The sequence below is a fragment of the Mucilaginibacter sp. 21P genome (assembly GCF_019331605.1).
In the GTDB taxonomy this organism is placed as follows: Bacteria; Bacteroidota; Bacteroidia; order Sphingobacteriales; family Sphingobacteriaceae; genus Mucilaginibacter; species Mucilaginibacter achroorhodeus.
Map to the genome: position 1 here is coordinate 57,672 of NZ_CP063061.1, position 230,686 is coordinate 288,357.

General features: G+C 42.9%; 180 protein-coding genes, 1 tRNA gene and 1 riboswitch (2 of these 182 only partly in view). Of the genes, 61 read left to right on the top strand and 120 right to left on the bottom strand.

The window, feature by feature from the left end:
- A protein-coding gene (locus INP83_RS00215) for a DUF6600 domain-containing protein (RefSeq protein ID WP_219125838.1) crosses the window boundary here: on the top strand, positions 1–1,403 show its 3' portion. Its footprint begins 382 nt before the window's first position; the window shows 1,403 of its 1,785 coding nt (coding positions 383–1,785); its start codon lies beyond the left edge, outside the window; its stop codon occupies positions 1,401–1,403.
- Between the two features lie 73 nt (positions 1,404–1,476).
- Here the strand turns inward: INP83_RS00215 and INP83_RS00220 are convergent, their stop codons facing one another.
- Together INP83_RS00220 and INP83_RS00225 are read right to left on the bottom strand one after the other, a co-directional pair.
- The gene (locus tag INP83_RS00220; protein WP_146272436.1) at positions 1,477–2,325 is read right to left on the bottom strand and encodes a ferritin-like domain-containing protein; all 849 of its coding nucleotides are present in this window, start codon (positions 2,323–2,325) and stop codon (positions 1,477–1,479) included.
- 11 nt (positions 2,326–2,336) lie between these two features.
- Positions 2,337–3,029, bottom strand: a complete 693-nt coding sequence (locus INP83_RS00225; protein ID WP_146272434.1) for a ferritin-like domain-containing protein — start codon at positions 3,027–3,029, stop codon at positions 2,337–2,339.
- A 656-nt stretch (positions 3,030–3,685) separates the two neighbouring features.
- Between INP83_RS00225 and INP83_RS00230 the strand changes: the two genes are divergently transcribed.
- The 3 genes from INP83_RS00230 (at position 3,686) to INP83_RS00240 (ending at position 5,745) form a co-directional block, all read left to right on the top strand.
- The gene (locus INP83_RS00230; RefSeq protein WP_146272432.1) at positions 3,686–3,997 is read left to right on the top strand and encodes a hypothetical protein; all 312 of its coding nucleotides are present in this window, start codon (positions 3,686–3,688) and stop codon (positions 3,995–3,997) included.
- Between the two features lie 149 nt (positions 3,998–4,146).
- A tRNA-Val gene (locus INP83_RS00235) sits at positions 4,147–4,221 on the top strand.
- Positions 4,222–4,509: 288 nt separating this feature from the next.
- The gene (locus INP83_RS00240) at positions 4,510–5,745 is read left to right on the top strand and encodes a site-specific integrase (RefSeq protein WP_219125839.1); all 1,236 of its coding nucleotides are present in this window, start codon (positions 4,510–4,512) and stop codon (positions 5,743–5,745) included.
- Between the two features lie 41 nt (positions 5,746–5,786).
- Here the strand turns inward: INP83_RS00240 and INP83_RS00245 are convergent, their stop codons facing one another.
- The 27 genes from INP83_RS00245 to INP83_RS00375 all read right to left on the bottom strand — a co-directional run bounded on the left by INP83_RS00245 (position 5,787) and on the right by INP83_RS00375 (position 36,907).
- The gene (locus INP83_RS00245) at positions 5,787–6,443 is read right to left on the bottom strand and encodes a hypothetical protein (protein WP_219125840.1); all 657 of its coding nucleotides are present in this window, start codon (positions 6,441–6,443) and stop codon (positions 5,787–5,789) included.
- Between the two features lie 2 nt (positions 6,444–6,445).
- The gene (locus tag INP83_RS00250) at positions 6,446–6,685 is read right to left on the bottom strand and encodes a hypothetical protein (protein ID WP_219125841.1); all 240 of its coding nucleotides are present in this window, start codon (positions 6,683–6,685) and stop codon (positions 6,446–6,448) included.
- Between the two features lie 208 nt (positions 6,686–6,893).
- Positions 6,894–8,102, bottom strand: coding sequence for a relaxase/mobilization nuclease domain-containing protein (locus tag INP83_RS00255; protein ID WP_219125842.1), 1,209 nt, complete (start codon positions 8,100–8,102; stop codon positions 6,894–6,896).
- Positions 8,099–8,530, bottom strand: coding sequence for a plasmid mobilization relaxosome protein MobC (gene mobC, locus INP83_RS00260; protein ID WP_219125843.1), 432 nt, complete (start codon positions 8,528–8,530; stop codon positions 8,099–8,101). The genes INP83_RS00255 and mobC overlap by 4 nt, the downstream gene beginning before the upstream one ends.
- Positions 8,531–8,602: 72 nt before the next feature.
- Complete coding sequence (locus INP83_RS00265; RefSeq protein WP_255563211.1) at positions 8,603–8,887, bottom strand: helix-turn-helix domain-containing protein; 285 nt, start codon at positions 8,885–8,887, stop codon at positions 8,603–8,605.
- Between the two features lie 880 nt (positions 8,888–9,767).
- Positions 9,768–11,312 (bottom strand): DUF5689 domain-containing protein, encoded by a 1,545-nt coding sequence (locus tag INP83_RS00270; RefSeq protein WP_219125845.1) that lies wholly within the window; start codon positions 11,310–11,312, stop codon positions 9,768–9,770.
- 29 nt (positions 11,313–11,341) lie between these two features.
- Positions 11,342–12,784 carry a SusD/RagB family nutrient-binding outer membrane lipoprotein gene (locus INP83_RS00275; protein ID WP_219125846.1) on the bottom strand — a complete coding sequence of 481 codons (1,443 nt, stop codon included), beginning with the start codon at positions 12,782–12,784 and terminating at the stop codon, positions 11,342–11,344.
- A gap of 11 nt (positions 12,785–12,795) precedes the next feature.
- Entirely contained in the window at positions 12,796–16,200 is a 3,405-nt protein-coding gene (locus INP83_RS00280) for a SusC/RagA family TonB-linked outer membrane protein (RefSeq protein WP_255563212.1), read from the bottom strand.
- A gap of 10 nt (positions 16,201–16,210) precedes the next feature.
- Positions 16,211–17,170: a FecR family protein gene (locus INP83_RS00285; protein ID WP_219125847.1), complete on the bottom strand. Its 960-nt coding sequence runs from the start codon at positions 17,168–17,170 to the stop codon at positions 16,211–16,213.
- 143 nt (positions 17,171–17,313) lie between these two features.
- On the bottom strand, positions 17,314–18,810 hold the full coding sequence (locus INP83_RS00290; protein ID WP_219125848.1) for a calcineurin-like phosphoesterase family protein: 1,497 nt from the start codon (positions 18,808–18,810) through the stop codon (positions 17,314–17,316).
- Between the two features lie 72 nt (positions 18,811–18,882).
- Positions 18,883–19,461 carry an RNA polymerase sigma factor gene (locus tag INP83_RS00295; RefSeq protein WP_219125849.1) on the bottom strand — a complete coding sequence of 193 codons (579 nt, stop codon included), beginning with the start codon at positions 19,459–19,461 and terminating at the stop codon, positions 18,883–18,885.
- A 903-nt stretch (positions 19,462–20,364) separates the two neighbouring features.
- Positions 20,365–20,946: a hypothetical protein gene (locus tag INP83_RS00300; RefSeq protein ID WP_219125850.1), complete on the bottom strand. Its 582-nt coding sequence runs from the start codon at positions 20,944–20,946 to the stop codon at positions 20,365–20,367.
- A gap of 3 nt (positions 20,947–20,949) precedes the next feature.
- Positions 20,950–22,047 carry a hypothetical protein gene (locus INP83_RS00305; protein ID WP_219125851.1) on the bottom strand — a complete coding sequence of 366 codons (1,098 nt, stop codon included), beginning with the start codon at positions 22,045–22,047 and terminating at the stop codon, positions 20,950–20,952.
- On the bottom strand, positions 22,044–22,982 hold the full coding sequence (locus INP83_RS00310; protein ID WP_219125852.1) for a hypothetical protein: 939 nt from the start codon (positions 22,980–22,982) through the stop codon (positions 22,044–22,046). Before INP83_RS00310 ends, INP83_RS00305 begins: the two co-directional genes overlap by 4 nt.
- Positions 22,983–22,985: 3 nt before the next feature.
- Positions 22,986–24,779, bottom strand: a complete 1,794-nt coding sequence (locus INP83_RS00315; protein WP_219125853.1) for a type VI secretion system Vgr family protein — start codon at positions 24,777–24,779, stop codon at positions 22,986–22,988.
- A gap of 16 nt (positions 24,780–24,795) precedes the next feature.
- Positions 24,796–25,407: a hypothetical protein gene (locus INP83_RS00320; protein WP_219125854.1), complete on the bottom strand. Its 612-nt coding sequence runs from the start codon at positions 25,405–25,407 to the stop codon at positions 24,796–24,798.
- Positions 25,408–25,409: 2 nt separating this feature from the next.
- Positions 25,410–26,312 (bottom strand): hypothetical protein, encoded by a 903-nt coding sequence (locus INP83_RS00325; protein WP_219125855.1) that lies wholly within the window; start codon positions 26,310–26,312, stop codon positions 25,410–25,412.
- 91 nt (positions 26,313–26,403) lie between these two features.
- Complete coding sequence (gene tssD, locus INP83_RS00330) at positions 26,404–26,796, bottom strand: type VI secretion system tube protein TssD (RefSeq protein ID WP_219125856.1); 393 nt, start codon at positions 26,794–26,796, stop codon at positions 26,404–26,406.
- 72 nt (positions 26,797–26,868) lie between these two features.
- On the bottom strand, positions 26,869–27,270 hold the full coding sequence (tssD, locus tag INP83_RS00335) for a type VI secretion system tube protein TssD (RefSeq protein ID WP_219125857.1): 402 nt from the start codon (positions 27,268–27,270) through the stop codon (positions 26,869–26,871).
- A 116-nt stretch (positions 27,271–27,386) separates the two neighbouring features.
- On the bottom strand, positions 27,387–27,956 hold the full coding sequence (locus tag INP83_RS00340; protein WP_219125858.1) for an NAD(P)H-dependent oxidoreductase: 570 nt from the start codon (positions 27,954–27,956) through the stop codon (positions 27,387–27,389).
- 102 nt (positions 27,957–28,058) lie between these two features.
- Positions 28,059–29,450 (bottom strand): DUF5458 family protein, encoded by a 1,392-nt coding sequence (locus INP83_RS00345; protein WP_219125859.1) that lies wholly within the window; start codon positions 29,448–29,450, stop codon positions 28,059–28,061.
- 34 nt (positions 29,451–29,484) lie between these two features.
- Positions 29,485–29,925 carry a type VI secretion system contractile sheath small subunit gene (locus tag INP83_RS00350; RefSeq protein ID WP_219125860.1) on the bottom strand — a complete coding sequence of 147 codons (441 nt, stop codon included), beginning with the start codon at positions 29,923–29,925 and terminating at the stop codon, positions 29,485–29,487.
- A 94-nt stretch (positions 29,926–30,019) separates the two neighbouring features.
- On the bottom strand, positions 30,020–32,491 hold the full coding sequence (locus INP83_RS00355; protein WP_219125861.1) for an ATP-dependent Clp protease ATP-binding subunit: 2,472 nt from the start codon (positions 32,489–32,491) through the stop codon (positions 30,020–30,022).
- Between the two features lie 8 nt (positions 32,492–32,499).
- Complete coding sequence (gene tssR, locus INP83_RS00360; RefSeq protein ID WP_219125862.1) at positions 32,500–34,869, bottom strand: type VI secretion system protein TssR domain-containing protein; 2,370 nt, start codon at positions 34,867–34,869, stop codon at positions 32,500–32,502.
- 22 nt (positions 34,870–34,891) lie between these two features.
- A complete protein-coding gene (locus tag INP83_RS00365) occupies positions 34,892–35,857 on the bottom strand; it encodes a PKD domain-containing protein (protein ID WP_219125863.1) in 966 nt (321 codons plus the stop codon).
- Between the two features lie 40 nt (positions 35,858–35,897).
- Positions 35,898–36,383: a type VI secretion system TssO gene (gene tssO, locus INP83_RS00370; RefSeq protein WP_219125864.1), complete on the bottom strand. Its 486-nt coding sequence runs from the start codon at positions 36,381–36,383 to the stop codon at positions 35,898–35,900.
- A gap of 5 nt (positions 36,384–36,388) precedes the next feature.
- Positions 36,389–36,907: a hypothetical protein gene (locus INP83_RS00375; RefSeq protein ID WP_219125865.1), complete on the bottom strand. Its 519-nt coding sequence runs from the start codon at positions 36,905–36,907 to the stop codon at positions 36,389–36,391.
- A gap of 209 nt (positions 36,908–37,116) precedes the next feature.
- On the opposite strand from INP83_RS00375, the gene INP83_RS00380 reads away from it, so the two are divergent.
- Together INP83_RS00380 and INP83_RS00385 are read left to right on the top strand one after the other, a co-directional pair.
- The gene (locus tag INP83_RS00380) at positions 37,117–37,545 is read left to right on the top strand and encodes a GPW/gp25 family protein (protein ID WP_219125866.1); all 429 of its coding nucleotides are present in this window, start codon (positions 37,117–37,119) and stop codon (positions 37,543–37,545) included.
- 4 nt (positions 37,546–37,549) lie between these two features.
- Positions 37,550–39,403 carry a type VI secretion system baseplate subunit TssF gene (locus tag INP83_RS00385; protein ID WP_219125867.1) on the top strand — a complete coding sequence of 618 codons (1,854 nt, stop codon included), beginning with the start codon at positions 37,550–37,552 and terminating at the stop codon, positions 39,401–39,403.
- Here INP83_RS00385 and INP83_RS00390 read toward each other — a convergent pair.
- Positions 39,396–40,334 carry a type VI secretion system baseplate subunit TssG gene (locus INP83_RS00390; RefSeq protein ID WP_219125868.1) on the bottom strand — a complete coding sequence of 313 codons (939 nt, stop codon included), beginning with the start codon at positions 40,332–40,334 and terminating at the stop codon, positions 39,396–39,398. The two genes, INP83_RS00385 and INP83_RS00390, sit on opposite strands and share 8 nt — an antisense overlap.
- 110 nt (positions 40,335–40,444) lie before the next feature.
- Here INP83_RS00390 and INP83_RS00395 point away from each other — a divergent pair, with 110 nt between their 5' ends.
- Positions 40,445–41,335 (top strand): TssN family type VI secretion system protein, encoded by an 891-nt coding sequence (locus INP83_RS00395; RefSeq protein ID WP_219125869.1) that lies wholly within the window; start codon positions 40,445–40,447, stop codon positions 41,333–41,335.
- A gap of 19 nt (positions 41,336–41,354) precedes the next feature.
- Positions 41,355–42,500 carry a hypothetical protein gene (locus tag INP83_RS00400; protein WP_219125870.1) on the top strand — a complete coding sequence of 382 codons (1,146 nt, stop codon included), beginning with the start codon at positions 41,355–41,357 and terminating at the stop codon, positions 42,498–42,500.
- A gap of 383 nt (positions 42,501–42,883) precedes the next feature.
- On the opposite strand, the gene INP83_RS00405 is transcribed toward INP83_RS00400, so the two are convergent.
- From INP83_RS00405 to INP83_RS00440, 8 genes are read right to left on the bottom strand one after another with little or no spacing between them, the layout of a single operon-like run.
- Positions 42,884–44,059 (bottom strand): glycoside hydrolase family 76 protein, encoded by a 1,176-nt coding sequence (locus INP83_RS00405; RefSeq protein ID WP_219125871.1) that lies wholly within the window; start codon positions 44,057–44,059, stop codon positions 42,884–42,886.
- Positions 44,060–44,066: 7 nt separating this feature from the next.
- On the bottom strand, positions 44,067–46,433 hold the full coding sequence (locus INP83_RS00410; protein ID WP_219125872.1) for a GH92 family glycosyl hydrolase: 2,367 nt from the start codon (positions 46,431–46,433) through the stop codon (positions 44,067–44,069).
- 32 nt (positions 46,434–46,465) lie between these two features.
- Positions 46,466–47,689 (bottom strand): glycoside hydrolase family 76 protein, encoded by a 1,224-nt coding sequence (locus INP83_RS00415; protein WP_219125873.1) that lies wholly within the window; start codon positions 47,687–47,689, stop codon positions 46,466–46,468.
- A 46-nt stretch (positions 47,690–47,735) separates the two neighbouring features.
- Entirely contained in the window at positions 47,736–48,854 is a 1,119-nt protein-coding gene (locus INP83_RS00420) for a SusE domain-containing protein (protein WP_219125874.1), read from the bottom strand.
- 23 nt (positions 48,855–48,877) lie between these two features.
- Positions 48,878–50,509 carry a RagB/SusD family nutrient uptake outer membrane protein gene (locus tag INP83_RS00425; protein WP_219125875.1) on the bottom strand — a complete coding sequence of 544 codons (1,632 nt, stop codon included), beginning with the start codon at positions 50,507–50,509 and terminating at the stop codon, positions 48,878–48,880.
- 28 nt (positions 50,510–50,537) lie between these two features.
- Entirely contained in the window at positions 50,538–53,687 is a 3,150-nt protein-coding gene (locus tag INP83_RS00430; RefSeq protein WP_219125876.1) for a TonB-dependent receptor, read from the bottom strand.
- Positions 53,688–53,711: 24 nt separating this feature from the next.
- Positions 53,712–55,151: a sugar porter family MFS transporter gene (locus INP83_RS00435; RefSeq protein ID WP_255563213.1), complete on the bottom strand. Its 1,440-nt coding sequence runs from the start codon at positions 55,149–55,151 to the stop codon at positions 53,712–53,714.
- A gap of 17 nt (positions 55,152–55,168) precedes the next feature.
- A complete protein-coding gene (locus tag INP83_RS00440; protein ID WP_219125878.1) occupies positions 55,169–56,977 on the bottom strand; it encodes a class I mannose-6-phosphate isomerase in 1,809 nt (602 codons plus the stop codon).
- A gap of 259 nt (positions 56,978–57,236) precedes the next feature.
- On the opposite strand from INP83_RS00440, the gene INP83_RS00445 reads away from it, so the two are divergent.
- The gene (locus INP83_RS00445) at positions 57,237–57,965 is read left to right on the top strand and encodes a GntR family transcriptional regulator (protein WP_219125879.1); all 729 of its coding nucleotides are present in this window, start codon (positions 57,237–57,239) and stop codon (positions 57,963–57,965) included.
- Positions 57,966–57,989: 24 nt separating this feature from the next.
- Here the strand turns inward: INP83_RS00445 and INP83_RS00450 are convergent, their stop codons facing one another.
- Positions 57,990–58,793, bottom strand: a complete 804-nt coding sequence (locus INP83_RS00450; protein WP_219125880.1) for a Fic family protein — start codon at positions 58,791–58,793, stop codon at positions 57,990–57,992.
- A gap of 340 nt (positions 58,794–59,133) precedes the next feature.
- On the opposite strand from INP83_RS00450, the gene INP83_RS00455 reads away from it, so the two are divergent.
- A protein-coding gene (locus tag INP83_RS00455; RefSeq protein ID WP_219127505.1) for an IS3 family transposase occupies positions 59,134–60,383 on the top strand; the annotation gives its coding sequence in 2 pieces (ribosomal slippage) (positions 59,134–59,476 and positions 59,476–60,383; 1,251 coding nt in all).
- Positions 60,384–60,507: 124 nt separating this feature from the next.
- On the opposite strand, the gene INP83_RS00460 is transcribed toward INP83_RS00455, so the two are convergent.
- The 11 genes from INP83_RS00460 to INP83_RS00510 all read right to left on the bottom strand — a co-directional run bounded on the left by INP83_RS00460 (position 60,508) and on the right by INP83_RS00510 (position 80,056).
- Entirely contained in the window at positions 60,508–61,635 is a 1,128-nt protein-coding gene (locus INP83_RS00460; protein WP_219125881.1) for a glycoside hydrolase family 76 protein, read from the bottom strand.
- Positions 61,636–61,858: 223 nt separating this feature from the next.
- The gene (locus tag INP83_RS00465; protein WP_219125882.1) at positions 61,859–64,039 is read right to left on the bottom strand and encodes a hypothetical protein; all 2,181 of its coding nucleotides are present in this window, start codon (positions 64,037–64,039) and stop codon (positions 61,859–61,861) included.
- 63 nt (positions 64,040–64,102) lie between these two features.
- Entirely contained in the window at positions 64,103–64,858 is a 756-nt protein-coding gene (locus INP83_RS00470; protein WP_219125883.1) for a DUF3823 domain-containing protein, read from the bottom strand.
- A 10-nt stretch (positions 64,859–64,868) separates the two neighbouring features.
- Positions 64,869–66,776 (bottom strand): RagB/SusD family nutrient uptake outer membrane protein, encoded by a 1,908-nt coding sequence (locus INP83_RS00475; RefSeq protein ID WP_219125884.1) that lies wholly within the window; start codon positions 66,774–66,776, stop codon positions 64,869–64,871.
- Positions 66,777–66,787: 11 nt separating this feature from the next.
- On the bottom strand, positions 66,788–69,931 hold the full coding sequence (locus INP83_RS00480; RefSeq protein ID WP_219125885.1) for a TonB-dependent receptor: 3,144 nt from the start codon (positions 69,929–69,931) through the stop codon (positions 66,788–66,790).
- A 192-nt stretch (positions 69,932–70,123) separates the two neighbouring features.
- Positions 70,124–72,556 carry a kelch repeat-containing protein gene (locus tag INP83_RS00485; RefSeq protein WP_219125886.1) on the bottom strand — a complete coding sequence of 811 codons (2,433 nt, stop codon included), beginning with the start codon at positions 72,554–72,556 and terminating at the stop codon, positions 70,124–70,126.
- Positions 72,557–73,138: 582 nt separating this feature from the next.
- Positions 73,139–74,434 carry an HlyD family secretion protein gene (locus tag INP83_RS00490; protein ID WP_219125887.1) on the bottom strand — a complete coding sequence of 432 codons (1,296 nt, stop codon included), beginning with the start codon at positions 74,432–74,434 and terminating at the stop codon, positions 73,139–73,141.
- A 10-nt stretch (positions 74,435–74,444) separates the two neighbouring features.
- The gene (locus tag INP83_RS00495; protein WP_219125888.1) at positions 74,445–76,622 is read right to left on the bottom strand and encodes a peptidase domain-containing ABC transporter; all 2,178 of its coding nucleotides are present in this window, start codon (positions 76,620–76,622) and stop codon (positions 74,445–74,447) included.
- 16 nt (positions 76,623–76,638) lie between these two features.
- Positions 76,639–78,072, bottom strand: coding sequence for a TlpA disulfide reductase family protein (locus INP83_RS00500; protein ID WP_219125889.1), 1,434 nt, complete (start codon positions 78,070–78,072; stop codon positions 76,639–76,641).
- A gap of 56 nt (positions 78,073–78,128) precedes the next feature.
- Positions 78,129–78,356 (bottom strand): hypothetical protein, encoded by a 228-nt coding sequence (locus INP83_RS00505; RefSeq protein WP_219125890.1) that lies wholly within the window; start codon positions 78,354–78,356, stop codon positions 78,129–78,131.
- A 107-nt stretch (positions 78,357–78,463) separates the two neighbouring features.
- Positions 78,464–80,056 carry a vitamin K epoxide reductase family protein gene (locus tag INP83_RS00510; protein WP_219125891.1) on the bottom strand — a complete coding sequence of 531 codons (1,593 nt, stop codon included), beginning with the start codon at positions 80,054–80,056 and terminating at the stop codon, positions 78,464–78,466.
- A gap of 509 nt (positions 80,057–80,565) precedes the next feature.
- Between INP83_RS00510 and INP83_RS00515 the strand changes: the two genes are divergently transcribed.
- The gene (locus INP83_RS00515) at positions 80,566–82,398 is read left to right on the top strand and encodes a glycoside hydrolase family 2 protein (RefSeq protein ID WP_255563215.1); all 1,833 of its coding nucleotides are present in this window, start codon (positions 80,566–80,568) and stop codon (positions 82,396–82,398) included.
- Positions 82,399–82,418: 20 nt separating this feature from the next.
- Here the strand turns inward: INP83_RS00515 and INP83_RS00520 are convergent, their stop codons facing one another.
- The gene (locus tag INP83_RS00520; protein ID WP_219125892.1) at positions 82,419–86,423 is read right to left on the bottom strand and encodes a hybrid sensor histidine kinase/response regulator transcription factor; all 4,005 of its coding nucleotides are present in this window, start codon (positions 86,421–86,423) and stop codon (positions 82,419–82,421) included.
- Positions 86,424–86,613: 190 nt separating this feature from the next.
- Between INP83_RS00520 and INP83_RS00525 the strand changes: the two genes are divergently transcribed.
- The 10 genes from INP83_RS00525 to INP83_RS00570 all read left to right on the top strand — a co-directional run bounded on the left by INP83_RS00525 (position 86,614) and on the right by INP83_RS00570 (position 100,888).
- The gene (locus tag INP83_RS00525; protein WP_255563216.1) at positions 86,614–89,883 is read left to right on the top strand and encodes a TonB-dependent receptor; all 3,270 of its coding nucleotides are present in this window, start codon (positions 86,614–86,616) and stop codon (positions 89,881–89,883) included.
- 23 nt (positions 89,884–89,906) lie between these two features.
- Positions 89,907–91,796 carry a RagB/SusD family nutrient uptake outer membrane protein gene (locus INP83_RS00530; RefSeq protein WP_219125893.1) on the top strand — a complete coding sequence of 630 codons (1,890 nt, stop codon included), beginning with the start codon at positions 89,907–89,909 and terminating at the stop codon, positions 91,794–91,796.
- Positions 91,797–91,808: 12 nt separating this feature from the next.
- A complete protein-coding gene (locus INP83_RS00535; RefSeq protein WP_219125894.1) occupies positions 91,809–92,513 on the top strand; it encodes a DUF3823 domain-containing protein in 705 nt (234 codons plus the stop codon).
- A gap of 58 nt (positions 92,514–92,571) precedes the next feature.
- A complete protein-coding gene (locus INP83_RS00540; RefSeq protein WP_219125895.1) occupies positions 92,572–94,410 on the top strand; it encodes a glycoside hydrolase family 2 protein in 1,839 nt (612 codons plus the stop codon).
- Positions 94,411–94,553: 143 nt separating this feature from the next.
- On the top strand, positions 94,554–97,130 hold the full coding sequence (locus tag INP83_RS00545) for a M1 family aminopeptidase (RefSeq protein ID WP_219125896.1): 2,577 nt from the start codon (positions 94,554–94,556) through the stop codon (positions 97,128–97,130).
- 211 nt (positions 97,131–97,341) lie between these two features.
- Entirely contained in the window at positions 97,342–97,779 is a 438-nt protein-coding gene (locus INP83_RS00550) for a thioredoxin family protein (RefSeq protein WP_219125897.1), read from the top strand.
- Positions 97,769–98,716, top strand: a complete 948-nt coding sequence (locus INP83_RS00555) for an FAD:protein FMN transferase (protein WP_255563217.1) — start codon at positions 97,769–97,771, stop codon at positions 98,714–98,716. Before INP83_RS00550 ends, INP83_RS00555 begins: the two co-directional genes overlap by 11 nt.
- 2 nt (positions 98,717–98,718) lie before the next feature.
- Positions 98,719–98,946 carry a DUF4266 domain-containing protein gene (locus tag INP83_RS00560; protein ID WP_146272361.1) on the top strand — a complete coding sequence of 76 codons (228 nt, stop codon included), beginning with the start codon at positions 98,719–98,721 and terminating at the stop codon, positions 98,944–98,946.
- Positions 98,947–98,960: 14 nt separating this feature from the next.
- Positions 98,961–100,193, top strand: a complete 1,233-nt coding sequence (locus tag INP83_RS00565; RefSeq protein WP_219125898.1) for a DUF3570 domain-containing protein — start codon at positions 98,961–98,963, stop codon at positions 100,191–100,193.
- 5 nt (positions 100,194–100,198) lie between these two features.
- Complete coding sequence (locus INP83_RS00570) at positions 100,199–100,888, top strand: VIT1/CCC1 transporter family protein (protein ID WP_219125899.1); 690 nt, start codon at positions 100,199–100,201, stop codon at positions 100,886–100,888.
- Here the strand turns inward: INP83_RS00570 and INP83_RS00575 are convergent.
- Positions 100,885–101,562, bottom strand: a complete 678-nt coding sequence (locus INP83_RS00575; protein ID WP_219125900.1) for a cytochrome b/b6 domain-containing protein — start codon at positions 101,560–101,562, stop codon at positions 100,885–100,887. The two genes, INP83_RS00570 and INP83_RS00575, sit on opposite strands and share 4 nt — an antisense overlap.
- Positions 101,563–101,666: 104 nt before the next feature.
- Here INP83_RS00575 and INP83_RS00580 point away from each other — a divergent pair, with 104 nt between their 5' ends.
- From INP83_RS00580 to INP83_RS00595, 4 genes are all read left to right on the top strand, one after another.
- Complete coding sequence (locus INP83_RS00580) at positions 101,667–102,347, top strand: response regulator transcription factor (protein WP_219125901.1); 681 nt, start codon at positions 101,667–101,669, stop codon at positions 102,345–102,347.
- A complete protein-coding gene (locus INP83_RS00585) occupies positions 102,344–103,591 on the top strand; it encodes a HAMP domain-containing sensor histidine kinase (RefSeq protein WP_219125902.1) in 1,248 nt (415 codons plus the stop codon). Before INP83_RS00580 ends, INP83_RS00585 begins: the two co-directional genes overlap by 4 nt.
- 71 nt (positions 103,592–103,662) lie before the next feature.
- Positions 103,663–104,424, top strand: a complete 762-nt coding sequence (locus tag INP83_RS00590) for a hypothetical protein (protein WP_219125903.1) — start codon at positions 103,663–103,665, stop codon at positions 104,422–104,424.
- Positions 104,425–104,624: 200 nt separating this feature from the next.
- Positions 104,625–105,134: a VIT family protein gene (locus INP83_RS00595; protein ID WP_146272354.1), complete on the top strand. Its 510-nt coding sequence runs from the start codon at positions 104,625–104,627 to the stop codon at positions 105,132–105,134.
- A 74-nt stretch (positions 105,135–105,208) separates the two neighbouring features.
- On the opposite strand, the gene INP83_RS00600 is transcribed toward INP83_RS00595, so the two are convergent.
- Positions 105,209–106,438, bottom strand: coding sequence for an exo-alpha-sialidase (locus INP83_RS00600; RefSeq protein ID WP_219125904.1), 1,230 nt, complete (start codon positions 106,436–106,438; stop codon positions 105,209–105,211).
- Positions 106,439–106,657: 219 nt separating this feature from the next.
- On the opposite strand from INP83_RS00600, the gene INP83_RS00605 reads away from it, so the two are divergent.
- From INP83_RS00605 to INP83_RS00620, 4 genes are read left to right on the top strand one after another with little or no spacing between them, the layout of a single operon-like run.
- Entirely contained in the window at positions 106,658–109,675 is a 3,018-nt protein-coding gene (locus INP83_RS00605) for a SusC/RagA family TonB-linked outer membrane protein (RefSeq protein WP_219125905.1), read from the top strand.
- A gap of 22 nt (positions 109,676–109,697) precedes the next feature.
- Entirely contained in the window at positions 109,698–111,290 is a 1,593-nt protein-coding gene (locus INP83_RS00610; RefSeq protein ID WP_219125906.1) for a RagB/SusD family nutrient uptake outer membrane protein, read from the top strand.
- A 50-nt stretch (positions 111,291–111,340) separates the two neighbouring features.
- A complete protein-coding gene (locus tag INP83_RS00615) occupies positions 111,341–112,417 on the top strand; it encodes a phosphatidylinositol-specific phospholipase C1-like protein (RefSeq protein ID WP_219125907.1) in 1,077 nt (358 codons plus the stop codon).
- A gap of 35 nt (positions 112,418–112,452) precedes the next feature.
- On the top strand, positions 112,453–113,421 hold the full coding sequence (locus INP83_RS00620) for a metallophosphoesterase (protein ID WP_219125908.1): 969 nt from the start codon (positions 112,453–112,455) through the stop codon (positions 113,419–113,421).
- A gap of 172 nt (positions 113,422–113,593) precedes the next feature.
- Here INP83_RS00620 and INP83_RS00625 read toward each other — a convergent pair whose 3' ends face one another.
- Positions 113,594–114,946 carry an exopolysaccharide biosynthesis polyprenyl glycosylphosphotransferase gene (locus tag INP83_RS00625; protein WP_146272349.1) on the bottom strand — a complete coding sequence of 451 codons (1,353 nt, stop codon included), beginning with the start codon at positions 114,944–114,946 and terminating at the stop codon, positions 113,594–113,596.
- 217 nt (positions 114,947–115,163) lie between these two features.
- Positions 115,164–116,024, bottom strand: a complete 861-nt coding sequence (locus INP83_RS00630) for an AraC family transcriptional regulator (RefSeq protein WP_219125909.1) — start codon at positions 116,022–116,024, stop codon at positions 115,164–115,166.
- 300 nt (positions 116,025–116,324) lie between these two features.
- On the opposite strand from INP83_RS00630, the gene INP83_RS00635 reads away from it, so the two are divergent.
- The gene (locus INP83_RS00635; protein WP_255563218.1) at positions 116,325–118,451 is read left to right on the top strand and encodes a glycoside hydrolase family 3 N-terminal domain-containing protein; all 2,127 of its coding nucleotides are present in this window, start codon (positions 116,325–116,327) and stop codon (positions 118,449–118,451) included.
- An 83-nt stretch (positions 118,452–118,534) separates the two neighbouring features.
- Here INP83_RS00635 and INP83_RS00640 read toward each other — a convergent pair whose 3' ends face one another.
- The 9 genes from INP83_RS00640 to INP83_RS00680 all read right to left on the bottom strand — a co-directional run bounded on the left by INP83_RS00640 (position 118,535) and on the right by INP83_RS00680 (position 137,113).
- Positions 118,535–120,796 (bottom strand): GH92 family glycosyl hydrolase, encoded by a 2,262-nt coding sequence (locus tag INP83_RS00640; protein WP_219125911.1) that lies wholly within the window; start codon positions 120,794–120,796, stop codon positions 118,535–118,537.
- Between the two features lie 30 nt (positions 120,797–120,826).
- On the bottom strand, positions 120,827–123,115 hold the full coding sequence (locus INP83_RS00645) for a family 20 glycosylhydrolase (RefSeq protein WP_219125912.1): 2,289 nt from the start codon (positions 123,113–123,115) through the stop codon (positions 120,827–120,829).
- 19 nt (positions 123,116–123,134) lie between these two features.
- Positions 123,135–124,574 carry an alpha-L-fucosidase gene (locus INP83_RS00650; RefSeq protein ID WP_219125913.1) on the bottom strand — a complete coding sequence of 480 codons (1,440 nt, stop codon included), beginning with the start codon at positions 124,572–124,574 and terminating at the stop codon, positions 123,135–123,137.
- 62 nt (positions 124,575–124,636) lie between these two features.
- Positions 124,637–125,977: a vanadium-dependent haloperoxidase gene (locus tag INP83_RS00655; RefSeq protein WP_219125914.1), complete on the bottom strand. Its 1,341-nt coding sequence runs from the start codon at positions 125,975–125,977 to the stop codon at positions 124,637–124,639.
- Positions 125,974–129,204 (bottom strand): VCBS repeat-containing protein, encoded by a 3,231-nt coding sequence (locus INP83_RS00660; protein ID WP_219125915.1) that lies wholly within the window; start codon positions 129,202–129,204, stop codon positions 125,974–125,976. Before INP83_RS00660 ends, INP83_RS00655 begins: the two co-directional genes overlap by 4 nt.
- Positions 129,205–129,328: 124 nt before the next feature.
- Positions 129,329–130,906 (bottom strand): SusD/RagB family nutrient-binding outer membrane lipoprotein, encoded by a 1,578-nt coding sequence (locus tag INP83_RS00665; RefSeq protein ID WP_219125916.1) that lies wholly within the window; start codon positions 130,904–130,906, stop codon positions 129,329–129,331.
- A 7-nt stretch (positions 130,907–130,913) separates the two neighbouring features.
- Positions 130,914–134,129, bottom strand: coding sequence for a SusC/RagA family TonB-linked outer membrane protein (locus tag INP83_RS00670; protein ID WP_219125917.1), 3,216 nt, complete (start codon positions 134,127–134,129; stop codon positions 130,914–130,916).
- Positions 134,130–134,591: 462 nt separating this feature from the next.
- Positions 134,592–135,035 (bottom strand): hypothetical protein, encoded by a 444-nt coding sequence (locus INP83_RS00675; protein ID WP_219125918.1) that lies wholly within the window; start codon positions 135,033–135,035, stop codon positions 134,592–134,594.
- A 131-nt stretch (positions 135,036–135,166) separates the two neighbouring features.
- Positions 135,167–137,113: a LuxR C-terminal-related transcriptional regulator gene (locus INP83_RS00680; protein ID WP_219125919.1), complete on the bottom strand. Its 1,947-nt coding sequence runs from the start codon at positions 137,111–137,113 to the stop codon at positions 135,167–135,169.
- 225 nt (positions 137,114–137,338) lie between these two features.
- Between INP83_RS00680 and INP83_RS00685 the strand changes: the two genes are divergently transcribed.
- From INP83_RS00685 to INP83_RS00705, 5 genes are all read left to right on the top strand, one after another.
- Positions 137,339–137,704, top strand: a complete 366-nt coding sequence (locus INP83_RS00685; protein WP_146272339.1) for a DUF4870 domain-containing protein — start codon at positions 137,339–137,341, stop codon at positions 137,702–137,704.
- A 94-nt stretch (positions 137,705–137,798) separates the two neighbouring features.
- Positions 137,799–138,305 carry a hypothetical protein gene (locus INP83_RS00690; protein ID WP_146272338.1) on the top strand — a complete coding sequence of 169 codons (507 nt, stop codon included), beginning with the start codon at positions 137,799–137,801 and terminating at the stop codon, positions 138,303–138,305.
- Entirely contained in the window at positions 138,302–139,738 is a 1,437-nt protein-coding gene (locus INP83_RS00695; protein ID WP_146272337.1) for an ankyrin repeat domain-containing protein, read from the top strand. The genes INP83_RS00690 and INP83_RS00695 overlap by 4 nt, the downstream gene beginning before the upstream one ends.
- Before the next feature lie 13 nt (positions 139,739–139,751).
- Positions 139,752–140,735 (top strand): ankyrin repeat domain-containing protein, encoded by a 984-nt coding sequence (locus INP83_RS00700; RefSeq protein WP_219125920.1) that lies wholly within the window; start codon positions 139,752–139,754, stop codon positions 140,733–140,735.
- A 36-nt stretch (positions 140,736–140,771) separates the two neighbouring features.
- Positions 140,772–141,317, top strand: a complete 546-nt coding sequence (locus tag INP83_RS00705; protein ID WP_219125921.1) for a hypothetical protein — start codon at positions 140,772–140,774, stop codon at positions 141,315–141,317.
- 112 nt (positions 141,318–141,429) lie between these two features.
- Here INP83_RS00705 and INP83_RS00710 read toward each other — a convergent pair whose 3' ends face one another.
- Genes INP83_RS00710 through dcd form a run of 3 tightly spaced genes read right to left on the bottom strand, consistent with a single transcriptional unit; the run spans position 141,430 to position 144,997 of the window.
- Positions 141,430–141,711 (bottom strand): ATP-dependent Clp protease adaptor ClpS, encoded by a 282-nt coding sequence (locus INP83_RS00710; RefSeq protein ID WP_219125922.1) that lies wholly within the window; start codon positions 141,709–141,711, stop codon positions 141,430–141,432.
- Between the two features lie 59 nt (positions 141,712–141,770).
- Positions 141,771–144,404: a TonB-dependent receptor plug domain-containing protein gene (locus INP83_RS00715; protein ID WP_219125923.1), complete on the bottom strand. Its 2,634-nt coding sequence runs from the start codon at positions 144,402–144,404 to the stop codon at positions 141,771–141,773.
- A gap of 56 nt (positions 144,405–144,460) precedes the next feature.
- Positions 144,461–144,997 (bottom strand): dCTP deaminase, encoded by a 537-nt coding sequence (gene dcd / locus INP83_RS00720; RefSeq protein ID WP_146272332.1) that lies wholly within the window; start codon positions 144,995–144,997, stop codon positions 144,461–144,463.
- Positions 144,998–145,373: 376 nt separating this feature from the next.
- Here dcd and INP83_RS00725 point away from each other — a divergent pair, with 376 nt between their 5' ends.
- Genes INP83_RS00725 through INP83_RS00740 form a run of 4 tightly spaced genes read left to right on the top strand, consistent with a single transcriptional unit; the run spans position 145,374 to position 148,130 of the window.
- Entirely contained in the window at positions 145,374–146,012 is a 639-nt protein-coding gene (locus INP83_RS00725; protein WP_219125924.1) for a 4'-phosphopantetheinyl transferase superfamily protein, read from the top strand.
- Positions 146,013–146,014: 2 nt separating this feature from the next.
- Complete coding sequence (gene lipB, locus INP83_RS00730) at positions 146,015–146,746, top strand: lipoyl(octanoyl) transferase LipB (RefSeq protein ID WP_219125925.1); 732 nt, start codon at positions 146,015–146,017, stop codon at positions 146,744–146,746.
- A complete protein-coding gene (locus tag INP83_RS00735) occupies positions 146,743–147,459 on the top strand; it encodes an SGNH/GDSL hydrolase family protein (protein ID WP_219125926.1) in 717 nt (238 codons plus the stop codon). The genes lipB and INP83_RS00735 overlap by 4 nt, the downstream gene beginning before the upstream one ends.
- Positions 147,456–148,130: an SGNH/GDSL hydrolase family protein gene (locus INP83_RS00740; RefSeq protein ID WP_255563219.1), complete on the top strand. Its 675-nt coding sequence runs from the start codon at positions 147,456–147,458 to the stop codon at positions 148,128–148,130. Before INP83_RS00735 ends, INP83_RS00740 begins: the two co-directional genes overlap by 4 nt.
- Before the next feature lie 70 nt (positions 148,131–148,200).
- Here the strand turns inward: INP83_RS00740 and INP83_RS00745 are convergent, their stop codons facing one another.
- Positions 148,201–149,484 (bottom strand): NHL repeat-containing protein, encoded by a 1,284-nt coding sequence (locus INP83_RS00745; protein WP_219125927.1) that lies wholly within the window; start codon positions 149,482–149,484, stop codon positions 148,201–148,203.
- Positions 149,485–149,837: 353 nt separating this feature from the next.
- Here INP83_RS00745 and INP83_RS00750 point away from each other — a divergent pair, with 353 nt between their 5' ends.
- On the top strand, positions 149,838–151,199 hold the full coding sequence (locus INP83_RS00750; RefSeq protein WP_219125928.1) for an APC family permease: 1,362 nt from the start codon (positions 149,838–149,840) through the stop codon (positions 151,197–151,199).
- Here INP83_RS00750 and INP83_RS00755 read toward each other — a convergent pair.
- From INP83_RS00755 to INP83_RS00865, 23 genes are all read right to left on the bottom strand, one after another.
- On the bottom strand, positions 151,171–152,007 hold the full coding sequence (locus tag INP83_RS00755; protein ID WP_219125929.1) for an amidohydrolase: 837 nt from the start codon (positions 152,005–152,007) through the stop codon (positions 151,171–151,173). The genes INP83_RS00750 and INP83_RS00755 overlap by 29 nt on opposite strands.
- Positions 151,994–152,851 carry a fumarylacetoacetate hydrolase family protein gene (locus tag INP83_RS00760; RefSeq protein WP_219125930.1) on the bottom strand — a complete coding sequence of 286 codons (858 nt, stop codon included), beginning with the start codon at positions 152,849–152,851 and terminating at the stop codon, positions 151,994–151,996. Before INP83_RS00760 ends, INP83_RS00755 begins: the two co-directional genes overlap by 14 nt.
- Positions 152,852–152,918: 67 nt before the next feature.
- Positions 152,919–153,683: an SDR family NAD(P)-dependent oxidoreductase gene (locus INP83_RS00765; RefSeq protein WP_219125931.1), complete on the bottom strand. Its 765-nt coding sequence runs from the start codon at positions 153,681–153,683 to the stop codon at positions 152,919–152,921.
- An 8-nt stretch (positions 153,684–153,691) separates the two neighbouring features.
- A complete protein-coding gene (locus INP83_RS00770; protein WP_219125932.1) occupies positions 153,692–155,356 on the bottom strand; it encodes a UxaA family hydrolase in 1,665 nt (554 codons plus the stop codon).
- A gap of 86 nt (positions 155,357–155,442) precedes the next feature.
- A complete protein-coding gene (locus INP83_RS00775) occupies positions 155,443–156,252 on the bottom strand; it encodes an OmpA family protein (protein ID WP_219125933.1) in 810 nt (269 codons plus the stop codon).
- A 19-nt stretch (positions 156,253–156,271) separates the two neighbouring features.
- Positions 156,272–156,937, bottom strand: a complete 666-nt coding sequence (locus tag INP83_RS00780) for a DUF2461 domain-containing protein (protein ID WP_219125934.1) — start codon at positions 156,935–156,937, stop codon at positions 156,272–156,274.
- A gap of 24 nt (positions 156,938–156,961) precedes the next feature.
- Positions 156,962–157,243 carry a hypothetical protein gene (locus INP83_RS00785; RefSeq protein WP_219125935.1) on the bottom strand — a complete coding sequence of 94 codons (282 nt, stop codon included), beginning with the start codon at positions 157,241–157,243 and terminating at the stop codon, positions 156,962–156,964.
- A gap of 10 nt (positions 157,244–157,253) precedes the next feature.
- On the bottom strand, positions 157,254–157,829 hold the full coding sequence (locus INP83_RS00790; protein ID WP_219125936.1) for a DUF420 domain-containing protein: 576 nt from the start codon (positions 157,827–157,829) through the stop codon (positions 157,254–157,256).
- A gap of 120 nt (positions 157,830–157,949) precedes the next feature.
- Positions 157,950–158,651: an SCO family protein gene (locus INP83_RS00795; protein ID WP_146272319.1), complete on the bottom strand. Its 702-nt coding sequence runs from the start codon at positions 158,649–158,651 to the stop codon at positions 157,950–157,952.
- Entirely contained in the window at positions 158,651–158,998 is a 348-nt protein-coding gene (locus INP83_RS00800; protein WP_219125937.1) for a cytochrome C oxidase subunit IV family protein, read from the bottom strand. Before INP83_RS00800 ends, INP83_RS00795 begins: the two co-directional genes overlap by 1 nt.
- Positions 158,999–159,018: 20 nt before the next feature.
- Entirely contained in the window at positions 159,019–159,729 is a 711-nt protein-coding gene (locus INP83_RS00805) for a cytochrome c oxidase subunit 3 (protein ID WP_219125938.1), read from the bottom strand.
- Positions 159,730–159,736: 7 nt separating this feature from the next.
- Positions 159,737–160,318: a heme-copper oxidase subunit III gene (locus tag INP83_RS00810; RefSeq protein ID WP_370630580.1), complete on the bottom strand. Its 582-nt coding sequence runs from the start codon at positions 160,316–160,318 to the stop codon at positions 159,737–159,739.
- Positions 160,315–161,208 (bottom strand): protoheme IX farnesyltransferase, encoded by an 894-nt coding sequence (locus tag INP83_RS00815; RefSeq protein ID WP_219125939.1) that lies wholly within the window; start codon positions 161,206–161,208, stop codon positions 160,315–160,317. Before INP83_RS00815 ends, INP83_RS00810 begins: the two co-directional genes overlap by 4 nt.
- Positions 161,205–162,266, bottom strand: a complete 1,062-nt coding sequence (locus tag INP83_RS00820) for a heme A synthase (protein WP_219125940.1) — start codon at positions 162,264–162,266, stop codon at positions 161,205–161,207. Before INP83_RS00820 ends, INP83_RS00815 begins: the two co-directional genes overlap by 4 nt.
- Positions 162,267–162,409: 143 nt before the next feature.
- The gene (locus INP83_RS00825; RefSeq protein WP_219125941.1) at positions 162,410–164,302 is read right to left on the bottom strand and encodes a cbb3-type cytochrome c oxidase subunit I; all 1,893 of its coding nucleotides are present in this window, start codon (positions 164,300–164,302) and stop codon (positions 162,410–162,412) included.
- 18 nt (positions 164,303–164,320) lie between these two features.
- On the bottom strand, positions 164,321–165,523 hold the full coding sequence (locus INP83_RS00830) for a cytochrome c oxidase subunit II (RefSeq protein ID WP_146272314.1): 1,203 nt from the start codon (positions 165,521–165,523) through the stop codon (positions 164,321–164,323).
- A 49-nt stretch (positions 165,524–165,572) separates the two neighbouring features.
- Positions 165,573–166,832 (bottom strand): quinol:cytochrome C oxidoreductase, encoded by a 1,260-nt coding sequence (locus INP83_RS00835; protein ID WP_219125942.1) that lies wholly within the window; start codon positions 166,830–166,832, stop codon positions 165,573–165,575.
- Positions 166,833–166,844: 12 nt separating this feature from the next.
- A complete protein-coding gene (locus INP83_RS00840) occupies positions 166,845–167,420 on the bottom strand; it encodes a cytochrome c (protein WP_315898397.1) in 576 nt (191 codons plus the stop codon).
- Positions 167,413–167,949 (bottom strand): DUF3341 domain-containing protein, encoded by a 537-nt coding sequence (locus tag INP83_RS00845; RefSeq protein ID WP_146272311.1) that lies wholly within the window; start codon positions 167,947–167,949, stop codon positions 167,413–167,415. The genes INP83_RS00840 and INP83_RS00845 overlap by 8 nt, the downstream gene beginning before the upstream one ends.
- Positions 167,950–167,951: 2 nt before the next feature.
- Positions 167,952–169,424 (bottom strand): NrfD/PsrC family molybdoenzyme membrane anchor subunit, encoded by a 1,473-nt coding sequence (gene nrfD / locus INP83_RS00850; protein ID WP_146272310.1) that lies wholly within the window; start codon positions 169,422–169,424, stop codon positions 167,952–167,954.
- Between the two features lie 27 nt (positions 169,425–169,451).
- Positions 169,452–172,550, bottom strand: coding sequence for a TAT-variant-translocated molybdopterin oxidoreductase (locus INP83_RS00855; RefSeq protein WP_219125943.1), 3,099 nt, complete (start codon positions 172,548–172,550; stop codon positions 169,452–169,454).
- A gap of 39 nt (positions 172,551–172,589) precedes the next feature.
- Positions 172,590–173,861: a cytochrome c3 family protein gene (locus INP83_RS00860; protein WP_219125944.1), complete on the bottom strand. Its 1,272-nt coding sequence runs from the start codon at positions 173,859–173,861 to the stop codon at positions 172,590–172,592.
- A 417-nt stretch (positions 173,862–174,278) separates the two neighbouring features.
- Positions 174,279–175,259, bottom strand: coding sequence for a deoxyhypusine synthase family protein (locus tag INP83_RS00865; protein ID WP_219125945.1), 981 nt, complete (start codon positions 175,257–175,259; stop codon positions 174,279–174,281).
- A gap of 112 nt (positions 175,260–175,371) precedes the next feature.
- Here INP83_RS00865 and INP83_RS00870 point away from each other — a divergent pair, with 112 nt between their 5' ends.
- Positions 175,372–176,508, top strand: coding sequence for an outer membrane protein assembly factor (locus INP83_RS00870; protein WP_219125946.1), 1,137 nt, complete (start codon positions 175,372–175,374; stop codon positions 176,506–176,508).
- A 224-nt stretch (positions 176,509–176,732) separates the two neighbouring features.
- On the opposite strand, the gene pgi is transcribed toward INP83_RS00870, so the two are convergent.
- Positions 176,733–178,379 (bottom strand): glucose-6-phosphate isomerase, encoded by a 1,647-nt coding sequence (gene pgi, locus INP83_RS00875; protein ID WP_219125947.1) that lies wholly within the window; start codon positions 178,377–178,379, stop codon positions 176,733–176,735.
- Positions 178,380–178,630: 251 nt separating this feature from the next.
- On the opposite strand from pgi, the gene INP83_RS00880 reads away from it, so the two are divergent.
- The 4 genes from INP83_RS00880 to INP83_RS00895 all read left to right on the top strand — a co-directional run bounded on the left by INP83_RS00880 (position 178,631) and on the right by INP83_RS00895 (position 181,804).
- Positions 178,631–179,068 carry a hypothetical protein gene (locus INP83_RS00880; RefSeq protein WP_219125948.1) on the top strand — a complete coding sequence of 146 codons (438 nt, stop codon included), beginning with the start codon at positions 178,631–178,633 and terminating at the stop codon, positions 179,066–179,068.
- A gap of 97 nt (positions 179,069–179,165) precedes the next feature.
- Positions 179,166–180,255 (top strand): peptide chain release factor 2 gene (gene prfB, locus INP83_RS00885; protein WP_219125949.1). Its coding sequence is split into 2 segments (ribosomal slippage): positions 179,166–179,225 and positions 179,227–180,255, totalling 1,089 coding nucleotides; the frame shifts between segments, so codons are not numbered across the junction.
- 158 nt (positions 180,256–180,413) lie between these two features.
- On the top strand, positions 180,414–181,328 hold the full coding sequence (locus INP83_RS00890) for an alpha/beta hydrolase (protein ID WP_219125950.1): 915 nt from the start codon (positions 180,414–180,416) through the stop codon (positions 181,326–181,328).
- Between the two features lie 167 nt (positions 181,329–181,495).
- Complete coding sequence (locus INP83_RS00895; protein WP_219125951.1) at positions 181,496–181,804, top strand: endonuclease domain-containing protein; 309 nt, start codon at positions 181,496–181,498, stop codon at positions 181,802–181,804.
- 505 nt (positions 181,805–182,309) lie between these two features.
- On the opposite strand, the gene INP83_RS00900 is transcribed toward INP83_RS00895, so the two are convergent.
- Complete coding sequence (locus INP83_RS00900; RefSeq protein WP_219125952.1) at positions 182,310–183,740, bottom strand: L-serine ammonia-lyase; 1,431 nt, start codon at positions 183,738–183,740, stop codon at positions 182,310–182,312.
- A 102-nt stretch (positions 183,741–183,842) separates the two neighbouring features.
- Between INP83_RS00900 and INP83_RS00905 the strand changes: the two genes are divergently transcribed.
- Both INP83_RS00905 and INP83_RS00910 read left to right on the top strand, forming a co-directional pair.
- Positions 183,843–184,316, top strand: coding sequence for a DUF5684 domain-containing protein (locus INP83_RS00905; RefSeq protein ID WP_219125953.1), 474 nt, complete (start codon positions 183,843–183,845; stop codon positions 184,314–184,316).
- A 1-nt stretch (position 184,317) separates the two neighbouring features.
- The gene (locus INP83_RS00910; protein WP_219125954.1) at positions 184,318–184,644 is read left to right on the top strand and encodes a DUF2752 domain-containing protein; all 327 of its coding nucleotides are present in this window, start codon (positions 184,318–184,320) and stop codon (positions 184,642–184,644) included.
- 6 nt (positions 184,645–184,650) lie between these two features.
- Here INP83_RS00910 and INP83_RS00915 read toward each other — a convergent pair whose 3' ends face one another.
- On the bottom strand, positions 184,651–185,400 hold the full coding sequence (locus tag INP83_RS00915) for an RDD family protein (protein ID WP_146272298.1): 750 nt from the start codon (positions 185,398–185,400) through the stop codon (positions 184,651–184,653).
- 91 nt (positions 185,401–185,491) lie between these two features.
- On the opposite strand from INP83_RS00915, the gene INP83_RS00920 reads away from it, so the two are divergent.
- From INP83_RS00920 to INP83_RS00945, 6 genes are read left to right on the top strand one after another with little or no spacing between them, the layout of a single operon-like run.
- The gene (locus INP83_RS00920) at positions 185,492–186,451 is read left to right on the top strand and encodes a stage II sporulation protein M (protein ID WP_146272297.1); all 960 of its coding nucleotides are present in this window, start codon (positions 185,492–185,494) and stop codon (positions 186,449–186,451) included.
- The gene (locus INP83_RS00925) at positions 186,435–187,334 is read left to right on the top strand and encodes a hypothetical protein (RefSeq protein ID WP_219125955.1); all 900 of its coding nucleotides are present in this window, start codon (positions 186,435–186,437) and stop codon (positions 187,332–187,334) included. Before INP83_RS00920 ends, INP83_RS00925 begins: the two co-directional genes overlap by 17 nt.
- Positions 187,334–188,074 (top strand): DUF4129 domain-containing protein, encoded by a 741-nt coding sequence (locus INP83_RS00930; protein WP_219125956.1) that lies wholly within the window; start codon positions 187,334–187,336, stop codon positions 188,072–188,074. The genes INP83_RS00925 and INP83_RS00930 overlap by 1 nt, the downstream gene beginning before the upstream one ends.
- Positions 188,071–189,258: a DUF4350 domain-containing protein gene (locus INP83_RS00935; protein WP_219125957.1), complete on the top strand. Its 1,188-nt coding sequence runs from the start codon at positions 188,071–188,073 to the stop codon at positions 189,256–189,258. Before INP83_RS00930 ends, INP83_RS00935 begins: the two co-directional genes overlap by 4 nt.
- The gene (locus INP83_RS00940; protein WP_219125958.1) at positions 189,248–190,225 is read left to right on the top strand and encodes a MoxR family ATPase; all 978 of its coding nucleotides are present in this window, start codon (positions 189,248–189,250) and stop codon (positions 190,223–190,225) included. The genes INP83_RS00935 and INP83_RS00940 overlap by 11 nt, the downstream gene beginning before the upstream one ends.
- Positions 190,226–190,229: 4 nt before the next feature.
- The gene (locus INP83_RS00945; protein ID WP_219125959.1) at positions 190,230–191,576 is read left to right on the top strand and encodes a DUF58 domain-containing protein; all 1,347 of its coding nucleotides are present in this window, start codon (positions 190,230–190,232) and stop codon (positions 191,574–191,576) included.
- Between the two features lie 122 nt (positions 191,577–191,698).
- Here INP83_RS00945 and INP83_RS00950 read toward each other — a convergent pair whose 3' ends face one another.
- From INP83_RS00950 to INP83_RS00975, 6 genes are all read right to left on the bottom strand, one after another.
- Positions 191,699–192,433, bottom strand: a complete 735-nt coding sequence (locus INP83_RS00950; protein WP_146272291.1) for an acyl-CoA desaturase — start codon at positions 192,431–192,433, stop codon at positions 191,699–191,701.
- Positions 192,434–192,572: 139 nt separating this feature from the next.
- Positions 192,573–193,034, bottom strand: coding sequence for a PA2169 family four-helix-bundle protein (locus INP83_RS00955; protein ID WP_146272290.1), 462 nt, complete (start codon positions 193,032–193,034; stop codon positions 192,573–192,575).
- A gap of 161 nt (positions 193,035–193,195) precedes the next feature.
- A complete protein-coding gene (locus INP83_RS00960) occupies positions 193,196–193,879 on the bottom strand; it encodes a hypothetical protein (protein ID WP_219125960.1) in 684 nt (227 codons plus the stop codon).
- Between the two features lie 52 nt (positions 193,880–193,931).
- The gene (locus INP83_RS00965) at positions 193,932–194,702 is read right to left on the bottom strand and encodes a Ku protein (RefSeq protein ID WP_219125961.1); all 771 of its coding nucleotides are present in this window, start codon (positions 194,700–194,702) and stop codon (positions 193,932–193,934) included.
- Between the two features lie 96 nt (positions 194,703–194,798).
- On the bottom strand, positions 194,799–195,533 hold the full coding sequence (locus INP83_RS00970; protein WP_219125962.1) for an SDR family oxidoreductase: 735 nt from the start codon (positions 195,531–195,533) through the stop codon (positions 194,799–194,801).
- 80 nt (positions 195,534–195,613) lie between these two features.
- Positions 195,614–196,186 carry a Crp/Fnr family transcriptional regulator gene (locus INP83_RS00975; RefSeq protein ID WP_146272286.1) on the bottom strand — a complete coding sequence of 191 codons (573 nt, stop codon included), beginning with the start codon at positions 196,184–196,186 and terminating at the stop codon, positions 195,614–195,616.
- A gap of 83 nt (positions 196,187–196,269) precedes the next feature.
- On the opposite strand from INP83_RS00975, the gene INP83_RS00980 reads away from it, so the two are divergent.
- The 4 genes from INP83_RS00980 (at position 196,270) to INP83_RS00995 (ending at position 199,795) form a co-directional block, all read left to right on the top strand.
- Positions 196,270–196,848, top strand: a complete 579-nt coding sequence (locus INP83_RS00980; RefSeq protein WP_219125963.1) for a Crp/Fnr family transcriptional regulator — start codon at positions 196,270–196,272, stop codon at positions 196,846–196,848.
- Between the two features lie 89 nt (positions 196,849–196,937).
- Positions 196,938–197,834, top strand: a complete 897-nt coding sequence (locus INP83_RS00985) for an SDR family oxidoreductase (RefSeq protein WP_219125964.1) — start codon at positions 196,938–196,940, stop codon at positions 197,832–197,834.
- Positions 197,835–198,053: 219 nt separating this feature from the next.
- Positions 198,054–199,367 carry an HAD-IB family phosphatase gene (locus INP83_RS00990; RefSeq protein ID WP_219125965.1) on the top strand — a complete coding sequence of 438 codons (1,314 nt, stop codon included), beginning with the start codon at positions 198,054–198,056 and terminating at the stop codon, positions 199,365–199,367.
- A 155-nt stretch (positions 199,368–199,522) separates the two neighbouring features.
- Positions 199,523–199,795, top strand: a complete 273-nt coding sequence (locus tag INP83_RS00995; protein WP_219125966.1) for a hypothetical protein — start codon at positions 199,523–199,525, stop codon at positions 199,793–199,795.
- A gap of 158 nt (positions 199,796–199,953) precedes the next feature.
- On the opposite strand, the gene INP83_RS01000 is transcribed toward INP83_RS00995, so the two are convergent.
- Positions 199,954–200,433: a universal stress protein gene (locus tag INP83_RS01000; protein ID WP_219125967.1), complete on the bottom strand. Its 480-nt coding sequence runs from the start codon at positions 200,431–200,433 to the stop codon at positions 199,954–199,956.
- A gap of 66 nt (positions 200,434–200,499) precedes the next feature.
- On the bottom strand, positions 200,500–201,816 hold the full coding sequence (locus INP83_RS01005; protein WP_219125968.1) for a voltage-gated chloride channel family protein: 1,317 nt from the start codon (positions 201,814–201,816) through the stop codon (positions 200,500–200,502).
- A gap of 28 nt (positions 201,817–201,844) precedes the next feature.
- A riboswitch (Fluoride riboswitch) is annotated at positions 201,845–201,909 on the bottom strand.
- Between the two features lie 78 nt (positions 201,910–201,987).
- Here INP83_RS01005 and INP83_RS01010 point away from each other — a divergent pair.
- A complete protein-coding gene (locus INP83_RS01010) occupies positions 201,988–202,974 on the top strand; it encodes a tryptophan 2,3-dioxygenase family protein (RefSeq protein ID WP_255563221.1) in 987 nt (328 codons plus the stop codon).
- A 159-nt stretch (positions 202,975–203,133) separates the two neighbouring features.
- Positions 203,134–204,201, top strand: coding sequence for a branched-chain amino acid aminotransferase (locus INP83_RS01015; RefSeq protein ID WP_219125969.1), 1,068 nt, complete (start codon positions 203,134–203,136; stop codon positions 204,199–204,201).
- 131 nt (positions 204,202–204,332) lie between these two features.
- Here the strand turns inward: INP83_RS01015 and INP83_RS01020 are convergent, their stop codons facing one another.
- The 4 genes from INP83_RS01020 to INP83_RS01035 form a co-directional block, all read right to left on the bottom strand.
- Positions 204,333–204,695 carry a PleD family two-component system response regulator gene (locus tag INP83_RS01020; RefSeq protein ID WP_146272278.1) on the bottom strand — a complete coding sequence of 121 codons (363 nt, stop codon included), beginning with the start codon at positions 204,693–204,695 and terminating at the stop codon, positions 204,333–204,335.
- Positions 204,696–204,979: 284 nt separating this feature from the next.
- Positions 204,980–205,288 (bottom strand): glycine zipper domain-containing protein, encoded by a 309-nt coding sequence (locus tag INP83_RS01025; protein ID WP_146272277.1) that lies wholly within the window; start codon positions 205,286–205,288, stop codon positions 204,980–204,982.
- 61 nt (positions 205,289–205,349) lie between these two features.
- Positions 205,350–206,150: an alpha/beta fold hydrolase gene (locus tag INP83_RS01030; protein ID WP_219125970.1), complete on the bottom strand. Its 801-nt coding sequence runs from the start codon at positions 206,148–206,150 to the stop codon at positions 205,350–205,352.
- Positions 206,150–207,460, bottom strand: a complete 1,311-nt coding sequence (locus tag INP83_RS01035; RefSeq protein WP_219125971.1) for a gluconate:H+ symporter — start codon at positions 207,458–207,460, stop codon at positions 206,150–206,152. Before INP83_RS01035 ends, INP83_RS01030 begins: the two co-directional genes overlap by 1 nt.
- Positions 207,461–207,602: 142 nt before the next feature.
- On the opposite strand from INP83_RS01035, the gene INP83_RS01040 reads away from it, so the two are divergent.
- Together INP83_RS01040 and INP83_RS01045 are read left to right on the top strand one after the other, a co-directional pair.
- Positions 207,603–208,826 (top strand): multidrug effflux MFS transporter, encoded by a 1,224-nt coding sequence (locus INP83_RS01040; RefSeq protein ID WP_219125972.1) that lies wholly within the window; start codon positions 207,603–207,605, stop codon positions 208,824–208,826.
- Between the two features lie 215 nt (positions 208,827–209,041).
- Entirely contained in the window at positions 209,042–211,225 is a 2,184-nt protein-coding gene (locus INP83_RS01045; RefSeq protein ID WP_219125973.1) for an ATP-binding protein, read from the top strand.
- Positions 211,226–211,277: 52 nt separating this feature from the next.
- Here the strand turns inward: INP83_RS01045 and INP83_RS01050 are convergent, their stop codons facing one another.
- The 14 genes from INP83_RS01050 to INP83_RS01115 all read right to left on the bottom strand — a co-directional run.
- Positions 211,278–211,436, bottom strand: coding sequence for a hypothetical protein (locus INP83_RS01050; protein ID WP_186458775.1), 159 nt, complete (start codon positions 211,434–211,436; stop codon positions 211,278–211,280).
- A gap of 82 nt (positions 211,437–211,518) precedes the next feature.
- Positions 211,519–212,016, bottom strand: coding sequence for a hypothetical protein (locus INP83_RS01055; RefSeq protein ID WP_219125974.1), 498 nt, complete (start codon positions 212,014–212,016; stop codon positions 211,519–211,521).
- A complete protein-coding gene (locus tag INP83_RS01060) occupies positions 212,013–212,492 on the bottom strand; it encodes a hypothetical protein (RefSeq protein WP_219125975.1) in 480 nt (159 codons plus the stop codon). The genes INP83_RS01055 and INP83_RS01060 overlap by 4 nt, the downstream gene beginning before the upstream one ends.
- 413 nt (positions 212,493–212,905) lie before the next feature.
- Entirely contained in the window at positions 212,906–213,373 is a 468-nt protein-coding gene (locus tag INP83_RS01065) for a hypothetical protein (protein ID WP_219125976.1), read from the bottom strand.
- 67 nt (positions 213,374–213,440) lie between these two features.
- Positions 213,441–220,700: a cell surface protein SprA gene (gene sprA / locus INP83_RS01070; RefSeq protein WP_255563222.1), complete on the bottom strand. Its 7,260-nt coding sequence runs from the start codon at positions 220,698–220,700 to the stop codon at positions 213,441–213,443.
- Between the two features lie 21 nt (positions 220,701–220,721).
- Positions 220,722–221,306: a Holliday junction branch migration protein RuvA gene (ruvA, locus tag INP83_RS01075; RefSeq protein WP_146272269.1), complete on the bottom strand. Its 585-nt coding sequence runs from the start codon at positions 221,304–221,306 to the stop codon at positions 220,722–220,724.
- A gap of 11 nt (positions 221,307–221,317) precedes the next feature.
- Positions 221,318–223,615 carry an NADP-dependent malic enzyme gene (locus tag INP83_RS01080; RefSeq protein WP_146272268.1) on the bottom strand — a complete coding sequence of 766 codons (2,298 nt, stop codon included), beginning with the start codon at positions 223,613–223,615 and terminating at the stop codon, positions 221,318–221,320.
- Positions 223,616–223,723: 108 nt separating this feature from the next.
- Positions 223,724–224,947 (bottom strand): lytic transglycosylase domain-containing protein, encoded by a 1,224-nt coding sequence (locus INP83_RS01085; protein ID WP_219125977.1) that lies wholly within the window; start codon positions 224,945–224,947, stop codon positions 223,724–223,726.
- Positions 224,948–225,003: 56 nt separating this feature from the next.
- Positions 225,004–226,431, bottom strand: coding sequence for an Asp-tRNA(Asn)/Glu-tRNA(Gln) amidotransferase subunit GatA (gatA, locus tag INP83_RS01090; RefSeq protein WP_219125978.1), 1,428 nt, complete (start codon positions 226,429–226,431; stop codon positions 225,004–225,006).
- Between the two features lie 101 nt (positions 226,432–226,532).
- Positions 226,533–226,721, bottom strand: coding sequence for a twin-arginine translocase TatA/TatE family subunit (locus INP83_RS01095; RefSeq protein ID WP_146272265.1), 189 nt, complete (start codon positions 226,719–226,721; stop codon positions 226,533–226,535).
- A 36-nt stretch (positions 226,722–226,757) separates the two neighbouring features.
- Positions 226,758–227,252, bottom strand: a complete 495-nt coding sequence (locus INP83_RS01100; RefSeq protein WP_219125979.1) for a twin-arginine translocase TatA/TatE family subunit — start codon at positions 227,250–227,252, stop codon at positions 226,758–226,760.
- Positions 227,253–227,314: 62 nt separating this feature from the next.
- On the bottom strand, positions 227,315–228,610 hold the full coding sequence (locus INP83_RS01105) for a murein hydrolase activator EnvC (RefSeq protein ID WP_219125980.1): 1,296 nt from the start codon (positions 228,608–228,610) through the stop codon (positions 227,315–227,317).
- 16 nt (positions 228,611–228,626) lie between these two features.
- Positions 228,627–229,424 (bottom strand): DUF4292 domain-containing protein, encoded by a 798-nt coding sequence (locus tag INP83_RS01110; RefSeq protein ID WP_219125981.1) that lies wholly within the window; start codon positions 229,422–229,424, stop codon positions 228,627–228,629.
- Positions 229,402–230,686, bottom strand: partial view of a tetratricopeptide repeat protein gene (locus INP83_RS01115; RefSeq protein ID WP_219125982.1) — the 3' portion only. The gene runs 431 nt beyond the window's last position; the window shows 1,285 of its 1,716 coding nt (coding positions 432–1,716); its start codon lies beyond the right edge, outside the window; it ends in the stop codon at positions 229,402–229,404. Before INP83_RS01115 ends, INP83_RS01110 begins: the two co-directional genes overlap by 23 nt.

The window sequence follows — 230,686 nt, forward strand, 5'->3', positions numbered from 1 at the left end:
ATGGCTGGGCACCAATGCAGCCGGGTATTGATATCAACGTATCATTCGGTGGCTATTCAGTACCTGATTTTTATTGGATATTTGCACCACAGCGTTATATTACATCACCAGATATTTACAGTTATTATGTGCCGTCATACCGTGTGTCAACCATTATAAATCGCACCACTTATATTCGCAATACTAATGTTTATAACAACGTAACGTACATAAGCGGCCCACGTCGTGATGATATCCAGCGTATTACACAGCGCCCGGTACGTGTTTACAATATTACCAATATCAATAGGCCGTCGCGTACCACTATCAACAACAACAACATTAATATTTACAGGCCTGTGATAAGGAGAGACGAAAATGCACGCCCTACACGCGTTGTGGATGCGGAAGCTTACAGACGCCAAAATCCCGGACAAAGGATCGCGGTAGCTAACGGACGTGGCTACAACCCTGCAAATGCTTCGAGGCTGGCACAAACCGCCCGCAGTACCAACCCGGATAGCCGCTTGGTGCGGGTAGACAATAACCGCCCTAATGTTGACAATCTCGGCAACCGCAACAGCAGGCCTGATTTGAACCGCAACGACCAACGCAACAACGGCCAGCAAGGCGATCAGCAACGTCAACAACAAATGCAGCAGGCTCGCGGCGCACGTGATCAGCAAACAGCAGATCAGCGCCAACAGGTAGAGCAGCAACGCCAGCAGCAAATGCAGCAAGCGCGTGGTGCACGTGATCAGCAATCATCAGATCAGCGCCAGCAACAAATGCAACAACGCCAGCAAATGCAAGATCAGCAAAGGCAACAACAAGAGCAACAACGCCAGCAGCAAAACCAGGTTAGGCAACAACAAATGCAGATGCAGCGTCAGCAACAAGAACAGCAACGCCAGCAAGTGCAGGATCAGCAAAGGCAACAGCAGCAGGAGCAGCAACGTCAGCAGCAGGATCAGGTTAGGCAACAGCAAATGCAACAGCGCCAACAGCAAGAACAACAGCGCCAGCAGCAAATGCAGCAACAACGCCAGCAAGTGCAAGACCAGCAACGCCAACAGCAAGAACAGGTTAGGCAACAACAAATGCAACAGCGCCAGCAACAAGAACAACAGCGTCAGCAGCAAATGCAGCAACAACGCCAGCAAATGCAAGATCAGCAACGCCAGCAACAGGAACAACAGCGCCAGCAGCAAATGCAGCAGCAACGTCAGCAACAACAAGATCAGCAACGCCAGCAGCAAGAGCAACAGCGCCAGCAACAAATGCAACAACGCCAGCAACAGCAAGAGCAGCAACGTCAACAACAAGAACAACAGCGCCAGCAGCAACAACAACAAAGGCAGCAGCAAGAGCAACAACGCCAGCAACAAGAACAGCGTGGCGGCGGCCGCCCGGCAAGACAATAATTATAGTTGATTACAAACAACAAAGGCCCTGCAATTATGCAGGGCCTTATTTTTTCGCTGTATCAGTATGGTACTAAGATACAATGAATGAACCAGCAACCAATGCCAGAACCTGGTCTTTTGTTAATGGCTCATCAAAAGATGCTGTAGCAACCGCTGCAGATACATTAAGAGCTGTAACCAAATTTACACCACCTTGCGTTACGTTTTCTTCTCCGGCATAATTACCGTTGGCAGCAGCAACACCGGTATCATTACCTAATGAAGCTGTACTTACGATGTAAGGCTTAGTAGTTGATGATTGGTTTAAATTAAAGCGTAGTTGCCTTATTGCAGATGCGTGACGTGCCTCAACCGCATGTATCGATAATGCTGCAGTTAATACCGTTTGGTTACCCAAAAGGTTTCCTGCCTGGCCTTTGTACGCTCTTACACCTGTATCTTCAAATACTTGCGCAACAGCAAGGAACGTAGCATAATTGCTAAATACATCCTTGAAAGGACCATTACCTTTGTTGTTTCCGCCGGTAAAATCATACGTGGCAGCGCTAACAGGTGTTGCATTAAGCGAACTGATCACCGTTTGTAAAAATTTTACGTGGGCAACTTCATCTCTTTTTATCAAACCCAAATAGGTTGAGTTTGCAGCCGGCACCAAGTTAGATGTTGCTAAACCCTGAGTGTAAAATGCTGCTTCAAGATGCTCAAGAGTTAATGCGTAATTAAGAACATCAACTACACTCGAAGATGATTGACCATAGGCTCTTTTGAACATGGTTCCTAAAGCAAACGGTAATGCAGCAACTGCTACTTTTGAACCAAAGCTGGTTATATTTTTAATGGCTGCACGGCGCGGGTTTAAACGATCGTAAACCTCTGGGTCAACCTTTTCTATTTCTTGTACTATATCAAATATATTCATGGCGATATTGATTAACCGTTATAATTAAATGCTTGTGCTGTTACCTTGGTTTTAAGGAAGGCGTTAGCAGTTGGTAATACCTGCGCTATGGTTGCAGATTTGTTTAATCCATTAGAATCTATCTGATCATCCGGTACAAATGAACCGAAAGATATCAGGTTAGATATTAATGCTGCGTGTCTTGCCTCAACAGATACGATCTTACCGGCAATTAACAGGTAATTAGCATCTTTAATAAGGTAACCTGCGCCATCATAAGCTTGTACACCCAAATCTTCGAATGCTTTAGCTGTAGCCAAAACTTGTTGTCTGCTTCCGAAATCAATTTTGCTGAAATCAGGAGTTAAAGACATGATCGCCTTAGCACCTAATGCGGCTTTAAAAAATTCGCGGTGCACTATCTCATGGTCGCGTATATCTGTCATGTAAGTTAATTCCACGCTTGACATACCGCTGTAAGGGCTGCTAACTACTTGTGTGTAAAATGCTGCTTCTAATTGTTCAAGCGCATAAGCATAATTTAAGATGCCGATGTCGCCGCTGCCGATATCAGAGCTGCCGCCCGGGTCAACAACTATACGGTCCTTGTGGCAGGCAGTTACGCCTACCACCGCTGCAGTAGCAACGCCTGCGCCTGCATAACGTAAAAACGACCTGCGGGCCATATTCACATTACCGGTGATTGGGTTGATGTCTGTTTTCATAAATAATTTGTTTTAGTTTATATATCTTTAAGTGGAATTACGCTTGATTGTTCTGTGTAGTTTGGAGGATAGCCTGCTTTATAGCAAAGCGGAGTTGTTATAGCAAAAAAGAGTAGGAATTGCAGGCATGAAATAAAAAAAGGCCGGAAGACTCTCGCAGTCTTACGGCCCTACATCTACCTATGAAAAACTCCCTTTGAGAAGGGTACCATTACAAGTACAAACCTTGTGCCGACAACATAATAAGCGCCGTTTTGCTTAAAAAGCAGGTTTTCTTAAAAGATCAACTTTAAATCGTAGAAATTTAGTCTCAAAGTGTAGAGAATTAACTCAAAAGCTATTCAAATTTCTTTTTGGATTAAAAACTCCGCATCAAAGCATTTCCCGGAAGTTTATTAAATAAAAAAGGCCGGAAGACTCTCGCAGTCCTTCGGCCCTACATCTACCTATGAAAAACTCCCTTTGAGAAGGGTAGATCATTTAAAACAAACTGTATGCCTAACGTTTAAAATGGCTAATAAACCGCTTTAAATGACTTTTTGCCGTTTAACATGCCCATTAGTTGTAGAACAAGCTTCCCACTGTGTAGAAAAAGTGCGGATAACTTTGATTGCTTATTTAAGAAACTTATTAGGAATAACGATGTTAGAGTAAATATGGATTACAATGTGTATTTATTGGCAACAGACCCAAACAACCCATGCAGGGATGTGATACACTCGAGAGACACCAGTTTAAAAATAAGAGTGTATTGTTTAAGTGAAGACCGGTTTACGCCAGACGAAAACGAGATACAGTTATATGGCTATGCACATAACAAGTTATATGCATTTGAAACCATTAATATAAATGCCGAAGACGCCTTAGATGTAGTTGGGGCCATACAGTGGTATGCCGACTATATTGACTACCCTGAGATGGAAATATTGCCTGAAGACCCAAGGGGCGGGCATGGGATAGCCATGTGATAAAAAATAATCCTTTGCATATCTGCAACTTAGGGAATTTTTAAAAATATTTTAAATTTATCTTTTGGAGCATTAAAAGTAAACTCTATATTTGCATTCCCAAACGCAAGGGACCTCAAGTAAACGAAAGCTTACCGGAGAAAACACAAGGGAGCATAGCTCAGCTGGTTCAGAGCATCTGCCTTACAAGCAGAGGGTCACAGGTTCGAATCCTGTTGCTCCCACGAAAAGAGAGTCAAACAGACACAAAACCCCGTAAACAATATGATTTACGGGGTTTTTTATTTCCCATCAGTTCAAATCTTCGCATTTCGTACTAACTTTTAGAGTACCCAGGAGAGTACCAAAATTAATTTGATATTTTTGGTACTCTAAAAGATCACAAATAATTGATTTACAATAATTTAAATCAATAAAATTTGTTGCTTTCAAGGCTTGTTTGATACGGTTTTTATGCATTAAACTGCAGCTAAAACCTAAATAAAATCAGTATGTATCAAAATTTATGTAAGATGGAGTATTCAGGAAAATTTGGAATTCACTTTAAAATGCGCGCTGAACGCGCTAAAGATGGCAGAGCGCCGGTGTTTATGGGCATCGTTATAGATGCGGAGAAGATCTACATTGCACTTAAGGGGTTTGTCGTAGATATAGACCATTGGGATAAACTCAATGGATCAGGCAAAAAAAGCACCAAGCAAGGCAGAGACATCAACAAATATTTAGAGGACGTTAGATGGACAATGAAAGATCACTATCGTAAATTAGAGCTGACAGACGCTGCAATCACAGCAGAAAAACTCAAATGTGCTTTCCTCGGATTAAAAGAGGAGCAAAACACCCCAATGCTTAGCGAACTGGTGAAATATCACAATGATCAAGCATCTACCCTTCTATCAAAAGGAACAATGAGCCATTACTTCGTGACCCAGCGGTATATCAATAAATTTATAAAGCAGACATATCATCAGGACGATTTTAAGTTATCCGAGCTTAATTACAAATTCATCGCAGACTTTGAACTGTTCCTCTATAACCACCGGCCCAAGGATCACCAAAAGAAAATGGATACTAATGGTGTGCTTAAACATTTGATCAGGCTCAAAAAAATGGTCAATCTCGGATCGAGTCTTCGCTGGGTAGACGGAGAGCCCTTTAAAGGCTTCAAAATGCGTAAGAAAGCTGTAGACAAAGAATTTTTAAACGAATGGGAATTGCAGCGCGTAGAAGAAAAAGAATTTGAAATTGAAAGGCTTAACACAGTTCGTGATATGTTTATCTTTTCCTGCTACACCGGATTAGCCTTTATCGATATGGTTGGCCTAACCCCCGAAAATATTGTGACCGGATTAGATGGAGAGCCGTGGCTGCGCACTTTCAGACAAAAAACCCTTGTACCCGTAAATACTCCTCTGCTGCCTAAAGCATTGGCATTGATAAAAAAATACAAAAGCAACTACAGAGCGCAAGTAAGTGGAAAAGTATTCCCTCTGATATCGAATCAAAAGATGAATGCCTACCTCAAGGAAATCGCGAAGATCTGCGGTATCTCAAAAAATATGACCTACCACGTTGCGAGGCATACTTTTGCCACTACCGTTACGCTATCCAATGGCGTACCTATCGAAACGGTAAGTAAAATCTTAGGACATACCAAGATATCGACGACTCAGATCTATGCCAGGGTTTTAGAGAGAAAGATTAGCGAAGACATGTCCATACTTAAACGCAAACTTGAAAAATCATAAACGCTACGTTAATTTAAAAGTCGTAATCAAATATCCGTACACTAAAATTTAATTCTTTTCTTTAGAGGTCGCTTTTCTTTTATACTAGACGCTGCTTCTAAGGCTTTATAAGAACGATTTGACTTGATGAGGCTGTTGGCTTCTTCACTTATTCGTTTGTGTATAAAGCCGTAATCAGCAAATTTCTGCGGGTATTGTAATTGGTTTTCGTTATAAAGAATTAGCTTCATTTTACTGAAACTCATAATCAAAGCATTCTTTCCGGTGATGCCGGTATAAACGAAATCTGATTGATCGAAATAAAAATAATAGGAAGCAATATTCTTGAAACTTTCATTGAAATTGATTTTAATGTTGCTACCGCTTATCGTGAGGCCATTCTGTTCAATACTGCGAAAGGCAACCCTATCTAATGACTGTTGAGGCGTATCAAGAAAAAGCACGAGAAGCGAAGTGTAATACCCGCTGCTTTTGGCTTCATCAACCAGGTCTTTGAAAGATTCATCGTTAAATACAGTTTCAAGAATGATATTTTTTCTTTGTGCAAGAGCCTGCTTAAATACTGATTTTGTCCTGCCCTTGTAAACGTCAGTCATGATGACCTCGAAATCTTTAAGTGAATCGAGTCTCGTTCGAATAAAACTCGACTTACCGGCTGCGTTTGGACCAACAACAAAGATCAATTCAGGTATATCCATTATCAACTCAACTCTTTTATGATCTTGTCTTCGACCTTGATAGGCATATCATTATTATCTGTCACTATTATTACCTCGACAAGATACTTTTCGCCTGTGGGCAATTCTTTCCGGTAATAGTCACCATCTTCCTCCTGCTTCGAATAAAAAGGGTTTCCTAATTCAAAAGCCCTTTGCCTCCCAAGTTCATGGATATTATCCATATTACTCAAAAGCTTGTAGACTAGTTGTGATCTTTCCATGATGCAAATTAACTTATTCCTGTCATTTCATAGACAAAGTCTCGAACTTATTTACAGGATTTTAGACTAGCGTGAAACCACGCTTGTCGCGCTAGCGCGAGGCTGGATGCGGAATGAAGACTTAGCGCGAAGCGCGTGGCGGAATGAAGCAACCTGCCGCAGCCAACAAGGGCGGTTGTTATGTTGCGATCTCCAATTAACACAATCGCTACATTCTTAACCCTTTTCGCTTCTTCTTTCTTTTAAGATATGCGGCATCAGTGACGTCTTCAGCTATCGCAGGAAGATCATCACGATCAGTGCAGAGCAGCACCCGACCAATATTGCGATAAGGTACAGCCTGATAAGCCAGCGGCTCCCAAACTTTTGCTGTTCTTTGACTAGCTCTAAGGGTGCCGTTAGCCGGCTTAGACATGCTTCTATCTCGTACGCCTTCAGCTCTAGCTTGTCCAGCTGCTCCTGCAGCGAACGGATGTGTAAGGTCAGCTCCTCCCCATATCTTCGTCTTGCCGTCAGCTGCATCTCCTGCATTTGTTTGAGCAAAGCCTTGACCTCTTCCTGCGGACCGGTCTGCATGTCCTCTCGTGCGCGCTTCAATGCTTCTTCTTGCCCGATCGTTTGCCTGGCGAATGCTTGTGCCGTCTCTTTCCTGTTCATATGCTATCATTGATCTGATACTACTCCATTTATAGGCATTGCCCAATGCCGCACCTTTGAAGATCTTTCCGTCGTAGGTATAGGAAATACCGCTCACAAAGCCTGTCGATGCCTGGTTGAAAAGCATGCTGACGCCTTTGCGTTCGAGGGCTTCGATAAAGTCTTTTGTACTTGCTTTGCTATCGTTTGAAAAGTATTTCAACGTGTCCTTGATAATGACCTGCAGCTTAACTTTCACAGAGGGCTCCCCGGTCCGCTGCATCATCTCCAGTTCGTTCTTCGTCACTGCCCGTTCCTGCGCCTGCCTGCTGGAGGCAACCTGCCTTAGACCATGCTTCTTTTCCAGCTTTCTCAGCACCGCTTCGCTCCTTGCGTAATCCCTGGAATCGCTCACTACGCTACCGTCGTAAGCGATCCGGTTAACCAGCAGATGTACATGCGGATGTTCTGCGTCAAAGTGCTCGAACACCGCGTACTGATTAGACGCGAAACCCATCTCCGCCAGGTATTCCAGCGCAATATTTTTTTTCTCCTCACCGGTTAATTTTTCCTCCGGCGGAAAGTTGATCGAGGTGTGGTAAAAGTATTTCTGCAGGTTTGGCCGCAAGGCTTTGACCATCGCGATCTCGCGCATCACCTGATGCACTTTCATCTCCGAAAACGAGCTGTCCAAAACAGTAGCGACTCCCTTATTTACTTTCTCTAAGTTGTACAGCAATGCACACCTGAACCCTTTGCCTTTTACCTGGTCGGCGGTCATGATAAAAGCGCCCTGATGATCTCTTTCTGGAGGCTTAAAAGCTCGGTCAGCACAGCAGGCTCTATCGTACCGGATCTCAACTGATGCATTTGTTTCACAGCCTGGTTCAAGTTCACGCCGATGCGCTGCAACTCCCGGTAAAATGCTGCGTTCAACGGTGATGTTTTCATCACCGGAAATCTGCCTGCAAATACTTTTTGTCTTATCCAGTTAGCGGGGGTGATCCCCGTGCCTTCGGCGTAGCTTTTAAGCTTTTCATGCTCCGGATCTGTCAGCCGGATATTGACCTGGACCTTCCTTTTTTCTTCTTCCCTCAACGATGGTCTTCCCATGATCCTGCCCTCCAACAAAGTGTTATTTCTACAAATCTGCTCATGGCATCCTGGGTCCTCCGCAGGAGCAAGCCCGTTTAAGCGTAGCGAAAACATGGCTTGCTCCTAAACGCGGATGACAAATGCCCGAACCGGGCTATCACTTTGTGATAGCCTATTCATAATAGCTTACTTGCTGAGCGGGTGAGGCGCAAAAGGGTTCTTGTTCTTCTGCCCCTCCAGGACCTTGACAATGTCCTCGTACTTGTAATAGATGATGCCGCCGATCTTACTGTAGGCCAGCGTACCGTTCACACGCAGGTTCTGCAGGGTGCCGTTCGATATCTTCAACAGGTTCTTCACCTGGTAGCTTTTCAGCCATTTCTGCTCGCCGAATTGCGGCTTGCCGGTTAACTCTTTGATCATCCCGAACAGATCTTCCTTGAAGCGTTCGAGGTCTTCCCTGGTGATCATTTCCACATTCACTTTTCTCTCTCCTTCTTTTGATTTTTATACCATTGAATTGCCTTGATCATCGATCGAAAAAATACGTAAACCAAAGCCTGTTTCTCCTCTTTCCGACTCCCGGCTAAACATCGAGCTTTAGTCCGGTGAAAGAAAAAAATAAATGACTATCGGCTACGATCTACCTACCGTTATCGCTATCAAAAATAGAAAGGACTTTGCAAACTTTCCTACACAGAATTTGGGGTTGAAATATTTAGATAATGAACTAATTAAATACTTAGTTCAGGTGATTCAACAGATGTTTGTGAAATGTAGAAGCTAGTAAAAAAGTAGTGGTTAAGTTAGGTTATGAATTGAGAGAGCGAGTTGAAATCAAAAATTGCCATTCCATCATTCACGCACAAGGCAATTTGATTATTAAGCTTCTTATGAGTAATAGTCCATGTTAGCAGTATGTTCTCCTTGTAATTGGTTATAAAAATTAAGCTTCGCTCATTAAATCAAACACTTAATAAAAACTGGTTTTGTCCTTTATTAACAGTGCCGTAGCTTGTCCGTAGGTTTGGTTTACCACGATGTCTAAGATTACGATCGATCAATTTCAATTATTAAGGATCTTACGCCACAAATCGAAAACAACTTATATTTAAAGGTCGAACGAAGTGAAATCCTCATGGCTCCGGGTTATCCTGCAAGCCGTTTTGTTATATCAAAACATGGCTTGCTTTACTTAGCTTATGCCCTATTTCAGCTTTAATTGACGTTATTCGGTTTCAGCAAATTTTTACCTATAGCTCCCTATCAAAGAAAAAACGCCGATCTCCTATAAGAAACCGGCGTTTAAAGTAAATTGAGAGCGAATAACAACCTATTAACAGGCAAATATTTAATTACTCATCATGTTCACATCTGCTCCGCTCTCGATCTCTGACAATGCAGATGTTGATTGCAGTTGATAGAATTTATAGCCCCTTGGTGTTATCCAGGTCTTATTCTTGGCATCAAATGCGCCACCGAGTTTTACAAAAAAGCCCTGATCTGCAGGCGTTGAGTGAGGGATGATGTAGGTGTTCGTTCCCTGCAAAAAGAATGGCTGACTTCCACTTATCGGGTTGTAATGGTCGCTCTCCGGCACGCGATAACCTTTGTTGGTAGTTGCATTGTAAATGGTTGTTACACCGCTTCCTCCAAATAAAATGGCATCTACGGGAACCGAGGTTTCCGTAACGTTTATACCATCAAATATGGCTATACCACCTGCATTACCACTATTAGGCAATAAACCGGAGCTTGCGCTGCCGAAACCATCGCCCATGTTGGTAACATATGCTATCGAGCGTATCCATTTAGCCCCGCTGATATCAGTTGTATTAGGGCCATTGATACGTTTGTTGCTGCCTCCAACATAAAAGAACTCGCCTTTTGCAACAGTGCCTTCAGTAAGGTTAAATTTATAGGTACGGCCACCACCGGTAGCCCAGCCAGATCCCGGCGCATCACCTTTGTTAGGCTCTGCCGTACCGGAGTTGGTGCAGGTTACTACTGCCATTGGTGTTTTGCTGAAATCGATATTACGCGTTGCCCTAAACTGGAAGTATTCATAATTACCATCAGCACCTTTGGTGTCATTGATATAACCGGTGATGATGACTGGCAGCGTACCTAAACTGGCGTTCGGATCGGCTGGTTTAATGATATCGCTGATATCAGAAATGCCGCGCGGCCACAGTTGAAAGCCGGTACCGCCACTACTGCTTTTACCCATCAATAGCAAGCCTGCTACTGATGCACTTGCAGGTAGTTTGCTGGCAGCTAATGCTGCTGTAGCTTCAGTATGCATCACGATGCTATCTGCGCCATTCACAAGGTAGCGGTCGCCTGAAAAGGTATCATCCGGAGTAGGTTTTGGGGAAACTGTTGCCGTTTTGATCCTTACCAAGGTGCTTTCAAACTGATCAGGATTGGTTTTAATAGCATAGCTTGATGACGATTGAATCGTAACCGGATTCTTCTCCGATATCTTCGTGATGGCAGTTTCGGCTAATCCGCTTATCTGCAGTAAACCATCAACGCGTTTAAGCGTAGCGCCCTCTACTTTCAGCATTAATGAATCGCCGCTGTGGTAATTGGTTGCTGCGGCACCCAACTCAATGGCTATGCCCCTCAGCATTCCGCGGCGAAGGTTCTGCATCACAACCAACCCTTTAGGCGCATTGCCGGAGTCGGGCATACTGATGACCGTACCGATTATGTTGGTTGCCCCAAGCATGTTCTCCTTTGTAAGCGTAACATCACTACCTTTATAAATGGCCCTTAAGTCGGCAACGGCAATTATCGGGCTTAGCTCACCTGCTGCATAATCGTGCTTTTTGCACGCGCCAAACAATAAGGCGGCAAGGCAAATTGCTATATATATAAATCTTGTTTTCATTAATCTTATCAGTTTAATCGTTCTTAATATTACGGCCTTTGCCACCAAACCAGTGTGTTGGTATTATCAGGCCCTTGCTCTGCAACGGCTGCTTTATAATTGTTGGTGTTGGTATTTTGTATATATACAGGGTAATTTAATCTGGCCGGCATTACGCCATTATTCTCTAAACCCGGGCCTTTCGGCAACACGGGGTGGCCTGTTCTACGGTATTCAAACCATTGTTCCAAATCGGTGAAGAACATTGCATAATACTTTTGCTTGTGAATGAGCTCCATCTTTTGGTCAAGCGTATAGCTATTATCCCACTTCACCTTAGCAAACCCCAGGTAACCCGTTGGCACGGTAAGGTTCCACAATGTAATGGCATTAGTAACACCGGTTTCATAATAGCTTTGTGCCGATTTTGATGACACCCAACCCTTAGCTGCAGCCTCTGCGAGGGCAAACTGCAATTCAGAATAGTTCATGACGTTTCCAAGCAGGGGCTCTATTTGTAATGATGTAAGCAAGGTTGATTTGGCTGCTGGCGGCTGCCCGGGCAGGTAGCCGCTCGGGATGCCGGCGTATTCTCCTTCAACAACTGTAGCCCACCTGCCAATGCGCGGATCGCTCCATTCGTTCAAATTGTCAACAAAGAAGCTTCCTAACTTTGGTGTATACCAATCTGCCGGACGCCATGTGGCAAACGGAGATACGTAAGGCGCGGTGCCGCTCCATCGCAATATCGCCGACTCGGCATTACTGGTCATGATGGGGTAGTTGGCAGGGTTCGTATCTACCATTTCTGTAATTTTGGCCGGGGTATTCATTTCGGCCTTGCCGGATAAACGCAACAACAAACGCAGGTAAAGCGAATTGCCAAACTTGCGCCAGCTTGCCGCCTTGCCGCCATATAGCGGGTCGCTTGACGACGCTACATCCGGTCCGGTCTTAAGTAATGTATTGGCCTGTTCAAGCTGTTTAAATATTTCAGTGTAAATATCCTTTTGCTTATCAAACTTTGGGGTAAAGTTGCCTTCCTTGCCTTGGTTGGCATCGTAAAAAGGCACATCGCCGTAAGTATCTGTAAGCATGGAGAACAACCACGAGCGGCATACCAAGGCAATAGCCTGGTAGGTTGTATTATTAGTTTCTACGCCACCTGTATAAACATCGTTGATGTTTGTTAGGTTGATGTACCATTTACGATATAGATAATCTGCTTCCGAGGTCCGGATGTCATAACGGAATATCTTTCCCTCTCCATCGCCCATGTTCACTGTAACCTGCATCAGCTCGTTCTGTATGCGTTGGCTACGGTTCATGTTTGATGCTACAATATCAGTAATGGCAGGGGCCAAAAGTGCTTGCGGTAGCGCGTGGTCAACCGCATTTGGGTTAACGTTAATATCCTTAAACCCTTTGGTGCAAGCTGTTAGGGCAAGGAGCGCTGCAAGTGCCGTAAATATGATAGGTAATTTCGTTTTCATGATTCTAATGATTAAAAGGCAACAGTCAGGTTAAAGCCATAGGTACGGGTAGAAGGGAACTGGCCAAGCTCGAAACCACGTGCAATGCCGTTGTCGGTCAGGGTGCCAAATTCAGGGTCAAATGCCGGCCATTTGGTTATCACAAAAAGGTCGCGGCCGTAAACGCCCACCGTAGCTCTTTGCAAGCCCAGTTTGCTGGTAAGCTTGGGCGATAACGTGTAATCAAACCTCGCCTCGCGCAGCTTTATGTAATCTGTTGAATATGTTGCGCCTTCCACGTTATCACGGCCATAGTGCGCGTTGTAGTAGGTCACTACGTTTTCTGCAATGGTGGTGTTTTTACTAAGTGTTCCATCAGCATTGCGTACCACACCGTTACCAATGATACCGTTGTAGCGGCCAGGTAAAGTGTTTTTAGTTTTGCCCTGCTCTGCAAGTATGGCTGACGTTAATGAATAGCCAACTGCACCGTATTGCCCGTCGAACAAAAAGCTTGCGCTAAATTGCCTGTATCTGAATTGGTTGCCAATGCTCATTCGCCATTTTGGTGTGGCGCTGCCAATGTATTTAACACTATCGGTAAGCTGCGGATAACCGTTTTGATAAATGATCTGCCCATCCGGTGCGCGTTCGTATCCGCGTCCGTACAAAGCATTCATGTTACCACCTGCCTTGGCGCTTAACGAGCCGCGGTTGGCAGGGCCACTTTGCAATATCAATGGCAGACCGTTGGTTAACGATAGTACTTTGTTCTGGTTAGATGAGAACGTGTAAGTAACATTCCAGTTGAAGCCGCTTTTGCTTTTTATAGGTGCGCCATTGGCTTGTATCTCTATACCTTTATTTTGTACTTCGCCAGCGTTTATGATCGCCTCATCGTAACCGGACTCCCATGATATACTGTTGTGCAATATCTGGTTATTGGTATTGCTTTTATACAAGGCGACATCAAGGCCTAAACGATTATCAAACAATCTCACATCAAGACCTAACTCAATGCTATTGGTACGCAGTGCTACAAGGTTGGGATTAGCTACCATGATTGGGTTAGCCAAACCGCCCGGAAATATTGGGTTTGATGTGTAGCTGAAGGATGTTAGATATGGTTCCTGTAAACCACTGCCTACACTTGCATATGATGCCCTTACTTTAGCAAATGAGATAGCTTTCGGAAGCCTTAGGATCTCAGACAGCACACCACTTACGTTTACCGATGGATAAAAGAAAGATGAGTTATTGGTTGAGGTTGGCGTTGCAAGTACGGATGTCCAGTCATTTCGGGCGGTTACATCCATAAACAGGTAGTCCTTATAACCAAAGGTTGCCAAACCATAAAAGCTGTTTATTTTGTACTTGCCTAAGGTCGGTATAGCAACCAGTACGCCGGCGCGGTTAGCCAGATTGAACACCCCGGGAAAAAGTAACGAGTCCGCACGCAGTTCGGTACGGTCATAACGGTTGTACAACATACTACCACCTGCCGATATTGATGCTGTAAAATCTTTTGTTATCTTTTTATTGTAGCGCAGCAAGAAATCGTTATTTACCTCTTGCGATGTAATGTCTTGCGTGCGATACATCCCTTTGCGGAATTTCTCAGTGTCATAAGGCCTTTGTTGCGAGCGCTTATCAACCGAGGATGTTAACGCCGTACGCACCATCAGGCTAAAGTCCTTTGTAAAGTTATAAGTAGCCTGAATGTTCCCGATCAGATCGTTACGGTTTGATTTGTTGAGCATTTGATTTACGATCAGGTACGGATTATCCGGAAAACTGCTGAAAGGGTAGCTTTGGTTGATATTTTCTTTGCCCGGAAGCCAGTAATCCTTTAGCCAATCCAGATTACCGTTAGGCACCCAGAACATATTCCAGTACATCAACGACTGGTTATTATAGCCGGTTGATGGCAGGTTATCACTGCTTTTGTTGGTATAATTTACCTTAGCCGAGATCTGAAGTTTATTTGACACCTTTTGATCTGCCGATAGCGCAATCGATTTTCTGTCATAACCTGTGTTTGGAATGATCCAGGTATTGTGCAAATTAGTTGCCGAGAAACGCACTGATGTTTTGTCTGTACCGCCATCGAGCGTTACGCTGTTGGTGAACGTTTTACCGGTCTCAAAAAAGTTTTTACGAGCGTTGGGGTAAGCAATCCATGGTGTACGTGTTGTCCCGCCGGTATGGGTTGCCGGGTCGTATTGATAGAATGACTGTCCATCAAACTTTGGCCCCCAGGCAGAGCTTGTACTGCGCGTGCTGGCACCATCTGCTGTTGCACCAAATGAATAGTAACTTTCACCGCCCGATCCCTGTCCGTACTCATACTGATAATCCGGCCAACGCGATATTTGCTCAAACGCTGTGTTAGAATTGATGGTTACCCCAATACCTTTGCGGATACGGCCATGTTTGGTCGTTATAATAATGGCACCGTTTGCACCGCGTTGGCCATAAAGTGCCGCGGCACCGGGGCCTTTTAGTACGGTTACATCTTCAATGTCCTCGGGATTAATATCATTTAAGCCGCTGCCAAAGTCAACCGGCGATTCTGAGTCGAGGTATGCATTGCTGCCACTGGCCGTACGGCGGCCACTACCGTGGTTTATCACAACACCATCAACAACTATCAAAGCATCGTTCTCACCTGTAAGATTGCTCTCACCACGCAATATGATCTTGTTTGATCCGCCCGGCCCTCCGTTTGAACGTATGAGGTCTAAACCGGCTACTTTGCCCGATAAGGCGTCAGTCCAGTTGTTTGATAAAGCTTGTGTTAGCTGCTCGCCTTTTACCTTTGTTACCGCATAGCCCAAAGCCTTTTCCTCGCGCTTAATGCCAAGGGCCGTTACCACAACCTCGTTAAGGGCGTTACTGGCAACCGGCATTGATACTTTGGCGTCTTTAGTAAACTTTGTAAAAGCCATCACCTGCTGCTGAAAGCCAACCGCACTAAATGTAATGTTACTGCCGCTGGTCACTTTGATATTGAAGTTTCCGTTAACATTTGAAATACCCAGTACCTGTTTACCAGCGCCGGTAATGGTTACGCCCGGTAACGGTAAGTTGTCATCTGCCGAGTAAACCGTACCGTTAACATTAACTACATCAAGCGATCTAATGATGAGGTTACTACCCATGTTTTTAACGCTTACACCTGCCTGCTTCTCAACCTCGCTGAGCAAATCTTGCAGGCTTAAGGTAGTTGATGACAGTTTGATCGTTTTTGAAGTGTTAAGCTCGGCATCGTAAGATACTTTGAGCTTGTACACAGTTTGCAACCGGTCGATCATTGAAGAAATGGTCACTTGCTTCCCCGGGAAGGTAAGCTTAGTATTTTGCGCAAGCGCAGAAACCACCGTTATACCCGTGACAAGTAACCCGAGCCACACTTTAAGTAAAAATTTACGATACATATGTGTTTAGTTAGAATAATAGGATTGTTTGCGGATTGATGAATTTGTATTTGGTACCCGTAGCGAAGCTGATACCATCAAGCACTTTAGTGATGCCGTAGTCTTTCATTTCTCCTGTAAATGCAGCTCGTTTAGCTGCTGATGGGGCAACCTGTACGTTGATGTTATAGTAGCGCTCCAGCTTATCCGCTACCTGGTTAATGCTGCTTTTACTGAAGTACAGTGTGCCGTTCAGCAGGCTCTGCGCATCGCGCATATCTGTGCGGCTTTTAACGTTATCGTGTTTAATAACATCTTGTGATAACTGTTCACCGGCTTTTAAGAAAGTTGTCTGGTTATCTGATACCACACCAACTAAACCGGCAGCAACTTTTACTTCTTCTGCCAATCCTGCCCGGCTATACACGTTGAACGATGTGCCCAGTACATTAAGCTTTGTTTGATTTGCCGTAGTGATGATGAATGGTTTTTTTGCGTTATGCTTCACATCAAAAAAAGCTTCGCCGGTAAGTTTTACTTGTCTGCTTTGAACATTGAAATCGCTGCTTATTTCAAGGTTAGAGTTCGGCGCCATAAAAACCTTAGAGCTATCCGGCAGGATAACTTCACGCCGTTCGGATATAGATTTTACCAACACGGGGGCCGCCGCTTTGGCACCTTTGTTATTCATGGCAAACCAGCCCATGAAGCAGGCCAGCAACACGGTGGCTGCTATGCCGGTGAAAGTGTATAATTTGTTAATGCTGCGCGTTTTAGCGACAGGCTGTTCAAATATCCTTTCTACAAGTTTTGTCCACTCCGCCTGCACCACATCCTCTTTCACCGGCTCTGATAATTGCGTTTGCTTGTGTTGCAGCTGCTTAAGTATCAGCTTATTTTCGCTCCGCTCGTTTAACCAGGCTTGCACGGTTGCATTTTCATGCACTGTGGTTTCGTTGTTGAGGTAGCGTATCAATAGTTCCCAATTCATCCGGCGATCTTTTATATTAAGAGTTGCGGATGCGCTGCTTTCACCAAAAGAAATAGTTAAGCGTTTATGAATAAATTGTTAAGAGCCACCTGAAAAAAAAGGGCCGCCCATTACAGGCAACCCTACACATGAAGTAGAAAAAATTATAGTTGGATCTCTTGCGAGTATTGTTTGCCAAACCTGTCGGTAGCTACAACCTTAATAGCTTTTGCCCCAGCCGATGGCTTTGCGAAGAAAAGGTGATCGGTTAAGGTAGGATCAACCCATTTATGCTTTTTAGGCAGTTGCGGACCTGCGTAAAGTTCTACCGTCCATGGGTCAAAATCCGTGCGTTGTTCCATAATGCCTTTTGCTATACCATCCTCAAACCATTCGATTTTCCATTGCTTGTCCCAGTTCCAAACATTGGCTAAAACTTCATCAGGTGCTGTTTTAAGGAAACCTTTCGGATATATCTTTAATTGGTAATCTTTAGGTTTACCAGTCGATTTATAGAACCAGCTTACGTCGCTGCCCTTTATTTCGTAAACAGCATAACCTTCCGGAGTGCCATCGCTGCAGATAGGGCCCGTCCACCAGGCACCGCATACTGTGCCATGTACGTGTTCCATGATGTTCCCCTCTTCCCATTTCTCGTTCATGTGTGTGTGGCCCGACATGATATGCACTTTATACTGTGCAAGTATCTTGTACAATTGCTCACGGTTAGATACTACGCCACCTAACTCATCCTCTTTAAGATTAGCACGACGCTTAACACCAGTATTAGTTGGAATGTGAGATGATACGATAATGGTACTGCCGTGAGATACATGTTTAAGATCCTGCTCCAGCCATTGCAACTGCTGTTCGGTGAAATAACCGATATAGCGCTTTGCCGTACCGATGAAGAACACATCATTCATCATGATGTAATGGACCTTACCGCGGTTAAATGAGTAGTATGTAGGGCCGAAGTTTTTCTTGAAGGTAGATGCCGAGTAATCATCGCTTCGGGCATCCAAATCCATATCATGGTTACCTATGATGTTGAAAAACGGAACACCCGTAATATTTACCGCCTGCCGATAATCGTCATATAACTCAAAATGGTCCCAAACAAGGTCGCCACAGCCAATGGCATGTATCAATGTTCCGGCAGGATAGTTTGCAGCAAGATCGCGCAGGTCAGGTGCCGAACGGTTTATTAAAGCTTCGCCATCTTTTTTAGAGATGATCTGCGGATCGGCCCAAACCACAAACACATGTTCTTTGTCGTCCCGCTCCAGGCGTTCTAACTGGAAGTTTGCTGTAAAAGCAGTCTGTTTGATGTCAACTGCTTTGTAAAACTGCGCAATCCCTTTGTTATGCGGTATGGCATAGCCTGAAGGGATGGTGATATAAACAAACTGCACGGTTTTGTTACTCAGCAAGCTGTAATTGCCATTTTTATCGGTAAGTGTAATATTGATACCATCAGTTACAGGTACCCCGCTGATGCCTTGTCCGTTGCTTTGCACCTTACCTTTAAGCGTAAGGTTGGTGATATCAGTACTTTCATCAGGTAATATCTGCGTATCTGCACCGGCAATCGCTGGCGCGGTTAACGCTACGCCGGATAGGCCGAGCGCTTTTATAAAGTCTCTTCTGTTAGTAGACATATCTTTCAGTTTATGCTATTGATGCTTTCTATTAAAGAGTAAAAATCATCGGTAGCCCACCAAAAGAAATTGTTAAAGAAGTGTGAAGATTATGTTAATAGCTAACAGGCCACCAGCAATCGTAGCTTTGTCAAAATTGCGGTTGTTAAGGTAAAAGCTTAGTTGTTCAATGGCCTCGCGCATATTGTATTCTACCTTTTTCTCACTGATATCAAGCGCCTTTGCAATCTCGTGATTCTTTAGGCCGCACAAGCGAAGGTGAATGATCTCTTTACGTAACGGTGGTAGCTCGTTCATTATTTGCTCAACTGCTTTGATGGCTTCTTTGGCAACAATTCTTTCCAGCGGATTAAAAGATTCTTCAGAAATATCCCAGCATTCTTCTGTTAGTGCATCTGTGTTATTTGTATTCAGCGCTTTGAGTGCAGCGTTACGCGCAGAACGGAAGAGATATGCTTTTATATTTTGGATATGGAGTTTGTCCTTTTGCAACCAAAGGTTGAGAAACATGTCAGACAGAACATCTTTCGCCTGGTCGTCATCTTTCACAATCGATCTCACGTATCTGAAAAGGGCAGCATAATGCGCTTTAAACACCTCTTCAAACTTCTCAATATTAAATGGGGGCGTATCAGATGCAATCAGTTCCATAACCGGCGCAAATTTAATCTACATTAAAATTGTATCAGGAAATGAGAGGTTAACTTTTTGTTAAGTTTTAAAAAGAGTTTTGAAGTTTATTTGGTTAATAAGATTAGTATTTATAAACCATTTCGCCGAATAAATAACTTGCTCTAAAAACAACCAGCATAACAATGATGTTAAAAAGGCTTTAATCAGCGACCAAAATCCCTGAAAATAAGAGACGACATCTTCGTAAAATTTATACTTTACATCTACATTAACTTCAATATTTAATTCGATAATCTTTTTACTTTTTTTTTTTTTAATGTTAATGAAAAAATTTACCCATTTTGATGACAGGTAAATTTGGTTTTAACATTATATTTAAGAGAAGCTTTTGCTGCAAAGTTGTGGAGACGAGTTGTTTGATGAGGGAATTCCGGACTTTTTTAAAGTCTTATTTCAGTATGTTTCCGTGTCATTCAGTTTCACCAAAATTTTACCTTTTACGCGCACCATCAACAAAAAACGCCGATCTCTTGTAAGAAACCGGCGTTATTAGTAGCCCGTAGGGGAATAAGTTTAATTATGTTTTGTACCAGAACACCGTCATTCGACCTTTAAAATAATGGATTACCAGTTATTCGGCTTCATTGGGGCTTTACCTATCGGTTACCCTATACTTATTTAATTGGTTTGTTGGTTTTGTCAATTTGAACAAGTTGGCCCTTTTGATATCAGTATATTTTAAGATATAACTTTAATGCCACTACCTGAAATCTGCCATTTAATGCGATGAATCAGAAGAACGCGACTTGTTATGCTGTTTAACCATTGTGTCAAAAAGAGTTAATTTCGAACCATCTAAATGAATTACGTTTAAGCCGAATGAGGCCAAATAAGTTTAGATGTGATTCCGTGGTATGTTTTCTAATATGCACAAACTGCACAAGCACCTTTATCAAACGTTTTTCTGTTTTTATAGAAACGCAGATACTCACCCACGTTTTGCTTATAAAGCCTGGCATTGGCAGGATCGGTAAGGTCATAACCTTTAGTTATCCATAATATGGGAACAGGTTGCTTCAAAGACCCGTAGGCCGCATCAGTCAATTCTTGCTGATTAACCATACAAGGCAAATCTTTTACCAATTCATAATTTAAAAGATTTTGCAGGGTATTGTCATAGCTTTCTATAACAAAATATTTACTGTATTCATTTGAATAAAACACCGCATAAGATTTATACCTATTATGTTTAAAATTGAGGTAATATCGGACAGTATGATAAAACTTAGCGTCATCACCTTTTACCAAATGTTCTGCCCATGATCCGCCCTTTTGGTAAACGGGCTTACTTACCGGTAATATCATTTCCTTACTATCTTTTTGATAGGCTACGATTGCGTTTTCAGAGGGTACAGATGGTGCAAACAATACAAAAATGCCAAATACCAAAAATGGAGCTATCAGAATGCCCCAACCGAAAGAAAATGGATTTTTCTGCGACATAACTTAAATTTGAGAAGTAACCACATCCGTACCACTGCTACTTTTTGCTGACGAACTGGTAGCCTTGTCCTTGGCATCATCCTCAATCGAATTGTTTATTGGATCAATAATAAATGCATCACTTAAATAAGTGGCTATGCCGATTCCCAAACCTTTAACAAAATTGGGGTTAAATCTATACCAATAAACAGATCGACTCAATACAGTTCCGGGGCGAATTCCTCTGAAAAAAGCGACAATAGGCATTTGAGATATTCCTGGCCTAAACGCCCACCAAGCATTCAGCCTGCTTCCAATTGTTCCCCAAGTTACTCCATCTGCTAATTCATCAACGAATGGCTGAACGGTCACTGCTGCGCCCGTTCCGGCAGCTGCTCCGCCATGTGTATTGGTTACCTCTCCAATGTAGTATCCTGCACCGCTAAAACCTAAAGTACTTGCTAACGCGCCAAAATTTAATGTAGAGGCTCCAGCAGCATTAGTGCCTAATCCCCCTGTTTTTGCTGAGAAAGCACCAGCAACAAAGCCATACACGGTTTGTGACAATGTTTTAAGCCCAATATTTTTCATGCTATCAAAAGCTATTGCTTTTGCTGCTTCGGCTGCCATTGCCGGATCTGGAACTGCGCGTATAACGCCCCCTTGCGGACAGTTCAATATCGAATCCTGGTAAATTGCCGACTTGCCTTTAAAATTTACTTGTTTATGAAACACCGTCCATAGCTGTCCTTTTAACGCTGAATTACACATGTTATGCGCTTTTGCAAATGCGGCGATCAAAGCAATCGCCACAATAGCCAAGGCCAATAGTGCCCAGCCAACTGGCCCCATTAATGTAGCCATAGCAGCCGCGCCGCCTAACGCAGCAAAGCCGGCTCCGAAGCCTATCAAAAATCCCGCAAAGCCGAGAAACGATGAAAACGGTTTTTTGCAAACAAAATCCTTTTTAACCTTCGAATCAACGTGTCTGAGTAGCCGCTTATTTGGTTTCGCATGTATAACATCAAGTTTGTCGTCTATAGCAACTGCTGTATTTGGAGAACCAGAGGTCATGTTACTACAAACCAAGCAGGTACCTTCGTCTATATATCCTTTACTCATAATTCAACCTTTCTTAAATTATAAATAATTGTACTCTCTATGTTATTCTTTACTGATTCTTTGATAGTAACATAAGCCTGAGTAATTAAGTTAGAGTCCTTATCAACTTCAACCCTTGAATTTATGACATAGTCGTAATCTGTGTAGGAATAATGTAGTACTGGCTGGTACTGCTTTTCATAAATATCTATGATCGTGTTATAATCAGCGTATAATAACTTGCTGTTTTTTTCAAAAATATAGGTATCGTTTTTGTCCTCGTAGTTCTCATAAACAAACTGCAAAGTAAGGGGCAGGTTAAACATCCCTGAAAAAAACTTAGTTGTATCTCCGTCTTTCCCATTGAGATCCTTGCTTACTAGGTACCTATCAAAAACAGTAAAATGAAATAAATTTTTGTAAAGCTCATCAAGCATGGGATATTGCTCAGAGAAAATAGTATCGCAATAACTGTTTATTTCTTTTAACACCTGTTTTCGCTCTTCCTCGTCTAATTGAGGTAACAATTTATCTTCTTTTAACTGCATGGTTTTAAGTACCATCCAGTTGCTAATCATTTCATTTTTATTTAGTAACTCTATTGGTTTCCCGTTCCCGTCAAGTTTGAAGAGCTGTTCGTGTCTAACAGAGTCTATCATTAGGCCCAACTGCAACAAGTCGGTCATCATCTCAGGTTCATACGAGCCGTAAGCATCAGTTATAGTGATTTTGGCATCAAAATCCTTGTTTACTTTCTTCAATTCAAGCAAGTATTCATGCTTTAGGGTCCCATGACTTGCTACATTACCACTATGCTTTGTTATAACTTGCTGATCCGCGCGGTATCTGGCCCGTTTATCTCCAAATTGAACGGTTTCTATTGACTCTACATTTGACGATTTTCTGGGTTCTGCTATCGAAGAGCTGCCTCTATCAAAAAACTTAAAATTACTCATCTATTAATTTATGTTTACTGGCTTACCCACAAGTTTTTGTTCTTTATCCGCTTTTGCCGTAATTGTGCCGCCGTTAATCTGTACACTTTCAGTACCAGTAATGATAATATTGAGTCCAGTAAGTTCAATCTTTCCGTCTTTGTAGAGCTTGATTGAACTTTTGCCTGTGGTGATACTAACGGTTTCTTTGGCCACAATATCAACTGACCCTTTTTGGCTACTGATTATCAAACTATTATCTGCGGCTGCTCCATTTGCCGGAGCTGCAGACTGTAATGTAACGGTATTTGCCGCAGAACCTGTCAGTGAACCGGCAGGTTCGTCTACATGAATCATATTTGCCAAAGATGTTGCAAGCGACAACGCATGCGCAGCATCATCAAACTGCAAATGACTGCCCCGGCGCGATGTCATGCCTTTAATGTTACTGTTGCTAAAGCCTCCACTGTCTACGTTGTTGCTGTGATATACACTGCCCATAATAATAGGGCGTGCGATATTCCCTTCTTCAAAAGCAACAACTACCTGGTCGCCAACTTCGGGCACAACCAGGAAGCCGCGGTTTTTTCCTGTATCACCATGCCCCGCGTTAGGGCTCATAACCCTTAGCCATTCAGTAGGATCATTAGAGGTACACTGCCATTTAAACTGAACTTTAATTCGTCCTTGTTTTTTTGGATCATTATTATCAAGCACCATCGCCAATTGCATATCAGCCAGTGGCTTTTCGGCATGGCGCACAGGCAACTTCTCGCTATCTGCAGATACGCCTTCAAAAGTATTTTGATAGTGGCCCACACCATCTAACTGATGGTAAACGGCTGTTACCAAAAATTTGCCGAAGTCCTGCACCTGGAAACCGGTATCAGCGCGCATACTGGTACTGATGTTTACTACACAACCCAATTTAACTTGCGGGTTATCCCCATTCCCCATGATGTTAAGCAACTCGGATACAATAGCTTTGTGTTCATCATTAACGAAGGTATCAATCTCTTTTTGGTTGCTTACCCGTACATCTATCGGCTCATTATACTGCTTGCTGTAAACCTGATTTGACGCAGATATAACATGTGACAGATCGGGATTACTGCCACTTGATTCTGACGGTTTGGAACTTAGCACTTTGTCTTCAAGAGAATGATAAGCAAACTTTTGATATTTAAGAGGCGCTATCTGTAACCCGTATTGCAGGCTATGCAGGTCGCGGCCGTAGATCAAAGGCACCTCATCAAGTTTTGATGGCTTACCAAAATTGAGTTTTACACCGTCGTAGTAAAACCACTCATGATATTCTGCTGACAGCCTGTTTATGAAATCAAAATCGCTCTCCCGGTATTGTATAATATAGTCAATAGGAGATGTATACGCCGGGCTAATATTTAAATTAAGATCATTCTGCGGGGCATCTTCAGTGGCTTTTTGTACTATAGTCTTAAGATCCTTGTTTAAGTATGAGCCAAGATCAGGCCCTCTATCAATCAAAATCGTTGGGCTGTAGCCACTTATTACAATGTCTCCCTGGAATCCATGACTTTGTGCAATTTCAACACGCGTAATTTTACCGGTAAATTGGTGTTCCGTATTTTCGCCGCGGCCAAATTGTACCGTTAAGTTCTTACCTATAAAGTCTTTAGATTTTTCGAGCGTGATCTTGTTGCTGTTTTCAACCTGGTCATGGTTAAATCGCAACTGAAATGATTGGTGCTCATTAAACCGCTGCTCCAGGTTAAATGATGAGAAGTGCGTTATCGGCGTACCCTCAATGCTTATATCTACCTTGATCTTTGTTTCCATATTAATATGCTTAGGTTTAGTCTTTTAACGGCCAGGGCCTGTAATAACTTAAAACTTTGTAAGCCCCCTTTATCTTACCAAATACAAAACCAAAAGAAGTTTCTTGCCCGTTATTCTGGGTGTATTGCTTCTCCAGTTCATATAGTGTGCTCCCTTTGTCAGTAAGCGGCATCAGTTTTTTATAATAATCTTCAGTAGTAGTGTTGTCTATTTCAGAAAGGTCATCTTCTCCACTGGCTCCAACAAGCTTAACGGCATCTTTTGTAAAAATATCCGGGTAGTAAACGGAAAACTCAGTTGCCGAAATTAAGCCTGAATTATAATCAATAGCACTATTCTTTAAATCTTCGTTTGACCACTGCGGGCTGGTTTGTAAAGGAAAATGGAATAATGCCTGCAATTGTGCTTTGTTATGAGTTTTCACAGCATTTTTAAACTTGCTTATAAAAATCCGGAACAATTTTTCATCAGTTAAGGGCGCATGTTTTGGATAACTTGTATCACTGTCAATCTTTACTAAAGGCTTAACAACCTGCGAAGTTGCACCCGCTGGCTGGCTTTGGCATCCGTAAAAAACCAGCAGTATAATTACTGCGGCTATTGATCTGATGTGTAACTTCAACTGCATGATTAGTTTCTTGGAATACTAATAAGTGCACGGTCTTCCATCCGTTTAAGGATAACTGCCGCCCCCATTTGTGATGAAACAGCGTCGGCATCAAATTTCCCATCTGCCACGTACTTACCTTTTATATAATGATTTGAGAAACTCCACAAATAAGGCGACTTAACCCCTTTACGATTATAACCGAAACCATTATATCCTTCGAGTTTTAGTAAAATAAAGGGCAGGCTCCAATTGGTTACCTGATCGTACTTCATCAGTTTTATAGCGTCAACAGCGCTTTCTTCAAACGTAAACGGCGGTGGATGGCCAACTTTAGGGCGGTGGGCCGGCACGTGTACAGTGTAACCGGTTAGTGGGTCGCCATTATGCAAATGCTTCTTAAAGCTAAAGCTGCATTCCATATAGTGTACGCAGGCTAAAAAATACCATGGCACTGAAGAACTGTTAAAAAAGCCGGTTTGAAAAAGATCCCGGTTTAGGCCGAATTTGCTGTTATTGGTCTCAGTAAATTTTCCTTGAAAAAAATCAAATCCATTGCCGTTGTTCAACTTAAAGGAAGGAGCAGTAAGTGTAGCATTGATAGTTATAAGGCTATCAGTCGATATCAAACGGTCTAAATCCCCAAATTGCTTATAAAATGGGTTGGGCTGCTGAAATAATGGTGCGCTACCAAACAATAAAGTGTTTGAACCACCGCCGCGCACTAAATTTGATATCTGCTCGTACCTATTACGGTTAGGTACTATTTTGTCATCAATTACTTTATCAACCTCCGCAATCTTCTCCTTCTTTATCTCACACTTGTTAAAAAGATCAATGTACTCCATAGCCGTCGGCGTTACGGATATTTTTTTCTTCTTAGTGGTTTTTGCTGCCGGCTTGATTATTCTTTTCTTTTTCTGCATAAAAAATAAAGAACTAATTGGAAAAAAAAGAGGAGATAAACTTCATATCTCCTCTGTACAATTTTATACGAAAGGCTGATTTCGTAATAGCCTATTTAGGCCAATCATTTTCATGCTCAGCATTACCTATTTTCAAGGTTCGGGCCGAGATAACAAAGCTTAGCGACATTGGTGCATTACCAACTATTGATAAGCCTTCATTATATTGGATGATATAACCGTCCTGAAAGCTTAACTCTTTCATTTTGGCATCTTCTTCTGATTTTTTGAAGGTAATGGTGCCACTAAGCGGCTTATACTGGTTATTAACCATTGACTCAATTACTGAAGTATCTTCAGTTGATTCAACTTCAACCTGGATAGTACCGCCGTAAACACCTGATGACGGACGTCCTTTTGCGTCAACATCTCTGCTCAGCGCATAACTGCACTGCAAAACGTCAAACTCTTTTGAGCCGATATTAATTCTTGCTTTGAAAGCCATTTTAGTAAATTTTTAAGTAAAATAATTAGAGCTTGGTAGTAACCTTACTCTTACAATTGATTTTAGCGCTACTTAAGCCCTAACGCCCGGCCAGTCGTTCACGTGCTCGGCACTGCCTAATTTTAGTTTACGGGCCGAAATTGTGAATTTGTAGCTCATAGGAGTTTCTCCTGTAATGTCTAACCCTTCAGAATACTTTACAATGTAGCCGTCTTCAAAAGTCAGTTCTTTCATTTTAGCATCCTCTTCGGATTTTTTGATCAACAAAGTACCGGCTAAAGGCTTGTACTGGTTGTTCACCATTGATTCGACAACAGAGGTGTCTTCAGTAGATTCAACTTCAATGTCGATTGTTCCGCCATATACACCTGAGGACGGGCGTCCTTTAGAGTCAACATCACGGTTAAGGGCATACGAGCAATTAAGCACATCGTACTCTTTGCCCGAAAAATTTAATCTTGCTTTGAAAGCCATAACGATAAATTTTAAAGGTTAATGAATAGTACCGACCACCGGCACTCTTATAATTAACTACAAAACAGGCAAAGTATTGTTTTTGCGAAACTATTTATTTTTTGAAGAGGGGTTATTTATATGGTTTTTGCGCCAAAGTTAAATAATTTCTTTAGCCACTTTTGCGTGTACTCGTTCTCAAGAGAGTATAAATGGCCAATAGTGCTGGTGTGTACCGGATGTATGCGGCAACGTTCCAAAACATTTTTTTTAATGGACAGATAGGTTGGCTTTTGATTTACCTGCCAATCGGCCCACGCTTCTTCGTCAAGTATGGATACAATACGTGCACTTCTGCCCCTAAAATCGTTATTAAAGTTCCCCTGGTTAACCACAAACACCTGATCCGGAAGAAAAATACGGTCAAAAAAGCCTTTTATTTTAAAGTTGATAGATGTTTTATAAACCGGGCAAAATATGATAACATGGCTTGCCCATTTCAATTTCATCATGGCATCTGCAAGATCAGGCTCCAGGTCTGTTTTACGCCCTATCAGCGGCTTGTTGGGGTTAAACTTTAAGTCGGCGATAGCTATAACCTTAACATTAGCAGATGCGCTTTCAGCGCCTTCACGATAGGCTTCTATCAGGGCGTTGGTGGTATCTGTCTTGTTAATGTCTGCGTTTACTATTACTACCTGTTTCATGGTTTAACAGTAGCAAAAGTAACTGAAATTAACAATAAAGACAGATAGACTTAAACTTAAAACAACAAAAAGGCCGGCTTTGCAGCCGGCCACATATATATTTTACTGTTGGTTATAATCAGTTTCCCAACTTGTGTTGCCATCATCGCCCTTGTGGCCATCCAGCTTAACTACAAAGCTTTTAGCCGGGAAGTAAGGGGTAATGTTGATATCCAAATGGATGCGGTCTTTTTGTACCTCATCGCGTTCAAACCTAAGGATCTTAAAGCGTTCTATCAACCTGTCGGGACCTTGAATGTTATCCAGGAACTTAACGATCTGGCTGCGCAGGTCCTGTTCAGTTTTTGAGTTCCAGTTCTCAAATGCACGGCGGTTCAAAAAGTCAAACAATACTTTAGTGATATAATCAAATACACGCACTACCGAGTAAGTTTGCAAGCCGATGTTATCGCCGTTGAATAAAGTTTTAGCCGAAAATGCCATTACCTTACCATACTCGTTAACCATGGGCACCAAGCCAATGCGCTCTAGGTGTGATATCTCGCTTTTCTTCAGATCAAAGCGTACACCATCAACTTCGTTTACCGCACCATGTTTTTTACCGGCCGTAACCTGCGACATTAAGGTACGGTACATTTTACCCGCTAATGCAGCGGAGCCCGGTACATACAGGTTATCTTCTTCGCCAACTTCGGCTACTTTATCACGGCCTACCATCCAGTTACACGTCATGATGGTGTTTGATTTAAAGGCATCGCCACCGGTTAGGTTAGCTGCAGTGAACAGGTCAACCACATCATCCGGCTGGTCAAGGTCGGCGAAATCGGTAACCAGCATCACTTTGTTGTCGAAAGCAATCTTAGACCATCTTTCCACCACCTTATTCGATCCCAAATAGCCAGGGACTACCATTATAGAGTAGTTTTTACGAAGGTCTAACCTATCGTAATTCTGCTTAAGCTCGTTACCTACATACTCAATAAAGCGTGGGTTATCCAGCTCTTTCAACTGGTCAAGGCTGGCATTCATTACTACTACGTTCTTCAGCTTATCGGCTTCAGTGTTTTTGTAGAATAAGTGCATAGAGCGATAAGATTGCTCCAGCTCTTTGGTAGTTTCAAGCGCTTCTTTTATGTTGCTGTTAAGGTTCTCTTCGGCAAGTTGCAGTTTCTCGTTACTTTTTTCAACCATTTCACCAACAGAAGTGCCTTCTTCAAGCGCCGTTATCCATTGGCTCAGTTTAAGTTTAAGTTCTTCGCGCTCCTGTTTTTTCTCGTCGTCGGTTAAAAATATTTGTTTACGCGCTTTGCGCTCAGGGTTAAGGTTTTGCAAACCATCAATAGTGGTTTCCAAAAGATCAAAACCACCTACTCTTGAAAGCTTATCAAGGCTCTCTTGTAACGAAAGCTCTTTGGCGGCGGCTGGGCGTTCTGCAGGTTTAAAAGCCTGCTCGGCTGATGTATTATTTACGGCCTGCTCATTAGGTGTTGCCATAGGTGTGTAGCGTTAAGGTTATTGGGGGAAAATATTATTGTTCAAGCTCCTTTACAAAGTTTTTCAGCGCGCTAACAAAAGCGGCCCGTGTTTCTTCGTTATCAAGCGTGGTTTTTAGCGTTTTATTTGTTTTAAGCTGTTTGATGATATTCATGTACATCTCTCGCTCAATATTCAACTTACGCAAGTAACTGCTTTGTTGTACAATGCGTTTTGGGCTAAAGTCGCCAAGGGTGTTAAATTTGATATTTTCTGTAATGGCAGAGCCATCCTGGCGGTTCAAATTCAAATTAACATTTGGCTTATAATGCTCAAAAACAGCTTCTACAGTGGTTAGTCCTTCTACCTTCTCGGGGCGCAGCGGCTCGTTATCAGTAAGTTTTTGAATGAATAAAGTTTTATTGGGAGCTATCTCACCAAACGCTTCTGAGGTATCTACTTTTACTTCGTTCCCTCCAATTTCGTAGTTAAACATATAATAAAGGTGTGAGGTGTAACATTAATATATTGACTATAACTTAATTTTGTTTAAAATGTTTTACTACTCCGGGGCATTAACCTGTTAGCAATTAGCTAATTGACCAGGTCAGTTCATCACTTTCTGCATTTTTTCCGATCTTAATGGTCTGATCTTTCTTTAACTCGCCCGAAATAAGGTAACGTGATATAGGCCTGCGCAGGCGATTGCGGATAACTCCTGATAACTGCCTTGCGCCATACTTAGGAGTAAAACCACCGAGCGCCAGCATACTCTTAGCCTCATCGCTGATTTCAAAGCTAATACCCATTTTATCAAGCGATTCTATGAGGCTCTTTAGTTGAATATCAAAAATACGGACCACGTTATCTTCGGATATCGGTGCAAACGGAACTATCTCTGATAACCTTGCCAAAAACTCCGGTCTAAAGTGCCCACCCATGATCTCCATTAACTGAGCCGATGTTGGCATATTGCCTTTTGTTAACTGATCTGCCACCCATTCGCTGCCGATATTGGATGTAAACAACACAAGCGCGTTTGAAAAATCACCTTCTTTACCCAGGCGATCATGAATATGGCCCTCGTCTAATATCTGTAAAAAGATATCAAATACCGACGGGTGTGCCTTTTCTATCTCGTCAAATAGTAAAACCGCATACGGCTGCTGCCTTATCTTATTTACCAGTAAACCGCCTTCTTCATATCCAACATAGCCCGGCGGCGCACCGTAAAGCAGCGCAGCAGAATGTTCTTCCTTAAATTCCGACATATCAAAGCGGATCATGGCTTTCTCATCATTGAATAAAAAGTCGGCAATGGACTTTGCAAGCTCCGTTTTACCTGTACCCGTTGGCCCAAGTAAAAAGAATGAGCCAATGGGCTGCCCTTTTTTGTTTAAGCCACTTCGCGATTCCAGTATGGCATCTGATACGGCTTTTAAAGCCTGGTCCTGGCCAACCACCCGTTTTTTTAAGAAGCTCTCCATATTTAGCAAGCGTTCCTTTTCCTGCGCCTGTATCTTACCTATGGGGATACCCGTTTTGTGTGATACTACCGCGGCAATGTCGTATTTGTTTACAGTGCTGGTTTTGTCTTTAGCAAACTCACTGAGCGATGGCAGGTTCTTGCCGAAATAAGTGGCATATTCCTCAATGGTTTCAAACGTGCTAACCTGCGCCTCATCTTCAAGCTTTCCTAATAACACTGCACTGGTTTTGTTTTGCATCAAATTATACAACCATTTATAATCGGCCACTCTTGATGCTTCATCCGCCCTTAACCCTTCAAGCTTTTCGTTCAACTCCAATAATGTCATATCTGAGGTATCGTTCATCAACCTGATGGCGGCCATAGTGCGGTCCATGAGGTCAAATGCCGAATCTGGCAAGCGACGATCTTTCATGTAACGCTTTGCCAAACGTACGCAGTCTTTAACAGCATCGTTATCTATTTTAAGGTGGTGGTGTTCCTCGTAATAAGGCACCAATTTTTCCAGCATTTTTATGGCGGTGTCTATATCCGGTTCGGCTACCTGCAATACTTCAAACCGGCGGCTAAAAGCTTGTTCTGGTTCTATTATCTTGCGATACTCGTCCATGGTGGTTGCACCTATCACCGTGATCTCGCCACGCGCCAGTTCGGGTTTCAAAAGATTACCCACGCCGCCCCCAATTGGGCCTTTATTATCCAATAACGTATGTATCTCATCAATAAATAAAATAGCTTTTTCCTGCTGCTTTAACTCACGAAGTATGTTTTTCAGCCTGTCTTCAATCTCGCCTTTGTATGATGCACCTGCAATTAGCGAACCCAAATCAAGCTCCAAAAGGTTAACATTCTGCAGTGACTGTGGTACTTTATTGTTAATTATATCCAAGGCAAAACCATCAACCAGCGCTGTTTTGCCTACGCCTGCATCACCGGTGATAATTACATTAGGTTTTGTGCGGCGGCTAAGGATCTCCATTATCATTCGCGTTTCTTTATCGCGGCCAATAATAGGGTCTACCTTTCCCTGGCGAGCAAGATCGGTGCGGTCAATACAGTATTTTAACAAGGCATTTCCACTTTTAGGGCTTTCGACCGATGTATTATCGGCCAATGATGGCGCCACCGCTTGCTGTACACTCTCATCTTGTATATATACATCAAGTATCTCTTTCTCCTTAATAGGAAAGGATTTAAGCTGCCCTGCATCAAAGCCAACATTGGGTTTGGCCAAAGCAACCAATATGCAAACCGGTGTGATTGCATCGAGGCCCAATTTTACGCGTACGTTGTCCGCTTCTTCAAAAACTGCCTTTACAGCATCGTTACCGAGCATTTCATCGGGAACGTTGATAGCCTGCGGATAATCTTCGATGCGCACATCTGCCCAATCGCCAATGTAAGCAGCGTCTTTACCTATCGAGCTCAGGAAGTTTTTTAAACCCACTTCCTGGTGCAATAAACCTTTTAACAGATGTGCCGGGCCAAATTCCTTATGGTGATATTCTTTGGCAAGAGACTGTGCCACCCTAACAGCGGTTTTGACTGATTCACTTAAATTAAGTATGCTCATGTGCTTTATTATTGCTGCCAGTTATCCTGTGTGATGTAATAATATGTTTTACCGTTAGAAGTAAAGCGCTGCTGTACCAATGCCTGCTGTTTAATGACATTTCGGCATTTTATAAGGTAATTTAAATAAGCTTCAAACTGCGGTTGTGGCATATCGCTGGTGCTACTTAGGTTACCAACTGTATAGTTGCCTAATTGCTTTGCAGGCGGCATTACTAAGCCGGTAGCTTTTCGCAAATAATCCGATAAGCGCATTTTTTTTATATCACCGCTGCTCATTTTTAAGCCCATATTCTTGTTGATGATATCAATATAATTACGGCGTAACTTACTGCGGAAATTGCTTGCATCCTGTTCAAGGTTTTCGCCTATCATCATAGATAGCACATCATTCATCTGCTTATATTCATCTTCGTTTAGGATGATCAGATACTGCAATTTGCCCGGGTGGCTGTTTACCATGGTTGACGGCGCATTGGCAGCGATAAAATATTTGAACCCATTGTGTGGCATATCGTCGCCCAAGGTTGCAGACGGCGTATTCACCTGCGACATCACCACAGGTGTCACATACCTATGTTCCCTTCCTGTTAATCTGAATACGCTATCTAATGATCGTGTCTGTGTTTTAATATCGGCCTGTGTTTCGGTCATGAACCGTTTAAGGGATGCCTCCATTGCCAGGTTGGTTTTAACGGTACCTTTAGGTGGAAATACCACTGCGCCCTGTATCAAACTGTTCTTCGGGAAGTCGAGGTAAAAAGAAATTGAATCTGATAACGATACGTTAAACTGCTGGGTATTGCTTAAACCTTCGCCAACCACCATCCGGCTTTTTTTACGATCTGCAGATGTAGCGGCAGACTCAGAAACCAGCTTACGCGATTGGATAACAAAGTCGTTATATATTGCATTATAATCGGCATAAACCTGTATGGCCAATATGCGCGCATCAGCCGTTGCTATGTCCGAAGACAGATCGGAGATTACATTTGCTTCAGCGTTAGCGTTACCAGTACTGCCGATAAGAACAACCAGATTGGTCTCGTTTTTATGGCTTGCAAACATCCCAAGGGCGCTGCGTAAACCATCAAACACAGGCTGGCTGTTTGCTGCAGGTACGCAACGGTTAGTTATCTGCGATTGCTTTTCGAGGAAATCAACCACTTTACGGTAATCTGTGTTAAAATCCTGGCGTTCTACACCGCCTGTTGAGCAATTGGTTTGATTGCGGTATACGGCAACACCATAGTTTATTTTACGACCCCGGTTATAAGTATCAAAAACATTCTCAAAAGACTTGATAGAACTGGTGATGCCCGGAAAATAATTGCGCATTGAAGAACCACCATCAACAACAAATACCACGTTTATTTTACGGATACCCTTGCGGATAGCCAGATATTGTTTATAGCTAATGTGCCCGCCTTTAATGTTGATGATGCTGTTATTCGATTTATCGTACACATCAGTTGCTACGCCCAGTTTCAGGTTAGCATCATCACCATAATCAATTACCGGTATCGTGCGAAGCACTGGTTGATCCGCATCTATCAAAGGATCAAAGGTAAATTTACTGTTAGTTGCAGGTGGCTGAAATTGTAAAGATTGATTTATAACAGCAGCTACAGAATCATCAGCATCTGTATCAAACATTTTGGCCGAACCGATGTAAAGCCTGTCTCCCCATCCGTGTACAGCATCTGAGGGCACCCAACCAAAAACGCCTTGTGTTGCACTATCAGGCACCAATTGCGGATTGGATCCTATTAAAAGTGTTTTTGCATCCGGCGATCTCTTATAAATATAAAGCAGCTGATTGAGGGCTACTTTTGTTTTCTTGTGCTCTAACTCGGGAGTATTGTATACATAAACAGAGTCGTTGCGGTCATAGTATAGATCAGGATTGCTAAGTGCATTGGAACCTGAAATAATTGCAACCGCCTTTTGAGGATAACCACTTGATGGATTTACATAGGCAGACTGCCAAAGCAATACTTTGTTCCTGCTTATCCAACCGTAACTTTGAGCGGCTTTCTTGTTAGTTAGCTTGCGACCCTGCACCATTCCGGCCTGGTATTTAATGAGTTTAATATACCCGTTACGAGATTCACTTACATAAAACGGCTCCATAAACTTTAGCTTTTTCATTACCAAAGAACCTCCTGGTGCTGTGGTGGTGAAGTTCTCTTCCCGGTCAGAAAATACTATCCATGGAAGCGCTGTTTTCTTTCCATCGTCAAATACATTGGTTTTATCGTTAGGTTTTTCAAAAGCAGCAGGCAGGGTAGCTACTTTTCTGCTTATTGAAACCGGCGATTGCGCATTACCCGCAATAGCGATAACCATAAGGGAGAAAATGCATATTATATTTTTCATGGTAGTAGGTGGTAAAGGCTGATTATTTTGAACGTTTAATACCTGGGGTTGATGTTGCAGAATGCTGCTTAACCGTAAGCAAGCTTGAGCAGTTTGATTTTGGTTTGAGCGTTACCTGCGCCTCATCAATATAAATTCCGCCGCCAAAGGTTAAACGCATACAATATGAATAAAGGTCGGTTTGCTTTCTATCCGCATTTGATTCAACATTAACAGTAACTTTTTCATCACCGCAAAAATATTTATTTACCAGGTAATAATAGTGGTTATTAAAGTCGGCTCCATTAGCTATTGCCTGCAGGTGTGCGCGGATGTCATCTATTACCCGTTGTTCACCTTCACCGGGCGTAACCATCGTGTTCAGGGTTGAATCAGGGTTAGTGATCAAAATCTTATGATAAGCCGGGCGTGCTCCCTTATCAGTATTCAATCTTACAAAATAGGTTCCGGGGTTATGATAAGTATAAAGCGCTGTAGGGCCTTTAACATCTATACGACCGGTTTCTCCAAAAGACCATTCGTAAATGCGGGCATTTCCTTGAGCTTCAAGCCGCACCTCTTCGTTAACTATACCCTGTGTTGGCCCATTTATGGTAATGAGCGTATCTGATGAAGCGGGTGCAAGCATCACCTCTTTAACATCTACCGGAAACTGCTGTTGCAACTTACCGTCAACCGTTAGTCTTACAATGTAGGCGCCTGGCTTATTGTAATGGTAAGTTCCGTTCTGCCTGTTTGATTTATCTCCGTTACCAAACTCCCAGAGCCAATTTTTAGCATTTTGGGTATTGTCAGAGTAAATAAGGTCTTCGTTCAACAGTATTTCGTCTTTCAGTATTTTTGCATTTACAGTGCGTTTATCAAAAAGGGAACTTTTAAATAAAAATATCAAGCCTGCCAATAGCAGAATGCTTACTACAATATATAAGAAAATGTAGCCCTGCCGGTTAGTGCTTACTGATCTGCCGTTATTTTGATCGTCTTGCATTGTTGTAGTGATGGTTATTTAAGGATTTGGTTATATATCATTATCTACGGTTGCTCATGCTTTGTTGAAGTTGTCGGCTTGATAGCTTGCAATCTTCAGTTAACTTGTTTAACCTATTAATATCGTTGTAATTACCCCGTAACTCCCGTTTATCATAAAACAGATTATCCTGAATTTTGGAGGCGTAAACGAAAAATTTATACCTGTTATCGTACGAGCGTGCATTGTAAAAAGAACGGATAGCTGCAATAGAATTCCGGATGTCATTCTCCAGGAACAGTGCCTGCACGTTAGGGTTAAACTTTACTATGCGTGCGTAACTTGTATCAATAGTAGGTTCTGCTTCGGCACAAACAGCTTCAAAGCGTTCCTCTTCCTGCAGCCTTCTTGCAAAATCTGCTTTTGATATCTCGCTGGTATCACCGTAATTGTAAAATATGGCGGTACACAATACCGCAGATGTAAAGACAAACAGGCTCATAAAAAACAAAAACTTTTCTCTCTTCTCTTTTAAACTGAATTTCATAGGTATTATCGTCCAAAACGTCCTCTGATGCGGTTTACTGCAGATTGATTTGCTCTGTTGCATGCTTCAACCTGCGAGCGTAAACTTTCAATTTGGAAACGTGTAGTAAACAGTGAATCTTTAATGTTTGCAGCCGTAGCTACATTATCACTTAATTTTTTATACAGATCGAAACTTTTAAGCGGGATATGGTAGTCCTGTAGTTTTGCCTGTATCTTCATGTTACTTTCCTGAATGTCATTCAGAATAAGATTTTGATTATTAAGCTCGGTTGAATTCATTTTAGTGTACTGCGAAAGCTGTTGCATCCGCAGCATAATGAGGTCAAAATTGGCATTGATGTCTGTACGGATAGCCATCAGTTTGTTTGACTCTTTAACTTTAGCGTTAAGCATCAAAACCTCACGATTTGCTGTAACGAAAAATAAGTAAACGGCCAGCACACTGAAAATTAAAAGAAAAGCGAAATAGGATAGAAATTTAATGTAGGATCTGCGCAACTCGCTATTGTTGATCGGCTTCATCTATGTGATCATATTTATGGTTAAGGATAAATTATGTCAATCAACCAGCACTAAGCATAACTTTCTCACTTATACTTAAAACAGTCTAATTATTTGCTTGTTGATAAATGGACTTTCACCCACACGACGGATGTACAACCATTGGCGAAAAAAATTGTTTACCGTTAACGAAAAATTTAACCTTTAAGCTGCGTATAAATACCTAAGTTATGTCACTTTACAAAAAGCCGTTGCTTTTTAATCAGCTATTGCGTGGGCGCGATCTGGAAACACAAGATTTAGGTGCTTCAATTTCTCAATACCTCGAACTGATAATTTTTACCCGGTTTGGCGAACATCGCTTTAAGCCTGATTTCGGTTGCGAGATATGGGAGCTTGACTTTGAGCTTATCGTTAGCGAAAGCACCTGGGAAGAAAAACTACGCCAGTCTTTACTAAAATCTATTACTACACATGAGCAGCGTATTTACGATGTAAGTTTGGATGTAAGAATAAAAGAGGTGAACAAATTTTACCCGCTACGCAATGTAAGTGAAATAAAAAAAAGTGTAGAAATAGTGGTAAAGGGCAAAATTCAACAAACAGGCGAAACTTATATGTTTTCTACATCGCTTTACCTAAATCCTTTATCAACTTAAAGTTATGAGCTCTATCTTTTATAACAGCAAAGAAGAAATACGTACGCGTATGCTGCGCAACGCAATGGATTTTTGGGGTAATACCAATGTTAACGACATGGACCCCCTTGTTAAATTGCTGATAGAGGCGCTAAGTACGGAGATATTCAATGTATCTAACGATGTAAAGAACCTGGAGAGCCGCGTACTTAATAAGATATCGCGAATACTGGCATCTGATTATCTTACCTCAGCTTTGCCGGCACATGGCGTATTAAAAGGCCAACCTATTGAAAACAAAGAGGTTTTGCGCATAAACAACCATTTTTTTTATCGCAGGCCATCAGGTAATGAGACATCAAAACAACAACAGGAAGATGCTGACGTGTTTTTTTCGCCAGTAGGTAATGTTAAGGTTATTAATGCTGCGATAAAGTATACGGTAATAGGCAAACATTTATATGATCACCAGGATACATCACACAAAAGCGTGCTGATGAATGCAGGACAAAGCCCTGGCGCCGGTGTTAACACGCTATGGATAGCTATAGACTGCGACGGAGGCCTGACAGACTTAAAAGACCTGTCATTATTTTTTGAATGGCCTGATTATACAACAAGTGATGATTTATACACGCTGCTCTCTGTAGTTAAAGGCTATACAGACGACAATAATGAACTGGAACTGTCTTCCGGTTTAAAATATCAGGATGAACAGGCTGCAGAAAACCGTCCGGTGTTTTACGAACAAAATATCATCAACCTGCTAACCCGCGATATAAAGGAATATTATAACAAGCGGTTTCTTACAATCACTGACCGCCAAATGGTTGATGTAACATCAAGGGTGAAAAAATATCCTGGTATATTTTCTGAGTTTTTCAACGCTACCGATCTTAATCGTTTAAAACCCTGTGTTTGGTTAAAGTTTACATTCCCGGCGGCTATGTCTGCGGCAGCAATAGATGAGTTGCAACTGTCATTAAATTGCTTCCCCGTTGTAAACCGACGATTGTACGAACAAAAATATCGCCTTAAAGATACCAATAACATCATACCGGTAAAACCAGCCAATAACGAGCTTTTCTTATCTGTAAAAGACCTTTCTGACGACAAGAACACGCATTATTCCGAAATTCCGTACACACAGGCAGAACACAATTACGAAGGCAGTTACTCCATTCGCAATGGAGGAGCGGAGCGTTTCGACTCACGTAGCGCACATCAACTTATTGAGTATTTATTTGAATTGCTACGCGACGAGAAAGCGGCCTTTGCGAGTTACGGCGGCGACTTTTTAAGCGGCATGTTAAAAACACTTGAACAAAACCTTGCCTTAATTGAGCGTAAATCGCGCACTACGAAAGATAAGGCCGGGGCGTTTAATTATCTGATTGTAAAGCCGGCAAATAAGGCCGCAATGCTTTATTTACAATATTGGACAACATTGGCAGATGCAGCTAATAACATTCGCCGCGGAAGTAAAGTGCAGCAATTTGAGATGCTGAAACTGAAAGATGAAAGCCTTAGACTTATTACCACTACTACCGGCGGCCGCAATAGTCTTGGCGCTACCGAACGTATACAGGCTTACAAATATGGGCTTACCACAAAAGACAGAATTGTTACCCAAGCTGATCTTATCAGTTTTTGTTACTACGAATTGGGGAATAAAATTACAGATGTGAAAATTGGTAAAGGTGTGGTTGTATCGCAAAACCCTAAAGAAGGTTTTCAAAAAACAGTTGATATCTATCTTAGGCCTGTTGATAACCTACGACTTTCTGCAGAGGATTGGGATATGCTGTTCGATCTGCTGAAAACCAAACTGATAAGCCGCAGTGTAATTAATTCACACTACCGCTTTTTTCTTAATTAACACCCAAATAAGTAGTTACACCAAGGCATGAGTTTTCCTGATCGGCTCCAAGAGACAGCTTTTGCGCTTCGGGCCCGGCTAAGTAGTGCGTGACATAACCCGTTTGCAGTGGAATAAAATACGATAGCAAAACTTCAAGAGCCCTTGCAGAACGCGTTCCGGGCAAAAAATCAAGCATTTGTTTAGCTGTAAGCGGACCGACGGTAATAGACAGGTCTTCCTCAGGTTCTTGAACAAAACCTGCTATAAAATTAACGCCAAGCACGCCTTGCCCTAGTTTTGTTTGCAAAGCCATTGCCTCCTGAGATGCTGTGGCTTCTCTAATCCGATATTGCAGATTAAAAGGCCTTTGAAACATAATGCCCAACACATTGCCGATAAAACTTAAATTATTTCGCTGCTCATGTATAACAGGCAACACGTGCATCAGCATTATCATTTGCTTATTATCAAAACAATCAAACTCGCGCCACTCTGTTAGAAATATGTTTACCAGTTCATCGTAATCGCTCTTCTTGTCCAGACGGCTTTCATAAAGTTCAACAATAGTCCGTATCTGATAAAGCTCCGCCTCAAAGGGTGCAAAAAAGGCCCGCGCGTGTTTTTCTTCTTCTCGGCGATTGGATATGTCTTTGATCATACCCTCTTCGTCCATCGATTCACTTGGCTGTGGAGCTGCATGAAACAGGCCTTCAGGAAGCATGTCATAAAGTCCCTCTCGATTTATCCGGATCAAGGTCATTTCCCGGTCACGGAAGGCAGACCTGTAAGTAGTTAATTCGCGTACTTCTTTTGCGTAAGCTCGTTCTTGTGGGCCAACCGGAAGTATTATTAACTTATCGGCATCAACCTCGCCTTGTTCTATTAGCTCCGCGGCGAGTGTTACGGCTTTGAAATCGGTGTTAAAACGGTTGGCTGATCTGCGTGGCATTAGTGTTAATATTTCGCTTTACTAAAACAATAACCACAATTATTGGTAATTGATTATACAAATTTCACTTTTTATTATTTGTGATTTTGTGACCACAACCCTATTGCTATATGGACGTTAAATCGTTTTTTATAAGATACCTGCTTTTCCCTCTAATAGTTGTCATCTCTACCATGGTGATGACAATGCTTAACAAGAAGAACAAGCTGCTTAATAACAAAAAGCTTGTTATAATAATCCTTCTTACCGGTATAATTTTAGGCATACCTGGTCTGCTCGGGTTTCTCGACCTGCAGTTTATGCCTTGGGGCTATTTAGGCTGTGTGTTCTACTACTTAGTTATCGGGACGATATTTGTTTGGCAGGCTGGCGTACATTATGAAGAGATGCTGTTGGAAAAACGCGTTTTCTTCTTCATTTGCAGTTTAATAACTTGCCTTTTAGGCATCTTTTTGTTTAAGCTGGGATTTGACTGGTTGAATAATTTAAAATATGGCATCTGGGCTTCCTCGTCTGTACTTGTATTTTTACTCCCTGTGATCTTCTGGTGGACTTACGTTGCGTTCTTAAACATCCCAATGGAGATCTACAAAGTATGGCAATATCCTATGGTACCTGATGACATCAGCATGGAGCACCTTGATTTTAACAAACTGCTGGTGTTAGAAGTTAATCTTTACAAGCACACAACAGATGATGAACCGCTTAAGGTAAAGGCCAAAGCTCCGCGAAATATGAATTTTGGGTTGTGGTTTCAGAAGTTCATTGATGACTATAATCTTAAATTCCCTGATTCTAAAATAGAATACATTAATAGCGGAGAGCGCTTTAAATGGATTTTTTACATAAAACCTTCTTTTTTTAAAGAGCGGCAATTTATTGATCCCGATCTGGATATTGAACAGAACAGAATTACTGAAAAGTTTCCGATTTTTGCGAAAAGGGTTTCGGAGATCGTGAGTGCGCCTGAGAAAGTAGGCGACCAGGCTGTTTATTTATAATGTTTAAATTATTAATGAGATGATTTTGCCACTTAAATACCGAGCTGTTAATTGGGTTGACGGGATGAAGATCTCAAGCGATCACTTTGTACAAACAGATAATTTTGTGCAGGATGTAATCAGAGATAGCAATTCGCTTTCATTAAACACCGCAAATTACGGTTTACTGCCTCCGTTTAATGGCGAACAGCATTCATTAGACATTCAAATAAATGAACGGCCGGCCAATGGCATTCAGATAAAAATACGGCAATGTAATGCGATAACCGCTCAAGGTTATCGTATTTTGATAACCCCTGGAGCCATAGGAGAAGAAATTACATTTGACCATTACTTTGCTAATGAAGCGGCGGGTGACGCTGCAGATGTTTACTATGTAATATTAACTGTAGACCCTCATCAACGTGTGGCTGCCGGTAAACCTAACGCAGAAGAATCTCCTTTGAGATACCCGGATGTAGATAGCCAATATGGTGTTACTATTTTACCCGCCTCACAGATCAATGCCCGCGGTAATAATTACCTGGAAGTAGGAAAGTTTACAAGAAGCAATGCAGGTATACAAGTTATTAAAGACTACGTACCGCCATCTGCCAGTATTTTAAGCCATCCAGACCTAATTAGGTATTATGAGCACTTTAGCAATCAGTTAAACGAATATCAACTGTTATCCTTCCGCATAATTGACAAGATCACATCCAAAGACAATATATCTACCATAGGCAAAAACGTAAAGACACTTTGCGACAAAATGCTTGATTTTATAGCGCGTATTTACTTCCCATATCGCAATATCGTGCATCACCAACCACCGATAGTGATGGTTAGTTATTTTTCTGAAATGGCACACGTTTTTTTTAGTACTATAAAATGCATAGCCGGTAACGAACGAGAGGAACTGCTAAAATACTTTTACGAGTGGAAAGATGTTACACCTGGAAACTTTGAGGAATTGTTGGCAAGGTTGATAGAGATAGTGTATAACCACCATGATATCAGCGCCGCCATGACCACAATTGACGAGTTTATACGCGTCCTGATAGCGCTTTGGAACAAGTTAAGTACGCTTGAATACATTGGACAGCGGAAAGAAAACATAGTAGTGGCTGAGCAACAAGTGGTACAAGCCGTACAGGCAAAACGTACCTGGACACTATTGGATTAAAAGGTCTAAGGAACCTAAGTATTTTAGATACTTAAATAACCTGCATTAGGTTCGATTCCACGAGGGAATAGAACCCCTGAAAGAACTTTTCAGTATAACCAACTAATGTTTATCTTTAGTATAGGTATTTCAAACTCAATCAAAACGAATCAAATTATTCGGTTACCTAATCAGTTACGTTTTAATTTTCTAAAACATCAATTCATTGATAATAAAGCCATTGCGAAAAAACAACGTACCCGTCCAATTCCGCCAACTCTCGCCTGATTAATTTTTGAAATGTATTAAATATTTCAATAAGTGACATCCGGTTAGCGATAACGTAAAAAATGTGGTCGTTTGACCTCGCGGCTTGTCATCTATATACCTAATAAAATCAACATCTATCTTTTGATAAGGTACAACCTTGCATAAAGCTCCGCGATACAAGCTTCGTCAAGCAACCATTTCGGCTTTTCTAATTGGCTTTTTTCAGGCAACCAGTTCTTAGTTATAAAGCCGTATTTATCCCGGGAGTTTTGCCACGCATAGTTGAGATCATGCTCAATAGCTGAGAGGTATCGGTAATCCTTATCAATTTTGTAAAGTGCCTCATAACCTCTGAATAGCACTGTTAAAAACCAGGGAACATCAATATGCATTTGCAAATTTTTATCGTGCGGCAAGTTGCTGAAATACTTATAACTGCTCGCAGCTAACTGTTTGGCTTGCATAAGATACTTTGCTTCACCGGTAAATTTGTATATTAAAACTGCAGCCTCTATTAGAGATCCTGTATTGTATGTCCAAAAAGTCCGATTTTGTTTGCCGTCAAGCTTCACGTCATTAGCTATAATCCCGGTAGTAGAATCGCGTAGGGTTGAATACATCCAATTGTAGAAGCGCTTACCCTGCTCAAGATAGCACGGCTCCTTGCAGCCTTCATATATCTTTAAAGCTGTTAACGTAGCCATGCCATTACTACAGGCTGGTTTCTGATCATTATGCCCTTCTAACCAGGTGACGCCTCCACCAACATCGCTGTTCCATCCGCTTAAAATAAATTTAAAAACTTCTTTGGCACGTCGTAGGTATAAAGGGTTACGCGTGTTAAAGTAAGATTCCATGTAGTCAATACCCACCAGGCCATTGTCATCATAGTAACGATCAGCTTTTTCAAAGTCAACGGGATAAGCCTGGTAGCCTGGAGGCTTACGCAATGGATCACGATATTGTTCTACCCCGATAACCAAAGTATCCTGATAAGGTTTATACTTAGTTTTGAGCCCCGGGCATCTCATCAGGATGTTGGTGGCTGTAAACACGCCGCTAAAAGGCCACAAAAAGCTGACTTCCTTTGCTTTCACAGCTTCGCCCTGAAAATAATTGAGCGAGTCGCTTTTTCCTGTCGGATAATTTTCGGAAAAAAGACCCGGGTATTTGTTTACCCGGTATCGGTCCCACACCAATTGATATATGGCCTCGGCTCGTTGTTTATATTTCTCAGTCTTTAATTGGGCAAACACGATGGAGGGCAAAAAACACAACACCGCTGATATTCGTACCTTTAGATTTTTCATACCAATATTATTGAGCCGATGGCGGCGGAACCTTAGTCCCCCAGGATAGATTTGGCTTACTGCCCATCACAAATTTCAATTCGCCACCTTTCATCAATTCATCGCGGTATAGCCAACAGTTATCCAATGTTCTGCCATTGAATGTGGCCGACTGAACATACACATTCTCTTTTGAGTTATTTTGCGTTTCGATGATGAGCTTCTTACCATCACCCAGTGTGATACTGGCTTTTGCAAAAAGCGGGCTGCCCAGTTCAATTATCGGCCTCAGATCAGTAAAACCCTTTACGTCAAATAGGCCAAGTGCGTTTATAACGTACCATGATCCCAATTGGCCCTGATCTTCGTCCTGACCGTACCCGTAACCATGCACAGGTTCTGTACCGTAGAACTCCTGTCCTATCGCCCTTGTCCATTTTTGGGTAAGCCATGGTTTGCCTGAAAAATTGAAAAGCCAGCTAATGTGAAGATTAGGTTGGTTGCCATGATTATAGATGGAATTGATGCCTGCAAATGCGTCGATAGTTTTACCACCGCCGAAGCCCTGTTTTTCTGACACGGTAAAAATGCTATCGAGGCGTTTGTTGAAATTAGCTTTACCTATGGCATCAATTAATGCAGCTGGGTTTTGCGGTACATAAAACGTGTATTGTACAGCGTTGCCTTCCTGGAAACCGCGCCATGGCTGGTAAGGATCAAACTTTTCAATGAAGCTACCGTTGGCGCGTTTAGGCTGCATCAGCTTATTTTGTGGATTGAAGATATAACGCCAGCCATTTGACAGTTTGATAAATTTCTGATAATCTCCAGTTTTACCCATGGCTTTGGCCATTTGTGCAGCTGCAAAAGCACTATAGCTATATTCTAAAGTATGTGAACCGGCAAAATTTGACCCGGTTGAATCGGTCACAAAATCACGACCGGTTTGGTCAAAGTAAGGCACATATCCGTACTTTAAAAAAGCTTTGATATCTAATTTGCCAGCGCCTACCGCACGGTTCTTGTAATTCAGCTCATTAGCCTTAACCGCTTCATAAGCCAGGTCTACATTATAGTTGCGGATACCAACGTTATATGCACCAGCTACCGCAAGCCCTACAAAGTTGGTACCCACGCCTGATACATATTCGCTGTTAGCGATACCATCGCCGAACCAGCCTTTATCTTTATACAATTGAAGTTCAGTATTCACAAAACTTCCATACCACTCCGGATATGACAGTGACCACAATTGGGTAATATTCCAGAACCCGCCCCAGATTGCATCAGAGTTGATGAATTCCGCTTTTAAGCTATTATTATCCTGTGATGGTAAACGGCCTGTTTGGCCACCATGTTTAGGATAGTCACCATTGATATCGCTGGCGATACCGCGGCCCAACAACGCATGAAAAAGACCGGTGTAGAATTTTGTTTTGTTTTGAAGGTTGCTGTCTTCAACATGGATTTTACCGAGTTGCTCCTGCCATGTTTGCTGCGCCTGTTCTTTAGCTTGGTCAAAGCTCAGGTTTTTAGCCTCGGCCATGAAATTAGCTTTAGCATTGGCGTTTGATGTATATGAAAGGCCAGTTTTCACCTCGATGGTTTCGTTATCTGTTGTCTGATAATTTAATACCAGCCCAGCGCCCTTGCCTTCGGCATTATTTTTTTTGTCAAATATCTGCTCCGCCGTAAAAGCGGTTACGCTTACAGGCTTTTTGCTCAGCTCACCATAGAAATACATATTCACCTTCCCTTCCGGATCATAGATCTTTACATATTTTGGATAGGTACTAACAAAGCCTTCGAAGTGCGTGTCATCAAGCATTTTAATATTGGCATTGGTCACTATGTCACTTTCACCTTGTTTATTTCCGATATCCAGGATAATGTGTGACTGATCATTTTTAGGAAAAGTATATCGCTGAAAACCCACGCGCTTAGTAGCTGTTAATTCAGCTGTGATGTGGTAATCGTCTAAAAGTACACGATAGTAACCAGGTTCTGCCACCTGATTCTTCCTGTCAAAACCGGAGCGGTAACCAGGTGTTTTTCTTTCAAGATCACCTGGTTTGGTTATGATACTCCCGGTAGTAGGCATGTAGCTTACGCCCCCAACTTGCCATTCATGAAAATGAACAAAACCTTCAATGGAGTTTTGGCGGGTATCGTAACCAACCGCCTCCCAACCTGAAGGGTTGCCATAGCTCCCGTTTGTTGATGGTGCAAGCTTCGCCATACCATAAGGCACTGCGGCAGGTGTATAAAAAAACCAGCGGCTATGAGCTGTACCAATATTTGGGTCAACATATTTTAAAATACTCTCGCGCTTGGTACTGCAACCGGCCAATACAAATGCAGCGAAGGCAGCTATAGCGAAATAGTTAAGTCTCATGTAAATCAGGTTATCAGAGCAAAAGCTCCTTCTTATTTGTTAGGGTATTTTGACATCATGGCTTGTATACGTTGCATCCAGGCCTGATCAACACCTTCAATTTCCGGTGAACGATCATTCCCTGCAAAACCTGCAAAATAATAATAAGCCTTGGTATCGGCATTGCGGTTAGCTTTATTCAAAGCATCAATGTTGTTACGGGCGTAGCTAAGCCATTTTTCATTTTTATCCTCTTCGTACAACCTTATCATTCCCTGGGAACCCCAACCACACCATGCCGGATTGACGCGGGTCTGAGTCGGGTCGGTATTGAAAATATATCCCTTATACTGTGCGTTCCACAGCACAGCATTCATTGCATTGCCTATAGCCTGCGCTTTTGCCAGATAGGACGGATCTTTTATCGCCTGTCCAAAAAGAATGTCAGCCTCCAGCATGATGGCATTATCATAAGTGAATTTTTCATAGTGTTTAGTACCTGTACCACCGCCATCAACTTTCCAGATGTATAGCCCGCTTGCCGAATCAAACATATTCATCATTAACCAATCATTCACTTTCGACGCCCAGTCACGGTAAGTGGTCTCGCCGGTAAGAATATACAGCTTCGCAAAAAGCTGCATGGCAACGCCATTTGATTGTGTTGGTTTATCGGGTTTTGATGTATTCCACCAGAATCCCCCGCCATATGTACTATCCCACAAGCCGCTATTTATCAACCAGTCGGCACATGCTTTGGCTTTTGCAAGATAGGCCGCCTTATCAGCATCGCTGGTAACTTCATAAGCTTCAAGATACACCATGCCGGTAAGACCATTATCATCAACAAACTTATCACCGGCCGCGCCGGTGCCGTTAAGATTTACTGAGGCAAAGTAGCCCCCACGCAGATCAGTCTTATCCCAAAAGTTCTCCATGAACTGGAAAGTCCTGTTCATGTAGGTAGCTTGCGAAGCATCGCCCGCTGCGATGAGTGCGGCATCAGCGTATATCTGGCTTACGTTATACCACTCATAACAGTTGTTAGCGTGGGTGGTCGTGTTGGCCCGGTAGCTGAAATTTGACGTAAGTAGATTATTGGAAATAAAATTTCTGGTCTCTTTCGCCAAAGACAGGTAATTAACAGCAGTTACGGGCGGATCTACGGGCGGTTTTGTGCCACCTCCACCTGTGCCGGGATTGATGTCTTTATCCTTGCCGCATGAGGTGACCAAAACAGCGATTGAAGCGATTAATACTAAGAGTAATTTTTTCATAACGATAGCGTAAACAGCCCCACTCTGTATGTGGGGCTGTGTGATGTTAAAGGACAGTTACTTTATGAGTATAAGCTGTTGATTGTAGCATAACATCAACCTTCACATTTTTTCTATCTGCAGAAGGGTCAAACTTGTAGGTGTTATCCCACTGTGCGTTTGTAACCGGTACCAGGTAAAAGTAGGATGCAGGCTGGCCTGCAGGTGCAACGTTATTAGCATTTGTACTACCTTGATATTCATTACCGGCGCCTGTGTGCAGTATAAACTTATACCGTTCATCGCGTCCCCATGAGAACTGGTAAAACTCCACCGCAATTTTTGGCGCTTCAAATACACCATTACCAATATAATTAAGGGTTCCTATCTCCGTGCCATATGCAGACATATATAAACCTATCGACTGTACCTGCATTGATTTTGTAGTGGCGGAAGTAAAATCATAATTCAGACGGTAAGTTTTGGCTTCTCCGGAAACACTAACGGTTGCTGCGCCCTCCTTTATGATGCCATTTTCTATGTAATACTTTTTCCCACCATCGCTATTCTTATCAGTCAGATAATAATCTCCTGCCTTTAGTGATGTGTACACTTCAAATACACCATCTTCGGTCTTTTTAAGTTTAATAGCTTTGCTTACATCAGTCCCACCTTCTGTGGCAGAACCTGTGATATACAGATCAACAGGATTTTCGGCAAAGCCCGCAGGTCTCTCCAATTGCAACGTACGCGATGCTGATCCCGGCTTGGCGTTTGTTCCTTTCGATGCTATCACTGTCCACTTAAGCTTACCCGCGCTTAAAGAGGCAATGCCGGCAGCATTGGCTATTTTATTAAGATCCTTATGACTGATGGTCAACTGTGTTTGTACTCCGGCACCATCAGATAAAATCCTGGTTACCGGTTTGCTGAAATCACCCCCCTCTTTGTCAAATGCAACCTCGTAAAGGATAAGGCCTCCGTCATTGTTATCCGATGCATCCCATTTAAAAAGCACACTCGCAGCAGTATTTGGTTCAAGCTTTACGTCTGCATTATCATTTGGGGTAGCCAGTGTACCTACCGGATTAAGATTTAAGCTCAGTGGTTTGTTGTCTTTTTTACAAGAAGTGGTGAATGTCACCGCCAGCAGCAATACGGCTGCAAGCATCATTAGCTTTCTCATGATCAATATTGTTTTAATTAGGTCTAATTGGTGTAACCCGGGTTTTGACCGAGGTTTTTGTTCAGGTCAGCATCGTGTGCAGGAATAGCCCATAAGTAATCGCGGTTAGCGTTAAATTTACGAAGCTGCGTTCTTATGTAACCGTTATCTGTACTTTGATCGTTCGAGAATTTGGCGCCATGTATGTAGCCATTCATAACGGTTTCAGCAACTTTCCACCTTCTGATGTCGTCTGCACGGATACCTTCCATGGCCAACTCCACGCGGCGCTCGCGGCGGATTATATTGGTCATGTTAGTGTTGCCCGGGTAAGTGACAGCACCTGCATCGGTAAAACCAGCACGCTGGCGTAAAGCACCTATGGTTTTATTCCATACGGTTGCATCCATCTGGCCAAGGCTTTGTTTAGCTTCGGCATAATCAAGCAGTATCTCGGCATATCTTATCAAATGCAGGTTATTACCTGATACGAAGTTTGCCAATGCGCTTGGGTCATAGTACTTTCTCCAGTAATAAGCCGTTGCCGATGCAGCCTGCGATCCGGCGCTGTATTCGTCCAGGCCTGGCTGTACAGGGTCGGTACCGGGTTTAATGTAAATGGTTTTAGTTGTATTATTTGCGTTGACCCAAGTGTAGCGGTCATAAACGATGGTTGCGGTTAAGCGGGGGTCGCGATTTATGTAAGGGTTATTTTCATTGTAACCCGAGCCTGCTTCTTTGACCCCTTTACCATTCAGCATAATGTAATCGTCCACCAGTTCCTGAGTAGGTGCCATGCTGCTTACGCGGCCGCCGACAGTACGTGGTGCAAAATCCCAAAAGTTCTGCCATGTACGTAGTGTGGGAACATACTGTAATGATAAGATGCTTTCTTTGGTGTTTTTATTCACGTTAGGGTCGCTAAAAAGTGCACTGTAGCTGCTCTCCAAGCTATATGAACCATAAGTACCCTGATCGTTCATCAATTTCTCGCAAATATTCACTACATCAGTCATGCGGTCGCCTTGGTATAATAACACCCTTGCTTCTAAAGCAAGTGCAGCACCTTTAGTGATACGGCCATTTTCATTTGCAGGTAAATTGGTACTTGATGGCAGATCATTCACGATTGCCTCCAGTTCATCAACAACAAATTTCACCACCGCTGTTTTTGGCGAGCGGGATATGGTTTGTGCTTCTTCCGGTGATATATCTTTGTCCACGATTGGAACGTCACCATACCACTTGGTGAGATTAAAATGCTCGAATGCCCGGATAAAACGGGTTTCTGCTATCAATCTTGCCTTGGTGGCAGCAGGTAGCGTAGTATTTTTATCAATGTTTGCCAAGAATATGTTGCAGGATTTGATAGCCGAATAATAGTTATTCCAATCACCCGCAAACTTGCCTGTTTGTGATGTAGCGTTGCCGCTGGCAATAACATTCAAGTCGCCTGATGGTGAATAGGCATTATCAGATAGCGCTTCGGCATCAAAGTACAGCCCGCTGTTGTATATCAGGCTGTAATTATTATTAAGTGCGTTGTAAACATTGGCATCAACCTGCCAGAAAGTAAGATCAGAAAACCGGTCTGTTGGTGCAATATCAAGTTTTTTACAACCTGATGCCGCTACAACCGCAACAGATACGATCAAAAGCTTTTTAAAAAATTTCATTTTCTTATATTTTAATTATTATCTGTTCTTAGAAAGTTATATCAAGGCCTGCCCCATAGAATACCGGTAAAGGATATTGTCTTGCACTGTTTGATGCTGAGGCAGGATTTAGGTTGTTGCCGAACTCCGATGTTTCCGGATCGATGAACTTCAATTTACTAAGCGTTGCCAGGTTTTGGCCTATAAGCGACAGGCGAAGACGCTGGATGCCCAGCTTCTTTGTTATCGCCTGACTAAAACTGTATCCTATATTGACGTTCTTCAAGCGGGCGTAAGCAGCATCGTACTTATAAAGGTCTGAACCGGTGCGCCAGTTGTTGGTATTTGACGGCGAACCAATATTCGCCAATATTGGATAACGTGCGTTTGGATTACTCGGGGACCAGATATCGGTTTGGTGATCATAAACTGTAGCGCCATAGCCATAATGGAATGGCTCAACCAACTCCCCGCGAAGAAATGCATCGCGTTTACCTACACCTTGAATGAATATGGACAAGTCAAAGCCTTTGTAAGCGATGCGGTACGTGAAACCGAAGGTATAGCGTGGGAATGGGTTACCTAAAATCGTTTTATCCTTCTCATCAATGATTCCGTCACCATTACGGTCTTTAAACTTTAAGTCACCGGGTTGCACGCTGTTACCGGCTATTTTAGGAGAGTTGTCAATATCCTGCTGGTTTTGGAAAAAGCCATTTGTTTGATAACCGTAATATTGAGTAATCGGCTCTCCAACCCTGCGTATCAATTGAAATACGTCTTGGTTATAAATTGTCTCAGTTGCGCTGCCGGTTAACTTTAATAGGGTGTTTTTGTTATCTGCAACGTTTATACTAAAACTTTGGCTAACATCTCTGCCGCGCAAATTGTAAGTAACTGAGGCTTCCCAGCCGGTATTACGTACTTTTGCTACGTTGTAATCCGGAGAGCCTGCTCCGAATATAAAAGGCACATCCGCACGGGGTGCCAGAATGTTGCTGCGGATCTCCCGGAAATAATCAAAGGTAGCAGTCAGTTTATCATTGAAAAGGCCTGCATCCAAGCCAATGTTTAATTTTGCAGCTTTCTCCCAGGTGATGTCACGGTTTGCAATATTAGTGCCAGCACCGCCAACTATGTTGTTACCATAACCATATGCATTAGGGTAATTAAAGTAAGTGGTTTGATACTGGTAATTATTAACATTCTGGTTGCCCACGGTGCCATAAGAAGCCCTCAGCTTTAATGTACTCAGTGAATTCCTTAAAGGCTCCATAAAGGATTCTTGTGTAACTATCCAGCCCGCGCTTACTGACGGAAAGAAACTGGCTCTGTTGCCTGCCGCAAATTTAGACGAAGCATCTTCGCGGAACAGCGCTTCAAATAGGTATCGGTCTTTGTAAGTATAATTTAAACGGCCAAATGCAGAAAGCAGGCTGGACGAGTTTACCGCGATACTGTTAGTAGAATTTTGCGTATCTACGATTGTACCAGTGGTTGGCGTACCCAATAGAGGATCGGTCAGTGTTTTCTGAAGTTGAAAACCACGCTGGCTGTATGTTTCACTGGAAACTCCTAATTGTATCTTAAAGTTGTGATCGTTTATCTTTTTGGTGTATTCAGTAGATATTTTAGTATTGGTCAATAATGATTTACTGTTACCATCCAACACGGTCAGATCATTACCATACACACCTGCGGGTAAATAATTAACCTGTGTACGGCGGAAGAATGTACCGTTGTTTTGAATGGTACCCCCAAATTCTCCTATCAGTTTTAAATCCTTGGTAATGCTCAACTGACCATTGAAAGCACCAAAGATCTCGTCATTATCGGCCTGGTTATAGCCGCCTTTTTCTAATACACCATATTCGTTATACTGTGAAGCAACCGGATTGGTAAGGTAATTACCATTCTCATCTTTCCAGTTGTAGTTGTGCGGAACACGATTGGCATCAGCAAAAATATTGTTGTCGCCAACACTATTAGTTTTATTCCTGGTTTTGGTGTAGTTTAAAATAATATTAGACCTGAATTTCCCAACTATAGATGTTTGGTTCAACCTCAGATTGTATTTTTGGTAACCAAAATCGGCACCCGTGCCCCCATTACCGATCAGATTGCTGCCCTGGTCCTGGTAACCCGCCGATACGTAATACGAATTATTCTGACCACCTCCGCTAAAACTTACATTGTGAGATTGCAAAGGTGCCTTCTTCAACAGATGTTCAATATCCCAGGTCCCGTTACCCGCATCCTTAAGCGCTTGTATCTGCTCAGGCGTATAAGCAGGCGGTAAACCCGAATTAACAAGCGATTGGTTTTTGTTATAAGCGTTATCCCATGCGTCAACCTTATGAACAAGCACTTTTGCATCCTGAAAACCAAAACTACCGTTATAATTAACGGTAGGTTTTGAATCTATCTTTCCGGCTTTAGTAGTTACCAATATCACCCCGTTTGCCGCACGAGAACCGTAGATGGCAGCAGAACCGGCATCCTTAAGTACGGATACACTGGCAATATCATTTGGATTAAGCGTGTTTAAATTACCACCAACAATACCGTCGATAACTACAAGCGGAGTGTTGTCTCCAAGTGTACCCACACCGCGGATATTGACCGTTACGTCGCTACCCGGATTGAGGTTTGTTTGCTGGATAATTAAGTTAGGAGACTCGCCTTGCAATGCCTGGTAGGTGTTAAGTACAGGCTTATTCCCAATGTCCTTTGAACTGATGGTGCCCACAGCCCCGGTAACGTTAATACGTTTTTGCGTACCATAACCCACAACCACTACCTCATTAAGGCTGGTATTATTAGGCTTAAGGCTTACATTGATCTCGTTTCGCTCGCCAATGGCATTTGTTTGTGTAGTATAACCTATAAAAGAATAGGTTAAACTACGATCTGCGTAAGCATCCGGAATATTAAGTCGGTAACGTCCGTTTACATCGGTAGTTGTACCTACCGTTGTACCTGCTATACTGACATTTACGCCTGGTAATGGCTGATTATTTTCGTCGGTTACGCGACCTGTTACCGTTTTATCAAAATGGAAGACCGTGCTGTATAAATTTGTAGCAACAGAGGCGGCTTGCACCGGACCACTTGCCCCTGCTGCTGTACATAACAGTATAAGTATCGGTTTGCTGTACAGCCATTTGAGTTTTACATTGTGTAATAGTTTCAATCTCATAGTTATTGGGTTAGTTTGGTTTGGTTATTTATGGTTAGTAGCAAGAGGTAAGGAATCATTGGAGGCATCTTGATAGTGATTGTCCTTCCAGTATTTTTCGATATTTTCAAGCGAGCGGCCTTTCGTCTCGGGGATCAATCGCCAGGTAAGCCACAGTGCTGGAGAACAACAGATGGCGAACAACCAGAACGTCCATGATGATCCGAGACCTTCAAGCATCAGCGGGGTCAGCTGTCCCACCAGGAAATTGCCTACCCACAATGACAGCGTTGCCAATGACATTGCCTTACCACGCACCGCATTCGGAAATATTTCACTTACGATAACCCAGCATACCGGGCCAAACGAAAAGGCAAAACAGGCAATGAACATGAGGATGAATATTAGTATCCATGGCCCTGAAGTAATGTTTAACGCAAATAGCACACCGATGATCAGCAGCGCGGTTACCGCCCCCCCTACACCTGCGTAAAGTAGTGGCCTGCGGCCCCAGATATCAATGGTAAAAATGGCTACAAAAGTAAATACAACATTTACCAGGCCTATTGTTACCTGTCCCCCCAGGGCACTGTTAAGAGTAAAGCCCGCCTGTTCTAAAATGCGAGGGCCGTAATAGATCACCGCATTGATACCACACACCTGTGAAAGAAATGGAAGCAATAAGCCGATCCATAGTGCTTTGCGGTATACAGGTTTAAAAAGCTCTTTAAGAGATGTATCATCGTTACCGTTTTGGCTTTTAAATGACTTTATCTCATCGGTTGCAGCTTCTTCGCCGTCTATCTTGATAAGTATCTGTTTTGCCTTTTGCTCCTGCCCTTTGAGCAATAGCCATCTCGGCGATTCTGGTACTGCGAATAAAGAGAGCAGGAATATTCCCGCCGGCAATGCACCTAAGCCAAGCATGGCGCGCCACACCTCCGCTGAAAAAATGGTTCGCATCCCCACCCCTGCGTAATTATCATGCGTGTGCGCTGCCAGATACGCATTGGTAAAATAAGCCACCACGATACCGATCGTCAATGCCAATTGGTAGAGTGATACCATCATACCACGGTAACGCGATGGCGAAAATTCTGAAATGTATAAGGGCGATACCATAGAGGCTACACCAATACCCAAACCACCGATCAAACGGAAAATAATAAGCGCCGTGAATGAACCAGACCACATGCAACCCAAAGCCGAAGCCAGAAACATGATGGCAGAAATGATCAGAACTGGTTTGCGCCCGTATTTATCACTCAGTTTTCCAGAGAAACTTACGCCTGCAATACAGCCAAGCAGTGCACAACTCACAAACCATCCCTCGCTGACTGCATCCAGTGAAAAATCTTTTTTCACGAGGCTTACCGTACCTGATATTACCGCGGTGTCAAAGCCAAAAAGAAAACCCCCAAGGGCTGCTACCAGGCAAATAAGGTAGAGATATAAACTACCGGTGTTAGCTTTTCTATGTTGCATTGTCTTTTCCATGGCCATTATTTCAAAAATGCTTTTACCACTTTAGCCCGGCCACCGCCTGTGTTGGTCAGCGTGTATGAATCTGCGGCAGCAGGCACAACAAACGTTTCAGCATAAGCAAATTGCCTTTGAGTACCATCAGCGGTTTGCAGTAATACGGTTTGCCCTTCTACCAGCATCATTACGTGGCAGGTACTATCTGTTTTAACATTTACTGAGTGATCAAATTCCAGGCGGTGCACATCATAAAAATGATCTTTATGAGTTGGCAGGTGTATTAGCTGGTAACCAGGTTCGCTTTCAATTATCTGTGGTTTTGAGATCAGTTCCTCTTGTACGTTATTACCTTTACGGGAAAAATCGAGGTTCTTAAATGCGTGGTCAATGTTAATAGGTCGTGGCTTTCCGTCCAGATCAAGGCGAACCCAATCATACATTTTAAATGTAAAAATATAGGGAGTCGCACTTATCTCTAATACCAGATTTCCGGCTCCGGCGCTATGGACTGTGCCATTAGGTATCAGGAACAGGTCATGTTTGTTAGCTTTATGAACTTGTACATACTCTTCTATATCGATAGCCTCGCTCGTAACTTGACTGTGTTCGAGCGCTGATTTGAAGGCTGCAGGGTCAATCGTATCCTGAAATCCAAGATAAACGCTTGCGTCGTTGTTGCAATCAAGGATGTAGTATGTCTCATCCTGCGTAATATTCTCTCCAAAATTTTCTTGTATGTACTCCAGTTTCGGATGGCATTGTATCGAAAGATTGCCGCCATTATAAGTGTCCAGAAAATCGAAACGGATGGGGAATTCATCTCCGAATTTGGCTGCGTGTTTACCTAACACATTTTCGTTGTTAGTAAACATGATCGTATCAAATGATACTTCCAGTAAGTTACCGTTGCTTTCAAAAACCAATCCGTTCTCCGGTACGATCAATTCAAATGACCACGCAAGGTTCACTACATCCTTACTCAGACCACTGACGTGGTTTTTTATCCACTGCCCGCCCCATGCCCCCGGTTCAAACCAGGGACGCACTCTTAACACCGAGCGGCTAATTTTATCAAGACCTATTTTAAGGTCTTTAGTAAACATCCAGTTGATGGTTTCCGGCCACTGTGCATCGGCTACTACCTCAATACGATTTAGAATGGCTTTTTTATGCTGATTGAGTAAAACCCAATCAACAAAGTAAAAGCGTTTGTACATTTTAAAAGGTTCCGCTATCTCCCCGCTTCCCAGGTTGGTTATACTACCTGCACGCATCCTGAACTGAATTTCGTTTTTTGGCAGGTCTACATAAATCAGCGGAGCATCCCAACCTGCTAAAGCAGCGCCGGTCCCAATCATGATATTGATAGGAAAATCGTTTTCCGGCGTTTGCTTTGTGATAGCAGGCTCAAATAAATCAACTAATTCAAGTTTTGCTTTTGTGCCCCATACAGCGTTATCTTCACCAAGAAAAGGTGCAACCAGTTTATAAACCTCTTTTGAGTTCTTCAGGAAATCGGAAGCAGATATCCAGTTGACGCTTAACTGCTTTTCATCAAAACACTGCTGAAGCCCTAATTGGATACGATCCCAAAAAACTCCACCAAATCCATCTATCACCACAATTTTATGGTCAATGATATAATCGGCCAGTGCACTAAATCCGCTGAATATTTTACCATCGCCTAAATGCTCTACAGGATAGATCTCATATTGATTTTTCTCCGAAGGCTTATCGCTTAAATACGCAGGCATAAGGAATTGTTGAGTTTTTCGTACCTCGGGGTATATCGATGTTTGCTGTAAAAGTTCAAGTGAATCAGAATTCATTTTTGTAGTAATGTATGTACATATCACCGAGCTGATATGACTAAACAGTCACATAGAGTGATTATGCAGTATCTATTTGTATAATTGGTGGTTTATAATGTACAAACATATAAACTATAACTTCTAATCCAAATTTATTTTGACAAAAATTTCAGGCGCTTGAACTCATTTATTTGCAATTTTATTGTGTATAATTTACAATATGTACATACATTTGTGTCAATTTATTTAAATGCCTATTATTGTAGTACTAAGCACTATGAAATACGCAATCGATCACAAGAGCCCCATTCCCCTTCATATTCAAGCAGAAGAGTTATTACGAAATTTGATTAGTCAGGAGGAATTTCAGAATGGTAAATTATTACCTAACGAAGTGGAGTTATCTAAGCTTTTAGCTATTTCGAGAACAACATTGCGGCAGGCTATCAACAAGTTGGTATATGAAGGTTTATTAATACGTAAGAAACGTGCCGGCACAAAGGTCAACCAATCAACCGTAAGCTCCAAATCCAACAATTGGCTTAGTTTCTCGCAAGAGATGAAATTGCGTGGAATCAACATCAAAAATTTTGAACTGCATGTTACATGGGTATTTCCCGATGAAACGCTGGCCAATTTCTTTGAGATCAAGGCCGAAAAAAAAGTGCTGAAAATGGAGCGAGTTCGTGGCAAGAGCGATGGCCCTTTTGTCTACTTCATCTCTTATTTCCATCCGCGAATAGGGCTTACTGGTGATGAGGATTTTAAACGCCCATTATATGAGTTGCTGGAATTGGATTACTCTACTATAGCAAGTTTGTCGAAGGAAGAGATCAGCGCACATGCGGCGGAGGAAGTCATAGCAGAGAAACTTCAGATCGAGCCTGGTGAGCCTGTACTCTTTAGAAAACGCTTTGTGTTTGACCAGGGGGAGCGGCCAATAGAATATAACCTTGGATATTATAAAGCTGATAGTTTTGTTTACACGGTTGAGAGCAGGCGGTAAAATGAACGCCGGAATGCCTTAAGATCAAATCAGAAAACTGAAACCCCTACCTTTTGAAGGCTTAGTCATCTCCTGATACTTGTCAATTTCACTTAGTAACAATGAGATATATTCACTACGCATAAATATTCTGAAATGCTCCGGATCCTCCGTCTCCTTAGTCTTGACAATTGCCTCGATATATGCAGCTTTGTTTTCACTGTGCACTATTGCCAAAGGAAGACGATATTTAGCCTGAATAAAGTTCATTAGCAATCTGGATGTCCTGCCATTTCCATCGTAGAAAGGATGTATTGCAACCAGGTGATAATGCGCATCGAATGAAAGATTAAGTTGTTCTTCTATCGAAATATCTTGCCCCATCATGCTGTGAACTAATTTTACAAGTTCCGAGGTCAGGTTTTCAACCTTGTCATAATTTGGAAAGTATGTGTTACCAGCTGACACATTGCCTTTTCGAAACAGGCCTTTGGTGGAATCAAGGGTACCGAACATTGTGTTGTAAATTTTCCCTGTACTTTTCATCACCTCTGCATTTATCTTTTGTATCAAGTCCACACTGATTGCATCCCCTTTTTTAGCAGCCTCAAGTGTAAAGAGCAAAGCAGTATGATGATCTCTGACCATCAGGCTTTCTTCCAAAGGTTTTCCTTTAGGTGTACGCCCTTCGTTAATTAGGACCTGGGCTTCCACTTCCGTAAGTGTTGATCCCTCGATACGCGTAGAATGGTGATCAATCGCGATCAGGTTAAATTTTTCATAGTCTATAATATCCTCTAAGTGAAGAGCTTTATATTGATTGATCAGAGACAGGATATCTATTTTCATTTAACAAAAATATGCATTATACTATACAAAGATTACTCTTTTGCTAACATCGCCATGTTGAGAACCAAGTTCCTCTTGGGCAATAAAAGAAATTGTGCTTTTGATTGGATTCTTTTTATCTAAAAATCTATCTTAGCAATAATTCAGGCTGCCTGATTGGCAGAGTACCCATAAGAGTACCAGCGTCATGCGAAAGATTTAAACAACTGAAAATAAGCATATTGCAAATGGGGTTCGAATCCTGTTGCTCCCACTAAAAGAAAGCCTTCAGATTATATTTGAGGGCTTTTTTGTTTTATATGTCCCGTCCTGAAATAAGTTGACAGCTAAGTTGACTTATATAAAAAAACGAGTAAAAGACGAACAGAGGCGCAACCAGCGCGACTATAGCCTTGCCTTTAAGTTGCAGGTTGTCCAACAAGTAGAAAAAGGCGAGTTTACGTACAAGAAGACTCAAAAGCATTACGGAATTCAAGGCAGAAGTACAGTATTGGTTTGGTTAAGGAAACATGGTACCTTAGACTGGACATTACCCAAACAATACACTTTGAATAACGATAAAGAGCCAACGCCGGAGCAGCGGATCAAACAACTGGAAGCAGCTTTAAAGGATGAGCAGGATAAGAACGTGATCTATAAGACCATGTTCGAGATCCTGAAAAATGAACATGGCATTGCTTTGCCAAAAAAGTCTTTACCCAAGCGATCCAAAGGCTCAAAGCCAAAGGAATAGTAAGCCTGTCAAAGGCTTGCAGATTGTTTGGGATAAGCCGTCAGGGCTACTATCAAAAACAGCAGCGTATACAAAAGCGGATACAGGAGCTTAGCCAGGTAAAGGCTGAGGTCATTAAAGAGCGTATACATCTGCCAAGGCTTAGTACACGTAAACTGTATTATCGCTTAGATGAAAAGATAAGGAGCAGGGGAATAAAAATAGGCAGGGATGCCTTATTCGACTTTTTACGCTCGGAACATATGCTGATCAGACCCAAGCATTCCTATCATAAAACGACTAATTCCAAACACTGGTTACATAAGTATCCTAACTTACTTAAGAACAGGAAAGCAGCAACAAGACCCAATGAGATATGGGTGAGCGATATAACTTACATAGACACTAAAGCGGAAACAGCTTACCTCAGCCTGATCACAGATGCCTATTCGAGAAAGATCGTAGGCTATCATTTACATCCGAGCTTACATACCGATGGTGTGGCTGCTGCTATGCAAATGGCAGTCAAACACGAGCAGATCAACGCCCCATTGATACATCACTACAGGGGCTTACAGTATTGCTCGGCACAGTATCAGAAATTATTTGCTAAATATCATATTACCCCATCGATGACTGATGGATATGATTGTAATCAGAATGCCTTAGCGGAACGGATCAACGGCATTATCAAAAACGAGTTGCTTGTTATCAAACCGGCAGACATAAGGCAAGCTAAAACAATGATCGAAGAAGCTGTCGGACTTTATAACTACCGACAACCACACCTGGCTTTAAACTATCAAACACCGCAAACCGTTCATCAACAAAAAGTCCTTGCTGAAATTGAACAACAAGGACTATCTTTATCTTATTAAAACCTGTCAACCTATTTTAGGACGACTCAATAGCACGATTTTCAAGAGTCGTAAAAGCTCTTCCTGATAGGATGCGGTCAATACAGTAAGTAGTGGCGCTACGCTGTTAAAATCATTGTTGCTATTATTCAGGCGGACACAGTTGCATAAACGTTACTATACTGCTGCTCTCGTAAGATTGCACAACGCCTGTGGGTGCCGGCAAGGCATAATTGCGCCAGCAAAGGTCGCGCTGTTTATCGCGGTTGTTCCAGCCGGCATCAACGTTCTGCCGTATCCAGCTTAAATACTGGGTTTGCCCTGCATCTTTTATGAGTTGCATGATATACTGCGCAAAGATCGCCTTCAATACACCCTGTTCGTTGAAGTCACCTTCGGCAGGCAGTATGTTGTTGGTGCACATTTTATTTTTTGTATAATCCGCTATCAACTTTGCATCGTTAAGGTAGGCAGAATTCTTAGTTTCATTATACAAAGCTATCGCCGCACCAATGGCAGTGCCCTGGTTGTAGGTGTAATCTTCATACCCAGGCGCGTTGTTACCTATTTTATGATCAGCAACCCGTCCGTCTGAATTTACCAAGTTAGTTTTTGCCCACTGGTAAACAGATAAGGCTTTGTCGTAATAGGTTTTGTTACCTGTAATTTTGTACAACCGCATTGCAGCTATCACAGTTGGGAAATTTATGCATGCGTTTTTACCGCTGTGCTTAAAATCCCAAAACATACCGCCATCAACGGGATCGTAAGAGCCATTCCATACCCTGTCAAACCCGGCGATTGCCTTTTGCAGGTAGGTAGCATTGCCCGTTAATTGATTTGCACGGGCAAGGGCCATTACCCACCACATCATGTCGTCATAAATAAACCAGGTAGTAGTATTATCCCAATTATAACCGTCGTATTCGTTAAAACCGCCCTGGTACATATCGTTCACCATCGCCATCTGCGATTGGTCTTTTGTACGCTCATAAACATTCATGGCCATATCCCAATAAATAGCTTGTGTCCAAATGGCCCCCAAATTGGTTTGCAACGTATTGGCGTAATACAGCTTTTTGGTTGGGTTGTAATAATACCGGTTAAAAGCCGTATACGCCGTTGTTGCATCTGTGGTGGTAAATGTAGGGCTATCTGTTGTTGTGCTATTCCCTGGTTTGGTTGTTTCCGTCTTTACACCTTCATTGCCTTTGCTGCAGCTCGCCGCTGCTATCAAAAAGCCGGTAAGTAATACCATGGATGTTTTTTTCATAAGTAGATAAGTGTTTATTCGTGAAAAAATATTGAACCGCTCTGATGTTCACGCAGTGATCAGCTTCTAAGTGGCCATTCAACTGTAGTAAAAAAAGAATCTAAGTTTTCAATTTGATATATATGTTAAATGGTAAAACAGGGCGATAATAAGCTGCGCTACGCATACACGCTATGTACCGTGTATGGTAGTGAGCAGCCTTCCTTAAACCAACCCCCAAAGTTTACCAACTCAAGGTCACTTTTATTCCGTCCGGGCTGTTTGCAAAGCCCAGGTAAACAGTTTTTGATGATTCGTCCCACGATGTTTTTACATCTTTAATTTGCTGCCCTTTAGCATCTGTCACTTTAGTAGACTTTGGCTTGGCAGGCAAAAGCACACGCATGCTGTTAAGCGTTTTAACGGGACTTTTTACAACGAATGAATAGGTATTTCCCTGCACCTTTTCATCATAAGCACGTGCGGCAGCGGCTAAAACCTGCGGTTTGCTTTTAACGGTTACACGGTTTACGTTATAGAGTAATGATTGCTCGCCCGGGTTGATCACCTTTTGCGCCAACACAGGCAGTTGCGGGTCGAACAGATCTATTACGGGCCCTTTAATGGTATAAGGTTTGGCGTCCGCATTTTCATCCAACACCGAAATCACGTCGTAGGCGCCACGCTCCAGGTAAAGGCTATTTTTAAATTCCAACTTACCGGCTTTGGCATCCGCTTCATAAGCTTGTTTGACTGTTTCTATGTAGTGGCTGTCACCGTTGCTTTGCATAGCATACTCCTTAGGATTTTGGCGAAGCACATAAACAGCACCTCTGCCAACCTCATATTTTTCTTTACCATTGGCCGGTGTAATACCCAAAAGTTTAAATAAATGTTCTGAAGGCGATTTAAAGTTATTGCCTTTAGTATCCCACCATTCCATTACCGATTGGTAAGGGTCATCATCCTTTCCGGTATAGATTAATATGCCACCCTGTTTAACCCATTTGGCTAATGCCTGGTGCACCTCCGGCGAGTTAGGTTTCATGTTCGAATAGCTAACTACTAATACTTTGATATTCTTCAATGTAGCAGCATAGTTCAGGTTTTCCATGTGCACGGTTTGTACCGGCACACCGTGCTTAAGCAGCGGGAGTGTTTGCCCATAGAAGTTTGAAAATTGTGGATCCTCGAAACCGTTATGTGTAGGGAAGCGCTGGAACATTAGCGAATTGCTCATGAGCACACCAATGCCATTTACGCCAGTTACCTTGTTGGCTGATAGAGGCATGCTGTTCAAAGCGTTTACCATTATTTGCATTTGCGTGGAGTAGTACTGTGGTATCAGCACTTTCTCATCGCTGTTGGCAACTTTGTACGGATGGGTGTAGATACGTTCCGGCCATGGCATCACCTCGTAATCGGCAACCATAGGGTACAGCAGTTTAGCTGTGAAAGTTGCCTGATAGTTCTTCTTGTAATCGGCCCAATCGCGAGGCCAGTCTTCTATCGGATCTGTTAAAAAATACATTTTGCGACCGGTTGGTGCTGTCATAGATACCATTGAGCCGTACTCCAGAAAAGCATTCTCAAACACCCGTTCTTTTTTCTCGCCGTTAAAGTAAGTAGGTTCGCGGGAGGTACCCGTCCAAACCTGGGCGATGTAACCATCAATACCCGGCAGCGAGGCTAAACTTGCTTCCGGGCTAACAATTTGCCACGACGAGTAATTGACCAACGAGTGTGTAGCAATAAATACTTTGATAGCTTTGCCCTTACTTTTACCATAAGCTTTTGCATAGTTAGATACATCCTTTATAGCCTCATAATACAAATGGTATTTCAACTTACTTGAGAGATAAGTATTCTCCGCCGATTCATGCTGTGGCTTCCATGGAAATCCATAGTACTTTTGCCATTCTTCTTTAAAAGGTGCACTGTAACCTGCACGGGCCCAAAATTCAGGCTCTTCTAAAAATATGGTGGTAATGCCTGCATCTATCACACGTTTAACCACAGCGGTTTTCATATACTCGATGAATGATTTTACAGGCACCACGTAAGGCATATTTTTACCGTGGAAAATGGTATCACCCTTTTGCGTTACCTGGCCAACGCCGAGATGGTTGATGCCATCCCACCTGCCCAAAAAGTAATCTTCGTAACTGCCCCAGGCAATACCGGTCATAAATTGCGTTTGGTAGCCATGGTCCCGCCATGACTGTACGCGTTGCTCAAAGGTCATCCCTTTCCTGTCGTTAACGCCGTAAACAATGGCAATATCAGACCGCACATCAATTTCCGGCATCCAGGGGCTGCTGGTTTGAAAAGCTGTTTTCTGTTTAGCAGCAACCGACTGTTTTGTTTGTGCCGAAACACCAACGACCATCGCCGCCAACGAACAGGTAAATAGTAGTTTTTTCATAGTTAAAGATAGTTGTAAACCAGCCTTGCGCCGCACCGCGCAGGGCTGGTATTAACAGGCAGATTAAGGTACGGTTACTGTTTTTACATCAGAGTAGTTGTAGTATTTAAGGCCATAATCGATACGGGCACCTACGCGAATGAAATATTGGCGTGTTTTAGGCAGCGGGCCACCCTTTGTAGTGATGGTAACCGTTTGACCTAAAGTTACGTTAGCATCTGATCCATTGAAGTTTACCTGCGTAGAATAACGATCATCAAAGTTATTGTTACCAACATATTTATTTGAGTTAACAAATAACCGCAGATCAGTTACATTTTGCTGAAAGTTAGGATCGTTAGTACCACGGGTTATCTTATAGCTTGCCGTAATGGTTCCGTCTGAGTTTACGGTTGGTTCGCCCACCCACTCTATACGCAGAAAAGGCTCAACCTGAAAGTCTACGGTCTTCGTACCATTTATTTCAACCGTTTGGCTTTTATCAACAACCGTAGCGCCGGTATTGTCCGTTTGTACCAAAGGCACAAATGGCCCCTCCGCACTTATTTTATTGGTGCCTTTAAAAAGCTTAGTATAGTTGTATGTACCATCTTGCATCGAGGCAATATAAAATGGCGTAGGGTTATCGCTCCAGCTTATCTCAAGCAGTTTAATACGCGTACCACTGCCTTGTTCGGTCTGTACGGTTTTACCCGTACCGGCATCTATCACGCTGCCCTTTAAGGTCTCCTTAGGATCCTCGTAATTATCTAATTTACTACACGATGCAGCTAATAAAGCTATGGCGCATGCAGCTATGGAATATAATCTCTTTTTCATGGACTTTAAATTAATAACCTGGGTTTTGAACTAACTTCTGGCTTTTTTGTATCTCTCCGTTAGGGATCTGCTCATAGTACCAGCGCACATCGAAAGTGTATCTTACATTGCGCTCATCAGTACGGGCATCAAAGAAGTACTTCTTATCATTGGCAGAGTAAAACGGCATCAGCACACGGTACAATGTTGCATTTTGCTCTTTATCGGCAGTTCTCCATCTGCGCATATCCCACCATATTTTGTTTTCAAAACCAAGTTCTTTCCTTCTTTCTTTCCTTATAGTGTCAACAGTTAGCAGATCGCCCGCACCTGTAAGCGGTGTTGCGCCTGCGCGTTCACGTATCTGGTTAATAGCGTTCATCGCGTCAGATAAATAAGTGCCGCTTTGCCCAAGGCTGTTTAGCTCCCAAGCAGCTTCCGCATAGTTCAAAAGCACTTCGGCATAACGCATTTCTATCCAGGTTTGGTCAGAACGGTTCTCCAAAACTTCTGATGTAGGTTTATCCGGCACCAACCATTTGCGGATAGAAAAGCCCGAGATAGCACATGTACCATCGCCTGTGAATATACCGCTAAGGCCTGCAGGGTTCATGGTTGTGCCATCGGATAGTTTGTACGGCGTTTGGTTTGCGTTTGAAGATTGAACAATGTTAGTAGTTGGATAATTTGCTGTTGAACCGGCCGGTAATAATGGACTGATACCACCCGCAGAACTGCCGGTATAGATACCACGGCGGATCTCGATACTTTGACCCTTAAATTGGTCGCCGGGTAAAATAACGGTTGCCCTTAAACGCGGCTCAGCGTTCGCAAACAGGTCCATGGTGTTGGTGTACAGATCGTACTTACCGGCAGTGGTAGTTTTTAATGTACCGTCGCTGTTTTTAGGCAAGCCATCAAAAAGTTCAACATAATCAAGCGTTGGATTAACCTCTGCGGAGTAACCGTTTGCACCCATCAGCTGGCGCGGAACATTGTAGGCATCATAACCATGCACCGACTCAGGGTAGTGATATTGTTTTACAAAAACATACTCCGGGCTGCTGGCATCAAAAAACAAGTTAACAAAGTTTTGATATTGTGCTTCTTTGTCGCCTGCTGCCCATGTTTTCTTATAAAGGCTGTATTTTCCATCAAGCAGTTTGGCAGCATCGTAAGCGGCTTTGAAGTAAGTAACCGCTTTTGATGATGGGATACCACATATGCGGGCGCCACCATCAATCAAAGTAATATTGTTGTACTTGGCAATAGAACCTGCAAACAACATTACCCTTGATTTAAAGCCTGCAGCAGCATATTTATTTGCCCGGCCGGCCTGATTGGTTTCGCTCATATTCTGATAAGCGTAATCCAAATCGGCAGCAATGAAATCATAAGTTGCTTCTTCGGAAGCGCGGGGCATGTTTAACCCTGCCAGATCGCTGGTTGGGTATTGCAAAACCTTATCAACCAAAGGCACACCACCGTAACGTTTAACCAGGGCGAAGTAAGTTGCGCCACGTATGAAGCGTGCCTCACCTTTCCATGAGTTAACTTGGGCCTCGCTAAAATTACTGCTGTACTGGTCTATATTCTCTAAGAAGTAATTTACATCTCGTACCAGCCTGTAGCAATCCGCCCATGGCGATTCGTTTACATTTTCCTGCATGGCACCACGCTGGTCGCGGCTAAGCGCCTCGCCGGTAACGGCAGGGAAAGGACTGATGATCCAAAAGAAATTTAAACCTCTCTCGGGTGAATATCTGAAGTCCTCAATGGGTAATTGTGCGTAAAGGCGGGCCATGTAAGCTTGCACGCCACCAGCGTTGCTTAATACGTCTTTATCCTGTATAATATTTATTGGCGGTACATCAAGCTTTTTACATGCCGTTGTCCAGCATATTAAAAAGCAAAGTACGGTGTATATCGTTTTTTTCATGTTGGTAAAGTTTAAAGCTTAACATTAACACCTAATGAGAAGGTCTTATTAAGCGGGTACAGGTAACCATAGGTTGATGATGGGTGCTCAGGGTCAAGGTACTTGACACCTGTAAACGTCAGCACGTTATAACCGTTAACAAAGATCCGCGCGCCTTTGATACCGATCTTTTTGATCGCGCCGGGAGATAGGCTGTAACCTATTTCAGCAGATTTTAACCTTACATAAGATGCATCCTGGATGTTGAACATCGAATTAACATCGGCAGTGGTTCCTGTTAAAGCATAGTTGCCCGGCGTCCATACCGTGTTAGGGTTGTACGGATCGGCATTGGGGTCTGTTGGGTGATACCTGTCCATAAACATTGCTAATGCGCTGCCCCCTCCCCATAGTGGAATGTTTAATTGTTCCTGGTATGATACCGTAACACCGGTAGCACCCTGCCAAACCATGTTAAAATCGAACCCTTTATAAGAGCCACCAATGGTTAAACCGAAGTTTGTTAGTGGAGCGCTGTTGTAAGCTATTGGGTGTACGTCGTCGCCGGTGATCTGTCCATCGCCGTTCCAATCCTGGTAAATGTAATCCCCTACCACTGCGTTGCGTGATACGAATTGGTTGTTGTTCAAGATATCCTGGTAGTTTGTATAGCGGCCTCCAGCGCCGTAGCCCCAGTAAATATTGTTCCAGCGGTTATTCTGGTTATTGTGCCAATTAAGCTGTGAGTTGCCGAAACGCGCCTGTACAACGGTGCGGTTTTGCGTGCGTGCATAGGCAACATTACCCCGGATGTTGTAATTGAATGCACCGATATGATTGCGGTGGCTCAACTCGATCTCAAAACCCTGGGTGCGGTCGCTGTTCAGGTTTTCCTGTGGCAGGGTTGCACCTACCACACTTGGCAAATTTAAGATCTGCGTACCTAACAAGCCTGACCTATCGCGCCTGAAAACGTTAAAGGTTGCACCTATTAATCCATTCCAGGCTTCGGCATCCAAACCGATGTTGTAGGTTTCGGCATTGAACCAGGTAAGGTTTTGGTTAGCTATACCCAGGTTTTCAACGGCGTTCACAAACGTGCCATCAAACACTGAGCCTGGCGGCAGTTGGTTGTTAGAGCCATTGGCGGGATAACGGTAACCGGTGAGGAACTGGTAGGCCAGGGCAGAATCATCACCTACTTTACCGTAAGCCGCCCTTAGTTTCAGGTCATTGATGAACGAAAGACCACTATTTTTCCAGAAATCTTCCTGGGTTATACGCCAGCCCAAAGATGCTGCCGGGAAAAAGCCCCAGCGTTTTGTTGGCGAGAATCGCGATGAGCCGTCCTGACGGAAGCTGACCTCTGCAAGGTATTTGGATTTGTAGTTGTAATTGATACGCCCAACTACCGATTTATTCACATAGTCGTAGATGTCGCCGATGTTGGCAGAACCTATCTGATTTTGTGCATTACCGGCAAATATTTGATCTACAGGCAAGGATAGCTCACGCTGTGCATAAAAGTTGTCCTGCTGGCGGTGGTTCTCTTCATATAACAACAAACCAGTAAAGCTGTGATCGCCAAACGTATGATCGTAATTTAATGATAACTGCATCAGTGTGCCCGGGCGCTCAAACGACTCAGTACGGATAGTTGCCGGCGACTGGTAGGCCGTGGGCCTGTATGTATCGCTGTTGGCGTCGTAGCTGTACTGATTATAAGTTTTTTGGTAAAGCTTATTGTTAGAGTGATAGTAATCATAAGCAAACAAACCTTTAGCACTTAAGCCCTGCACATAAGGTATTTCCCATGTTGCAGATACCTGCGATTGCAGCCAGCGGTTAGTGTACTTACGGTAACCATTCACATCTGCATCTGCAAGTGCCACCGGGTTACTGCCATCAACCTCGCCAATGTTCAAATAAGCCGGATTGTTGTTAGCGTAGATTGGCTGCGTTGGTACCTGGCGCCAGAACGAGCGGATGATCCACCATGCATCCTGATAAGGCTGATTTTTCTCATCAAGCGTTCCGTTAATGTTTACATCAACACTTAAGTTTTTGGTGATGTGGGTAGTTAAGTTAGAGCGCAGATTGTAACGTTTGTAGTTGAGATCGTTGCTGCGCAAAAAACCATCTTGCTGTGTAATACCCATACTTACAAAGTAGTTGGTATTGTCGCTGCCACCCATTGCATTTAAGTTGTGCTGCGATTGCGGTACACTGTTTTTGATAACCGGCGAGTACCAATCTGTACTTGTGCGGGTACCGTTACGGAAGGCATCAAAATCTGCCTGGGAATATTTTACCTGGCCGCCGTTAACGTTGTGCAATAGCTGTTCGTTAACCAGCGTCATAAAATCTAATGCGCCAACGGGTTTAGGCAAGCCGGATGGTACCTGTAAGCCGTAAGTACCGGAGTAATTAAGTTCAAGCGTTCCTTTTTTACCTCGTTTGGTAGTTACCAATATCACACCATTTGCCGCACGAACACCATAAATAGCCGCAGAGGCATCTTTCAACACTGATACACTTTCAATGTCATTCGGATCCAGGCGAGTAATGTTATCGCGGGGAACACCATCAATCACCACAAGCGGGTCGCCGAAACCACGTATACTGAAAGAGTTATCGAATGAGCCGGGTTCGGCTGAATTTTGTGTTACCCTTAAGCCTGCAACTTTACCGGTTAAAGAGTTTAATACGTTCTCGTTTTTAGTTGTGGTGATCTCGCTTCCGGTAACACTGGCTACCGACCCGGTAAGCGTGGCTTTGCGTTGCGTACCATAACCTACAACAACAACTTCATTTAGAGTTGAAGCATTTGTTGCAAGCTTTACATTCAATTGCTTTTGGCCACTGTAAACAATCTCTTGTGTAGCATAGCCCAAAAAACTGAATACAAGCTTTTGGCCGCCGGTTACATTGAGGGTATATTTGCCGTTAACATCCGTAACAGCACCTGTTGTAGTTCCTTTAATGGCAACAGACACACCGGGCAGAACACCCGACTGGTCTGACACTACACCTGTAACCGGTATAGTTTGTGCATTTACGTTAATGCACAGCAGCAAAAGCCAAAACGACAGCAGGCCACATGCCATACTCCCCTTCAGTTTTGCAACATAGCGTGCGCAATGGCGTACACCATAATTGGTAGAGTTTTCATCCATAGATTAATTGGTTAAAATTGGTTTATAAGTGCCGGCAGGCAAGCCCTGGTTACGGCCTGTAATTGGTTAACCGGTGAACAAGTATAAACTGTGGTGTATTAAGAGATGGGTTAACAAAAGGGTTAATAACCTATATTTTTTGTTAACCACAGTAATTTTAACCGGAAAATTAATCAGTAAAGCACGAAGACATTATTTACAGATCTTATCAAACGGGATGGCGTATAGGCTGCCTAATGATCGCTCGTAATCCGCCGCAAAATCATCGTAAGTTTTACGTGCCTGCTCCACCCCTTTTATTCTGCGTACCGCCTTTAATTTGTACTTAATGGCAACATCGTTGAATGGATCCATATTGAGCGCAATACGCGCAAGTTCAAGAGCCTGTTTGTAACGGCCGGTTTCATATATACGCTTCACTTCGGGAATGACAACGCTGAGCAACTGTTCCTCAAAATTTTGTTTAAAATCATCCAGCCAGTTCTCAGGAACATCACGCAATAAAGATCCGCGGGCAAATAACCCAAACTGTTCTTCAACTAACTGCTCTGCTGATATTTCGCCGCGTTGCAAACGATCAAACTCACCTACTAACGTAAAATAGTCGCACCGGAAGCCGTTACTCAATACAAAGCAGTAGGTATCATTAACAAATGTTAGCTCCAGGCCATTTATATCTGCAATAATATTGCGCAGGTGATTAATGGTTACACCGCGGATATTTTTGGTTTTGGTTATTTCCTTATCAGGCCAAAGTGTGGCTGATATCTTTTTAGAGACGACCCCTTGTCCATCCTTACTGTTCAATAGCAGCAAGATAAAAAGCTGTTTGATCTTAGGACTGAATAAATACGTAATATCTTTTCCAGCTTTATCGTAAGCCGTAAACTCACCAAAAAGGTATACGCTATCAGGCCTTTTCTCAGTGTCTTTTGCATTAATTTTATAAGAAGGTAAAATATCATCTTCGCCTTTTAGCGGTACTTTACTATGCCTCCTTTTTCTGACTAAATAGATACCTGAAAAGCCTATAAACAATAATAGTGCACCGAAGATGATGTATTTGTATTGGCTTCTCATGCCTCTGTTTTCGGGCTTTAAAGATGCCAGGTACACGCTCTGTTTTATTGGCGGGGCGGTTAGGGTATAGATTCGGATGGAAGATTGATCGGGCGAGGTAAATTCCTGTGCGGTGCAAATAAACTCGTCCTGCTTAGCATCGTAGAACAAATTAAAATCACTCTCAATACGCTCTGACGTTACCGGAATAACACCACTTACTACTTCGTACGACCCATCTTTAATAGCAAATTTATATAAACGCAGTGCTGTTTTAGGTTTCTCGTGCGGATAGCAAAGGGCATAAAAATACTTGCCATCTTTTGAAACGATAAGATTGTTGGCTGACACAAAGGACTCTCCTGAAGGATCGATCTCCCAAAGCTTTTTGATGGTTCGGTTATTGAGATCAACCTTGTAAAGGTCATAAAAGTGCCGCCCCCCAACAATCTGGTTTCCAGATTGGTTTCCATAGCCGCCAAAAATGTAAACCTCGTTTTTATTGTTAGCCTTGCTGCTGCCAGAGAAAAATCTTGGCAAAATGGTGTCGCCTTTAAAACTTAAGGTTTCCCATGTGTCGGCCGCTTTATTATACGCCAGAAAATCATTGTGGTAAGAGAAGGACCCATAACCGCCAAAAATATAAAAATTGCTGCCCGTATTATCAAAGAACATATTATGATGGTGCCGTTGCTCTTTAGTGGTGGCTTTACCAATGCGTTCCCATGTAAGCGTATTTAAATTAAGCGATACAATACTACTGGCGGTATCTCGCGGCTGCACTTCGTATTCGTACAACTTGCCTTGATCTGCATTTAAAAAACTTTTACCCAGGAACAGCTTTATCGGGTTGGGGTTGGCGTATGGTTTAGCATCTATGGCATCCAATTGTAGATTGTAGCGCACTACAGAATCGCTTTTGAACATTAGTAATTGTTGCGTGGCATCGTTAAAATTAAGCCCTGCTACTTCTTTAAAATTCCGCTTAAACTTTAATGCCCAAAAGAAAGATCCATTAATAAGCCAGTTAGGATGATCAACAAAACCCAAAGGGTCGCCTTCATCAGTATGTACAATATTTCCCTTCCACTCATCAAGCGGAAAATGATAAAGATCACCACCGCTGGTTACCGTAAGATCTTTGATTGCCATTTTAGGCACATCTGAGTAGTGTGAATTTAGCCCGAAAGTTATTTTGGGCGTAATACTTTTATCGAACCCGAAACCCTTTGCCTGATAAGATTTGCCGTTGATAATAATGCCGACGCTATTTTTCAGAAGATCAACAATCACCTTAACCTTCATCCATTTGCGCCGCTTAAGCAGATCGATATCAAGCGGTATCTCTATTTTATTGCTTTTGCTATCAATATTAAAATTCAGAGTGGGCGAACCATTATGATTATAGATGTAGGTTAAGCTATAGGAATTATTTTTTGTATCTGTAATGTTAAATACATACCCCAGGTGATCGTTATCCCAAAGGGACAGATCAAACGCCATTTCAAAGCTATCATGAAAGGTGGGAGCTTCCCTAAACACGGTATAGGAAGTACGCCTGCTCATGAGACTATCGTTAGAATTGAATTGCAGGCCCTGTCCACGCCCTTTTAAGGCGCAAAAAATGAACGAGAACAAAATGACTAAAACAAGATTCGAACGAAGTGACATTGATAACGAAATCTAAGTAGTTTCGTAATAAACAATTTCAAATTTAAGCTTTTTACATTAGATGGGACGGCAAGTTCAAAACTTGAGATAATTTTTTAGGTTAAGGATCGCAGCACTTAGATCTAATTTCTTATAAGGCTTAGTCACAAGTTACAATCACTGTTTATTAAGCCAATCACAAACAAGATCGTTAGTAAACATCAAAAGTCGCTGAATGTAAAGATCAAAGTAAACGACATAATATGCTGCTGCAGTTAGTAAATACCGGAAAGTGATGTACCGTATTCATGGGTTCTTCGGTAAGCCAGTTCCCTGATCTAAAAGCCATTAAAATGACAACCTGGCCGGTTAGTGCTTATCGTAAAAAAGCTGCAGATGTACTCGCTGACGTGCTAAAACAACATGCCCAAGACTATTATATATCAAGAGCTAACCTCTACAACTGCGCATCTAATAATAATGTTGAAGCGCTGGCCTTTACTGAGAGTTCATTGCCCTTACAATATTTCTTGTAAGCCTTTGCAGAAGTGTGGCATCTTCTGTGATAATATCAGCATCGGCAACCATACCCTGTTTTAGCTGTATAGGCTTTTTCATATCGGAGCTTTTGGCTTCAAAACTTACCTTCGAAATAAAAACGCTGTCTTTGTAAGGCACATCAGCAATATAACTTATACGCCCCCTAAGCATGCCGTATTCCTCAAAGCGGTAGCTGCGTAGTTTCACCAAAACCTGCTGTCCTTGCCTAACCTTCCCCAGGTTATCTTGCGGGATATTCATCTCACCGAAATATTTCTCGTTACCGGTATTAATGTAAAATACATCTGCAGATGGCGACACCATTTGATTTCGTTGGATATTGCCGGCGAAAGAGATCTTTCCTTGTTCAGAAGCGGTTAACACGTATTTATTTTTCCAGTCTTCGGCCTGGCTAATGAGGCTGTTCAGTGCCTGCGAAAATTTGGCCTTCTCCTCGGAAACCTGGTTATCCAGTTCTAATATCTCTTTTTGCTTGGCCAATAAATTGGTCTTGGCAGCTATGATAGCTGCATCAGTTTGTATCAAAGGCGATTTGCGGGCGAGATATTTACTTTCCTGCTGCCTTAACTCTGAAGGTGTTTCAACTTTTTGATCTGCCAGTTTGCGGTGCACTTTAAAGTCTTCTTCTGCCAGCGCAAGATCGCGTTGTTGCAATGTACGTTCGCTATTTAATTGCTCGGCCTGTTTATTAAGGCTGGTAATGTCGTTGAGCAGGTAATTCCGCTTTTTAAGCAGGAAACCGCTTTGTACCGCAGTATTGTAAGACAACAAGGACTGACTGAAGGTTTGAAACGCGCCCTGTAATTCGCCAAGCTGATCGAAATGTTTAGCCGCATAAAGATCAGCAGCAATAATGTTTCCTGATGTAAACTGTTGCCGCAGCTGCGTTAATGAAGTTATGAGTTGCAATACCTGAGCATGATCTGCCGTGCTTTCAAGATAGGCAAGTGGTTGGCCGGCTTTTACAGTCTGGTTATTTTGTACAAGTAATTTACTTAACCTGCCGGTAATTTTGGGTATCACGGGTTTTGCCACATTCGGCGACGTGATGCTGAGCTTCGCTTTAACGATTTCCGGGTATCGGATAAGTGCAGATAGGCTTAAGATCAAAACTAAGGTGCAGAAAAACACGGTTGTGCCCCATCGCAGTACCCATGATGGCACCGTTGTGATGATATCCTGCATATCGTCGCTATGACGCGCGGATGTTGCTATGTCGTTATTTAATGGCATATTAAACTTATCAGGCACCTAACTCCAATTGATTTTTTACCAGTTCATAATACTTGCCTTTAAGCGCAGTTAATTGCTTATGGCTACCTTGTTCTATAATGGCGCCTTGTTCCAGCACAATAATGTTGTCAGCATTATTAACTGTACTTAACCTGTGCGCCACAATCACCACCGTACGGCCAGTGAAAAAAGATTGCATATTATTCATGATCACCTTCTCGTTGTTAGCATCCAGCGCGTTGGTGGCTTCATCGAAGAAAAGATATTCCGGGTCTTTGTAAACTGCCCGGGCAATCAGCAACCGCTGCCGCTGTCCTTGGCTTATGCCATTCCCCTCAGCACCTATTTTTGTTTTGAGTCCCAGCGGCAAGCCGTCTATCAGATCCTGGATGTTGGCGACATTGATAGCGTGAGCAAGTTTAGCCTTATCAGGATGATCATTGCCTACAGCAATATTCCGCTCAATGGTGTCTGAGAAGATGAAGCCGTCCTGCATTACTACACCACATGCGTTACGCCAACGCTTAAAGCCAATATTACTCAATAGCTGTCCGCCAACTTTTATTTCTCCGGCGTTGGGTTCGTAAAAACGCAATAAGAGCTTCAGGATGGTGGTTTTGCCACTACCGCTCATGCCAACAATTGCCGTGGTTTTGCCTTGCGGTATCTCCAGGCTTATATTTTGCAAAACGGGTTCATTACCCGCCCCCGGGTATCTGAAAGTAAGGTTATTAAGGCTGATACTTAAATTTTGCGGTAGGCTATGATTAAACTCCCGTTCGATTGGCTCTTCGTCGGCCATTTCATGTATCTCGTTAAGGCGTTCCAGGCTGATACGTGCATCCTGAAAGTTCTGGATAAATGTTAAAAATTGTTGTACCGGCGCATTAAGCTGACCGATGATATATTGTACAGCCATCATAGCACCTAAAGTAAGCTGGCCATCTATTACAGCTTTAGCACTTAGAAAGGTGATGGCCAGATTGGTAGCCTCATTGATAAATGTAGACCCGCCTTGCTGGTATTGGCTTAAAGCTAAACTTTTAACATTAAACTTAAAAAGGCGCGCTTGCAGATGTTCCCACTCCCAGCGCTTTTGCTGTTCGCAGTTATTTAATTTAATCTCCTGCATGCCGCTTACAAGCTGCACAACGCTGCTTTGATTTTTGGCGGATATCTCGAAACTTTTGTAATTAAGCTCCCTGCGGCGTTTTAAAAAAGCCATTATCCAACCGGTGTAAAGCGCACTGCTTACCAGGTATACAAAAAATATTACAACGTTGTAATAGGCCAGCACCACGGAGAAAATGACCAGGTTGAACATGGAAAACAGCGTGGTAAGCGTTGAGCCGGTAATAAAGCTCTCTATGCGCCGCTGATCGTTCATGCGCTGCATGATATCGCCCGTCATTTTGGTATCAAAAAAGCTGATGGGCAGTTTCATGAGTTTGATAAGGAAATCCGTAAGGATAGAGATATTAACCCGTGTGCTGATGTGCAGTAGTATCCACGAGCGGATAAACTCTACACTTACCCTGCCTATAATGAGCATCGCCTGGGCAATGATAACAATATATACAAAATTGAGGTTACGTGTATTGATACCAATATCTACCACCGACTGTGTTAAGAATGGCGTTATCAGCTGCAGCAAACTGCCGATACCCAAGCCGAACAAAAGTTGTATGATCAATTGCCTGTAAGCAACCAGGTACCGTAGCAAGAAACTCCAGGTAACGGAAGTATTCTTTTCATCTTCCTGCTCGTAAAAATAAGGGGTTGGTGCCAGCAGCAGGGCAATACCTTCGTTAGCTTCAACATCTGAGATCCAGTTTTTGCTGAAATCTGCCTCGCTTAAGGTTACCAGGCCGCTTCCCGGGTCGGCTATGTAGTATTTGTTTTTCTTTATTTTATAAAGTACCACAAAATGGTTCTGCCGCCAGTGCAGTATGCAGGGTAATTCCGCTTCTTTTAAATCGCGCAGGTTTAGCTTTGCCCCCAAAGAGCGAAAACCTATCTTTTCTGCCGCATCACTGATGCCCAGAAGCGATACCCCCTCGCGGTTGATCTCGCAAAGCTGCCTTAGCGTTTGGATCTTAAAATTACGGCCGAAATGCTTTGCCACCATGCGCAGGCAGGTAGGGCCGCAATCCATTTGATCAGGTTGTTTGTAAAAGGGGAATGGCATAGCTGGTGATAAAGTATTAATGGTTGAAGTTTAAAAGCATAATTAATTCTTTTTCAAACGCCGGCTCAACCGGTTGGTAAAAATCAGCAGCTAATATTTGGGAGCCTTTCAACACGATATATCTTGGTATCAAGTTCATTTTTAATTTACTTACTAATTCTTTTTTTAGATGAGGTAGCAAATAAAAATTGTTTTCTGTGAGATAAAGGGCATCTTTTTTAGACGCTTCTTTCCAGGCCTCCGGTTTTTCGTCCAGGTTTACGGAAATGAATTTTATTGGATATTTGCCTAATTTCTGCTTTATTTTGTGTAAAAGGGGTAATTGCTGCCGGCAAGGTAAACACCAACTCGCCCAAAAATCAATAAAGGTATATCGTGCAGGTTCATCAATCACTTTTTTAAAGTCGATGATTACTCCATTCGATGAAAGTAGCTTGTTATTTAAAGGAAAATATTTAAGGGCGTTGTGTGCGAGGCTGTCTAACGCGCCAATGTAGGCTGTGTTTACATAGCGCTGCCGATAATCCTGCAAAATAGCGCTATATGCAGCTCCAGTTTTTACAGGACTTTTTTTAAGACACACATTTAAATAACCGGATTTATATTTACCGAGATCTTCGTTAGCTGCGGCGTTATAAATATTTATTCCGTTTGAAAAATCCTTGTTTTGCTTAATAAGCTTCAGCCTGACATAACCATCAATGACATCCAATAATTCGTTTGTAATAAATAGATTTTTATCGTTAATAATATCTTTTATTTCAGTTAATCGGCTTCCTAATAAAGTTGCTGCAGGTGGGAAAAACGTTCCGTCCCCTTGCCATAACCAGTCAAAAAGCTTTTTATAATAATGAATCCGACAGATCAATCGGCGATTTTCATCATTAGTTTCATTAAGCCCGCGTGAAATAACATCAGCACTAATTTCCTTGAGTTCTTCTTCATATTTTTCATTAAAATATTGAAGAAAAGAAAGCCAGGCATCATTTTTTGATTGATTGCCTGGTTTAGCAGCATGCGGCTTTACATTACTGTAATAAGATACCGGTTTTTCAGCAATTATGTTGTTAGGTTTACAACGACTGGTGTTTAAAAAGGGTTTGTTTTTATAAGACAGGTATAGGCTGTCGCCGGGCTGTGCAAGAAACACATAGTACATGATTTTCCAGTCGCCTTTTAAATCGTCGTTTAAAATACCATATGACCAAGAAATCGGATGAGCGGAATATATTTTTTTGGTTATTACACTATCTTTAGATGATTCATTATCAAATACAAGCGTATGAAAGTTGAACAAACTATCATAGTATTGAAATGAAATGGTTTCTTGTTTAGATAAACTAAATAGAATGGTAACATAATTGGAGTTTGCAGCAGTTTTAACGGGCTTACTCCACACGGATACTACTGTTAGCTGTAGTAAAAGGAATAATAAAAAGTATCTTTTCATTTAGAGTTGTTAAAAAGATTAAGGAGAGGGAAACTACACTCCCTCTCCTTTTAAAATTATGACGGATTGCCACCACCACAGCTGTAGCCACAGTGATAAACCCCATTACCAGGATCCATAATTAAAGCCACACAGCGATCATTTGCCTCACTTGAATTACTTGCGCTCGTAGCGATAGTTTGCGGATTACTGTAGTTTGGGCCAGAAACAGTTAAAGTACATTGTGCCACTCCACCCATAACATTTTTCATCTCTACTCTCGAGAGTTTCATAAATTTAGACATAAAACAAAAAATTATAATTTAGTTATCTTTGCCGAAACCACGCCCCGGCAACTTAGGCTGCATTCATTTTTAAAGTGTATGCTCCTTTACTTTCGCGAGAAGTATCTTTATTGCTGTGCCAGCAGGTATTTTATATCCTGTATACGGTAAGCATCAGGTAAGCGGTGTCCGTTTACCAAAATGGTGGGCGTGGCTTTTATATCTGCCATATCGCACCAGGCACGCTGTTTTTCTAATTTGTAAAACTGGTTTTCGTTAAGTGTTACCGGGTGCTTATTTGCCCAGGCCTCATAGCTTTTTTGTTTTTGCTCATACCAATCATGCAGTGCAAGTTTAACTGCTGCTTCGTCTTTCTGGTCGGCAAGCGCCATAAAGTGTCGTGTAACCGGCGTTTTTATATCGCCATCGTAATTACTGGCAGTAAAAACCAACCTCACTTGAATACCCAAATTAGTATCAAGCCATTTATCAAGCACGCTGTGTGTGTTAGCACAGGGTGGGCAATATGGATTGCTTACCATTGTGATGATGTTATCCGCCTCCACATTACCTAAGACGATGCTCCAGTCGGTATGCGGCAGCGCATATTTTGGTTGCTCTTTTAACAGGTTGCTAAAAACTTCCTGGTTGTATTTAAACTTTCGAAGCTGCTCTTTGATGATAGTTCCCTGCTGGTTTTGTAGCAGTAGCGGCTTAAGCAGTAGCCAGCCAGTAACCGGGAGCGCTAAACACAAAGCTATAATGACAAATCCGCTTGCAGCAGGAATATTAAACGGCTGATTGAACAATGTTATAAATGAGCCGAACTCCAGCCACAACAAAGCTTGTGTAACGCAGCAAAACAGGCACCATTGTTTGGCAACCCTGGCTTGGTAGTATATGGAGTAAAAAGTATAAGGTAAGCTCAAAATATTCAATACGGCAAGCACTTGCAGATTGGCTAAATTGTTACCTGAGAATAGCACTGCTAACCAGGTACCGGCAAAGTAAAAGAAGCCAACATCACTCCAGCTTAAACCCTTAACTACATTAGCCGCCTTCGACGATAAAATGGCGTTACAATTTGTTTTACCACCGCCCCCGCACAAGGTTTGTACGAGAGGGTTATTTTTATCGATGCTTTGTACCAATAGCAAAATTGAAACAGCCAAACCAGCCGTTTTTACAATAAGCAAAGCGCCTGACTGCCAGATGTTGATATTATTTACAAGTAGAAAAATGCCTCCTGCTATTAGAACACAAATTAGAGCCGCGATGATATTTCCGCTTACCTGGTTAAAATGGAATGCGCTTTTAGATTGCGGTTTGTGTGTTTCACCGTTATGTTCGGGCACCAGTACAACACCATCAAAAATGTCATTAAATTCCTTTAAATTCATTTTATGGCTGCCGCTATTGTCGCTTATTACGGTAAGCATACCACCGGTTACCCTCTTTACCAGCATAAACTCATGCCCTGGCTTTGTGGTGTGTGCTATAAACGGGCAAGGAACATCCGGCAGATCATCAGGTTGTATTCTGTACGCCCCGGCTTCAGCACCAAAATTATTAAGAACATCGTTTATAGCTAATAAATTAGGATAATCAGGGTGTATTTCCAGTTCTTCATTTACTTCCTCTGCTGATACCTTGGCGCCAAGTGCGGTTAGTAATTCATAAGAAACAAACTCTGGGTTATTGTATCGGGAGTTAAATTTCATGTAAGCGTATTAGGTTTTACTAAAACTAAGAAGTCAAATTTTAACACGCAAGAAATATTTTAAAAATGCGTGATTTTACGCGATCATAATTTAAAGCAGCGGCTCTTGTAAAGGATTGCTTCGATTGAATCCCCAAGACATCGAATTTTTGGATGAGTAATTCTTATACTGATAATTACTGCGGTCAGCAAATTTTAACAGTTAAAATAGTTGATAGCATGTATTGGTTTATTATTAGCTGGCCATTTTTTTCGGCCTAATTAAGCAAAATAGCCGTCGGCGATTATTAGTGATCGCTTGCTGGTCATTAAGTTTCAGCATTTAATTGCACGCATGGGATAGTGGGAGTTACCCGTAATTGCTGATAAACGTAAACGATTTTATTCTTTCTATCAGATAACAGTGGCAGCGTATCTTCACGAACAAGCTTCCAACTGAAGATGAGCCATGCCTTAACATCTGTTTAGCTCATAATACAAAAGCTGTATATTGCCCATCTAACTGCCTATATGATGATCTCGAAAACCAAAAAAATCATATTATTTGCCATAGCTGCCTATTTTACTTTATACTCCTTTAACGTTTTTGCACAGGAAGCACAATTGCCAACACCCTGGACAAACGATGCAAAGACAGCAGCTGTACCTTTAAATGAATATCCGCGCCCGCAAATGCAACGGATTGAATGGATGAATCTCAATGGAAAATGGGATTATCAGGGCGGCAGATCGGTACCAAGTGCACTCGACCCGCAAAAGCCCGCGGAATTTAAAGATATTAAGCAAAACATCTTGGTGCCTTATTGCCCGGAGTCCTACTTATCCGGCATACAAAAGAAGCAGGAGATAAATATGTGGTACCGTCGTGCTTTTGAGGTGCCAGCTGCATGGAAAGGAAAAGATGTAATATTAAATTTCGGCGCGGTAGACCACGACGCTACCGTATTTATAAATGGTAAAAAAGCAGGAAGCCATTCAGGGGAGTACGACGGTTTTAGTTTTAATATCACGCCATATCTTCAGAAGGGAAAAAATATCATCGTTGTAGCTGCTCATGACGCTAATGATGGTAAAGCGCCTTCCGGCAAAAACGGTCCGAGAGGGGACTACACTTTCAGTTCCGGCATATGGCAAACCGTTTGGCTGGAGCCGGTTGCGCATAATCACATCAAAAGCATTAAGCTCTTACCCGATGTTGATGGCAAACGTTTAAAGGTGCTTGTAACTTCAGGTGCTGCGGGCAGTGTGACAGCGATTGCGTTAAATGGAACAAAAGAAATAGCTCAAGTTAAAGCTGCTGCAGGAAGCTACTTTAATCTACCGATCGAAAAACCGGAACTATGGTCGCCTGATCACCCCTTTTTGTATGATCTTAAAATAACACTGCGCAACAGTGATGGCAGTATTGCTGATGAAGTAAGCAGTTATTTTGGTATGCGTGATATTAAACTGGCTAAGTTAAACGGCATTGTACGCCCATTTATAAATGGTAAATTCATGATGCAGCTTGGCTTGCTTGATCAGGGTTACTGGCCAGATGGCGTGCTTACGGCACCAACCGAGGATGCTTTAAAGTTTGATATTGAATTTACCAAAAAAGCAGGTTACAATCTCATACGTAAACATATGAAGACAGAGCCGCAGCGTTTTTATTACTGGGCCGATAAATTGGGGCTCCTGGTTTGGCAGGATATGCCTGCAATATGGTATCAAAACGAGGATACCACGATTAACCGCAAGGTTTTCCGTAAAGAATGGAAAGCCATAATTGATGAACATTACAATTCGCCCTCTATCATTACCTGGGTGCCCTTTAATGAGAACTGGGGTGCTTTTGATGTGAAAAATATAACTGCATGGACGAAGCTGTACGACCCATCCAGGTTAGTGAACGGCAACTCAGGCTTTAACAATAATCCAGACTATCAGAAACCCTACGGCGACCCGGGCAACGGCGATTACGTAGATACGCATATCTACGTTGGGCCATATGGCGCATCCGTACCTGATGCGAAACGCGCAGCATCGCTGGGAGAATTTGGTGGTGTGGGCTTATTTGTTCGTGAGCATATGTGGCCGGTGGAAAACAATGCGTATGACTATGAGCCAACTCAATCAGCGTTGACCGACCGCTATGTTTTCCTGCTAAATCGTGTAGAACAACTGCTGAAATATAAAGGGTTAAGCGTAGCTATTTACACACAAACCACAGATGTTGAGCATGAAGTAAACGGTGTTTTGACCTATGACCGTAAGGTTGAAAAAATGGACACCAAACGCATAAGGGAAATAAATCAATCAGTCATTAAATCAGGCGCCGAATTAAACAATGTGCCTAACTGATCGCCGGTGTGATATGTAATCTAACTGCTAATGACATTATTTTTAGCTACCACTCTTTTAGCTTGCTGATATTCGCTGGGGGTGGCGCCAAACTGTTTTAGAAAGTTACGCCCTAAGTGTGACTGCGAACTGTAACCAACCATTGTGGCAACTTCATATATTTTATAATCTGTTTCTTCCAGCAGGCGGGCAGCGGCCTTTAAACGGGTTATGTTTATTAGCTCATTAATAGTAAGGTTTGAAATAGCTTTTATTTTACGGTAAAGCGTTGGTTTGCTCATATTCATAATATTGGCAACTTGCTCCACATCCAGTTCTGGGTCTTGCAGATGGTTAACAATTACCGAGTTCAGCCTATCCAAAAAACTTTCATCAGGTGCAGAGTAAGCCATGGACTTAAGAAGGGCCTGGGGTGTGCTGGCAAAATAATCCTTTATCTTATTCCGGTTGATGAGCAAATTAGCTACCTGCACTTGCAAATGCGCCGGGGAAAAAGGCTTTTCAATGTAGGCATCAGCCCCAACCTCTAAACCTTCTATTTTACTTTGAAGGGTATTTTTAGCTGTAAGCAATATGATAGGTATATGACTATGATCGAAATTGGTTTTAACCAGCTTACATAATTCAAAACCATCCATCACAGGCATCATCACATCACTAATGATCAGTTGGATGTTTTCTACACTGATCATCTCAAGCGCATCTTTACCATTAAGCGCCGTAACAATAGCGTACTGTTCACTCAGCTCATCTGAAATGAAATCAAGTATTTCGGGATTGTCGTCTACAATTAGAATCGTTGGTTTCATAAAATCTAAATTTCCTTTCCGTCCTGGCATCAATGTATGCTCGTACTCATCCTGATTGTTATGCAGATCAAATTCTTTTTCTTGGTGAATAGGCAATGTAAGTGTGAATATATTGAACCCATTTAAAGGTTTGTTCAAAAACAGCTTTCCATTATGCAAATCCGCCAATGATCGGGATAACGAAAGCCCTATGCCGGTACCCACCTCATTTACAGATTCTTTCATCCTAAAAAATGGCTCAAATATCTTATCACAAAATTCATAAGGTATTAAACTGCCATTGTTACGTACAGTAATGTGAAACGAACAATCGTTATCCTTATATGGCAATAATTCGATCTCTACTTCCGATGTGCAGTATTTAAGTGCATTACTGATAAGATTACTTACAATTTTGGTAAAGGCTTCCGCATCAATATAAGCATACAAAGTTTTGGAAGGCTGCTTAAGTTTATAATTAACATTACGTTGCTCGGCCATGTGATTAAATCGCTGAAATATCCCCGTGAGCAAGCTGTTAACATCACACTTCACAAAACTCAGGCTAAAACCGCTGGTCTCCGTTTTCCTGAAATCAAGCAATTGGTTGGTAAGGTCAAGCAAGCGGTCAGTATTCCGCTCCATGGTCTTCAGGTTTTTGTGAAGCTCGGGCAGTAATTCAGCCTTCTTCATTACCTTTTCCATTGGTCCTTTTATTAAGGTAAGCGGGGTACGTATCTCATGCGCTACATTAGTAAAAAACTCAATTTTGGCGTTATAAAGTTCTTTTTCTTTATCGTTTTCCAGTTGCTTAATGAAGCGTTCGTTTCGCTCGCGTGTGCGACGATGATAAGCGCGTAACAGGTAAAATGTTCCTGCTAAACATACTAAAGCGTAGATTATATAAGCCCATATACTTGCCCAAAAGGGCGGGTCAATATCGATGCTGATCACCGTTTCCCTATCACTCCACACTCCGTTGTTATTTGCCGCCTTAACAACAAATTTATAGTGCCCCGGTGGTAGTTGAGTAAAGTAAACCTTGCGGTTAGTTTTAAGATAAGTCCAGCTTCGGTCAAGTCCCTGCATTATGTATTTGTACTGGCTCATTTCCGGCGCAGCAAAACTCAAAGCAGCAAAATCTATACTGAATGACGATTGACGATGGTTTAACCTGATGTGGTTTGTGCTAATGATCGATTGCTTTAGCAATGAATCGGGGCCGTTAACGGATATCTCGCTGTTATGCACCTGGAAACCCGTGATGTAAACCGGTGCTACGAAATTATTAAGCTTGAATTCTGCCGGATTAAAGCTGATCAATCCTTTTACGCATCCAAAGTACATGGTACCGTCATCATCCTTAAAAGCTGAATTATAATTGAATTGATCACTTAACAACCCATTAGCACGAGTGTAAATTTTAATGTTATCATTTCTCAGATCAAGAGACAACAAGCCGCGCGTAGTACTCACCCAAATATGCTTTTGTTCGTCTTCCAGAATTTTGAAAACATAATTACTTGGCAAGCCCGTATTTACACTGTAATATTTAAAACGCTTGCTTAGGGGGTTATACTTCCATAGCCCCAGTCCCTCTGTAGCAAACCAGATATTGCTGTCGCTGTCTTCAAAAATGCCATTCACTGTTGTAGATTGTAGCGCATCCTTAACCGGGTAATCATAAGCAAGCTTTGTAGCAGTATCGTTCTGAGGGTCATAAACGTAGATCCCATCCCTTACAGTCCCTATCCAAATCAATCCATTATGATCTTCCGCGACCGAATAAATAAAATTATCCCGGGGGATTTTATCTACTTGTTTAAAAATATTGCTTACAGTATTATACTGATACAAGCCTTTGGTGGTGGCAACAAGTATAATGCCTGTGCTTGTTCTGCAGAAGCCAATAACGAAATTGCTTTTAAGCATGTTAGCGCCATTACCCGCCACAAATATTTGTTTAACCTTGCCCGTTGGGATATCAAAAATGTTTAAGCCTCGTTCAAAGGTGCCTACCAGCAAGTTATTACCACTTGCTAATAACCCATGTATGTTGCTGTTAGATAACCCGTTTGCAGCACCCGGAAAATAATGTGTCCATGTGTTTTTGTCGGCGCTTAGTTTGTTTAGGCCATTATCTTCGGTACCCAGCCAGAAGTTGCCAAACTTATCTTTGCAAATCTCACGCACTACGTTGCCTTTCAAACTATTGTTATCGGCCCCAGGATAATACTTATTAAAAGTGGAGTATTGCTTAGGATAATAATTTACGCCACCGAAATAAGTACCGGCCCACATCCCTCCTTCCCTGTCGCGACACAAACTGTAAACCGCGTTATCTGATAGCGAGTAGTGATCGTTGTAGTTCTTTTTAAGATTAGTGAATTTATGGCTTAAGGCATCATAAATAAAAACACCCGACTCGGTAGCTATCCAGTATTCGTTCTCGCTGCTTTTAAAAAAATCGCGCACATATATCTCAGTATGATCTGCATTGTACGTAAGGATATCGGTATAACTGCCGTTTAGGCAATCAAATTCTTTAACACCCTGGTTGGCAGTTCCTACCAATAATTTATCATAACCTGCTGCATATATCTTTTCAATAAAATTTGATGCTACTGCCGAAGAATGATCAAAAAGATCATAACTTTTGAATGTTCCATTACTTACGTTAAATTTTTCAAGGGTTCCGCGGGATGTGGCAACCCATATATCATCATGATTTACAGCAATTGATGTGGCCTCAAATTGCTTCTGTGTCAGGAAATTGGTTGATACACCTGTACTTTTATTAAACCTGATTAGTGCTTCACCTGTAACAAACCAGCAGTTGTTGTGAGTATCCTGAACGATTTTTCTTACACTTTTTCGGGAGTCACGATAGATGTGCTCAAAGCCTTCTGTTTTAAAATCAAATTTATCAAGGCCATTATCAGTACCTACCCATAGGTTGCCTTCAGCATCCGTACTTAAAGCATGTACGATGTTGTTAGAAAGGCTTTTTTTATCTCGAGGATCATGTCTGAAGGTTTTATAGGCATAACCATCAAAACGGTTAAGGCCGTCTTTAGTACCAAACCATATAAACCCGCGGTTATCCTGCGCAATACAATAAACGGTATTGTGCGATAGGCCTTGCTCAACCTGGTAATGCTTAAAGTAGTGTTTTTGAGCACTACTACTGCCAACAAAGCTGAGGCACAAAAGAATGCTGAGTAAAAGTTGTTTCAAATTGGTGTATATAAACAAATGTAATTATTTCAATCCATTATTTCTTAAGAACTAAAAATGATACGTTTTAACCAACTATTGAGAAGATTTGGTTAATTATTGGTAAATAAAATCATCTCCTTTACATAAAAATGTTTACCCGTCTCCGGGACATTTATTGTTACGATAACCAATTTAATTATTTAACCATATGAGCAAACTTTTACTTCTCAGGCGACTGGGTTACCCCCTGTTGCCATTGTCTCTCGGCAAATGGTATCATAAAACGCTTTTATTAACTACCCTACTGGGCTGTTTAATGGTAGCGCAAAAGGCAAGTGCCCAAACTAAGGTTACGGGCATTGTTACTGATACTACCGGCCTTGCGCTTCCGGGCGTAGCCGTAAGGATACAGGGTTCACAAGCCGGAACCAGTACCGATGTAAACGGCGGCTTTACCTTAAACGTTCCATCTAATAACTCGGTATTGGTGTTCACCTATGTGGGCTTTGTAACCCAGCAAATACCGCTTAACGGCCAAACAAATTTAAAGGTAAGCCTTAAAGTAAGTAACTCTTCCCTGCAGGAAGTGGTGGTAACGGGCTTTGGCACACAGAAAAAGGAAACCGTAACCGGATCCATAGCCTCCGTAACCAACCGCGACATAGAGCGGGTACATGGCGGGGCTACGGTGAGTACAACGCTTGCGGGTAAGCTTCCCGGCGTTACTTTCCGGCAGCCGGATGGGCGGCCGGGGTCAAGCGCCAATATCCAGATCCGTAACATGGGCGCACCCTTGTATGTTATCGACGGTATACAGCAGGATGCCGGTCAGTTTAACAACCTGGCACCAAATGACATCGAAAATATATCGGTATTGAAAGATGCAAGTGCCGCAATTTATGGTGTGCTTGCAGCAAACGGTGTTGTGGTAGTAACAACCAAAAAAGGATCAGGAGAAACCCGCATTGGCTTGGATGCCAACTACGGTTTACAAAACTGGACCCGCTTCCCAATAGTTACTAATAATTCTTATGATTACGCAAGGTACCTGGCAGAAGCGCAAATTAACAGCAATGGCAGCACAACCATTACACCGGCAGAATTAGAGAAATACAAAGCCGGCACCGAACGCGGTTACCAAAGTTTTGACTGGCGCGACTACGTGCTGAAAAGCAACAACAATGCCCCGCTCTCTAATATCAACCTGAACCTTAACGGCGGGAACGAGAGGGTAACCTATTATGTATCGGCAACCAACCTGTACCAAAATTCCCAAATAGGTAAAGAGTATGAGTTTAAACGTACAAACATACAGTCGAACATAAGCGCTAATGTTGCAAGCGGCTTAAAAGTTGGTGTAAACATTAACGGCCGTATAGAGACCCGCGAGAATCCGGGTGTACCGGGTTATGACGATTATTTCTTAGCCCGCTTTGCTGTATTAAGAAACAAACCTACAGAAAGACCTTTTGCTAACGATAATCCGTTATACTTAAATAATATCTCTAATAACGAATCTAACTACGCATTTCTTAACAAAGCAAGGTCTGGTGTTTACCATAGCGACTGGCGTATCTTACAAACAAACTTTAACGCAGAATACCAGATCCCTGGTGTTAAGGGTTTATCGGTAAAAGGTGTTTACTCTTATTATTATGCAGATTACCTGCTGAATAACCACGAGTACACTTACGACACATACTCGTACGACCCTGCTTCCAATACCTACAACAGGGCAGGCGGAAGTACCAACCCTTATCGCGAGCGTGAACAAACCAAAAACATCAATACAACTGCTCAGCTTCAACTACTTTATAACAACACCTTTGGTAAACACACCATCAGCGGGTTACTTGTAGCGGAAAGGTTGGAATTTAGAAACCTGAGAAACTATGTACACTCGGTACCAACATCTAATAATCTGCCGCTGATCTACTTCCCTACCATGGACACCTATGATGATAGCGAAAATACTGACAGAAGGTTGGGCTACATCGCACGTATTAACTATAACTATGCAAACAAGTATTTTGTAGAATTATCGGGTCGTAGAGATGCGTCGTACCTTTTCGCACCTGATAAAAGGGTTGGTTATTTCCCGGGAGGTTCCGTTGGATGGAGAATTACCGAAGAGAAGTTCGCTAAAAATTTATTGGGCGATAACAGTGTGTTGAACGATTTGAAGTTCAGGGCATCATACGGTGTACTTGGCGATTACCGAAATCCTAATGATCCTAACCAATCAATTGTTGCCCCATACGCTTATTTACCGGGCTACAACTATAACTCTGGTGCAGCTGTGATAAGCGGCAATGGCAACATTGGTCAGCCGGGAAATTACATCATTGGTTCCAGTGATAAAGGTATCTTGATAACCCAGGTATCATGGCTAAAAAGCAAAACCTTTGATATTGGTGCCGATTTCTCCCTGTTTAACAACCATTTAACAGGTAGCGTCGATTACTTCTACCGTAAACGTACCGGCCTGCTTGCCGCCAGGGTAGATCAACTTATCCCGTCAGAAGCGGGTTACAGCTTGCCACAAGAAAACCTGAACAGCGATGCACAATATGGGCAGGAAATCGCACTTAATTACAATACCATTATTGGAAAGGTGAGAGTCAACATTGGTGGTAACATCGGTTATACAAGAGCAAAAAACGTAGATATTTACAACCCGTTGTTTGCCAACTCATGGGACCAATACAGAAACTCCCAGGTGAACCGATATAAAAATATCGACTGGGGATATCAGGTAACAGGTCAGTTTACCTCGCAGGAGCAGATAAACAATTACCCGATTAATATTGATGGCAAAGGTAACCGCACCTTGCTGCCCGGCGACCTGATCTACAAAGATCAAAACAACGACGGAAAAATTGACCAGTACGACCAGCGCCCTATTGGTTTTGGCTACGGCACCCAGCCTAACATCAACTTTGGTTTTACCATTGGAGCTACTTATAAAAGCTTTGATATAAGGGCCGACTTCTCCGGTGCATCAGGATACACCTGGTTCCAGAACTATGAAAATAAGTGGGCCTTCCAGAACGATGGTAACTTTAACACCATATTCTCAGACCGTTGGCACCATAGCGATCCATATGATGTGAACAGCCCGTGGATTCCCGGCAAATATCCTGCAACCCGTTTTAACCCCGGTAATGAAGGACACTCCGATTATGGCGTAATTTATAACGATGAGAACGGTAACAGGCAGGTAATAACCAATTCAACTTTCTGGTTGCATAACCTCACTTACCTAAGAGCCCGGACTATTGAGGTGGGTTATACCTTACCAACAGCATGGTTAAAGAAAGTGCGCATGAAAAGGGCTCGCGTTTATGTTAACGGCTACAACATGTTCTCGTTTGATAACATGAAGCAATTTAATCTCGATCCTGAGACCATCGATGATAACGGCTTGCAATTCCCGCAAAGCAGAGTGCTCAACTTTGGTGTTAACCTCACCTTTTAATGGCATCCTAAATATAAATTCAAATGAAAACAAGATATAAAGCAATAATGGTTGCAGCGCTACTTACTACTGGCGCCTGCAAAAAGGATAGTGAATTTTTAGATGTACCGCCAAAACAGGTGATCCCAACGGAAACATTATTCTCAGATCCTGTCCTTGTACTCTCTGCCTTGGCGAACTTATACAGCCGTCAGCTTGATTTTTCAAGCCTTGACGATGGCTGGGCTACTTTTGTAGACTTCAGTGAGGCTTTCCCGTCTGAAAACGGCAGCAGCTTTTTTGTTCAGCGGAGTGGCTGGGGGTATGGTGAATGGGGTAATTGGGACTATACTTACATCCGCGAATTAAACCTATTTATTCAAAGAGCTTCGGCATCCACCAAGTTGAGCGATGCAGATAAATCAAGATTTCTGGCAGAAGCCCGTTTCCTGAGAGCTAATTTCTATTTTGAGCTGGTAAAGAGGATGGGCGGCGTTCCGTTGGTAACAGAAGCCTCTGAACAGATACAAGATCCGCTTACCCTCCAAAAACCGAGGGCTAAGGAGTCTGAAGTATATGATTTCATTATCAGCGAAGCAGAGGCAATTAAAGACGCGCTGCCTACCAATGCTGATGAAAAAGGAAGGGCCACAAAAGGCGCTGCCCTGGCAATGGAAACAAGGGCAGCTTTGTATGCAGGCAGTATTGCAAAATATGGCACCACAACGCCGCAAGTTACGCTACCAGGCAACGAGGTAGGTATACCAAGTACATTGGCAAACGATTATTACACCAAAGCACTTGCAGCAGCCCAACAGATCATCAGCGGAAGCGCCGGTGCTTATGCCCTTTACCAGGGTCAAACCAATCTTTCTGAGAATTTTGCCGCTATTTTCTACGACAAAAGCACCAAGAACAAAGAATCTATTTTCATAGAAGACTTCAAGATAGGCACCCAAAAGAAACATTCATTTACTGTGAATGATCAACCCTATTCTTCGAGAGAAGAAGGAAGCGATGCAGGTCGGCTAAACCCTTCTTTGAACCTGGTAGAAGCTTTTGAAAAACTTGATAACACTTATGCCCCATTGGCTACAACTGACGGTAGCGGCAACCCGATCTACTATACCGATCAAAAGGATATTTTTGCGGGCCGCGATGCCCGTCTTGCAGGCACTGTAATTACACCCGGAAGTACCTTTAAAGCCCAGCCCCTTGATATTTGGGCAGGGTATCAATTAGCAGATGGGAGCGTGTTCAGCAGCAACGATGCATCTATTCTAAGAGCGCTGCCCGGTACCACTGCAAGTGTACAGGTAATTGGTAACGATGGCCCTGCTAACAGCAAGGAATTGCGTACGCAAACAGGGTTCTACATCCGCAAATATCTTGATCCGTCAACCGGTTCTGGCAGACGCGGTACAGGCAGCGATGTTCCCTTTATTCGCTATCGTTATGCTGAGGTGTTGTTAAACGCTTGTGAGGCGGCTTTTGAGTTAGGAAACAACGGCCTGGCGCTTACCTATATTAACCAGGTACGTTCTCGCGCAGGATTGACAACCCCATTGACTGAGCTTTCCTTCGACCGCATTGTGCATGAAAGAAGGGTTGAATTGGTATTTGAAGGCCATACCCTTTACGACATGAAAAGATGGCGCTTGGCACACATAGTTTGGGACGGCACACAAATGACGGTTGCTGATCTAAAGTCTAACATCGGTTCGGCGAAAAAAAGAAACACACAGCCTTATGGTCTATGGCCATATAAGTACTACAATCCGGGCAACCCTAATAATGGCAAATGGCTATTTAAAGAGGTACGCCCGAGCTTGGTTACCGGCGCAAATACCTTTAGGCTGGGTAACTACTACTCTCAGATCAGTAACGATATCTTATCAGCGAACCCAAAACTTGTGAAGCAACCAAATCAATAACTTGAAAAGATCATGAAATATAAATACAGTTTTATAATATTGTTCGCTATGATGTGGGCAATAACAGCATGCAAAAAGGATACCTATGATGCACCGTCTGTTACTTTAAAAGGGCGGTTGGTTTATAACGGTGAACCTATCAATGTTGAATTTAACCAGGTGCCATTTCAATTGTACCAACCGGGTTTTGGTAAAACAGGGGCTATAGTTGGCACATTTGGTCAGGACGGCTCTTACTCCACCTTGTTGTTCAGTGGCAATTACAAAATGATAATTCCCAACGGCCAAGGGCCTTTCCGTTGGAATGAGAACCAAACCACTAATCAACGCGATACACTGGCAGTCAACGTAAGTGGCGACCAAAATTTAGATATCAACGTAACCCCTTATTATCTTATCAATAATAGCCAGATAACTGCAGCTAATAACATTGTTACGGCTAAGTTTGATATCAACAAGGTAATTACTGATGCAAATGCCCGTGATGTTGAACGTGTAACCTTATTCATCAACAAAACGCAGTTTGTATCTGGTGGTGATAATATTGCCCAGACCTCAATTGAAGGATCGGCTATAACCGGTTTTCAAAACCTCAGCATCACTACGGCCATACCAGCACTAACACCAACGCAAAATTATGTTTTTGCAAGGGTGGGATTAAAAATTACAGGGCTTGAAGATCTTATCTTCTCCCCGTTAGTAAAAGTTACTTTCTAAATTTAAGGGGCGTAAATACGCTACGCCCCTTATTTAATTAAATTCAAGACACCTACAAATGAATAAGTTTACGTTAAGCTTTGCCTTACTTTGTTCAGCCTTCGGCGCATTTGCACAGCAAAGCAACTGGCATCCTATTAAAGACCGCATTACCACGCCCTGGGCCGATAAGGTAGACCCTAAAAAACCGCTTCCGGAATATCCCCGTCCGCAACTGGTGAGGGACAATAACTGGCAAAATCTTAACGGCCTTTGGGACTACAGCATTGTGGCAAAAGCCAACACTCCCTCAAAATATGATGGTAAGATTTTAGTGCCATTTGCAGTAGAATCTGCATTATCAGGAGTGGGCAAAACCGTTGGCAAGGATAGCTTGCTTTGGTACAAAACAACATTCAAATTAAGTAACCAGGTAAAAGGCAAGCAGGTATTGCTGCATTTTGGTGCGGTAGATTGGCGTACCGAGGTATTTGTTAACGGCAAAAGCATAGGCAAGCACGAAGGGGGTTTTGACCCGTTCACTTTTGATATCACCACTGCTCTTAAAGGCGGCGGCGATCAGCAAATTGTAGTGAGTGTTTGGGACCCTACCGATGACGGCCCGCAGCCTCGTGGCAAACAGGTAAAAAAACCCGAAGGTATTTGGTACACGCCTGTAACTGGTATATGGCAAACCGTATGGGTAGAAGGCGTTGCGAAAACGCATATCCAGTCAACCAAGCAAACGCCGGATATAGATCAGAAAACTTTATCAGTATCTGCAGCTATTGCCGGCGTACAACCAGGCGACAAACTGCGTATAACCGCTTACGACGGAAAAATCCGCGTTGATGAGCAGACGGTTGACGCAGGCGCTACGGCCATGTTAAATATCGCCAATCCTAAATTATGGTCGCCAGAAAGCCCTTTCCTTTATGATCTGCAGGTTGCTGTTATCCGCAACAACAAAGCGATTGACCAGGTAAAGAGTTATTTCGCTATGCGTAAGATTTCGCTTGGTGCCGATGCAAATGGCGTGCAACGTATGTTACTGAATAACAATTTTGTATTCCAATACGGCCCGTTAGATCAGGGCTGGTGGCCTGATGGTTTATACACCCCGCCTACATACGAAGCTATGGTGTACGATATTGACAAGCTTAAAGAGATGGGCTTTAACATGATACGTAAACACATCAAGGTAGAACCAGCTCGTTACTATACCTATTGCGACCAGCATGGTATGCTGCTTTGGCAGGATATGCCGAGCGGAGACCTGGGCAATGGCTGGGAGAACCGCCCCGGAGTAATTGACCGCGCAACCGACCAAAATCGCACTCCCGAATCTGAAGGTTACTACCGCAAAGAATGGAATGCGATCATGAACGAATTGCACAACTACCCGTCTATTGTTGTATGGACTCCTTTTAATGAAGCCTGGGGACAATTTAAAACAGTTGAGATAAGTGAGTGGACAATGAAAAAAGACCCATCGAGATTGGTGAACAGCGCCAGCGGTGGTAATTTTTATACAACCGGCCATATTGTAGACCTGCACAATTATCCGCAGCCTGCAACGCCGAGGCCTGATATTTTTGGCAAAACAACTGCCGTGGTTTTAGGTGAGTTTGGCGGCTTGGGCTGGCCGGTTGAAGGCCATAACTGGCAGGCAAATAAAAACTGGGGCTACCAGACATTTAAAAACGGTGAAGACCTGTTAAAGCGTTATGTAACATTTACTGATCGCTTGCAGGAACTTATTAAGCTTGGATTATCCGCAGCGGTGTATACGCAAACCACTGATGTTGAGGGTGAAGTTAATGGTTTCCTTACCTATGACCGTAAGGTTATCAAGATGCCGGTTGAAAGCCTTCGCAAAGAGAACGTAAAACTTTACAACCCGGCTTTAGTAAAGTAATTTTTGGTTTATTGGTTTATAAAAGTGCAGCCCTGCTATGATATCATAGCAGGGCTTGCTTATTCAATAGAATTAGGATAATCACAACTATTTATAATTAAAATAAAAAAGGCATCTTCACGTCCGGATATTCATGATTGCACATGAGAAGATTGCTTACTTTTCTTATCCTGATCGCTTTACCTTGCATTATTTATGCTCAACAACTACCTGTTGAGGCAGGGGTCCCTTTGAGATTAGCACAATACCGAAAGGCGGTAATTGACAGCATAACTTACCAAATAACTTTTCGCATCCCCGAAAAAAAGACAGATCCAATTAAGGCGCTGGTACTTATAAATTTTGATCTGAAAACTGCAGATGAGCGATTGCAGCTTGATTTTAAGCAGAGTGCCGACCATGTTAAGGAGATAAGTGTAAATTTTACGCATGATCTTCACAAGCCCGATACCCTGGAGCCCATTAATCTACGGAATGAGCACCTGATCATCAGCACCAAACGCTTAAAGAAAGGCCGAAATCAAATAGAAATTATCTTCACACCCGGCGATGCTTCGCTTAATCGCAACGATGATTATTTATACGCGCTTTTTGTACCCGACCATGCCCGCACCGTTTTCCCATGTTTTGATCAGCCCGATTTGAAAGCAAGGTATACGTTAGGGCTTAATGTTCCACCCGGATGGAAAGTATTAGCAAATAGCAATATAAAAGATTCCAGCGCTTATCAGGACCATGTTGAATATCGTTTCAAACAATCTGATAAACTACCAACCTATCTTTTCTCTTTTACTGCTGGCAAATACACTTCAGTAAAAAAAATGCTGGATGGCCGCGAAGCCGAGTTTCTTTATCGGGAAACTGATGAGCAAAAAATTAAACTAAGCGTCGATTCTGTTTTTGAGCAACACCGCCAGGCTATCAGGTTTCTGGAGGATTGGACCACAATTAAATATCCTTTTCAAAAAGTGGGCTTTGTTGCCATTCCCGATTTCCAGTTTGGAGGCATGGAGCATCCTGGTGAGATACAATATAAAGCATCTGGTCTTTTCCTGGATGATGCCGCCACTAAGGATGCCCATATTGCACGAGCGAACGTGATATCGCATGAAACTGCGCACATGTGGTTTGGCGACCTGGTAACCATGCGCTGGTTTAACGATGTGTGGACGAAAGAGGTATTTGCCAATTTTATGGCCGATAAGGTAACAGAAAAACTGATGGGTACTGCCACCTTTAACCTTAAATTTTTACAGGATCACTATCCCGCAGCCTACGCCGTTGACCGAACGGCAGGCGCAAACCCTATTCGCCAGCAATTAGATAACCTGCAAGATGCCGGATCAATGTACGGCAATATCATCTATCACAAGGCTCCTATCATGATGCGCCAGTTGGAATTGCTGATGGGTAAATCAAATTTCCAGGCGGGCGTTAGGGAATATTTAAAGACGTATGCTTACAGCAATGCAACCTGGCCAAACCTGATAGAGATTTTAGGCAAACATACCAAAGCTGACCTGAGCAACTGGAACAAAGTGTGGGTATATGATACCGGCCGGCCGGTCATCGAGGCCGATGTTAGCTATTCAAACGGAAAAATAAGTAAGCTAACACTTGCCCAGCACCCGGAGAGCGGCCCGAACCGCATTTGGCCCCAGGCTTTTGATATCACTTTAGTTTATCCCAATGGTCAGCAAACCATTCCGGTGAATTTAAATGCGCAAAAAATCCAGGTGTCTCTTGCAAATGGCAAACCCAAACCAATATATATTATCTATAATTCTAATGGCATGGGTTACGGCGTATTTCCTGTGGAAAAGGCATTGGATCCAGCTCAATTTGCTTTACAAAGCCCGGTACAGCGAGCTTCTGTCTACATCAATTTGTATGAGAACATGTTGAACGGCCGGGGCTACTCTCCTGCGCAACTGATGGCTTTATTTGGGCACGGTTTACAAACCGAAAAGGAAGAAACCAACCTCCGTATGCTAACGGGTTATATTAGCAACATTTACTGGGAATTTATAAACACAACAGAGCGAACCAACATCGTTGTTGGTTTAGAAAAAGCTTTGTGGTCAGCAGTGCAAAGTCAATCCCTTTCTAACAACAAAAAGATATTGTTCGGCACCTATCAAAACATTTACACCAGCGAGGCCGCTGCAAAGGAAATCTATAACATCTGGAAAACGCAAACCCCGCCTAAAGGTGTAAAGCTAACCGAAGATGATTATACAGGATTAGCTTTTACTATTGCTTTAAAAAGCGATACCGTTACCAATGTATTAAAACAACAGGAAGAAAGAATAACAAACACCGACCGTAAAAAACGAATCGAGTTCTTGATGCCGGCCCTGTCACTGAATGTAAAGGAACGAGACAGCTTTTTTCACTCTTTAAAGGACAGAAAAAACAGGGCCAAAGAAGCATGGGTGCTCTCGGCGTTAGGCTATTTACATCATCCGTTAAGGCAAAAAACTTCCATCAAATACATCCCTGAAAGCTTGAACATGTTAGCGGAAATACAAGCAACCGGTGATATCTTTTTTCCGCAGGGTTTTATCAACGCCACCTTTGGCAATTATCAAAGTAAGGAAGCGGCAATTATGGTAAGAGATTTTATAAAAACTCATCCCGATCTTAATCCTAAGCTTATGGGAAAACTATCACAAGGAGTAGATAATTTGGTACGGACACAGCGCTTAATGCGTAACTGATAACACTGATTTTTTAATGAGTTTATTCCATCAGGCAGTGTTATGAATGTATTATCGCTAATACAGTAAGTGTCTGACGCTTAAGCTGGATTTTGTCATTTATTTCTCAAATACCAGAATTTCATCTCAACTACAGAATCACCTTGTACCATTGTATCGACAAGTCTTGATTATGCGTACAAGCATAAACCAAGGTTTTTAAATACAATATATGAAGTTCATTTTCATTACGCTGATAGCGCTGGGATTACAGCCCGTAACTTGGTTAGGTAATTTTAAAACAGCTACTGAAGAAGCAGCAAAAACGCATAAATTAATTGTAGTCAATTTTTCGGGATCTGATTGGTGCGGCCCTTGTATACGTTTACGCAAGGAGATATTAGAATCTGAAAACTTCACCAATTACGCAGCAGCTAACCTGATATTGGTGCGTGCCGATTTCCCAAGACAAAAGAAAAATCAGCTGGGTAAAGAACAGGTGAAGCTTAACGAGGCGCTTGCCGACCGTTACAACGCCGATGGGAAATTCCCTTATACCTTATTGGTCGATGAAAACGGTAAGGTTTTAAAAAGCTGGGATGGCTACCCCGATGAAAGCCCTGAGCAATTTGTAAACGAAATTAAAGCTTACGCCAACAATGGTAGGTGATATTATGCAACCACCCGTTGTTCATAAGCGGATTTTAAAGCTGATGGGTAACCGCTTTGAAATAAGCCTTGTAAGCGATAATGAAGAATGGGCACACAGCCGTATTGACATGGCGGTTGCCGAAATAGCAAGAATTGAGCGGTTACTCACTACCTACAACGAAGAAAGTGAAACCAACCAGATCAATGCGATGGCCGGCATTGCACCGGTAATGGTTGATAAAGAAGTATTTGATCTTATTTCCCGCTCTATTCGTATCTCAGCGCTTACACAAGGAGCCTTTGATATCACTTATGGTTCTATTGACAAAAGTCTGTGGAACTTTGATGTGAACATGACTGTGCTACCGGATAAGGAAACGGCCCTCAATTCTGTAAGGTTGACAAACTACCAAAACATAGAACTTGATGCTGAAAACACAACCGTTTTCCTGAAGGAAAAAGGGATGCGCATAGGGTTTGGGGGTATTGGAAAAGGTTACGCTGCCGACCGTGCTAAGTTAATATTACAACAAGCGGGCGTAAGCAACGGGATCGTAAATGCGGCCGGTGATCTTATCACCTGGGGCAATCAGCCCAACGGGCGCCCGTGGACCATCGCCATTGCCGATCCAGATAAAGCCGACAAGCCATTTTCCTCGGTCGATATCAGCAACATGGCAGTTGCCACCTCAGGCAATTATGCTAAATACGCCGTAATAGATGGCAAGCGCTATTCGCATACCATTGACCCTAAAACCGGCTTACCCGTAAGTGGGATAAAAAGCGTAACTATTATTTGCCCCAGTGCAGAGTTTGCCGATGCCATGGCTACCCCGGTAACGGTAATGGGCGCGCAGGTAGGCCTCCACCTTATCAATCAGCTACAGCATGTAGCCTGCATCATCGTTACAGATGACAACAAAGTTTTCACCTCTAAAAACATCAATATTAAATAAAGATGAATAAATATCCCCTACTTAAATTAATGTTGGTTGGCCTGGGCCTCGTGGCCTGCCTGCCGTCTTGCGTTTCCGTTAAAGGTTACCAGAAAAATCGTCTTAACGATTCGGAGATGGAGTTATCTGCCCGTAAATCTCAAAAGTTTGAACAAAGCTTCCAGCTTTACCGCGAGGCTGGCTCGGGTGCAAACGGTGGTAAAAGCGGCGGCGGCTGTGGTTGTAACTAAATAAACAGGCAGCCATGAAAAAAATATATCTATGTATTGCCGCCCTTTACCTGGGCATTGCAACCTCGCACGCGCAAACCAAACCGGAAACTGTTAAAGACACATCCAACTATGAGACGCGTAAACTTCAACTGGATGAGATCAATATCATTTCGGCATACTATCATCAGGATGGTAATAACTCTGCAGTAACCGGTGGTATCGGTACAGAAAAACTTACCGATTTTGCCAATACCATTGACCTGCACATGTTTAAATATGGCAACGGCAATACTAAGCATTCGTTCTTATTTGAGTTAGGAGTAGACCATTACACTTCTGCATCATCGGATAAGATTGATCCCAACACCATATCTTCTGCATCTATGCAGGATACCCGTATTTACCCATCTCTTAATTGGACGGTATCTAACGAAAAAACGGGCCGGGCGTTCGGTCTTACTGCTTCATATTCACACGAGTATGATTACCAGTCATTTGGTGGCGGCGTCAATTATACCTGGCTTTCTAAAAATAAGAATACTCAATTTGATTTTAAGGGTATGGCCTTCCTGGATACATGGAAAGTTATCCTGCCCGTTGAACTGCGGCCCCCCGGTTACGGTTCCGGATCAGAAAGAGACGAGCGCAATGGTGGCGGTTCGGTAGATTATCGCCCGCGAAACTCCTTTAGCACGGCGCTCTCCATATCGCAAGTTATCAACACCAGGTTACAGGCTTTGCTAATTGTAGAACCATCATACCAGCATGGCCTATTGGCTACCAAGTATCAGCGCGACTACTTCACCGATGGCTCCGAACGTGCGGAGAACTTGCCCGATGACCGTTATAAGCTACCGATAGGTATCCGCTTTAATTACTTTCTTGACGACCATTTTATCATCCGTACATTTTATCGGTATTACATGGATAGCTGGGGCATAAGGGCACATACCGCCGAACTGGAGGTACCCATTAAACTAACTTCTTTTGTTTCGGTAAGTCCGTACTACCGTTATAACAATCAGGTAGGTACGCGTTATTTTGCGCCGTACGGGCAGCATGATCCTAATGCAGCATTTTACACCAGTGATTATGACCTTTCTACACTAAACAGTAGCTTTATAGGAGCTAACATTCGCCTTGCCCCGCCTAAGGGTGTGTTCGGCTGGCAACACTTTAGCGCCCTGGAGATAAGAGCAGGCCATTACACACGGTCAACCGGCCTCACTTCAAACATAGTAACCTTAGCCATGAAGTTTAAATAGGCATTATGCACAAAGAAAAACATGTAACCAGTTCTGAAACCATCAGGGATATTGTTATCGGTATGTCTGATGGTTTAACCGTACCCTTTGCTTTGGCCGCGGGCCTAAGCGGTGCTGTAAGTGCTTCGGCGTTGGTAGTAACTGCCGGTATTGCCGAAATTGTGGCAGGCTCAATAGCGATGGGCCTTGGCGGTTATCTGGCTGGTAAAACTGATGTAGACCATTACCGCTCTGAGCTTAAACGCGAATACGAAGAGGTAGACCGTGTGCCAGACCAGGAAAAAAAGGAGGTTAAAGATGTTTTTGCAGAGTTTGGCCTATCGGAAAAATTGCAACAGCAAATTGCCGATGAAATGGCAAAGGATAAAAAGAAATGGGTGGACTTTATGATGCGCTATGAGTTGGGGCTGGAAGAACCAAACGCTAACCGTGCTACCAAAAGCGCGTTAACAATTGGCGCATCGTACATCATCGGCGGCATTATACCGTTGTCCCCATACTTTTTTGTGCATCAGGCTCATATAGCCTTGCAATACTCATGCATGGTTACGCTGGTTTGCCTGTTTGTTTTTGGCTGGTTTAAAAGCAAAATGACAGGGCAACCGCCATTGGCAGGGGCCTTAAAAGTTGTGGTGATAGGCACTTTGGCCGCGGGGGCCGCGTTCGCTATGTCGAAATTGATATCGGGGCATTAAGACAAGCTTTTGCCCCCGTTTATCATGTCTGACACTATGCCGCTGCTATCCTTACGTTCCGCCAGGAAAACGCCTACCAGGTGCACCACAATAAAGGCAAGCACCAGGTACATGCAACAACCATGTACCTCTTTTACGCTATGGCGTGTAGCTTTAAATGGTGACAACAGATCTTCAAACGCCAGGAACAAGCCCGTTATCACCATAATGAACAAAACGAAGTAGAACCCTGCGTAGATGATCTTCACTGTTAGCTCATGCAAGGTCCGCTCTCGTTTAAGCTTGGTATTTGTATAAGCTTTATATGCTTCACGCAGTTTGGGTATAAACTTTTGATCGGCCAGTTGAAAATATTCGAGCACTATCCTAAAAAGGAACAATGCTGCCAAAGCATAGCCAAACCAAATATGTATGTCCCAAACTTTGTCTTCTAAATTATGGCTTATAGCACCGGCCTGGTCATCGGTAATTATAACAACTTTACCTTGCAGGGAATTCTTAACCAAAGTGGTGATGCCTTTCCGGTCAGTCAGTGTGGAATTAATTAATACCGTTATGAGCGATCCGCTGATGATCAACGTATTTGCCCAATGCCAAAACCTAATGGCTGCCGAATGCTTTTTAACTTTATCAGGATGATTCCGCTCCGCTCTAACAGGTTCGATGATGCTCATAACATAAAATTATGGATGAATTCTGTGGTAATCCTGAAGAGGTGCTACCAACTTCAGAATTACTACAAAATAATAACTTATCTTAATCGCACATTGTTAATACGTTGAAAATACTGGTTATAGAAGACGAGCCTGGTCTACGGGATGATATTAGTGCTTATCTTAACGCTGATAGTAACCTTTGCGAAAGCTGTGAAGACCTGACCACAGCTACCCAAAAACTCGCCATTTACACATATGATTTTGTATTGCTGGATATCGGCCTGCCGGATGGTGAAGGCTTTGCTATACTCGATTACTTGCGTACCAATAACAGAAGTGAGGCCGTTTTAGTAATATCAGCCCGTAACTCGTTAGATGATAAGCTTAAAGGCCTTAACATAGGTGCCGACGATTACCTTACCAAACCATTTCACCTGGCAGAACTTAAGGCAAGGTTAATGGCAGTTTACAGGCGCAAATCATTAAATACCAATAATCGTACACTGGTTTTTAATGAGATCAACATCGATCTGCATTCGAGAGAGGTAATTATCAACGACGAGCCGGTCATCCTTACAAAAAAGGAATATGATATGCTGCTTTACTTTCTTGCTAACAAGAACAAGGTTATAGCTAAAACGGCCATAGCAGAACACCTTTGGGGCGATGAAATGGATATGCACGATAATTTCGATTTCATTTATACGCACATTAAAAACCTTCGCAAGAAAATGGTTGATACCGGCTGCAATGATTACATCAAGTCTGTTTACGGTATAGGCTACAAATTCACTGTTTCATGAAATTAGCTGCACATTATACAAAAACCAGTATAATTACCAGTTTACTGGTATTGGTAGCAGGGGCTGTTGTATACTTTATCGCCATTAATTACGTAGCCGAAAAACAGCTTGATAAAAGCCTGACACAGGAACTTTACGAAGCTAAGGAATATGTCAGCAACAGTACCCTGCCGCCACAACGCTATGATGCAGACCAGGACCACGCTGTATTTACGCCAACAGATCAATCAGCTATTAAGCGGCGTTTTTTTGATACTACTTATCATAATTCCTGGGACCGCACAGTAGAACCCGGCCGTGCAGTTGAGGATCTGGTTAAGGTTAACAGTAAAAATTATAAGGTAACGATCACCATGTCGCGCGAGGGTACCGAGTTTTTGGTGGAGATCATCACTATTATCACCTTAGCGCTCATAGCCGGGCTGTTGGCAGTTTTATTCATCACTAATAAGTATTTACTAAAGGGATTATGGCAACCCTTTTTTGATACGCTTGGTCAAATAAAGGGCTTCGACATCGAGAAAAAGAACCTGAAATTGAAAAGTAATGATGTAGATGAATTTTCTGAACTGAACGAAGCGATAAACGGAATGGCGGCCAGAATAAGCACCGACTATCAGAACCTGAAACAATTTTCTGAGAATGCATCGCATGAGTTGATGACGCCCCTTGCCGTGGTGACCACTAAGCTTGATACGCTGATACAAGATGAACAGCTAACGGCAGATCAGTTGCAGCGGATACAGGATGTTTACACGTCTATCAATAAATCCGTAAAGCTTAACCAAACCTTATTATTGTTGGTAAAGCTGGATAATGAGTTGATCGCGAATAAGGAGCCGATTGATCTTAAGGCCTGCATTGCCGAAAAGATCCAACAGTTCAATGAATTAGCCGCAGGAAAAGGCGTAGTGATCCATCAACAACTTGAAAACAAAACGCTTGAAGCAAGCAGGTATTTGTTAGATATACTACTTAACAATTTACTAAGTAACGCCATTAGACATAATTCCACAGGTGGCGAGGTCAAAGTATATCTGACCAGCAACGAATTGATCGTCAGTAACATGGGCCCGGATAATCCTATTCCACCGGATAAGGTATTTGAGCGTTTCCATAAAGGAACAGCATCAAACGGTACAGGTTTAGGCCTTGCGCTTGTAAAAAATATAGCACAACAATTTGGCCTGCCTATAAGCTATTCCTTCTCCCGGGGATGGCACACCTTCACTGTAAAGTTTTAAAGGCATGCTGCCTTCTTCAAGATAAAATCAGATTTACCTGATAGGTTCGCCTCAGTAAAGCGGTCTTAAAAATGAAGAAGATATTTTTCCTGCTTATCCTGGCTTGCCATTGCTTCCCTTTATTGGCACAGGATAATTACGAAATACAGGTTTATGGGTCTGAAACTGTGGAAAAAGGCCGAACCATGGTTGAGCTGCACTCAAATAACACTTTAAAAGGCAGTAAAACCATTAACGAGTATGGGATGCTGCCTACCAACCACGTAGAACACGAAACAATAGAAATTACCCATGGCTGGACGCCGTGGTTTGAAACCGGCTTTTACTTTTTCAATTCCGTTGGCAATGATGGGCGATCGGCCTATGTTGGTTCTCATATACGCCCACGAGTTGCTGCGCCAACTGATTGGAAGTGGCCTGTTGGTGTTAGCTTGTCGCTTGAGTTTGGCTTTCAACGCTCGGCTTTTGACCCTAATACCGAAACATTGGAGATAAGACCTATAGTCGACAAAAAATTAGACAAGGTCTATCTATCCTTTAACCCTACAATGGAAAAAAGCTTTAGAGGACCAGACCGCAGTGCGGGCCTCATTTTCTCGCCCAACTTAAAAGGCAGCTATGACGTAACTAAGGTAATAGCCCTCGGCCTGGAATATTATGGCAGCACGGGCCCATTATTCCACTTTAATCGGCTTGGCCAGCAGGACCATCAAATATTCATTGCAAGCGACCTCGATTTTAGTGCCAATTGGGAGGTGAATTTTGGCTATGGCATCGGTTCGCAACAGGCAGACAGGTCAATTATTAAATTAATATTGGGCAGACGGTTTTAAAACGCTTATCCCAAATGGCACTCGAACTATAGATCAGAAGCTTCAAGATCGGGGCGTGAAAGCCTTTTTGTTTGGAGACGCACTTAGTTAGAAGAAGGCACGATTAAAAAGCGAATTCGCGATGCTGTATCGTTTATAATTTGTCTAATTATCAATATGTTGTATTTAAAACAATAGTATATTTTCTTAGTCTTGGATATATGTCAAATAAAAAAAATGGAAAAAGGGAAAGTGATGCGCAATACGTATTACAAAAAGTTCAGCCAGCACTATTAGGCCTGATGGACGGGTCTGTGTCAACGCTGGCGCCGCTATTTGCCGCTGCAGGATTGACACATCAAGCCCACAAAGCATTTTTTGTTGGGCTTGCTGCATCTCTTGGCGCTGGCATTAGCATGGGGTTAGCTGAAGCGTTATCTGACGATGGGAAAGTTACCGGCCGGGGCAGCCCCATTTCAAGAGGTGTAATTACCGGTGTTGCTACGGCTATTGGAGGGATGTTACATACTTTGCCGTTTCTGATTCAAAATATTAATACTGCATTACACTTTGCTTACGGAGTTGTAGCTTTTGAATTGGTTGCAATTGCAATGATCAGGTACAAGTTCATGAAATCGCCGCTGTGGTCAACCATTTTACAAGTAATTGTCGGCGGTGGTATCGTGTTCTTCTTGGGAATTTGGTTAGGTAAATTAGGTGTCAGCGATTAGCTGAACTAACTTTGTAATATTTTTTAATTGAAATTAATATGGCGACAACTAAACATTGCCGCCATATCACTTTCTTATTTCGAAAGCGACCAGTTGATCGATTTAAAAACAATTTCACTGTAATTATCCTTTTCGTAAATAACACCCAGGTGTTTATCCGATAACTTGACAAGGTCGCTGTAAGCAGCGTAGTCACCTTTGTAGCTTTGGGGTGCCTTTGCGATAGTGCAAGCAATTGGCCACGTCTCACCGCTATCTTTACTGATACGCAAAGTAAGGTTATCCCTATTAACAGTATCTCTTGCATTGCAGAAGGCTAACATAGCTTTGCCTCCTGTGAGACCTATATTGATGATGCTCCCCTGGCAAACGGGATCTGGCAGTTGTTTATCAAAATAAGTTTTGTTCCAGGTCTTACCGCCGTCGTTACTCAATGCTACTATTCGTTGTTTAATATCACCTAACTGGTTCCGGGCATTGATCATTAATCTGCTAACGGTTAGTTCAACAGCCATAGATTCGTTTCCACCCGAAATATTTACATCATTGCTTAGCTTAAAACTTCCACCGTGATCATCTGTGTAAAAGCCATGGATGCGGCCATCTGCATAATTTTTTTGCGGCTTACCGCTCGAATGATTTGCCGCGACATATATGCGTCCCTTAAAACGGCCTTGGGTTAGCTGGATTGCGTGGCCAGGGCCATTTGCATAGCTCCGCCAGTCCTCAGGATAATTGTAGGCGCTGTTTATCTGCGGTTGATTAGGCTTATGCACTTGACTTGCTATGTTTACCGGAGCTGACCATGTCAAACCGTTATCAACCGAGGTAATATACCATACCTCGCGCAAACCCTGCCCTTTCCTTATTTCATTCTCCGGTTTGTCGCCGGTATTATAGAACAAAAATACCCGTCCGCTGGGATAGCGAGGATCGTTTTTATCTACAACCGGGCCGGGATTATTAGCTTGCAGTGCATCATTAGATACTACAACATTAAGCGCTCCCCAATGCAACCCATTATCCTTACTTATCTTACTAACTATCTTTACATTGCCGAAATCGCCTGCGTTGTTAACCCTGCCTTCACAAAAACCAATAAGATCATTATTAGGAAGTTTTATAATTGCAGGTATCCTAAAGCTTTTAAAGCCATCATTCCCTGATACAAATACAGGCACATCTTGCGCTACCGAAGCTCGTCCACCAAAAAACAGCAGCAACACCAAGCTGACATAAAAAACCTCATTAAAATCATTTTCAGAATTATATTTCACGTTGTTCACCGGTCGAAACCTCATCATCCTAAACGGTAAATCCAAGTTAAGGATTGTTCAATCGACTACCGCATTGTAATTAATTGTTACCTAACCATTATTATTCTGTTTACAAAATCGGGCAAAAATGGCTGCATATGCTTCAACCGCATACATAAGCTAATATTCAATTCACATTACGGCAACAGAACCGCCGTTACTTTGCACCAATTAAAAACACAACTCCCAAACTTCAAACAAATTATTATGAAACAAATTTACCAGCATTTTTTTGATGATGGCAAAATATACCAGAAGCATTTTTTGCTTTTGCTATGTGCGTTCATTATCAGCGTATTGCCGGCAATGTCGCAAACCGGCAGAACGATAAGAGGTACCGTAACAGACGAAACCCGCGAGCCGCTTCCCGGCGTATCTGTCGTTGTTGTTGGCACCAACACAGGTGTTATTACCGATGCAAAAGGTAATTACGCACTTAATGTATCGGGCGCTAACGCAACCATCAGGTTCAGCTTTATAGGTTATTTGCCTAAAGATGTGATCGTAGGCCCAAGCACAACTATCAATGCTAACCTTGTTCCGGATGCTAAACAACTTAAAGATGTTGTAGTAATTGGTTACGGTACGGCCAGTAAAAAGGATGTTACCGGTGCTATTACTACTTTAAAATCAGAAGAGTTTAACGTAGGTGCAACCACCACGCCTGCCGAACTTCTACAGGGTAAGGTAGCAGGTTTAAACATCACTAAAAGCGGCGACCCTAATACTGCTCCATCAGTGGTATTAAGGGGCCCTTCAACTATCCGCTCAACAGGTGGTGCACAGGAGCCATTTTACGTTATTGACGGTGTGCCTGGCGCTTCTATTGATGTACTTGCTCCTTCAGATATCGAAACAATCGATGTGTTAAAGGACGCATCCTCGACAGCTATTTATGGTTCACGTGCGGCCAATGGTGTTATCATCATCACCACAAAAAAATCTAAATCGGGCCAAAGCCATTTAAACTACAGTGGATATGCTACTGTGCAGGAAGTTTCTAAGAAGATAAATATGCTTACCGGAGATGAGTTGCGTAAATATCTTGCAGATAACGGCGTTGCGCCTTTAGCAAAGCCACTTGATGATGATGGCTCAAACACCAACTGGCAAAACCTTGTTGAGCGCAAAGGCTACTCGCAAAACCATAATTTAAGCTACAACGGTGCAAGCAACAGTGCCGACTACGGCGCAAGCGTTAACTATTTTAAAAACGAGGGCGTACTTAAACGCACAGCTCTTGAAAGAACGATTTACAGAGGTTACGTAAATCAGCGTTTTTTTGATAACCGCCTGCGTTTAAACTTAAACCTTACAAACAGTAACACCAATAGCGATGATATTTATCAGGGCAACGTATTGCCTGCTATGCTGTTCTACCTACCTACTGTAGGCCCTTTTAATCCTGATGGCAGCTACAAGGAAAACTACACCCGTACCGGTAGCGGAACCTTAAACCCGCTATCTTTATTAGATAACAATACCATAAAGATAAATGATAACAAAACATTAATAAACGGTATCGTTTCGGTTGACATTATCAGGGGTTTAAAATTTACCCTTAGCGGTTCACAGCAGCGCGATCAGTATAACTATAATAGTTACCTGAATAGTAAATCAGGTTTAGCGGTAAACCTTAACGGTGTTGCCCGTCGTTCGGCTATTTTAAACACAAATAATATTATCGAATCGTATTTTAACTACGACAGAGAATTTGGCCGCCACTCATTAAAGTTATTAGCAGGTTACTCTTATCAGCAAAACAAAACCAATAATGGTTTTGGCGTGCAAACCCAAAACTTTAGTAACGACAACCTTACTTACAACAACCTGTTCTTGTCAAACCCGGCATCGGTATCTCAAATTGCATTTGATAATGCGCCCATATCTACGCTTCGCTTGATATCATACTACGGCCGCGCTCAATACCAGTTTGCCGACAAATACCTTGTACAGGCATCTCTACGTGACGACGGTTCCTCAGCATTTGGAGCTAACCACCGCTACGGTCTGTTCCCTGCGGCATCTGTTGGTTGGAGGATCATCAATGAAGACTTTATGCAGAAACTTCCTGTGTTCAGTGATCTGAAACTTCGTGCAGGTTACGGTAAATCCGGTAACAGTGTTGGTTTTGATGCATTCTCGTCAATACTTATCTATGGTACACAAACCGTTAACGGTGCCAGCAGCAAATTCCTTTCAAACGGAAACATAACCAATGCCATTGGCCCGGTACGTAACGAGAACCCCGACCTTAAATGGGAAAGTACCGCTACCACCAACATCGGTTTAGATTTCGGCTTATTTAAAAACCGCATTACCGGTTCGGTAGATTACTACATCAAGAAAACATCTGACCTTATCTACGACCAATACCCTGTATCGTTAACACAATACTTCACCAATACTATTACTGCAAACGCAGGCAAAATAAGCAATAAGGGTATCGAGGTAGTTATAAGCGCAACCGCAGTTAAAACAAACTCTTTCAGCTGGAGAACATCGATAAACGCATCTCACAATAAAAACGTTGTTGAAAGTTTATCAAAAGGCCAGTTCAATCTGCCATCTTTTTATACTGCTCAATTGGGTGGTAAAGGTCAGTCGGGCAACTTCAGCCAAATTGTGCAGCCTGGTCAGCCTATCGGTACGTTCTACCTGTGGCACTACATGGGTAAAAACGAAAATGGCGTAAGTACTTACCAAAACGCTGCCGGCAACACCATTGCTACCCAACCCCTAACAACTGATCAACGCATTGCAGGTAACGCACAGCCAACATTAATTTACGGCTGGACCAACACCTTCACCTACAAGGCCTTTGACCTTAACTTCCTGATAAGAGGTGTTACCGGTAACAAGATCTTAAATGCAACCTTAGCAAACCTTAATAATCCGGCAGACGCCAAACTGCAGAACATACCAAGGTTTACCATGGGCGAATCTTTTAAGGATATCAATGCGTATCTGATATCAGATCGTTTCCTTGAAAGCGGCTCATACTTGCGCTTAGACAACGCCACTTTAGGTTACACTATTAAGCCAAAAATCCCGGCTATTAAATCTGTTCGTTTATACCTGTCAGGTAACAACCTGTTTGTGATCACCAAATTCAGAGGTATTGATCCGGAGATCAATATTGGTGGTTTAACACCGGGTATTGATAACAACAACTATTATCCAAAAACGCGTACGTTCTTATTTGGCTTAAACGCGTCATTTTAACTAATCCCAACGATAAATTATCATGAAAAAGATATATTCATTATTAGCAGGATGCGCGGTTATAGCTGCCGTTAGCTCTTGTACCAAGTTAGATGTACCTGTAGAATCGCAGTATGTGAAATCTAACTTCCCTTCTACTACCGCCGATTATAATGCCTTAACAGGTACTATGTACTCAAACCTGTCATCAAACTTTGCAGTAAACTACTGGAGATTGCAGGAACTTTCTACCGACGAGGCTATCCTTCCTGCACGTGATGGTAACTTTGATGATGGTGGCCAATACCGCCAGCTACACTACCACACCTGGACAGCAGACCACCCTACCGTTACCGCTATATGGCAATGGGGTTTCAGCGGTATTAACACCTGTAACCGTCTGTTAACCGTAATTGATGCAGCTAATTCGCCTGCTTCTACCAAAACAGCTTATACTGCCGAGATAAAGGCAATGCGTGCTTTGTACTACTACTTTATGATGGATACTTACGGTAACGTACCTATCATCACTTCTTTCCCGGTTGCTACTCCGCCTGCAAACCAACCGAGAGCTAAAGTTTTTGACTTTATAGAAAGCGAGTTAAAAGCTGTGTTACCGTTACTACCTGCAAAAAGCAACAGCCTTGCAACCAATACCATGCAATATGGCCGTCCTACCAAAGGGATGGTTTTCGCGCTACTTGCTAAAATGTATTTGAACGCACCGGTTTATAATGGTACCAACCGTAACCAGGATGTTGTAACCATGGCAGACAGCGTACAGCGTAATACCAATTACTCGTTAGATACAAGGTTCCGCGATGTATTTTTACCAAACAACGGCCCGCAGATCAACGAAACAATTTTTGCAATCCCTTATGATCAGCAAATACCGGGTAACCAATTCACCCGTTTCGGATTTTTCTTCTACCTGGCGCAGGCATATGGCTTTAATGTCAACCTGAGTATCGCTATGAGCACTACCCCGGAGTTTTATAATCGCTTTAATATACCAAACGACTTCCGTACCAAGACTTGGTTAGCAGGGCCGCAATACTATCCTGATGGTAACGGCGGTTTTACCAGTCAACCGGTTTATTATCCCAATACCACCACCCAGATCAATATCAATCCGGTGCTAACATTGATTCCGGGCAAACCTATGGACTTAGGTAATACCATCGCAAGCCAATCTGAAGGTGTGCGTTCTATCAAATACTACCCAGATCCGCAGATCATACAATCAACCCGTTTAAATGGTAACGACGTTCCGGTATTTAGGTTAGCTGATGTTTACCTGATGAAAGCTGAAGCCATTTTGCGTGGTGCTACCCCAACCGTTATCAATGGTGATGCACAAACGCCGATTACTTTGGTAAACAAACTGCGTGCCCGCGCCGGTGCCCAAACAGCGCAAAGCATAGACCTGAACAGCTTGCTTGACGAACGCGCACGTGAATTATCATGGGAAGCATGGCGCAGGAACGACCTGATCAGGTACGGTATTTTTGAGAAAGAGTATCCGCTGCCTAACGATAACCTGAAGATGAATACAGACCCTACCCGAAGGTTGTATCCAATACCTTCAACAGAATTGAAAACTAACCCTAACTTAGTTCAAAACCAGGGTTACTAAAATACCATAAGCACAGCCGGTTTAAACCGGCTGTGCTATTTTATAATATTATGAAAAATCTACTAAGCATATTTCTCATCACGCTTTTACCGGTTATTACTAACGATGCTCCTGGCGATAATACACCTATTAACCATTTGCAAATGATAGGGTCGCACAATAGCTATAAAAGAGCAATTGATCCCAAGCTATTTAAACTATTGCAAAAGGCCGACTCTGTATCCATGTCTAAAATTGATTACGAGCATATTAGCCTTTCGGAACAGCTTGGCCTGGGTCTGCGTAACCTGGAGATTGATGTTTACGCAGATACCGCCGGCGGTAAGTATACCCACCCTAAAGGTCTGGATCTGGCTCCGGGGCAACCTGCATATGATACTGAAGGCCTGATGAAGAAGCCTGGCTTTAAGGTTTTTCATATACAGGATATAGACTATCGTACTAATTGTGCAACGTTTGCACTTTGCCTGCAGGAATTAAAAAAATGGTCAGAAGCGCATCCTAACCACTCACCCGTTTTCATAACCATGAATGCTAAAGATGAACCTATAAAAAGGCCGGGCTTTACTATCCCAGATAAGTTTACGCCTGCTATTTACGATAAGCTGGATAAGGAGATATTAGATAATTTAGGAGCAAAGCATCTGATAACCCCTGACGACGTCCGAGGCAAATACCAAACCCTGGAACAAGCCGTGTTGAAACAAAACTGGCCAAGTTTAAAACAAGCCAAGGGCAAATTCATATTCCTTTTGGATGAACCTGCGCCAAAAAACTTGGAGTATGTAAAAGGCCATCCATCATTAAAAGGCCGTGTATTGTTTATCAACGCGGAGCCGGGCATGCCAGAAGCGGCCATCTGCGTATTAAACAACGCCAAAAAGCAGCTAAGTGAAATAACGTCTCTTGTTAAAAAAGGCTACATCGTTCGTAGCCGCGCAGATAGCGATACCGAAGAAGCTCGTACTAATGATAAAAGCAGTTTTGAAGCCGCAATGCGTTCAGGTGCGCAGATAATCTCAACAGATTACTATAAAAAAAGCACTCACTTTAAATCAGATTATGTTGTGAGTTTCCCCGATGGCGGATACTTTCGCATGGATCCTGTTTTCAGCAAAAAGAATTAATATCATCACATTAGCTTAGCAACAACAGATACGTTATGAAACGCAGAAACTTCATTAAAAACACTGCCTTAACAACTTTAAGTGCATCGCTGGTTAGTCCGCTTGTGGCCTTGGCCGAAAACCGGGAAGTTACTCATTTTGAAAGTGAAGACCTTTCGGCAACTTCGCTGAAAGATGAGTATGATGTGCATTTTATCGCCCTTGGCGATTGGGGACGTAACGGCGAGTACGACCAAAATGAGGTAGCCAAACAAATGGGCTTGTGGGCTAAGAATAACCCACATGATTTTGTGGTATCTGTTGGCGATAACTTTTATCCAAAAGGTGTTGTAAGTGAGCATGATCCGCTTTGGAATTACTCTTTTGAAAATATTTACACCGCACATTCTCTCCAGTGCGATTGGTACCCGGTATTAGGCAATCACGATTACCACGCCGAACCCGAAGCGCAGATAACCTATAGTAAGGTTAGCCGTCGCTGGTGTATGCCGGCATTATATTATACCAAACAATACAAACTGGGTAATAATGATAAGCTTTTAATGCTTTTTATAGATACAGACCCCATGCTGCATGCTGATAAAAAAGAATATGTTGATAAGCAAATGGTGTGGATAGATGAACAGTTAAAAAAAGCCGACGATGTTAAGTGGAAAATGATCATTGGTCATCATCCGTATTATACCGTTGGTCCGCGTATCAAGAACTATGATACCTTAACCGTTCGCGAAAAGCTAAGCCCGGTTTTTAAAAAGTACAATGTGGATGTATACCTCTCGGGCCATGATCATTCCTTGCAGCACCTGAAGCCTGAGGGTGTTACTCACCAATTCATCTCAGGCGCCGGATCAGAGCTTACCCCTGTTTCAGAAGGTATCGCTTACAGCCGTTTCCAGGCATCAGACCACGGCTTCATGTATTTCGCCATCAACAACAGCAAGATCAGCGTAATGGCGATCAATGCAACAGGTAAAATACTTTATCAAACGGAGCTAACTAAGTAAGTTCATCAGCAACTAACTTCGCCGAACTAAGCCGTTATAGATTAATGCGATTAGAATATTACCGCTAAGTTTTGAGCAAAAGTTTGATATGGAAGTTATGCCGAGATGTCAGTTAATAATAAAAGGGGATCAATTTATAATCGATCCCCTTTTATTTTGAAGCCTTAAGCTATTACTTTCCTTTTAGCTGGGCCATTACTTTTATTGTCTTCAAAATAACAGACATCTCATTGTTGAAATTCATATTATTTAAGTAAACAAGGTCATGGTCTACACGATCGCACATCTGATCAAGGTTTTCTGCATAGCCATAATTAACTTGCCCCATTGAGGTAAGTCCTGGTTTTAGCTTCATCAACTTCTTGTAGTTTGGAGATCGCTGAATTAGCTGATCGATAAAGTACTGACGTTCGGGACGTGGACCAACCACAGACATGTCACCTTTAAGTACATTCCAAAACTGTGGTAGCTCATCTAAACGAGATTTGCGTATAACTCGTCCCCATTTCGTAATTCGTGGATCGTTATCTTTTGACAACTGAGGGCCTGCAGCTTCCGCGTTTACACGCATGCTCCTGAATTTATAAATTTTAAAAGGCTTACCGTTTTTACCTATCCGTTCCTGTGAGTAAAACACAGGACCTTTTGATGTAAATTTGGTTACAATTGCCAGCATTATAAATACCGGACAGCCGGGTATCATTACAAATAATGAAAACAACACATCAAAAGATCTTTTAAAAGCTTTCACTTTAAAAGACATCTCCGGGTTATGTGATAACTGAATAACAGGCAGATTACCATAATTAACAACCTTCGCTGTATTGTTTTCTAACACAAGGTCTGAAACAAACTTGATGGCAACGTTGTGATGGTCCCCAAAATCAACAATTTGTTCAACAAATGATGGCTCTAAAGCTTTATAACAAACAAACACCTCTCTAATTTTGCCATCTATAATTCGTTCAAATAATCTTGGCAGATCAATGTCATTTGAAATGTCCTCAAATAATGCCTGGTTTATTTCGTAACCGTATTCGGGATGATTATAAAATGTATTCTTCAGCTTTACAGTAGCATCAGGTGTACCAATTATCAGGATTTGCTTGTTATTAAATCCACGCATCCTGATGCTGTCTAACACCGCAAATATCAACGAACGTTCAACAACCATTAACGGGACAAAAACAAGGTAAGTAAATATGATCTGGGTTCTGCTTATATCGAAAAACTTAAAGAAATAAATGATACTTAACACTAACATCAAGTGGTAAGCCACCGAAGTGAAAAAAGAGCTCAGATTTTGCCTTAATACAAGCGGGCGATCAATGTAATAATTCTTCGTTAGAGAAGATATTGTGATCCATGTGAGGTTTGCCAGCAAAAAGAAATTGTCCATCTGTATTTCCGATGAATAATACCGGAATACAAAGTAGCTTGATATTGTTATAGCAAGATTTAGCATAACAAGATCGCTAACAAAGGTGAAAGGCTTAAGTAGTTTAGAGTACCGTATTGGTGCCATAATTTGTCTGTAAAGTTAAACAAAACTTTCTGAAGTTCGAAATAATCAACTGTCAGATGTAATTGTTACTAACTTTACAACGATTGTTGCCTTTTGTTTGATTTTTTTTAAAAAACTCTAAAAAAAAGTATTCCCCAAGGTTTTAAATTGAAAATCTGCCTTTTAGCTATCAAATAAAGGGATGTAATGAGTTATACTACAGATCGGCTATTACGTTTTAACTTGTAATTTTTTGTTGAAATAATAAAGGCGTAGTACCTTTAATTTTTTTGAAAGCTTTGTGAAAACTTGTCAAATTTCTAAAGCCTGCCTCATGAGCAATCTGTTTCATGCTCATATCTTCTTTGTGGATCAGTTTGCAGGCGTAACCTATCCGCATCTTCCATATAAAAGAAGATAGATTATCGTTCATCCTCGCTTTAAAGTAACGGCATAGCGATGTTGGGTTCATTGCCGCTACTTCTGATAGATCGTTAAGCGATATACTTTTTTGAAGATTCTTAGAAATATAATCTACAATGAGATCTATTCTCTTGTCGTCGTATACCGTAGCTTGTCCAAATCCGCTTGTTACCAAACTTTTTGTGGTTTGGTCGTATGCTATGAGTCCTAAAGCTTTAATAAGCAATGCAAGTCGCTCGTAACTCCTGGCATTGGTCATTTGTATAAGACACTCCGCCACCTGCCCAGCCGAAGCGCCGACTTTGACTCCTTGTTTAGAGCTTTCCAGTAATTTGAAAACCTCATGGCACTCGGGTAAATTAAAAAATGTGTTACCGCAAAAGTTACGCTCAAAATGTATCACGTACACTTCAACCGGTTTGCTGTTGTCGGTTAAAAAGTACTTTTCTTTAAATCGCCAGTAATGTTCTAAATGGGGGCCGATTAGCAGGATGTCGCCATCTGAAAACTCAGTAATACTGTCACCTATATATTGGGTACCACTTCCCTTTTTGAAATAGATGAGTTCAAATTCCTGATGGTAATGCCAACGGTTATTAATGCAGGGTAAATGATCAACCCTAAAGCTGAAAGATGCGTCAGTTTCGCTACCAGATTTTATTAAATTTGGTTTCATATTAATCGGGGCATTAAAACACCCTTAAATTATGATAAAATTCGTAAATAAAAAGGCAATTAGATTGAATTTTAACATTTAGAATATTGCTAAACCGATTTATTTTAACGAAATGGCGTATAAACCTTTTTAATTTTTTTATAAAGTACTCTGTTCATCTCATTTTTATCAGTTAGATTATCCAAGAAAATGCATCTTTATCAATACTTTTTAAAATTCAACATTATGTTTCGGATTGTTTTGAAGCTTCGGTCGATATTTTTTTCAAAATCAGGTGCACTATCTTTATCGTTTTACATCTTGTTTCTCCTGCCAGCAATAACATTCAATGCAGCAGCACAAACCGGTTACAAAGACCCATCTTTGCCCATTGACAGCAGGGTTCAGTTACTGATAAAGGAATTAACACTTGAGGAAAAGGTCTCCCTTTTAGGCTATAGAAGCAAAGCTGTTCCAAGGTTAAATATCCCGGCTTATAACTGGTGGAACGAGGGTTTGCACGGTGTTGCCAGGGCTGGTAATGCTACGGTATTCCCTCAATCTATCGGCATGGCAGCTACATTTGATGAGGACCTTATACAATCCGTAGGAAATACTATTTCTACAGAGGCAAGGGCCAAGTACAATCTCTCCACCGCTAAAAACAGGCATTTACAATACATGGGCTTAACCTTTTGGACACCCAACATCAATATTTTCAGAGACCCAAGATGGGGCCGCGGCCAGGAAACCTTCGGCGAGGACCCTTTTCTGACCTCAAAAATAGGTGTTGCCTTTGTTAAGGGTATACAGGGTAATGATCCTTTGCACCTAAAGGCTGCAGCTACAGCCAAACACTTTGTGGCTCATAGCGGCCCCGAGGCTACAAGAGATTATTTCAATGCCATTGTAGATGAGAAAGACCTGCGCGAAACTTACTTATACGCCTTTCATAAATTGGTTGATAATAATGTTGAATCGGTAATGACGGCTTACAACCGTGTAAACGGTGTACCTAATTCTATTAACAAAGTTCTGATTGGTGACATACTTAGAAAGGAATGGGGCTTTCAAGGGCACGTAGTTACCGATTGCGGGGCTTTAGATGATGTGTTCACTACCCACAAAACTCTTCCTAACGGTGTTGAGGCAGCGGCCGCTGCAATTAAAGCAGGCGTTGACCTGGATTGTTCAAGCGTTTTACAAAACGATATAGTGGAAGCTGTAAAACAAAAGCTGCTAACTGAAAAAGAAATTGACACCGCTTTAGGACGGATACTTAGAACGCAATTTAAACTCGGTTTCTACAATGACCCTGAAAAAAGTCCGTTCTACGGCTACCGCGCGGATAGCATCCATAACTACAACCATATAGAGCTTTCCCTTAAGGCAGCCGAAAAAAGTTTTGTACTGCTAAAAAACGATAAGAATATACTACCGCTAAACCGCGATAATTACAGCAGCATTATGGTACTTGGGCCAAATGCCGCCAATCTTGATGCCATGTTGGGAAGCTATCACGGCGTAAGCAGTAAAGTTGTAAACTTTGTTGAAGGTATAACTGCTGCCGTTGACCCGGCAACACGTGTTGAGTACGACCTTGGATGCGACTACCGAGATACCGTGCACTTCGGTGGTATATGGGGTGCGGGTAACGCAGAACTGACTGTTGCTGTGTTAGGCCTCTCACCAGTTTTGGAAGGCGAGGCCGGAGATGCTTTCTTATCAGATAATGGCGGCGACCGCAAGAATTTAGACTTGCCCGCAAGTGAAATTGCTTTTATGAAAGCTTTGCGAAAAGGCGTTAAAACCCCAATAGTTGCTGTGATAGCCGCAGGCAGCGCGGTGGATGTTTCTAAAATTGCTGATTATGCTGATGCCATTATCTATGCATGGTACCCAGGTGAACAAGGCGGCACCGCTTTGGCGAACATCCTGTTCGGAAAGATTAACCCTTCTGGTCACTTACCGGTTACTTTCTACAAATCGATAACAGATCTTCCGGCGTATGATGATTACCACATGAAGGGCCGCACCTACCGCTATTTTGATAAGCCTGTTGAGTATCCATTTGGTTTTGGTTTAAGTTATACCACTTTTGCTTATAGCACAACAAAAGCACCGGCAACATCCTTTAAGGCAAATCAAACCATTAGCATGGCGGCCAACGTTAAAAACACAGGCCCGGTTGACGGCGATGAAGTGTTACAAGCATACATTGTTTACCCTCAAACCAACGGCATGCCGCGCAAAGAGTTAAAGTTCTTTAAACGCGTATCAACCAAAAGCGGTGAAACCCAATCTGTAAACGTTGAGATACCTGTGAGCGAATTACAAAAATGGGATACCAAAGCACACAAATTCAAATTGTTCCCTGGTAATTATCAATTGATTTTGGGCAGTAACTCTGCCGATGAAAAACTTAAATACAATTTCACCATTAAATAAAACTGATGATAGGTAAAAGCAAAAGCCGTACGTTGATAGCGTACGGCTTTCGTTTTTTATGAGTGAATTATTTTGAATCGAATTTAGTTGACGATTGATGTAGGCCTATCCGCTACAGCTGTACCGAACGCGCCTGGCTTATCAGTCATCGTGATCACCATATCCCCGCCGGCAACCATATCAGCATGTTTAAAATAGCTTTTAGTGTAAGCTTTACCGTTCAGCTGCACACTGGTGATGTATTTATTTTTAGCGCTGTTATTTTTAACAGTTATTGTAAACTGCTTGCCCGATGGCAAATTGATCACCGCACTATTAACATTAGGACTGCCAAACACATAAGTTCCGTTTGCCGGATTTACTGGGTAAAAGCCCAGCGTTGACAACACGTACCAAGCCGACATTTGCCCAACATCCTCGTTACCGATGATACCATCTGCTTTGGTTGTATAGAAGTTATTGAGAATGTAGCGCACCTTATCAGCCGTTTTCCATGGCTGGCCAACATAGGCATATAAGTAAGTGATGTGATGGCTCGGCTCGTTACCATGAGCGTACTGCCCAATCAGTCCGGATATATCAGGCGAATGTTCAGCACCCAAATCTCCGCTTACAGTAAACAACGAATCAAGCTTTTTAGTGAAAGGTTTTTCTCCGCCTAATAAGGTAATCAGGCCTTCAACATCATGCGGTACCAGCCAAGTATATTGCCACGCGTTCCCTTCCGTATAGTCATCCTTCTCGTGCCTTGATTCAAATGGACTAAAAGGTGTGCGCCAGGTATCGGCTGTTACCTTGCCACGCATAAATCGGGTTTGCTTGTCAAAATACTTCTGGTAATTTTTAGCCCTGCCGCTAAAGTATTTGTAGTCGTCCATCTTGCCCAGCTTTTTTGCCATTTGGGCAATGCACCAATCGTTGATGGAATATTCGAGTCCCATAGCAACAGATTCGCGTGAGCTATCTGCCGGGATAAAACCTTCGCGTTTGACATATTTAAGTCCGCGCAGATCCAGCATTTGGGTAGTTTTCACAGCCTCGTATGCAAGATTCGCATCAAAGCCCTTAAAGCCTTTAAGGTAAGCATCAACAATTACCGGCACTGCGCTATTGCCCACCATGGTATTGGTTTCATTAGCCATCAAATGCCAAACAGGTAAACGGCCTTGCTGCTTGTAAATATTCAGCATGGTATTTACCATGTCTGGCACCCTATCAGGCTGCATAATAGTGTAAAGCGGGTTTGCAGAACGGTAAGTGTCCCAAAGGGAAAAAGTAGTCAGGTTTTTAAATGACGCATCTTTATGCACCTTTTTATCCGTGCCCCAATATTCGCCGTTAACATCGTTGAATGTTGATGGCGCTATCATGGTATGGTAAAGTGCTGTATAGAATTTTTTAAGTTGTGCCAACGAATCGGCCTTTATGGTAACCCTACCTAATTCCTTATTCCAGGCCATGTCAGCATCCGCCGCAACTTTGTTAAAATCCCAATCTGGTATCTCCGTTTTGATGTTCTGTAGTGCATTTGCACAACTCACCGGCGATATGCCCACTTTTATCTGAAGCTTTTGTGATGCAGTGCCATTGGCAAAAGTTACAGCACACCTGCTGTTCTTACCGGTAATGGTTACACCCTGCTTAAGTGCGGTACTGTCATAAACGGCAAATTTTGCTATCGGCTTTGAAAACACAGCGGTAAAATAAATACGCTGTGCCGGCGCCCATCCTCTTGAGAAACGGTAACCTTCAATAGTGTATTTATCTATTTGCTTTATATAGGCATCGGTGGTGCGGTCGGCTATGCCTTCGTTAAGATCGATAATTACGTTAGCCTGCTTACCCATAGGGAAGGTATATTGATGGAAGCCAACCCTTGTTGATGCCGTAAGCTCTGCTTTGATGTCATAGCGCTTTAATTTAACGCTGTAATAGCCGGGTTTAATTACTTCGTCTTTATGGCTAAATAATGAGAAATAGCCATTAGCAGGATCAACCAGGGTACCTTTATTAACGATGACCGGACCAGTAGTGGGCATAATTGATACGTCGCCCAGATCACCTATTCCCGTGCCGCTAAGGTGTGTGTGTTGAAAGCCGATTATGGTGGAGTCTGAAATATGATAACCGGAGCACCAATCCCAACCTTTTGAAATATTGGTTGGCCCCAATTGTACCGCGCCGAATGGCACATTGGCACCAACAAATACGTGGCCGTGAAAACCGGTACCAATGTATTGGTCTACATACTTTGTTAAGTTTTGCTTTGCTGCCCTATTTTGCGACTGCGCAACATTTGTAAGCGATAAAATGAATATAGCGAATAAGAAGAACTTGTTTTTCATCTTTTTAGATAACATCTCTCCGAGAGTATATTAGTTTTTAAACCATGTTGATGGCACCTCTGCCGGCGTACTGCCATTGAAACTGTATTTCAGTTTAAGCGCAAAGCCGCCGCCGCCTTCTATAAACTTTAATAGGAAAGGCTGTAAACCTTTGCCCAAAGCTACCTGTCCGTTCTTTTCCTGTGCGGAGTGCAGGCCATCATTATCTACCACCATGCGGTCCGCAATTTTTAAGATACCGCCATCGTCGCAAGTTAAATAGAACGTATAGATACCACTTTCGGGTACATTAATATATCCTTTATAAACCAACGCGAAAGAAGGTGCATTCACAGAAGCCGGCACAACGATATTGTTAGCGGTAAAGCTACTGTCAGGTTTCTTAGACTCGATCAATGAGGTTTGCTTGAAAAACGCCTTGTAATAATCGCATTTTAAACCAGCAGTAATATTTGCCTTTACGGCGGGTGCCAATGATTGCTGTTTGTAAGTGATGTTATAAATATCGCCTCTGAGGCCGTTTGGCATAAAGGCGGCTAATTTGATATTGGTGCTTTTAGTGATGTTTAACGGGCCCGCCAAAACCATTGAATTTGTTTGTGGTAGCGTACCATCGGTTGTGTACCTGATAGTCATTTCAGCAAGTGGTTTTTTAAGGCTTAACACGGCATTGTTTGTAAAAACGTTCTCACTAACAATACCGGGAATATCAGGCAGGCGATAATGCACCTTTAAAGCATCCATCCTTTTGTATTGGTCTGTAAGTCTTTTCAGATAGCCATCGTAATTTTTAGCATCGCCGTTCCACAATCTTTCTGCAAGTGCAGTCATGCGTGGCATAAACATGTAATCAGCGCGATTTTCAGACGGAATTTTTTCTGTCCAGATGTTTGCTTGTGCACCTATAATAGCTTTCGCTTCTTCCTTATTCAGCTTCGCCGGGATCGGGTTAAAGTGATAAACTTTATAAATAGAATACTGGTCGGCAGGGTTATCAAAGTACAGCGGTTCGCCCGGCGTCATGATCACCGAGTTACCATTTTTGGCTGCCTTAACAGGTGCATCCGGTACCCAGGTTCGCCAATACATGATAGTAGCCGTCGGACTAATGCCACCTTCTATCACCTCGTCCCAACCTATCAGTCTTCTGCCTTTTGAATTGAAATATTTTTCCATCCGGTTGATGAAGTAACTGTGCAAGCCAGCCAGGTCTTTAATGCCTTCGCGTTGCATCATCGCTTTACATTCTGCAGATTTTGCCCAATCAGTACGGTCAACCTCATCGCCTCCAATATGAATGTATTGCGATGGGAATATCTGCATGATCTCATCAAACACATTCTGGGCAAATTCATAAGTTGTTTCATTACAAGGGCAAATAGGCTTAGAGAACAGCTCACCAAACTTATTCTCACCGTTACAGGTTAAGAACGGGTATGAGGTGATGGCTGCCATCATGTGGCCGGGCATATCAATCTCAGGGATGATCTCGATGTGCTTTGAGGCAGCATAAGCAACCAGTTCTTTCAGCTGCGCCTGTGTGTAATAACCACCATATAGGGTTTTACCATCGCGTTGAATAATATGTGATTTATCAATCTCAAAATCAGGGTTATCTTTTGCCATTTTCATGCAGGCAGAGTCCTGGTTGTTAAAAGTGCGCCATGCGCCTTGCCGGGTTAGCAGTGGATATTTTTTAATTTCTACGCGCCAGCCCTGGTCGTCGGTTAAGTGCAAATGAAACTTGTTCATTTTATACAAAGCCATCAGGTCGATGAATTTGTGCAGGTAGCCGATAGAGAAAAAGTGTCTTGAAACATCCATGTGCATACCACGCCATGCGTACTCGGGCTGGTCGGCTATGCTTACGGCCGGCAAGCTCAAAGTTTTACCGTGATATGAGCCATTTTCTAAACCTATCGGCAACAACTGCCTGATGGTTTCTACCGCCCTGAACATCCCTGCCGGGGTGCGCGATTTAATTGTCACCGCGGCCGGCGTGATATCCATATGATAACCCTCGATAGGCAAAGTTTCATCATAAACCATGTTTATGGCTTTTGATCCTGCACCGGGTTTAAGGGTAACACCCAATCCGCGTTTAATTAACTGGTTAAGCTGCGCAACCTCGTTAGTAAATTTACCGGGGGCGGCATTTATTCGGGTTGTCGGCGTTATCGTAAACGCACCTGTGCCTGCGGTTAATGATGCAGGGTAAGGGATAATATCGTATCTATCGCCTTGTGCAAATACCGGTTTAACGGAAACGCCGGCAAGGCATAATAAAAAGAATATAATTCCTTTTCTTGAATTTTTCATGTATGTAGATGTAACTGTATTAGTAAGCGATCTTAAACGTTGCCGCTTGCTTTAATCCGTTATTAGCTTGCAAGGTTGATGGTATATCAATAACAATAGCATCTTCCTTTTTAGCCCATTTTACTTTTGATCTAAGCCCTAAAATTTTCACGCTTTTAACGCCTTTAGGATTCTCGACATGCATAGTGATACTGGCTGGTAATGTTACATTCTCTGATGCCGATGTTAAGAAACCATATACAGCCTTGCCATTTTCTGCCTTAGTATAGAAAACATTATTTTCTGAATATGGAGCAACCGGTACGGAATTGTAAATACCTTCCTGGTTAATAGCCATCCACTTACCTATATCTGCCAGGCGGTTATAAGCTGTAGGGTCCCAATCACCATCAGGGCCGGGGCCAATGTTCATCAATAGGTTTCCGCCTCTTGATACGATCTTTACTAAAAGATTAACGATCTCGTTTGCCGATTTGTATTTATCGCCGGGCACATAACTCCACGAATTACCCATGGTGATGCAGCTCTCCCAAGGATGATCGAGCGGCTTGTTTGGAACTGTTTGCTCAGGAGTAGTGTAGTTTTCATATTCGCCCGCTACCGTACGGTCTACCACTATGAGGCCGGGTTGTTTAGCCCTCGCCATTTTGGCAATACGTGGCATATCAATATCCTGGTTAAAGGTGATGGCTTTTTGCCAATCAACCGTGGTATCGATAGTGCTTTTTGGCCTTACCCATCCGCCATCTAACCACAGAATATCTACCTTGCCATAATCCGTCATCAACTCGCCTATCTGGTTATAAGTAAAATCCTTGAATTTCTGCCAGCGATCAGGGTGTTTGGCAGGGTCGTAATTCACGTTCCTGTCTTTTGGCGGGAAGTACGGCCACCAATAGTCTTCAGAATGCCAGTCGGGCTTTGAGAAATACGCTCCTATCATGAAGTTTTCCTTAGAAAAGGCGTTAAAGATCTCTTTGGTAACGTTTGCCCTTGGGTTTGACGAGAAAGGCGTTTTGTTCGATGTGATCTTATAATCTGTTTGTTTGGTATCAAACATGCTAAAACCATCGTGGTGTTTGGTTGTAAAAACCACATATTTCATTCCGGCAGCTTTGGCGGCCTTTACCCATTTTTCAGGGGCAAACTTTGTTGGGTTAAATGTGGTTTGCAGGTTTTCATAAGCGGCTTTGTAACCGTTATATGTGGCGCTGTAAGGGCCTTTGCGTTGCGTCCATCCTTCATCTTCAGGACAAATGCTCCAGCTTTCTACTACACCCCATTCGCTGTAAGTACCCCAATGCATAAACAGACCAAACTTTAGTTTCTGCCACTTTTTGAGGTTGGCCTGCACCGCAGGGTCTGATGGCGCTATGTAGTTAGCAGACATGTTGTGTTCCTGCGCACGCAACAGAAACGGACAGATCAAAAGGAAAAGTAAAAAACGAATTGTTCTCATATTTTTAATTATCTATCGACAATAAGGTAGATGCAGCGACTTATATTAAAGCCCGCCTGATATTATTTAGCAAAAGGCTCTAATCCTGCTGCCTTTAATTTGCTGATCACAATGTTACCCACTTCTTTACCCTGCACGTTGCCCTGCGTTACACTTTCCATGTAGTGTATGCCCCCGTAAAAGCGCGACATGGATGCTTCTGCGGCCGCTTGCCGGAATGACTTAAAAGAGCGTTGGCTGCTACCAAAAGGCACCTCAGTATTATCCGTAAAGCTGAAATTATCGCCAAGCAAATAAGTAAGCAGCTCTGCAGATGCATTTGATACTACAGCATGGCCACTGGTAAACTCGGGGAATGGTGGTGTTTGTAGCACAGGCTGCCATTTTACATCTATATACCTGTTAATAAAGGTTTCAGGGCGTATGCGGTCGCTGTTGTATTTTTCATCCCAACAGCTTATAAAGGCATCCATTAAGGTGGCACCTTCTACAGTAAGTGCGGCTACAGTTTGATCGAAACTTAGCTTAGCCTGCTTGGCAACCTGCCCCGTCAAATGCATCCAATGCCCCCCCGGACTGATCTTTTTAAACCCGATAGCCATGTGGCCAGATGTGGTAATAGCAAACGGGTTGCAATCCCAGAACATGGCCTGGTTTATCTGCTCAACGCTCAGGTGTTTGGATTGATTGTAAACCTCCATTACCTGTTTATAGAATGCCGAAGTTGTATCCTTATTGAAAGGCACGAGTTTAGCGGCTTTACATTGCCTCGCCGAATCGAGCAACATCACTCTTATGGTACGCCAGTTTGGTTCTACCGCTTCAAAATATCCCGGCGGTGTTGGATACCATTTTCCGTCAGCTTTTGATGGTGTATAACGTTTTAGGGCACTTAACTTGTTGTAATTATCAGATTTAGAAAAAGCCAATACATCTTTTGAGGCTGCTAAAGCGGCTTTGATAGAATTGTCTATTACATCCTGTTTAACACCAGTTTTCTTTAACAGTGTCACAAATTGTGTCTGATCATCTTCTAAAAGCGCGCCTGATGGTAACAACTGCTTACCTATCTCCAGGATAGCGTAGTAAGAAGCAATTTTGTAATCGTACTTACCCTTAAGCGTATCTAAAACGCCGGTAGGTTGGTATGCTTTAACGATGCTTTTTAAGGTGGGAACACTTTTGGTGTTAGCCTCTACCAGGTTGTAAGCGCCCATCATACTATATGCATAATAACGCGCAGCCACCGGCGGACTAACCACATCATGTATCATTACCATGGTCAAAGCATTAACAGCATGATCGGGCTGCAGATAATCGGGGTATGTTTTGCTGCTTTGCGCAGATACGGCACCCGAAATAAAAGCAGCTGCTATAAACAAGTATTGTTTAATACCTCTCATCGTTTAAAAAATTGAAGCGGGTTACCTGATGTACCGATGATCAAATAATCGGCATTAGCCACCCTGGTTTCCATGGCTGATTTTACATCGCCGGTTATAGACAGACCGGATGATGGCTGCGGAACGTAAATAAATCTACCCGTGCCATCGCCCTTTAACAACACGCCGTAATTGGCATCTATGCTACCTATCTTTAAGCGATTATCAGATTTATTGCCTAATAATAATAAATCCTGTTTGCCGTCCTTATTAAAGTCGTTTACCAATATTTGTGTAACCGGCGCAAATTGTGCTTCGATTGGCAGGGCCATGGCGTTAAACTTACCATCCTTGTTAATGAACAAGGTTGTAGTTATTGTATTGGCAGTTAGCTTTTGTGCTTTGGCCATTTGCTCAGGTGAAAGGATGTCTTTCATCGTTGCGTCCGCATAAGCCTTGTATGAGTTGAACTTACGACGCATCGGATAGATCTGCTCGTTCAACTCGTCGCGGCTCACAAATGGATAGCTGGTGCCACCATTATAAAAATTGAGAAAAGGATCTATAGAGCCGTTTTCATCAAAATCAGCATAATAAAGATCAGCAGGTTCTTTATCCGTAGCATGTATCTGTGAGTTATCACCTAAGTTGCCTGCAATAAGGTCTGGCCTACCATCACCGTTTACATCTGCAATAGCCATTTTAAACCAAAAACCACTCTGTGAGGTATTGAAATAATCCGCAGTGCGATCTTCAAAACCTTTAGCTGTGTTAATGAATACTTTTATCGGCATCATCTCGCCGCAAAGTATAAGGTCTTTACGTTTATCGTTATCAAGGTCGACCCATTGGGCATCGGTTACCATACCTAATTTTGCAAACGGAACATCTGCAACGGTAAAATGGCCTTTGCCATCATTAATCAGCAAGTAGCTTTGAGGAGCAAGCGGATATTTACCAGGCACTACCCTACCGCCCACGAAAATGTCCATGTCACCATCGCCATCAAAATCGCAAGGCGCTATGCAACTTTTGCTGTTAGCATTTATAACAGGTAAAGATGTTTTGGTAAGCACGAAACGGCCGTCCCCCTCGTTCAGGTATAATTCATCCTGCAGATCAGGTGTATTTGGTTCGTAATTACCATAGCCACCTTTTGCCAGGTAAAGATCAGGCTTACCATCGCCATTTGCATCGAAGAAGGAAGCAGCAGCTATGTTGCCGATATTATCGGAATATCCCCGGATCAATTCAACCGGTTGATAAGAACCACCAGGTTGCTGAATAAACAACTTGCCCGGACTGTTCTTTTCTCCACTCACAAAAATATCTTCCAGCTTGTCACCATTAATATCGGCTTTAGCCATTACCGGAGTAGTTCTGGAATACATGAACGTCATCAGCAATTGGCGCTTAAAATCGTTGTCGGTTATCTCATCAGCCTTGTAATCGATGATTGGTTTAACTTCGCTTAATAGTTTTGGTGCGGGTGTTTCCAAAGCAGCCATGGCTGTTGGCTTATGGTCAACTATAAGTTGCTGATCAGCCTTAACATCGCGCAGATATTGCACGGTTTGATCTGGCCAGATGATCTTTACCGAATCTATCCTGGTCTGATTGCCCAGTCCAAAATTTAAGGTGGTTGATACCGAAGACAAATAACCTCTTCCGGGGATCAGTTCCTGGTACTGCTCACCCAGCGGACTACACACATATATCTTTGAGCCGATGGCCGCAGTGTTTTTGCCCGTTCCTTTTAACTTAAAGGCGATGTAATGGCTTTTAGAGTTATCTGCAGCAGTGTTCTGATAAATTGCGGCGGGCTGATTAATAGCGTTTACCACCAAGTCCAAATCCCCATCATTATCCAGATCGGCATACACAGCACCACCAGAAATATTTTGCTGATTTAAACCCCATTCAACCTGCTTGTTAGTAAAAGTGAGATCGTGGTTGTTACGGAAAATATAATCAGACACCGGGGTTGATGGCATTGCTTTCACCAGATCCAACAACAGGAAAGGCTCCCCAGCCATGGCCTTTTTTATCTTATAATCGCCCCAATAGCGCAGAAAGTCTTTGTTAGTGTAATCTCTTAAATAGCCGTTAGATATAAAAAGGTCTTTATAACCATCATTATCAAAATCGGCAAGAAGCGGGCTCCAGCTCCAATCGGTATTTGAAACACCTGCGAGCTGTCCAATTTCACTGAACGTGCCGTCGCCGTTATTTAGCTGCAGCATATTACGCATGTATTGGTTGTATAACCCCTGGCTCTGCATCAAAGCAAAAGCCTCATAATTCTCCTCTAACTGCAATGATTTTTGCCGGTGATTATCTGCAGGCAGCATGTCAAGGGTTAAGATATCCGAGAAACCATCATTGTTGTAATCGGCAATATCAACACCCATAGAGAAGTGCGACATGTGCCTCACCATCTCTTTTGAGCGTTCGGCAAATTTGCCGTCGTGTGTGTTGATATAGATGTAATCGGGTTCGTTGTAGTCGTTAGTTACGTAGATGTCAAGCCAGCCATCTTTGTTAATGTCTGACACAGCTACCCCTAAACCAAACGTTAGCGGGTTTTGGATGATACCTGCATTTTTGGATACTTCTACAAATTTACCGTTATCGTTACGATAGAGTTTGTTACTTGCTAAAAGGTCCGTTTGTTCCTTAAAGCGTGCAAGCTCCATGTTATCTATTTTTTTTATGTTGTGATTTAGCAGGAACATATCCAGATCGCCGTCATTATCGTAATCGAAAAATACAGCCTGGGTGCTGTAGCCTGTGTCAGCAAGATCGTATGCCGCAGCCTGTTCCTCAAATTTGTTATTTCCTTTATTGATGAATAATTGGTTTGCTCGGGTAGCATCGTCTTTTTTGCCCGAATAGCAAACGTAAATGTCCAGTAGCCCATCGCCGTTAACATCGGCCATGGTAACACCTGTTTTCCAACCATTACTACGGCCCGCTAAATCGGCACCGGCCTGGCTGGTAATATCTTTAAATTTTAAGCCACCAAGGTTAAGGTAAAGCTTATTGGGTTTCATGTTGCCTGTGAAGAAAAGGTCAGGCAAACCATCATTATTAATGTCGCCAACTGCAACGCCGGCACCATTATAAAAGTATTCATATGACAGTACGTTCAATGACTCAGTTTCTGAAATATCATTACTGAACTTAACGCCTGTTTGGGTTGGGGGTAATAGTTTAAAAAGTGTTTGCGCAGGCAGAGAACCAGGCAAGCAAGTAGCCGCAAAAAGAATTAAGCAGCTTAAATAATTAGGGATCTTCAACACTACATCAAACTTAAAAAAGTAATTCGTAAAGAGGCATCGCCTCTTTACGAATTAACTAAAATCGGGCTTATTATTTATCCCACCAAACACGGGTAGCAAAATTATCCGCACCCTGTCTTTGCACAGCTGCGTTATAATTAGCTCCGTTTTGTTGTAATTGACTGGTTGGATAAGGCATTCTACGCGGTACCTGACCAGTTATATATTGACCTGGGAAAACAACAGGTGTTAATACAGGGAACCCTGATCTTCTCCAGTTTGCAAACGTTTCGTTATAGTTGAAAGTAGCAGAAGTTGTTACCCAATACTCCAGGTTAATCTGTTGTAAAGCAGTAGCCGGGTTAAGTGGGTTTGCCGCTACGTAGGTTGCAATAGCTGCATCACTAACAGTAGCAATTGGAGTGGCATTGTAACCAGCCAAAGTTTTCATATCAGCGGTTAAAGCATTTGCAAAGTGAGTAGCTGCAACACCAGTATTCCAGCCTCTTGACGCTGCCTCCGCTAATAATAATTCAGACTCACCATAAGTGTAAATATAGTTTGCACTTCCTCTGTCAGCATAAACCTGGAAACGAGGACGAGAATATTTACCAAGAGGTGCAGGAGCGTCAGTTGCACTTGCGGCAGGTGTTGCGCCAGGATAACCGGGAGCATTAACAATGCTGCTTATGGTGTATCCATTCGGCATACCTTGCTGTAGGCTTGCAGTGTTGTCACCAGCGGTTTGATTTTGGTTAGCGGCAAGGCCGTTACCAATAGCTATTTCTGCAATTGCTGGTATACGAGGATCGTTTTTCGATTTCATATAATCGATAAGCGTTTTGCCCCATCTAACCTCTCTGAAGTCGTCTGGTGTACGCATAACATCTGAGTTACTGCTTGTTGCGTTAGCCGGGTCAGCCATAACTTTCGCGTCATCTGCAATGCTGCTCATTGTACCACCCGCGAATGCCTTTTCAGCATAAGTTTTTGCGGTTGCCGGGTCAACTTTCACTAAACGCATACCCAATTTCAACATCATCGAGTAACCAAGGCGTTTCCATTTGCTAACATCACCTTTGTAAAATAAATCAGCAGTAGGGCCCACCTTTGAAGCATCAAGAGCCGCAGTTGCAGCATCCAATTGTGCCAGCATATCTGCGTAAATGGCTTGCTGTGCATCATATTTAGGTGTAAAGTTACCTGATTTAGCCAAACCTGCTTCTGAGTAAGGTACATCGCCATACAAATCGGTAAGACGCTGTACTTCCATTACCCGCAAAATTGTAGCACAAGCATTAAGATTAGTGTACTCAGGCTTGTCCTTGATAAGAGCTTGCATTTCAACAATCAGCGTTAATGCGCTATAAGTCCTGTTCCAGGGGTAGCTAAAGTAACCAGAACCAGCGCCGCCAAAAACGTACTTATCACCGTTGTAGTAGTAGCTAAAGGTTGAGGCCAAAGATTGCATCCACTCACTTTGGAAAAGCAGTTGGTCATAACCAGTTTGCGAAAATGTGATCTGCGACTGCGATAAGAAATAATTTGGGTTAATTAAATTACCGGTCGTTTTATTGGGGTCAGTGTTTATCGCCTCAAAATTCTTTGTACAGCTGGCCATAAATGTAGCACCCGCTACGAGGCAACTGAAAATATATCGTTTTTTCATTTTCTGTTTAGTTTTTGAATTTAAAGTTCACATTTAAACCATAAGTCCTGGCGAAAGGTAAACTGCCACCTTCGATACCTGCATATCTAACATCGTTTGAAAAACCTGACTCTGGATCGATATTCTTGGTATGTTTCATAATAGTCCAAAGGTTACGACCAACTGCTGATACGCCAATGCTGCTGAACGGTGTTCCTCTCAAGAAGGCAGCGTTAAAGGTATAGCCAAACGTAATTTGGCGTAGTTTAATAAAGCTACCGTCTAACACATCAACCGTGTAAACGTTACGCGCTAATGCCTGGTAATATGTTTGTGCTGGAACGCTGACAGTGTTTGGAGTACCGCTTTCTGTAACGCCTACACCAACAACACCGGTTTCACGACCATTTAACGTAAGTTTATTTAAACCTCTAAAAATACTGGCTTGCTCAGTAGCTGACAAAACCTTGTTACCAAAACGGTAATCAACCAGGAAACCTAAATTAAATTGTTTGTAGTTGAATGTGTTATTTAAACCGCCATAAATTTTAGGGATTGTAGAACCCATAGGAATTAAATTTCCGGTTTGTGGCAGACCATTACTGTCAAAAACGATGTTACCAGATGCATCACGTTTGTAATCTGCAGCAAGTATCTGCGGACCAGGTAAACCAGCAACAAGGGCTGTAATAGCTAAACCGTTGGCTGCAGAAGGACGGAACCTACCAAAGTTGATGTTATCGTTTGTTACACCATCTGTTTGCAATATCTTATTTTTAACATAGGTGAAGTTAAATGACGGGGTCCAGCTGAAGCCCGATGTTGATCTTACAGGTGTACCATGGATCTCAAACTCTATACCTTTATTTTGGGTAGAACCGGTGCCGATATACCTGTTTGTATAACCTGTAGACCAGTCTAAGTTTCCGTTAATGATCTCGTTGTTTGTTTTACGAGAGAACAACGTAAGGTCGAAACCTAATCTATCGCCCCAGAACTTCATTTCTAAACCGGCCTCAACCTCTTTTAAGGTAAATGGTTTTAAGAAAAGGTTTGGTAACTGGCTGCTAAAGCCCGCAGTAGGTACGCCATTGATCGCATTATTTAAATTGTAGTAAACGCTGTTTGAATAAGCAGCGGCATCATTACTTGTTTGTGCAAACGATAAACGCACTTTACCCAGGTCAACACCATCCATTTTATGCAACTCAGAGAATATGAAACTACCTGAAACAGAAGGTGAGAATATACCAGGACCTACAGATTTAGCAATGGTACTGTAATAATCATAACGACCGGTTGTGCTCAACACCAAGTAGTCTTTGATGGAAAAATCTGCTGAATAGTAAGCCGAGTTAACTTGCTTATTGGTAATTAGATCAGTGCTTGGGCCAGAGTTACGTGAACCGAAGTTTGTAAGGCTATAGAAGTAAGGTATGATGAAACCGCCCTGTCCTTCAATAAAAGTGCCATCAGCATTTGATTTGCGAATGTTACCACCAGCGGTAAAGTCAACGTTTAATAGGTCTTTAACAAGGCTGTGTTTTGCATTTAACAAAATGTCAGTGTTAAACTCTGTAATTTGTGCATTGGCTTGTCTCATTGTTCCGTTATCCCCGCGGTAACCGGTACCCGTAGGTTCAATATCAATACGCTTGTCATTACTTACATCGTACCCTACACGGCCTTGTAAGTAAAGCCAATTTGTAAAATCGTATTTGGCCGACAACGCAGATATTAACCTGCTTCTTTGAGTATTCTTTTGAAAATAATTTGCAGCAAAGTAAGGGTTGGTTACATAGCTATCATCGGTAAAGGTTAACTCCTTACCATCCGGAGTTACACCCGGAGCTAAAGTAGCCTGATCCTGGTTAGGCGCTAAAAACTGAACGTTATTAGGGTTGCCCGGACCGTCACTTAAGCCAGATCTGTTTTTAGAATTTTCTAAAACATAATTGGCAACAACGTTAACATTCAACTTGGAAGTTACTTGTTGGCTTCCGTTAAAGTTAAACGTTTTCCTGTCCAGATAGCTGTTGGGTACCATAGAATTGGCACGAAGATCTGACAAAGATAACCTGAAGGTACTTTCTTTACCACCGCCCGAAAAAACAGCAGTATTTGTAAACGAAGGAGCAGTGCGATAAAAATCAATGTAATTGCTAACCGGAGAGTATGGGTGGTCTTTGCCATCAATTTGCGGCACCATGCTGCCATCCATTTTTGTACCCCATGCCAAGCTGCCTGAGTTACGTGCTTCGTTAAGTGAAGTTGGCTTCGCAGCTACACCGGCAGCATTTAATATACCCTGGCCATATACTTGTTGAAAATCAGTATTATCTACAGGTTTATCAAATTGAATATTGGTGTTGAATTCAACACCAAAAGCCGAATTCTTTTTACCAGATTTTGTAGTGATCAAAATTACACCGTTAACAGCACGTGAACCATACAACGCTGACGCAGACTGACCTTTCAGTACAGTCATCGATTCAATATCGTCGGGGTTGATATTTGAGATACCATCACCGTAATCAGCTCCACCCCACTCACCAGAAGCGCCTCTTTGCGTATTATCCATAGGTACGCCGTTTATAACATATAAAGGGCTGCCGGCTGTAAAGCTGGTTAAACCACGCAATAACACGCGCGCAGATGAACCCGGACCACCGTTTGATGAACCAACGCTTAAGCCGGCCACGCGGCCTTGAAGTGATAAAGCAACGTTAGTTTCTTTAGCTTTATTAAGCGCATCACCATTTACTGTTGATACTGCATAACCAAGCTTCTTTTGATCTTTAGATATACCGAGTGCCGTTACAACAACCTCATTTAAGCCTTTGGCCGATGGGTTCATTTTCACACTGATAATAGTTCTGCCACCTACAGCTACTTCCTGAGATTGGTAACCTATGAAAGAGAAAACAAGTGTTGCGTTGTCTGGAGCGTTTAATGTGAAGTTACCGCTTGCATCAGTAACAGTACCACCAGAAGTGCCTTTAATGCTAATTGATACACCTGGTAGTGGTGCGCCGTTCTCATCTACAACTTTACCTTTAATTACGGCAAAGTTTACAAGCTTATCAACGTTTACGGTTGCTTTTGTAAGTGGAAATGCACTGGCTACCGAAGGTAACACAGCCGGAACGGTTAAAGCAAGTGTCAAATTCATTATAAATACCGACTTCTTGGAAGACAGCCCGCATTTATTAAGTACACCTTTTGGGTGTTTAATAAATTTCATACTATTTGTTGTTTAAGTTAATTAAGTTTTTCAGTCCAGTTTATGCCATGCAAAACCGATGTTTCCCGATTTATCTAAAAAGAAATATTAGCATGGTATTGATGATCAGATAATTGATCTATCGTGAGGTGGTAAGTATGCGTTTTCACATAGGCGATAGATTAAGTTGGTTACTAAGTTGATTTATAGGATTCATATTGATATTAAGGTATTATTATCGTAAAGATAATTCTCGAAGTTATACATTGGCTCACGCTAATTATTGACGATAATTTGCAATAGATTTAGCTTTTTTTGCAGAGCGCTGCAAACATAGGAAAACACATCTTAAGTAACTAATCTGCTACAATCGAAATTTTAAATTTTCAGCTGTAGCATTTCTAAACCTAAATTGGATACAGGCTGGCAAAACGGACAAAGCCCCGCGTTGCGAGGCTCTATTTATTTTTGAAATATCCTGATTTAATTTATCACCAATTCTTCAGAAACGTTATACCCCATCGTTGTTTTGTGGATAGACCGGCTCTGGAAAAATACAGCCACCAAAGGTAACAGTGATAGTTCGGCTGCAAGTACTATGGCACTTACAGACGCCCATGAAAGCTCAAAAAAAGCAAATCTGAACGCCGAGAATATAATGATGGTATGTACTAACCAAAGTGACGATAATAGTGTTAGACCGTATACCGTTAGCGATGGTTGCTGATTCACCCATTTTAATATGAACAGGTTTACAGCTTTTCCCATTAACCAGCTAACGCCACCAAATGCAAAACCAACAACTATTTGCGGCAACAATTGTAACGTAAAATACCATTTTAAAAAATCAACGCAACCTGCGTTAAAAGTGTAAAATATTCCGAACGTAAGCAGTGTAACTGCTGCTATTTTAAGTAATCTTCCCATCACCTATCTTTTTTGATTGAAACGTAAATATCGTAACAATAGTAACATAGGCGTTACAAAACGTATTAGAATTTGCTTAGAATTCTTTAACAGATGTGAAGTGGATCGAGATTGTTGATAAAAAGCAGAAATCAATCTGCCTTATGGTCTGTGTATTGAAAACCTGAAACTGCCTGGTCAAGATCGTCATCTTTACCAAGCTTAAGTTTTTGCTTTAAACGGTAGCGGGCCATGCGGATACTTTTGGGTTCAACACCTAAGCGGCTTGCTATTTCTTTATTATCCAATCCCATTAAAATATACGCGCAATATTTAAGATCTAACCGGGTAAGGGAATTATCTGCCCGTTGCTGCAGCGCTGCAAAAAACGACGGATGGATATGGCTGATGCCCTGTTGCTCGTCGAGGCTTTTATCAGCACGTAAGTTTTGATTGATGATACGGCCTATTTGCCTGGCTACATGCTGCGCATCTCCCCCGCGCGATTTCTCTTTGAGCAATTCAAATATGGCGTTCTTCTCTTCTATTTTTAAAGTGCCGGCCAGCAGCTCTTTTTCCAACCATTCGGTTCTGTCTTGCAGTAGGGCTTGTTGCGCTTCGGCCCTGGCGCGCTCCTCTTCCCGCAAATGGGCCTGCAGTTCTGCCTCCTGTTTCTCCATTAGTAGTTGTTGAGCTTCGGCCTGTTTAAGTTTGGCAATCAATTGTATCTCTTCGTTCTGCTTATCGGCTATCTGCTTTTGTTGCTGAGATGCTTTCAGTTTATAATGGTAAGAACTCAGCAACAAACCCAAAACCAAAATGCTTACCGAGCCAATGGCCACATACAGCCAGTTAAGCCTTTTATTGTAATTGTCGCGTTCTTTTAACCGTTTTATCTCGTTATCTCTCTGGGCTGCATGGTATTCCTCTTCAAGTTGCTGCACAATGCTTAATTTTTGGGCATCAAACACTTTACCATAATAGGTTATGTACTGCTTGTAGTAGTCAAGGGCCTTTTGTTTATCACCCTTTTGCTCTGCAACGTTTGCAAGCCCCAGCATCAACCGCGATCGGGTTATATCCACCCCAGGCGCTGCACTTGCCAGTTCACCAATGCCTGTGATCAGATATTGCTCCGCTTTAACATAATCTCTTTGCCTTAACGCGTATTCGCTAAGTATTCCATAACAGTTGGCGATAATTTCTTTTCCGTTGGTTTTGCGGCCTATTGCCAAAGCTATATTTACATATCGTTGTGCACTATCTTTAAAGCTTAAGGGATAATATTTAAAGTAAGCGTTGGCAATATTCAAAGCAGTTAACGAGGCATTGCTTTGAATAAATATCCGCTCCTTATTCTTCTCATAAAAATTCATAGCCCTGCGATAGTAGCGCATGCTCGAATCTAAAAGTTCGCGCCGGGCCATATTATGTTCAAAAGACGAAAAGAAACTATGAGCCAGCGTCATATAACCTATTTGGGCATCATCTGCAAAAACGCTCTTTTTTGATGCAGCTAAACAAGCCATGGCATAGCGGTGTTGCTTTACGGTATCGCTTCCGTAGGCGTATATACTTGCGATATAATGGTTGATGAGTGTTTTATAACTCAAAGCCCTTTTATCAGTAGCATTTGCCAACAATTGATCTGCCTTTAACAGACCGGATATCGCTTTCTCATTATTGCCCCTAACCAACTCAAGCCAACCTTTGCGGAGCCATACAAAGGCCAGCATTTCCTTATCCGTAGTTTTAGCGGCACATCGGCTGGCGCTATCCAGGTAAATTACTGCTCTTCTTTCCTGGCCCTTTTGCATCAACAGGTAAGCCATGGTAGCATAGCAGAATGCCTTTGGTCCGGCTTCATCTAATTCTTTGGAAAGCTGCAAGGCCCGCCGGGCAGTTTTTAGAGCTTCGTCAGCATCTTTTTCTAATGTAGCCCTTGCCAATTCGGCTGTGGCAACAGGCCTTTCTTTATAAGACACACTATTGGCTACCCGCGTTAAAGAGTCAATGATCAAAGATTGAGAGAAGCCGGTATTTCCATATCCTAACAGATAGAAAAACACGAGAAAGACGAAGATCTTCTTTAAATACATAAGTGCTCAGGTAGTTAACTATAGCGAAACGGCTCTTTTCACATCTTCCTTATCTCGCCGTAATTAATACTGTAACACAACAACTTATAAAATTGTTGTAGATGATTTGTAGACGGTTTAAAATTAACTGGTAGACGCCTTGTAGCTACCGTTTTTTTGGCTCCGGACAGCTACCTAACTACTTTTGGGTCAACATCTTTATTGTTAACCTTAAAAGTAAAAACTATGTCAAACAAAACATTAGCTATTGTAAGCTACATCACCATTATCGGTTGGATAATTGCTTATTTAGAATTTAAAAAGCGCGAACAAAAAAGCGAATTAGTAAACTATCATTTGGGCCAATCCTTAGGGCTTATCATTCTATCGTTTGCTCTCGGTATTTTGATGTCTATTCTTATTGCTATAATCCCCGGCTTATACATTGTAAGCGGTATAGTTGGTTTAGCAACCTTTATACTCATGCTGTTGGGTATTGTGGCCGCTAACAATGAAGCCGTAAAACCACTACCAATAGTAGGTAAATTATTTGAAGGCCGCTTCAACTTCAGCGACCAGGCTGGCGCAAATTCTCAGCAAAAAAGCTTCTAAATAATTGAGCCTAACCTTTCTAAAAGCCCTGGTACCGTTGCTTTTAACATAGTAGCGGCTACCAGGTATTTTATTTACCTATTTAAAATAAATTATGCTGTTAGGTTCAAATACAACAAGCCCGGGTGTTAATCATGTACTGCGAACTGACTTCATTGTTCAGCTCATTAGTCAATCGAAGTATGCGGAGGCTTACCAGCTGCTAAAAGCCGAGCCGACAGATAAACCTACTACTCACTACAATCTTGCCCTGTGTTTTTATTGGACGGGCAACTACCGCGAAGCGCTTATTTATCTGGACAAGGCACAAATGTTCTTGCCGGCAGGTACAATAAGATCTAAGCAGTTGATTGATGAGTTTTATAAAAACCTGCGGGATAAACAGAATCAACTGAACGACCATCAAACTGCTATCACTGACCAATATTTACACGCCTTTCCGGAGATGGTAGCAGATGGGATAATCCGGCTAAAAACTGATTGCTGGTTGCAGCTTAAAGAATTTGCTATTGTAGTTGAAACAGCCACCCCCATAGCTTACAAACAGTACAGAAATATTACCGAAGCATTGACCACAGCTAAAGAAAAACTTAAAAAATGAGTACAGAATTTAATCTGATAAGAGATACTTATCATCGCAATATGTTTGCGGATGACGCTGCAAAGATTGATGTACTGGCGCTTTATCAATCGTTACCAGATCTGGCTATCACAGGTGATCAGGAAGAAAACCTTTATCATCTTGCAGCCAGATTCACACATCCCGAAGCGATAAAATTTTTACGGGAAAAAGGCGTAAAACCCGATACAGATAAGTACGGCAATACGCCGTTGCACGCACTTGCAACGGCTAAGTTTGATCTCAGCGATCTTAAGCTTGAACAAAAAGCGATAAGGATCAAAGAAACAACGCAAGCATTGCTTGAAGCCGGCGTTAATTCCAAAAAGAAAAATGACTCTGGTAAACTTGCTTATTATGAAGCCGGGCTGGTTTATATGTACCCCATGCTGGATGTTCTTGGAGACACTGGAACGAAATTGGACGCAACAGAAGCAGAAGGTAAAAATCTGCTGCATTCCATTTGCGATAAATTGGTCCACCGTAAAAGTATACCGGGCGCATTAGATGCTGCAACAAAAATTGTTAAAGTACTTATTGAAAAAAGCGGCATAGACCCTGACGATAAAGACATCTTTGGCAGCACTCCACTGGCATACGCCCAGCGCAGCGGTGTAAAAGAAATAGCCGCCATATTAACAGGCAACGATGAAAACACCACAACCGGGGGCATGACGATGCATGAGGCCGTGCTTAACCGTGATATGGCCGCGTTGGAGAGTATTGTAAAAACCGAGGTCGATTTGGATCAACTGTCAGACCAGCATAACCGTGCGGCACTCATGCTTGCTTGCGAGTATCCATCGCTGCCGATGGTAAAGATATTAACTGATGCAGGTGCAGATGTGAATTACCGCACCGGTATAGGCGAAACCGCTGCCTATTATTTGCTTGCAAAGGGTATAACAAACTTTGGCCGCGGATTAAGCCAAGACCTAAAAGACATCGTTAAAATTCTCCGCAATTTGATTGACAAAGGACTGGACGTGGATGCTGCTATCACCAATGATGGTGACACCGCACTAAACGTGATCTGCAAGGCCGGTTATCTTGCTGATCTGAATGCTGCATTAGTTGAAGAGTTGATTGATGCCGGTGCCGACGTCAACAAACCTGATCAATTCGGCCGAACACCGTTAATGTCATTTGCCATGCGAGGTAATGAGCCCAAGTATGCAATTGCCGAGCTACTGCTTGACAATGATGCCGACACGACATATGTAGATAACACAGGCAGTACGGCTTTAATGTACGCAGCCTCAAACCCCGACCAGATGTCGGCGAAGAAACTTGTTTCGCTGATATTGGATAAGGATACCTCTACGATAGAAAATGTAAATAATGCCGGGCAAACCGTTATGGACGTGGCTATACAAAATGGCAACGAAGCCGTTGTAAAACAAATACTGGCTTAAGAATCATACAGATATGGATAATATGTTTTTAAATGCTTGCAAAAATGCTCAGAAAGGCATTGTGCAGGCTTTTCTTAAAAAGGGCGGCATTAATGTAGATAAACGCGACGCGCTTGGTAATACACCGCTTTATTATGTATGTATTAAAGGTGCAAAAGACATCGCTAAGATGTTGATAGATGCCGGGGCTGATGTAAACCTGCAGAACAACATCAGTGAAGCTCCTTTACATTGCGCAGCACGGGCGGGGGCCAAAGAATTGATAAAGCTGCTTACTGACGCCGGAGCAGACTTAAATGCAGGTAACAATTTTGGCCAAACACCAATATTTTACGCTGTACTTGCCGGTAAAACTGAAACGGCTTTGTACCTCATATCATTAGGGGCCGATGTAAATATCAAAGACAATGGAGGATATAATATTCTGGACCATGCAACGGCCAACGGTATGCGCGAATTGGTTGTCCAATTATCAGGTACCGAAGGAAGCGACACTGCCCAAAAAGATAATAATGGCAACACACCCCTTCATCAGGCAGTTTACAATAACCAGAGCGAGGTAGTTGCATCACTGCTTAAAAGTGGCAGCCTCAATGTTAACGAGCTTAACAATAACGGCGTTAGTCCGCTTATCCTGGCAGTGAACAATTCAAACACTCACCTTACCGAACTATTGATAAATGCCGGTGCTGATGTAAATCAGCATGTGCTTAACGGCAATTCAGCCTTGCACTTTGCGGCTGGCATGGGCAATCATCATTTGGGCAAAACGCTCATTAAAGGTGGCGCTGAGGTAAATTCAAGAAATAGCTTTAGCGAAACGCCGCTAATTGTTGCAGCCCAGTGCGGGTTTAATGATTTTACAGCAATGCTGCTTGAAAATGGCGCCGACCCCAACGCGGTAGATAACGAAAGCCGCAGTGCTATAAATTTCGCGAGCGAACGCGGTTATACCGAAATATTAGAACAATTGTTAATGGCAGGTGCAACGGAATAACTGCACTGCTTATTGCTAACTTTTAATACCACAATCATGAAAAAAATGATTTTCCTGACAATAGCTCTTGCTGTATCAACTTTTGCACGGCAAACTTTTGCACAAACCGAAGCATCTGCAGAAGAGAAAAAGAATAAAGTTGTAATGACCATTATGGATGGAGGGAAAGCCATCACTGCAGAGATAAACTCAGTAAATATTTCTATAAACCGCTACGAAGATAACATAGATGAAGAACAGGCTTCGGAAGTTAAATCTGCGGTTGCTGACACAAGTAATGTGAAATTGCCAAAGACCTTTTCAAAACGAGCTCCCGGGATTTCCTATCTAACAATAGAGGCAAAATCTTTAAGTAAAGAGATGATGCAGGTACTTGCAAAGATCAGGAACAGGTTTGATGGCAACATCACCATTACAGATGCTGCCACCAAAAAAGTAGTTAAAAGTTTAAAATTTAAAGGTGGGGCACTTTATACTTATTCCGATCAGTTAACATCACTTACAGAAAGTTACGGCTATAACAGCATAGGTTTATCCTTAAGTTGCAAAGGACTTTCAATTGACGGAGTGGACTTTAATTGATTTAGACAGTTTGCTCAACTTATCACAATGAGCAGTCCTGGAAAAGTTGATTGTTAATAGTCAACGTTTTACAGGACTATGTATTTATTGGGCTCTAAAAACTGTACTCGTATCAATCAACAGAAACGGTCAAGCCTTCCTGCTGTAATATCTTGCGGTAAATTTCCATCTCGGTAAAAGAACCTTCCAAAACCGCACATTTGCCTTCATTATGAACTTTCCAGGCTATTTTTTCCGCCTGGCTTTCATTGTAATCGAGGTATTTCATCATGCAATAAATTACATGATCGAAAGTGTTATGGTCATCATTCCACAAAATAAGGCGGTGCATTTCTTTAAGGCCCGCCAGTATCTCTTCAAGCGTGAGGGTTTCTTCCTGTACTTCGGTTGGCATATCACGCAAATCTACTCAAAATTAAGCCTTAAGCCTAATTAGGTTTACTTTTACAACGGTTACTGCACGGTATATCGCAACACCTGCCTGCCTATCCGCCCTTCAGAATCCACCCCTTCTACTACAACACGGTAATTGCCGGGTGCCCCGTTAAAATAACTTGCGCTGGTTTTGCCATCAACAGTTACCAGGTCTGGTTTCCAGAAAATGGTTGAACGCAGATCTGCTAACTTAACATCTCTTTTAACATTGTATTTTGGAGAGTAGAAAACCCTGGATTTGTATATGCCCTTAGGTGCATAAGGCTTTACACCGCCCCCAAAGTATCTCGGGTAATCAACAGGCTCGTCGCCACGTTTAGTTGTAATAATTAACACGCCACCGCCTGCCCTTGAGCCGTAGATAGCCGCGTTGCCGATATTTCGTAATACCTCGATTGATTGAACATCATTAACATTGATAGTGTTCATATAACCCGAATCAGTGTACACCCCATCAACTACTATCAGCATTGGGCCGCCACCCCGAGTTGAAAAGGCCGTACCATTTCTAAAGATAACCCCAAGCAAACGCCCCTGCAAGCAATCAGCTAATTGAATACAACCCGGATACAAATCTTTCGCTAACAGTATCTGGTCAGCTCTGCCCGGACCATTTAGGTTTGCAGAGTGTTTAAGTGCATTTCGTTTCTCACGCACCTGAACTTCTCTGAGAGAAATCACATGGTTCCCTAATCCCAGTTTCATCTGCTCAAAATAAAATTGCCTGCTGTTTTGAGCGTATGCGGCTATGCTTTGGCCTGCATTAGTAACAAAATCAGGGAGGCTTTTAAATTGATTAGATGGTGCCGGGGGAACACTGTCAATAGTGATTACCACGTTACGCTTGTTTTTAGCAGTACGGGCTTGTAGCAAAAACTTTATGCTATCGGGGTAAATTACATCGTTAAAAGCAAAGCGGCCATTTGCATCGGTCACGGTATCAACTTGTAAGATACCATCCCCGAAATTTATCAGTTCAACTTTACCCCCCTTTACCGGTTGCCCGGATGTTGTTGTTACCCGGCCCGAAATAGTGAATGTTCGTTCATCAGGAAACTTATCTTGGGGATCATTACCTGCCGCTATAGCCCGCCACTCAAAACGTTGGTAACCTTGCGTCATCATTAATACATCAAGATCTGCACGCGTTTTTTCTGTGATCTCGTTAAAGTAATACGCAGGTTGCTCTATATATCCTTTAAGATCAGAGGTAAGCAAAAGCGATGCAAAAATATTATTCTCGTTATTTTCATCGATAGGCGCCTTGCTTTCATTTACAACGGCTACTGATAAACTGCCAAGAGATGGCTTTCCATCAGCTGTTGTAGCTTCAACATTAAGCGTAACCGGTTTTTGAGCCTGTTGATAGTTTTTATCTGCAGCAACTTTTAAGTTTATTTTATCATTGCCATTTATAAATACCAATCGCTGATTAAGCGGCTCACCAGCTGAAGAGAAAAGCGTAAACTGCACAATACCTGATGAAAATTTACTTGCAGGGATTACGGCACTAAAGCTTGATTTCCCTACCTCGCTTTTAGCAGCATAATAAACCCTCCCGTTTGCCTGCGCCAATAAATTTAGCTGACCTGCGAGCGCTTTTGGGGTTGCTACATTTACCATAATATGGTTCGGATCAGTACTTGTTATATTGAGCACAGTACCATTATCAGTGGCTTTAGGCAAAGCCTTAATAGCTTTTGAGCCATCTGCATACGTTAGTTCCGCTTTGTATGTTTGGCCCGCTTGAGGTGTTAACGTAAATGCACCCATGCCCAGATGGGTGGTACTTATAACTGCGATCTGTTTTCCGCTGTTATCCCTTATAATCCCTTTTGCATCAACGCCCAAGCCGTCGTTACCAATAATTTTAAATGCTATATGGGTGGTAATGCCATTGACCAGGTTGCCACCCTCCGGAAAAAACTGGACATCAGCAACACCGGCGGCAAAATGCACCGGGATTCTCTTTATAACTTTGTTTTCGCCAACGCCAGCAATGGTTGTAACTAAACGGGCGTTCTCAAGGCTTGCTGCATCTGTTGCAGGAAAATTTACTTTGATATTTCCGTCTGCATCGGTCACGGCTTTGCCTTTCATATTAGCCACACCTGTGGATAGCATGGTGTAGCTTACCTGCTTATTTGAATAAGCCGCGCCATTTGCGTCAGTGTACCTTATAGTCGCAGTAACTTGCTTCTGCTGATAGCTGAAAGATGCCTTGGTGAAAACCTTATTGGTGATCACGTTGCCTATAACAATTGCCTTATCAAAAAAGTATTGCGTACCGGCGTTACGCATATATTCGGTATATGCACGCAGGCGATAGTTACCTTCCTCCATGGTATCAGGCAGCGGTATATCACCGTAACCTATCCCATTATGTAATTGGATCTTAAGGGCTTGTTTTGTAGAATCCGCCTCGTTTATGAGTTCAACATTCAATATTCCGCTATCCGGTTGCAATTGCCTGTCTGGCCCTGTTAAAACGTAGGCCTTAAACCATATATCTTCTCCGGCGGTATAATAAGGTTTATCAAAATGAAGGTATGCCTTTTCGATAGGGTGCTTTTGGCTCCAGGCGGCAAGTCTGCGGGTAAGGTTAGCTATGATGTCATCATCCACGGTAAAACCTGCTATTCCAAGCAACATTATCGCTGGCACAAAAATCCAGATAAGCTTTCTACAGGTCATAAGCGCATGATTATTTAAAATTTATTCTTCCACATCATACTTTCAACAGGCCGGGTTGTAGGTTTGTTATATTTGGCGTTGCCTTTAGTATTGTACATGGTTTCGATGTCGCCCTCAACAACAAAGTATATTAACTGCCCAATAGGCATGCCAGCATAGATCTTAACGGGTTGGGCGCATGATATTTCAAGCGTCCAGGTATTACAAAAACCAACATCACCTTTACCCGCTGTGGCATGTATGTCAATACCTAACCGGCCCGTGCTCGATTTTCCTTCTAAAAAGGGCACATGTTTATGCGTTTCTGTATATTCCATTGTAACGCCGAGGTACAGTGTATTAGGCTGTAATACGAAGCCCTCTTTAGGTATCTCAAAGTTGATGATCTCATTGTGTAGCTTAGCGTCCAGCACCCTGTCTTTATAGGTAGCTAAGTGTTTACCAAGGTGCACGTCATAAGAGTTTGTACCCAGGTGATCGCGGTTAAAGGGTTCAATAATTATAGTACCTTTTTCTATTTCTTCGAGGATGCGTTTATCAGACAAGATCATACGCTAAATTACCATTAAAAAAGCTATTAGTTGCACCCGCCGTTTAAATAAAAACCGCCGCACATTACTGTAACGGCGGCACACTCAACCGCTGTAAAAGGCGGTCACCTTCACCCAGTTCCTGTTTTAATGTTTATTTGATATTCTTTGTGTTTGAGGCAACTTTTCGCTCATCCGTAATTTTACACAGCCTTCGGTTATGGCAACCGCAATTAAGATGATTGCTGCAATGTAGGTTCTTTTCATTTCATAGTAAATTGTGATAATTACCCGTATGACAATCATTGATTAAGTTATGTTACACCTGGCCGTTAATTGGCGCTAAATTTTAAAATAGTGTGATAGAAATTGCTCAGCTTTTTCGCAATTTTACCTTATGGCTATAGCGTACCGACAACAAATTGATGACGACACAGAGTTTGCGCTATGGAAAATAGAGGAAAGTGCCGAAGAGCTTTATCAGCAGCTAAAGCTGGATGACGAGGAAAAAGCCTACACCCGCAAATTGAGCAAAAGCAAGCGCTACCTGCATTGGTTAGGTACACGCGTTTTACTTCGCAAAATGCTTAAAACAGAAGAATATATAGATTGTAAGGTTGATGCTCACGGCAAGCCATATCTCGTTAGCCTTCCATACCATATTTCTCTAAGTCATTCTTTTGATTACGCCGCCGTAATGATAAGCCGTACCAGCCCTGTGGGGATAGATATTGAGCAGATCAAAGAAAAAGTGGAGCGAATTGCGGGTAAGTTTATGCGGCCCGAGGAACTGGCTTTTGTTAGTGATGAGAACAAAATAGCACAGCTTTATGTATGCTGGTGCGCGAAAGAGGCGGTTTACAAATGCTATGGCCAAAAGGAAGTATCTTTCGCAGATAATATCACGCTATACCCGTTTACTTTTCAACATCACGATCTGCTGCATGCTAAGCTGCATAAGGGTAATGTAAACCTTGATTACGAGGTAGGCTATATGCAATATGAAGATTACATGATCGGTTACGTTAAAGGATAGAAATGAAAAACAAAAAGGTAGTTTTTGAGGATTGGGGATTAACTGATTATAAACAAGCCTGGGACAGACAGGAAGAAATCTTTGGTGCGACCGTTAAGCTTAAATCAGAGCTCCGCAACAAAGCTTTAGCGGTAGCAGCGGGCGAGGCAGAAGAGGAATATATCCCTACGCCTAATTACCTGATATTTACAGAACATCCACACGTTTATACCTTGGGTAAGAGCGGTAAGGCAGATCATTTGCTGCTTGATGAACAGGGTTTGCAAGAAAAAAACGCGGTCTACTATCCCATTAACCGCGGTGGCGACATTACTTATCATGGCCCGGGTCAGATAGTGAGTTATCCTATTCTTGATCTTGATAACTTTTTCACCGACATTCACTTATACCTGCGCACGCTTGAAGAAGCTGTAATTTTAACGATGGCCGACTTTGGGCTTAGGGGCGAACGTTACCCCGGATATACAGGTGTTTGGCTGGATGCAGATAATGAGCATGCCCGAAAAATTTGTGCTATGGGCGTACGCTGCAGTAGATGGGTGACGATGCACGGCCTTGCCTTTAATGTAAATACCGATCTGGATTATTTCAAGAACATCGTGCCCTGCGGCATTGATGATAAGGCGGTAACATCTATGCAGTTAGAACTTGGCGGCCGGGTTGATATAAATGAAGTTAAACAAATCCTTAAACACCATATTTCCGTACTTTTTGGTATGGATATAATTGGATGAGAGGATACCTTACACTTGTGTTATTATTTGCTACCGCTTGTACAAAGCAGGCTGTAACAGCTTATCCAACACCGGGCAATGCTTCCTCAATAGATAATAATATGCCACAGCCAAAAACGTTCACTTATCTTGCATTGGGAGATTCATATACCATTGGCGAAGCTGTGCCGCAAGAACAATCTTTCCCTTACCAGCTAATCAGAAAGTTTGAGAACAATATATCGCCAGAGATCATTGCCGTTACCGGCTGGACAACAGGCGAACTCAAACAAGGTATACAACAACGAAATTTACAAAAGCACGATTATGACCTGGTAACGCTATTGATCGGTGTTAACAATCAATATCGCCATTACAGCAAAGATGATTACCGCAAAGAATTTACGGAATTATTGGCCACCGCAATAAGTTATGCCGGCGGTAATAAACAACACGTTATCGTGCTTTCCATTCCCGATTGGGGCGTAACGCCCTTTGGTAAAAACACTGGTAATTCGGCAGCTATTACTACCGACATAGACCTTTTCAACGGTATAAACCGGGAAGAGACCGATAAAGCGGGCGTTGCCTATGTGAACATTACCCAAATATCAAGGCAAGCCAATTCTCAACCGGATCTTGTAGCTACAGATGGACTGCATCCATCAGGTAGAATGTATGGTTTATGGGTAGATCAGTTGGTGCCTGTGGTAACAAAGCAATTAGCGTTATGAAAGCTTTTTTGTTAGTTGTGGCATTGATGATCTGTTCAAGTTTTGGCTTTGCTCAAAATCAAAAGCCTGATAGCCTACACTATCTTGCGCTTGGCGACTCTTATACTGTTGGGCGTTATGTTGATCGATCGCAATCATTTCCCTATCAATTAGCAGCTAAATTAAACAGCAAACATATTGCTACGGCGCAACCGGTGCTCATAGCTCAAAATGGCTGGCGTACCGACGAGTTGATCAACGGTATAAAGCAACAAACAGATAATGCCAGGTACGATTTAGTGACCTTGCTGATCGGTGTTAACAACCAGTATCAAAAAAAAGATATTGAAACCTATCGCAAAGAATTTGCAGAAATTCTTAATTCTGCCATTTTCCTTGCCAAAGGCAACCAGAAGCATGTATTTGTATTATCAATACCTGATTGGGGCGTAACCCTTTTTGCCAATGGACGTAACCGGGAAAATATTGCCGCAGAAATTGATGCTTACAATGCTATCAATAAAGAAGTTACCAAAGCTGCCGGAGCGAATTATATCAACATTACAGAATTATCGCGAGCCGCAAGCGACGATAAAGAATATGTAACAACTGACAATTTACATCCATCAGCAAAAATGTATAAATGGTGGGTGGATAGATTGTACTCACGTGTAGCCGCCTCATTAAAATAAGATATAGTTCTTTTCAAAAAAAGGGCAGCAAAATCAACTTGCTGCCCTTTGCGAAATTTTATAAACAAGGTTACTTCAGCTTCCTGATCCGGCTATTATTAAAATCGTTTACGTAAACATTACCGCTGTTGTCGGCAACTATACCGATAGGATAATTAAAGGTTGCCGAACTTCCCGGGCCATCGGTGTTGCCGGTTGTTGCAGATTTTCCTGCCATAACCGTCAAGATATGGTCTTTAGTAATTTTAAGCACTCTGCCATTACCGTCAGCCACAAACATGTTGCTATTGGCATCAATAGAGATGGCTTGTGGTTTACCTAAAGGCATCGCCAATGAGTCTAAACCTCCGGCAAAAGTACCTACCACATTGTTCAGATCTATCTTTCTGATCGCATTGTTCGATGGCTCGGCAACGTAGATATTTCCGGTAGCGTCTACCGCCACACCAGCCGGGGTGTTGAAACTGGCATTGAGGCCCGTTGAATTTTTGTAGCCGTTGGTACGATTACCTGCTATGGTTGTCACAACACCGGCAGATGTTATCTTACGCACAAGCCCGGTATTGGCATCTGAGACATATAGCGAACCATCGGTACCGATAGCTAAACCGGTAGGCGCACTAAAACTTGCCGATGTTCCCGTTCCGTCTGCATACCCTGCTATCCCGCTGCCTGCAAAAGTTGTTACAACACCCGCCGGGGTTATCTTACGGATGAGATTATTCCCCATATCTGCAACAAAAATATTTCCTGATGCATCAACTGCTAATCCGGCAGGCGAATAAAATGAAGCAGACTTACCCGTGCCGTCGGCACTTCCTAAACTGCCGCTGCCTGCAATTGTTGTCACGTTTCCATCAGCGGTAATTTTGCGAATGGTGCAATTGTAAGAGTCGCTTATATATAAGTTGCCTGCGGCATCACGCGCATTGCCAAACGGATGGTTAAACAAAGCAGCAGTGCCATTACCATCTATATTACCCTCGTTTGAGCCTGCAAGTGTTGATACCGTTCCGTAAGCGTTTGTCATATCGGTTGAAGTCTTAAACTGTACAACACTGCCATAGGCTGTTCCGGTTAAGTTAGTTGCATACGCTCTAATGTAATAGGTAGTATTTAGAGATAGATTTTTCAGGTTAGCAATAAAAGATGTGCTTTTTAATTTAACGGCGGTTTTATTGTCGGCAACTGTTGGCGTCTGGTTGCTGGTGCTATAACAAACGCCATATTCCGTAACAGAGGCTTCCTCACTTGTTAATACACCGCCTGCCCAGGCTTGCGTGGAAGTAGCATCAATGATTACATCATTCGTGACTATGCCCGCCAAAGGTAACGGCACCGTATTACTCTTCATACATGAAGAAATTGCAAATGCGATTGATAACAGCAATAAACTAAAAAGGGTAATTTTTCGCTTCATTTTAATTTGTAGTGTGAGGTGATCTAATAGGTAGTAAATGTCAATCTAAACGCTAAAACACGATAATTTTGAATGTTAATTATTGTTAAAACAACAAGCTTGTTACATCCGTACGCATAAAAATGCTGCTACGATACAGTCCGTAGAGAAAATTAGGGATGAATGGTCAAAATGTATCGACGAATGAGTTTTACTGCCAGTGATTACAAACGCCTGACGGGATAATTTTTATGAGATAAAGCTTTAAGTTATTTTTGCTGATAAACTATTAGCACAGCTTAATTGCAATGGCCGAAAACACATTGATCCGTCGCCTTGGGCTAACGCAAGCCACTGCAATAAACATGACCGATATGGTTGGCATTGGGCCATTTATTACCCTGCCAATGGTGATACACATGATGAATGGGCCATGGTTTTTATACGCATGGCTGGCTGGTGCAATACTCTCTTTTATTGATGCCATGGTTTGGAGCGAGCTGGGTGCCGCTTTCCCCATGGCCGGTGGATCCTACAACTTTTTGAAAGAGACTTACGGCAAAAACAAGGCGGGCCGGTTAATGAGCTTTTTGTTTGTATGGCAAACCATGATACAGGCGCCACTGGTAATAGCTTCCGCAGCTATTGGTTTTGCTTCGTACTTGTCATATCTGTTGCCTTTGGGCCACTGGGAATTAAAGATGGTAAGCGGTGCAGTTGTAATTGCAATTGTTATTTTACTCTACCGTAAAATAGAATCTATAGGTAAGATAAGCACCGTATTATGGATAGGCGTTTTAATTACCATGCTTATCATTATTGGAGGCGGGCTGCTGCACGGAAATTTTCTTACGCCCATAAAGCATATTAATGATGAGCTTACCTTGAATTATGGATTTGTGGCCGCCATTGGCTTTGCCAGTGTGAAGAGTGTTTACAGCTATCTGGGTTATTATAATGTTTGCCATTTGGGTGGCGAGATCATTGATCCATCACGCAATATACCGCGCAGTATGTTCCTGTCCATCGCTGGTATTGCTGTGCTATATATGCTGATGAATGTGAGTGTTGTTAGCGTAATACCATGGCAGCAGGCTAAAGACAGCCAGTTTGTGATAAGCGATTTTATGGAGCGACTTGCCGGAGATACGGCAGCTAAAATAATTACTTGCCTGGTGTTACTTGTAGCCTTTTCTTCAGTGTTTTCCGCTACGTTAGGTTATAGCCGAATACCTTATGCAGCTGCGGCAGATGGTGCATTTTTTAAAGTATTTGCCAAGCTACACCCTACAAAAAATTTCCCCTACATATCGTTGCTTGTTTTAGGGGCAATTGCCTTTGTTTTTAGCTTGCTGTTTAAGTTAAGTGATGTGATCAGCGCTATCCTCGCCATGCGGATACTGGTCCAATTTATAGCTCAAGCATTTGGATTGTACTTATTACGGCGGCGGAAAAGCGAAACACAATTTCCTTACAAAATGCCTTGGTTCCCGTTACCTGTTTTTGCAGCGATCTTCATCTGGATAGGCATACTTGTGTCAACCGGCTGGCACATGGTTTTGGGAGGAGTAAGCGCTATCGCGATAGGCACAGTCGTATATTTTATTAAAGCCAGGTACAGGCGCGAGTGGCCTTACAATGCTAAACCTTTAAGCGATAAAACTCTATAGCATTTTTAGCCCAGAAAAGTTCTTGTTCATTATGAGAGAGCTGGTTAACGTAACCCTCGGCAAGTTTATAGGTTTTTTGGTAACCACCTGCTACATTACATACCGGCCAGTCTGATCCATACATTACCCTTTCTGCGCCGAAGGCGTCGAAAACAACATCCAGATAAGGGGTAAAATCCTCATCCTTCCAGTTGTTCCAGTCGGCTTCAGTTACCATTCCGGATACCTTGCATGATACATTTTGATGCTGTGCAAGCACTTGTATATCTTTCTTCCACTGGTCGATATCGCCGGCCTTTATAAAAGGCTTGGCCAAGTGATCTACAACAAAGCGCTGGTTAGCGAATGCTGCTACAAATTCGGCCGCTATTTTAAGGTGTTTTGGAAAGATAAGTATATCGTAAGTGAAACCATATTTATCAAGCAGACCTATGCCCCTCATAAAATCCTCGCGCAGCATGTACCTATCATCGGCTTCGCCCTGTAATACATGGCGGAAGCCTTTCATTAGTTCTATATCCCGGTATTGCTCCAATCGCTGTTCAACATCAGCAGCTTTCAGATCAATCCACCCTACAACGCCTTTAATAAAGCTATTTTGCTGAGCAAAATTTAGGATAAATTCGTTTTCAGTGATGGTCTGATCGGCCTGTACAGTAATACAGCCGGCAATATCATTCTGTTCAAGCAATGGTTGAAGATCTGCCGGCACAAAATCGCGCCGGCATTGGTGCATATCCTCATTTATCCATTCGTGCCTGGCCTTATCGTAAAGCCAAAAGTGTTGATGGCTATCAATTTTTAGCATAAGCCTTAACCACTTGCTTAGCGGTGCCTAAACCATCAATACCCAGTTCCACCACATCGCCCGGTTTTAAATAAACAGGCGGGTTAAAACCCAACCCTACACCAGCTGGCGTACCTGTTGAAATGATATCGCCTGGAAGCAAAGTCATGAACTGGCTAACGTATGATACAAGGAAAGGAATATTGAAAATAAGGTTTGCCGTGGTGCCGTTCTGCATCATTTTGTCGTTAACCTTAAGCCATAGTTTTAGATTATGTACGTCTTCAATTTCTTTTGCAGTGGCCATAAAAGGGCCTACCGGCGCGAAGGTATCGCAGCCCTTGCCTTTATCCCATGTACCGTTCCGCTCTAACTGAAACTCACGTTCAGAAACATCGTTATGCAGCACATATCCCGCTACGTATTCAAGTGCTTCATTCTCCTCAACATAAGAGGCTTTCTTACCTACAACCACAGCCAGCTCAACTTCCCAATCCGTTTTTACTGAATTTTTAGGGATGATGATATCATCATCAGGCCCTACCAAAGCTGTTGTAGATTTAAAGAAAATGATAGGTTCCTTAGGCAGCGGCGCATTGGTTTCCTCTGCGTGGTCTTTATAATTGAGGCCGATGCAAATTATTTTAGACGGCCTTGCAATAGGGCTACCCAAACGCTCGTTTTCGGCTATCTCCTGCAAGCCCGATTTATTTTCTTCAACATATTTCTGCAGCCGGGCTAAGCCATCAGTTTCAAAAAACTGCTCGTTATAATCTTCACCAAAGCCTGATGTATCGTATTTTTTATCGTTAAGGATGATACCGGTTTTCTCTTTACCAGCCTCGCCATATCTTATCAGTTTCATTTGTAATTCAGTAGTTATTGGTTCATTAGTTTATTAGCACCTGCTTTATCTGCGTCTCTGTACATTATCAATTGTTCAGTTTTATAAAGCCACCATCGATAGGATAATCGCAGCCGGTAATAAAGCCGGCCTCGTCAGAACATAGATAAAGCGCCAGTGCAGCAACTTCTTCCGGTTTGCCCATACGGCCTATAGGTTGGCTTTTTGATAATTTTTCAAATATCTCTGCTTCCTTACCAGGATAATTCTTGGCAATAAAACCATCTACAAATGGCGTGTGTACCCTGGCCGGTGATATAGAATTACAGCGGATGTTATCGGCCATATAATCACGCGCCACAGACATGCTCATAGCGTAGATTGCGCCTTTGCTCATAGAATATGCAAACCTATCCATTATACCCACTAATGATGCAATCGATGCCATGTTGAGTATAACACCGCCGCCGTGTGCTTTCATTACCGGCACAGCTGCATAAAGTGCATTGTAAGCACCTTTAACATTTACACTGTAAATACGGTCGATGTCGGCTTCGCTGGTACCCTCAAGATTACCCACATGGGCAATACCTGCATTATTCACCAATATATTGATAACACCTATCCGCTCAAAAACCTGCAAAACTTCCTGTTGCTTACTTATATCTGCGGTATGTGCAAAGGCCTGCCCGCCATCAGCGTTGATCTCTTCAACGGTGTGCTGTGCAGCAGCAGCATTCAATTCTATAATATGAATGGTAGCACCCTGCTTCGCGAATAATTTAGAGATCGCTTTACCTATACCGCTGCCACCGCCGGTTATAACGGCAATTTTATTTTGTAAACTAAACATAACTAAGTTTATAATGATACGCCCCTTTTCCAGGGTATAAAATCGTCCTGACCTAATTTAACTGCCTTTGGTTGCTTTAAACCGCTGGCAACCTCTATCACATAATCGAGCATGCGCGTAGCAGCCTGCTCAATTGTTTCTTCACCTTCTATAATGGTTCCGCAGTTGATGTCCAATATATCCGGCATGCGTTTAAATACTGCCGTGTTTGTTGCAATTTTAATAACCGGCGCTACGGGGTTACCGGTTGGCGTACCCAAACCGGTTGTAAACAATACAATATTGGCACCGGCGCCAACCTCTGCGGTGGTACTTTCAACATCACTACCCGGTGTACAAAGCAGATTTAAGCCGGGTTTGGTAACCTTTTCCGGATAATCTAAAACAGCTGTAACGGGCGATGAACCACCTTTTTTTGCAGCACCTGCAGATTTGATAGCATCAGTAATTAAACCATCGCGAATATTACCCGGTGAAGGGTTTGCGTAAAAGCCTGAGCCGTCTGCCTCGGCCCTTGCGTTATAACTGCGCATTAGCTCCATAAAGCGTTGTGCTTCGTTCTCTGTTACACAACGGTCGCTCATTTCCTGTTCAACACCGCAAAGCTCAGGGAATTCAGCTAATATTACGCTGCCACCCAAGCTCACTAAAATGTCAGAAAGATAGCCCAGTGTAGGGTTTGCAGATATACCCGAAAAGCCATCAGAACCGCCACACTCTAAACCTATGCAAAGTTTAGATAAGGGCGCCGGCTGGCGTATTTGTTTATTTGCCTCAATCAAACCGGCAAAGGTTTGTTTCAAAGCCTCATGCAATAAGTTGCTTTCGGTGCCTAACTTTTGCTGTTCAAGTATTATCAGCGGCTTGCCAAAATTGGCGTCGCGTTTTTTTATTTCATCCTGCAGGATAGAAGCCTGGGCATGCTGGCAACCTAAACTTAATACAGTTGCACCAGCAACGTTGGGGTGCGTAATGTAACCTGCAAGCAGACCACATAGTGCAACGCTATCCGTGCGCGTACCACCGCAGCCCATATCATGATTGATGAATTTTATACCGTCGATATTTTCGAAAAGCTTGCCTGTGGTACTTTCCTCCGGAGAGAGGTCAAGATCAGCCTGGATAATTTCCTGTGTAGTTTTTCCTGCCTTGTACATTTGCACCAGGCTATCCACTTCTGTCTCGTACCCACGCGGCTTTGCAAAGCCAAGTTTAGCAGATAGCGCATCTCTAAGAACATTGATATTTCTGTTCTCGCAAAAAACCAATGGGATAACCAGCCAGTAATTAGCAGTACCTACAGAGCCATCTGCACGATGAAAGCCCATAAATGTTTTATCATGATACTTTTCGGCAACTTCTGGTGTATGCCATTGGGTTTTACGGCTTCCTAACTTAAAATCGTCTGCTGCATGCACCAAATTTTCAGTGGTAATAGCTTCCCCTTGTTTAACAGGTTTGCTTATTCGGCCAACCAATACGCCGTACATGTGCACATCCTCACCGGGCTGCATGGCAGTTACAGTGAACTTATGTTTAGCCGCAACGCGTGTTGTTAGCGGGAAACTATCGCCGTTAAAGTTAATGATGGTTCCTGCTTCCAGATCAGTTAGTGCCACAAGCACGTTATCTGCCGGGTGGATTTGCAAATATGTATGCTTACTTGCGGACATAAATTAAGTAACTTTATAAGTGTTAATGTAACGTTTAAATAGAAAAGCTAACATACAAAAAAAGTCCCCTTTAGGGACTTTTAATTTCATTTGCTGATGAGGTTATATAACTCATCCAGTTTTGGTGACAACACGATCTCTATACGCCTGTTTTTTGACAACGCTTCCGGAGTTTGAGCCGGGTCTATCGGTTGAAACTCGCCTTTACCGGTAGCTGTCAACCTGTGCGGATCCACGTTTTCTGTTTCGGTAAGATACCTTGTTACAGATGTTGCCCTCAAAACACTCAGGTCCCAGTTGTCTTTGATCTGACCAAGGTTTTTTATCTTTTTATCATCCGTATGGCCTTCTACTGCTATATTAATATCAGGCTCTTTGTTAAGCACCGCTGCTAATTGTTTTAACGCCAGCTTACCTTTGTCGTCAATTACAATACTTCCTGATGGGAAGAGCAATTTATCCGTTAACGATACATAAACCTTTCCGTTACGAATATCCACCGTTAAGCCACTTTGCTGGAAACCTAACAATGCTTTCTGTAATTTTTCCTTAAGCGCATTGGTCGCCTCATCGCGTTTGCGTAAAATTTCTTCAACCTCTTTTAAGCGGGCTTCGCGTTTCTGCAGGTCTGATGATAACTGGGTTACCTTTGATGAACTTGCGTTATAATTACTATTTAAAGAAGTGTAATTAGCTTTAAGCGCCCCCAGTTCCTGGCGAATCTTTGTAGTGTCGGCCATTAGTTTTGCTACCTGGTCTTCCAGGGTGGTAGTGCGGGCGGCTAAAGAATCGCGCTCGGCAAGCAAAGCCTTGTGCTTTTTGGGAGACATAACCACACATGATTGCATGGCTGCTGATAGTACGAAGAAGATAATGACCAGATATCTGATTTTCATTTTAGAATAGTTTAAAAGATCAGGCTAACGCGTTGCGAAGAAATACGTTCATTGGATAAAGCTTGGTTACTGCTTTTAATATTTGATCAACCGCTTTATTTGATATTATTTCTTTATCGGTAAGCGGATGCCAGGCAATAAAACTTTTAAGTTTAAGGAGATCGATATTTTCATTATCTGCATCGTAACCCTTCGGTGTAGTTTTTAATTGATCCTGCTTGCGGTACTCGCCAAAGAGTTTGATAAACTCTTTGTCATCTATGACCTTTTTAAGATCATCGGCATTGTAATCGATCTCCTGGCGGATAGCTTTCAGATGTTCAGCTTCTGGCATCCAGTAGCCACCGGCTATAAATGACTTGCCACCGGGCTGGATATGCAGGTAATATTCTACCCCACCATTTTTACTTCCCTGCGTTGGAAAACTTACGCCGAAATTATTTTTATAAGGAAGTTTATTTTTACTAAAGCGTATATCGCGGTAAATCCGCATCACGCATTTTTTCGGGTCAAGATCGGCGCTTACGGCAGGATCAATTTTGTGCAGTCCTTCAAGTATTTTTGCAGTAAAAGCGATAACATTTTCACGGGCAGCTTCGTAACGCTCCTTATTCTCCTGAAACCACTCACGATCATTATTTTCTACCAGTTCTTTTAAAAAGGTCAGCGTTTGGGTTTGTATCATTTTCAAAAGCTGTTGGCAGGTTGCTTAATTTAAGTTAAGTTTCTGGTTGGGCATGTTGGTTAGGTCAACATTTTTACGGCGGTATTTTTTGTACCATATAAAGCCCAAAACACCTATAGCTAAATAGGGTGCGGCCAGCAGGTACATGATACCTTTGTTTAAGCCCTTGGCCTGTGCCCCACCGTTCTCAGAGTTTGTTTCAACCGTTGCCGTACACATGGCACATTGTGCTCTTACAGGAACAGTTGAAGTTATCATTAAGCCAAAAACAAACAAAACGAATAAGAACTTCAATTTCTTTTTCATAACACACCAATTAAAAGTGGTAGTACGGTTTTATCATCAAATATACAACAACGCCTGATATTGTAACGAATAGCCATAATGGAAACGTCCAGCGGACCAATTTCTTATGTTTTTCTACCTGCATTTGTAATCCGCGGTAAAAGCTTAGCAATATTAGGGGTAATACACCCGCGGCTAACACAATATGCGGCACTAATATAGCCAGGTAAATGCTTCTTGAGGCACCTGCAGTTGCCTTCTCAGCAGCTGATAACACACCGTCGCCATTAGTGTCGCCATACAGGGTATCGTTACGCATTAAATAGTGAAACAGAATATAAGACACCAGGAATAACGATGAAAGGCAGAACGTGAGGATATTTATACGCTTGTGTAAAGCAATATTACCGTGCTTTATAAAGTAAAGCGAAAGTAACAACAACAAACTGCAAGTACCGTTAAGCACAGCATTTATTAGAGGCAAATAAGGTGTAAAGGCCGGTGGCGTTGCCGGGCCGGGTATTAGATGCCTGTTCAAAACTACAACCACGGCAATTACAAAAATTGTTATACCGGCTACAAATCGAAATATAAATTTATCAGTCATTGTTATTTTAAGTGATTCAGGAATCAAGACAACAAGAATCAGGATTCCATTCTATTACTATTTCTTTATGCCAGTAAGCAATAGTCTTGGTTCTTGAATCCTGACATCATGCTTCCCTTTTTAATAAAGCGCTTTATCTACTTTTCGCAGTTCCTCTGCTATCTGTACTTTTATCTCATCGTTCAGCTTCGTGATATCGGTGTTGGTAGTTCCTGAGTAATATCCGCGAATTCGCTTCTCGGCATCTATCAAAATAAGTTTGTCGCTGTAGATAAACTCATCTTTACCGGGTACCTTCAGCGCGTCAACCAGGAAACCTTTACGGGCTAAGCCGTAAATTGATGTTGTATCGCCAGTTAGGAACAACCACTTATTGGTTACTTCAAACTGCCTGGCATAATCCTTTAACACCGCCGGCTTGTCTTTATCAGGATCAACCGTGATAGTCAGGAAGTACACCATAGGGTTTTTGCGGTAGGCATATACCAGTTCGCTTACATTCTTGTTCACCGTGTTGCAAACTGTTGGGCAGCCGGTATAAAAGAAATTGGCGATAAATATCTTTTTATCAAAGTTCTTAAAAGAAACTTCTTTACCGTTCTGGTCGGTAAGCTCAAAGTCAGCAAGCTTGTGATAAATAGTATCAGGTATGTATTTACCATGAAACTTGTGGCCGGTTTTCGCTACCTCCTTAGGACCGTAAAAAGGCAGCGGTTTATACCGGTTTTTGCCTTTTGCGGTTAGTAGATAATATAAAAATCCCGGTAACGCTAATATGGCTACCAGGATCAGTATCTTTTTCGTAAAAGAAGCTTTGCGCATTATCCCCTCAGGTCAATCCAGTAATGGCTTTCATTGGTAAGTACCAATATCAAACCTATGATGAACAAGATAGGTACAATAATGGCGATCATTAAGCCAATACGCTCAAACTTTAAGTGCATAAAAAATGCAACGATGTAAAATGCTTTAAATAACGTTAACACAATGTATATTGGGTTAGCGATGTGCAAAGGCATATAGTTATGCGGAACCAGGAAAAGAGCGATAAAGAACTCTACCGCAGTAATAGCTGATAATATACCGGCTACTTTCAGGATCCTGCCTTTGGTCATTCCTTCACCGTGGTGCTCGTCTTGGTGAAGTTCTTCTGTATGTTGTGATGACATGATATCTTGTAATTATAAAATTAAACTAAATAGAAGAAAGTAAATACGAATACCCAAACCAAATCTACAAAGTGCCAGTAAAGGCCGACTTTTTCTATCATTAAATAGCTGCCACGTTTCTCATAGGTACCAGCTAAAACGTTGATGGTAATAATGATGTTGATGATAACCCCGCTAAAAACGTGGAAACCATGGAAACCTGTGATAGTGAAGAACAGGTTGGCAAACTGCTGGGTGCTAACTGCCGATATGTCTTTTTTAGTTTTGAAATATTCGCCTAATTCATGCGGAATGCTGCCCCACCAGAAACCTTCGTGATGTAAGTGGCTCCACTCTAAGGCCTGGCAACCCAGGAACATGAAACCACCGATAACGGTAGCGATCATCCACCCAACAACCTCTTTCTTCGCCATTCGGTGACCGGCCTCTACAGCCAATACCATTGTTACAGAGCTAAGGATGAGGATAAAGGTCATGATACCCACAAACACAAGCGGTGCACCATGATCTATCATGCCCGGTACAGACTGGAATATCAGGTCGGCCATTGGCCAGGTGTGTGCGCTGAAACGAAGGGCGCCGTATGCGATAAGCAATGATGAGAATGTGAATGCATCTGATAACAGGAAGAACCACATCATCATTTTGCCATACTCAACGTTGAACGGTGATTTACCACCAGCCCACGGCGTAGTTTTTAATTCATCAATAGAAGATACTTGTGCACTCATTGTGTTTTTAATATTGGTTCAAAAGTAAAAAAACATACAGATAAATCCATATAATATCGACAAAATGCCAAAATATTGAGGACATCTGCATACTAAACAAATTTTTAACCTGCGCTACATTCCTGTAGCTGCGGATAAGTGTATTGATTAAGAGTAATAAGCCTGCTAAAATATGTAAAAGGTGCATCCATATAAATACATATACGAATGATTGTGATGCATTGGGATTGCTGAAATAGACACCCATTGAAGGTAACAGAATTAGCCATGCATAAACCTGTACTACCAAAAACGCTGTACCTAAACCAATAGTAAGCCAAAGGTACAGCCGCTGCTTTGCAAACTGTAGCCTTTTAGCTGCCTGCGATGCCATAAACATGGTAATACTGCTGGCAGCAATAATAATGGTGCTGTATAAAAAAATTGGCGGCATTTTAAAATTTAAGCCGTGTTTACCACCACCTGCGTAAACAATAAAACCACTTGTTAACGCCGCAAAAAACATGAAAGATGTGAATATGAATACCCACATGTTAAACTTTTTAGGCGCCAGGTTTAATTTATCTTCTTGCTGTATCTGAGCCATCATTTTGCTATAAAATCAAATAAAAACATTAACTGCACAATTGGCAGATAATAAAAAGAACCGAACATCAATGTACGCGCCGCTTTCACTTCAAGCGTGCGTAAAAGGTTAAACGCCTGATATAAAAATATCAAACTCATTAGCAGCGATACGCCACCTACATAGTAACCACCATAGCCGTAAATAGTTGGCAATAAACTTACAGGCACCAATACCACTGCAAATACAAATGTGATCAACGCGCTGGTTTTATCACGTTTGGCTGTTGGCAGCAAACGGAAACCGGCTAATTTATAATCGTCATCCAAAACCCATGCTATGGCCCAGAAGTGCACAAACTGCCACACAAACTGTATCACGAACAAGATAATAGCGATCTGATCTATCCTACCGTGAGGCTGGCCTGCAACGTACCCTATCAATGCGGGTAATGCCCCGGGTATTGCACCTACAAAAACTGCGATAAAACCATTCACTCTTTTTAACGGCGTATAAGCAAACGCATATAAAACTATAGAGAATACCGATAGCAACCCCGTTAATAAATTGAGCGAGCCTAACAAATAGGTACCCAGTATGCCCATGCCCATGCCTAAAACCAAACCTTGCCCGGTTGTCATTCGGCCTGCCGGCATTGGCCTATCCATAGTACGCTTCATTAACCTGTCAAACCGCACTTCGATAACTTCATTAAAACAGTTGGCCGCTGATGTTACCAAGAAGCCGCCAACAACAAGTTTAACCCAGTTCATCCACATGGTGGTACTGTAAAGCGCTCCCCATGTGTTACCCCCATTGGCTTTTACGGCTATGATAAAAGATATCGATGCCGAAAACGTAACCATAAAGGTTAAGCGCGTTTTTATCAGTTTTGAAAAATCACTTCCCTTCATTGCCCTGCCCCCTGCACGTTTTCTGATCTGAACAAATTAAGCAACAAATAAAACTGTGAGCCAAACATTAAGCTGGCCAGTACAATATGCGTTGCCTGCGCAAATGGCGGTAAGGCAAAGTATGAAAGAAATATACCTGTGATTATTTGCAGCATTATCATTAAAAAAGTAAAGCTCATTAACTGCTGCTGTATAGCGTGCCTGTTAAAACTTCTGCGTATTAAAGCATATAAAACCACGTTCAATATCAACACAATAACTGCTACGTCTCTGTGTTGGGTAAAGATGTCACCGGCCTTGGCAACCCAACTGTCCCGGTAACTGCCTTCGAGGTGAGTTGCCACAGCATCAACCTTTTCGCGTACTTCAGTACCAAAGGTTATCTGTAAGATGCTTATTGCTAAAACAATCAGCGTAAGCACCGCAACCAGTGGCTTAACGGTAACCTTGTAGCGACCCTGTACTTTTGCCATGTGATAGGTACTGATGCTGATGGCTAATATGGCCAGTGCCAGCAACATGTGTACGGTAACTATCCAGGCTACTAAATTTGTTGATACCACTATAGAGCCTAACCAGCCCTGAAAACCAACCAGAAACACATTAAATATGCTCAGGAATATGATCAACTTTTGGGTTCTGCGATACTTAAAGGAGTAAACAGCACATAATAGTAAAAACACTCCGGAGATAGCTCCTATCAACCGGTTGATATACTCCGTCCAGGTGCGAGCGGTATTAAAGTCTTCGGGTATCAGTATCGATTTGTCGTTGCGGATACGCATAGCTAATTGGCTATACCCAAATACATCAAGCATTTTGGCAAATCGCTGGTTCTTGGCCAAGCGCTTATCAACATAAGCCTGCTTGTAGTTGGCAGGTAATTCTGATATGCTGGTTGGCGGTATGTAACGGCCAAAACATTTAGGCCAATCCGGGCAACCCATACCTGATCCGGTGCTGCGCACCACACCACCTGCCAGTATCAGTACAAATAGCAGGATGATGGTTATCAGGTTTATTTTAATAAAGGTATTTCCGGATGCTTTTATGCCCATTTATATGTTCTAAAAAATTAGGGTATCTATTGAAGTCGCAAAGTTCAAAATTGAAAGTCAAAAGTCTGTTTAACAACTCAGGACTTAACACTTAAGACTTAGGACTTAAACAGATACCCTAAAAAGATCAGGCTGTGATATAATTACTTAACCTGTTCGTTGCTTTGCTGAGTATTTACCCACTTGCTATGCTCTTCTAAACCGGTAGGGTTATCTTCAAAGTCATGCGGCAGGTTAGAACTCATGGTTTGTGAAAGCGGTACAGTTTGCATAATGTAATCCTCTTCGGCACCAGGCTTACTGTAATCATATGGCCAACGGTAAACTGCAGGGATCTCGCCCGGCCAGTTACCATGGAAGTGCTCAACAGGTGCAGTCCACTCAAGCGTATTTGCTTCCCATGGGTTTTGTGTTGCTTTCTTACCAAAGAATATCGAATAAAAGAAGTTGAACAGGAATGCACATTGCGCCACGGCAGCCATAATAGCAGCCCAGGTGATAAATGTATTTACTGACAACCACTGCTTCATTGATTCAAACTCAGTGAACGCGTAGTAACGGCGTGGTACACCATCCAAGCCCATAAAGTGCATTGGGAAGAACACCAGGTAAGCGCCGATAAACGTAAACCAGAAGTGCAGGTAACCTAAACGCTCGTTCATCATACGACCGAACATTTTAGGGAACCAGTGGTAAACACCGGCAAGCATACCGAATATCGCCGCAGAACCCATTACCAGGTGGAAGTGAGCTACCACGAAGTAAGTATCATGCAGGTTGATGTCCAATGCAGCATTACCTAAGAAGATACCGGTGATACCACCAGAGATGAAGAATGATACCATACCGATAGCGAACAGCATAGCTGCTGTAAATCGGATGTTACCTCTCCACAAGGTGGCTAACCAGTTAAAGGTTTTTACTGCTGATGGTACCGCGATGATCAGTGTGGTAATCATGAACACACCGCCCAGGAACGGATTCATACCCGTAACAAACATGTGGTGACCCCATACGATGAATGAAAGTACAGTGATACCTATAAGTGAGTAAACCATCGCATGGTAACCAAATATTGGTTTACGTGAGTTTACAGACATTACTTCTGATGAAATACCCATTGCAGGCATAATTACAATGTATACCTCAGGGTGACCAAGGAACCAGAACAAGTGCTGGAATAAAATAGGGCTACCACCTTCAAAAGGCTGCACCTGTGTACCGTTCAGCACGATCTCTGACAGATAGAAGCTGGTACCAAAGCTGCGGTCAAATATCAACAAAACCACACCCGCAACAAGTACAGGGAATGATAGGATACCCAATACTGCAGTAAGGAAAAACGCCCAGATGGTTAAAGGCATTTTCCAAAGGTCCATACCTTTAGTACGCATGTTTAATACTGTACTAACGTAGTTAATACCACCCATTAATGATGATGCGATAAAGAACACCATACTTGTTAACCACAAGGTCATACCCATACCTGAACCAGGCATTGCTTTAGGCAAAGCAGATAAAGGAGGATATATCGTCCAGCCACCGCTGGCAGGGCCTTTTTGAACAAGGAATGATGAAAGCATGATAGCACTGGCTAAGAAGAAGAACCAGTATGATAACATGTTCATAAATGGTGATGCCATATCACGGGCACCTAATTGCAAAGGAATAAGCAGGTTACTGAAAGTACCGCTCAAACCGGCTGTTAGTACAAAGAATACCATGATGGTACCGTGTATGGTAACCAGCGCCAGGTAAAAGTTTGAATCTAAACGGCCACCCGGAGCAAAACGGCCTAATAATGTTTCCATTAATGGGAATGCTTTATCCGGATAAGCTAACTGGATCCTGAAAAGGATCGAAAGTATCATCGCGATAACCGCCATAGTTATACCTGTGATCAGGAATTGCTTTGCGATCATCTTGTGGTCCATACTAAATATATATTTAGATATGAACGTTTCTTTATGGTGGTGGTGTCCGTGATCGTCGTCGTGATGTGCTACGCTGTGATCGTGAACTGCTAATGTTGACATACTCGCTAATCTAATGTATTAATTGTTTAACGCTAATCTGTTTCCTTTTGCTTTAGTGCTATCTGCAGCAGGCGCATCAGCAAAATGTAATTGCTGCTTAAGCTTATCTGTAAGATATGGTTTTTGTTGTGCCAACCAGGCCTGGTACTCAGCCTCAGAAACAACACGTACAACCTTCTTCATGTTATAGTGGCTACCACCACATATCTTGTTACAAAGCACTTCATATTCAAACGTTGGTCTGTCTAATTTAGCGCGCATTTGAGCAGTAGTAAAGATAGGTTTGAATTTGAAGTAGGTTGGTAAGCCCGGCACCGCGTTCAGCTGCACGCGGAACTGTGGGATGTACACACTATGTATAACATCCTGAGCGTGGATATTTAACCTTACCGACTTGTTTACAGGGATGACCATGGTATCAGCCTGTAAATCATCATAAGCGTATTTGTCTTTAAAATCGATACCTAATTTGTTAGAACCATTAACCAATTTGTAGTCGGTTTTTCCTAAGCGGCCATCTTTACCTGAGTAACGAAGCTCCCATGCAAACTGGTGACCGGTGATATCGATGTTTATTGAAGCGGGTTGGCCTTTAGCATCAACACTGTTCATGATAGATTGCCAGGTGAAGAAACCGAAGATAACCAACACCGTTAACACGATGGCAGGTGCAATGGTCCAAACTTTTTCAATAGTATTATTGTGCGGCAGGAAGTGGCCACGACGTTTCGCGTTGTAACGATACCTGAACAAGAAAGTGAACAACAATATCTGGGTAATGATGAACACCGTCATGGTGATACCGGCAGTAGTCCAGAACATGGTATCTAAAACACCGCCGTGCTCTGATGCAGCGGCAGGTAGTATCATGCTACCTTGTACAGTGAAAGACCAGTAAACGCCGTACAAACCCGCTACAAGGAAAACAAGGCAGAATATCCCCATCACATTGTTCCAGTTGATAGGTTGTTTACCTCTTATCTGCTGAGTAAGGTCATACACACGGAATACTTTGCCAATAATGCCGATGAAGAAACATACCACAAGGAACATCAGGATATAATAACCTGCCGTTGCAAGGCCATTATCCTTAGGGGCATCAGTTGCGGTTGCACCTGCAGCCTCGGTACCCTGGGCAAAAAGCATGTCTGTGCCCGCAAGCATAAACACTGCTAAAAGCGAAAGTATCTTTTTAGAATTGAATAGATTTTTGAATCCCATTTTATTGGTTATTAGAAAATGCTTTATCCGGGTTGCAAATTTAACAATATTATCTGTGATGATGTAAGCTCTCTTGCAAGAACGGGTGCTTTTTAGGAACCAATGAAGGCGCCTTAGCAATTTGGGTTAATACTGTAAATATGAATAAACCTGCAAATCCCGCAAAAATACCTATCTCTTCAACACCGAACCCTCTGTGCGACTCTACAGTACCCGGCATGATCATCAGATAATAATCTAACCAGTGACCGGCAATAAGTATGATACATACCCACGTTAAACGGGTTCTCATACGTTTTGCATCACGAGACATTAATGCTAAAACCGGCGTAACAAAGTTAATTACGATATTTAACCAGAACCACCATTTATACTCGGGCTCCCAACGTTTGTAGAAGTATACAGACTCCTCTGGCATGTTAGCATACCAGGTAAGGAAGAATTGTGCAAACCAAACGTATGTCCAGAAGATTGAGAAACCGAAGATCAGTTTACCCATATCATGCAGGTGGTTCTCGTTTAACCAGCTAAAGTTACCGCGTTTTTGAAGATAGATGATCACCAATGTGATAACTGCCAAACCGCTTACGTGCATAGCTGCTAAGTTGTACCAACCGAACATAGTAGAGAACCAGTGAGCCTCTAATGACATGATAACACCAAACGCAAAGATCGGGAAGGTGAAGCCGAATATGGTAAGGAAGATACATGCGTATTTAAAGATCTTATCATAGTTAGCCATACCGCCTTCAGTATCTTCAGCTTCAGAAAACTTAGCCATTTTAATACCAAGGAAACTGTATATACCCAAAAGAACGATCAATACCGCATAAAAAAACGGGATATTTAAGAATCCTTTTTTACCATAGATGATAGCATCAAAGTTTTCGCTTCCGGGAGTAGTTATACCGTGAGCGGCCCAGTGAGCGTATAGGTAAGGAACTGTTTCTGTTTTACCGTGCTCAGTCACTGTATGGGTATGCAATAAACCTGCAGTGATGATCAGGATAAGGATAACGCTTGCTATTGGTAATACTTTGGCAAAAGCCTGTGGTATGCGTATCAATGATGCAGACCAGCCTGCCTGCGCCACGTAGTTGTAAGCGCTAAAGAAAATGCCTGCGATACAAACACATACAAAGAAGTAGCCCATTAGTAACAGGTTACTATAAACACGCTGTATATGGTCGCCACCTAAGATGAAACCGAACGCAATGCCAATTACACCCAGCACAATGCCAACCAAACTTAAAGTTTTGGCATTGCCTGCAAATTCAAAACGTTCGTCAAAATTATTATGAGTCTTCATTAATTAATAATCTTATAAAGTTTGTAAATGGTGTACATACATCACAATTTTCCAGCGTTCTTCTGGTGCAACCTGAGATGCGTATGAACCCATTGCGTTTACACCATAAGTTATAGTATGATAAATTTTACCATCGGTAAGATCTTTCATAGCACCACCACGTGATGATTGTCCTTTAGAGTACGATGGCGGCGGCGGATAACCATGCTGCACTACCGTACCATCGCCCTGGCCATTAACACCATGGCAAGGTGAGCAAAATGTTGTAAACAGCTTTTTACCGTCCTCGATATTGTTTGAAGTAAGCGGCAGCGGGTTTTTCACCTCAAGGCTGGCTTTCTCGTAACCATCTTTATTATTCGGATAGTCAAAGCGCTTAAAACCTACCGGTATAGTACCAGCTGGCGGGGTTTGTGCGGTTTGGCCGTTCTTAAAATTATCGTTAGGTTGGTCGTACTCGTAAGCTTTGTGCTCGTACATATTGGGAGCATATTCCCAGCCGGTGCTGCGTTTATCTTTGCATGATGTAATTACGATCGATGCAGCAATAACGAAAGCCGTTGTGCCCAATATTTTAATTTTATTCATAGCTAACATATTTCCTTTCGTTATGCTTCACTTCTACAGCGCCTGCGTCTTTTAACAAATTAGTGATATCATCATGCGGGATGTTACCTTTTGCATCAACAGCAATTATAAAGCGGTCATCTGTTGCGCGCAGGTCCATAACACGTGGGGCACGGCCCGGGAACAAGTGTGTTGCCGCAAAAAAGGTGAACGTCATACCGAAAGCTGTGAAAAGGATGGTCCACTCAAACATGAACGGTATAAAATCCGGCATTGCAAAACTTGGTTTACCACCGATGTTCTGAGGCCAGTCGCCTACCAGCGTGTAATAAACAATACTGGTGATAACCGTTAAACCAAGGCAGCCGAAGCAAAACGCTGCATAACCCAGGCGCGAATCTTTTACACCCATTTTGGCCTCAATACCATGTATCGGCATTGGGGTATAAACATCATAAATAGGTATGCTATTCTTTTGTAAGTTGGTGATACCCTGCATCATATCATCAGGATCATCAAAACAGCCCAATATAATTTTAGTCTTGCTCATTTTTATACTTTTTCGTAGTCAGCCATATCTACGCTGTCATACTTGGTTAACGACTCTTTGTAGTACTGAACTTCTGCCGGCTCTAAATGACCTTCTTTAATTTGTTTCAACTTAGCTTGTTCACTTGCAGTTTTCAATAACAGTTTCACCTCTGCAATTGCTACTGAAGGCAATACACGGATGAACAACAGGAACAAAGTGAAGAATACACCGATTGATCCGATGAACACACCTACGTCAACCCAGGTTGGGTAGAACATAGCCCAGCTTGATGGAATGTAATCGCGGTGAAGTGATGTTACGATAATTACGAAACGCTCAAACCACATACCGATGTTCACCACAATTGAAAGTGCCCATGAGAATGGAATGTTTCTGCGCAATTTGCTTGACCAGAAAAGCTGCGGAGAAATTACGTTACAGCTCATCATGCTCCAGTATGCCCACCAGTATGGACCGGTTGCACGGTTGATGAAAGCGTATTGCTCATATTCAACACCAGAGTACCATGCGATAAAGAACTCAGTGATATAAGCCACACCCACAATTGAACCTGTTAATAAGATGATCTTATTCATTGATTCGATGTGGAACATGGTAATGTAGTTCTCTAAGCCTAACACCTTACGGGTAACTAATAACAGAGTTTGCACCATGGCGAAACCTGAGAAGATTGCACCCGCAACGAAGTATGGTGGGAAGATGGTAGTGTGCCATCCCGGTTCCAACGATGTAGCAAAGTCAAATGATACAATGGTGTGTACCGAAAGTACCAGTGGTGTTGAGATACCTGCCAGAATAAGTGACACGGTCTCAAAACGCTGCCATGTTTTTAATGAACCTGTCCAACCGAATGAAAGGATCGAGTAGATACGGCGGCGTAAACCTTTAGCACGGTCGCGGATTGATGCGATATCCGGCAACAAACCTGTGTACCAGAATAATAATGATACAGAGAAGTAAGTTGAGATCGCGAACACGTCCATCATCAGCGCCGAGTTCCAGTTTACCCAAAGTGAACCGTATTGGTTTGGAAGTGGTAATGTGAAGTACGCTAACCAAGGGCGGCCCATGTGTGCTACGATGTATGTAGCGGCACAAATTACCGCGAAGATAGTCATCGCCTCTGCCGAACGGTTGATGGAGTTACGCCAGTTTTGGCTGAATACCAATAGTACCGCAGAGATAAGCGTACCGGCGTGACCGATACCTACCCACCATACGAAACCGGTGATGTCCCATGCCCAGCCTACGGTTTTATTTAAGCCCCACTCGCCCAAACCATACCAAAAGGTTAAGCTGATGGATACTACCCATAACATAGCGCCTAAGGCAGATACGATGAAGCCGATCCACCAGGCCTTGTTTGGTTTATTTTCTACAGGTAATAATATCTCGTTAGTGATGCGGGCATAGGTCATGTCCTTGCCTGTCATTAACGGTTCCCTGATTATCGATTCATGATGATGAGCCATATGTTATGATATATCTCGTTGTAAAAATTAAGCCAATGATTCAGTTCCTGTGTTTCTAACTTTTACCTGGTAACCAATACCCGGCTGTACGTTAAGCTCTTCAAGTACGTAGTAAGTTCTTTCACTTTGTAGTGCTTTGTACACTTCAGAGTTTTTATCGTTACGGTTACCAAAGATGATCGCGTTAGCAGAGCAGGTTTGCTGACAAGCCATTTTAACTTCGCCATCTTGCAGAGGGCGTTTTTCCATTTTAGCTTTCAGTTTACCGGCTTGTATACGTTGCACACACATTGAACATTTTTCCATTACACCACGGAAACGGGTAGTAACATCAGGGTTCAATACTAGTTGAGTGTGTTCGTTGTTCAGGTAGTTATCAAAGCGAGAGTCGTTCCAGTAGTTGAACCAGTTAAAGCGACGTACTTTGTATGGGCAGTTGTTAGCGCAGTAACGTGTACCCACACAACGGTTGTAAGCCATCTGGTTTAAACCTTCTGATGAGTGTACAGTTGCTAATACCGGGCACACCGTTTCGCAAGGTGCATGGTCACAGTGCTGGCAAAGCATTGGCTGGTGAACAACAGTTACGTTACTGAAATCTTCCAGTTTTGCAATTTCTTTTTCTTTGGTAACCATACCGGTACGCTCGTCTGCCTTAGCAGTACCGTTCTCAGCGAAGCTGTAGTAACGGTCAATACGTATCCAGTGCATTTCGCGGCGGCGGCCAACTTCTTCTTTACCCACAACAGGTACGTTGTTCTCAGCGCTACAAGCTACCACACATGCACCACAACCGGTACAAGCGTTAAGGTCAATAGCCATTACCCAGTCATAAACAGGGCGTGCATGGATCCGGTCGTTATTGGTATTTTCCCAAAGGTCGTATTTCTTATGTTCGCCTTCTTCCTCGCCTTTACCAGCCTCAGGGTTTTTCTTGTATTCAGCAAAAGTAGTTTCGCGAATTACAGTACGTCCCTCGTAAGAGTGGTGTGTTTGTGTTTGCGAAAGCGGGAAGGTATCGCCTGTTGGCTCTATAGTAGCTTGTGCGGTAGTTTGGAAGGTACCGTTTAAGAAGCTATAGAAAGGGAAAGCGTTTTTACCTACGTTATCACCTACTTTACCTGCAGCTGTACGGCCATAACCAACAGCGATAGATATCGTATCAGGTGCCTGGCCAGGTTGAGATAATACAGGCAACTCAACGGTATAACCGTTAGCAGTTACTTTAACTACGGCAAACTCATCCAAACCTAATTTTTTAACGTCTGATGGAGCCATGGCCACAAAGTTGTCCCAGGTAACTTTAGATACCGGATCAGGCAACTCTTGCAACCAAGGGTTGTTTGAGCGTTTACCATCGCGCATTGCGTTGTTCTGGTAAACTTGTAGCTCAACTTTTTTACCTGCTAAACTTACGCCTTCACCTAATTTAGCGCTTTGGCTAAGTATAGTTTGCGCAACAGCGTTAAGATCAAGGTTGAAGTTGTAAGTACCTGCCGCTTTTGGTGCCGCTTTAACAAAACCAGTTTGCAACAAGGTTTCCCATCCAGGCTGGCCGGATAGTCCACCGATAGCTAATAAAGTAGTGTTCCAGTTGTTACGTACAAAGGTGTAGTAATCTTTAGCGGCATTGTCGCTCCATACCAAAAGGCTGGTTTCTGCCTGGCGGGTATTATATACCGGATTAATGGCCGGCTGAACTACTGTGTAGTAACCTTCAATAGCACTATCATCACCCCATGATTCCAGGTAATGGTGGTTAGGAGCAACTACGTTACAAAGCGTAGCGGTTTCGTCGGCATGGTCAGAGAAAGATACTTTTAAACGTACTTTCTTCAATGCATCCTTAACGGCAGCTGTAGAATGGTAATCATAAGCAGGATTAGCATCTAAGAAGATGGCTGCACCTACATCACCGCGTTTTGCAGCAGCAATAAATTCAACAATAGCGCTATCGTTACCGGCGTACTGGCGAGATGGGTTATCCAGATCGATAGTAGTACCGTAGCTACCCAGTAATGAGTTGATAGCGTTCACCAATACCTGTGTAGCAACATCGTTTGAACCGCAAACAACCAGGGCACGGCCTTTAGCAGCAGCCAGTTCTTTTGCTACAAGCGCGATAGCTTTATCGGCATTGGCAGTTGTTAACTTTTTAGAGCCCGGTAAAGTAGTACCGCTGATAGCGTTGTACAGGTTTACCAAAGCAGGGCCTTCTTCTGAAGGTTTGATAGCCACACGCACGTCGGCGTTGGTACCGGTCATGCTCATACCGCTCTCGAATTGGATGTGACGCGACATCTTTTTCTCTTCAAGCGATTTTGCATTTCTGTTTGATACGTACTGGCGGGTAAATTCTTCGCCTGAGATCCAAGTACCAAGGAAATCAGCACCGAAGCTTACAATAACGTCAGCCTTATCAAAATTGTAGTGTGGTAATACGGCTTTACCAAAGCTGTTTTGGTTTGCTTTGATGATACCGGTATAAGATACTGCATCGTAAACAACGTGTTTTGCAGTAGGATATTTAGTAATGAATTCAGCGATTACAGCCTGTGTAGACGGGCTTGATTTTGTTGCCGATACAATGCTGATGGTTTTGCCTGCTGCTGCAATGGCTGCAAGTTCGCTTTTTACAAAGGCATCAACTTGTGCCCAACCACTGGTAGAACCATTTAACATAGGGTCCTGAATGCGGTTAGTGTCATACAGGTCAAGTACTGATGCTTGTGCCTGTGCACTTAAACCACCTTTACCAAGCAGGTCGTTAGGGTTACCTTCTACTTTAATAGGGCGGCCTTCGCGGGTTTTAACCAAAATGGCATTACCTTCAAACGTAGAGGTGTAATAGTTAGCCACACCTGGTGTAACCTCTTCAGGTTTGATCAGGTAAGGGATGGATTTGTGTACAGGTACTTTCTGGCACGCTGCTAAAGTAACGGCACCCACACCAAAACCTAAAGCTTTTAAGAAATCGCGGCGAGGTGTTTTTGCTGATAAGCCACCACCGCTAAGCACTTCCTCGATAGGAATCGGCTCAGCAAATTCGTGTTTATTTTTCTCAACAAATTCTGGGGTTCTGTTTAGTTCTTCTAAACCTTTCCAGTATTTTTTATTGCTATCCATTTAAGTTATATAAACTGTAATGTACGTTCTTGATAAATATTAATAGTGACACTTAGCACACTCGATACCGCCCAATACTGCTGCAGTAACTTTCTCGCCTTTCTTGATCTTGTCATGAGCAGCAAGTATGCTATCGTAGTAAGCATTGCCTTTACCGTTAACCTCTGTACGTCTGTGGCACTGGATACACCATTTCATGGTTAGTGGAGAATATTGATAAACCTCTTTCATCTCCTGAACCTGACCGTGACAAGTTTGGCATTTGATACCGCCAACCTTAACGTGCTGTGAGTGGTTAAAGTAAGCCAGATCCGGCAGGTTGTGGATACGAACCCATTGGATAGGTTTAGCTTTAGTGCTATCGTATTTAGCTGTGTTTGGATCGTAACCCAATGCGTCATAGATCTTGTGGATCTCTGGCGATTCGGTTTTAACCGATTTGTGACAGTTCATACAAATGTTCAATGAAGGGATCGAAGCATTTTTACCTTTAAATGCAGCTACGTGACAATACTGACACTCAATTTTCATTACACCTGCGTGCAACTCGTGCGAGTATTTAATCGGCTGTACCGGCTGATAACCTTGGTGAACGTTAGTATTCCAAAGTGTTACCCACTGCCAGCTACCTAAAGCAATAGTACCGCAAACCACTATAAAGAATACCAGTTTTTTGTTTTTAATCAGCTTTTTGAAAATTGCTGCACGGTCTGCTTTTACCTTTTCTTCTTCGGCATCTTCATCAACTAAAGCAACACCACCTTTATTAAGCAACAAGCGCTCAAGTGTGCCGATAACTTTATTTAAAACAAGGATAACGATGAATGCAATGGCAATCACACCAAGTAAACCCCAAACGATAACAGAGCTTGGGCCTTTATCTTCTGTTGTTTCGCCACCGGCTGGCTTCTTAGCAGTATCAGCCTGCATAGTTTTCCACGTAGTACGCACATAAGTCAGTACGTTACCTACATCAGCATCGCTAAGGTCTTCAAACGAGGTCATCGGAACCTGGTTAAATTCGTTGAAGATCTTAACAGCTTTAGGATTTTTAGCTGCAACAAGTGCCTGGCTGTTCTGTATCCATTTGGTTAAGTAAGCGTCGTCAGTTTCTTGCGTAAGCTGCGGACCTAAGGCCGGGCCGGTCATACGCACGTCTATTTTGTGACATGCCGTACACTTGGCTTTAAATATAGCTTCACCTTTTGCAGCATCTGCCTGCGCATGGGCATTAAAACCCGCGGCAACCAAACCGGCAACCAGTAAAACCGACCTTGTAAACTGTTTAAGAATCAATGAGATATTTCTCATAAAGTGTATTTATGCTAAATAATTTTTATTTTAAGTGTTAAACCGTAGTTGTGATGTATGTTTTAGCCACTTTTTCAGGCACAAAAGTATAACTTTATACACTATCGCTGACAATTTAATGACAGCAATATATAATTTATAATCGTTCTAAATTGAACTTAAAACCCCTTAAAATTTGCTAAAAAAGGTTTTTTGCTATGTAGTTGATTTATAATCAAAAAATTTAATGTCAGCACCCATTTTATTTAATGGGGAATTATTTTATTATCTGTAAAGGGATAGTTTGACGAATACAAATAGCAACTCCTGCCAATTTGTTTTAAACAACAGGGGATGAAAATCTGATACTTTAAAACTTATTCAACAACAAAGCCCTCAAAAATTTAAGGGCTTTGTTGCATTTATATCATTTTTAAATTATTGCCCCAGTATCCAGGCAAAGATCAGCGGCGCGACAATAGTAGCATCACTTTCTACAATAAATTTAGGCGTATCTATATCCAGTTTACCCCAGGTTATCTTCTCGTTAGGAACAGCGCCTGAGTATGAGCCGTAAGAGGTGGTTGAATCAGATATCTGGCAGAAATAGCTCCAGAATGGGATGTTTTCCATCTCCATATCCTGGTAAAGCATTGGCACCACGCAAATAGGAAAATCGCCGGCTATCCCACCACCTATCTGGAAGAAACCTATGCCCTTACCTTCTGAGTTTTTTACGTACCAGTCAGCCAGCCATGCCATGTATTCGATACCGCTTTTCATGGTGGTTGCTTTTATCTCGTTCTTAATAACGTACGACGCAAAAATGTTACCCATAGTCGAGTCTTCCCATCCCGGCACAACTATTGGCAGGTTACGCTCTGCAGCAGCCAGCATCCATGAGTTTTTAGGATCTATTTCATAATACTGCTCCAGTTCGCCGCTTAGCAATATCTTATACATGTACTCATGCGGGAAGTAACGCTCGCCGGCGTCATCCGCATCTTTCCATATTTTATGGATATGCTTTTGCAAACGGCGGAAAGCTTCTTCTTCTGGTATACAGGTATCGGTTACGCGGTTGTAGTGGTTCTCTAACAGGTCCCACTCATCCTGCGGACTAAGATCACGGTAGTTTGGCACACGCTTGTAGTGCGAGTGTGCTACAAGGTTCATGATATCTTCTTCAAGGTTGGCACCTGTACAAGAGATAATATCAATCTTTCCCTGGCGTATCATTTCGGCAAGCGAAATGCCTAACTCAGCGGTGCTCATGGCGCCGGCAAGTGTAACCATCATTTTTCCGCCTTCGGTAAGGTGGGTTTCGTAACCTTTGGCTGCATCCACCAAAGCTGCTGCGTTAAAATGCAGGTAGTTTTTCTCGATAAACTGAGAAATCGGGCCTTTTGCTATACTCATTTTATTCCTCTAAATTATTTTGCAAAAGTAGCTATTTTGGCCACACATGAATTTTAAATTTAAAATCAGCCCAAACAATGCCTTAACATTTACCTTTACGGCATTATACTTCATGAAAAAACAGCTCACAACTATAATTTTCGCTCTGCTTTTTGCCCCTGCTTTTGCGCAAACCCACTTGCTGCCAAAGTTTATCCGGCGTATGTATTTTGAAAAGGATACTACCAAACGGCCAAGCTTTGTATTACTGCCGGTGTTAAGCTCGGCCCCGGAGACCGGCTTGGAAGTAGGCGGCTCGGGCCTGTATTCTTTTTATACTGATACAACAAGCACTTACACGCGCATTTCGAACATATTTGCCTACGCAACCATTACCACCAAGGGCCAAAGCCGGTTAAACCTGAGCAGCAGTTATTGGACACCCGGCAATCGCTATCATTTTACAGGCGCTATTAATTATATCAATTTTCCGTTTGATTTTTATGGCATCGGTAACAACACACAAAAGGCCGATGCCGACCGCCTTGGGCAGAAACGTTTGCGAATAACTTTCACAGCCGAGAAAAAGCTGACCAATCACATTTATGCAGGGCTTGTTGGTGGCGGCTATTATTATCGCTTTACTGATAAAGATGCTGGCGGCATCTATAGTACAGATCCAACAATTGAGGGCAAAGGCGGAGGCAACATCCTCTACGTTGGGCCAACGCTGATATTTGATAACAGGAATAACAACACCTACACTACAAAGGGAACTTTGTTCACCAGCTATTTCAATTACATGAACGGCATTGGCGCAAACAGCGGCTACCATGGCGGTTTGCTGAATTTGGAGTTAGCTCAATTTTTCAGTTTGGGTAAAAAGTTGGTATTAGGATTTAATGTGCAAAGCCAAAACTTAACAGGCAGATCTTCTCCGTTTTACCTTTTGCCCTCTATGGGCAGTGATGAAATGATGCGTGGTTATTACAACGGCCGTTTCCGCGACCGCAACTATCTGGCCGGACAAACCGAATTACGTTACCGCTTTACCGAACGTTTCGGTATCGTCGGCTTCGCGGGTACCGGCGAGGTTTTTCATCAGGACTTCGATATCAATCAACTTAAACCCAACTACGGTGGCGGCCTCCGCTATTTCTTTGATGTACAAAAAGGCTTAAGCGTACGCGTTGACTATGGCGTTGGCGAGAAACGCCCCGGCGAAAGCAGACAGAGCGGCTTGTATGTTGGTTTAGGAGAAGCATTTTAGGAATCAATATAAATCATGTCATTGCGATCCGCCGGCTGGCGGAGAAGCAATCTCCTCACTGAAATAAACGCGATGAGATTGCCACGTCTCCCGATATGCATCGGGATCCTCGCAATGACATGATTTGTAAAAAGAGAGCGCCATGATTTACACCACGACGCTCTCTTTTTACTCGCAGAAGAAGCAGTCTTGTCTCTTGACTCTGACCTCTTGATTCTTCTAAGTTATCTCCAGCTCTTATAATGATTGATCAAGCCATTGGTTGATGAATCGTGGCTGCTTACCTCGGCATCGTCTTTTAACTCGGGAAGGATCTTGCCGGCTAACTGTTTACCAAGCTCAACGCCCCATTGGTCAAAGCTGTAAATATCCCAGATAATACCTTGTGTAAATATCTTGTGCTCATACATGGCGATCAATGATCCCAAGGTACGCGGTGTAATTTTCTTAACTAGAATAGAGTTGGTTGGGCGGTTACCTTCAAACACTTTGAATGGCGCTATCTTGGCTATCTCCTCTTCGTTCTTGCCTGCTTTCTTCAATTCATCTATCACCACTTCTTCCGATTTACCGTTCATTAACGCTTCGGTTTGTGCGAAGAAGTTAGATAGCAGCATTTGGTGGTGTTCGCCAAGCGGGTTATGTGATTGTGCCGGCGCGATGAAATCACAAGGGATCAGCTTAGTGCCCTGGTGTATCAACTGGTAAAATGCATGCTGGCCATTTGTACCGGGTTCACCCCAGATGACAGGGCCTGTTTGATAATCTACATGGTTGCCGTTGCGGTTTACATGTTTACCGTTGCTTTCCATATCCCCTTGCTGGAAATACGCTGCAAAGCGGTGCAGGTATTGATCGTAGGGAAGGATAGCTTGTGTTTCGGCCTCGAAGAAGTTATTATGCCAGATGCCTATCAAGCCCAGTATGACCGGCAGGTTTTGTTCTATCGGTGCGGTTTTAAAGTGCTCGTCCATGGCGTGTGCGCCGGCAAGCAGTTCTTCAAAGTTCTCAAAGCCGATACTTAAAACAATTGATAAGCCGATGGCGCTCCATAGTGAATAACGACCACCAACCCAATCCCAAAACTCGAACATATTGGCTGTATCGATACCAAATTCAGATACGCCTTTGCTATTGGTTGATAGCGCTGCAAAGTGCTTCGCTACATCCTCCTGTTTACCACCAGCTTTAATAAACCAGTCGCGGGCACTATGTGCGTTGGCCATGGTCTCTTGCGTAGTAAATGTTTTAGAAGCTATCAGGAACAACGTTGTTTCCGGGTTTAGCGGTTTCAGCGTTTCTACAATATGTGTTGCATCAACGTTTGATACAAAATGCAAATTGAGATGGTTCTTGTAAGGCTTTAAGGCTTCGGTGACCATCACCGGGCCAAGATCTGAGCCACCGATGCCGATGTTTACCACATCAGTAATGGCTTTACCTGTATAACCCTTCCAGGTGCCGGAGATGATCTTTTCGCTAAAGTCTTTCATCTGCTGCAAAACCCGGTTCACATCGGGCATTACGTCTTTGCCGTCAACCAAAATTGGTTTGTTGCTGCGGTTACGCAGGGCTATGTGTAAAACAGGCCTACCTTCAGTAACATTTATTTTTTCGCCACTAAACATGGCTTCAATTGCCTCATTTAGGCCACACTCTTTTGCCAACTGTATCAAAAGAGCTATAGTTTCATCGTCAACCCGGTTCTTGGAGTAATCAAGCAGGATGTCTTCAAATTGAAGTGAGAATTTTTCAAACCTTTCCGGGTCAGTATCAAAAAGTTCTTTCAGGCTTTTGGCCACAATGTCAATATAGTGGTCTGTAAGGTACTTGTAAGCCTTGGTAGATGTAAGATCAATGTTAGGCAGCATAATTGAAATGAGTTTAAACAAATGTAACAAGATAAACCAAGGCCGCTAATCAAAGTTTTAAGTTAGCCCTAAAGCTTACATAATTGTGGCAGTCTTAGTGTGATGTTAACACACTATGTGTTTGTCATTTTTATAAAATATTCCGCACCTGCTTGTCTCAAACCCTTGTGTATGGCAGCATTTTTGACCTATTTTTAATGAGATTAAGAAATTGTAATGATTTTATAAATCTCCGATTAACACACAAAGCCATGTTTGAAAAACTCTTTATGCTTGTAAAAAATAACGCCGGTACGGCTGTTATTAATAATCCTGAAATTCAGGAAAAAGACCGGGATGCTGTGATGAACGATGCCTCAAGCTCAATCATTGAAGTTTTGAAAAACCAATTGGATAGCGGTAAGCTAAAAGACCTGGTGAAATATTTTCAATATCCCGGTATTTATGAGAACCCGCTTATTGATAGCGCAGTTAACCGCTTTACCAATAAGCTTAATCATTTTTATAACCTTACTGCTGACAAGGCTGCAGAAATTGCACATAGCCTTATACCACCGGTAATGCAGGAAATGATAAAACAATCTAAACTGGAAGAGAATAATAACGACTTTAGCTTAAGTGCCATGGTTACCAAACTTAGTGGCAACATGAACATTGCGCCGCTGTTACAACAATTGCGCATGGCATAACCAAATTAAGTTAAAGAGTTTTTAAGAGGGCTTAAGTTGCTAATTGCGATTTAAGCCTTTTTATTTTTACCCCTATCATTTTCTTATATTTGCCTCTATGACTAAAGAAAACATCCAGGATTTAAGGGACAGAGTAACGTCCCTGAGGAGGCATCTTTGACATCGATACCAAACTCGATGCGATGCAGAAAGAACAGGATATAACCATAGGCCCAAACTTTTGGGACCATCCTAAAGAAGCTGAAAAAGTGCTTGCTTCTATCAAAACCAAAAAGGTTTGGACCGATGCTTTTCAGAAGGTATCATCAATTGTTGAAGACACTAACGTACTGTTTGAGTTTTACCAGGCCGGCGATGCCAGCGAGGCGGAAATGAAAGAGCAGTTTGATAACGCCGTTACCGCCGTTGAAGAGCTGGAATTCAAAAACATGCTCAGTGCCGAAGAAGACCAGTTGAATGCAGTACTACAGATAACAGCGGGTGCCGGTGGTACCGAAAGCTGCGACTGGGCCAGCATGCTGATGCGTATGTACATTATGTGGGGCGAAAAGAATGGCTACAAAGTTACCGAACAGGACTACCAGGAAGGTGACGTAGCCGGTGTTAAAACCGTTACCCTGCAGTTTGAGGGTGATTTTGCTTACGGATATTTAAAAGGTGAGAACGGTGTACACCGCCTGGTGCGCGTTTCTCCTTTTGATGCCAACGCCAAGCGCCATACTTCGTTTGCATCAGTATATGTATACCCGTTAGTTGATGATACTATTGAAATAGAGATAAACCCGGCCGATATAGAGTTTGAAACCTTCCGTTCTGGTGGTGCCGGTGGACAAAACGTGAACAAGGTTGAAACTGCTGTTCGTCTTTACCACAAACCATCGGGTATCATTATCAAAAACCAGGAATCGCGCTCGCAATTGCAGAATAAGGATAACGCAATGCGTTTATTAAAATCTCAATTGTATGAGATAGAGATGCGTAAACGTCAGGAAACCACAAACGCAATAGAGGGTAACAAAAAGAAAATCGAGTGGGGCAGCCAGATCCGTAACTATGTGTTACATCCATACAAATTAGTGAAAGACCTGCGCACCGACCACGAAACATCAAACGCACAGGCTGTATTGGATGGCGAACTTGATGAATTTCTGAAAGCTTATTTAATGGAATTCGGCGGAAGTAAATAAGCTTACCCCACCCTTTCCGCGAAGTGAAGAGAGGGTCGACAAACGTAGCGCTGTCGGCGTAAGTAAACTCTAAAGTGATATTTTTAAAACGATACTGCAAACCGTAGTATCGTTTTTTGTTAGCAGATGTGTACCTTGCTTTTGCCAATTATTTAGTAATGAAAAACTTTTTGACTGCTTTGCTTTTTACAGCATCCACGCTAACTGCATTTGCACAGCAACAAACTCCGCTGCCATTATATCCTAACGGCGTTCCTAATTCAAAGCCAACACCGGCAACTTACAAAGAAACCATCGACCAGAGGTCGTGGATAGCAAAAGTGAGCATACCAACCCTTACCCCTTACCTGCCGGCAAAAGGCACGGCCAATGGTACTGCTGTTGTGATATGCCCCGGTGGCGGTTACGCAGGCCTGGCTTCAGCGCACGAGGGATCAGCCGTTGCGCAAGAGTTTAACAAAATAGGTGTAACGGCATTCGTACTCAAATACCGACTGCCCAGCGACAGCATCATGACCGATAAAAGCATCGGACCATTGCAGGATGCCCAGCGCGCTATTCAAATAGTTAGACAAGGTGCTGCCAAATGGGGCTTAAACCCGAACAGGATCGGCATTATGGGTTTTTCGGCCGGCGGGCACCTGGCCTCAACTGAAGGGACCCATTTTGACAAAGTAGTTATTAACAATAAAGATAATATCAGCGTTCGACCGGATTTTATGATGCTGATATACCCGGTTATCACTTTCGGTTCTAAAGCGCACGTAGGCTCGCGCGAAAATCTGATTGGAAAAGATGCAAGCCAGGATCAAATAGACCTGTACTCTAACGAGAAGCAAGTTACACCCAACACGCCACCAACGTTTATCGTTTTCGCGGAGGATGATGATGTGGTGCCTGTGGAAAATGGCTTAATGATGTATCAGTCGCTCCTCCAAAACAAAGTACCGGCAGAAATGCACCTGTTCCCAAAAGGCGGTCATGGTTTTGGCCTAAATAACCCCAGAAGCAAGGCCAAATGGTTTAGTTGGGCGGTAGTTTGGATGGATGATAATGGTTGGTTAAGTAAATAGCTTAGTCCTGACAGGTGTTCACGTTCACGCCATGAACACTTGTGAACACCGTGAACGCTCGTGAACGTAAATCGATGTGACCCGCCGCGAAGAAAAGCGTGCGTTCGTCCGGCAAAAATAAAGTTAACAAACATATTTCTCCTCTTGAGAGGGGGCAGGGTGTGTTTATGAAAAGAAAAATTATCCCGTATCATCCATCTCTCAAAGCAATAGCAAAAAAGTTACGCAACGATGCAACACCTGGCGAAATAAAGCTATGGCAAGAATTACGTAGCAATAAAATCGGGTTCGATTTTCACCGCCAGAAACCGCTGTTAAATTACATCGTTGATTTTTATTGCGCGGAACTGAGCTTAGTAATTGAGTTGGACGGAAGGTATCACTCAATAGAAGAGCAAGTAAAATTAGATACGCTTAGGGATCAAGAGCTCGCTAAATATGGATTGATTATCTTCGATTTACAGAAACGGAGGTGAGGGAAGATGTGTTTAATGTTTTGCGAACTATTGCTAATCATATAGAAGAACACACCCCTAACCCCTCTCAAGAGGGGACTAAAGAATCAATTAAAAATAACCATGCCAATTAAAACATACTTGCCCTCTCGAGAGGGGTCAGGGGTGTGTTTGTATGCCATGCTAATTACAGTTACACACCCCAGGAAAGGTAATGCTTAATTGAGGTGACTGCATCCCCTCTCAAGAGGGGGACTGATGTCTCGGTTTTTAACAGTAAATTTTGACAATCAAAGTTTTGCTTCCCCTCTCGAGAGGGGTCAGCGGTGTGTCTACAAGCCATGCTAATTAAAATTACACACCCCATGAAAGGTATTGCTAAATTTCATTTTCCGCACCCCCTCTCAAGAGGGGAATTTAGTCGGCTTTGAAATGTTATCCTTTATTATTCAATCATACTTCCTCTCTTGAGAGGGGTCAGGGGTGTGTCTATGCACCATAACGGTCGCACAGACGTGGTTACTTATTAACACTCCGGCAAGCTTATCGGGATATTAATCGCCAGACCACCGTCGGCGGTTTCTTTATATTTGGAGTTCATGTCTTGTGCGGTTTGCCACATGGTTTTCACAACAGCATCCAGACTCACTTTGGCTTTATCCGGATTGCTTTGCAGGGCAAGCTGACTGGCGGTAATGGCTTTAATAGCGCCCATTGTATTGCGTTCGATACAAGGCACCTGTACCAATCCACCTATAGGGTCGCAGGTCATGCCGAGGTGATGCTCCATGGCAATTTCGGCTGCCATTAATACCTGGCGCTGGCTGCCGCCAAGACACTCGGTCAGCGCTGCCGCAGCCATAGCCGATGATACGCCGATCTCTGCCTGGCACCCCCCCATTGCTGCCGAAATGGTTGCGCCCTTTTTAAAGATGCTGCCTATTTCTGATGCAACGAACAAAAACTGAATGATCTTTTCCTCGCTAAAGCCATCGCAAAACGAGATAAAGTATTGCAGCACTGCAGGGATAACACCCGCGGCACCGTTGGTGGGTGCCGTTACCACCCTGCCAAATGAGGCATTCTCCTCGTTAACAGCCAAGGCAAAACAGCTTACCCAATCCAGTATGTTTTGGAAACCATGGCCGGTTTGGCGCATGGCATCAACCCAGCTATTATAATCGTTATAAGCTATACCTTTTACAAGGCGCTTGTTTAATTTAGATGCACGGCGGGCAACGTTTAAACCGCCGGGCAGGTAACCCGCAGTATGGCATCCGCGATACATACATTCCTGCATCACGCGGAAAATATCCAGTACACCTTTGCGGGTCTCCTGTTCGCTGCGCCAGGCAAGCTCATTTTCCATAACCACCTCAGAAATTTTGAGGCCGGTTTTGCGGCACCAGTGTAACAGGTCGCCGGCAGTGTCTATAGGGAAAGGCAGGTCAACCTCTGTTCTGTGGGTGCTTTGTTCACCTTCTTTAACTACAAAGCCACCGCCAATGGAGTAGTAAGTACCAGAAATTGCAGTCTCATCTTTTAAGAATGCCTGGAAAGTAACACCATTTGGGTGAAAGGGCAGGCTCTCGGCAAAAAGATACAGCAGATCATTAGCAACGGAAAAATCTATATAGCGTAAACCACCTAAATGCAGCTTATGAGAGTTGGTGATCTCGGCAATTTTAGTATCTATTTTATCAACCTCAAAAGTAACCGGGTCGTCCCCGCTTAGGCCAAGTAAAATAGCTATATCTGTGCCGTGGCCTTTTCCTGTTTTGGCAAGCGATCCGTATAGTAGTATTTGTAGCTGCACTACGTCGTCTAACGCTTCCCGATCTTTAAGCAAATTAACAAACTGCTGTGCCGCCCGCCAGGGGCCAAGCGTATGCGAACTTGATGGCCCGATGCCAATCTTAAACATATCGAATACGGAGATCTGCTCGCGTTGCTGCATGAGCCAAAATTAGTGAATTAAAAACAGATTATTTTTCTGTAAAAGGACCGTGTTTACTAATTATTTGATAATTTGAGGCACACTTAAAACTCAAAATCACAAATGGAAAATTACGACGCGTATCAATCCGGGTACGTCATTGGTGCATTCTTAGGAATGTTGGCTATCCCTGCTTTAATTGTTTGGCTCATTAGTGTTATTGGCATGTGGAAGGTTTATGAAAAAGCCGGCAAACCAGGCTGGGCTTCCATCATTCCCATATACAATATAATTGTTATGCTCGAGATCATTGGCAAGCCAATGTGGTGGCTATTGATGCTGCTGATCCCTTGCGTAAACATTGTGTTTGCCGTATGGATGATAAACCTGCTCAGCAAAAGCTTTGGGCAGTCTGAAGGCTTCACTATAGGACTAATATTTTTACCTATGATTTTCTATCCGATCCTCGGCTTTGGCAATTACCGTTACGTAGGTCCTGCTGGTTTAGGCATGGCTGGTTTCAGGCCATATGATCCTGGGATAGATTACCGCGATCCGTTTAATCCGCCACCACCAACACCACCTTCGCAAGTTTAAGATGGCTTTGCAAAATATACCCTGCAGTTTGTTGTTCATCAACTGGCTGCAGGGTCATTTACTCCCCTGCCCATTCAAATATCTAACCGGCATTGATTGCCCCGGATGCGGTTTTCAGCGTGCTGTTGTAGCACTCATCAAGGGTAATTTACATGAAAGCTTCTCATTATACCCTCCTGCTATACCAATATTGCTTACCGCCTTGTGGTGGCTTGCAGATAGTATATATAAACTGGACAAACCATCGGCAGTTATCAAAAAAACACTATTCATGATCACGGGCAGCATTATACTGGTAAGCTATGTTATCAAGATAGCCGGTTTGTAAGAATTATTAAGACATTACTGATCTGTAATCTGTATCAGACGCTGCTATCAAATGAGTGTAATCGCGCAGCAAAGTTTGCAGAAACTGCATATCATTCATTCCCTGCGGCGGCTGCACGCCAAGATGCTCTTTAAGTTTGCTGGCCATGTTGTAAACAATAACGCTGTTCTTAGTTTTAACGTAGGCTGATATCACCTCATTTATCAGTTCAACATCACGGTCTGTTAGTTGCGATGCTTCTTTAAAAACAGGCTCATAAGATAGATCAGAAGGCTTAAAGGCAATCTTGCTGGCATCCGTACGCGGAACAGTGCGAACCAAAATAGTATTGGCCGTCATATCACCAAGACGTTGCCCTTTCTCGCTTACCGCAGCTGCTATCAGCGCAATAACACCGCCGCCAATACCAAAATCAACTATCCGCATTAACCAGCGCAGCAGGTACTGCCCCAGTCTTGGTCGGGCACCATCGGCACTTATCACACGTATCTTCATCACCTTTTTACCGATGGACTGGCCGTTCATGCTCAACTCACATATAAGATCATAAAACACAAATAAAGCGCCGTAGATGATGAGCAAAACGCCATTTGAAAGATCTGATAAGCCAGATGCAATACCGGTTATCATTACAAAAAAGAAAACGAATCCAAAAATGGCGAGGTCGATAATGCGGGCAACTATCCGCTCGCCGAGGCCGGCAAGCTCGTAGTCAATATCAATATTCTGGGCTGTGGTAACGGTTACGGTATTCATAAAATTATCTTCTCAAATTGCATAAATTAAGTTGAATTATAAAACTTTTGTGATTAATTTACCGTCCTGTAAAAACCCTGACCATCACCCAATGCGCGAACCCTTATTTGTAAAACAAAATGCCGATAAATGGGCGCGCTTTGAAGAATCGACCCAAAAAACGCCCGACGAACTTGCCGATAGTTTTATCCAGATAACGGATGACCTGGCATATTCAAAAACCTTTTATCCCAAATCAAAAACAACCGCCTATCTGAACGGGCTGGCGTCAAAATTCCATCAGTCTATTTACAAGAACAAGCGCGAGAACAGCAACCGCTTTGTTACCTTTTGGCGGCTGGAGTTACCCTTGCTTTTCAAAAAGCATCAGCGGCAGTTATTGTATGCCTTTATATTTTTTATAACGTTTTGCCTGATGGGCGCTCTTTCTGCAAAATATGACACCAATTTTGTAAGGCTGATCATGGGGGATGGCTATGTGGATATGACCAATGAGAACATTGCCAAAGGCGACCCGTTTGGTGTTTACAAGCAGGGCTCAGAAGCGATGATGTTTGCAAGCATCGCCATTAACAACATCTACGTATCGCTGGTTACATTTGCAAGCGGTATACTTTGCTCTGTTGGTACCATCTATTTCCTTTTCCGCAACGGGCTTATGCTGGGTTCGTTCCAATACTTCTTTTTTAGTAAGGGCCTGGGCATGCAATCTGTATTAGTAATATGGATACACGGTACGCTGGAGATAGCTGCGATAGTTATTGCAGGCGCAGCAGGGATGGTAATGGGCAACAGCTTTTTATTCCCTAAAACCTTCGGAAGATTGGAGTCGCTTAAAAAAGGTGCATCCGAGGGGATGAAAATAGCGATAGGCCTGGTGCCTATATTTATTGTGGCCGCATTTTTTGAAGGCTTTGTAACCCGCCATACCGAAATGCCCGTATGGCTTAGTTCGGGCATCCTTGCAGCATCCCTTTTATTTTTAATTTGGTACGTGGTACTTTACCCTAATAAGATCTATAAACAAACTAAACATGCAACCGAAAATTGAATTAGCCAAAACCCGAGATTTTGGTGAGATCATTAACGATACCTTCACCTTTATCAAACAGAACTTTAAAGACCTTGTGAAAAACCTGTACCTGTTTTGTGGTGTGGTGTATTTTGCAGGTGCAGCGCTGATTGCTATGCAGCAATACCAAATGGTTAATGCAGCATCAAGCTTTGGACAGGAGGGGCCGGCAACCTATAATAGTTTTGATAAACTCAACTTATTTGGTGTAAAGTATTTTGCAGGCATGGGGTTGATGATAATTGGTAGTGCATTAAGCGTGTTAAGCATCATCGGCTACATGGCGCTCTACAAGCAAAAAGGCAACATCAAACCAACAAGTGCGGAGGTATGGGGTTACATGAAATACTATTTTGGCAGAACCATCCTGGCAACCTTAGTAATAACGGTATTATTGATCATCGGTTTTGCGCTTTGCATTATTCCGGGTATATACCTTTTCCCAATATTTGGTATTATCTTTCCTATCATGATCATGGAAAACGGAAGTTTCGGATATTCCTTCAATCGCAGTTTTCAGCTGATACGGAATAATTGGTGGCTAACTGCGGGCGCAATTTTGGTATCATGGATAATTATGTATTTCATAGTAATGGCCATATCATTGCCTGCGGCTTTCCTGGGCATATCGGCAACACTATTAAGGCCCACAACCGCCTTAAATAACTTCGGCATTATTACACCCATCGTAACAGTTGCCTTACAGATGATAAGTTTAGTTTGCTACATAGTGCCAATGGTTACGCTTGGCCTGTGCTATTACAACTTATCAGAAAGTAAAGAGGGCACCAGCTTATTAGAGCGTATCAATAACCTGGGAACTAACAGTAACAACGATAACTTGCCGGCAGAAGAATACTAATGCGTTACCTGCTCCTTATCTTTCTCTTACTAACCGCTTCAATAGCTAATGCTAAGCCCGATACTATTGCGGCCAAAAAGGTACCGGCTGTAATAAGGTTGGATACTGCATCTGTTACGTTGCGACATATAGATACAGCAGCTATCAATAACTACAAAAAACAAAAGGAGTTTATTTACAAAGATGATTATAGCGGCCCATCTTTATGGACAAGATTTTGGCGATGGTTCTGGAGTTTGTTTGATTGGGGTAAAACCAAAACCGGCTATTCCAATTTTTGGAAATGGGCAGGGGTGCTAATAAAATACATAATAATTATAGGCGGCATTGCCGCATTGATACTGGTAATACTTAAATCTGCCGGTATCGATATCAATATCTTCCGCAAAGGGGCACGTAAAGCAGGTATAGCTTATACCGAACTTGACGAGAATATACACGAGATAGATTTTGAAAAAGATATTGAGACAGCTGCTTCTGCAGGTAACTACAAACTTGCTGTGCGGCTGCTATACTTAAGGGCTCTTAAGCAATTAAGCGATAATAATTTAATAGACTGGCAGCCTAATAAAACTAACCAGGCCTATGTACAGGAGTTGAACAATAACCCTGCGCAAGGCCCTTTCAAAAACATCACCTGGCAGTTTGAATATGTTTGGTACGGCGATTTCGCCGTGACCGGAAGCGGTTATGGCCACATCAGCAAACTGTTTGCTGATTTTAAAGGAGGCCGACCATGAAAGACCTTAAATTCTACAGCATCGGCATATTGGTGCTGCTAACTGTTTACCTGGTGGCAGAATATAATAAACCGGCCCCTATTAACTGGCAGGTTGATCTGCGTTACAACAGCAAAACACCGTTTGGTAACTTTATTCTTTTTGACAGGCTCAAGGATATTTTTCCGGATGCAACAATCAAGCGTACCAACCAATCGCCGTATGATGTGTTTACTGATTCTTCTTTACAAAGCGGCAACTACATCATTATTGCCAAAACTGCCAGTTTCAACAAAACAGACACCAAAGCGCTATTAAAGTACATCAGTGCGGGCAATACGGTATTTATATCGGCTTTAAATTGGGATGGCTCACTTACTGATTCGCTTAAGGTAAACACCGGCTATGAGTTTGATAAAAAAAATCCAGCAGTAAATTTCACCAATCCAAAGATCAAACAAGCTGCAGGCCTTAAAACAGATAAGTTTACAGCCACGCAGTACTTTTCGGGGTTTGACACCACAAAGGCCGTGGTACTTACGCAAAACAATTATAAACACGCTACCTATCTTAAATACAATTTTGGCAAGGGCAGCTTGTTGTTAATGGCCAACCCACAGTTGCTTACCAATTACTGCATGGTTAAACCCGGTGGTGCAGCATTTGCAGACAGGGTTTTATCCTACATTCCTACTTCTGACCATATATATTGGGACCAATATCAGAACAGCGACATTTTGGAAGACGAATCGCCTATTCGAGTATTTTTCAGACACCCGGGCCTGCAATGGGCCTATTACATCAGCCTGGCGGCTACCCTGCTGTTTGTTTTGTACAACATCAAACGCAGGCAACGCCCCATACCTGTTGTTGATCCTTTAAAAAATGCCACTTTAGGCTTTGTCACTGTGGTAGGCAACCTTTATTACGAGCAGCGCGATAATACCGACATAGCCGTTAAAAAGATCACCTATTTTTTAGAACATCTGCGCAATACTTACAACTTAAAAACAGGCACGTTTGATAATGATTTTCTGAATGTTTTTATAAAAAAAACCGGTGTCGAAGAAAAGCTGGGCCATGATCTTATCAATCATATGCGCTTTGTGTTGCACCAGACAAAAGTATCAGATGCCGAACTTATTGAAATAAACAGATTAATGGAGAAATTTTACAGCCAAACCGCACCATCATATGGAAAATGAAAACTTTGAACAACGGACAGACCTTAGCAAATTAAATGCAGCCGTTGAAAATATAAAAGCTTCGCTTGCGCAGATCATTGTAGGGCAGCAGCACGTTATAGAACTGATCATTGCCGGTATACTGGCAGATGGCCACATCCTGATAGAAGGGGTGCCCGGTGTTGCCAAAACCCTTACTGCAAAGCTGGCTGCAAAGTCGATCGATGCCCAATATTCGCGCATACAGTTTACGCCCGATCTGATGCCTTCTGACGTTTTGGGAACCTCTGTATTCAATACCAAAACAGGAGAGTTTGAGTATAAGCGCGGGCCAATTTTTGGTAACATCATTTTAATTGACGAGATAAACCGTGCGCCTGCAAAAACACAATCGGCCTTGTTTGAGGTGATGGAAGAGCGGCAGATCACTATGGATGGAGAGCTTTACAAAATGGATGAACCTTTTATTGTTTTAGCCACCCAAAACCCGGTTGAGCAGGAAGGCACTTATCGCCTGCCTGAGGCACAACTGGATCGTTTTCTGTTTAAGATCGATATCAGCTATCCTTCCCTTGAGGAGGAGATCTCAATCATCAGCCGCCAGCATCAGCAAAAAACTGCCGACCAGCTCGAGCACATCAACGCGGTATTACAAGGCGCAGATATTGTTGCATTAAGGCAAACAGTCCGCGGGTTGCATGTAGAGGAAAAGATAATTGCCTTTACAGCGCGCATTATTCACGAAACACGTAATAATAAATCACTATATCTTGGCGGTTCCCCACGGGCATCATTAGCGGTAGTTAATGCAGCAAAAGCCGTTGCAGCCATTGCCGGCCGCGATTTTGTTACTCCTGATGATATTGTTAAGGTTGCAACTCCGGTACTACGCCATCGCGTTATGCTAACACCAGATAAAGAGATGGAAGGCCTTACCGCCGACGATGTTATTGCACAGATCATTCAAAAAATAGAAATACCACGTTAAGCGGGTGAAAAAAGTTTTTAATCTGTTTTATACCAACCTGTTCTTAACCGGGCGACTATTCGCCGGTTTGGGAATCTGTGCGTTGCTATATTTATTGTCCTTCTTTTTCCCCTGGTTGGGGTTAGTACCCGAAGTAGCTTTTCTGCTGCTGATATTGCTGATAATTACAGATCTTATCATGCTTTATCGCTCATCCAAATCGATTTTGGCCAAACGCCTTTCGCCTGAGAGATTGAGCAATAGCGACGAGAACGAGATAACTATACATATCGAAAGCCGTTATCCTATTAAGGTATCGGCCGGTATCATTGATGAGATACCCGTACAATTTCAGAAACGCGATGTTTGGTTCAAAACAGCTTTGCAGCCCGGCGAAAGGAAACTTATCCGGTATAATCTTAGACCTGTTAAACGCGGCGAATATGAATTTGGCACCTTAAGGGTGTTTGTGCAATCTGCATTGGGTTTGGTAAGCCGCCGTTTTAATTTTGACCAACCCGAAGTACTGCCGGTGTACCCATCATTTTTGCAGATGCGCAAGTATGAATTGATGGCGATATCAAACAGGCTCAATGAGATCGGTATCAAAAAGATCCGCCGCCTTGGGCAGAGCATGGAGTTTGAGCAGATAAAGCCTTATGTAGCGGGTGATGATGTAAGATCTGTAAACTGGAAAGCTACAGCCCGCCACGGCAGCTTGATGACCAACTTTTATACTGATGAGAAATCACAACAGGTTTACTGCGTGATAGATAAATCGCGCGCCATGAAAATGCCTTTTGATGGTTTAAGCCTGCTCGATTATGCCATAAATACCAGCCTGGTATTGTCGAACATTGCGTTGCTAAAAGAGGATAAAGCCGGGTTGATCACACTATCTGAAAAGGTCGGCTCTGTTATTCCTGCTGATAGGCGCCATGCACAGATCAACAGAATTTTAGAGGTGCTTTATAAAGAGAAGACACGTTATCTTGAGGCAAATATGGAAGCGCTTTATGCAACTGTCCGCAATGTGATAAAGCAACGCAGCCTCATCGTTTTCTTTACCAATTTTGAAAGCATGAGTGCCCTGCAGCGGCAACTGCCCTTTCTTAAACGCATTGCCCGTTACCACTTATTGCTGGTAGTGTTTTTTGAGAACACCGAGCTCAAACAACTTACCGAAGAGCCTGCCAAAGATATTGAAGGCATATATGTAAAAACCATCGCCGAAAAGTTTGCTTACGATAAAAAACTTATCGTGCGAGAACTGGCCCGTCATGGCATACAGTCTATTTTAACCGCTCCGCAAAATCTAACCGTCAATACCGTTAACCGCTACCTGGAGTTGAAGGCAAGGCAGAGGATTTAAACGCCCGAAAGGCATCTGCGGAGATTTCTCTGCGTATACACTCGTTAAACAGCGCCGTAATTCTAAAACAAAAAAGGCGAAAAGTTCATCACCTTTCGCCTCTTAGTTTTCTTTAAGCTTAACTATGCGTATGCTTTTCTCAATTTAATGATCTTAGCCCAGTGCATCAGTTTCATTACCGGGTACACAGGATCTATCTCATACCATTTAGCACCAAAGTTTGCACTGTTTGGGCGTTTATGGTGATTATTTTGAAATAACTCGCCTAACATCAAAAAATCAAACGGTGTGGTGTTTTTTGATTTATCGTTGTTATCAAAATTTGAGTAACCGTACTTGTGCCCGCACCAATTAACAATTGCGCCGTGCAATGGGCCCATTAAAAAATGGATAGGTAGCAAAAGGAACATCCACCAGGCTGTTGCAAACTCCACATAAAAGGCAACATAAAGTAAACCAAAAACAATGCGTGATACCATTGAAGAGGCAATTACGTCAAGGAATTTCCACTCGGGATAATTACCTCTAAAACGCTCCTCTGGCTCTTTTAAACGGCGCTCGTGCATTTTGTAAGTTTGCGCAGTATACCACATCATCTGGAAAACATCCTTAAAAAAGTGTGGTGAGTGCGGGTCTTTCTCGGTGTCGCTGTAGGCATGATGCTCCCGGTGCATAATGGCATAGGCACGCGGGTTTAAGTATGACGACCCTTGGAAAACGTAGGTCATTACGTAAAATATGCGTTCAAAAACCTTGTGAGTGGTAAACATTTTATGAGATGCATACCTGTGCAGAAAAAAGGTTTGAAAGAACAGGGACAAGAACCAGTGGGCAAGGAAAAATATTAAGATGATCACGATGGATTAAATTATCAGGGTTATTAATTAAGACCGCAAAGGTACAACATAATGCCCTAAGTACTTCTAAAAAAGCCAAAAAACAAAGAGCTGCCCGTTTTACAGGCAGCTCTTTATGATTACAAATTATTTGTCTTAATTATGAATGCATATCACGTAGCGCTTTGATGCTATCGTGGCCTTCATTGATATCTTGTTGCTGGCGGGTTAACAATTCTGAGAATTGTGGTGATAAGCCATTATCTTCTGATAATGCATCCTGATATGCTTTTTTAATAGCATCTTCACCGCGCTCGCACTCATCTAAGATCGCTTTACGATCATGGCCGCTAAAGGTAGCTTTAACATCTATCCATGCACGGTGTAATGTACCGCTTACAGAATTACCTGTTTCTAATTCGCCGCCTAACTGGCCCACTGCCGCACTTAGCTCTTGTACGTTTTTACGGCTATCGCTTGCAAATTTATCAAATACCGCTTTCAGATCTAAATCGCCTTCACCTAAGTCTTTTGATGCGCGGGTAAAACCATCAATACGGTCGTTATTAATTTCTATTAAATCGTTTAATACTTCTACTGATTTTTCTGTTGTAGTTTCCATAATGGTAGTTTTTATGATGTTTATGATATCATTGCAACCACTATGCCACGATTAATTTCAAATTAAAAAAATTACAAAAAAGATTATACACAATCGTTTAATAATTACAAAAAATAGCTGCCGGGCTATAGTAATAGCCGTCATGGTTTACCTTTTAAATGCTACTTTATACTATAATCAGATAGGTAAGATGAGGTTTTGTAGGTTCCGAAATTAGTATCTGTCTCTATAACCCCTACACCCTTAGCAAGGTAAAAATCGTAATCTACAAAGTTCTGAAATCCGCTACCAAGGTCATATTGTACAATGATGTGCGTATGAACAACGTTTTTGTAGGTTTTATTGAGCACGGTTTTCGTAATGCCCGATTCAATGATCTTGTTTTTGGTACGGCCGGGCACCCCATTAACCGAACCATCAGCTGTCATTGTTGCCGTCCACTCACCGCCATCAGGTAAATTATCATCAAGTATAAAAAACTCTAACATGGTGTTTGATTCAACCGTAGCGGATCTCACTTTATATTTCTTATCCTTCACAAAATAATAACCAATGCTTTCTTTGCCCAACGCGGTGGTTTTTAGCTCATAATAATTTTGCCCGTTTATAGATGTGATGGCACCGGTAAGATAAGATGTGGATAGTTCGGTGCTGCCCTTCATGTCACTTTGATAGGTCCATGAACTTCCTTTAGTGGTTGGCAGGTAACTATCATTGTTACCTCCACCTCCGTTTTTTTTGTTCTCTACTTTAAGGCGTAATGCTTCAAGCTCTGCTGTATCTTGTTTACAGGCACTGTAAGAAAGCGTAAGTATCGACAGGATGGATAAAAGGTACTTTTTCAATTGTGATATAGTTGGTTTAGCTCGCCATAAAGATAAAAAAACCATAGAAAATCTAAGCACCCTTTTTTGTTTGCAAACTTTGCATTAACTGATCATACAGATCGTTACTTTTTGTTTTATGCGGTTTAAGTTTTTTGATGGTTGCCCGCTTGCCTTTAGATTTCTGCTTGATGATGTTAAGCAATTCGCCGGTATACTCATCCTTAAATTTAGAAACATCAAATTTCTCTGCGTATTGCTTTATCAGCGCCAGGCCCATGTCAAGCTCTTTTTTGCTCACTTTGACATCATCAGCCAGGTTAAGGTCTTCAGTACTGCGTATCTGCTGGCCAAAACGTATGCGGGTAACCACCAGCACGTTCTCTACCGGGTGCACAATGCAAAGGCTTTCGGTACTACGTAAAACAAACCGCGCCAGCCCCGCCTTGCCCGATTGTTTTAAGGCCTGTATCAATAACGCGTAAGCTTTGTTGTTTTTAGTATCCGGCTCGGTGTAGTAAGATGTTTCGTAGAACATCGGGTTCACTTCGTCAATGTCAACAAAGCTTTCAATTTCTATCACCTTGCTTTTCTCCGGGGCGGCCGCCTCAAAGTCGGCATCATCCATTATTACATAGTCATCATTAAGTTTAAAACCCTTTACTATCTTATCATAAGGCACCTCTTTGTGGGTTTTCTCATTAACGCGCTGGTAGCGTATACGCTCGTGGTCGCGCCCATCAAGCATATCAAAATCAAGCGATGTGGTTTGCACTGCCGAAAAAAGCTTCACCGGTATACTAACCAGCCCAAAGCCTAATGAACCCTTCCAAATCGATCTCATAGTGTTACAGTTGATGTGAACTGATATAACTATGATGATCAGTAAAGAGTTTTAAACCGCTGCCATAAACTTTGTTGCAAGCGCTGTTAAATTTTTCTAAACAAGCACACCCCCACCATCAACTACAAGGCTTTGGCCTGTAACATATTGTTGTTTCATTAAGTAAACGTAGGTAAGCGCAATTTCATCCGCATCTGCAACGCGGCCAACTAACAAAGTTTTAGAAAAGTTTATATACATTGCAATGCGATCTGCCTCGGGTATGCCATCCCATAAATTGGTTTTTACTACACCGGGGGTAACGCAATTAACACGTATAGGTGCAAGTTCAACCGCCATTGCACGCGTAAACCCTTCAACACAGCCACAAATGCTTGATGCAACGCCCCATCCTGCACTTGGCCTTGCCCCGGCATTGCCGCTGGTTAAGGTGATCGATCCACCTGCATTAATGCGCCTTGATGCATATTTAACAGCAGCAAAAGCACTCCAATAACGGATATTGAAAAATTGTTGTGCTAATGCTATGTCTGTTTCTGCTATTACATTAAGTTTAAGATTCTCACCTGCAGTATATACTAAATGATCAAATGTGTCAATGGTATCAAAAAAATCGCTAATATTTTGGTGAATGCTTAAATCAACAACGTGGCCGGTTGCAGTTGCCGGTAGTTTGCTTAGCGCTGCATCAATGCGCTGCTGATTGCTTGATACAATAATTACCTCAGCACCTTCCCGTGCGGCCAGCTCTGCTGTGGAGAAACCTATACCTGTACTACCGCCTAAAATAATTACTTTTTTTCCTGTAAGGCTGTTCAATTTGTTTTCCATGATCTTTTAAATTATGGACACAAAGTTCTGCCGCTGCAGCAGTTAAAACACTTAACATATGGTAATAAAAGATAGTAAGCTTATTTACTATTTCTTCTGATACGGCTTAAAGATTGCGGTGTAATACCCAAATAGCTTGCGATATCCTTTAGCGCAACACGTTTTGCAACATCAGGCTGCTGTTTTAAAAAGAGCTGGTAACGCGCATCAGACTCCTCGCCCAAAAATGCATTACGTGTTTTTATTTTCTCAAGCAGTTTTTCCTGCGTAACACGGTCTATCAGCTCTTTCAAGCCCGGCAGCTTTGCAAAAAGTATTGTCAATTGGTCTTTATTAATGGCTAACACCTCTGTATCGCATGCAGCCTGGATGCCCTCATCTGCGGGCTTATGATTGTTAAAGCTGTACAGAATTGTGCAGAATGAGCCTTCCTTAAGAAAAAAATGAGTGAGCTCAACACCTTTTTGGTTTACAGAAGTGATACGAAGTATGCCGTCACAAATAAAGAATAACTCCCGGCAAATTTTGCCCACGTCTGACAGATGATCACCTTCATGGTAACTTCTGGTTTCAAAAGCACCCTTAATAGTGTCCTCTTCTTCCTTGGTAAAAAACCGATGTTGCTGCAAAAAATTGATTAGCGCGTTACCCACAAAACAAATATATTTAATGAAATACAACTTAAGGTAATGATCTTGTTAGCCAACATTAAATCAGCATTTTCGTTATTTTTGACATGATGAATAGCTTCAGGGATTACGCAAAGGAATACATCAACCTTAACGATGAAGAGATCGGCTTAATGTTATCGGTGGCTACTGAAAAAAAGGTGCGCCGTAAAGATATGCTGTTGCAGGCCGGTGAGATATGCCGCCATAAAATATTCATATTTGAAGGCATGCTTAGGCTATACCGCACCCGCGATGACGGCAGCGAGCACAACATGTATTTTGCGCCCGAACATCATTGGATGACCGAACCTGAAAGCCTTAACAATAGCACACCAACGCTTTACAATATTGAAGCCGTAGAAGATGCTCACCTGCTGCTTTGGGCCAAACGCGATTTTGTGTCCCTATCTGTAGCCATCCCAAAATTGAAAGTTTACAGTGAAAATATCATCTCCCGTAACCTGGCCATGACACGCGAACGTGTGTTTAACACCATGAGCGCCACCGTTGAAGAACGTTATGATGATTTTGTGCGTACCTACCCCGATATTTTTAACAGGATACCGCTGCACATGGTGGCTTCCTATCTGGGTGTATCGCTTAAAACACTAACACGGGTAAGGCATGCGCAAGTAAAACGATAAAGATAAAATAGGGACAAATGTCCTCTTTTTAGGGGGCGCCGTTATAGACATTTGTGTTATTGATTTACTTATAAAATAACACATTAACAATGAGAGTATTTGTCACCGGCGCTTCGGGCTTTGTAGGCTCAGCCGTTATCAGGGAGTTAATAAAAGCAGGGCACCAGGTACTTGGTTTTGCCCGTTCAGATGAAGCTGCACAGGCTGTTGCCAATGCAGGTGCTGATGTGCATCGCGGTTCACTTGAAGATATTGAGAGCGTAAAGGCAGGCGCTGCCGCCGCCGATGCCGTTATCCATTGCGGCTTTGTACATGATTTTTCAAATTTTAAAGCCAGTTGCGAGTTAGACCGCAGGGTTATAGAAACTATTGCTTCGGTATTGGAGGGCTCAAACCGCCCTTTCATCATTACCTCAGGCACAGCCCTGTTATCGGGCAATGGTTTGGCAACTGAAGATAAGCAGCCATCTTTTACGGCAGAGCAATTCCCCCGTGTAGCAACTGAAGATGCTGCCCGTGCAGCTGCCAAAAAAGGTATAAAAGTTTCCATCGTGCGTTTATCACCATCTGTACACGGCGAGGGCGACCATCATGGTTTTGTACCGATGCTGGTAAGACTGGCAAAAGAAAAAGGCATATCGGCCTATGTTGATGGTGGCACCAACCGCTGGACAGGCGTACACCGCCTTGATGCTGCCCGGCTTTACGTATTGGCTTTAGAGAAAGCGGCTGATGATGTAAATTATCATGCATCATCAGAAGAAGGTGTACAGTTGAAAGATATTGCAGAGGTAATAGGCCGCCATTTGAACCTGCCGGTAGTATCAAAAACCGGTGATGAGGCTACAGAACATTTTGGCTGGATGAAACACTTTGTAACATTAGATAACCCTACATCCCACCAAATTACAAGCGAAACCTTGGGCTGGGACCCGACAGGGCCTAAGCTTTTAGAAGACCTGGAAGCAGGTATCTATTTTAAATAAACGTTCGATGCAAAAGCTGCAGTGCTAATGTTAATTAGCACGTAGAGTTTACTCACCCAAACATCGCTACGCTCGTAACCCCTCTCTTCGCTGCGCGAAAAGAGGGGTTTGTTTTTTGTTTTTTACCCTTTTTGCTTCCTGCAGCAGAAAGGAGCATAGCCCTGTTGCTTTTATCAAATTTCTATTAAAAAGGTAGACTAAAAATTGCATTTTTGCGCTATGACGTCGCAGCCTGAAAAAACTGAGCAGTACTTTATCATAGATTTCGACAGCACCTTTACCCAGGTGGAGGCATTGGATGAGTTGGCCCGTATTTCGCTAAAAAACCATCCGCACCGCGAGGACATCTATAAACAGATAGAAGACCTTACCAATGCATCAATGGAAGGCCGCCTGTCATTTACCGAAAGTTTGCAGCAAAGGGTAAAGTTACTTTGCGCCAACCGCGAGCATCTTAAAATGCTCATCAGCCATTTAAAAAAGAAGGTGTCTACGTCTTTTTCCCGTAACACGGTATTCTTTAAAAAACACCAGGATGAAGTGCTGATCGTTTCGGGCGGGTTTAAGGAGTTTATCACGCCGGTTGTTACCGAGTACCATATCAAAAAAGAGAATATTTATGCCAATACCTTTGTATTTGATGACGAGGGAAACATCATAGGCTACGATAAAGAAAACCCGCTTTCGCAGGAGGGCGGCAAGGTGAAGTTGCTTAAAGAGCTTAATTTGCAAGGCGACATTTACGGCATTGGTGATGGCTATTCTGATTTTCAGTTGAAAGAGTCGGGCATGATCAAAAAGTTCTTTGCCTTTACAGAGAATATTGAACGTAAATCGGTGGCAGAAAAAGCGGACCACATTACACCGAGCTTTGATGAGTTCCTGTACATTAATAAACTGCCGCGTGCTATCTCGTACCCTAAAAACCGCATTAAATGTTTGGTGGTAGGCGATATAGACGAGGAGGCCCTTAGCCAGATGAAACGCGAAGGTTACAACATCCGCCACCAGCCTACCATTGAGGATAAATACCTGGAAGAAGCAGGTGTGCTTTTTTGTGACGATCATCATCAACCCACCATTGAGCAATTGGAACACGCCGGCAGGTTAAAAGTTATTGGTTGTTTTGGTAAAGTAGCCAGCAAAAAACTGGCCGAGGCCGCCGGCCAAAAAGGAATTATCATTTTTGATGATTATAAGCAAAACCCCCGCAATGCCGACTTTATACCTAAGCGGGTTATTGCTTTTATGAACGAGGGGAAAACCCATATGAGCTGCAATTTCCCTGATCTGCAGCCACCCCGCATTAACAACGCTCACCGCCTTATACATATCCACAAGAACGTGCCGGGTATATTAGCACAAATTAATGAAGTGTTTGCCAACCATAACATTAATATTGTGGGCGAGTTCCTGGTAACCAATCCGCAAATTGGTTATGTAATTACCGACGTTGACGCCGGTTACGATACACAGGTATTAAATGAGCTAAAGGCTATTGAGCATACTATAAAGTTTAGGTTGCTCTACTAAAACTGATTCTCTTTAATTATTAACCATGTCATTGCGAGCGCAGCGTGGCCAACCGACCGCAGGGAGCTCATTGATACAATACTCTTTAATTAAAAACATCAATAATCTCATAGATAGTTCTTCATTAGGGACGGTAGTGGATAATTTGAGTGCTTGTGGATGTTACTTTCTTTTTTTCCGCAAAAAAGAAAGTAACCAAAGAAAAAACTCGCTGCTACGGTAACGCGCTACAAAGTTTCTGCTTCAGCAATGCCTGTACTATCCGCACGTTACGCTATGCAGCATTTGGTCGGTTACGTTGGGTTCATCTCTATAATCAAACTGTATTTTTCTTTCTTTTCTTTGCGTCAGCAAAAAAGCTTCTGGCGAAAGCGGGCAGAACAATGGTGGCCTTGTGCGATGGCAAGGGCATAGCAATACTTGCCTGAAGCGATGGCGTGAACGAACGAAGTGGCGGCAAGATTTTGCAGCCCGTGGTTCTGACTGCTCGCAGCGCAAAGGCCTCGTGCGGGAAAGAAGCATCTTTGCTGACTTGATTTTTTGGTTACTTTTTGATCAAGCAAAAAGTAATAGCGTTCAAAGTAAGCTAATCCTTCTCCCCTAATGGCACTACCAATACAGGTACCTTTGCGTTACGGATAACCGTTTCGGCTACACTGCCCATCAACAGCCTGTCGATACCTGAACGGCTGTGCGTACCTATCACTATAAGGTCGGCTTTAAATTCCTCGCTGCAATTGAGGATCCCGTCAGCAGTTGAGCCGAATTCGTTAAAATGGGTTACCTCTACTCCTTTACCATATTTTGCTATGGTTTGGTGGATGATGTTGTCAGCATGTTCGCGCTGTATCTCCATAACAGTAACATCATTGTAATCTGCCGTAGGCAAAGGCATACCCATCAGGTTATCGGCACCGCTGCCGGTATCCGGACTAATAGCAGGTTCTACGATATGCACCAGCCCAACGTGAGCGTTAAAGTTTTTAGCTAAATCAAAGCCATAGCTGGTTGCGTACTCAGCATATTTGCTATCATCTATACCGATCAAAATACGGCTGATCTTCATGTTTTTCAGAGATTAAGAATTAATTCTAAAAGCAATTAGAAGTAAATATGTTTGGCTGATGCAGCACTAAAATTTGTATTTAGAAAACAACCTGTTTCTATAGCCGCCTAACTTTGAACTCTCCGTTCGCTGCGCGGAGTAAATACCTTGCTCGCCGCTGAAGAAATAGGCCGTAAAGCAGGCCACCGCAAAAAAAATGACATACTCCCCTCCAAATAGCTCGATCCCCATCAGCGTGCATGCCAGGGGGGTATTGGTAGCTCCCGCAAAAACTGCTATAAAGCCGAGCGCCGCAAATAGACTTACCGGTGCGTTCAATATATCGGCAAGTGTATTACCTAACGTGGCACCAATATAAAACAAGGGTGTCACCTCTCCCCCTTTAAAACCTGTGCCAAGGGTTATGGATGTGTAAATAAGTTTCCATAGCCAGCTCAATTCATCTGCTCCGCCTTGTTTAAATGCAGAAACAATGGTGACTGCACCGGGATATTCAGCCTCGACACCCAGACCAAGATAATCCGGCTTGCCCAACGCAAAGGTTAAGGCGATGATAACTACGCCGCCCAAAGCCGGAATAAGCCAGTTGATCTTCACTAATTTAAGGGCTGTATTCTTAACCAAATGCACACCTTTTGCAAACGCCATTGACACCAGGCCAAACATGGCAGAAGATAAAATAACCTTTCCCAGCAACATGAAACTTAAGGGTAAATGCTTCCCGTAGAGATCACTGCCTGCGTTTACTACATCAATATGGTATTGTGTATGATGCACACCCCAGGCAGATACCGTAACATCGCCAACAAGGGCCGCTATCAGGCAAGGCAGCAGTGCATTATATTGGATCCGGCCAATGGCAATAACCTCCAGCGCGAAGATGGTGCCCGTAAGCGGCGTACCAAAAACGGCCCCAAACCCGGCTGCTACACCTGCTGTCAATATCAGCTTTTTATCAGCCTCGCTAACCTTAAACCAGGAGCCAAATAAATTGGCCAGGCTGCCACCTATTTGAACAGCCGTACCCTCGCGTCCGGCGGAACCTCCGAATAAATGTGTGATGACCGTGGTGATCAAAATGAGTGGTGCCATACGTTTGGGCACGCCTGCTCCCGGCTGATGTATCTCGTCGATAATGAGGTTATTCCCCCGCTCGGCACTTTGGCCATACCATTTGTACAGCAGATGGATAACAACACCGGCCAGCGGCAACATGTACAACAGCCAGGTGTGCCCAAACCTGAAATGCGTGGCCCAGCTAAGCAGCCACAGAAAAAACGCCACAGCGCTGCCAATGGCAACAGCCAAAGGGATACTTATCAGCGTCCACCGTACCAGGTAACTTAAAAGATTTAACTGTTTTGAGATGATATTTTTGAACATAGCCTACAAGCAAATAAATAAAAAATCCATTTGAGTAGGCGTCATCAGCTTTGCAGCGGTTCAAATAGGCAGAACACCATTGCCTTTTGTGAATAAGTCAAAAGTAAAAATTCAAATGTCAAAACCAAAAAATATTAATGATCGACGTTGAAGCCTTTTTACTTTTGAATTTTGAGTTTTGACTTAAGTCCTATCTTTGCACACATGAGTATCTCGCCCGAAATTGAAAAAAGGTTAAACCTGCTGCAGGAAAAATATGATGCCATGGGCCAGGACATGACCTCCTACCTCGATGGCCTGCTGCATGCTGATTTTTTAACTTATTGGGATTACATTCACCTGGATACACTCCTGAGCCTGCAAAGCCCTAAAACGCAGTTCCCGGACGAGGAGATATTCATTATGTACCACCAGATAACGGAGCTTTATTTTAAGCTATCGTTACATGAGTGTAAGCAAATTGCCGAAGCGGAGAACCTTACGATTGATTTCTTTACCGCCCGCGTAAAACGAATTAACCGCTATTTTGAGGCGCTTACCAATTCCTTCGAGATTATGGTGGATGGCATGGAGAAAGAACAATTCCTGCAGTTCAGGATGTCGTTGCTGCCTGCCAGTGGTTTCCAGAGCGGGCAGTACCGCATGATCGAAATTCATGCTACGGATTTTATAAACATTGTAGCACCGCATCATCGCGATGAGTTGAGTAACGCATCCGTAGAAGAACAATTCGAGCAGATCTACTGGAAATATGGCGCTACCGAATTATCTACAGGTAAGAAAACACTCACGCTTAATCAGTTCGAGAAGAAATACGCCAAAACATTTATCGAATTAGGCAAATTAGTACACAATACTAACTTCAATAGCCTTCTTCACCAAATGCAAGCCAAAGGCGAAAACACCAAGGCCCTTGAGGAACAATTACGCCAGTTAGATATTAATGTGAATGTGAACTGGCCGCTAAGTCATTACAAATCTGCCGTGCGCTACCTGCACCGCAAGCCCGAAGAAATTAAGGCCACAGGCGGCACCAACTGGCAAAAATACCTGCCGCCGCGTTTCCAGAAGCGCATTTTTTATCCATCATTATGGAGCGAACAGGAAATAACCGAATGGGGTAAAGGATGGGTTGATAAAGTGGTGAGCGAGCTATAAATTCAGTTTGCAGTTTTGTGTTCGCAGTTGGCAAGATTGATTTTCTATTAGTCATTCCGGGTGTAAGTTAAATTGATGCCAATAATTTCATGGTAGCCGCTTTCCCAATGTTTAATTTTAAAATCCCTATCTTGGCATTTTCTGTTAAAATTTACTGCCATGACCACTGATACACTGGATATCAAAATAACCAAAACCGCTCATTCGCGCTTAGCGGAGACCGATTTTGACAACCTGCCGTTTGGTAAAGTTTTCTCTGACCATATGCTGGTGGCTGATTATGCCGACGGCGAGTGGAAAAACTTTGAGATCGTTCCTTACGGCCCTATCGCTATGAGTCCGGCTATTTCTGCATTGCATTATGGCCAGGCGTTTTTTGAAGGTATAAAGGCTTATAAGCACGAAGATGGTACAGTATCCATCTTCCGCCCGGATAAAAATGCTATCCGTTTCAACAAATCGGCAGAGCGCCTTTGTATGCCAACAATACCTGAGGATGTTTTTGTACAAAGCATTGCCGCATTGGTTGATCTTGACCGTGAGTGGATCCCGGCTAAAGAGAACCATGCCATGTACATTCGTCCGTTCATGTTCGCTACCGATCCGTATTTAGGTGTAACACCATCGGCAACTTACAAATACGTTGTGCTGGTTGGCCCAGTTGGCCCGTACTTTTCAAAACCGCTTCGTGTTAAAATAGAAACACATTATACCCGCGCTGCCGAAGGTGGTATGGGTTATGCAAAAGCGGCCGGTAATTACGCTGCATCAATGCTTCCGGGCCGCAAAGCTGCCGAAGAAGGTTTTGACCAACTGATATGGACGGACGCCAAAGAGCATAAATATGTTGAAGAAATGGGGGCTGCAAACGCCATGTTTCTTCTTGATGGCAAACTGGTAACTGCTGAGGCAAAAGACACCATCCTTGACGGCGTAACCCGCGATACGGTAATTACATTAGCCAAAGACTGGGGTATCCCAGTTGAAGAACGTAAGCTTTCTGTAGCCGAACTGGCCGAAGGTGCTAAAAACGGCAAACTTACCGATGCCTTTGGCGCAGGCACTGCTGCTACCATTGCCCCTGTTGCTTCATTTGTGGTAGATGGCGAAGAATATTTCCTGAGCGACCCTGCTTCCCGTGAATTCTCTAACAAGATATTTAAAACGATGGATGCCATCAAATACGGCCGTGGCGAGGATACACACGGTTGGAACTATATTGTGTAAGTAATAATTTCGTGCATGCAGATCCGCTCTGTAAGTCAAGGATTGCCACGCTATCGCTCGCAATGACGCGTACTAAAGCAAAAAGCCCCATATCGTGTGATATGGGGCTTTTTGCTTTAAGGGATTTGTACTTAATTTTTTATCAGGCCGTTTACTTTTTCAACCAGTTCTGTAAGGTCAAACGGTTTGTTGATGATAGCATCACAACCATAGGCAAACAGGTCTGCCGAGTGGTTTACATAAGCTGAGAAAATAATAACGGGCACATCACCAAACTTAGGGTGTGCTTTGATAGCCTGACAGATCTCACCGCCGTTGGCTCCTGCCACACGGTAATCCAGAATAACTAGGTCGGGGTTAAATTCTTCAACAAGGGGCATTACATCAATACCACGGGTAATACTTTTTACCTCAAAGTTTTCGTACGTAAGGGTTTCATGCACCACCTCGAGGATGTCCTGGTTATCGTCTAATACTAAAATACGCTTTACCATTATAGGGGTTTTAATCAATTCTGTTTTTCTTAGGTATTTAAGTATTTACACGCCTCTAAAAACGCTGAAAAACTGTTTAAATTATATGAGGTAACGGCTAAAATGACGCTTTGCAAATATACTTAATATTAAATATATAAATGTTGCACACCAAACAATTACGCTGCGGTAACACAAAGGTGACTTTTAGCTGTAATAACTATAAAAACTACTGATAATCAATAGTTAAAGGCAAAAAAAACCCTTTGCCGATGCAAAGGGTTTCATTATCTAATGTCGTTCTATTAATAAGGGTATGCTTTACCCGGGTGAGCTCTTTTCCATGCACGGCGGCGCTCAAGGTAAGCAGCACGCCTGCGTTTTTCTTCGCGTTTACGGGCTTCGTTACCAATAATGTAACCGCCACCTGCACCAATGGCACCACCAATAACGGCACCACCAACGCTTTTACCTATAAGTGCGCCTGCAACGGCACCACCGGCACCGCCAATAATGGCACCTTTACCTTGTTTACTAATTTGCGCTTCGGCATTTAAATTGAAACTGAGCATAAATGCCAGCATCATTGAACATAATATGGTTATCCTTTTCATAGTTAAATAATTTGTATCGCAAAAAGCCCTACAAATTGCAAGCCAATACTAAAATTGACTGTTACTGCTTCAGAAACCTGATAATAGATTCTGCAAACTGTTCAGTATTACCTGCAGTATTATGGTTACCAGGTATCTCTGCGTATGCAGAACCAGGGATCAGTTTTTGCAGATCATGTACGTCACCATTGGTTTTGTCCTCGGTCCCATCTATCAATAGTACAGGTATTTTAACGCGGGCCAACTCGGCCGGGCTGGTTGATGGTTGGTATTTCTGCTGTAATTTTAACGACTCATCATCAAAGTTGTTCTTGTGTATCCAGGCCATCATCTCATCAACATCATGATGCGTGGTATCACCTGCAAGCGCTTCGTAAGCATGCACCCTTCTTGGCCAGTTTGGGTTAGTATAGTCGGCGCCCATACCGCCCATCACTGCTTTTTTAACGCGCTTATCAAGCACCATCACGCGCGATGTGATGATAGATCCACGCGAATAGCCCACAATGAAATATTGCTTCAACTTTAGGAGCGATGCAAGCCCCATAATGTCTTTAGCCTCAGCATCTTTGGCATATGCAGCATCAGTGTGCGGTTTATCAGACCGGCCATTACCTCGCTGGTCGAGGATGATCACTTTGTATCCTTGCTTAATTAAGGCCGGATAAAGGCTGCCATGTTTCCAGCTTTGGCTGTTATTGGTAAAGCCATGCACCAATATAACCGGGTAGCCGTTGCCTGTTAGCTCGTAATATATTTTGGTTCCGTCAAAGGAGTTAAATAAACTGCCTTCTTCAGTCTGAGCTTTTAGTGTGCCGCAGATACATAGCATCACTAATATTAAATATTTTTTTAACACCATTATTTGATAACTAAGTTGATCACTAATACCCCGGCCAACCCTATCACAGAAACCAGACTTTCCATCATAGACCATGACCGGAAGGTATCTTTCATACTGAGATTGAAGTACTCTTTAAACAACCAAAAGCCGGAATCATTAACATGTGAAAAGGCCAGGCTGCCTGCACCAATGGCGAGCACCATCAGGTTAGGGTCTACATGCTCTGATACCACCAGGCCGCTTACAATGCCTGCCGCGGTTAAACCGGCTACCGTTGCTGAGCCTAAACTGATACGAATGATAGCTGCGATAAGCCAACCCAGTACCAGCGGCGGCATATTAAACGAGCGAAGGCTGCCTGCTATTTCTTTATCAACCCCGCTGGCAACCAAAACTTCTTTAAACGCACCGGAGCCTGCTATGATCAATAAGATCAATGCGATGTCTTTAACGGCATCGGTAAAATGGATGGATATGGTTGCCATGCTCATGCCCTGCCGCGTGCCGAGTGTATAAGTAGCAACTAAAAGCGCTATCAGCATTACAATTGATGGGTCGCCAACAAAGGCCATTACTTTTAAGGCGGTTGCATTTTTGATGCCCAGGTAAGGGAAAAACGCTGTAAGCATCAGCAAAAGCACGGGCAGTAAAGCAGTGAAAAAGCTCACAAAGGTACCCGGCAATTTTTCCTTGGGCAATTCCTCAGCTCGGAAAGTAGCCAATGGCTCTGAAGGGATGCGCTTAAGGAAGCGCGCGAACACCGGCCCGGCTAAAACAATAGCCGGTATTGCTATGGATAAGCCGTAGATAAAAGTGGTAGCCATGTTTGCATGGAATAACACCACCAGTGCCGATGGTGACGGATGCGGGGGTAAAAAGCCGTGCGTCACTGATAATGACGCGATCATGGGCAGGCCGATAAACACTGCAGGCAGTTTATACTTATACACCACAGAAAATATCAGCGGAACCATCAACACAAAACCTATCCCGTAAAACAGCGGAATGCCAATGATAAAACCGGCTGCAACCAGCGCCCATTGAATATATTTTTCGCCCACCAAGCGCACCAGCGCACCTGCTATTTGTTGTGCGGCACCACTCGCAGCTACCAGTTTGCCCAGCATAGCGCCCAGGCAAATAATGATCACCAGGCCGCCAAGGATATCGCCTATACCCTTTTGTATAGATGTGGTGATCTTATTTACCGGGATACCCAACATTAAACCGGCAGCAATAGATACCAGCAAAAAGGCCAGAAAGGGATTTACCTTTCCCCAACTTACCAATAAGATCAATAATATTATACAAATTAAAATAACCAGCATAGGCGTATAAGAGTGGTTTACCAATTGCAGGCGGGCGGGCCAGCGATTGTCTAATGTATGAAATAAATTAAAATCACCTCATTGTATAATTTTGAATTTGAAGATCATAAGCAACTATTAATGATTTCCTTTGCGTTGATATATGACCAGTAAACGTTATTTCACCTCGGTAATGGTTTTGGGTTCGCTTACCGCGCTTGCCCCGTTCTCAATTGATATGTACCTGCCGGGTTTCCCAGACATTGCCAAATCACTTAATACCACTACTGAAAAGGTAGCCCTATCGCTCTCCAGTTTTTTCATCGGTATATCTGCAGGGCAATTGTTATATGGCCCATTACTGGATAAATATGGCCGTAAAAAACCGTTATACTTCGGCTTAGCTTTGTACATCATCGCATCTCTGGCATGTTATTACGCCGATAGTATTGAGATGCTTATAGTTACCCGGTTCTTCCAGGCGCTGGGTAGTTGTGCGGCAACCGTGGCGTCTATAGCCATGGTACGCGACCTGTTTCCTGTAAAGGATAACGCTAAAGTATTTGCGCTGCTTATCCTTATCCTGGGCGCATCACCTATGATAGCGCCAACCGTAGGTGGGTATATTACGACCAATTTTAGCTGGCATATTATCTTCCTCATATTGGCTGTCTTATCTTTGCTCATTACCCTGGCTGTTATTTTTCTGCTACCGGAGAGCTACAAGCCCGATCCAAATTACTCGCTTAAACCTAAGCCCATTATCAATGGCTTTTTAACCGTGCTAAAAGAGCCACAGTTTTACACATACGCCATTGCGGGTGGTATAGCCTTCTCAGGGTTGTTTGCCTACGTATCAGCCTCGCCGCTGGTGTTTATGGATGTATTTAAAGTAAGCGGTAAGGTTTACGGTTGGATATTCGCCTTGCTATCTGTTGGGTTCATCGGCTCAAGTCAGTTAAATAGTGCCTTGATCAAAAGATATGATAGCAGGCAGGTGGTGCAGGTAGCATTGATCATTATGGTAAGTGCATCTGCTTTATTTGTATTGGCTGCCAGCCAGGGTTGGTTGGGGTTGGTAGGCACTATCTTCATGATTTTTATTGTGCTTTGCTGTGTAGGCCTTATCAGCCCGAATACCTCTGCCTTGTCCTTGGCGCCGTTTGAAAAAAATGCGGGTTCAGCGTCAGCACTTATGGGTGCTTTTCAGATGAGTATAGGTTCATTAGTGTCCATTGGCGTAAGTATGTTCAAAGCGCAATCGGCGATACCAATGGCTTTGCTGATGCTGGCAGCATCGGGAATGGGATTCGTCGTATTGCTCATCGGTAAACGAAATATCAAAAAGCCTGTTACAGCGAGTGACACGGGATTTGTTGCACATTAAATATTTGATAGATACTTCTAAGCGTTCAAAAAAACTTAAAAGTGCCTATATTTTTAAACAGCACAGTTGAACGTTGTTAGCGTTAATGATGTGATTTACACATCAGCCCAAAAAACGTATTCCATATAAGAATAATATCTTCCATGGCATTTGGCTTGCCAACACTTGTACAAATAACAGTTTCCCCCAATTGAAGTTCAAGTGTTAGCTACCATATGTTTTCTAATGTAAAAAAGATACCTATTCTGCGTTACCTCACCATAGTAATGCTGATTGTTGTTTTGTTCGGTGGTGCTTTTTACCTCTATCTGCATTACAGTAAAGCCGAAAAGTTGCGCTCCAATTTCCAGAAAATGGTTGCTGCGAGAGAAAACTCCACCCTCATCGATAGCTGCATAGTTGAGCTTTATAGTGCAGATAACAACAGCCGTATGTTTGCACTAACCGGCAAAAAATACTACTCCAAAGAGTTTTCCAGGCAGATCAAAAATGTTAGGGCAATTATCGCCAAAATGAACTACAATGATAAAAACACAACTTACACAGAAGAAGATAGTGCACTAAAGGCGTTGATAAACGCGAAGGCAAATAGTGCTACTAACTACGTAAGGCTGATGACGTTGTCTGATAGTTTGATCAATTCGGCAAAGCTTATCAATACCGCCATGCAAACCCGCGATAAAAAGCTGGTTAAGCAACCGGTGATCAGGCGGATAAAAACGAATATTAAAATAGATACCATTAAAACGACTGTGGCGGCAGCTCCTGAAAAAAAGAAAAAGTTCTTTGGAAGGCTATTTTCTGTATTCGGAGGTAAAAAGAAAACTGATCAGACAAATAAATCCGCCCCCGTACTGGTAGAAAAGCGTACCGATACGGTTATCACCACTATGGTTGCCACACCCAAGGTGGCCCAGGAGTATGATAAGTATTATAGCAAAATATCTGAAGCCAACAACAAACTGCGTGATTCTGAGCGCCAGATGCTGGAGATAAACAACAGGTTAATAAGCCAGATCATCAACAGTTTAAAAAAGTATAAAACAGCAGAGAACCAATATATCGCCGGCAGTAAAAAAGAATTGAACTCGAATCTGGCTACGGTAATGTATGAGTTCAGAAAGTTAACAGGGGCAATTTTCCTGCTAATGACCACCGTTGTTGTTATCATCCTTTACAATATCTGGAAGATATTTCGGAATGAGGAAGAAATGGTATTGCACAGCGAAATGGCAGAGAAATACGCTTTACAAAAAAGCCGCTTCCTGGCGGCCATGAGCCATGAGATCCGTACGCCGCTTAATTCTATCATCGGGTTTTCTGAGCAACTTACACAAAGCCGATTGGACGAAACGCAAACAGAACAGACCAACGCGATACGCAGTTCATCAAAAATGCTGCTTGAGGTGGTGAACGAAATTCTTGATTTTTCTAAATACGAGACCGGCAAAATGAATTTTGAGCATCAGCCCTTTAAACCTTATGATGCCATAAATGAAATTGTGACCAGTATGCAGGTGCAGGCCGCTAAGAAGAACATATACCTGAAACACGATATTGAGTTTAATCCCGATTTTTGCCTTACCGGCGATTATTTCAGGCTTAAGCAGGTGATCATGAATCTTATCAGCAATGCTATCAAATTTACCCCTGCCGGCGGCGTTACCATCAAGGCATTCCTTACCAAGGAGAACCCTGGGCAAAGGGTGCTGAACGTACAGGTAAAAGATACCGGCCTGGGTATAGACAAAGAACACTTGCCTTTGATTTTTGAAGAGTTCTCTCAAGTGGCGGCCGCTCAAAAAGCCGCTAATTATGGCGGTACAGGATTAGGGCTCGCTATCTGTAAAAAAATAGTTGAGTTGCAGGGCGGAAACATCAAGGTAACAAGCAAACCGGGTAAGGGATCCATCTTCAGCTTTAAATTACCGTTAGACATTGCTACAGAAAATGAATGTGTTACGGAAGAAAAGCCGGTGGTTAACCTCAATCCGCGAGAGGTGATGCCAGGCAAACACCTGCTGATAGCAGAAGACAACAAATTTAACGTACTCTTAGTAAGCACCATCCTTAAAAAATGGAACGTTACGTTTGATGTTGCAGTAAACGGCCGCGAAGCATTGCAGCTCTTTGAAGATAACCGTTACGACGCCGTTTTAACAGATATTGAAATGCCTGAAATGGGTGGTATGGAACTTACGCAATTGATACGTGCAAATATCAACCAGGAAAAGGCTGATCTGCCCATCCTTGCATTAACGGCCAATGTTTTGAAGGAAGACCGCGACAAGTACCTGTCTGTAGGTATAAATGGTGTGATACTTAAACCATTTACCGAACAAAACCTGATAGACAACGTTACCGCTGCCCTCACAGGAGCCGCTGTAATGTTAAATTAACTACGCTTAATAAATAATAAGTCCCGGACTTTTTGGCCCGGGACTTTGTTATTTATTGATTTTTTTCAGCATCCTTATTAGTCTGATGCTCTGCTTTTTTCACCTCATCTTTTTCACTCAGGGGCATTTCCGTTTCTAGTTTTTTATCGGAATTTTCCTCTCTTTCCTTTTCTTCACCTTGCGCTTCGTTTTTTTCCTGTGATGTTGCCATGTGTGATTAACCTCCTTTAAAAAACAACTATTCGGAGTGGGGAAAGTTTAAAAAAAATTGAAAAACAAATGCGTTCAAACACTTAATGTTTGCCCTTTAACTGCTGTATCTCAGTCTTTAACTCGTTAAGTTGAGTTTGGGCTTGCCTGTTCTCCAAATAAAAATAGATGGCAAAAGCTAAAAATATCTTGCCTAACACAAACACGGCAGCAAACACCCACCTCCACGCCTTGTTTATACGCATGTGGCTTGATGCTCCTTCAACTTCTATATAGGTTGGCCCGGCAGGGGGTATAGTCTCTTCGGTTGGTTGGTTTGCCGGCCTAAACTTACTCACCTCCTTTTTCTCGCGCAACATGATCTCATCTATCTCATCAGAAATCTTGTCCCAGGTACGCGCAGGTGGCATAACAGCCATCCTACCGGCCAAAAATTCCATATCAGCTTCAAGCTCCTGCAAGGCGATATTCACCTCAGGATGCCTGGCTTTCATGCGTAGCAACTCCTCTACCTCGGTCTCCGATGCAGAACCTGTTACATAGGCTTCTAAAATGCCGCTGTTAATGTACTGATGTATCATTTACGGTTGCTCCTGATTATGTTGAACGATTGCTTTAAAATCTGCTTTATCTCGTCGCTGCTTTTGTTTAACTCACGGCTCAATATTGCCACACTTTTACCATGATAATGAACGCCGCAAAAAACGGTTTGTTGCTCATCGTTCATCTGGCTGATGATCTTGTTCTGACCTGATATTTTAGATACGGGCGAATCCGGACAATCATCTACCGCGTTAATAAACGATGTAAGTTTACTGCGTGTGTGCTGTTGCAGGCGGCAATAAGTGCTTCCTTGCCCGTCGGCGGTAATTTTACCTAAATCGTTTATATTGAGGCTCGAAAATACGTCGGTAAGGTAGCCTTCTGCCACGGATCGGTTTTTTACTACTTCCATAATATACCCAAGCAGCATAGCTCCATAATTATGATATAATTCGTGAGCTGCCTGTTTTAAAGATGGTAACGACGTTTGTTTGTATGTTAGCTGGTCTCTCAAAATCAACTAATTATATTTAGTAAGGGTATTCAAAATTACCGATAATTTTTGATATAGCGGCATAATAGTATCCCCGAAAAGAGTAATGCTATCTACTGCTTATTACAGGCCATAAGAAACCTTTACTGTTAGTAACTAGATGTTAATTTTAGTTAAATATAGTTACAAAAGTTTAAATGGGGCCAGCCATTTATATAGTTTTATGATATGAGGGGTCTACTGTTATTGTTATTTATTTGCTTAACAACGCATTTACTTATGCACAGTAGGATCTGCAGCACCCCTTATACCACCCTCGCCGGAACAGGTGAGTTCGCGAAAGTTTGAGTTAACCGCTTATTTAAACGACTGCCTTAAAAAATATCAGTTATTACCACCAGAGAAAAGGCAACCGGCCCCCATTTCGCAGTAATTTATCGTTTGCTAAGCGCAACGCCACTGCTTGCCCTGAAGGCATCTTGGAAAGCATCACTTAAAGGCGATGTGATCTCAGGAAAACGTTCCGCATAATTTTTAAGGTAGAAGCCCGCCACAGATGTTACCAAAGCCGCTGCACCACCAATAAGCATCCCGTTAACTATGCTTTGTTTGTTCTTGCGGAATATGGTTGCGCCTGCCAACGCGCCGGACATCACATTTAAAGCCAATTGGTTTAGCGAAGGTTTTTTTAAAATCGGCTTTTTGTCTTCAGCCAAAACGATCAATTTGGAAGCAACGCTGTTAACCGGCGATTGAATGAACCTAAAAACCCCGAAAGGCAAAAGCGGCGAAGCGCCATCATGATAATAATAACTTGCCAGCGTAGGCGCAGCACTTGCACGCATCCCCGCCACTGCCCCTAAGCCTATGGTTTGCCAAACCGGTTTCCTGTAACTTTGCATGTTCTTACAACATGCATGCACATTTAAGGTTTTTGATAACGCATGATTTTAATATCCATAGAAATGGCTACTGCAGCAACAGCTTTAAGTTAACGCCAAAATTGGTGAACGCCGTTGTAAATGCCTGCGAAGTGTATGGCTTTGTAATGTTGCTATCGTAAAATAGATTGAGGTTAAAGCGCTGGTTGATAACATAGTCGATAGAAGGACGTAGCGTGATATTTTTGGCGCCCGATGAAACCTCGGCCCCCGGCACATCTGCACGGTAAATCACCAGCTTTTTATCACGTATGGCCACATCCAATTTAAAGTTTACATCGTTGTTATCTCGGTTGCCTGTCCCGAATAATCCCCATGGCATGTGAAAGTTCTTTGGCCGGTAACCAAATCCAAGCACAATAATGTTTTCGTCCTGCTGGGCTAACTGACTGTTGAGCATACTTAGATTAAGGAAGCGGTTCTTGCTAAATTCCACGTTAGCCGTCATGCTGTTTTTGAAGCGGATGTCTGCGCCCAATAGCGGCAGGAAGGATTCCAGAATACTTACCTGTGAGAACTGGTAGTACGGCAAAAAGTCCTGGTTGGCATCGCGGGTTACGCTATGGCCTGCAATTTCCTGATACTGCAGCAGTGTGGTATAGGCGCTTACGTTATAGGATGATCGATACACATGCCTCAGATCGATAGACTCAAACAACTCATTAAACAACGGCAGCCGTGCAAGCCCGCTGTATTTAATATCCCAATTGGGTATTGGTATTTTAGGGAATTGCGTTAAGTTAACCGAGCTTGCATCTTTACCCGTGTAAGCCGCAAGAAAAGCCGGCACCAAAACGTTCTGCGCGTTTGGCCCGTAACCATCGGCATAACCATTTGTATTACCCGTAGAATTGGGATTTTGCTGCGCCAATCGCTGGGATATAACCGCCCGGTTATCTAAGAACTTTTGGAACGCAGGCGAATTCCTGTCCACGTCGCCACCTTTAGCGAACGCTGTGCCTATTGACAGGAATGAAACGCTGTATGTACCCGATGTTACCGGACTTAAATTTTCTATTTGACCAGTGCTTTGCAGATATTTAAACTGAGTTTGATAGTTTCTGTCCTGCGTACGGAATGCCCGTAACTCTATCCGCAGATCGGGCAGCGGCTCAATAACACTGCGAAGTTGGATATCCTCGTTAAATGATTTTACAAACAACTGGTTCTGTAATGTATCAGTTGTTATCCAGCCGCTTGCAATGGCTCGGCCGCGTATATCTGTTTGGCTGCCCAGCAAAAAGCCTAAGCCCGGTGCATCATAGCTAAGATCCTGCCCAAAAAGGTTTGATTTTGGCAGGTAGCCGGGTAAGAAAGTACCTTCTGTACGGGTGTATGACCCACTAATGTTTTTAATACTGGTGAGCAGTCCCATAAATATACTCCCAACATTTTGCTTATCATCCCTGCCACGCCTTAAACCGCGGAACTTATTATAAAAATTAGCAAAGTTAAGATTGGGGTTTAACTGTATGGTGCGGGCGTTCTGGATACTGTTACCTACATCATACGTTGGGTTATTAATGGCAAATGTTGGCTGCGATTGCCAGTTGAAGTTAGTACTGTAACGGGCGGTTAAGGCTGTCCACTCCAGGCCAGGTATTTTGCTTATTGGCGTGGTGTAATTAATATTGATGGTGTGATTGTAATTAACCGTTCGGCCCAGTTTCATCAGGTTGTCCCATAGCGTATCGCGCTTTAAGCCGGTTATGCGGCCCATCGGTTCATCCACGACCGATAGGTTTGTTGCATCTATATCCAGCGACAAGGATTTAGATAAATTCCAGCCGATACCATAAACCCGGGTGATATTGAAGTTTTTGTTGAATGATGTTGGAATAGGGATAAAATTGTTCGGATCGTTATTGCGCAGGGTGTTCTCAGAATAGAACCTGTCAAAATTAATACTGAAATTCAGCCTTGATGGCAGGATACTGAAATTGAAATCGCGCGCCAACGCAAGCATATTACTTTTGATGATCTTGCTAAAAGGCGTAATAAACTTAGGCTCGTTAGTGTAGTTATAGTTTAAAGCAACCCGATAGGTTTTAGCCATATCGTTCTCCACAATAAAATCGTGGTGGTTATACTCGGTGTAGGCGTAGGTGGCAGCAAAGTTCTCTATGTCCCAGACATGCACCGGTGCCGACGGGTCGGTACGCTCTTTATGCACATTGGTAAAGTTAATGCTCTTACGAACGGTAAAATCTTCAGACACCCGCTTGATAGAATCACGAGCCTGGCTGGTTTGCGCAGCTGCTAAAGATTTCTTTAATTCCACATCGGGCATACCAGGGTCGTACTGCGGCGTGCTTTTTTGGGTGGATATGTTTACATAAGCAGGTATGCGGATGCCGCTTTTCTCCGGGAAAAACTTACCTAACTCCACACTCGCCGATGCATCTATGATCTGGTTGTCGCTGCGGTTTCTGTCGCTTACGCGAGAATCTAACGTACCGAAGCCTATGGTGCTTTTACTGCCGGATACGGTGATGTTGGCGAAATCTGCCAGCGCCGCATCCATACGCGCCGTAGCTGCCCAACCGCCGCGCTGGTCAAAGTCGGTTAACCTCAATTCATCAAACCAAACGGTTCCGGTTTTATTTAACCCATCATCCCCGCTAAGGCCACTCCCCCTGTATGGGTTGCGTACACCAAGCATAATGGTACGCAGGCGGCTGAGATCGGGCTGGCCTTTAATGGTAATCTTGTTAGCGCCATCAGTGTAAACAAACGGCACAGTGAAAGGCCACGGCTGCCCGTTGAGCTTTGCATTGTTACGTGCCAGCTTTGCATCGGTTAATATCGATAGTTCAAGATTCAACTCGTTTACCGATGGCCAGATAGCGCCGGGGTCGCGGGTACCGGGTGTGGTAATGGCAAGCGGCAACTCGTATTCATAATAGTTATCCTGGTAATCAACGCCCAAACGTACAAAGGCATTCAGGTCGTTGTTTTTAAGCTGATCGCCTTCGGCATGGATAAACATCTGTACGCGTTTGTAAGAGCGCAGATCATTGTAGAATGTCCTGAAAGCGGCACGCGAATAACCATCGCGCAGGTTGGTGACGTTTAATGACAGCGACTGCTCATTAAGCTTAGTATCGGTTTGCAGGTTATTATAATTGCGCTGGCGATTGATGCCCGGCGGCACCACGTAAGGTATCGGTGTGCGGTTACCGTTCTCCTCAATATTTACAGCCTGCACATCAAGCATCGAACCATCATTTACCGGATTGGGTATTGCAGGGTCGGCAATTACGTTAAGCGGGTTATTCTCTGCGTTAAATGTACGCCACTCGCTGCTGGCCAATTGCAACGTGGCAAAGCGCAATACGGCGGTATCAGCAAAGTTGGTCATGAACATCCGCATAAAACGGATGGCCTTAAAATCCTGGATGTTGCCCACTTTGCTGCTATACTCGGTAATAGGTACGCGGAACTGGTACCAGGTAACTGATTGTGTTTCGCCGTTAGGCAGTTTTACATTTGCGGTAATTTTATCGTTGATAAAGTTTTGGCCAACCACCATGTCCTGCGGGCGGATAGACACGCGGTACTGATAATACTCGTCAGCCTGACTCATGTTATTATCGCGGTTTATGTCCTCACCATCCGGCAGCGATGTTGACGCAGATGTTTGGATACCCAACTCAGCCTGCGATTGTTCTGCAGTTTTTGAGTTACCTTCAGTTCCGTTGTACTTGCTGTATCGCTCTAATATGCCTGCACGGGCCTGGTCTAAAGCGGCACCCTGGTAGTACTGATAGTTATCTGATGATGGGTCGGCGTTTAAAACTTGTGCTGCTTGTGGGTTCAACACACCTTGCGTTTGCTGCAGCATGGGTGCAAACTTTGTTTTTTCGTCGGCATCATTTAAACCATCTAAACCAATATCCTGCAAGCGGCGGTTATTAGGGTCGTTGTCAAAGGCATTTACAACCGGCTGTAGTTTTGATACCCGGCCCCAGTTGGTCTCGTCAACCTTATCAGCAGTTATGCCATCAACCGGCAAAGCATTTTCCAAACTCTTACGGCCGTCCTTTAAAATGTCTTCAGATACACTACCTAAGTTAAAATACAAATCGCCACCGGTCGAGTTAGGTTTATAGATAAACGGATCAAGCATCCAGAACTCGATATAGCCTACGTTGAGTGCCTGAAAATCGTTGGTTTCCAATTTCCTGAACATACCGCCCCACCTGCTGCGCGGGTTTTGTAAAGTACCGTCAGTATTAAGTCCTGTTGTAGTATAATTGTACGGACCGCGAACGGTTGGATAAAACGCCATGTTAAGCGTTGCCAAACTGATTGGCTGCCCGGTGGTAGATTGCTTAAAGGGGAACACCTCCTGCTCTAAAACCTGCCTTACATAGTGGTTAGAGAGATCGCTCCTTGAAACAGGTATATTGCCGGAGTTCACATAAAATATGGGGTCGATGTTATAATAAGCCAGCCTCGCGCGGTTGTAACCGTAACTTAGATCATTGAACAAATTACTCTCCGAAAACATTTGCGGCGTGCCTGAAAGCTGCCAGTTCAAAGCGCCCTTTATATCTATTACCGTACGGCTGTTCTCAAAATCATCCAGGTATGATGTACCATTCTTTGATCCGGCAAAATTAAGTGCACCGGGGCTACCCGGCCTTAACTGTGCAAACTCGCCGCTGAAGTTAATGGTTGATGGCGCTTTGGTATTGATGAAAGGGATCTTATCCACCAACCGGGTCAGAAACCTTGATTCGGAACTATAGTTGGCATCAAAGCCCCATATGCTATTTGATATGGACTCCTGCCCAACAATCTCGTTTTGGTTGAGCGGCTGCTCTGTTAAATGCATTAGGGTAGCACCCAAGGCAAGCTTTGGACTTGCATGATAATCTAACCTGGTACCCCAGAGAGATTTCTGTTGTACGCCAAAAAGTTCGTTATTCTCCAGCTTGATGTTGATGGGCTGGCCCGATTGCAACAAAGCCTGGTTAAGCATCCTCAACCGGCCGGAGCTATAATCTATAGTATAATCCGTACCTTCCTGTAAACGCAGGTTACCTGCCGTTACCACTACGGAACCTTGCGGAACGTTCACAGCGTTTAGCTGGTACTCCGACCCATTTTGCCCCGTGTAAGTTCCTTTGATGAGATAACGGTTAAGCTTTGGGAACAATTGCTGCGCAATAACCTTGGTTGAATCATACAGCGGTTGGTAAACGTAGCGGGAATTAAGGTCCCCCTCTGCCGGGGTAAACTGCCTGGCAAGGTCGCTGCCGAAAGGCTCAACCGTTGGGAACATGATACGCCCGTTCTGCGAGTCGATCGTTATACCTTCCAAAAAATCAAAAAAGCCATCGGGGCTTTTATCATTCTGTTGATTAAGGTTGTCTAAGCCTGTTATCTGCAGCCAGCGTTTGCCTTTGGTGTTGGTCCCCTCGTCAATGCCTATCTTTTCAATCCCCGATTTATCATCCAAACGGGTAATGTTTAGCTTAAAGTTGGTTGGGCTTATCTGGCTTGCTCCTAACGAGTAGATGTTTTTCATCATCAGGTCCCAGGTTGGCAGGCTGGTTTTTAACAGCTCATTCTTTAGTAGCTTGGTGTATAATACCTGCGGCGTTGCGGTATTCACTGGTCTGTCGCTACTAAACTCACCCACCTGGTATTGCACGCCGTTTACGGTGTACTGGTATGCCACGGCCAATACCTCATCATTATTTAGCGGGTAATTAAGAGAGATGTAACCCAATTGCGGATGCAGCGTAAACTCATTATCCTTCAACTTGCGCGCATAGGTTAGCTTAGCGTAATTATCTGTACCGCCGGTTGCACGGAAATATGTAGCAATATCGTTTGAATTGGTGTTACGTGCACCTGCGGGGATATTTGTTAGGAGGTTGTTTGACTGCTGCGTAAAGCCCGGCCCCTGGAACCCTGCGGGGTAGCCGCTTTGGCCGGCACCGCTAAACTGCGGGTTGTAAGGCCTGTTCTCGCCCAAGTCAAGGAAAGCCAATATATCGCGCGAATCGGTAGTTACGCTGGTACGGTTGGTTGTCCATACCTCAATTTTGGTGATGGTAATGTTCGAGCTAATGATAGGGATGTTTGCCAGGGCGCGGTTATAATTATTGCGGAAGTACTGCGATAGAAAGTAGTGTTTGTTCGCCTCATAATCCGCAGCGGTTATAGAGATATTTCCCTGCTGCGAACCATTGGTAATAGTGATGTTTCTTGACTGCGAACGTTGCTGTGAAAAAATGCTGGTAACATCTAACCGGCCGAATTTTAGTTTCGTCTTCACCCCGAACAACGCTTGGCTACCGGTGATAAGTGTGGTGTTCAATGGCATGCTGACAGTACCGGCTTCCACTTTCTGGATGATCTCATCCGGGTGACCGGTGTAATCCAGTTTGATCTGGTTTTCAAACTGGAATTGTGCCTGCGTATTATAGTTGGTAGTAATCTTCAGCTTATCACCGATGTCGCCTGTAACGTTCAGTTGTATACGCTGATCGAAATTAAAGTTGAACTGGTTACGCTGGCGGGTATTAAAAAGCGGGTTCTCGTTCTTGTTGATCTGCCCGGCCAAAATGACCTCTGCGGATCCCTGCGGGCGGATATTGATAACCGAACTACCGAAGATCTGCTCAAAGGTTCTGCTGCGCACACGCATCTGCGGAATAAAGCCCGGCTGCTCAGACTCAAAAGCGTAATTATCTGATAACTGCTGAAAGTAATCGCGCCTTACACTACGTTGCTGCAGCAGCATATATTCGCTAAAGGTTAAGTACTGGGGAGCGCGGTAATTAAGGTTACCTAACTTTTCATACAAAATGTAACGGTTGGTTGCGGGGTCGTACTCCACCGTTCGTACCAGGCCGGGCGGGTCTTTAAAAAACAGCCCCGAACGCTCACGCTTTGTGGTTGGTTCACGCAGTTTAACAGGGCCGGGTTTATAACCCGTATCTGCGCGTAAGGGTTGGCCTGTTGCACTGGACTGGGGTTGTGCCTGCACCGGTGTTTGCCCTGGCCGCGGTTGTTGGTTAAACGGCTGTTGCTGCGGCTGATTAGGGTTTTGCTGGTTGGGATATTGTACCTGCCTGTTTGGGAACTGCTGGCCCTGCTGGGTTGGGTATTGCTGCTGCCCTTGCTGTGCCGGATACTGATTAGGCAACTGGTTTGGAACCTGATTTGGCTGTTGCACAGGGGTTTGCTGTGCATATAGTTTCCCTACCCCGCTTAAAGCAGATACAAAGAGTATAACTACAAAAAGCTTAGTAGTAAAAAGTTTAACCAAGTTTGTTTATTAAATCAGTAATTATAAGTTCTTAAGCGCGTATTTGATAAGTTGCTCTACAGTTAAAACGCCTGTATTTTTGCTTATCTCCTGATCCAGAACCTTCTCTGCTGCGTTGCGTGCAAAACCAAGGGTAACCAATGCAGAAAGCGCTTCGTCTTTTGCTGTTTTTGATACCACAATGGAAGTTAATGTATCCGGACCTTCTTTTTTAAGCTTGTCTTGTAATTCTAAAATAATACGTTGGGCAGATTTTGGGCCGATGCCTTTAATGCTTTTTATCAGCGCCACGTTGCCTTGTACAATGGCTTGTTGTATCTCTGCCGGGGTTATGGACGATAGCATCATCCGTGCAGTATTTGGGCCAATGCCTGATATGGAAACCAGATGCAGGAAAAGCTTACGCTCTCCTGCATCGGCAAAACCATAAAGTGTATGTGCATCTTCTTTAACGTGCAGCCAGGTGTATAACTTGCAACGTTCACCCTCGCCGAGCAGCGAGTAAGTGTTTAACGATATATTGATCTGGTAACCAACCCCACCTGCATCAATCACCACATAAGCTGCGCTTTTAAACGCCAGTTTACCATCAATATAGTCGTACATGTTTATTCAGATTATTTCTTTTTTGTTTTGGCTTCCATTGCGGCACATTTTATTTGCGCATCTATAACGGCGATGGTAACCATGTTTACAATTTCGCGTACCGAGCTACCTAACTGCAATACGTGAACGGGTTTCTTCAAACCCAACAGGATAGGGCCAACTGCTTCGGCACCACCAATCTCCTGCATCAGTTTGTAGGCAATATTGCCTGATTCCAGTGTGGGGAAGATAAGCGTATTTGCCGGCTTTCCGTTAAGCGTTGAGAATGGAAAGTTATCGGCAAGCAGCGCCGGATTAAGCGCAAAGTTTGCCTGCATCTCACCATCTACTACCATATCCGGGTATTTATCATGTAATATCTTAACTGCCGCGCGTGTTTTTTCCGGCAATTCGCCATCGTTTGAGCCAAAATTTGAATATGATAATATCGCAACGCGGGGTTGGATATTCAACTGCCTAACCGATTTCTCTATCAACACGGTTATGTCTACGAGTTCTTGGGCCGTAGGGTTTATATTAACTGTAGTATCTCCGAAAAAAAATGGACCTTTTGGCGTAATCATCAGGTACATGCCTGCTACGCGGCTGATCCCTTCCTCAATACCGATGATCTGTAAGGCAGGTTTAACGGTTGAGGCATAGTTCTTGGTTAAACCCGAAATCAATGCGTCGGCCTCGCCAAACTGCACCATACAAGCACCGTAGTAGTTACGGTCGGTGATCATTTTTTTGGCCTCGAATGAAGTAACACCACGGCGCTGGCGTTTTTTGAACAGAAAATTCATGTACTCTTCAGAACGGGCAGTATGTTTTTTAGGGTCGATGATCTCTACGTCGCCGAGGTCAAGCTCGGTTTCGCGCATGATCTGGCGAATACGTTCTTCATTACCCAACAATATAGGCGTAGCGATCTTTTCTTCTTTTACTATTTGCGCCGCACGTAATATCTTGTAATTATCAGCCTCGGCAAATACCACACGTTTAGGATCCTGTTTAGCCTGGTTGGTCATATCGCGCAGCAGTTTATTATTGCTGCCCAGGCGGGATATCAATTCCTCGTTGTAAGCATCCCAATCGGTAATGATCTTGCGAGCAACACCTGATTCAATGGCTGCTTTTGCTACCGCTGATGATACCTCCGTGATCAAACGCTGATCCATCGGTTTAGGAATAATATAATCTTTGCCGAATTTAAGGTTGGTGATGTTGTAGGCCAGGTTAACGGCTTCCGGTACCGGTTTTTTAGCCATCTCTGCAATAGCTTTAACAGCGGCGATCTTCATCTCCTCATTGATTGCAGTAGCACGTACGTCTAAAGCACCACGGAAGATGTATGGGAAGCCCAACACATTATTCACCTGATTAGGGAAATCTGAACGGCCGGTAGCCATGATGATGTCCTTACGGGCAGCCGTTGCTACATCATAGTTTATCTCCGGTTCGGGGTTAGCCATTGCAAAAACTATGGGGTTTTTAGCCATGCTCACCAGCATATCAGCAGTTACCACATTACCGGCAGATAAGCCGATAAACACGTCGGCACCTTTCATGGCCTCCGCAAGGGTAGTGATATCTTTACGATTAGTGGCAAACTCCAGTCTTATATCATCCAGGTCGGTACGCTCTGGGGTTATCAAACCATTGATGTCAAACATCACCAGGTTTTCTTTCTTAACACCTAAAGACAGGTACATTTTGGTACATGAAACCGCTGCAGCACCGGCACCGTTCACTACTAATTTTATCTTATCCAGCTTTTTGCCTTGTATCTCACAGGCATTCATCAGGGCTGCGCCTGATATAATGGCAGTACCATGCTGGTCGTCATGCATTACCGGGATATTCATCTCGGCCTTTAGCCTGCGCTCTATCTCAAAACAAGTTGGGGCTGATATATCTTCGAGGTTAACGCCGCCAAAGGTTGGCTCAAGCGCTTTAACAATGTTCACAAAATCATCTACCGATTTAGCATTCACCTCAAGGTCAAACACGTCAATATCGGCATATATTTTAAACAGCAGGCCTTTACCCTCCATTACCGGCTTACTGGCTTCCGGGCCTATGTTGCCTAGGCCAAGCACCGCAGTACCATTACTTATTACCGCAACCAGGTTACCTTTGGCAGTATATTTATATACATCGTCAACATTGTTGGCAATTTCGCGGCAGGGTTCTGCAACGCCCGGAGAATAGGCCAGCGTAAGATCGCGTTGAGAATTTGTAGGCTTTGTAGGAACTACCTGTATTTTACCGGGGCGGCCTTTAGCATGGTAGTTAAGGGCATCCTGCTTACGATTTGGTTTGTTCATGTTCTTTCTTTTGTTGAAGCCCCCAAAATTACAATTACTTTTTCTGAAGAGCCAACAAAAAGGCTAAGGTTAAGGCACTTTAAATTAAACGCAGGTATGCAGGTTCTATCAGCCGTTGCCGATGTTCACCGTTAATCCGGGCAGCAGTGGTAAGTTTGCATTGCCCCCTAACTGCTTGTTCCACTGCATCAATTGCTCAACCTTTACGTTAAACATGCTTGCTATGGTAGATAAGGTTTCCCCCTTTTTGGTAACATGTATGGTTGGCGTAATAGCGGCACCATTTACCACGTATGCTTGTTGTGCAGCGTTAGCCATATACGGCCTTGCAGGCAAATCAGGCGGTGGATTGATGGCTGCATATTGCATAGGCCTTAACGGGCGTACAGGCGCAGTTATATCATTGATTGCAGTATGCAAAATGTCACTTTGTTGTTTATCAAGCTTGGGGACAACTATCCTGCGTAAATTGGTGGCAGAGCCGTTAACTATCTGCTGGCGGTAAGCTGGATTTAGGGCTGCAAGGTCTTTTAGAGGCATGCCAAGCGCTTGCGCCACGCGACTAAGCGCAACAAATTTGCTTGTCATTACCGTATCTGTAATAATGGCCAAACCTGCGCTTTGCGGTGTTATGTAATGATACTTGTGATATTTCATCACATAATTAACTGCGATGAAAGCGGGAACATATCCGCGGGTCTCCGGAGGCAATTGATCGCGGATTGACCAGTAGTCATGTGCGCCGGTACGTTCTAATGCATGCTGCACATTGCTTTTGCCGCAATTATATGATGCTATAGCCAGCAGCCAGTCGCCAAACTGCATATAGGCATCCTTAAGGTAAGCGGCGGCTGCATTGCTGGCCTGTACCGGGTCGCGGCGCTCATCAACGTACTCCGTCATGGCTAAACCGTACATCTTTGCCGTTTCTGACATAAACTGCCAAGGCCCCGCAGCACCAACTTTAGATATGGCGTTAGGGTTAAGGGCAGACTCTACTATTGAAAGATATTTGATCTCGTCAGGTATGCCTGCATCAGCAAATGCCTTTTCGTATATCGGGAAGTAATACCTGGATAAACCAATCATTTTACCCATTTCATCTCTGCGTTTGCTATAGAGATCGATATAGGCCTGTACGTAACCATTATAATCAAGCGGTACTTCTTTTTGGATAGAATCTAACCGGCGTTTAAAAATGACGTTGTTGTATATAGATACCGGTGCTTGCAACTCAGGCGCGGTAACATTTGTATCCTGCTGCATGGCAGCCTGGGCTTTAACTGCATGCGCCATTAAAACGCAGGCAAAAAAAGTAAGCAGTTTCTTCATATTTTAGGGTATCCTCAGAAAGTCGCCCGAGAATTATTTACTAATATATTAATCGGCTATAGCTTTAAGAAATATTCCGAAAAATTTAACAGTTCAGTTTCGCCAAATTTTTTGGTAAGCAATTGTAAACCTAACGGCAAACCTTTACCGTTATTACCTGCCGGTAAAGATATTGCGGGCAATCCGGCCAGCGAGGCCTGCACTGTAAATATATCATAGAGATAGGTAACTACAGGGTCTTTCTCCTTTAACCCTAAAGCAAACGCAGGCTCGGGTGCGGTAGGTGTGAGTATAAAATCAAAGTCGTTCAATATTTCGTTGGTCTTGTCCTGTATCAGGCGCCTAACCTTTTGGGCTTTTGCGTAATAAGCATCATAATAGCCTGCGCTAAGCACAAAAGTGCCTAACATAATACGACGTTTAACTTCTTTACCAAACCCTTCAGAGCGCGATTTTTTATAAGTAGAAACCAGATCTGTAGCATTGGGACTACGGTAACCGTAATGCACACCATCATAACGAGCCAGGTTTGATGAAGCCTCGGCCATTGCTAAGATATAGTACGTAGGTACCAGGTAATCGAGCAATTCAAAAGAAATCGGTTTTACGATGTGCCCATCAGCACGTAGCTTATCTATGTAAGTTGAAAGTGTACCTTTTACATCAGCATCAACACCAGGACTTGTTAAAGCTTCTTGCAGGTAGGCTATGCGCTTTTGATGTGCGTCAGGCTTTAGTTCATGCGCGGTAGATACTGGTTGGTTGGCAAGGGTGGCATCATATTCATCGGGTCCGGCCATTACCTCTAACAGTAATGCAGCATCTTCTACTGATTGCGTGATGGGCCCAACCTGGTCAAACGACGAAGCATAGCTGATAATACCATGCCTTGATATGCGGCCGTAAGTAGGTTTTAAGCCTATCACCCCACAGAATGAAGCAGGCTGCCTAACGGAGCCGCCTGTATCGGTACCTATGGCAGCGTGGCACATACCTGCCTGAACAGCAACTGCAGAACCACCAGACGAGCCGCCACCCACACGTGTTTCATCGGCAAAGTTTTTGACCGGGCCAAAGTACGAGTTCTCATTTGATGCCCCCATGGCAAACTCATCGCAGTTGCAACGGCCTATGATAATGGCATCCTCTGCCAGTAAACGCTCTACAATAGTTGCGGAATATATGGAAGTAAAATTCTCTAATATCTTAGAAGATGCAGTAACCTTGTGATCTTTATAGCAAATGTTATCTTTAATACCGATAACCATACCCGCAAGCTTGCCAACCGGTTCATTATTTTTTAAACGTACATCAAGTGCCTTTGCCTGGGCAAGTGCTTCGTCACCAAAAACTTCATTGAATACGTTTAGATGGGTATTTGTATTTATTTGCTGAAGGTACTGCTTAACCAACTGCTCAACGGTAACGTCTCCGCTTTGTAACCCGCTCTTAATGTCACTGTAAGAGTGATACTTTTTAGCCATGGGCCTAAAATAGAAAAACTTATCTGTTGAAGGTTAAAATTTTCAACAGATAAGTTCAGTAATGGCGGTTTTGCCGCCTTTTATCAATAGCAACGGCAGGATTAAACCTTAGGTTTTTCTTCGTTATTTGTTGTAGTTGTAGTACTTGTGCTTTCGCCGTTCTGTGCGTCTTTAAATTCTTTAACACCTTTACCTAAGCCTCGCATTAGTTCAGGTATTTTTTTACCGCCGAACAAGATCAATATCGCAATAATGATCAGAATGATTTCTGGTGCGCCTAATCCACCCATGATTTTAAGTTTAATTAATTAATATTTTTCTATGTATTACTCTTCAGTAGTTTTCTTTTCAGCAGCTACTTCTTCAGGTTTAGTTAAGTTGATGTGGCTTGCAGGTTTTGCTTCTGCAACCGGTTTAATTTCGGTCTCGTTCTCAAAGGTAGCATCAGTAGCCGGGGTTGATCCTTCGATTTTGTGTTCCTCCGTATGTTCTTCAATAGCATCTGTGGCCGAGTGCCCGGTGTATGCTGATATAGCGCCCTCAACAGGCTCGTATGGTTTATAATTAGCCGCCGTATTGTTTTCCTCTTCAGCCGTTATTGCCGGTTTTTCAACCGTCTTTTTGTCTTCGTAATTATTGATCTGGTTATTTATTTCGCGCTTAACGTCCTCAGATGCATCTTTAAACTCGCGGATACCTTTACCCAAACCGCGTGCAAGCTCAGGCAGTTTATTACCACCAAAAAGCATCAGTGCCACAAATAATATCAATATCATTTCAGGGGTACCGATATTTAAAAACAAGGGAACAAAACTTAACATTTTCTGTAATTAAAGTTTACAAATATACAATAGTAGTATAAGCTTAACGCGGTAATTTAAAACTAATTATCGGCAAGCCAAGATTTAGGATTTTGAAAATCTCTGCTCTTACTTAAGGTAAATGATACAGTAGGATCTCCGGTCGACGGATCGGTAGCTGCGGTACCCAAAGTTTGCTTAGTTGAAACCTTCTGGCCAACGCTTACTGATACCGACCTGAGGTTTGAATAAGATGTAAAATACTCACCATGTCTTAAAATTACCGTGTACGCACCGGCAACATCCTGTATAGCTCTTACTTCACCTTCAAATACAGCCCTTACCGGTGCATTGGCGGCAGTACGTATCTCATAACCGCTGCTTTCGCTGCGTATACCATCGGCATCCGTATAAGTACCAAAACCATGCAGCAACTGTCCGTTGGCTACAGGCCATGGCAGGCGGCCCCGGTTGCCCAAAAAGTCATTTGATAACCTTGCTGCTTCCGGCGTAGCGTTCAGCACCTGGCTATTGGTTGACGATTTGGTAATGGCGGTTTTTGACGGAGCAGCCGGTTCACGATTTTCTGCTTTGGCCCTTGCCGCTGCAGCACGTGCTTCCGCGCGGGCTTTTTCCTCTGCCTCGCGCCTTGCGATCTCGATCTCACGGGCAATGGCATTGGTAATGGCACGGTTAGTCTGTGCAATACGTTTGCGTACATCACGCTGTTGCTGTTTTATAGCACCCTGCTGCTTCGATATATCGCTAATTACTTTTACCTGCGTATTTTTAGCCTTACCTAACTCATCTTTCTCCTTTTCCTGGTTAGCCAGCAAGTTATTCTTTTCCTTTTTATCCCGGTCAAGCTCATTGATCTTGACGTGCAGATCCCGCTGGGTGCCCTGAATGTAGCCAGCCTGGCGTTCGCGATATGTACCAAACTGCTGCAGGTATTTAAGCCTGCGATAGGCCTGGTTAAAATCTTTTGCTGCAAATATGAACATCAGTTTATTGTACGCGCTTTGATTACGGTAAGCAAAAAGCACCATGCCGGCATACTCTTTCTTTAGCTGGTCTAACTGGCTTTGTAAACTACGTACGGTATTATTGCTCTGAGAGATCTCGTTATCTAAATTTCTTACCTCAGAATTGATGTTCGCTATCTTTTCTTCACGCAGGTTTATTTGCGCTTTTAAAATATTCAGTTGCTTTAATGATACTTTTTTGTTGCTGGCAGTTTCCTGATACTCACGGTTAAGTTGGTCTAATTCGTCATTCAACTTTTCGCGGCGGCGTTTAAGTTCGGCGCTGCTTTGCGCAAACGCGCTGCTTAAACCAAGCACGCAGATCAGAAAAAGTACAGCTTTAAAAAATTTCATCCACCAAAAATATAATTTAATTAGCAGGTTCGTAACTTTTTGGGATACTAAACGGATATTCGAGCGGCTTATCAAACTCTACTGTATTGTATTTAAGATTAGCCTTGATCTGCTTATCGCCAGCGGTTGACTGAATATCTATTTGTGATGGAATAATGCGACCGTTCTCCTGTATAAACACATTGTTAGTAACTTGCAAAGTTTGGCGGGCCGCCTGGTTAGTAAGATTGGTTTGCGTAACTTTAAGATCGGCACCTAATAAGAGCTTGTAAACAACGCTTTGCAGCGTGCCATTGATAACAGTATTGTTACTTTCTGCGGTAATATCTGCCTGTTCGTTCAAGGTTTCGGGTATGGCATTACCTACCAGCAATGCCTGCACGGTTTTAAAATTTACCTGCCTGCCGGCAAACTGGTAAATGTAGCTGAAAGGCTTTTTAAGATACACACTTTGCAAGCGGTTTATCACCTGTATACTATCAGGGGTTATCTGTGCACGCGCTACTTCAATGCCCGCAATAGCGGTTATGGAGATCCATATTTTTTGATCGCGGTTAATACGGATGTTCAGCGTAACATCATTTCCCTTACCATTGATATCCAATTTGGTTTTGGCTTTGCCTGTGAACGTATTAAAACTTACCTGCTTTGAGCGGATGGCCGAAATTTTTTCCCGTACCGAGTTAGATTTCACCGCTGCTGAAGAATCGGCAGTGGCAGGCCGTGCAACTTGCGTTAATTTTTTTGATTTACATGCCGATAACACTGCAATGCTGCAGATAATGGCTAAACTATTCAGAATATTTTTTCTCATCTATCTTTCTTTGTAACAAAGGCGAGTTAGTACCAAGCTGTTTAGCTTTTTTCCAGTTTTCAACGGCACCGTTAACATCACCTGTAAAAAATAATATATCGCCATAGTGCTCCACTTTAGTAGCACTGGCACCTTTATCATTTTTGATAGACTTTTCTATCCAAAGTTTAGCCCCGGTATAGTTTTTCTGTTTAAATAATATCCAGGCGTAGGTATCTTCAAAAGATGCCGTGTTAGGTATCAGTTCATTACTACGCTTAGACATCTGCGCTGCCTTGTCTAACTGCTCGTTCCTTAACGACAAATAATAGGCATAATTGTTCAGCGTGTAGGCGTTATCCGGGTCTATGCTCAAAGCTTTTTCATAGGCCGTATCTGAATTTTTGATATCACCCATAGCATGGTAAGCATCGCCTAAGGCAGAATAACTTTGCGTTAGCAGGCTTTTATCCTCTGCCTCAAGCATGGTAGCATTTTTTAGATAGCTGATGGCCTTTATGTAGTTCTTTTTCTGCTGCCAGGCTTCACCAACCATGTAATTCATCCAAGCCTGGTTAGGGAACATAGATAATGAGTTTTCGCCATCCTTTATTGCGTCATCAAAATCGCCTTGCGAAAGCTGGATGCGCACTAACTGCTCCTGTATGTTGTATGCTTTAGGATCAAGCGCTATTGCTTTTTTGTAAGCTTCTTTTGCCTCGGTAAGTTTGCGGTTTTGCAAAAGCATATCACCATAGATGGCGTAAGCCTTAACATCAGATGGATGGGCCATAACCATCACCTTACTCAACTGCAGTGCGCTGGCCTGAGCGTTAGGCTCCGGAAATTTGGGAACGTAACCCATTACGATTCGCAACTTTTGATCTATGTCAACATCCGGGTTGGCAAAAGCCAGTTCCAATTCATCGTAACTGGCTTCGGGCTTGTTCTGCTCACGGTAAATATCAGCAAGGGCAAGGTGCACCAAACCATTATCAGGGTCAATTTTTTTTGCTTTCTGTAAGAGTTCAATAGCCTTGTCCGGCTGACTATTGGAGCTGTAGATCTCTGCCTGCGCCAGGTAATACCTCACCTGCGTTGGGTTAGAAGCTATCAGCTGGTCTAAAGCGGAGGCAGCTTTTTTAACATCGCCCTGGCGCAGATAGATCTTTTGCCTGCTTAGTGCCAGTTCATCACTTTGCCCAGAAAGCTCCTGAACCTTATCGTATAACTTAAGCGCTTCATCATACCTTTTTTCCAGGTAAAAGGCATTGGCTTTGCCG

What these genes read in the sequence shown, in the direction of transcription:
- INP83_RS00965 (WP_219125961.1), bottom strand. Translation starts at nt 194,702, where the DNA reads ATGAGATCGATTTGGAAGGGTTCATTAGGCTTTGGGCTGGTTAGTATA.
- INP83_RS00790 (WP_219125936.1), bottom strand. Translation starts at nt 157,829, where the DNA reads ATGACTGATAAATTTATATTTCGATTTGTAGCCGGTATAACAATTTTT.
- INP83_RS00465 (WP_219125882.1), bottom strand. Translation starts at nt 64,039, where the DNA reads ATGAAAAAACTACTATTTACCTGTTCGTTGGCGGCGATGGTCGTTGGT.
- INP83_RS00665 (WP_219125916.1), bottom strand. Translation starts at nt 130,906, where the DNA reads ATGAAAAAACGATATATTTTCAGTTGCCTCGTAGCGGGTGCTACATTT.
- INP83_RS00770 (WP_219125932.1), bottom strand. Translation starts at nt 155,356, where the DNA reads ATGTCCGCAAGTAAGCATACATATTTGCAAATCCACCCGGCAGATAAC.
- INP83_RS00830 (WP_146272314.1), bottom strand. Translation starts at nt 165,523, where the DNA reads ATGGGATTCAAAAATCTATTCAATTCTAAAAAGATACTTTCGCTTTTA.
- INP83_RS00500 (WP_219125889.1), bottom strand. Translation starts at nt 78,072, where the DNA reads ATGAAAAGATACTTTTTATTATTCCTTTTACTACAGCTAACAGTAGTA.
- INP83_RS00365 (WP_219125863.1), bottom strand. Translation starts at nt 35,857, where the DNA reads ATGCAAGACGATCAAAATAACGGCAGATCAGTAAGCACTAACCGGCAG.
- INP83_RS00890 (WP_219125950.1), top strand. Translation starts at nt 180,414, where the DNA reads ATGAAAAACTTTTTGACTGCTTTGCTTTTTACAGCATCCACGCTAACT.
- INP83_RS00570 (WP_219125899.1), top strand. Translation starts at nt 100,199, where the DNA reads ATGCACAAAGAAAAACATGTAACCAGTTCTGAAACCATCAGGGATATT.
- INP83_RS00250 (WP_219125841.1), bottom strand. Translation starts at nt 6,685, where the DNA reads ATGGAAAGATCACAACTAGTCTACAAGCTTTTGAGTAATATGGATAAT.
- INP83_RS00905 (WP_219125953.1), top strand. Translation starts at nt 183,843, where the DNA reads ATGGAAAATTACGACGCGTATCAATCCGGGTACGTCATTGGTGCATTC.
- INP83_RS00560 (WP_146272361.1), top strand. Translation starts at nt 98,719, where the DNA reads ATGAATAAATATCCCCTACTTAAATTAATGTTGGTTGGCCTGGGCCTC.
- INP83_RS00310 (WP_219125852.1), bottom strand. Translation starts at nt 22,982, where the DNA reads ATGAGTAATTTTAAGTTTTTTGATAGAGGCAGCTCTTCGATAGCAGAA.
- INP83_RS00615 (WP_219125907.1), top strand. Translation starts at nt 111,341, where the DNA reads ATGAAAAATCTACTAAGCATATTTCTCATCACGCTTTTACCGGTTATT.
- INP83_RS00930 (WP_219125956.1), top strand. Translation starts at nt 187,334, where the DNA reads ATGCGTTACCTGCTCCTTATCTTTCTCTTACTAACCGCTTCAATAGCT.
- INP83_RS00270 (WP_219125845.1), bottom strand. Translation starts at nt 11,312, where the DNA reads ATGAAAACAAGATTTATATATATAGCAATTTGCCTTGCCGCCTTATTG.
- INP83_RS00745 (WP_219125927.1), bottom strand. Translation starts at nt 149,484, where the DNA reads ATGAAGAGTAATACGGTGCCGTTACCTTTGGCGGGCATAGTCACGAAT.
- INP83_RS00505 (WP_219125890.1), bottom strand. Translation starts at nt 78,356, where the DNA reads ATGTCTAAATTTATGAAACTCTCGAGAGTAGAGATGAAAAATGTTATG.
- INP83_RS01040 (WP_219125972.1), top strand. Translation starts at nt 207,603, where the DNA reads ATGACCAGTAAACGTTATTTCACCTCGGTAATGGTTTTGGGTTCGCTT.
- INP83_RS00700 (WP_219125920.1), top strand. Translation starts at nt 139,752, where the DNA reads ATGGATAATATGTTTTTAAATGCTTGCAAAAATGCTCAGAAAGGCATT.
- INP83_RS00525 (WP_255563216.1), top strand. Translation starts at nt 86,614, where the DNA reads ATGAGCAAACTTTTACTTCTCAGGCGACTGGGTTACCCCCTGTTGCCA.
- INP83_RS01105 (WP_219125980.1), bottom strand. Translation starts at nt 228,610, where the DNA reads ATGAAATTTTTTAAAGCTGTACTTTTTCTGATCTGCGTGCTTGGTTTA.
- INP83_RS01045 (WP_219125973.1), top strand. Translation starts at nt 209,042, where the DNA reads ATGTTTTCTAATGTAAAAAAGATACCTATTCTGCGTTACCTCACCATA.
- INP83_RS00895 (WP_219125951.1), top strand. Translation starts at nt 181,496, where the DNA reads ATGAAAAGAAAAATTATCCCGTATCATCCATCTCTCAAAGCAATAGCA.
- INP83_RS00415 (WP_219125873.1), bottom strand. Translation starts at nt 47,689, where the DNA reads ATGAAAAAATTACTCTTAGTATTAATCGCTTCAATCGCTGTTTTGGTC.
- INP83_RS00420 (WP_219125874.1), bottom strand. Translation starts at nt 48,854, where the DNA reads ATGAGAAAGCTAATGATGCTTGCAGCCGTATTGCTGCTGGCGGTGACA.
- INP83_RS01110 (WP_219125981.1), bottom strand. Translation starts at nt 229,424, where the DNA reads ATGAGAAAAAATATTCTGAATAGTTTAGCCATTATCTGCAGCATTGCA.
- gatA (WP_219125978.1), bottom strand. Translation starts at nt 226,431, where the DNA reads ATGGCTAAAAAGTATCACTCTTACAGTGACATTAAGAGCGGGTTACAA.
- INP83_RS01000 (WP_219125967.1), bottom strand. Translation starts at nt 200,433, where the DNA reads ATGAAGATCAGCCGTATTTTGATCGGTATAGATGATAGCAAATATGCT.
- INP83_RS00640 (WP_219125911.1), bottom strand. Translation starts at nt 120,796, where the DNA reads ATGAAAAACAAGTTCTTCTTATTCGCTATATTCATTTTATCGCTTACA.
- INP83_RS00565 (WP_219125898.1), top strand. Translation starts at nt 98,961, where the DNA reads ATGAAAAAAATATATCTATGTATTGCCGCCCTTTACCTGGGCATTGCA.
- INP83_RS00775 (WP_219125933.1), bottom strand. Translation starts at nt 156,252, where the DNA reads ATGAAAATCAGATATCTGGTCATTATCTTCTTCGTACTATCAGCAGCC.
- INP83_RS00540 (WP_219125895.1), top strand. Translation starts at nt 92,572, where the DNA reads ATGAATAAGTTTACGTTAAGCTTTGCCTTACTTTGTTCAGCCTTCGGC.
- INP83_RS00590 (WP_219125903.1), top strand. Translation starts at nt 103,663, where the DNA reads ATGAAGAAGATATTTTTCCTGCTTATCCTGGCTTGCCATTGCTTCCCT.
- INP83_RS00585 (WP_219125902.1), top strand. Translation starts at nt 102,344, where the DNA reads ATGAAATTAGCTGCACATTATACAAAAACCAGTATAATTACCAGTTTA.
- INP83_RS00670 (WP_219125917.1), bottom strand. Translation starts at nt 134,129, where the DNA reads ATGAAATTTATTAAACACCCAAAAGGTGTACTTAATAAATGCGGGCTG.
- INP83_RS00485 (WP_219125886.1), bottom strand. Translation starts at nt 72,556, where the DNA reads ATGAGCAGGCGTACTTCCTATACCGTGTTTAGGGAAGCTCCCACCTTT.
- INP83_RS00755 (WP_219125929.1), bottom strand. Translation starts at nt 152,007, where the DNA reads ATGCTAAAAATTGATAGCCATCAACACTTTTGGCTTTACGATAAGGCC.
- INP83_RS01085 (WP_219125977.1), bottom strand. Translation starts at nt 224,947, where the DNA reads ATGAAGAAACTGCTTACTTTTTTTGCCTGCGTTTTAATGGCGCATGCA.
- INP83_RS01100 (WP_219125979.1), bottom strand. Translation starts at nt 227,252, where the DNA reads ATGTTAAGTTTTGTTCCCTTGTTTTTAAATATCGGTACCCCTGAAATG.
- INP83_RS00295 (WP_219125849.1), bottom strand. Translation starts at nt 19,461, where the DNA reads ATGGAACTGATTGCATCTGATACGCCCCCATTTAATATTGAGAAGTTT.
- INP83_RS00765 (WP_219125931.1), bottom strand. Translation starts at nt 153,683, where the DNA reads ATGTTTAGTTTACAAAATAAAATTGCCGTTATAACCGGCGGTGGCAGC.
- INP83_RS00460 (WP_219125881.1), bottom strand. Translation starts at nt 61,635, where the DNA reads ATGAAAAAAACATCCATGGTATTACTTACCGGCTTTTTGATAGCAGCG.
- INP83_RS00650 (WP_219125913.1), bottom strand. Translation starts at nt 124,574, where the DNA reads ATGAGAACAATTCGTTTTTTACTTTTCCTTTTGATCTGTCCGTTTCTG.
- INP83_RS00430 (WP_219125876.1), bottom strand. Translation starts at nt 53,687, where the DNA reads ATGAGATTGAAACTATTACACAATGTAAAACTCAAATGGCTGTACAGC.
- INP83_RS00400 (WP_219125870.1), top strand. Translation starts at nt 41,355, where the DNA reads ATGATTTTGCCACTTAAATACCGAGCTGTTAATTGGGTTGACGGGATG.
- INP83_RS00910 (WP_219125954.1), top strand. Translation starts at nt 184,318, where the DNA reads ATGGCTTTGCAAAATATACCCTGCAGTTTGTTGTTCATCAACTGGCTG.
- INP83_RS01005 (WP_219125968.1), bottom strand. Translation starts at nt 201,816, where the DNA reads ATGTTCAAAAATATCATCTCAAAACAGTTAAATCTTTTAAGTTACCTG.
- INP83_RS00705 (WP_219125921.1), top strand. Translation starts at nt 140,772, where the DNA reads ATGAAAAAAATGATTTTCCTGACAATAGCTCTTGCTGTATCAACTTTT.
- INP83_RS00375 (WP_219125865.1), bottom strand. Translation starts at nt 36,907, where the DNA reads ATGAAGCCGATCAACAATAGCGAGTTGCGCAGATCCTACATTAAATTT.
- INP83_RS00785 (WP_219125935.1), bottom strand. Translation starts at nt 157,243, where the DNA reads ATGAAAAAGAAATTGAAGTTCTTATTCGTTTTGTTTGTTTTTGGCTTA.
- INP83_RS01050 (WP_186458775.1), bottom strand. Translation starts at nt 211,436, where the DNA reads ATGGCAACATCACAGGAAAAAAACGAAGCGCAAGGTGAAGAAAAGGAA.
- INP83_RS00855 (WP_219125943.1), bottom strand. Translation starts at nt 172,550, where the DNA reads ATGGATAGCAATAAAAAATACTGGAAAGGTTTAGAAGAACTAAACAGA.
- INP83_RS00695 (WP_146272337.1), top strand. Translation starts at nt 138,302, where the DNA reads ATGAGTACAGAATTTAATCTGATAAGAGATACTTATCATCGCAATATG.
- INP83_RS00870 (WP_219125946.1), top strand. Translation starts at nt 175,372, where the DNA reads ATGAAAAAACAGCTCACAACTATAATTTTCGCTCTGCTTTTTGCCCCT.
- INP83_RS00435 (WP_255563213.1), bottom strand. Translation starts at nt 55,151, where the DNA reads ATGCAACATAGAAAAGCTAACACCGGTAGTTTATATCTCTACCTTATT.
- tssD (WP_219125856.1), bottom strand. Translation starts at nt 26,796, where the DNA reads ATGGCTTTCAAAGCAAGAATTAATATCGGCTCAAAAGAGTTTGACGTT.
- INP83_RS00355 (WP_219125861.1), bottom strand. Translation starts at nt 32,491, where the DNA reads ATGAGCATACTTAATTTAAGTGAATCAGTCAAAACCGCTGTTAGGGTG.
- INP83_RS00245 (WP_219125840.1), bottom strand. Translation starts at nt 6,443, where the DNA reads ATGGATATACCTGAATTGATCTTTGTTGTTGGTCCAAACGCAGCCGGT.
- INP83_RS00955 (WP_146272290.1), bottom strand. Translation starts at nt 193,034, where the DNA reads ATGGAAACTACAACAGAAAAATCAGTAGAAGTATTAAACGATTTAATA.
- INP83_RS01035 (WP_219125971.1), bottom strand. Translation starts at nt 207,460, where the DNA reads ATGCTGGTTATTTTAATTTGTATAATATTATTGATCTTATTGGTAAGT.
- INP83_RS00475 (WP_219125884.1), bottom strand. Translation starts at nt 66,776, where the DNA reads ATGAAAAAAACGATATACACCGTACTTTGCTTTTTAATATGCTGGACA.
- INP83_RS00740 (WP_255563219.1), top strand. Translation starts at nt 147,456, where the DNA reads ATGAAAGCTTTTTTGTTAGTTGTGGCATTGATGATCTGTTCAAGTTTT.
- INP83_RS00285 (WP_219125847.1), bottom strand. Translation starts at nt 17,170, where the DNA reads ATGAATTGGGAACTATTGATACGCTACCTCAACAACGAAACCACAGTG.
- INP83_RS00900 (WP_219125952.1), bottom strand. Translation starts at nt 183,740, where the DNA reads ATGCAGCAACGCGAGCAGATCTCCGTATTCGATATGTTTAAGATTGGC.
- INP83_RS00530 (WP_219125893.1), top strand. Translation starts at nt 89,907, where the DNA reads ATGAAAACAAGATATAAAGCAATAATGGTTGCAGCGCTACTTACTACT.
- INP83_RS00550 (WP_219125897.1), top strand. Translation starts at nt 97,342, where the DNA reads ATGAAGTTCATTTTCATTACGCTGATAGCGCTGGGATTACAGCCCGTA.
- INP83_RS00440 (WP_219125878.1), bottom strand. Translation starts at nt 56,977, where the DNA reads ATGAATTCTGATTCACTTGAACTTTTACAGCAAACATCGATATACCCC.
- INP83_RS00920 (WP_146272297.1), top strand. Translation starts at nt 185,492, where the DNA reads ATGCGCGAACCCTTATTTGTAAAACAAAATGCCGATAAATGGGCGCGC.
- INP83_RS00230 (WP_146272432.1), top strand. Translation starts at nt 3,686, where the DNA reads ATGGATTACAATGTGTATTTATTGGCAACAGACCCAAACAACCCATGC.
- INP83_RS00395 (WP_219125869.1), top strand. Translation starts at nt 40,445, where the DNA reads ATGGACGTTAAATCGTTTTTTATAAGATACCTGCTTTTCCCTCTAATA.
- INP83_RS00385 (WP_219125867.1), top strand. Translation starts at nt 37,550, where the DNA reads ATGAGCTCTATCTTTTATAACAGCAAAGAAGAAATACGTACGCGTATG.
- INP83_RS00630 (WP_219125909.1), bottom strand. Translation starts at nt 116,024, where the DNA reads ATGAAACCAAATTTAATAAAATCTGGTAGCGAAACTGACGCATCTTTC.
- INP83_RS00495 (WP_219125888.1), bottom strand. Translation starts at nt 76,622, where the DNA reads ATGCCATTCCCCTTTTACAAACAACCTGATCAAATGGATTGCGGCCCT.
- tssD (WP_219125857.1), bottom strand. Translation starts at nt 27,270, where the DNA reads ATGGCTTTCAAAGCAAGATTAAATTTTTCGGGCAAAGAGTACGATGTG.
- pgi (WP_219125947.1), bottom strand. Translation starts at nt 178,379, where the DNA reads ATGCTGCCTAACATTGATCTTACATCTACCAAGGCTTACAAGTACCTT.
- INP83_RS00645 (WP_219125912.1), bottom strand. Translation starts at nt 123,115, where the DNA reads ATGAAAAATTCAAGAAAAGGAATTATATTCTTTTTATTATGCCTTGCC.
- INP83_RS00545 (WP_219125896.1), top strand. Translation starts at nt 94,554, where the DNA reads ATGAGAAGATTGCTTACTTTTCTTATCCTGATCGCTTTACCTTGCATT.
- INP83_RS00805 (WP_219125938.1), bottom strand. Translation starts at nt 159,729, where the DNA reads ATGAGTGCACAAGTATCTTCTATTGATGAATTAAAAACTACGCCGTGG.
- lipB (WP_219125925.1), top strand. Translation starts at nt 146,015, where the DNA reads ATGAAAAACAAAAAGGTAGTTTTTGAGGATTGGGGATTAACTGATTAT.
- INP83_RS00610 (WP_219125906.1), top strand. Translation starts at nt 109,698, where the DNA reads ATGAAAAAGATATATTCATTATTAGCAGGATGCGCGGTTATAGCTGCC.
- INP83_RS00625 (WP_146272349.1), bottom strand. Translation starts at nt 114,946, where the DNA reads ATGGCACCAATACGGTACTCTAAACTACTTAAGCCTTTCACCTTTGTT.
- INP83_RS00675 (WP_219125918.1), bottom strand. Translation starts at nt 135,035, where the DNA reads ATGGGAAGATTACTTAAAATAGCAGCAGTTACACTGCTTACGTTCGGA.
- INP83_RS00795 (WP_146272319.1), bottom strand. Translation starts at nt 158,651, where the DNA reads ATGCGCAAAGCTTCTTTTACGAAAAAGATACTGATCCTGGTAGCCATA.
- INP83_RS00275 (WP_219125846.1), bottom strand. Translation starts at nt 12,784, where the DNA reads ATGAAAACGAAATTACCTATCATATTTACGGCACTTGCAGCGCTCCTT.
- INP83_RS00865 (WP_219125945.1), bottom strand. Translation starts at nt 175,259, where the DNA reads ATGAGTATAGCAAAAGGCCCGATTTCTCAGTTTATCGAGAAAAACTAC.
- INP83_RS00780 (WP_219125934.1), bottom strand. Translation starts at nt 156,937, where the DNA reads ATGATACAAACCCAAACGCTGACCTTTTTAAAAGAACTGGTAGAAAAT.
- INP83_RS00980 (WP_219125963.1), top strand. Translation starts at nt 196,270, where the DNA reads ATGATGAATAGCTTCAGGGATTACGCAAAGGAATACATCAACCTTAAC.
- INP83_RS00710 (WP_219125922.1), bottom strand. Translation starts at nt 141,711, where the DNA reads ATGCCAACCGAAGTACAGGAAGAAACCCTCACGCTTGAAGAGATACTG.
- INP83_RS00815 (WP_219125939.1), bottom strand. Translation starts at nt 161,208, where the DNA reads ATGAAGGGAAGTGATTTTTCAAAACTGATAAAAACGCGCTTAACCTTT.
- INP83_RS00605 (WP_219125905.1), top strand. Translation starts at nt 106,658, where the DNA reads ATGAAACAAATTTACCAGCATTTTTTTGATGATGGCAAAATATACCAG.
- INP83_RS00685 (WP_146272339.1), top strand. Translation starts at nt 137,339, where the DNA reads ATGTCAAACAAAACATTAGCTATTGTAAGCTACATCACCATTATCGGT.
- INP83_RS00840 (WP_315898397.1), bottom strand. Translation starts at nt 167,420, where the DNA reads ATGAATAAAATTAAAATATTGGGCACAACGGCTTTCGTTATTGCTGCA.
- INP83_RS00315 (WP_219125853.1), bottom strand. Translation starts at nt 24,779, where the DNA reads ATGGAAACAAAGATCAAGGTAGATATAAGCATTGAGGGTACGCCGATA.
- INP83_RS00915 (WP_146272298.1), bottom strand. Translation starts at nt 185,400, where the DNA reads ATGAATACCGTAACCGTTACCACAGCCCAGAATATTGATATTGACTAC.
- INP83_RS00575 (WP_219125900.1), bottom strand. Translation starts at nt 101,562, where the DNA reads ATGAGCATCATCGAACCTGTTAGAGCGGAGCGGAATCATCCTGATAAA.
- INP83_RS00450 (WP_219125880.1), bottom strand. Translation starts at nt 58,793, where the DNA reads ATGAAAATAGATATCCTGTCTCTGATCAATCAATATAAAGCTCTTCAC.
- INP83_RS00255 (WP_219125842.1), bottom strand. Translation starts at nt 8,102, where the DNA reads ATGACCGCCGACCAGGTAAAAGGCAAAGGGTTCAGGTGTGCATTGCTG.
- INP83_RS01065 (WP_219125976.1), bottom strand. Translation starts at nt 213,373, where the DNA reads ATGCAAAGTTACAGGAAACCGGTTTGGCAAACCATAGGCTTAGGGGCA.
- INP83_RS00970 (WP_219125962.1), bottom strand. Translation starts at nt 195,533, where the DNA reads ATGGAAAACAAATTGAACAGCCTTACAGGAAAAAAAGTAATTATTTTA.
- INP83_RS01055 (WP_219125974.1), bottom strand. Translation starts at nt 212,016, where the DNA reads ATGATACATCAGTACATTAACAGCGGCATTTTAGAAGCCTATGTAACA.
- INP83_RS00835 (WP_219125942.1), bottom strand. Translation starts at nt 166,832, where the DNA reads ATGAAGACTCATAATAATTTTGACGAACGTTTTGAATTTGCAGGCAAT.
- INP83_RS00470 (WP_219125883.1), bottom strand. Translation starts at nt 64,858, where the DNA reads ATGAAAAAGAGATTATATTCCATAGCTGCATGCGCCATAGCTTTATTA.
- INP83_RS00845 (WP_146272311.1), bottom strand. Translation starts at nt 167,949, where the DNA reads ATGAGCAAGACTAAAATTATATTGGGCTGTTTTGATGATCCTGATGAT.
- INP83_RS00595 (WP_146272354.1), top strand. Translation starts at nt 104,625, where the DNA reads ATGTCAAATAAAAAAAATGGAAAAAGGGAAAGTGATGCGCAATACGTA.
- INP83_RS00300 (WP_219125850.1), bottom strand. Translation starts at nt 20,946, where the DNA reads ATGTCGCAGAAAAATCCATTTTCTTTCGGTTGGGGCATTCTGATAGCT.
- INP83_RS00750 (WP_219125928.1), top strand. Translation starts at nt 149,838, where the DNA reads ATGGCCGAAAACACATTGATCCGTCGCCTTGGGCTAACGCAAGCCACT.
- INP83_RS00680 (WP_219125919.1), bottom strand. Translation starts at nt 137,113, where the DNA reads ATGTATTTAAAGAAGATCTTCGTCTTTCTCGTGTTTTTCTATCTGTTA.
- INP83_RS00390 (WP_219125868.1), bottom strand. Translation starts at nt 40,334, where the DNA reads ATGCCACGCAGATCAGCCAACCGTTTTAACACCGATTTCAAAGCCGTA.
- INP83_RS00880 (WP_219125948.1), top strand. Translation starts at nt 178,631, where the DNA reads ATGTTTGAAAAACTCTTTATGCTTGTAAAAAATAACGCCGGTACGGCT.
- INP83_RS00490 (WP_219125887.1), bottom strand. Translation starts at nt 74,434, where the DNA reads ATGCCATTAAATAACGACATAGCAACATCCGCGCGTCATAGCGACGAT.
- INP83_RS00725 (WP_219125924.1), top strand. Translation starts at nt 145,374, where the DNA reads ATGGCTATAGCGTACCGACAACAAATTGATGACGACACAGAGTTTGCG.
- INP83_RS00320 (WP_219125854.1), bottom strand. Translation starts at nt 25,407, where the DNA reads ATGCAGTTGAAGTTACACATCAGATCAATAGCCGCAGTAATTATACTG.
- INP83_RS00345 (WP_219125859.1), bottom strand. Translation starts at nt 29,450, where the DNA reads ATGGCAACACCTAATGAGCAGGCCGTAAATAATACATCAGCCGAGCAG.
- INP83_RS01020 (WP_146272278.1), bottom strand. Translation starts at nt 204,695, where the DNA reads ATGGTAAAGCGTATTTTAGTATTAGACGATAACCAGGACATCCTCGAG.
- INP83_RS01095 (WP_146272265.1), bottom strand. Translation starts at nt 226,721, where the DNA reads ATGGGTGGATTAGGCGCACCAGAAATCATTCTGATCATTATTGCGATA.
- INP83_RS00405 (WP_219125871.1), bottom strand. Translation starts at nt 44,059, where the DNA reads ATGAAAAATCTAAAGGTACGAATATCAGCGGTGTTGTGTTTTTTGCCC.
- INP83_RS00350 (WP_219125860.1), bottom strand. Translation starts at nt 29,925, where the DNA reads ATGTTTAACTACGAAATTGGAGGGAACGAAGTAAAAGTAGATACCTCA.
- INP83_RS00240 (WP_219125839.1), top strand. Translation starts at nt 4,510, where the DNA reads ATGGAGTATTCAGGAAAATTTGGAATTCACTTTAAAATGCGCGCTGAA.
- INP83_RS00620 (WP_219125908.1), top strand. Translation starts at nt 112,453, where the DNA reads ATGAAACGCAGAAACTTCATTAAAAACACTGCCTTAACAACTTTAAGT.
- INP83_RS01080 (WP_146272268.1), bottom strand. Translation starts at nt 223,615, where the DNA reads ATGAACAAACCAAATCGTAAGCAGGATGCCCTTAACTACCATGCTAAA.
- INP83_RS00935 (WP_219125957.1), top strand. Translation starts at nt 188,071, where the DNA reads ATGAAAGACCTTAAATTCTACAGCATCGGCATATTGGTGCTGCTAACT.
- INP83_RS01030 (WP_219125970.1), bottom strand. Translation starts at nt 206,150, where the DNA reads ATGGTGTTAAAAAAATATTTAATATTAGTGATGCTATGTATCTGCGGC.
- INP83_RS00760 (WP_219125930.1), bottom strand. Translation starts at nt 152,851, where the DNA reads ATGAAACTGATAAGATATGGCGAGGCTGGTAAAGAGAAAACCGGTATC.
- INP83_RS00280 (WP_255563212.1), bottom strand. Translation starts at nt 16,200, where the DNA reads ATGTATCGTAAATTTTTACTTAAAGTGTGGCTCGGGTTACTTGTCACG.
- INP83_RS00825 (WP_219125941.1), bottom strand. Translation starts at nt 164,302, where the DNA reads ATGTCAACATTAGCAGTTCACGATCACAGCGTAGCACATCACGACGAC.
- INP83_RS00990 (WP_219125965.1), top strand. Translation starts at nt 198,054, where the DNA reads ATGACGTCGCAGCCTGAAAAAACTGAGCAGTACTTTATCATAGATTTC.
- INP83_RS00555 (WP_255563217.1), top strand. Translation starts at nt 97,769, where the DNA reads ATGGTAGGTGATATTATGCAACCACCCGTTGTTCATAAGCGGATTTTA.
- INP83_RS00480 (WP_219125885.1), bottom strand. Translation starts at nt 69,931, where the DNA reads ATGGATGAAAACTCTACCAATTATGGTGTACGCCATTGCGCACGCTAT.
- ruvA (WP_146272269.1), bottom strand. Translation starts at nt 221,306, where the DNA reads ATGTACGACTATATTGATGGTAAACTGGCGTTTAAAAGCGCAGCTTAT.
- INP83_RS01015 (WP_219125969.1), top strand. Translation starts at nt 203,134, where the DNA reads ATGACCACTGATACACTGGATATCAAAATAACCAAAACCGCTCATTCG.
- INP83_RS00380 (WP_219125866.1), top strand. Translation starts at nt 37,117, where the DNA reads ATGTCACTTTACAAAAAGCCGTTGCTTTTTAATCAGCTATTGCGTGGG.
- INP83_RS01025 (WP_146272277.1), bottom strand. Translation starts at nt 205,288, where the DNA reads ATGAAAAGGATAACCATATTATGTTCAATGATGCTGGCATTTATGCTC.
- INP83_RS00600 (WP_219125904.1), bottom strand. Translation starts at nt 106,438, where the DNA reads ATGATGAGGTTTCGACCGGTGAACAACGTGAAATATAATTCTGAAAAT.
- nrfD (WP_146272310.1), bottom strand. Translation starts at nt 169,424, where the DNA reads ATGGCTCATCATCATGAATCGATAATCAGGGAACCGTTAATGACAGGC.
- INP83_RS00820 (WP_219125940.1), bottom strand. Translation starts at nt 162,266, where the DNA reads ATGGGCATAAAAGCATCCGGAAATACCTTTATTAAAATAAACCTGATA.
- tssR (WP_219125862.1), bottom strand. Translation starts at nt 34,869, where the DNA reads ATGAAAAATATAATATGCATTTTCTCCCTTATGGTTATCGCTATTGCG.
- INP83_RS00810 (WP_370630580.1), bottom strand. Translation starts at nt 160,318, where the DNA reads ATGATGGCTCAGATACAGCAAGAAGATAAATTAAACCTGGCGCCTAAA.
- tssO (WP_219125864.1), bottom strand. Translation starts at nt 36,383, where the DNA reads ATGAAATTCAGTTTAAAAGAGAAGAGAGAAAAGTTTTTGTTTTTTATG.
- INP83_RS00225 (WP_146272434.1), bottom strand. Translation starts at nt 3,029, where the DNA reads ATGAAAACAGACATCAACCCAATCACCGGTAATGTGAATATGGCCCGC.
- INP83_RS00985 (WP_219125964.1), top strand. Translation starts at nt 196,938, where the DNA reads ATGAGAGTATTTGTCACCGGCGCTTCGGGCTTTGTAGGCTCAGCCGTT.
- INP83_RS00325 (WP_219125855.1), bottom strand. Translation starts at nt 26,312, where the DNA reads ATGCAGAAAAAGAAAAGAATAATCAAGCCGGCAGCAAAAACCACTAAG.
- INP83_RS00655 (WP_219125914.1), bottom strand. Translation starts at nt 125,977, where the DNA reads ATGAGAGGTATTAAACAATACTTGTTTATAGCAGCTGCTTTTATTTCG.
- INP83_RS00735 (WP_219125926.1), top strand. Translation starts at nt 146,743, where the DNA reads ATGAGAGGATACCTTACACTTGTGTTATTATTTGCTACCGCTTGTACA.
- INP83_RS00925 (WP_219125955.1), top strand. Translation starts at nt 186,435, where the DNA reads ATGCAACCGAAAATTGAATTAGCCAAAACCCGAGATTTTGGTGAGATC.
- INP83_RS00305 (WP_219125851.1), bottom strand. Translation starts at nt 22,047, where the DNA reads ATGAGTAAAGGATATATAGACGAAGGTACCTGCTTGGTTTGTAGTAAC.
- INP83_RS00265 (WP_255563211.1), bottom strand. Translation starts at nt 8,887, where the DNA reads ATGATCACCAGGGAAGACCTCGAACGCTTCAAGGAAGATCTGTTCGGG.
- INP83_RS00425 (WP_219125875.1), bottom strand. Translation starts at nt 50,509, where the DNA reads ATGAAATTTTTTAAAAAGCTTTTGATCGTATCTGTTGCGGTTGTAGCG.
- INP83_RS00800 (WP_219125937.1), bottom strand. Translation starts at nt 158,998, where the DNA reads ATGTCATCACAACATACAGAAGAACTTCACCAAGACGAGCACCACGGT.
- INP83_RS00690 (WP_146272338.1), top strand. Translation starts at nt 137,799, where the DNA reads ATGCTGTTAGGTTCAAATACAACAAGCCCGGGTGTTAATCATGTACTG.
- INP83_RS00290 (WP_219125848.1), bottom strand. Translation starts at nt 18,810, where the DNA reads ATGTCTACTAACAGAAGAGACTTTATAAAAGCGCTCGGCCTATCCGGC.
- dcd (WP_146272332.1), bottom strand. Translation starts at nt 144,997, where the DNA reads ATGATCTTGTCTGATAAACGCATCCTCGAAGAAATAGAAAAAGGTACT.
- INP83_RS00445 (WP_219125879.1), top strand. Translation starts at nt 57,237, where the DNA reads ATGAAATACGCAATCGATCACAAGAGCCCCATTCCCCTTCATATTCAA.
- INP83_RS00940 (WP_219125958.1), top strand. Translation starts at nt 189,248, where the DNA reads ATGGAAAATGAAAACTTTGAACAACGGACAGACCTTAGCAAATTAAAT.
- INP83_RS00510 (WP_219125891.1), bottom strand. Translation starts at nt 80,056, where the DNA reads ATGAAATTTAACTCCCGATACAATAACCCAGAGTTTGTTTCTTATGAA.
- INP83_RS00860 (WP_219125944.1), bottom strand. Translation starts at nt 173,861, where the DNA reads ATGAGAAATATCTCATTGATTCTTAAACAGTTTACAAGGTCGGTTTTA.
- INP83_RS00410 (WP_219125872.1), bottom strand. Translation starts at nt 46,433, where the DNA reads ATGAGACTTAACTATTTCGCTATAGCTGCCTTCGCTGCATTTGTATTG.
- INP83_RS00220 (WP_146272436.1), bottom strand. Translation starts at nt 2,325, where the DNA reads ATGAATATATTTGATATAGTACAAGAAATAGAAAAGGTTGACCCAGAG.
- INP83_RS00535 (WP_219125894.1), top strand. Translation starts at nt 91,809, where the DNA reads ATGAAATATAAATACAGTTTTATAATATTGTTCGCTATGATGTGGGCA.
- mobC (WP_219125843.1), bottom strand. Translation starts at nt 8,530, where the DNA reads ATGTTTTCGCTACGCTTAAACGGGCTTGCTCCTGCGGAGGACCCAGGA.
- INP83_RS00515 (WP_255563215.1), top strand. Translation starts at nt 80,566, where the DNA reads ATGATGATCTCGAAAACCAAAAAAATCATATTATTTGCCATAGCTGCC.
- INP83_RS00340 (WP_219125858.1), bottom strand. Translation starts at nt 27,956, where the DNA reads ATGAAACAGGTAGTAATAGTAAACGCAGACATTAACAAGACAGATACC.
- INP83_RS00715 (WP_219125923.1), bottom strand. Translation starts at nt 144,404, where the DNA reads ATGTTGCTTGGAATAGCAGGTTTTACCGTGGATGATGACATCATAGCT.